This window comes from Psychroserpens sp. Hel_I_66 (assembly GCF_000799465.1).
In the GTDB taxonomy this organism is placed as follows: domain Bacteria; phylum Bacteroidota; class Bacteroidia; order Flavobacteriales; family Flavobacteriaceae; genus Psychroserpens.
This window is the reverse complement of the sequence record NZ_JUGU01000001.1, coordinates 807,401-1,038,086: the sequence shown is the minus strand read 5'-3', so window position 1 is coordinate 1,038,086 and position 230,686 is coordinate 807,401. Positions and strand designations below refer to the sequence as shown.

Genomic DNA, 230,686 nt, shown 5'->3' with positions numbered 1-230,686 from the left:
TATCATTTGCTTTATTACTGATTTTATAACTTCCTGAGTTGAATAGCATTTTATCAGAGATAGAGATCATAACTACTGTTTCTTCTATGTTGATTGCTATGTCTTCATCCTCTTCAATGTTTTCCATTGATGATTTTAGATTGAATTGCATCGCTAAGTTCATAGAATCCTTTAAAGTTTTTGCTGTTGCCATGTATGCTGGCGGGACATTCTTTAAAGATTCGCGCATTGCTTTTTTCTGATTTTCAGAAATAACAACACCATCTACAGAAACTAATTGTGCATTATTTTCGTCTGTGAGTTCGTTGATTTTAGAATTGTAACTATCAACACGTTCTTGAATTCTCGCGAATTTGTTTTCTAGCTCTTCTTTTTCAACTTTTGTTTTGGTAAGCTCACTTTTTAATTCACCATTATCTTGTTCTAAGGCAACGTATTTCTTTTTAGATACACATGCTGTTAAAAATAATGCTGTTAATGCAATTATTGAAATTCGTCTCATACTATTTACTTGTTTTAATTATATATTGGTTTTCGTTATATGTACGGTATCAATTCACTTATGGACTATAATGTTAAAATATTATGATTTCTTTAAGATTTATAAATCTCTTGAAAAATCAGTCAGTAAATTGATAAAGAGAAAATTAGTCTTTAATGACTTTTCATTTTATCTTTTCTCTTTTTAAGTTGTCTATTGAGTTCATTTATTGTTTCAGAAATGGCATCCCTAAAGTTATCATGAGAAGATTCGGCAAACAGGCGAGGGCCAGGTGCGCTCAATCTAATTCCGCAAATCATACCAGTTTCGTCACTTGATGTGTTTTCAGTTTTAAAAAAAACATCTGCTCTAATAACAAACTCATATTTATTAAATAAGGATTCTAATTTTTCATTGGCAAATGCTTCTAAACTTTCACTTGCGGTTACATCGTTATATTCAAATATTGTCTTCATAATTTTCTTGGATTTTTTATTAATAATAAAGGTACACAAGACCGATTGCACTTTGTAACTGCATCCTTTAATTTGTTAACGCATATCAACAAGCTTGTGACATATGCTCTGTTTTTTAGGAAAAAACCTTTTTCTAAAAGTATTTATAACACTTTTAGAAAAAGGTTTGACTGTATTTCGTAAATTGAACTATTGGCATAATGGAGTATCATCTTTTTCATTACATTTAATTTCTAACCCACAATAATGGAGCTACAAATAATTCTCGTTTTTTTAGTCATTGGTATTTCGGTCATATTATTCATAACGGAATTTATGCCTATTGATAAAATTGCATTTTTTATCATAGTCTCTCTAATATTACTAGGGTTAACCTCACCAGAAGAAGCTATCAGCGGTTTTTCAAATCCTGCAGCAATAACGGTTTTAATGTTGATGATCATCGCCATTGGGCTGGAAGATAATGGAGTCATACAGCTACTTAGTGATTCTATTAAGAAATTAAGCTTTTTACCACTAATTGTTATGGTGCCCGTATTTATGCTGGTATCTGCCTCAATATCGTCGTTTATAAGTACAACTGCTGTTGTGGTTGTGTTCTTAAAGATCATCGCGCAACTTTCAGAAAAATATAATTTCTCGGCTCCTAAATTACTTATGCCAATTTCTTTTGCAGGAATTCTTGGCGGTAGTTGTACCTTGATGGGTACGTCAACCAACTTATTGGTTAACTCTGTTGCAGGTGATTTGGGTGTTGAGCGTTTTACCTTTTTTGAATTTTCTTACTACGGAATAATTATGCTCGCGGTTGGAATCGTATTTATGACCATAGCCAGTCGTTGGTTACCAAAACGCGGAGGTGATAAATTACAGAATTACAAAGAATCCTCAGATTTTTTATTCACGCTCACCATTAAGCCAGAATCTAAGTTTGTTGGTAAAGCGTTTTCTGAAGTTCCTTTTTACCACAACCCAAATATCGCGGTTCTAAAACTCATTAGGGATAGAAAAGTGAATACAGCTCCAGGAAAAAACACGACATTGAGAGTGAACGATGAGTTGGTTTTGGTGAGTGATATTCAGGATTTTTCATTGATATCCAAAGAGGATTTCGAGTTGTCATTAAATAGCGATGAAATAGAAAATGACCAAGTCAAGGATAAAAATCTAAAAAACACCTATGTGGAGCTATTGATTCTTCCAGGATCAGAATTCATTGACAAATCACTACAGGATATTAAAATATTACTGAACGCGGTAGGTAATCCTATTGGGATTCAGAAGAAAAAAATGCTGAACATAGATAAGCATTTATACTTGCCAAAAGCCATAAAAAAAATGTATATTAAAGCAGGTGATCGTGTTTTGATACAAATTGAGAAGACAAAGCTAGATTCGATTTATGATTATAAAAACGTTGTCGTACTAAGAAAGCACGAAGATAATTTTACTGTAAATCGCTATAAACAATTATGGTGCATTTTTACTATAATTTCTGTTGTAGTATTGGCAGCAACAGGCGTACTTTCAATTTTGTCCAGTACAATTGCAGGAGTAGGTGCATTATTGTTAGGTAACTGTATCAATCTCACAAAAATTTATAAACGCGTAAACTGGCAAATATTCTTTTTACTTGCAGGCATGATTCCGTTAGGAATTGCAATGAGCAATACGGGAACAGATGCCTGGATTTCAAAACAACTCATCCAATTGCTTGATGGTCAAAACAGTATAATTGCTTTAGGATCATTATTCGCAATCACGATGTTGATGAGTGGCTTTATTTCTAACAACGCTACAGCTGTGATAATCACACCAATTGCAATTGCATTGGCTGCTGGTTTGAGTTTACCGGTAAAACCTTTTATCTTAGCGGTCATGTTTGGCGCTAATTTTAGCTTTTTCACGCCAATGGGCTATCAAACCAATACATTGATTTACGGTACTGGTCTCTATCGTTTTAAGCATTTTGTTATAATTGGAGGAATGCTCTCCATCATATTATTAATCGTTGGTACATTTTTGCTATCAACCATGTTAAACAACTAAACATTAAACTATGTCATACTTTATGGAAATTGGAAACTATGTAGATAAACTCTACGAAAAACTTGAAGGCTGGAGCGAAGCCATTATACTTAGACTACCAAATCTGGTATTGGCCATATTGGTTATTGTCTTATTTTATTTTATCTCAAAAGGGGTGAAATCTATATTGAAAAAGATCTTGTTGAAGAGAATGAGCAATGCGTCGGTAAGGCAAATTATCATAAAATTAGTGTCTATGCTAATTGTTCTTATAGGGTTTTTTATCGCACTTGGCGTTTTAGATCTCGATAAAGCATTAACTTCAATACTGGCAGGAGCAGGAGTAGTGGCATTGGCTATTGGTCTAGCGTTACAAGGCACATTAAACAATACATTCTCTGGTGTGCTTTTATCGTTTCTGCCAAGAATAAGAATCAATGATTATATAGAAACATCCAGTCACAAAGGTTTTGTTGAAGAAATCTCTCTTCGGAATTTCGTATTGAGACAACCCGATAACCAGATAGTAGTGATGCCAAACTCAATGATAATTGATGAGCCATTTACTAATTATTCTCTGACCGATAGAGGACGAATCACGGTAAATTGCGGAGTTGGTTACGGTTCAAAACTAAGAAACGTAAAAGAAATGGTCACAAAATTAATGGAAGAAAATTTTCCGCAGAAAGAAGGGGAGAAAGTAGAATTCTATTGGTTGGAGTTTGGAGATAGTTCTATAAATTTCATGACACGTTTTTATATAGATTATACAAAACCCGGTCAATTTTTTGATAGGCAAAGTGAGGCAATCATGCTTATTAAAGAAGAATTTGATAAAAATGGTATCAATATTCCTTTTCCAATACGTACGCTTATGATGGATACACCTGTACATTTGGCAAAAGATAAGAACGACTAATTTCTTCGGAAATGTTAATACTTCAAAATTTAAAAAACAAAATACAATGAGTGATAAAGACGAAAATAAAAAAAAGGAACACGCAGATTTTCAGGATAAATATAGAAAATCATCAAATTTTCCAAGTTTGAATGAAAAAGAAGCGGAAAAACTAAAACCTAAAGGTGGTGGTGATCTAAAAGTTAAAGATTCAAAATCTAAAGAAGCTTAACTGTCAAGGATCACATATAATTTGTAAATTAACGACGTCAAATCCTGACGTCGTTTTTTATTTCTGAAAAACCACAATACATAAAAACCTCAAACCATTCTAAAAATGAAAAAATCAATTCTGTACTTTTTAATTTTACTCTTTAGTTTAGCGCCAAATCTCCATCAAGCACAGTCAAAGTCTAAGAAACGCTCAAAAAAAGATAAAACCGAAACTGTAGATTCTAAAACAACTCCAAAGAAGAATGAAGGCAAAATAAAACCCTATGATAAGGTTATAACAAAAGATGCGATTACAGATGAGGGTTTATTTAAAGTCCATAAAATAGGAGAGAAGTACTATTTTGAGATCCCTCATGAACATTTACAAAAAGACATGCTTCTAGTGAGCAGAATAGCAAAATTACCAGCAAACTTAGGTGGTGGTTACATCAATGCTGGAACAAAAACTGGTGAACGCTTGGTGGCTTGGGAGCGTTTTGACAATAAAATATTAATAAAAGAGCGCTCTTATAATGCTGTGGCAGATGAGGAATTGCCAATAAGTATATCGGTTAAATCCAATAATTACGATCCCACGTTATTTGCTTTTGATATAGCTGCATTTAGTAAAGATTCTACAGCAACAGTTATTGATGTTACGAAATTCTATAACTCAGATGTAAAGGCTATAAGCGGACTTTCAGGACGTTTACGCACCAGTTATAAAGTAAAAAATCTAGATGCTTCCCGAAGTTTTATCAACGAAATGAAGAGTTTTCCGCAGAATATAGAAGTGATTCAGGATATGACCTATAACGCCTCAAATCCTCCATCTGCGGAATCTGCGGAAACAATAAGCTTGCAAATGAACCAATCTATGATTTTATTGCCAGAAGAGCCAATGCAACCGCGATTTGCAGACGAACGCGTGGGATGGTTTACATTTAGCCAAGTAGATTACGGTAGTGAAAAATTAAAGGCAGATACAAAAACGTATATCCGCAGATGGCGATTAGAACCAAAAGATCCAGAAGCCTATGCAAGAGGAGAATTGGTCGAACCAGTTAAACCTATTGTTTACTATCTCGATCCTGCAACGCCAGAGAATTTACGCAAATATATTAAGCAAGGTATCGAGCTTTGGCAAGGTCCTTTTGAAACCGCAGGATTTAAGAATGCAATCATCGCTAAAGATCCTCCAACAAAAGAAGAAGATCCAGACTTTAGCCCAGAAGACATACGCTATTCTGTAATAAGATACGTAGCTAGTGAAACCCGTAATGCGATTGGACCAAGTGTTTCAGATCCTAGAAGTGGTGAAATTATTGAAAGTGATATTATTTGGTACCATAACCATTTACGCTCATACAGAAATCGCTATCTGTTAGAAACAGGAGCAGCCAATCCAAATGCAAGAACGTTAGACACACCATCTGAAGATATCGGTGAAATGATGAAAATGGTGATTGCTCATGAGGTTGGACATGCGTTGGGTTTACCTCATAACATGAGCGCCAGTAAGGCTTATAGTGTAGAAGATTATAGAAATGGAGCGTTTACCCAAGAATTTGGGATTGCCTCCACAATTATGGATTATGCTCGTTATAACTACATTGCTCAGCCAGGAGACGAAAATATTAGGTTTATTAGACAGATTGGACCCTATGATCATTATGCTATAAATTGGGGTTACAGAGCAATACCCAATGCTAATTCTGCCGATTCAGAGCGTAATACACTTGATAAATGGATAATGGATAAAGCAGGAGACCCTAAATATGTCTTCGGAAAGCAAAGCAGTAGATTTGATCCTACCTCGCAAACAGAAGATATTGGAAACGATGCCATTAAAGCGTCTGATTACGCGCTTAAAAACCTCAAATATGTAACACAGCAATTACCACAATGGACGAGTAGCCAAACTAATGATTATGATGATTTAGAAGAATTATACGGTGAACTATTAGGTTGTTATAATCGATACGTTGGACATGTTTTAGGTAACATTGGTGGTGTTGAAGAACATTTAATTACACCAAGCCAAGGTGGTATTGCTTATGAAGCTGTACCTAAACAAACACAGCAGCAATCTATGCAATGGTTGCATGATAACGCATTTGAAACACCTAATTGGTTAATGGATAAGTCATTACTCCAAAATATAGACTATAATGGTTATACGGAACGTTTAAGACGTTTACAGAGCAGATATCTAGAGGCTCTTTTAAGCTTTGACAAATTAGGTCGCTTAATAGATCATGAAACTGTAGATGCTACCAATTATAGTGCTTTATCAATGATTCAGGATTTACGCAAAGGCGTTTTTTCCGAAGTAAACAGTACAAAGAATGTTGATGTTTACAGAAGGAATCTACAACGTGCTTTTGTAGATCGTATGGGATATTTAATGACCGAAGATCTAGAATCCAATAGGAGAGGGGATTACTTTAATGTGTCACAGTCGGATATTAGAGCCATTGTTAGAGGTGAATTAAATAACTTAAAACGTCAAGTTGCAACTGCTGGCAATAGAGAAATCAATACCGTTTCTAAATACCATTATAAGGATTTGGTAGAACGTATTGAAGATATCTTAGATCCTGAGTGATGCATGTTTCCGAAGTCAAATAAATTTAAAACACCTTTTTCTTCTTTACGAAAAGGTGTTTTTTTATTGTTTATATTTGAGAAACCAACCCATAGAATCTTGTATGAAGTTTTTTAATAAAAAGCGGTTTTTACTGTTTAGAGGCACTCGGTTTCAGAAGTATATCACTTATGCTCTCGGAGAAATAATATTAGTGGTTTGCGGTATTTTAATAGCTCTGGCAATTAATAACTGGAGACAAACTAAAGCTGATGACAGGGAGCTGGAACGGATTATATCTGTAGTAAAAGCAGATTTAAAAAATGATTTGAAAGAGACTAAAGTAATTATAGACTCGTCTACTGCATCTTACAAATTAACAGCAAAAATACTCTTAGACGATAATTTTAAGGACTCCTTAAGAGATTGTTACGATTGCAGATATATTATTAACGAAGCTATTCCTGTCAATTTGCATAGAAAGGGCTACAACTTATTGGTAGGCTTCAATAAAGACTCAAAAAATAATTCTGCCATTAAAGATTCTCTACTGGCTTTCTATAGTTTGTATAAGTTAGAAGATTTCAAGCTTCTCAATGATCTCGTTGTTGATGAAGTCATTGATAATTTCAAATATATGAGAGATCATTTTGATTGGTTTTCAAATTACCAATTACAAGGAGTTTGTGAAGAAGACTGTCTAGATTATTTTTCAAGTCAAACCTATATTAACCGATTGACTTATTTTGACCTCATGGCAAACGATAACTATTTGTTAGCAATTTCACATTATAGAGGCGAACTAAAAAAAGTTTTAAATTATTTAGATTCAAATGAAACTATTCCATAAAAAGCGCTTTCAATTGTTAAGAGGAACAAGATTAAGTAAATACTTAACCTACGCTTTTGGAGAAATACTTCTTGTAATTATAGGGATTTTAATTGCGCTAGGTATCAATAATTGGAATAACAATAGACAACTCACCAAAATAAACAATGAGCTTTCCCAAAAAGTAATTAAACAAATGGACCGAGATATTCAAAAAGCGTTAGCATTTCAAAACGATCTGGATACCATTCAAAATATCTATTTAAAAGTATTAGATAGGGATTACGATCAATCTAAAGTCAAAATGAACTCTATGGTAAGCACTTTGTTATTTGACGTTTATGATCTACCGCTAGACCAAACTGTAATAAATTTAATTGATAACGCAACATTAGACAATAGCGAACAATCCAAGCAACTCACTGCTATAAGTAGTATGTACAAATTGTACGCAAAAAATATCAATGATATCGAAAAAATCATCTATGAAAAGCTAACGTCTAATTTATCTGAAATTGAAAAAACTCAAGATTGGTACGTTGAATTAATTACAGATTACAAATGTAAAAACGACTGTATTCGATATTTAGGTAGTGACACCTTCAAATCCCAAATAGCCTCGTTACGATTTTTGTACGTTAATCTCTATGGAGATTTGGCAAATGGCTTCAAAAATGACCTAAAAGCGTATAAGTTACGACTAGAAGAATTATAATTTTTTTTTATTCTGAATACAGATAAACCTAAAACGCTGTTCTCGATACAAGTTAACTTTTAAAGCATTGAAGTCAACAAACAGCACGCAAAACCAGTATCTTTAAATGCAGTTGATAACGTATCGTTTTTCAACTGAAAATTGAAAAAGATAACAAACCAAAAAAAAGAAAACTATGAGCATATTTGATGCATTCACATTAGGCAAACTTAAACTAAAAAATAAAATAGTCATGGCTCCAATGACCAGATCGAGAGCTATTGACAATGTTCCAAACGATTTGATGGCCAAGTATTACGGGCAACGCGCTTCAGCAGGTCTTATTATTTCTGAAGGAACGTCACCATCGGTAAACGGGATTGGATATCCTAGAATTCCTGGTGCTTACAGTCCTGCGCAGATAGAAGGGTGGAAGCAAATTGCTGAAACCGTTCATGAAAAAGGAGGGAAGTTCTTTGTGCAATTAATGCATTGCGGACGTATTTGTGCTTCGGAAAATGTACCACAAGGTGGAGAGGTCATCGCACCAAGTGCAGTACATGCAGCAGGAGAGATGTACACCGATTCTAAAGGATTGGTTGCTCATGAAACGCCAAGAGCTATGACTAAAGAAGATATCATAAAAGCACAAAACGAATACGTTAACTGTTCTAGATTATTGGTGGAGCGTGCAGGCGTTGATGGGATTGAGTTACATAGTGCCAATGGGTACTTGATGGACCAGTTTTTGAATCCTAAATCAAATCTAAGAGACGATGAATATGGTGGTAATTTTGAAAACAGAGCGCGCTTTGTTTTAGAAACTGCTAAAAAAGTAGTAGATGCCATTGGAGCAGATAAAGTAGGAATACGATTTTCACCTTACGGTGCCATGAACGATGTTGAGCATAACTACGATGATCTGGTAGAATTGTACACGCATCTTGCAGTAAAACTAAAAGAATTAGGAATCTTATATATCCATATTGTAGATCATACAGGATCTATGGGAGCACCAGATTTTAAGACCGAAATCAAAGGTACGATCAAAGGTGCTTTTGCTGGACCAATTATAACTGGAGGCGATATTGATTCTAAAAAGGATGCAGAGCAAGTGCTTGAAGACGGATTTGACTTAGCTTACATGGGAAGACCATTTATAAGTAATCCAGATTTGGTAGATAAATTGAAGAATGATAAAGAGTTAACCGAGCCTAAGCAAGATTTATTCTATACACCAGGAAAAGAAGGTTATACAGACTATTAAACATTAAAACTTATAGTTCGTACGACTTTAAAAATAAAAAGCTCATCATAATAACTATGATGAGCTTTTTTTGGTAATTAGAATATAGTTAAGCGATTTGTTGTTCGTCTTCTTTTACACACTTTTTAATCTGTAATAAATGGTTCACTATAGAAGTGAGTTCAAATTTCAATAAGCGTGAATCCTTGCGACTAAAGTCTTCAATATGATGCTTATAGATAGATTCTACACCTTTTTTAATAGATATAAAATAACTATCGTCATTGGCATCAAAGGTTATAAAGCCTTTATAGTCTGTTTCTTTCAATAACCAGTACGATAAACTATTGATCTGGTTGAATAATGCTAAATTGTCGTCCATGATACATAGGTTTAATAGTTTTGAGGGATGCATCTAATGTACAATTCAAAAATTATAACGCTTATAGTTTCAGGATGAATAACTTATAAATTCGGTAAGTTCATTTTAGGTGCTTTAATTCTTCGACAAACAACACAGTGGTTGAGCAATTTTAACCCGTGTTTTTTAATTTAAATTGCTTCGGAAAGTGGCAATGTTATATCGCGTACTGCTGTAGAAGTTCTAAGGACACATAGTTTAAGGTAATGGCATGTGTAGCAGATAAATCGACATGCGGAGCACAATTGGCTTTTTCGGCTTGTTTCCAACGCGATACACAGAGACACCATTTATCACCAGGTTTGAGTCCTGGGAAATTCCATTGTGGGATTGGCGTCATTAAATCATTGCCCTTAGACGCAGAATACTCTAAAAATGCTTTAGTCACGACCGCACAAACCACATGAGTTCCAAAATCGTCAGGTGTTGTATTGCAAAAGCCATCGCGTAAATATCCAGTCATGGGATCACATGAGCAATGTTCTAAAGATGTACCCAATACATTTAATACCGTTGTTGAAGTATCCATAATAAGATGCATATTTGATTCTGTAAAGATAATGAATCCTAAAACAGATTCTTGCTGTAAGAATTAAAAGCGTTTTATTTACAAACTGTAAATTTTATAATAAGAACACCAATCACTGAGAATCGCGTATTTGATTTTTTATTTGGAATACTACGGAATATCGTAATATAGAGGATAAGATATTTTAGTAGTAAGTAGAACATCTGACATAACCCAAATAATTCTATTTTACATAATATAAATTATAGTACAATTTATAACAATTTACGTAATAGCGCTTTTTAGCGGTATTTGACATAATTGCAGATATAACATCTGAATAATTTAACCTTACGTTTTTCCAATTTAGTTTTGAAAAATCAATATTAGAAATAGACTCATTATCATATATTAATTGAGACAAAAGATATCTTGCATGCAAAGAATCTTCATCAATTTCAATTATACATTTTTTAGCTTCTTGAACGCATAACCGAAATTTCCGGTTTTCAAATTGTCTCTGTTTCATATCATGTTATTTTAATATATTCCTTTTTTTCTTGATAAAAAAAGAAACAAAAAAATCAAGACTGCATATAATTTTGGAAACAATTACGTTTCGTTACACTATATTTTAGGAAACATTGTAGCTGGTTAAGACTGATTTTGAAATTCCTTGAAAAATTGAAACTATTTAGATTCTGTATTGCTAAGGCCCTAAAATATGAACGTTCCTCTCTCCCATTGTTTTAACCAAAATTTTATGAGGTCACGCTATAATCAAACCACTTTTCTTCAATTGCAATGTTTCCAACTTTTTTCTTTTTATTAATTGCATCTCTCCAACAAACATTTTCTGCTATGGAGACTAAATACTTTGGATAAAGATTATCCTCCTCCATTATCATTTTTGCTATGATTACAGGGATTTCATGGTTTTCATTACTTATAGCTCGTCTGTAACGATATTCATTCATGTTAAAATTAGTAGCCTTTGAATAAATTTTCTTAATTTCTAACAAAACACTTTTATTACTAGGTTTCTTAAGAAAAGTGTCTATTAAAAACTCTAGTTTTAAATCAAAAATAGAATTGAGTTTACCAGTTACTGACCTAATATTATTATAAACAAATTTATTTTTAAGATTATATGGAACGCGATGCATTAATAAATACTTAAATTCATTAGAAAACTCATGATTAAAATTTTGTTCTAAAAACTTTATTTGTGTCGAAGTAAAACTTGAAATTTCAAGTATTCTAGATAAACCTAAATCTAATCTTAAAAATTGAGTTGAATTTAATTCACTAATTTTCTCTGATACAATTTCTGATAGTTTTATTATCGTTCTTGGTGTTGCCCAAGTCAAAAATACGAATAAAGTAAAATTTAAGTCTTCTGAAATGGTAAATTGGTTAGTCCAATAATTTAAATTCCCTGATTTCATTCTAGCAGAGCATACCCTTTTACATAATGATAATTTATTATCATTTAAATTTTCATAACCATCAAACCTTTTATCTTTTGTTTTAATATTAGCACTTATTATTGCTAAAACTTCAATGGTTAAATTATCTCCAAAGTGCTTCCTAGCTTTCTCCGTGAAGATATCCCAATTTTCTATTGAATTTATCCAAGTAGAAACTGGTTTTTCTAATACGTTTTTAGTATCCTTTACAAAGTTTGAGATTTTCTCATCTATTTTGTCAACACATTCAAATTTCAAAATGGACTCATTTTTTTCTTTTCTTTTTGAAGGTCTTCTCATAAGGAAATCATCAAAAATATTTAAGAACGACCTATCATATTCAACATCTTTAAATGCCATAGAAAGAACATGACTGTGAAATATTATAGTAAGTACACCAAAACTTTTAATCATTTCTCTTCCTGGACTATAAAATAATTCTTTATTTAAAATAGCACTTAATGCCTCATCTTTAAGTTCTATGTTTTCATTTATTACTTCTTCTTTATTCCCATGTATCAAATATTGTAATCTTTTTGTTTTTTCAGATTCTGACTCATTAATTATTGTGAGTAAAAGGTCATTTTCGAGCTGAAATATAATTCTTAATTTATACGCAAATTCTAGCCATTTTGTTAAATCTTTATTTGAATAATTTGACAAAGAATTCTTCCAAAAATCTATTTTATTAAGAGGATTATTATTTATTATACCTATTAATTCTTCTGCATAATCTTTTGATGGTAATAATTTTAATTGATTAAAACATTCAGTAACTAATTCTAATCTACCACATTCTATTGGCAATAAAATTGAATCATCACTTCTTCCTCTTTCATTTTGGTTAAGAATTTTCCCTAATTGTACTTCAGAAACAATCAATTTTACTACTTGATTTAATAGTCTTGGATATTGGGTGAAAACATAATCTGATAAAAGTTGAGAAGTAAGTAAACGAGGATAATTCGTGTATTTTAAATGCTCATCCTCCTGCATTTCATTGAGTTTTTCGATTATCATAGGTAATTCACCTTTATCAAAACATCCAGCAAAAAATCTACATACATTCTGCCAATATAAATTTTTTGAAATTGCATCAAATCTATCTGGCTTCGTTCCAGGAAAGTTTTTTCCAGGCGGAGAATATGGCGATGTATTATATAGATATTTTGCAGCGAAGTATTCTCTTAGAGGTTGCACTTCAAATTCAAAAGTCCCTTGAACTCTAGAAACTAAAGCGCAAACTCTTTCTTCCATAACTTTAAATAATTGTTCTGCAATAATATTTTTATGACCCTCTTTAACTAAATAATGATTCAATTTTTCATGTAGCACTTGAATTTCAATTCTTCCACTATTTCTATATAATTCAGCCTCAGAGTGTAAAACCCAAGCTAAATATTCATGTATATCAATAATTAAATCTCTATTATCTCTTATTAAAAAACTTTTTTCAGATTCTCTATTAAAAAACAACTCAATATAACTGTCATATAATGCAGTTCTTTTATTTGGCAATGATTCGCCTCTAGTATTGAGTAAGCTAATTAAAATAGCTAATTGCATAGGACTTTTGGCTAAATCTTTCAAGTGTGGAACTTTCAATTTTTCATTTACTAAATTCCTAATTTCTGAAGCTTTTCTATTATCTAGCTTTCTTGACTTTATCCATTTTTCAACATATTCATTTATTACACTTGGTGTTATGTCTGTTAATTCAAAATGTGGGTAAAGATCAATAGAAAAACCAACTATGCTAGAGAAAGCAGCTGGTCTGCTAGTTATTACAACTTGTATTGAGCTTGTGTTTTCTGATAATCTACTTATTCCTTTATTTATAAAAATAATTATAGCCTCTCTTGATTTTAAATTTGCCACTTCATCAAATCCATCAAAAATAAAAAGAACAGAACTTAATTTTAAAACCGAAATTAAATCAAGAGTGTTAAAATCATCTAAACCTGAATGATATGATATATGCGCAATTAGAAAAGATTCAAGTGTATTTTGCCATAAACTAGCGAATTTTTCATCACTAATAATATTATTATAAGGGTTTTTTCTCTCCACCCATAATGCAATATCTCTTAAATCAATTTTAAAAGGTAATCTTACGGGTGATTCTGATATATTCTTGGGAATAAGAGTTAATTCATGTTTTTTATTCAATAGTTTAATCCTATGTATTTGACAAACATATTGCGAAATGGTTGACTTACCTTGACCAGGTCCTCCTTCAATTAATACTCTTTTAATTCCCTTTTGAATATTTGAATTTAAAATAAAACTAGCTGCACCAATTTCATCTGAACTTCCGTCTTCATAATCAGTTCGGTTTTCACTTTTGTATCTTTGATAAAGACCTTGAGAAATTAAAATATTTTTTAGAATCTTATTTTTCTCATTTATTTTTTTAATGTTAATCGGAACATCAGTAAATAGGTCTAACAGCTTGTTTTGTAACTCAATTTGTTTAAATTTCACTTCATTATCGATATCATACTGATCTTTTAAATAGGCTTTTATAACGCTTTCTCTTCTGTCTCTATTTTCATTGATATTTTCAAAAACTAAATTATTTAAAACATCTTGGCCATTTAATATCTCTGAATAAGACCATTTTATATCATTTTTAGATTCTAATTTTCTTGAAATATCATCTCTCCACCAACAAATTGATGGAATACTTATATTTTCTTCTAAAATTTTATTTACTTTATCAATTGATCCAGCATCTAGGTGTGCAGTTCCTCTTGCATTTGTCATTAAGTAGAATTTTTTTGCACCTTTAGGTATCAATTCTTCAATTTTCTTTGATTCTTTTTTTAGAATTTTAGTTAACCATTTATGAGGCTCATCTTTATTTGGGTTTTTTACGTATTTTATTTGAAATACGATAAACTCTTTATTGACATTCTCTGTTAAATATACTATAGAGTCTCTCCCTCCATCTGGTTGTCCAACTGGAAAAGCTTGCGAATTAGGAAATTCACTGTTAATTAATGCATGACAAATTTCTTGGAACCTTTCATCCCCTAGGTTTTCAAATAAATAATCCATTTAATATTGTTAAGTTAGTTTTGAATCTTTTTAAAGCTAATTATTTCATAAATTAATAGGGAGAGTTTAAATATAGTAAATTTTGATAAGAATCATTATAAGGTAAAATCGTAATTGTAAGAATGCTTTTTAATTCAAATCCATTCCACGCACATTTCACTTCTCTCCTTTCTTCGCTTCGTAAAAAGAGTGTTTACTCGCACACTCTATTTTAATACAAAGGTGCTCATGAATCTCTCAAAGGTTCGATTCAATTAACATCGTAGAGAAACAGTTGTCAAGAAAAAAATAAAGGAAATGATATATTAAACTTTCGCTTTTTAACAAATCGAATTATAAGATTCACGATTTCAGAACTAAAAAAAAGATTTATAAGCAAAGCTCAAATTACATAACGCAAACAAGTAAAACGTACTAAAACAAAAAAACGTCTTACCAATGAGATAAAACGTCTTTAATTTTTTTTATAAAAATATTGGCTTAAAAAATTTCTACCAATTGCAATTCAAATTCTAGATCTTGTCCTGCTAGAGGATGATTAGCATCTACAATAATATGGTCATCATTAACCTCTGTCACAAGTAATTTTTGCTCAGTACCATCTGGTCTTGAAGCTACCAATTCCATACCCTTTTTTGGCTCGATGGTCTCTGGTAGATTAGAGTTTGGTACTTTTTGAAACAAGTCTTTATTGATTTCACCATACGCTTCTTGCTTGTCAATAGTAATGGTTTTCTTCTCGTTGACTTCCATATCTAAGAGTCCTTTTTCAAAACCTGGAATAAGTTGTCCTTTACCAAGTTCTACTTTAATGGGTTCTCTTTCAAATGAACTGTCAAACACTTGTCCATTACTTAATTTACCTTTGTAATGTACTTTTACAACATCATTTTCCTTTACTTTACTCATAATTATCTATTTGTAATGTTATTATAATTCTTTGCAAACTTACAGGAATCAAATGGTTAAGAAAAGAAATTGCGCTATGAATCTGATACTTGAAGTGTTAAGAATTTCATAAGTAAACGCCTAAGTTACACCCTATCAAGGTTTGCACTGGCATTACCTGAAAACAGGATAGTAGAATATGTTTATGTATAAATAGACAAGGTATCTTAAAACGCCTCTGCAATACTAAAATAAAAGCCATTGGTTTTTTCACCAAAACCGACATCAAAACGCAGATTTAGATTTTCCTTTTCGTCGATAGAAAACCGAACACCAGCACCATAGTTTGGTTTTAGGTTTCCGAATTGAAATTCGTCCACATTATGATAGACATCGCCAGTTCCTAAAAAACCAACCAAACCAAATCGTGAATTCTTGAAGTTTTTTCGGTATTCTACTTGGGTCGCCAGTAAATCACGATCTACAAAGCGTCCTTCTTGGTAGCCTCGCATAATATCGCTTCCGCCAAAAAAGGAAAATTCAGAAAACGGAATATCGCCACGGGTAAAGCGTCCAAAAAATTGAAATGCCAGGATATCCTCATTTTTTTCAGAAATATCTACAAAATGTCTCAGGTCTACTCGGGTTAAATTAAAGGTATTGGTACCGCCAAGCACCTTTCCGTATTGGCCATAGGTAAACTCTAAATACCAACCATCTTGTGCGTTAAGAATATTACTTCTACTATCAAATAACGATGCTACCTCTGCTCCCATAGACGTTGACCCGTTAAATCCATCAGGCTGATTTTGTGCGATGAGTCCGTCTGGTTCAAATTCTGTTTTATAGATATGGTTATAGCGAAAACCAGCGCCTATAAATAAATACCGATGAAACATCTGCTTTAGAAAAATCGGTTCTACCAGAAACTGATAGTAATCATATTGTTCTTCGGCACTTTTGGGAGCATCGCTTCCAAAACCATAAAACAAACGTGGATAGTTTTGAAAAAGTAGGTTTCCTTCAATGACCCATTTTTCCTGATTGGTGAATATCTCAAATCCTGAATAGAGAAAATACTGTTTATTCAGCGTGTACTGTGCAGTAATTGGCATATTGGAAACCCTCGTTTCGTCACCACTTCCGTTGAATTTAAAAAGATACTTGGCACCTGTTCCGAAGGCAAAATTGGTTTCTGGCTTATAGGTAAACACGGGTGCTGCAATAAATTTTTGTCTATAAATCGTAGAATCCCGAGCGACCGCTTTTTTATTGGGATAAAAGGTAAAAATCTCTTTAAGCTTATCAATGGTTTGAGCCTCCATAACTGCGGAAGAACAACACATGATAATTAAACATAATTTTATGGTAACTGATTTAATTGAGGCATTATCGATCATGTAGAATATCTATCTAAGGTTTCATTCTTCAAGACACGACTACACTAGCGCATCTATAGAAGTGCGCAAAATTAGTCAAAATTAAAGGTGTGGATTGTCGTTTTTATAAAAGTTTATGATAATACTTTAGTGCTTTATATTAATCAATGAATTATACAGGTTTTCTTTTGAAAAATCCCAAGACTTGTAATTATAAAACGCTATTCATTTTTTAGTTTTTCCAGTTTACTCTTATGATCTTCGGAACCACTTATGGCAAACGCTTTTTCAGCATATACAATAGCATTTTTGATATCATTTTGGGATTCATAATAATCGGACATCCCTTCATAACCATTGGCGTTATTTGGATAATACTCAATAGCCATTTCTAAGAAGCCAAGTGATTTTTCCGGAGAATTGGACATAAACATAGATCCCAGATTATTCAGCATCTCCTCCTCTGGAGATACTTGATAGCCTAATTTGTTGGAGAGCATATCAAAACGCGTATCAAATGCTTTTTTAAGTGCTTCTGTTGATGTATCTGGATTCTGAATCACATCTACCAATTTCCCGCTCATTTTATACCAAGGATACAAAAATCGCATTCCGTCGTATATAGAAATCAACGGAATCGTCCCATGATCTTCATTTTCATAATACTTGTACTTGAAATTTAACGGACTTTTTCCTGCTTCGGAAATGGTTGTTGAAAATCGATGTAAAGCACGTAAACCTTCAGTATTCATCGATTGATCCTTAATGAGGGCTTCCAGATCTTTTTCAGTATCTGGTGGTAACGGATTTGAAATAGAAATATATAGCGATTTGTTTGTGTAGGTTTCGCTTGATAATTTATCCGTGACGTCATTCGTGAGCACTTCATCGTCCCACCATAAACTTGGATCTATCGCAATATAATTATTAAATACCTCAGGATGATTGATTAAGGTATTCACCACTAGCAATCCACCAAACGAGTGCCCAACAAATGTTTTATGGCTTGCTGTGGGATAGGTATTATCGATATACGGGATTAATTCTTCTACCATAAAATTGGTAAAGCGCTCTCCTCCACCCGACTCTTTTACCCATGCTGAAGATCCACGAGCTTCCTTTACTTTGGTAGGTGTCAAATCTCTGGTTCTGTTTTCTGAAGTTTCAATACCTACCACAATCATTTCTGGAACTGAGCCTGGTGACAATTGATTGATTACCGTACAAACCGACATAAAATGTTCGCCTCCATCTAACACATATACCACAGGATAGGTATTAGGGTGATTCGTTGTAGCATTTGCACTTTCTGGAACTTGAACCCAGATGTTTCTCTCTTCTTTGAGAATCTTAGAATATAAACGTTCTGGTTCACCAATAGTGACTAAATGTGCTGATTGAGCAATACTAATATTATAACTGAACACTATTAGCGCAAATAAAAGAAGTGATTTTATTTTCATGGTTTTATTTTTTGAGTTGAATAGATCTATCTATAATTATCCATTAGCAATCGTTAGTCCTTCGTGGGCTATTTCAATACTTTCTACTGCCACTTCACTCCCATCTGGTTTAAGGTCTGTTGCGCTTATTTTTGTTGGCCATGCATTTTGAAGCGTCCAGGTCATTGTGGGATGTCCTGTTTCATCCAGCAATTTTATGACGATGTTTTGACGCTCAATCGTGTTCATTTTTATTTTAGTAAACCAATCCCAAAACACATTGTCGTTTGCAAAAACGCCTTTTCTCATGGTCACATTGCTATTCTTGATCATTCCAGGCATACTAATTTTTGAGAACACTGGGCTATTGCCATGACGATATTCTATGGGTACAGATTCTATATCCAAACCGCTCACTTCTTGAAATGGAATATTTGTTGTTGCTCCCCAATCTACCATAAAGTAAAACTTTGGTATTGGCCAAGTTGGATCTTGTGGGTTTTCAGACATGATATAGTTTTTATGGATGTCCTTAAAGTTACAATTATATTTTTGAAAAATTGGAATTAAAATATTGTAGTGATTTGATTTATAGTGTATTTAGTACATGCTACCAAAAATTATATAAAGAACCGCTTGTTTAATTATAAGCCTTTAGGTATTTCGATTTCGTTATTACTCCACAACTCTAAAATCCATACCCAACTTTCAATCCGCCAAACCAATTCAAAGGCGCTCCAGGATAATAATAACGAGGTTCCGAAGCACCAAAACCTACCGCATTGATTAATACTGAGGATGCATAGTTTTCATCTGTAATATTATTGATACCAGCATTAAGTTGCAGTGACCAATGGGATGATAGGTTGTCTTTGTAAGATAGATTGGTGTTGAGCACAGTGTAAGCTTCAGAATATAAACTATTGGCATCGTTCAATGGCATGTCACCAATATGTAACAAATTGGTATTGATTTTAAAATTCTTAAACCCAATTTGGAGGCCTCCATTAATTTTAGTGCTAGGCACACCTGTGAGTTCATTACCCGAATAATCAACGTCACCATCTATAAACTCAATAAATGTGTTATTGGATATTTCTGCATTGATATAAGGTGCAACCGAAAAACCATTAGTAAAAGGTTGGGTATATGAGACAGACAACTCCAAACCTTTGTGTTCGGTCTGTCCCGCATTACGACCAATAAATTGGTCATCGCCAACACGTTCTGCCACCAAGAGGTTATCAATATCCAAAAGATAAGCGCTCCATTGAATTTTAAGTCGTCGTTTAAAGGCGTACACCAAACTACCGATTTCATAATTGTAACCCGTTTCCGGACCTAAGTCTGCATTTATAATGCCTTCTGGTGTGAGCGTTTCCTCAATGGACGGATAGTTAAATCCCCTACTCCAATTGGCATACGCGTTAATATTGGGTGTGAATTGATACAGTATATTGACATTTGGCGCAACGATGGGATCAAAATTACGATTGGCGCTGGTGTTGTTCTCACCCACATTAAAGGTATCTGTAAACTTATAATTGGTGGTATTCACATTCAGTCCCAACTGGATTTTTAATTTGTCGGTAATTGGTGCAGTCAACGTTGCAAACACATTGAGATTATCCCGATCTTCTATATTATCGCTTAAGAGTTCTCCTTCCAGACTGCCATTGCCATTATTATCTTCATACAAATTGTCTATGGTTTGCCAATTGTATTGGTCTTTGTAAAACTCTGCTCCAAAACTAAGATTCGCCTTTGTGCCTTGATCCAGAAATCCAAAGTCTTTGGCAAATAGCGTTCTTGCGCCATAACCGTTGGTATATTCATCTAAAATATTGAACGGTCGCGGTTCGTAATGATCGAGATAGCTATAAAAAATGGATGTGGTATTGCTAAAGTTCTCACTAAATTTATGGGTGTAATTAAGACCAATCAACACCTGCTCATTATCCTCATACCCTTGTGCTGCATTCCAGGTAAAAGCTGCTTGCGTTGGATCTTCTTCAAAAGCAGTTTTGCCAATAGAGCTCGCAATTTGTGCTTCGTAGTTGGTGTAATTGATGAGGATGCCAAGCTCATTGCGGTCATTGATTTTATAATTGGACGTAAGCAATACCGCATTTCTATTATAGTTGCTGTTCTCCCGAAATCCGTCCAACTCCAAATGATCATAATTGAGATTGAATGCCAATTTCTCGTTTGCTGTTCCTACGGAAATATTATTTTTCAACATCCCAAAGCTACCCACAGTCACATTGTTTTTTACAAACGTCTCCCCTTTTGCAACCTGTTTGGAATTGAGCAACAGTGTGCCACCCAAATTAGTTCCGTATTGTGTGGCTTTGGGACCTTTGACGATTTCTAGATTTTCAAGATCTTCGGGATCAAAGGCATCGATGGCAGTTTCACCAATTCCGTTAGTAATGGGAATGCCATTAAAATAGGCACGTATTTTATTGGTGCCATACAAGGTACGTGAGCCAACACCTCTAATCACGATTCTATTGGTATTGATCGCGCCACTTTGTATATAGACACCAGGTGTTTCGTTAATAGCATCTACGAGATTTACAGGACTATAGGTTTCCATTTTTTGAGCGCTAATCTTGGTTGTGGGCACAAGCACCTTACTTTCCTTTTGGTAGGTTGATGAAATAATGACCTCATTAAGATCTTGGGTTTGTTCTAAAGGATAGAGCTTAAAAACAGAATTATCTTCGGAAATCGTCACCACTTTAATAAAATAGTCTGGATGTTTAAGCGTAAGAACTGCTGGCAACTGTACGGAATTTGGTAGCGTAAAGACACCTTCCGAAGAGGTCATCGTCAATACCTCATTATTCATACGTACCTCAACTCCCGAAATGCCCACATCGTCAAACGTAGTGACTGTACCTGTAATGGTTTGTGCCGATAAAAAATTAACCATAGCGATTAGCCATGTAATCGCTATGGTTTTTAAAATTTTAATGCTCATAAATTTAAACAACTGTTTTATGCTGAAGGTTTTATTTTGTGTAACTCACTTTCCAGATCACATTACCAGAATCGTCGTTTACCAAAACATCACCTGCAGGTGTTACGGTAACGCCAACTGGTCTTCCGTAGGCATCAGTCCCATCTCTTTCTGCAATAAAACCAGTCAGGAAATCTTGTGGTTCTCCCGTTGGTTTTCCGTTTTCAAATGGAATAAACTTCACTGCATAACCCGATAGAATAGAACGGTTCCATGAGCCATGTTGCCCAACGAAGATTCCGTTTTTATATTCCGAAGGAAAACTATCTTTTGTATAAAATGTAAGTCCCAATGATGCAGTATGCGGACCAACAGACACATCTGGAATGATGGTTTCTGCCACAAGGTCTGGACGTTCGCCCTCTAATCTAGGATCTGGAATGGCACCATAATACGCATATGGCCAGCCATAGAATCCGCCTTTTTGAACACTCGTTACATAATCTGGCACCAAATTGTCACCCAATTTATCACGTTCATTTACTGCAGTCCATAATTCGCCATTTACAGGATTCCAATCCATACCTACGGGATTTCTTAATCCGCTCGCATAGATCACTTCATTCTCTCCGTTTAAATCTACTTCTAGAATGTTGGCACGTCTAATTTCTTCATCCATACCATGCTCAGCCACATTACTTGCAGAACCTACTGAAATGTAGATTTTATCTTGTGCGCTGTTGGTAATGATATTTCGCGTCCAGTGGTTATTGTAACCACCAGCTGGAAGGTCAACTATTTTTTTTCCTTCGGAAGCGTTTAAGGATGTTTGGTCTGTTTGGTATGGGTATTTGTAAAGTCCGTCAGTATTTGCAACATAAAATGAATTCCCAACAACTAACATTCCAAATGGTTGATTGAGGTCATCAATAAAGGTTTGGCGTAGTTCCATTTTGCCATCGTTATTTGAATCACGTAAAATGGTGATGCGGTTGGCACTGTTTCTTGTGTTGGATTCGCATACGAAGTAATCTCCGTTTGGTGCGATGTAGGTCCAACGTGGGTTTTGAAAGTCTTCAGCAAACTTGGTTACTGTAAATCCTTCTGGAGCAGTTGGCATTTGACCTTTTGGCCAATCGATCAAATCGTTTCTTTTTCTTACAGATTCCGTAGCGTAAGGTTTTGGCAAAATCAATTGCCCTACGGTGGTTTGCACTGTGTCTGCAGTACTTTCAGTTCTTATGTCTTCCTTTTCCGAAGCATCTAATTTTTTTACGTTGGAATCTTCCTTGCTTATTTTGCAAGATAAGATGGATGCCATCGCAATGACTATTAATACATATTTGTTAATGTTCATAATGTTGATTTTTTACAAAGCTAAAGGATTGCAACAGGAGTTCTTAACTCTTTTAGAATAGTTATTATAACTTTTAGTGATTGATATAATAACTAATGAGTCTTACAATTTGTTAAATATTACTTTGATTATTTTCTAATCACGCGTCCTTGCCAACTGTTATAGCCAATTTTGAGTAGAATACTATTATAGCCATGTAAGCCTGAAGAGTCATATTCATAGCCAATGGCAAAGCGTTTGGTTCGTTTTCTATTGTTATCACGTCCTAAATTGAAGGCTACATCAAATCCTGCTATCATCCCAGAAATAGACTGATTTTCATAAAAAGGTGTAAAGCCATAACCCAAACGAGGTTCTAAAACCAGATTTCTTAGAGGTAAATACAAGCCAATCTTAGCAGCTGCCTTGATTTGTATGGATTCTAATACACTTGCCTGTTTTAATATGGAGGTGTTTTCGTTGATGGCTAGAGTAAATGCGTAAGGCAATCTTTGAAAAAATGAAGTTGATGAAAATGCAGCTCGTGGTGCGACATGATATCCAATTTCATAACCAAATGAAGATCTATTGGTATTATTGATACTGTTTTGATAATACAGCATATGCGAAAAGAATGGATATCGATCTAGCTTAAGTACATTGTAATTATTTGCATAACCTTCGTCATAACTCAATTTAAAAGTCTCGCTTTCTTCAGCACCCAAAAAGATAAATTGGTTGCTCTTTACTTTTGCGATTTTAGGTTTGAAGTGGTTACCAATGTAATCTGTAATGAGTTCATCAACTATTGATGTATCCTTTACAGCCTTATAAATCGTGACCAGTACAGATTTAATAGCATTAGCTGCTGCAATAGCCTCTGGCCTAAGAGAACCGTCTTCGTATTCCCACTCTTCATCTGCCTTACCTTTAATGGAATGTAAAAAAACCATTGTTTCGATTCCGAAACCATCATCCTCTTCCAATTGTTTTGCAGCCTCTGGCCAAAATAAACGAGACAACTGCCAGCTTTTAATATTTATGAGATCAAATGTTTCTTGGTCCCTTATGGTATGTTCTCGTGAATAAGAATCTGTAATGGCATGCATAAGCACATAAATACCTCTACCAGCCTCACTAGCTCCCTCTGGATTATCTATGGTTTCCCTGAGCAACGTGTACACCATATTGATGCAGTTTGGCAGAGCTTGTTTTAAGATATAGGCTTGTTGGGCATCAATAGCATCATACTGTCGTAGAGCCTGCATGACATAGCGACTGCTTGCCATAAAATGATAAATTTGGCGATCTGACAAGAATTGCCTGCCTAAATCTAAATCTGGATAGGCACTGTTAGCGTCTTCATTGTCTTTTATATAACCATTAGCCACCAAAAACTGAAATATGGTCTCACCATCTGATAAATCTCCAGTGGCTTTTTGAGCCCTAAGCAAGCGATAGGCTTCTCTTTCTATCTTGACATGACCATCAGAAATATGTGCGTGCAATGACTGGATCAATGAGAAAAACAGGAAGAATCCAGTGATACTGTTTTTTAAGAATTTAAGTTTGAGCACAGACTTTTAGAGCTTTTAATTTTTGTTTCTAAAATTTATGCAATTTACATAATAGATATGATGTAATACCCAATGGGATTGCATTAAGATTTTAACGATATAAAAAGCTGTAATAAAAGTCTGTTTTAAACCTGCATTTGCTGTTCGAATACATATTGAATTGATTTGTATAAAAGTAAGTAATTAGATTCAGAATTTTGATTATAATTTACTCATAATTAGAGATGTATGTTCTTATTTGATATTTTATTTAGCTGAAATGTTATACATTTGAAATTGTGAGGTTGGTGAAATTTCCGAGGTCATAAAGCATACGATCAAAAGCCCAAGTAGAATACTAAAACAATCTAAAGTATATTTGCATACCGGTAAGCTAAACAATTATCGAAAAAAAAATTTTTTAATACTCTAAGATGTATATGATCATACCAAAACTACATTATATTTCTCAAGGAATTTCCCCAAAAGCGCATTTAGAAAACATCCAGAAAGCGTGTTCTAGTGGTGCAGAATTGGTACAATTACGTTTGAAGAACGTTTCAGAAAAAAAAATATTAAAGATTGCTAATGAGGCACGGGAGATTACGTCCCATTTTCAAACGCGATTAATTATTAACGATTGTTACAAAATTGCGAAAACCGTAAAAGCAGATGGTGTGCATTTGGGTAAAAGTGATGTTTGCCCTACCGTTGCAAAAAAGCATTTGTATACTTGGCAAATGATTGGTGGTACCGCAAATACATTACAGGATTGTGAATTGTTACTCGACAAACCCATCGATTACTTAAGTTTAGGTCCTTTTAGGGATACACATACTAAAGAAAATTTGGGGCCTCTTTTGGGTTTAAAAGGCTATGCTGCCATTACGGATATTTTGGAAACGCCAATTCCCATTATTGGTGTTGGAGGTATTACAACTGCAGATGTGAAGGATCTTTTAGCGGTGGGTGTTTCTGGATTGGCTGTTTCTGGAGCAATCACTCAAAATTTCGATGCTATAAAAACATTCAATCAATTATTGAGCGCATCGGTAACTGCAGAGCAACGGTATACATTTGAGTGATTGGGATTTGAATGTAAGTTTTGGTTTTGAATTTATGTTGAAAAAAGAATTTGAAATTATCTTAATCTGAAATTCTTGGATTGGATTTGATCTTTACTTTTCTGCTTTTTGAAACGATCATGCTACAGAACCCAAATTTCTCTGTAATCATACCAAGACACTTATAGATGCCCAGTCCGTTTATTGGATATTTATGAACGACATCTGTGAAGTGTACAGCGTCAAAATATTTTCCGTTTTTATCAACAAACGTACTTAACCGCATCAATTTGCCTCGTAATGTCGTATTATGTCTTGTATTAATCAAATTACCATACATCATGACTTCTTTATTGACGTAATTAGACATCTCGTCTGATAAAATATCGTTTGTTAATGGTTCATCAACCAGGTTAAAATAACCACATAAAGGAAAGCCTAATAACTCTAGCTCATCAAAAGCATTTTCAATTGGATTAGATGCCAAGACAGGTAACTCAAAATGTTTGTGGACAGGTTTGAATAATTTAGGGTGCTTGGTAATGGTATTAGTTGCATTAAGTTTGAATAATGCATGCCATAATAACTCTGATTTTGATTTTTTAGTAAACCTAAAACATCCTATTCTTATTAATATTGATAATTGCTCAACGCTAATGTTTATACGGTCTATAAAATCTTCTAAAGACAAATAATCACCATTTAATTGACGCTCACTTAGTATTCTTTGAACTACAAATTTTTCTAAATTCCGTAGATACCCAAAACCTAAATAAATAGTCTTTCCTAATAGTCTATTGGGATGGTCGCTATGATTTATACATGGTAATTTAATGTTACCTCCTTGCATTCTGGCTTCATGGATATAATGTTCTGCACTATAAAATCCGCCACCATTATTTAAAACAGCAACCATAAATTCTAAAGGAAAATAGCATTTTAAAAATAGACTTTGATAACTCTCGACAGCATATGAGGCCGAATGACCTTTCGCAAAAGCATAACCTGCAAAACTTTTTATCTGGTTCCAAACCTCAAAAATCAATTCATCGGAATAGCCTTTGCTCCTACAATTGGAGATGAACTTTTTCTCAACGCCCAGAAATTCCTCTCTCGAACGAAATTTTCCGCTCATCCCTCGACGTAAAATATCTGCTTCACCCAAGGTTAAATCTGCAAACTGGTTTGCTACTTTTAAAACATCTTCCTGGTAAACCATCACACCGTAGGTGTCTGGCATAATTTCTAAAAGAATAGGGTGTGCGTTTTTTCTGTGTTCAGGAAACCGGTGTCTTTTTATATACTCTTCCTTCATGCCAGAACCTGAAACTCCTGGTCTTATAATGGAGCTGGCAGCCACCAAACCTAAATAGTCTTGTGTTTGGAGTTTTGTCATCAAACCTCGCATGGCAGGAGATTCAACATAATAAGCTCCTATTGCTCCGCCACTTTTGAGTAAGTTATTGATTTTTATATCTTTTTTGAACCGTTCTATATCATGTATATCAACAGGAGGTAATTCTGGTCTATTCTCTGCAATGATTTGCAATGTGTCTTTGATTTTGGCTAAACCTCTTTGTCCTAAAATATCAAATTTAAAAACGCCAACATCTTCTGCAATAATCATATCAAATTGAACTGTTGGAAATCCTTTTGGTGGCAGAAAGGTTGCAGAATAATTATGAATAGGTTTGTCTAAAATTAATATTCCTGCGGAATGTACACTGATATAATTTGGAAAGCCATCAATTAGTTTTCCGTATTTTATAACCAATTGACCAACGTCATCTAATTGATTAAAGGATAAATTTCCTTTACTCAATTTGTCTATTTCCTCTTTGGGCAAACCAAAAACTTTACCTAATTCCCTAACTACAGCTTTATATTTAAAAGTATTATAGGTTGCTAAGAGCGCTGTATTTTCAAATCTATCAAATATATATTGCGTAACATCATTTCTATCTTTCCAAGAAAAATCAATATCAAAATCTGGCGGTGAAGCTCTAAATGGATTTATGAACCTCTCAAAATACAAATCCAACTCTATGGGATCTACATCTGTAATCCCAATAATATAGGCAACAATACTATTTGCACCGCTACCACGACCCACATGGAAATAATTATTTCGCTTTGCATAAGATATAATGTCATAATTAATCAAAAAGAAACTTACAAAGTCTAATGATTTTATAGTTTCCAATTCTCTTTTTACACGTTGGTACACCTTATCGGTTGGATTGGCATAACGTTTTGGCAAACCTTCTTTACAGAGTCTTTCTAATAATTTATAATCATCATCAAAAGATTTGGTATATAGATGCAGGTTTTGAGAGGACCTTTCGTTACCGAACCCGAAACTGATTTTACAATCATCCATCAATCTATTTGTGTTTTCCAAAATCTTTGGAAACTCATTAAATGCAAGTTCGATTTCTTTTTTTGAGAGCATTTTCTCATGTTGACTGCATTCTTGAGATGGATCAAGTTTACTCAATAAACAATTATTATCAATTGCCCTTAATAATCTATGTGCGTTAAAATCTCTTTTGTTTCTTATGGTAACCGTTTGCTGTATCACCAATTTATGCTCAAGGTCTTTTAATTTGGAGAAGCGAAGTTTTCTAATTTCTTCAACAGAAATACCAATGAACTCATTTTCATTGAAAAATGACATCTCTTGCTCCAATACAGTTTCAAAAGGATAAATTATGAATGCATTTGAAAGTTTTGGTGCTCTATCAGTAATCTGGATTTTGTTTTCTAAGTGATAGGATAATAGTTTGTTTAACTCAAAAAATCCGCTGTTATTTTTTGCAATAGCAACAAATTTTTGCTTTGCACCATTTCTGAAATCTACACCTATAATAGGCTTAATATCATATATCTTAGATTGTCTTATAAAGTTGAGGCAAGCTGAAGTGTTATTAATATCTGTTAACGCCAAAGATGATATACCGTTTTCTTTTGCTAGTTTTAATAATTCAATTTCAGAAAATGTACCGTAACGAAGCGAGTAATATGTATGACAATTTAAATACATTATTGTTTTCTGTGTGCTAATAAAATTGGAGGCTCTCCATTAAAAGGATTTTGAAATCTGCCTATTGTTTTAGCTCCTATAGAAGAAGCTCTCATTATACTAAGTTCTCCGTATTTTTCTCGCACTATGTCCATAGCCTTATACAGATTGAGCATTTCTTCAGTATCATCAAATAAATTTATTTGGTAGTTGCCACTAACTATATCATTCATTTTAACGCCAATTAATCTTACCAATAACCTGCGATTGTAAAGCTTTTCAAATAACTCCAATGCGGTTGGGATGATGATATGATCTGCACTAGAATATGTAATTTTTATTTGTTTACTGTATGTGTTAAAATCTGAATATCTAATTTTTATACTAAGTGTTCCTGCTAATTTATCTGCTCTTCTTAATTGATAAGCTAGATTTTCTGCCATGGCAAAAATGGTCGTTCTTAATTGTGAAACATCAATAGTATCTTTACTGAAAGTACGCTCTGTAGAAATCGATTTTCTTTCATGAAAAGGTATCAAAGGCGGATTATCGATCCCTTGGGCTCTTTTCCAAATTGTAATGCCATTTGCACCTAATGCACTAGCCATCATTTCTACTGGCATTTGCTGAACGATCTTAACTTTATCTACTCCCAAATTTCTAAGAATATGATAGGTCTTTTTTCCAACCGAAGGTATTTTACGAATTGATAAAGGTGCTAAAAAAGATTTCTCAAAACCAGTATCTATTTTTAGTTGATTATTTGGTTTAGCTTCACCAGTTGCTACTTTAGAGACAATTTTATTTCCAGATAAACCAAATGATATTGGGAGACCACAATCCTTTATGATTTTTTGTCTTAACTCAGACGCATATTTATATGTCCCGTGAAACTTATCCATTCCTGTTAGATCTGCATAAAATTCATCTACACTAGCCTTTTCAAAAACAGGGACCTTATCTTTTATGATTTCTGTTACCAAATGTGAGTATTTGGTATAGATGCCAGAATTACCTTTAATTACAACAGCCTCAGGACACAAACGTCTTGCAAGTTTCATTGACATTCCAGAGTGAATACCAAAAGACCTCGTTTCATAACTACAAGCAGCAACCACTCCTCTATCTCCTGTGCCACCAACTAATAACGGTCTATTTTGTAAACTACTATCCATTAGTCTTTCACAGGAAACAAAAAAAGTATCCAAATCCAGATGTAATATTGTTTTTTGCATTCTACAAATATAGTTTGAAAATCAAACAATGATTGTTTAATTTTGAAACATTATGAAGAATTTTTCAAAAAATATCAAATACCTAAGAGAGCTTAAAAATCTATCTCAGGAGAGTTTGGCTGAAGAGTTAAAGGTAAGTCGCTCTAGAATAGCTGCTCACGAATCTAATAGAACAGAACCAAATGTTAAAATGCTTTTGGCTCTATCCAACTATTTTAAAGTTCCAGTTGATGTTATTCTAAAAAATGACTTAACTAAATTAAAAGGACAATCTTTTATTGAATTAGGCAATCAACGTATATTATTTCCAATAACTGTTGATATCGATAATGAAAATCTAATAGAAATAGTTCCAATAAAGGCATCTGCGGGTTATCTGTCTGGTTATGATGATCCAGAATATATTGAGCAACTTCAAAAAATAAAATTGCCATTTTTACCGACAGGAAAACACAGGGCTTTTCCAATTAAGGGAGATTCTATGTTACCAATGAAAGATGGTGCCTTGGTTATTGGGCGCTTTGTTGAGGATAGAATGGATATCAAAACAGGAAAAACCTATGTACTGCTTACTTTAAACGATGGTATGGTCTATAAAAGGGTTGTTAACAATATTGATATCGACAATTCCCTATTGTTAAAATCTGATAATAAAATCTATAACGATTACAGTGTTCCTATTGATGAAGTTTTAGAACTTTGGGAATTTACATGTAGTATAAATACACAAGAATATAGTGAGGAAGAGTTAAAATTGAGTAGTATAATGAAGATGTTCAATGAACTTGGTGTAGAATTAAAGGCTCTAAAAAATGCTTCTAAATAGATTTACTTTTTCAGAAAAAATTAAATTTCAACTTCCTTTAGAATTTTATTTATTGAACGTGACCATTTAGAAAATATCTCAAAAGGTTTTGGATAATCTATGCCATCAACCAACCAAGGTGTTAAAATATCCCTATCGTTAAGTTTTTCCAACTCTGGGATCCATTTTCTTATAAATTCCTGGGATTTATATTTATGAGATTGATTAACCGGGTTGGTATACCAAATTTCATAAGCTTGAACATGCCAATTTAACCAATTGGAACTTACATCATAATCTATAAGTTTGCTCTCAAAATAAGCTGCTCCCCAAGTCCAGTCTATTTTTAAATCGTGTACAAAGTAACTTGAACAATTTACCCTACCTCTGTTACTCATAAATCCAGTTGCATTTAATTGTCGCATATGAGCATCAATAAATGGAATTCCTGTTTTTCCATTCTGCCAACTTTTAAATTTTTCAAGATTATTTTCAAATGCTATTGATTTATTTTTAAAGCCTTTGGTATGAAAAATCTTATGTCCAATCCGCATACTTTTAAATGTAAAATAATCACGCCATACGAGTTCAAATATAAGCCACCACGTACTTTGATTTTTTTTGATTGTTATTTCATAATTTTTTACTACTCGGTAAATTTCTCTTGGTGACAAACACCCTAAAGCTAAATATGGTGAGAGTTTAGAACTATAATCCATACCAAGACTCCTGTTTCTGGTCCATCGGTATCCAGTTAATTGTTGTGATTCAAAAGTGTAAAACTGTAATCTTTTCAAACCCTCATCTTCACTACCACTTACATAAGGTTGAGTATTATCATAGTCTTTTTCAGTAAATCCAAATAAGCTATAATCTGGCATGTTACTGTTTTTAGCTTTATCGTGACCGTTAATTTTTAAAGGGCTCTCAAACGTTGCTCTTGGATTGCTTTTTTCTGAAGTTGGAATTCGATAAGCCTTACTCGTCAATGGTATTTTATTGATTTTAAATGGAATATCATCAATGTGGTACAAGGTTTTTCCCCAATAAAAATTAAATGACACATTACTACAATGTGTTTCCACGTTTTTTATGCGTTCTAATTCTTCATCGGCATATTCCTGTTCTGCATATACTTGAGTTATTGAAAATTTTCTAATCAATTTGGATAACTCAATTTCAGTTTTACCATTACAAATTATTAAATGACCACCTATAGCTCCTAATTTTTCTTGTAAATTCAACAAAGACTGTTCTAAAAATTTAAATCTGTTTATACCAGATTTTCTAAAGCCTAGGTCCAGAAATTTGAAAAAATCTGGATCAATACAATAACAAAGAATCAATGTATCACAATTTGCAATAGCTTGGCAAAGTGCTTCATTATCATGTAATCTCAAATCATTCTTAAACCAAACTAGTCCAGTTGTCATATTATTATTTTAAAAATTTAACTTCATAAAATTTAGAGTTTTTTATATAAGGATTTGCGCTTTTTAATAAAAAACTTTAGTCTTAAAATCTTTTCTAACCACAACTAAAAATGCGCTCAATAGGTCAAAATAAATCTGACATATTAAACGCATTGTAAAGTGTGCTTTTTTTAAAGAACTATAACGTCTTGCTTAAATTGCTTTTGTTCCAGCTTCAGCAACCGTATGGTCATCTTCTACAGAGCTACCGCTTACACCAATTGCTCCAATGATGTTTCCTTCAGAATTTTTTAATGGTATTCCTCCAGGAAATGAAATCAATCCACCGTTAGAATGCTCAATATTAAACAAAGATGCTCCAGGTTGTGAAAGTTTTCCTATTTCTCCTGTTGGCATAGAAAAGAAACAAGCAGTTTTTGCTTTTTTTAGCGCGATATCTGCACTTCCCAACCATGCACCGTCCATACGAGCAAATGCTACTTGGTTGGCTCCAGTATCTACCACAGAAATATTCATTTTTGTATTGATTTCTTTTGATTTGTTTAATGCTTTCTCAACTACTTTCTGTGCTTGTGCTAATGTAATATTCATAAATTTTAATGTTTTAGTTTAGATTAAATAATGAATTAAAAATACAATTAACAATTATGAATAACGATAAGAAAAGATCAATTAGCTAAATATTAACATATTGAATCCTAACCTTTAGTTTTATCTCTTTAACGCTATTTAATTATGTGTTCGGGTTAAACAACATTTGAGTTTAAGCTTACCTTTATAAAAAACCAAAAAGATGAGCAAAAAAACAATATTGATAACAGGTGCTGGTTCAGGACTTGGAAAAGGAACAGCATTAGGTCTCGCAGCTAAAAACCATAAAGTCATTGCAGGTGTTCATAAATGGGAACAGAAATCCAGATTATTGGAAGATGCAAAAAAGGCTGGCGTAGAAGATAATTTGGAAATTATTAAACTAGACATTTTAGATCTAATGGATTGCCAAAAGGCTTGGCAATATGATATTGATATCTTAGTTAACAATGCTGGCATAGGACATTCTGGACCTGTATCTGAAATGCCTGTGGGACTCGTTCGAGAAGTGATGGAAACGAATGTGTTTTCAGCATTAGAATTCTCTCAGCCATTTATTAGAAAGATGGTAGATAGAGGTACTGGAAAATTAGTGTTTGTGTCTTCTGTAGCTGGATTGACAACATCACCATATTTAGGTGCATATAACGCATCAAAACATGCACTTGAAGCAATAGTTCAATCTTTGCGTGATGAGTTAACACCTATGGGTCTTACGGTAGCTACCATAAATCCGGGTCCTTATGACACAGGTTTTAATGATAGAATGTATGATAATTATGCACAATGGTTTGATGAAAATCTTCATTTTACACCATTAAAGAAAATTGAAGAAGCAGCTAAATTTATGGCAGAACATCAATTTGATCCTAAAGAAATGATAGATAGAATGATTGAGGTAATCCCACAGGATTCTCATGATTTTAGAACAATTTTACCAAATGATTTTGTTGAGAAATGTAAAAGCTATCAAGAAACACAATATGACCTAAAATCTGATGCCATAGATCCATCAAAAAAATAAATAAGAATAATTCGCCCAAGGTTAAACAAATCTTGGGCGTAATTTTTTTATTTTTTTATGAAATTTTATCTTCGCAAAGCCATTATAATCCATTACAATTCGTGAAACAAATCAAAGCCTATCTAGATCAAATAGCTAACATTTCTGAAAAGGACTGGGCGTTTTTCACGTCTAAATTAAAACTTCAAGTCATTCCGAAGAAAACCATATTCTTAAAATCTGATGACATAGAACGTCACATTTCATTTATTGAATCTGGTGTGGTTCGCTTATACATTCCTAAAGATGATCCCGAAAAGGAAATCACATTTGGTTTTAGTTTTAAAAACCAATTTATAAGTGCCTACGATTCGTTTTTAACCCAAACACCGTCTGCCTATAATTTGCAAGCACTCTCTGAGACTACCCTTTTAAGCATCACATACCAAGACTTGCAAGATGTTTACGAACAAACCAAAATCGGTAATCTCATTGGCAGACTAACTGCGGAACGTTTGTTTTTAATCAAATCGAAACGCGAGCAAAACCTTCTTAATCTTTCTGCGGAAGAACGTTATTTAAAACTATTTAAGGAGCGTCCAGAGCTACTTAAAATCATTCCGCTAAAATATATTAGCTCTTATATTGGCGTGACAGCACAAGCGTTGAGCAGAATACGAAAACGTATTTAATAGTTAGAATTTTAAGAAAACCTTAAGTCTTTAATTGATTTGGGTTCATTGTTTGGCACGTATTATGCATTTACTTTTGTAAAAAAAGCTATGACAATTATCATTTTCGTTTTAGTGCTTTGGTATGGAGGTCTGTTTTTTCAGTCTTTCTTTTTACATCGCTACGCAGCGCATCAGGTTTTTACAATGTCTAAAACCATGGAGCGCATCACATTTATACTCACCTGGATTTTTCAAGGCTCAAGTTATTTGAGTGCTTATGGCTACGGAATTATGCATCGCATGCACCACGCTTACACAGATACAGAGGATGATCCTCATTCACCTTCCCACGATCCAAATGTGTTTGCAATGATGTGGAAAACCAAAAATATTTATCAAGACATCAATAAACAACGTATCCCTGTTGATGAGCGTTTTACCAAGAATGTCCCGCAATGGAAAGGCTTTGACCTTTTTGCAAGTTCACGAATTTCAAGAGTACTCTGGATAACAGGCTACATTTTATTCTTCGCCTTTTTTGTAACCGCATGGTGGCAATGGCTATTATTACCTATCACTTTTTTAATGGCTCCTATTCATGGTGTAATTATTAATTGGTTTGGTCATATTTACGGTTATGTGAATTTTAAGATGAAAAATACAAGTAAAAATTTATTTCGTTTTGACTTTTTAATGATGGGTGAAGGTTATCACAATAATCATCATAAGCATGCCAGCAGAGCTAATTTTGGTGTAAAATGGTATGAAATTGATGTCACTTATGTGATCATTAAGATCTTGGATGCTTTTGGCTTGATCAAGTTAAAGCCCTTAAGAATTAAATCTTAATTTTTTATTTTTTCGATCCCGATAGTTATCGGGATCAATCATTGAAAATATCTATCAATGAGGATCAAATCTCTATCATAAAATATAATTGCAAGTCTTGAATTATCATACTTTTGAGTACAAAACAAAAGATATGGAATTATTAGATAAACTACATTGGAGATATGCTGCAAAAGCGATGAATGGTCAAGCAGTATCTCAAGATAAGATTGATAACATTATTGAAGCTGCACGTTTGGCTCCTACTTCAAGCGGATTGCAGCCATTTGAAATAATGGTGATTACAAACCAGGAACTAAAAGAAAAAATTAGACCTGTCGCATGGGATCAATCTGTTGTTACTGAGTGTTCGCATTTACTCGTTTTTGCAGCTTGGGATCATTACACCAAAGACCGGATCAATTATATGTTTGATTTGACCAATGAGATTCGAGGTTTTAAAAACGAAGGCTGGGAGAATTATAGGCAACAACTATTAAATACATATCCACAGCAAGACCCAGAAGAGAACTTTAAACATGCTTCAAAGCAAGCGTATATTGCTTTAGGTATGGCAATGGTCGCAGCAGCTTACGAAAAAGTAGATTGCACACCTATGGAAGGTTTTAGCGCAGATAAAGTAGATGAGATTTTAGAATTAAGAGAGAAAGGATTGCGAAGTGCTGTTTTACTGCCAATAGGTTACAGAGCACCAGAAGACGATTGGTTAGTCGATTTGGTCAAGGTTAGAAAACCAACTGAAGATTTAATAACTGAATTGAAATAATTTAGCCAAAATTTACAAGAAAAAGCTGATGCATTATAAAATGTGTTGGCTTTTTTATATCTACAAAATCAAATTTATTATTTTGGGATATCCCTTTTTCGAGAGGTTATAAAATAGACACCAGTCAATAAAACAGCAGCAGCAACAATAGACTGTGTGCTTAAAGTCTCATCCAACACATACCATCCCAAAATCATCGCTACAATGGGATTCACGTAGGCTGATGTTGAAACTTTTTCCGTAGAAACTTGCTTTAAAAGATAATTAAAGGCGGTAAATGCGCCAATGCTCCCAAAAGTAATTAAAGCCAACATAGCCAATTGTACTTTAGGGCTCCAGGTTGAAGGCGAACTCCACTCCTCGCCTAAAGATAAACTCGTTATAGCCAATAAAATACTGGCAATTGCCATTTGATACCCAGTACTCACCAGGTAATTTTTTGGTACATCTGCTTTGGCAACAAAAACGCTAGCAAAGCTCCAGCCCAATACACAAGTGAAAATCATAAATATACCTAAAAGTGTTTCTTCATTTGTTACTAATTCTTGCTGGCTTACCAATAGGTACATTCCAACAACGCCAAGGGCAACACCAATTAGTGATTTCGGTTTCATCTTTTTATTATCCATCAATCGCATAAGCAATAGCACAAATAGTGGCTGTGTTGATGCCAGTAAGGCACCAAACCCACTATCTACATATTTTAATGCCCAAACGAAAACACCATTTCCATACACTAAAAATAAAAACCCAACTAACGTAGAATTTAGCAGTTGCTTTTTTGTGATCTTAAGACTGTACTTAAGGGATTTTGCAATACCAAAAATTAAAACACTTGCAATAGAAAATCTAACTGCAGCCAAAAATAATGGTGGTAACTCAGTAACCGAGATTTTATTAAGTAAATACGTAGAACCCCAAATTAAGTAAATAGCAACAAAAGCTATGATAATTAAGGTTTTAGTCGTTGGCTTTTGCATATTTGGTTTAACACTATCTATTTTAATATAGATGATTTAAATCTGGGCAAATATACTTTATAATTACATGTCAAATTTTTAAAATGGAAATCATTTTAAAGTATTAAAATTTCGGAAGTCATTAAGAAAAGAGACATTGGCCATTTATAATCTTTATGCATATTATTTTGATAAATAGTGTAACCTATAATTTCTCGAATGCCAAAGATTTGTTAAAGATTTTACTATTTTGTGATTTATAACTATCTTTAAATATCAAGATTGGGGTGCTTAAGTTAAACAGCTGAAAATATACCCATTGAACTTCGTAGGATAATGCCAACTGAAGGAATCATGATACTAAAGGGAATTAAGATACAATATCTTTTAATTCCCTTTATTCATTATAACTTTTGGTTGCTTTTAAATTGTCTTAACGTTATTTTTATATGTTTCAGTTTATAGCATTTCATTTACCTATTAATCTACCTCTATTTCTTTGATGCCTTAAAAAGGATATAGCTTCTTTGTACTATTTAGTAATGCTAGAGTATAAATTTATATGAACAAAACAGCAATTATATTAGGAGCCACAGGACTTACGGGAAGCTGTGTGCTAAAAAAACTAAGTGTTGACGACCGTTACAGTTCTATAAAACTGTTTTCAAGGTCTAAAATTAAAGATGTATATCCTAAAGTATCACAGTACATAGGAGACCTTTTAAATATTGAGCAATTTAAAGATGAATTTACTGCAGATGAAGTGTTTTGCTGTATAGGCACAACCAAAGCAAAAACTCCAAATAAAGAACTTTACAAAAAGATTGATTGTGGGATTCCTGTAGCTGCTGCAGCGCTTGCTAAAAAAAATGGAATACACACCTTTCTAGTAATATCTGCTTTAGGAGCTGACGCATCAAGTAGCACGTTTTACACTAAAATCAAAGGTCAAATGGAAGAAGGTGTTTTGGATGAACTTATTGAATTCACTTATATTTTAAGACCATCACTAATTGGTGGTGATAGAGACGAAAAAAGAACGTTGGAAAAGATTGGTTTATCGGTTTTAAAATTAGTTCAGCCATTATTTTTTGGACCACTTAGGGCCTACAAAATCAATGAGGCAGAAACTATAGCCAATACCATGATTTATTTAGCCAATACAAAAGAAAAAAATGCGGTTGTCGTGACTTCACAACAAATTAATACGTTAGGAAAAAATTAAAATCAAACACATGATACATACTATTTTATTAAAACATAGACCAAAAGGAAAGCCCTCAATTTCAGATTTTGAATTCATAAAAGAAGATAAAGAGCTTACAATTACAGACGGTGAAATGCTCTTAGAAACGCTTTACGTTTCAGTAGATCCTTATTTAAGAGGAAGAATGAGCGACGCAAAATCGTATGTGGAACCTTTTGAATTGGATAAACCTATTCATTCTGGTATTATCGCTAAAGTAATTGAATCTAAAAATGAAAAATTCAGTGAAGGTGATTACGTATCTGGAAGATTAGATTGGAAAACAAAACAAGTTTCAAAAGGTGAAGAACTTCATAAAGTAGATCCATCAAAAGCAGATTTAAGTGCCTATTTGGGTATTTTAGGTATGACAGGTTTAACAGCCTATTTAGGTTTAACCGAAATTGGAAAGCCCAAAGAAGGAGAAACATTAGTGGTCTCTGGTGCTGCAGGAGCTGTGGGTAGTGTTGTTGGACAAATTGGAAAAATTCTTGGATTAAGAGTCATTGGCATTGCAGGAACAGATGAAAAAATAGACATGCTAAAATCTAAATTTGGCTTTGATGCAGGTATCAATTACAAAACAACTAACGATATGAAAGCTGCCATAAAAGAAGCAGCACCAAATGGTGTTGATGTCTATTTTGACAATGTTGGAGGTGAAATTTCTGATGCTGTATTATTCAACATCAACAAATTTGCGAGAACAATTAATTGTGGTGCCATTGCGGTTTACAATAATACAGAGGTTCCAACTAGTGTTAGTGTTCGTCCGTTTTTAATTAAGAACAGCGCATTGATGCAAGGATTTATTGTTTCTAATTTTGAAGATAAATTTCCAGATGCCATCAAACAACTATCCACATGGCTTGGAGATGGAAAACTAACTTATTCTGAAACTATTGTTGAGGGATTTGAGAATATTCCGCAGGCATTTATTGATTTATTCGACGGAAAAAACAAAGGAAAAATGGTAGTTAAGGTTTAACTACTCTTGTAATAATAAAAAAGAGATTATCCCTTCTGAAATAATTTCAGAAGAAGAAAAACAAACAAAAAAACATAAAACAATGAACGTATTATTCGTACTAACATCTCACGACAAACTAGGAGATACAGGCAAAAAAACAGGATTTTGGGTAGAGGAATTCGCAAACCCGTATTACACACTTTTAGATAAAGGCGCACATATCACTATTGCAACACCAAAAGGTGGTAAAGCACCAATTGACCCAAGTAGCGATTCACCAGATGCAGCTACAGACGCTACAAAACGTTTTGACAAAGACGAAGAAGCTCAAAAACGTATTGAAAACACAAAAGTTCTTGCAAATATGAATCCAGACGATTTTGATGCAGTATTTTATCCAGGTGGTCACGGTCCGTTATGGGATTTGGCAGAAGATTCAAAATCTATTGCTCTTATTGAGAATTTCAATAGACAAAATAAACCAGTTGCTTTTGTGTGTCATGCACCAGCAGCATTGAAAAATGTGAAAGACACAGATGGTAATCCATTAGTGAAAGGTAAAAAAGTAACTGGATTTACAAATTCTGAAGAAGAAGCAGTCGGTCTAAAAGATGTTGTTCCTTTTTTGGTAGAAGATATGCTTAAAAACAATGGAGGCATCTATTCTAAAAAAGAAGATTGGGCGGTTTATGCTCTAAAAGATGGAAATCTTATTACCGGACAAAACCCAGCATCATCAGAGAAAGTTGCTGAAATGCTTTTGGATAGTTTAAAATAGACTAAAAATAATATCATTTCTAAAGCCCGTAAAATTTAAAGTTTCGGGCTTTTTATTTTATATAGTTTGAGGTTTTGTGAATTATAAAAATGTCAGAAGATCTCAAAACATTAAATAAATATTAAATATCACGTCACTTTTTGGCTATTGACTCAATTATTAAGTACTTCGCAAAAAAGAAAACAATGACAATATTTGTAGATATGGACGATGTGTTGGCAGACACATATGGCAAACACATTGAGTTATATAACCAAGAACATAAAAAAGAACTATCATTAAGTCACATCACGTCTGGTGAGGTGTGGCAAAATGTACCAGAAACGTATCAAGGAAGTATTAGAGATCACGTTAACCAACTTGGTTTTTTCCGTGATTTGGAGCCTATAAAAGATAGTATTGAGGTGATGCGAAAATTATGTGACAAGCACGACGTGTATATCGCAACCGCAGCTACACAATTTCCAGATTCACTAAAAGAAAAGAGCGAATGGTTGGATGAACACTTTCCGTTTATAGACTGGCAACATCGCATTATGTGCGGTCATAAATTCATCTTGAGAGGTGATGTATTGATTGATGACCGAACGTATAATTTAGAGAATTTCATAGGAGAAACCCTACTGTTCACATCCCCTCATAATATAAATGATTCCGGATATGAAAGAGTATCCACTTGGTTGGAAATCGAAGAACGCCTTTTATAAGTCGATAAAAAATCTCTAAATAAAAGCAGCCACTCTCCTATTTACAATACTTTTTTCGATTGACGATAAACGTAATTAGGGTAAATGGCACGCTTTGCAAACCTGTTGATTTTACCGCTATTGATCATTTTGATAAATACTTGTTTGGTCACCCCAAAATATTCGTAAACAGAACCATCCATAAAAGTGATTTCCAGTAATAATCCCTTATGCTGGTAATCGGCAATACCAGAATTGGTAATCGTTTCGGTGTAGGCCTCAAGGTTTGCAGCAATCGTTTCGGGAGCGATACTCACCAAAAAATGGTAACCATCAATAATTTGCCTGCTTTGAATTTCAGCCTCTTCCTGTAGTTCGTGTCCGTTTTGAAATTTATCAGGATGCCATTCCTTCACCAAATCACGATAACTCTTTTTAAGCGTTTTCAATTCGATGTCGTTTTCAACTCCAAAGAGTTTTTTATATTGATTTATGCGTTTCATTTCCAATCTATTTTGAGCGCGCGAAAGTACGATGTATTATTAAATGAACAACTATACTTTTAGACTAAAAATCAAACTATTTTAATGAGGCTCAACTTTAGGTTGTTTCCTTCGGAAATTGGAAACCAAGTCTTACAGTGATTACCATTAAAATTCAATGATGTTCAGGTTTGAAATCTTGCACATTTCCGAAGAAAGAATATCTATAAAATTATTTAAGCCACTACCCTTCTCGTCTCAAAACCTCTAAAGGAGAACTTCGCAAAACGGTTTGAATGTTGCTCAATCCAATAATGACAACCAGCAAACTAATGCCTGGTAGAAACACCAAAAAAGGAATTATGGATGGCACAAAAGGTTCGTTGAAAACTAAAAGTGCCAAACCTAGACTGCCAATTAAAGCCAGTAGAATCCCAACCAAACTGCCAAGTACGCCCAAAAAGAGGTATTCTAGAGCAGAGATTTTTAAAATCTGTTTGTTTTGTGCTCCTAATGTTCGCAAAAGCACACATTCCTTGATGCGTTGGTATTTGCTGGTTCTTACAGATCCAATTAACACTATAATACCTGTGAGAATGCTAAAAAACGCCATGAAATTGATGATCCATGAGACTTTATCTAAAATATCCTCGACAACCGTATACACTTGTCTTAAGTCAATCACAGTAACATTTGGAAAGTTAGAAACCAATTCACGTTGTAATTTTGCCGATTCTTTTTCATTTGGAACTGCTGTGGAAATAACATTAAATTGTGGCGCTTGCTCTAAAACACCTTTTGGAAAAAGTACCGTGAAATTAGGTTTTATTTGCGCCCAATCCACTGCCCTAATGCTTCCCACTTTGGTTTCCATAAGTACGCCTTGCACATTAAAAACGATCTCGTCTCCAACATTCAATTTAGCATCAGACGCTAAATTATCTGATAACGAAATGGGAATTGCTCCATTTGTATTTGCCTCTGGTGTCCATTCTCCTGCTGTAATTTCTTCGGAAGTTGTGAGATGATCGCGATACGTAGTTCTAAATTCATGATTCAAAACCCAACCTCTAATTTGTCGTGTAGAATCTTGACGTATGTTGTTGACAAATTGATTTTTAATACTGTGAATGCGCATGGTCACAATTGGGATATTATCCAAAACCGGTAATTCAAGATGTTGTATTTGCTTTTCGACAGCTTCTCTTTGATCTGTTTGCACATCCAGAATTATGATGTTCGCAGAATCTGCTGTTTGTGCAACTTCAGTTTTAGATAATAAAATATCTTTTGTGAAATACAAAGTACTGATTAAAAATGTCCCTAAGCCAATGGCAACAACCAATACAACGGTTTGATTGTTGGGTCTGAATAAATTTAACAAACTTAGGCGAGCAGCAAAGCCAAAACGTTTTGGGAAAAATCTGCGGATGAATTTCATTGATAACAACGCAATTCCCGCTAAAATACCGAAGGTTACAGATGTCGCCAATACAAATCCTAAAGCATATTTTAAATCTTCTAACAATGTGTAAGAAAACACTAGTAGAAATATTAAAATAGCGCCACCAACTATAAACTGCGCTCTTTTTGAGCTTCTTGACGTACTTTCACCAACACGCAAAACCTCCAAAGGTGATACGTACCACGTATTGATCAATGGCAGTAAAGCGAATAATACAGACATGAACAAACCAAGAAGTACACCAACAAAAACAGGTAGAAAGGAAATACTAATCTCAACCGTAAACGGTAAAAACGATTGTAATAGATACGGAAATAACTCTTGCAAACCAATACCAATAAGAGAACCTATCAAACCTCCAACAATCCCAATCCCTGAAATTTGAATTAGAAAAATCAAGAAACTTTGCTTTCTCGATGCTCCCATACATTTTAAGACTGCAATCGACTTTAATTTTTCTTTGATATAAATATGTACAGAGCTCGCTATCCCAATACAACCCAATAACAAGGCTATAAAAGCAGCTAAGTTTAAAAATTTGCCTACATTTTCATAGCGTCTTCCCAACCGTCTGCTGGTGCTCGTATGTGTATCTAAATCGGCATTTTCCAAATCGAGTTTAGGCTCCATTATCTCTTCAAAAGCAGCAAGATCAAAATCATTACTCGTTTTATAGAAATATTGATATTCCTTTCTGCTTCCAAATTGTATAAGCTCTGTATCTTCAATATATCGATACGGAATCACAATTGGAGGTGCTACAGAACTGGAAATCGCATTGCTTCCAGGAATCGATTTTAACGCACCAACAATAGGCAAAGTCAGCTCACCAATTTTAATAGAGTCACCTACTTTATTATTAAACTGAAGTAATAAAGTGGCATCAACCAACGCTCCACCTAAGTCTTGGTAACTCATTGCAGCTGTGACAGGTTGTGTGTTCATTTTTCCGTAGAAAGGAAAAGCTCCTTCAATGCCTCTAACCTTTACTAATTTAGTACCGCCATTTTTTGGAAACGCTATCATGGAAACAAAATTCACTTCTTGAGCATTTGGCTTAAGAGAGTCAATAATCTGTTGCGCACGTTCTGTAGGTTCTTGCCTAGAATCGATGATATAATCAGCACCCATTAACACTTTAGATTGACGCTGGATATTGTCTTTTAAGTTGGTACTAAACAATTGAATGGATACAACAGCTGCGATACCCAAAACGATAGAACTCATAAATAATAACAAACGCACCTTACTTGCTTTGGCATCACGCCAAGCCATTTTGAAGAGCCATTTTGTAGTTTGATTCATAGTAATTTACACTCTTATTATTCTACGGAAGTAGGTTGATTGGTTAAAATTTGTCCGCCTTTTAAACGCAGTATTTGCTGTGTTCGGTTCGCGAGATCTAAATCATGGGAAATAATAACTAAAGTTGTACCTGCTTCTTTATTAAGATCAAACAATAATTTGATGACCTTTTCGCCAGTTTCTTCATCCAGGTTTCCTGTTGGCTCATCTGCAAACAAAATGGATGGTCTATTTGCAAAAGCTCTCGCTAATGCAACACGTTGTTGCTCACCTCCAGATAATTGTGAGGGATAATGATGCACACGATCTGCCAAGCCCACTTTATCCAGTAATTCTAAACTGCGTTTTACTGCATCTTTAGCGCCTTGAAGTTCTAATGGAACACTCACGTTTTCTAAAGCTGTAAGTGTTGGCAATAATTGAAAATTCTGAAATATAAAACCGACTTCCTTGTTTCGTAATTGTGCTCGCTGGTCCTCATTTAATGAGCTTAAATCTTGACCGCATAATTCTACGCTCCCAGCATTTGGTTCGTCTAATCCAGCACATAAGCCGAGTAAGGTTGTTTTACCGCTTCCAGATGGACCAACGATTGAGAATGTTTGTCCGCGATCTACATCAAACGAGATGTCCTTTAAAACCGTTAATTCTTTGTTACCGCTGGTATAAGTTTTCTCTAAACCAGTAATCTTTAATATCTTTGGTGTATTCATTTAAATAAATTTGACAGCTTACATCTATGGTTCAACATAATCAATTTCCTGCAAAGTTACCGACTTCATTTGGAGATACATTCTTAAAGTTTTGTTATATTATTTTAGCGGTTTTGCTGTTTTCCTGCGGAAATGGGAATTCAAAACAAACAACAGAAACTACTGAAAATGCAGATAATTCTGAAAACAAAGAACAAACCGAAACTGCAAGCACAACCACCAAAACCATTCTGTGTTTTGGAGATAGCATTACTGCAGGTTATGGTTTAGACGATACCGACGATGCTTATCCTGCTTTACTTCAGGAGAAAATAGATGCTTTAGGTTTGAATTATACGGTTATTAATTCTGGATTAAGCGGAGAAACAACTGCAGGTGGAAAAAGTAGAATCGATTGGATCTTAAAACAAGATATCGCCATTTTTCTATTAGAACTTGGTGCGAACGATGGATTGCGAGGTGTCGCATTATCTGAAACACGAGCTAATTTACAAGCCATTATAGATGTTGTAAAGCAAAAAAGTGAAGACACAAAAATAATTTTAGCTGGTATGCAATTACCTCCTAATATGGGACAGGATTACACAACAGAGTTCAAGGACATGTATTCCGAATTAGCAGAAAAAAATGATTTAGAATTTATCCCGTTTATTTTAAAAGATGTTGGTGGCATCGCAGAACTTAACCAAAATGATGGCATTCACCCTACAGAAAAAGGACATAAGATTGTAGCCAATACGGTTTGGGAGGTTTTAGGACCTTTGGTGCGTGATAACTAGTTGAGTTTAAATCATCAATATTTCCGAAGAAAGAAAACTAAAGCACATAAATACGTACCTTCTTCTTTTTCAATTTGCTATTATTTAAAGACCCAACCAATTGATCTGCCAAAGCCAATGGAACTGCAACATAAGCACAATCGGGTTTTAGTTCAATGGTGCCTAACTGCTCCTTTTTTAGTCCGCCTTGTTTAAAAAACAAACCTGCGATATCGCCTTTTGAGATTTTATCTCGTCTACCTCCAGAAATGAACAGGGTTTCCCAATATTGCTTTTTATGTGGTGCTTTTTCCGAGATGCCAATGGGCTCTGTGTATTCAATAAAATCGGGTAACAGTTGATCTTTCCATTTGATTACGTATGCAGTACCTGTAGCATTTACACGAGCTGTTCTTCCGTTTCTATGAATGAACTCTTCTTCGTGAATAGGTAATTCATAATGGATGATGAATTTCATTTCTGGAATGTCTATACCTCGTGCAGCCAAATCTGTAGCAACGAGCAACTGACTTGTTCCATTCCTGAATTTTATAAGTGCCTGTTCCCGATCTCTCTGCTCCATGCCTCCTGAAAAACAAGCATGAACAATATTATTTTTCCGAAGAAAAACACTTACATCATCAATGCTTTCTCTAAAATTACAGAATATAATTCCTGGCTCATTCCCAATGTGCTTTAATAGTTCTATGAGACTGTGCAGTTTGTTTTTATCTTGTGAGATGACTATTTTGATTGCCAATCGCGATTCAGTTTTTTTGTGAAGATAATTCACAATTTTCGGGTTGTCCAATCCAACAAATATAGGAACATCAACTGCTTGTGTTGCAGAGGTTAAAATACGCTTACTTAAATTAGGAAGATAATATAGAATAGCTTTCATTTCTTCTTCAAAACCATTCTCCAAAGACTTATCAAACTCATCTAAAATAAGCGTTTTAAAGCCTGCTTTAGAAAACCGTTCATTATCAAAATGATCTAGAATTCTTCCTGGTGTACCAACTAAAATGGCTGGATTATGTTTTAGCTCAATTTTATCTTTAGACATTGGCTTGCCTCCATAAACCGCATTCACTTTGTAGCCCGAGCCCATTGAACGAATCACTTGTTCTATCTGGATTGCCAATTCTCGTGATGGTACGATAATCAATGCTTGGATGTTGGTATCATCTGGATCTAAAAGATCTAAAAGTGGTAATGCGAATGCTAAGGTTTTTCCTGTTCCTGTAGGTGACAAAATGATGGTATTTGGAGATTTTTCTATAACCGCAATGGCTTCTTCCTGCATAGGATTTAAAGACTCAATTTCTAATTTATCTAAAATATCACGCTGATTTTTAATCTCGTTAGCCATTTTTTATTTGTTTAATCTTCTGTAGGTTTGGATTATTGATTTCAGCAAAGATAATCGTCTTTTGTTGATGCAGGCTATTTTCAAAAATCATAATACACTAAGTTCAAATTTAATCCTAACTTAGACCTATTAAACTTCATTAATTCCATACATGAAAACTACCTATAAAAACATCATAGAAAATGCCTATAACCTTACCAAGTCTCTAGAGAATTCTGGTAAATTGGCAACATATATCCCAGAATTAGCAAATGTAAATCCTTCAAATCTTGGAGTTCATATGACGACACTTGATGGCACTCATTTTGGGATGGGTAATCATCAAGATAAATTCTCTATTCAAAGTATTGCCAAGGTATTATCATTAACATTGGCGGTCAAGCTCATTGGTGACAAGGTTTGGCAGCGTATTGATGTGGAGCCCTCGGGTACAAAATTTGACTCTCTTTTACTTTTGGAAACCTATAAAGGTATTCCGCGAAATCCTTTTGTAAATTCTGGAGCCATTGTTATTTGCGACATCTTATTAACATATTGTAAAAATGCTAAGATCGAGTTTCTCGAGTTTGTTAGGGATTTGAGTGATATTCCAGATCTTAATTATTCTGATGAGATAGCTGATTCTGAAAAAGCAACTGGTTATAGAAACGTTGCGTTATGTAATTTTATTAAATCCTTCGGAAATATCAAAAATGAACCAGTAGATGTGCTTGATTTCTATTTTGATATGTGTTCAATAGAAATGACGTGTCAACAACTATCTCAAACCTTTACATTTCTGGCAAATGGCGGAATTAAGATAAGTGACGGAAAAAAAATAATTTCAAAAAGCAAATGTAAACGTATCAATGCACTTATGCTTACTTGTGGGTTTTACGATGAGTCCGGAGAATTTGCCTTCAAAGTTGGCCTTCCAGGAAAAAGTGGTGTTGGTGGTGGTATTGTAGCTCTATATCCTCATAATTATGCTATTGCGGTTTGGAGTCCGAAATTAAATCCTAACGGAAATTCCTTTAGAGGCATGAGACTATTGGAAGAAGTGACGACTCACTCTGAGTTGAGTATCTTTTAGTTTCTAAATTTCCGAAGAAAAAAATACCCAATTAACGCTTTGAAAGCAACAGGCTGTGAATAAATTTCATTTTAGAAATCACTGCTGGTGTAATCACAAACGGATATACGTCTGGAATTCCCATTGCTCGATTAATACTATTGACCGCAAAGGATAATGGCATACATTTTTTAATAATTGCATCAAAATTTTTAATGGTATAAGGGTCTAAAGACACTTTAGTTTTTGTGCTGCGTTTGATCCCTAAAGGTTTCACATTAATTCTAAAAAAATATGCGGTTTCAACCATATCCATGATATGCAAATAGTGAGCCCAAGTCTCTGCCCAATCTTCCCAGGCATGTGACGTTGCATATTTACTTATGTATGACTTTTGCCAATCTTTTGGTGCTCCGTTTTTGTAATAAGCTTGCAATGCATCACCATAATTTTCTCTTTCATCACCAAAAATTGCTCTAAATTCATCTAAAACCTGTGGATTGGTATTGACCAAACGATCCCAAAAGTAATGTCCAACCTCATGTCTTAAATGCCCAACTAGTGTGCGATACGATTCTAAAAACTGCTTTCGCATTTGTTCTCTTTTTACAGAATCTGCCTCACGCAGTAAAATTGTAATTACACCATTGGCATGACCAGTCATTAGGCTCGGGTCTTGTTCTTGCTCAACAAAATCAAAGCATAAACCTTCTTCAGATTTCATTTTGCTTGGCAGTGGTAAGCCAATTTTTTGAAGCTGATAAATCAATCTATGTTTGGCGATCTCCAAGTCTTTCCAATTTTGAAAATTGTTGACATCGGTAAGATTTGGGATGGTACGATTTAATTGGCAAGCGTTGCAGTACTCTTCGGGACTGTTTTCTTCAATAATCCAATTGCAAACGTTATACGTTTTATTTTTACAATATTTATATGCAATACGCTCTTTATCAGATACTAGAGATTTACTTTTAGTGTTAAAAGTGAGCATTTTTCGATCTTTATCTCTGTAACCGGTTAGATGTCCACAATTATCACACGTATAGTTTTCAAAAAACACTGCGTGGTTGCAATTGTTACATTCAAATACTTTCATCTATCATATTGATTATTTGCAAAGGGCAAATTACGACTATTTACTTATAATTTTTCAATAGAAAGTTGAGTAATTAATTTTGAATTTGCACTACCTCTTATTCCTCCAGAAACAGGCATTGTATTTTCAAAATAAGCGCTTGAAGCGATAGGGAAATGCGTGTTTCCTGTAAATATACCGTGACTTGGATCGAGACCTAGCCAACCAGTTCCTGGTAAATAAGTTTCTACCCAAGCGTGAAGTTCATAAGCTGGTTTCTCCATATCAAAATAGTAATAACCGCTAACAAAACGTGATGCAAATCCTAAATGTCTAAGAATGTGTATTTGCATCCAGGCCAAATCACGACAAGACCCTGTTTTTAATTGAAATGTTTTATCTGGATCTAAGGGCTCACCTTCTTCTCTGTACTCTACGGTGAAATCATCGTGCAGTTTATTGGTAAGATTGCTTAAAAACGAAATGGTATTGAAGTTCGATTTTTCTAAAATATCATTTGAATACACCAAAAGATGTTTTGAAATAGAAACAGTTTTCAAAGCTGAAGATAGCAATATCTTCAACTGTGGGTTGTATTCAAAAGGGACTGTATTATATTGCTGTGGTTCTATTATAAAATCAAATGGATTATAGCTTGTCGTTTGAAGTGTGCTTTTTGAAGTAATTGTTAATTTTTTGGTTAATCCCTCAAACCAGCAAAAATCGATTACATTATTTTCAGAGTCTCGATTTACTTTATGTCCTGCCGGTTTTGGTTCTATTTCTATTGAAAAATCGCTTACACTAATAAAAGAAGTACTTACTGGTCTAAATCTTAAATAATGAGGTTCTATAAATACTTCTGAATCAAAAACATATTCTGTAGTGTGAGTAATTTTGAATGTCATTTACTATTTTATTAGGCACTGTTTTTTTTCTTCCGAAGTAAAATTTTTATTGAGATTGGCTTTGTGATTGCTCTTCAATAGCAAAAAACGAATTGTAGATTGCTGATGAAATAGCGTTTAATTTTATTTGAATGTCATCAAGATATTCATGCATTCCTTGATTGATAATGTCATTAATATCTGCATATTCCAATTGTGATTTTAGAATGCCTAATTTCTTTTGTGCATTGTTACTAAATCGTACAGAATTACCTGATAATGTAATCAAACATTGTTCTGCATTAAGCAAACATGCCAATATTGACCTTGGGAATTCGGTATCAAGAATCAAAAATTCTGCTATGCCAGAAGATGTTAGTTTTCCTTTCTTTTTGCGATACATATCATAAGCGCTCACCGATTTTAAAAGTGCAGCCCACTGTATTAGATCTAGTGATGAACCTACTAATTCTGGCGATTGTAGGAGCAAGTGATACTTGGCGTCTAACACTCGTGAAGTCTTATCTGCACGCTCGATAACTTGCCCTATTTTACCAAAGTGCCAACTGTCATTTCTTGATATGGTAGCGTCATACATACCATAAACCAACTGGCAACCGTTTTTTATTTGTGTGAAAAACGTTCTAAATTCACCATCTGTTGGGTTTTCATTATCAGCAACAGATTTTACTAAAAAATAAAGTGAATTGATCTGTTCCCAAACCTCTTTTGTGATTTCTGTTCTAACAGCTCTAGAGTTTTCCCTTGCGTTTAAAATACAGTTATAGATAGAATTTGGATTTTCTTTTTCAAATGCCAAAAAATGGATGACTTTTGATTTCTCAACAGTATCATTTAACGATTGGTATAATTCCCAGTCTCCTGTAATTACAACAAGCGGTTGCCACTGCTCAATTTCATTTGGTGGTAATTCTAAAGATAAATTATAATTGACATCCATAAATCGTGCGTAATTTTCTGCACGTTCAAGGTATCTATTCATCCAATATATTGTATTTGCTACTCTTCCTAACATAGTTTTAATTTTAGCTGTTTAATATCCAAGTATCCTTACTTCCTCCTCCTTGCGAAGAGTTGACCACAATAGATCCCTTTTTTAAAGCAACACGCGTTAGTGCTCCTGGAATTATCTTTATGTCATCGCCATATAATGCATACGGTCTCAAATCAACGTGACGACCTTCTATCGTATTATCTGTAATGGTTGGCACTCTAGATAAATTGATCATAGGTTGTGCAATATAATTTCGAGGATTTTGTTTGATTTTAGCAATGAACTCTTCCTGTTCTTTTTTAGTGGATTTTGGCCCAATAAGCATTCCATACCCACCAGAAGCATCGGTTTGTTTAACAACTAAATCATGAATGTTTTCAATAACATATTTTCTATCACTTTCTTCATCGCAAATGTATGTTTTGACGTTAGGCAAAATCATATCCTCACCTAAATAATATTTAATAATTTTAGGGATGTATGCGTAAACTGCTTTGTCATCAACAACTCCCGTTCCTGGTGCATTTACCAAAACCACATTCCCTTTTAGATATGCTCCAAATAAACCTGGAGTCCCTAACATAGAATTCTTATTGAATACCAAAGGATCAATAAAATCATCGTCAACACGACGGTAAATGACATCTACGCGTTCTAAACCATTCGTAGTTATCATATAGACAATATCATTTTTAACAATCAAATCCCTACCTTCAACTAACTCTGCTCCCATTTGTTGAGCTAAATAGGAATGTTCAAAATAGGCAGAATTGTAAATACCTGGTGTCAAAACCGCAACTGTTGGTTTATTTTTATCACTAAGGTATTCTAAAGTATCCCTCAACGTATGCGTATAATTATAAACAGGTTTGACTCCTAAAGTTTCAAATAACTCCGGAAATGTGCGTTTCAGGATTTCCCTGTTCTCCAGCATGTAAGATACGCCAGATGGACATCTCAAATTATCCTCTAGAACGTAATATTGACCGTCACCACCTTTGATTAAATCAGAACCTGTGATGTGGCACCAAATATCCTTTGGCGGTTTAAAACCTTGCAATTCTTTTAAATAGGAGACACTAGAAAAAATCATTTCCTTCGGAATAATCTTATCCTTAAACACTTTTTGATCATTATAAATATCCTGAATAAATAAGTTAAGCGCTTTGATTCGCTGTTGTAGGCCTTTTTCTAAATAAGTCCATTCTTCATTATTTATGATTCTAGGGATAATATCCAACGGTAAAATTCGCTCCACACCTTGATTGTCACTGTAGACATTAAATGTCATACCAAGAGATAATTGGGCTCGATCTGTTGCGTGTTGTAGTGTGTTTAATTTTTTCTGACTTAGGTTTGCTAGACGTTCTGAAAACAATTCATAGTTAGGCCTAACCTTGTTGTTTTCGTCAAACATTTCATCGTAGAAACCCTTGGTATCATAAGATGAGAAATCTAATTTTGGCATAGTAATAATTATAGTTTTTTATCAAAATACGACATTTAGCATGCATTTACTAATTAATAAATTTAGTTTATTACTTTGATAATTAAGTTGATAAATAATATGTATTTGAAAATAAAACTTTGAAAAAATTACAATTCAATAATTTTGTTCTACTTGGTAAAAGCTTCAATTACATGAGATGTGTTTAGAATAGCTTAAGTCTAAAAGGATGAATTAATCTTCAGTAACTAAAAGATCTTTTGAAAGTCCCATACGCCATAAATCAGATTTTATAGCATCCATCATTGGTGGTGGTCCACAGAGATATACCTGCTTTGTAGTATCTAAATTATATTTTTTCAATAAATTTTCATCAATATGACCATTATCGTAATCTTCAGTTTCTTCATTAGAAAGTGTCAAATGCAGATTAGAACCCAACCAAGCTTCAAGATTGTTTTTATAAATAATATCCTTTTCTTTATGGTTGCTAAAAAACAACTGGTTACCCTCTAGTTGATCTTTGTATTTTAAGTCTTTCAAAATAGATATAAACGGTGTGATGCCTGCACCACCTGCAATAAACGCACCTTTTCCTATATAATTTATGGCTCCCCAAGGATCTCCAATTAATAATTGATCGCTTACTTTTAGCGTCTCTATCTGCTCAGTTACGCCATCATGAGAAGGATAAATTTTAATTGTAAACTCCAACTCATCATCATTTGGTAAACTCGTAAATGTAAAAGGCCTTTTTTTTGTTTCCCAACCATTTTTATTTATGGATACCTCTGTGGCTTGTCCTGGAGTGAATGTATAATTTTTTGGCTTATCTGTAACTAAATGAACGACGTTGTGATTAATGTGCTCAATTTTTTTAATCGTTATTGTATGTTCCATATTTTGATTTTAAAGTATTAAAAGTTTTTCTTCGGAAATTGAATCATTAAGAAAAATCTTCTAAAGCTTTACCTATAAGCGTCTCACCTTTTAAAATTTCAAAAGTGACTTTATTAGGAGCATCATCATGCAAACTTCTCACTAAAGTCTGTGCCACATCCTCTCGGGAAATCTCCCCTCTTTTTTGTAATGATTTTGAGAGTTCAATTTTACCAGTTCCTTCATTATTATTTAAACTTCCAGGTCTTACAATTGTATAATTTAGGTTTGATGATTTTAGAAATTCATCTGCGTTATGCTTAGCTTTAAGATAATCTCTTAATTCTTCACTTTCTTCAGGATTATCAGCTCCCATAGAACTCAACATCACAAACTTTTTGACATTAGAATCCTGTGATGCCTTAATCATCTTCTTTGCACCTTCTTGATCAACAGCTTCTACTTTTTTTCCACCAGAACCTGCAGCAAAAATAACTTTATCAACACCTTTCAGAGTATGTGAAACATCTTTCTCTAAATCTCCCATAATCGTTTTTACATCGTGCGCTAGAAAATGTGCCTGTTGTTTTTCATTTCTAACCATAGCGATTGGCTCAAAATATTGAGACGATTTTAATAATTGTATAATTTTTTTTCCTGTAGTACCTGTGGCACCTGCAACTAATATATTTTCCATAATTTATTTTTCTTTAATATCAACATAATAAAGCTCTACTCTTAGTTATTTCAAAAAAATATTTAACTCATTCAATAGACGATGTACTTATTTTAAAACTAACAATAGACTTTGACACTACACGTTTTAACAAAAAAAATGATCAAATTTAGTATCTTGCAGATCGATAATTTAAAACTCAATTCATTCATAAATGACCTACACCATCATAGATGTTGAAACCACAGGAAAGGGAAATCGCATTACAGAAATTTCAATATTTAAATACGATGGCTCAACGGTAATTGATGAATTTACGACACTCGTAAATCCTCAAAGTATCATTCCCAGTCACATTACAGCGCTTACTGGTATTGATAATAAATTGGTGGCAGATGCTCCTCTTTTTGAGGATGTAGCGCAAAACATTCTTGATATTACCGAAGATTCCATTTTCGTAGCTCACAACGTTAATTTTGATTACAATGTAATTAGAGGGGAATTTCAACGTTTGGAAATTGCGTTCAACAGAAAAAAATTGTGTACCGTAAGATTATCAAGGAAATTGCTACCAGGATTTAGATCTTATAGCTTAGGTAAGCTATGTAAAGATTTAAAAATAAGTTTGGTAGATAGACATCGGGCTCGAGGTGACGCAGAAGCAACTGTAATTTTATTTGAAATGCTGTTAGCTCAACCAAATGCAGAAGACACCTTTAAAACCTTTTTGAATAAAAATTCCAGAGAGGCAACTTTACCTCCAAATTTACCAAAAGAAACTTTTGAAGCCTTACCCGTTACTCCAGGCATTTATTATTTTAAGGATAAAAAAGGAAAAATCATTTATGTAGGCAAAGCAAAAAATATTAAAAAGCGTGTTTTAAGCCATTTTTATAGTAAGACCAAAAAATCGCTAACAATGGTAAGGGAAACTCGGGATATAGATTTCGAAAAATCTGGAAGTGAGCTCATAGCTTTACTTATGGAAGATGCTGCAATCAAACACCACTTCCCTGTTTATAATAAAGTAGCGAAAAGAACCATCCAATCGTTTGCAATTTTTAATTATGAAGATAGAAACGGAATTATCCACCTCGCCTTTAATAAAGGGCGTTTGGTACCTAATCCTTTAATTACATTTTTCAACTTAAGGGATGTAAGATTATTTATGGAGCAAATTTGTACAAAGTTTAACTTATGTCCTAAGTATTGCCATTTGCAGGAATCTGTTTGGCAATGTTCACATTACACTATTACAGATTGCAAGGGGATTTGTAGAGATGAAGAATCCAGGGAAACATACAATGAGCGAGTCTTGGATGCGATGAGATCAATTTCCGAAGAAAAAAAGGATGTCATCATTAAAGAAAAAGGCAGAAACAAGGATGAAGAGGCGTTTATAATGATTAAAAAAGGTGAGTATTTGGGATATGGTTTTATTGACAGACAAGAGCAAATAAGCCATGTTGAGGAACTTGATAATTTTTTGATTAAGCAGAAAAACAATATGGATATCCAAAAAATTCTCAGACATCGTTTGTTAGAAGCATAGCATTATAAAAAAATTCGTGACCACTAAAGCCACGAACCTGATCAATTTATTTGTTTAACTATAAACGTGGTTGCCCATTTGAGGCAGTCAAACCACCATCAACGGGAATTATACTTCCAGTTACAAATCGTGCATTGTCACTTGCTAAAAAGGCGATAACATCTGCAACTTCCTCTGGTTTTCCCGCTCGTCCCATGGCGATTCGTTTTTTGAACTCTTTCATGGTATCATCGTCCTCCATTGCGCCTTCTCCCATTTCGGTATCGGTTAAACTTGGCGCAACTGCGTTGACTCTAATACCTTTGGGAGCAAAGTCTAGAGCCAGTGCTTTTGTCATTTGATTTAAAGCACCTTTTGTGGCATCATATGCAAACGCGCCCCAATCTCCTCCCATTCCTGAAACTGATGATACGTTAACAATTGATCCCTTTGTTTTCTCCAAATGTGGTAAGGCAGTTTTTATGGTCAAAAAATTACCTGTTACGTTTATGGCAAAAACGTTATTAAAATCTTCGAGAGATACTTGATCTATAGTTCCTCCCGCAAAAACACCTGCGTTATTTACAAGTACGTCCAATCTGCCAAATTCCTTTATTGTGGTATTGATTAGATTCTCAACATCTTCAGGTTTGGAAATGTCACCTTGAACAATTAAACAATTTTCTTTTCCTATTTCTTCGGAAACCTTCTCTAATTTACTTTTTGTCCTTCCGTTTAATACTACTTTATATCCATCATTAGCAAAACGTTTTGCTGTTGCACGTCCCATTCCAGATCCAGAACCTGTAATTATTACTACTTTTTTCTTATCCATATCTTGTAATTCACTTTTGATTTTGAAAATTACTCTAAATTATTAAAAAGCGTTGAAATTCAATAACTCAAACGAGTTTATAATTGTCACTATTAAATGTATTTATGTTATGTGAAGTTTAAAAATTTCCGAAGTTAAAAAACAAATAGTGATAGTGTTAAGATAAATCACGAAACAGCAAACACACTAGCGCAAATACAGTTATCTTGAAGTAGGAATACTAATTAAAAAAAATTATGAATTTAGAAAACAAAACAATTATAATCACTGGAGCATCCAGTGGTATCGGTGAAGCCACAGCAAAAAAATTAGCAAAACATGGTGCCAATGTTGTACTTATGGCAAGAAGCGAGGACAAATTAAAAGAATTACAAAAAAACATATCCAACGATGGCGGAAAAGCGTTAGTCGCAACTGGCGATGTGACGAAATCTTCAGATTTTAAAGCTGTTGTGGAAAAAGCGGTGAAAGAATATGGTACTGTGAACGGATTGATTAATAATGCAGGATTGATGCCATTGTCTTACATCGAAAAATTAAAGACAGATGAATGGGAACAAATGGTGGACGTCAATATTAAAGGTGTATTAAATGGTGTATCGGCAGTACTTCCTAAGTTAAAGGAAAACAAGGGCGGTAACATTATAAACATCTCATCAATGGCAGCTCACCAATATTTTCCTGGTGGAGCAGTGTATTGTGCAACAAAATCTGCTGTAAAAATGTTTAGTGAAGGATTGCGCCAAGAATTGGCTCCAAAATATGGAATCAACGTCACGTCCATCGAGCCTGGTTCAGTATCTACTAACTTGACAAGTACCATTACAGATGAAGATATTAAAGAAAAAATGCAAGGTATGCTTGAGATGACCACCTTAGAAAGTGAAGATATTGCTAATGCTATATATTATGCCTTATCTCAACCAGACCGTGTGAACATCAACGATGTCTACATCGTACCAAGTGAACAACAATAATAATTAAAACAATAAATTATGGGAACAGAAACAAAAACAAATACATTCGAAACAATAAATCCGCTTAACGGGAAAACCTTAGAAACTTATGAGTATATGAGTGACAAAGAGGTGGACTCTATCATTGAGAAATCTCACGAAGCTTTTTTAGAATGGCGATTCAAATCGTTTGAAGAGCGCGGAAAAATCATTAAATCTATTGGTCAAGAACTTAAGAACTACAAATCTGAGTTATCTGAAATTATGACCAATGAAATGGGAAAATTACTCAAACAGAGTCATCAAGAAGTAGAACTTTGCGCTGCAATATGTAATTATTGTGCTGAGAATGCTTCGGAAATTTTAAAGAATGAAGAACGTGAATTGTCTGATGGAGGAAAGGGAATAATCACCTACTCACCTATTGGAATTATTTATGGTATTCAACCATGGAATTATCCATCATACCAAGTGATAAGATATGCAATCACCAATCTCATGGCTGGTAATAGTGTGCTTTTAAAACATGCAGCAAATGTGACAGGAACTGCTAAATTGTTAGAAAACTTATTTAAGGCTGCAGGATTGCCTGAAGGATTATTTACAATTGTAGTAATTGACCATGATCAATCTGATAATATCATAAATCATAAATTGGTTAGAGGTGTTACTCTTACCGGAAGTCCAGATGCAGGTAAAGTAATTGGAAAAAAAGCTGGGGAACAACTTAAAAAAACTGTTTTAGAATTAGGTAGTAATGATGCTTACCTTGTTTTAAGTGATGCAGATATTGAACTAGCAGTTGAGAAATCTGTACAAGGTCGTATTTATAATAATGGAGAAACCTGTATTGCTGCAAAACGTTTTATCGCAGTAGAAGCTGTATACGATAATTTTAAGGATGCCTTTGTAAAAGCAATGAATGATTTAAAAATGGGAGATCCTAATGATGAAAATATAGATTTAGGACCGATGGCCAGAAAAGACCTTAGAGAAAAGATCCACGAACAAGTTACAGAAAGTGTTGATAAAGGTGCTGAAATCTTATGTGGTGGAAAACCAAAAGATGGCGACGGATTTTTCTATCCTGCAACCGTTTTAGGTAATGTAAAACCAGGACAACCCGCTTATGATGATGAACTGTTTGGACCTGTTGCTTCATTAATAAGGGCAATAGATAATGAAGATGCGATGAGAATTGCTAACGACAGTAGATTTGGATTAGGTGGAGGCATCTTTTCAAAAGATGTTGATGGCGCAATCAAATTAGCAGAAAAGCATTTTGATACTGGTATGGTATTTATAAATAGCTTTGGTCTAGCAGAACCTAATATGCCTTTTGGTGGTGTTAAGGATTCTGGCTATGGAAGAGAGCATGGTGGTTTTGGAATGAAAGAATTCGTAAACACTAAATCTATTTTAATTAGTAAAGATTAATAATAGAACCATAAAAAGTAAAAACACCCATAATATAAACTGTGGGTGTTTTTTTACATCCTAAATAGACTGTTCATTAAATTAGAATTGTTTTAAGGCATAAAAAAAGCCAGCTAAAAGCTGGCTTTATATATTACTAATTGTAATTATTTAGGCATTACAACTGAATCAATTGCATGAATAACTCCGTTAGAAGCAGCAACATCTGCCATAATTACTGTTGAAGTTCCTCCTGTAGCATCAGTCAACATAACGTTTGCGTTATTTAAACTTAATGTGATTGAACCTCCATTTACTGTGTCTACAGTAAATTTTCCATTATTCTTATTGATAGCATCAATTACCGCAGCAGCTTCATATTTTCCTGAAACTACGTGGTAAGTAAGAATTCCAGATAATTTACTTTTATTTTCTGGCTTTAATAATGTCTCAACAGTCCCATCAGGTAACTTGTTAAAAGCATCATTTGTTGGTGCGAAAACTGTAAACGGTCCATCACCACTTAATGTTTCAGCTAAATCAGCAGCTTTCACAGCAGCCACCAAAGTTGTAAAGTTATCATTGCCTACAGCTACTTCCACAATGTTAGGGGTAGTTTGCGTTTCAGACATAGCCATGTCTTCTTCCTTCTCCATTGTTTCAGTCTCTGTTGTCATAGACTCTTCATTGTTTTCTTTTTTTGTCTCAGCACAAGAAGCAAAAAGCATACCTGTAACTGCAATTATTGATAGTGTTTTTAAAAATTTCATAATATTTGGTTTTGTTAATTATTTCTTTAAAGGTAATAATAATCATTCATTGTTTAATACAATTAACAAAATCTTAAACAAAATTATTGTTTTGAGTTAAGATTTGAGTCGATTAAACATGTGATCGTCCATTAAATATTTGATAATTAAATCTTTCGCGATTATGCTTCCCCTCGAGCTGGATAATCTTTGTTAATTACAAAATCTAACGATTTTAAAAGATCTTCAATTTTGGGTCTTGCAAATGGCATTGTTTGAATTGAAGATGCGTACAGGGTTTGATCTGGTCTAATTAAGAATAATGCAGGTTCAATAAAATGCTTTGGCTCATCTTTTATACCTTCGGAAATGTAAAGTCCCCATTCCCGAGCCTCTTCAATAGGAAACTCGTAACCAACAGGTACTTCTGCAATATCCCATTCCTTATAACTTGCTTTAGCTACCTCTTCTTTATCAGAACTTATAGCAATAACATTGACACCTTTTTCAGCAAATTTTGATAAGTGCTGTTGTAATGTTTCTAAATAAGATTTACAAATTGGGCAATGCTTACCTCTGTAAACAACGATTAAAGAAAATTCCGCTGGATTTTGATCACTTAATTTCCATTTGGCATCATTCACTAAATTAATTTGAATATCTGGAGTTTTGGTTCTTGGTTTTATCATAGTTCTAATTTTATGAGTTTTAAAAATGTTATTTTCAGCTTTAAATATTTTCAAGCCTTATTGATAAAGATAAATTCTTAGATATACATATGATTGCTCAAATGCGATTATGATTACCGTAATTAATTAAACTTAATTATAGAGCAAAAAAAAAGCCCATCAATTAATGATGGGCTTCCATAAAATTTAACGGTATGTATTAAATCACTTTAACGTTTACTGCGTTTAATCCTTTTTTTCCTTCTGAAAGATCGAATTCTACTTCATCACCCTCTCTAATCTCGTCGACTAATCCAGAAATGTGAACAAAATGTTCTTTGTTTGAACCTTCTTCAGTGATGAATCCAAAACCTTTGCTGTCATTGAAGAATTTTACTGTTCCTTTACTCATTGTAATATAATTTATTTATTAATTATGCAAATATAGACAATTATAATGCCACGAACGGTATAATTTACATAAACCTTTGATTTATTTATAGATAATATCTTTTATGGGACACCTAGATTATCTTATTTCATAGAAACCATTGTATCTTCAAGCACAATGTTTTTTTCAACTATTAAAAGATCATCTTTTGTTACAGGTTTAAGTATTCGTGTAACATCTCCTTTCTTAGTAATTTTTTTACGACATAACTTTGTCAACAAAGGATCATCGTCAAAAAGAAAGGATTCTAGGTCATAAGCTTGCTTAGAAGGTGCTTTCACAGTAGGAAACAATTGCTGTAATTGGTTATAGCGCCTGTCATTACCTGGTAAGAATGTATAGAACGTATAGTGACCATCTGCATTTGTAATTGCCCAACCTCTATGGTAAACGTAGCGTTTATCATTTTCCATTCTCAACTCAAAATCCCCGTTCTCATCAGCCTGTTCTATATAAATGATCACATCTTTTGCAGGTGTAATACCATCACTTGTATATACAGTACCGCTAATTTTTAGTTTTTGCTGTTTGTTTACAAAATCAGGAATCGTGTCTGTTGTAGTTAATTCTTTACTACCGTAATCATAAATTGGATGACGATCGATATAATCTTCTTTTTGCTCTTCGGAAATTTGCGTTGGTTCTTGTGCATTTAAATGTAGATTAAATAATATTACGAAAACAAAAGAACACTTGGTGATAAGATTTTTCATGAGATGAAACAATATTGAGTTTCATCAAATTTCAATGATTAATTTCTTAAATCCTTATAAATCACATGAATGAACAAATTTTACGATAAAACGAATAGGATTGTAAAATATATCGATTAAACGTTAGACATATTAACCGACAGAACTGTAAATATCCATCGACAAAATTCTAAATTTCCAAAATTGAATACTATTAAAATTGAGAAAATTTAACTATAAAAATGTAGTTTTAAAAGGCAGAAAAAGCAAAAATTTAACAATGTATTTTGTCGATAAAAAATGCTTTTAAACTAGTAAATAAGCCTTTTATCCAAGAAATATGCATTTCATACCTTAAAATATTTTAGAAAAAATTGTAAATTTGCCTTGGTTATTTTAATAATTTACCTAGATTTGTTTCACCTAGATCTATAAAAAACTAAAAAATGAAAACAAAATCTACTTTATGCATCGCTGCTTTTTTTCTTATAATTAGCTTTTGCTTTGCGCAAAAAAAGGATGCTCCTGTAACTATTATTGACGGAAAAGTAAATATTTCTAAATACCATAGTCACGATCAATTAAGTAAAATGTCTAAGGGAGATTTATTGAACTTATATAGTGAACGTATTAAAGTAATAGTTAATATTTTACCGAATATTGCGTTCGCAACTAAGCCTGGTGTTACAATGTCCTCATTAGGTATTCCTGAAACTAAGGAAAATAAAAAAGCTTTAGAAACCAATCAAGAAGCCTCCAATGAATATTTTGATAGTACCATAGAATTTCAAAAGAAAATCTTGCCTTATTCAGATACTCGTGATTTAATTGCTGCGATTTTATTTTATGAAGAAACATTAAAATCTCTGCATACCTATAATGATTTTAAAACCGATTAATCTTTCTAATCAATTTCTACCTAATTAAGCTTCAGTAATTATTATTGAAGCTTTTTTTTATGTTTTAAGTTCAAAAATTCGAGAACATATTCTTCAAAAAAAATATGAAATCAAATATCAATCAAAATTATGTAGGTAAATTCTCTATAATCATATTTATTAATGTATTTCGTCGATATTTTTTGCGTTTCGTAAGATTTCTTCCTATGTTTGGTTATATAAATGTGCCCATAATCTAAATAACGCATTAACCTATTATGAAAAAAATTACTTTTATCACGCTTATCTCGTTATTGGTATTCAATAATGTATTTGCTCAGCAAGAAAAAGGGATTACTGGTTATAATAATTGGCTAAATCCTTGGACAGAATTTAAACCTAACAATGTAAATTACAGTAAGCCTACTGAAATCCTTTCTGGTAACATTACAAGAGACAAAAAATTACTTAAGAGAAATGTTTACTTATTGTCTGGTGATGTGTTTGTAACAGATAGCACAACACTTACCATAGAACCAGGAACTGTCATTATTGGCGATTTCAAAACAAAGGGATCACTCATAATCAGCAAAAACTCTCAGATCATTGCAGAAGGAACCCAAACAGATCCAATCATTTTCACATCCAGCCGAAGTGTTAAGAAACCTGGAGATTGGGGAGGGCTGTTTATTTTAGGAGATGCACCAACAAACAATTTTGGTGGAGAATCATCTTTAAATTATGGTCTAAATCCTTCATCTTCTAGAACTCTTCTTTATGGAGGGAACAACCCAGATAGTAACTCTGGCATACTAAAATATGTTAGAATTGAATTTGCAGGAAAAAGAACACGTGATTTTGGTTATTTAAATGCTCTTACACTTGCAGGTGTCGGTCAAGAAACAATCATTGAGAATATAATGGTAAGTTACTGTGAAGGTAATTCTTATTATATAATGGGAGGTAAAATCATTTTAAATCAACTCGTTTCGTACAAATCCAGTGGTAACGATTATAAATTTAACCACGGGAGTCAAGTTTGGATTTCAAATTCATTGGCTATAAGATCCCCTTATATATCTGGAGCAGAAATTACAAGAAGTATTTACGCAGCAGATTATGACATTAAGGATGATACAGATTTCTCTAAAGAACAAACCTATATAGATGCTAAAAACTTAACACTCATTAATTTAAGTTCAGATTTAAAGCAGGATATGTCTCTTGGCTTAGTAAACGAGGCTATATACATTGGATCTGATGTCTCATTCTCTATAGACAAGAGTGTGATTTCAGGATTTAACCCTGCTGTAATACTTGATGAAAAAATAGCTATAAATAATGAGAATCTAAACAAGTTGAAATTTACACGAACCTACTTCAATAATTGTAAAGGGAATATTTATAGAAATGGTTTTTCTAATAATGATGATTTAGAAAACTGGTATGGAAGTAGGGCTTTTGATAATGTCTATTCTAAAGGTCCAGATGAAGAAACATTTATAGATGTAAAAGACACATCTCGTCCAGATTTTAGATTGCGAATCAATGGTATTATTGCATCTAGCGATTTAATTGATGACGATGAAGATTAATGATAACTAATCAATAACTCTAGCTTATAGAAAAAAAAATACGTCCCCAACCAAAATGCACCTCAAACAAACTACAAATAAACTCTACTTATTTTTAAGCATTAGTTTCCTTTTTTATTTAGGAAATCTTAATGCTCAAATTGTTATTGGGACACCAGGTTTAGGTTTCTCTCAGGCATGCGCAAGTGAGTCTTTTAACACCTATAGTACCACATTTGTATTTTCTCCGGAAAGCGGATTAGACTCATCCAATCAATTTTCAATTGAATTGTCTAATGCTGAGGGCGACTTTTCTGATGCAACCGTTATTTTTACATCCAGTGCTGGAGCAATTACAACATCGCCAGCAACTTTGAATTTTTCTCTTCCCACTAACACGAGTGGTGAGAATTACAGAATTAGAATTAAAAGTAGTGCTCCACTAGCAACCAGTTCTGGTTCTGCTAGTTTTGCTGCATATTATAAAATTCAGGATTCACCTTTTACAATCAATAATTTAGTCTCGACAGGTGTATATTGTGCTGGTGGCAGTTATTTACTAACCATAGATAATCCGGGAAATGGATCTAACGATTCACCGCTCAACTACCCTAATCTTTCCTTTAAGTGGTTTAAGGAAACAGGTCCAACAAGTTCGGTTTTTGTTTCAGAAGGTAATTCACTTGTTGTTAGTCAAGAAGGGACTTATTTTGTAGAAACCAATTATGGTACATGTACATCAGACTCGTTTTCCAATAGAGTTTCAATTTCCGAAGTAACAACAGGAAGCGCAGATGCTGGTATTTCTTCAAGTTTAGGTAATCCATTTTGCCCAAATAATGATATGACGACATTAACCACAATTACAGGTAATGCTTACCAATGGTTTAAAGATGGTGAAGTTATCGCAGATGCCACCAATCAAATGTATGAAACGAGTACTTCTGGTACATATGCAGTACAGGTCGATTTAGGTGAATGTATGGCAGTTGGAGTTATTGAATTGGTGAGCGAATTGTTTGATGCCTCTATTAATGTTGATGAAATAAACACGTTAGAAGATGGAGAATCACTTTCAGTTGAAGTGACAACAAACGCAAATGCCCCAGACTACAAATGGTATTTAAATGATAACATAATTGCAGATATTTCCGAAGCAAATTACAATGCCACAGAAATTGGAATCTATAAAGTCATTGTAACCGAAAACTCAGGATGCATAGGTTCAAGAGAATTTACATTTGAAATCGAAGAAGCATTTGATCCTTTTCCAGAAGTAGAAAATATACCAAATGTAATCAGTCCCAATGGAGATGGGATCAATGATACCTGGGTTATCCCAACACAATATGTTAGTGGTACAGATACAGAGGTCATGATCATGACCAATAGGGGAAAAATCGTATTACAAACCAATGATTATCTCAATAACTGGCCAGAAAGTGATTTAGGCCAGACAAGTATTAATCAAGTATTTTATTACATCATAACAACACCAAATAACGACGTTAAAAAAGGGTCAATAACCGTAGTTAAATGATATGAAAACACTTCTTTTTGTTTTAATATTATGTTTCTGTTCTATACAGATGTTCTATTCTCAAGAAGATGATGGGGTGGTCTCACTTAGCCTACCAATGAGAAACTCTTTAACTTTTAACCGTTATGTCATTAACCCAACATTTAGTTTTGTAAGAGAGCAAAATAAATACATTAGCATCTCCAACAAAAGGGAATGGGTAGATTTTGAAAATGCACCCCTCACCTATTTGGCAAGTTACTCAGGACGATTTGGAGAAAACATTGGCGCTGGATTAGGACTGTTTCAACAAAATTATGGTGTGCTCACAACATTTGGAGGTAATCTAAACTTTGCTTACAATGCAAGATTGGCCAGAGATAGTAACTTAACTTTCGGTCTTAATATTGGAGCTTATAAAAGCGGAGTAAATACCGGCAATGTAGTCACTAATTTTGATGATCCGTCGTTACAAAATGTACCAGAGAATTTTTTGTTGACCGTTAATCCGGGAATCAATTATGGGACAGGATTTATTGACTTTGGTGTTTCCATCAACAACCTTGCACTTTACAATTTTCAAAACTCAACACTTATAGAGAACAATCCAGAACAAGGCATTCAAGCCCATGTCATGTACACTGGTTATATGATGTCCACTCGCGGATTTTTTGACGAAAGTAAATTTACAGGTTTAGTTAAATCTGAATTTAAAAAAGAAGAAACCATCCTCTCTGCAATGGCAATGCTAACAGTACCAAAAGGGATTTGGGCACAGGTTGGATACAATTCGGTTTATGGCATTCATGGAGGTTTAGGTATCAATATTACCTCACAAATCGCTTTAGAATATAATTATGAAATGGCTACTGGTGATTTATCTAACTTCGGAAATTCGCACGATTTCACATTAGCCTACAGATTTAAAAATAGAGACCGCTACAATTATAGTGGTGATGACGAAGTGAGCGGATTGCTAATTTCTGATAAGAAAAAAACAAAAGTTGCCAAAGTTTCAAAACCTAACACGAAAAAGGTAGAACCTGTTGTTTCTTCGGAAAGCGAAGCCGACGTTGCTGAACAATTGGCAGAAGCACAAAGATTAAAAGAACAACAAGAAGCTGAAGCTAACGCTAAATTATTAGCAGAGCAGAAAGCTAAACAAGAAGCTGAGGCTAAAGCCAACACAATTCAACTTGCAAAAGAAAAAGCAAATAAAGACGCAGAAGCAGCAAGAAACAAACGTTTAGCACAAGAAGAAGCAGATACACAAGCTAAACTGTTAGCCGACCAAAAAGCAAAAGAACAAGCAAGAGCAAATCAATTAGCAGAAGAACAAAAACTAAAAGCACAGGAAGAAGCAAGAGCTAAATTACAAGCAGAGCAAAATGCAAAACGTCTAGCTGAAGAAAGAGAAAGACAAGAAGCTGAAGCCAAGGCAAAACTATTAGCACAGGAATTAGCGCAACAAGAAGCTGTAGCTCAAGCTAAATTATTGGAAGAACAAAAGGCCAAGGAAGCTGCAGATGCCGAAGCTCAAATTCTTGCTGAACAAAAAGCTAAAGAAGAAGCACTACTTCAAGCCCGATTAGCAGCAGAACAAAAAGCTAAAGATGATGCAGAAGCTCAGGCAAAATTACTAGCAGAAGAACAGGCAAAGGAAGAACTTATTTCTAACCCTAAAGATGACATAAGCAAAGCAATGTACGCTATCACTCAAGAAACCGAAGATTCAAAAACAGAGCAAGCGGAATTGTTAAAACGATTTGACGACATAGTTGAGATAAAAAATAATGATTTAAAAGATTTAAAAGAAGAAAATGATTTAAGTGAGCAAGGTATCACTGTTGATCCAAAACCATTTAAAAGTATTACCGAAGAAAACAACAGATTAGCAAATATCAAATCAGAGCTTGATGATGTCATTGCTTCTAGAAATGAAAAAATCAAAGACTTAAAAGCGCTTTACGAAGATAAGTTTGATAGTGACACATTAGTTAACGATGATGTATATCTCTATTATCAAAAAGCATTAAAGCGTTTAGAATCTGAACAATTAAAAGCTACAAAAGCAAAAACTGTATTAGAAACACGATTAGCAGATATCAAAGTCGCTACAGAATTTGAAAGAAGACGTCGTATTAAAAAAGCAGCATTTGATAACGAAGAAGACCGTTATGCTCAAGATAGAGCTGCATTGCAAAACATAAAGCAAATTACAAGCTTAAGCAATACAGCGCTTACTGAGGATGATTTCGATTTTGGACAACAACAAAGTGATAATATTCAAATTCTTGAAAATGTCCCAAATGTTGATAATGGCTATTACCTTATCGTTGCAGTACATACAGATGTTACCAAGCGAAACGAATTTGTAAAGAATGTTGTTGCTTCAGGACGTGAAGATGTTGACTTTTTCTATGATGTTAAAACAAGTAAATACTATATATATTATGATAAGTTTGAAAGTATAGAACAAGCAAATGAAGCACTAAAAGCAAAAGGTAATAGACCTTATAACAAAAAGATGTCCCTCGTCAAAATAGAAAATTAATTAAGTAACAAGGCTATATTCCTAAATCAACACTGCCCTTGTTGATTTTGGAATAAAACAAAAATATAAGTCCCATGAAAAAACCTACTTTTTCTCGCATAGTAATTATTGTGACACTGCTATTTATTGGACTACAATCCTACTCACAAAATTATGAACCTTTTACACCTAGATTCAATCAAGATTTAAAAGGAGATATTGTATTAATTGGTAACAACATACTTGGACCAAATAATGATGCATTCAACGATAACACAGTCTATAATCATAATGTCGATATGCAATATATTGATATTGATGGTGATGCATCAACATTTAGTTCGTCCAGTGCAGACCTAGAGATTCCAAATCCTAATTGCTATAGAATAATTTATGCAGGATTATATTGGGGCGCAGTTAACCCTGGCGATGAACCAATAACCAATGTAAAATTTAAAGGCCCAATTGGAGGCTATAATGATATAACAGGAACCATTATTTACGATGCCAATGGCACAACAGTAGATGGAGGTGATAGTTTTTCTTATGCTTGTTTTGCAGATGTAACCGATATTGTAACCAGTTTTGGCTCTGGTACAGATTTAGGAACTTATACTATTGGAAATGTGTCTTCTGCGGAAGGAGAAACAGCTAATTTTAGTCCATATAACGGAACAGGTCAATCTGCTGGATGGTCATTGTTCATTGTTTATGAGGATCCTACACTGCCAGGAAAGTCTATTACAAGTTTTGATGGTTTTAGCGCAATTAGTGTTGCAGGAAGCAACACCGAACTGGATATTCCTGTAGATGGTTTTAGAACCGTGCCTGCTCCTGCTCCTGTTAGAGCAAATTTTGCATTTGCAACCTTAGAAGGTGATAGTCCAATTTTAGGAGATCGCTTAAGATTAAATGGAATTAGTTTATCTACTGTTGATCGTCCTGTGTCTAACTTTTTTAATAGTTCGGTTACACAGCTGGATGCAACGCCTGTAAATAATAGAGTCCCAAATAGTACAAACACCTTAGGTTTTGATACTGGTGTAATGGCGATTCCAAATCCTGGAAATTCTGTAATTGCTAACGATGCTACTTCCGCAGTTATACGATTAGAAACCAGTGGTGATACATATTTTCCTTACTTTTTTGCATTTGCAGTTGATATTATAGAACCTAATATCGTACTCACAAAGATTGTTGAAGATGACGCAGGAAATAATATTGGAGATGAGTTCGTTGATCTTGGTGCTTCTTTAAATTATGTCATCGGTTTTCAAAATACCGGAAATGACAACGCTACCAATTTTCAAATTAGAGATGTTTTACCAGTTAATATCATTTTTAATTACCCTGAAGATTTAGTGCTTCCAGCTGGAGTGACTGTCGTTAGTTATGATCCTGTTACCAGGGAAATTATTTTTGCAATAGAAGATTATTTGGTAGAAGAAGGCGATCCTGTGTATGAAATTAGAATTGAGGTACAAGTCGTTGACGAATGTAATCTTTTAGTAGATGCTTGTACAAATATTATTAGTAATCAAGCTTTTGCATCTTATAACGGTTTTTTTAATCCAACATTTGCAATTACAGATGACCCAAGTTTAAGCAGTAATACCGGATGTTTATTTTCCCCACAAGCCACTAATTTTTTGGCAGATCTAGATTGTCAATTTACAGAAAACCTCATACTTTGTGGTAGCAGTTTAGATATGACTGCTGCAAATGGGTATGATTCTTACACTTGGTCTACAAGTGATACAGGAACTCCAGTGATCGGGACAGGACAAACAATTACCGTGACAGAAACAGGTACCTACTACTCTTTCAATAATGCCATTGCACCTTGCCAATCTATAGTTCAAGAATATGTTGTTGAGCTTTTTGGTGCAGATATTGAAAATCCAGTAATACCATATGCAGATGAAGTAGTAACATGTCCCAATGATGGAAAACTATTACCAAACATATTTTTATGTGGAGTGAATGATTCAAGGGATATTATAACTAACATCTCTGGAGCGTCTTCTATAATTTGGGAACAATTGGACGAGTCCAGTTGTGATGCAGTAACTAATTCAGACTGTGCCAACGAAGATGATTCTTGTACTTGGAATGAAGTACAAACCGGACCAAATTATCTAGTAGATACAGCAGGCCAATATAGATTAACAATCAACTATTCTGGTGGTTGTTTTGTACAGTTTTATTTCAACGTATACCAAAATGTTTTAAACCCTGCGGTTGTTGCAACAGATATTATTTGTACAACGCCTGGTAGTATTACTGTTTATGACGTGCCTTCTGGTTATGAATACAGTCTTGATGGTGTAAATTACCAGCCAAGTAATGTATTTTCAATTGATACCGCTGGAACCTATACTGTTTACATTAGACAAATGGATGTACCAACAAACCCTTGTGTTTTTAGTGTTCAAGACGTATTGATTAGAGATCGCGATTTTACAGTTTCTACCACCATAACCCAACCATTATGTCATGGAGACAAAGGCAGCATACAATTGGCTGCTAATGATGTTGATCCCCAATATTCTTATACATTAAGTGAAGGTGGAACACTTGTAAATAGCGTTGGGCCAATTTTAGAGAATACTTATACTTTCGAAAACCTAAATACTGGAACATATACCGCAACCGTTGAAACCGAAAATGGTTGTTTTTATTCCGAAGAAATTATAATAATTGAACCTCCTTTATTAACAGTAACTGCTGCAATAACAGTTCCTTTAACTTGTGAGGAAGGTGAAATAACAATTTATCCTGAAGGTGGAACGCCTCCATATTTCTATTTTGTTAATGGAGCAACAGATTTCCAGACCGTTCCAGAAATTGTGGTCACCACTGCTGGAGTTTATGATATCTTGGTTGTAGATTCTAATAACTGTAGCGCAAGTACAACAATTACTGTTGAACCAATTGCACAACCAGAATTTACAATTGTTGCCACAGATATTGCTTGTGGTGGCAATGGTAATACAGGAACAATAACCATTGATGTTACAGCTACAAATGGAAATAGTCTAATGTACAGTATTGATGGTGGAGCAACTTTCACAAACTCACCAGTATTCACGGGACTTACTGAGGGTGACTACGACGTGGTTGTTGAGTATTCTATTGGAGGCTCAGTTTGTGGGACAGAATCCCAAACTGTGAGTATTATTTCTGAGGAAGCTGTTTCTGGTACTGCGGAATTGTCATCACCATTCACTTGTACTTCCGAAGGAACAGTAACCGTTACTGGAGTTACTGGAGGTGATGCACCTTATACGTACAGTATTGATGGTGTGAATTTTCAAACAAGTAATGAATTTACAAATCTAACCGCAGGAACTTATACCATTACCATAAAAGACGCTAATGATTGTACAAGTATTACGAATGATATTGTGGTTGAAGCGCTTAATCCGCCAACAGATTTAACGTTTGATAATACACCAATCACTTGTCCGTCAAACACAACAACTGTAACTATTACTGGTGTTACGGGTGGTATAGGTGCTTTAGAATATCAAATTATAGCACCAGCTGCAAGTGCAACAGCATACCAAACAAGTACAACTTTTGCTGGATTGGAACCAGGAACCTATACATTTCAAGTAAGAGATGAAAATGATTGTGTTTATAGTGAATCTATTACTATTGATCCAATCCCAACGCCTACTGCAAATGCGGTCTTGACGCAAGATTTAAATTGTACATCCAACCCAGATGCACTAATTACTGGAAATATCACTGGAACAGCTCCTTTTACTTATGCTGTTTCCATAAATGGAAGTGCGTTTAATGATTTGGGAGCTACAGCTTCGCCATTTAACTATACAACGGGATCGGATGGAACATACCAGTTTCAAATCACAGATGCCAATGGATGTACTGCTGAAACCAATATTATCACCATAAATCCATTATCACTTCCTGCACTAAGTGCAGTTGTTCAAACACAAGATATACTGTGTAATGGAGATTCAAACGGGTCTTTAGATATCACAATTGATACTACCACAGGAACGCCACCTTTTGTGATTAATGTAAATAACGATTCTACTGGAACAGATTACGGTACGCAAACTTCAGGATTAACCGCAGGAACTTATACAGTTACTGTCACAGATGCTAATCTTTGTATTGCTTCGGAAACGATAACTATTAACCAACCAGACCCTATTGTATTAGATTATGATACGGTTGATATTACCTGTACCTCTGGAGGAGTTTCTCAAGGTTCAGTCATAATAAATTCAGTAACTGGTGGAACAGCGCCATACAACTACTTTGTAACTGGATCAAATGGTTATGAAAATTCCGAATTAAATAATACAGGTTCAACATCTGTTAGTTTTGATGTTGTTGATTTTGGATTATACGAAATCAACATTGTTGATGCCAATGGGTGTTCAGTACTTACACAAGACGTTTTAGTAGCTTCTCCTCCAACCGATTTAGATATAGATATTACAACAACAGTAGATTGTACAATTGGTGGTGAAGCGGTAGTAAGCATTGGAAGTACATTATCAAGTGCAGGACCGTTCTTCTTCGCAATTTATGAAGGAGCTACTACAGAATATCCTAATCCTGCTGGAGCTTGGATTCCAGAGGATACCGCAGGAAGTCAATCTGCAACATTCACTGGTTTGACCTCTGGTGTCACTTATACGTTTATTGTTTATGATGCTTCAACACTTTGTAGTTATTATGAGCCTGCAACCACACCAATCCCAACAAATTCAACATTATCCTTAAGTGCTGTAAGTTCAAATAATATCACATGTACAGGAAATGATGATGGCAATGTAACGTTTACGGTGAATAGCATTTATGGATCTAACGTTGATGTAGTTTATGAAATTTTTGATTCCTTAACTCTAATTTCAACTGGTATTACCGGTTCTGGAACAGTTCCAGCAAATGGAAGTTTAACGGTAACAGATTTAGGACCATTACCTTTTGGGAATTACTTTGTTTCAATAACAGAAACTTCGGGAACTAATGCTGGTTGTGGAGTAGTAACTGCTCCTTTCAATATTACTGAATCTGCAATTGCATTGAGTCTTGATGTTTCCGTAGATGGAAATGCCAATTGTAATCCTAACTCAGGCGTTATTAGTGCTGTAGCTCAAAACGGAACTGCACCTTACGAATACCAAATAACTACAACTGCTACGCCTCCTCTAGCAACTGATCCTTCTTGGTCTTCAGCAAGCGTATTTAATGTAGATGCTGGAGATTACTTTATTCATGCTATTGATGCTTATGGATGTATTATAACGAGTCCCGTGACAACAGTTGCAATGGATGCAACACCAGTAATTTCGGCATCTTCAAGTAATATTTGTACCGTGGAAGATGGTGAATTTGAGATTGATGTTATTTTAGATACTGCTGGAGTTGGACCTTATAGTTTTAGTATTAATGGTGGCGCTTTTCAAATACAAAGTGTCCCTTTTACGATTTCAAATTTATTTTCTGGAGTTCATACAATTGAGATTAAGGATGTGAACGGTTGTGGCAATTTGGTTACAGTTGATATTCCTGCACCAATAGGTTTAACACCAGACATCACGACAATGCCATCATGTAATAATGACGACGGTAGTATTACTGTAACAGGTTCAAATGGTTCTGGTTCTTATGCTTATAGTATTAGCCCTAATCCTGGTACTATAATCTTAACAGGAAATACTTTTAATGGGGTTCCATCTGGAATTTATGTTATAACAATTACGGATACTGTTACATCATGTACCGAAGAAGTTACTGTTTCTTTACCCGAAGCTGTACCTCCAACAATTTCTACAACAGCAACATCACTCATTTGTTTTGATGATGATGGAGAATTTGAATTAACAGTGAATGGCTATACGGGAACTTATACTTATGAGGTTTTTGATAACTCTGGCGCATCGGTTACAGGAATAGTGAATGCGGATACATCGACAAATCCATTATTGGTTGGCGGACTTTCAGCAGGATTCTATACTGTAGAAATGACAGAAACCAGTGCTCCTTTTTGTTCTGCAACATCAACGTTCGTGATTGCATCGCCTCAAGAAGCTTTAACACTTACAGCAACTCAGACGTCTGATGTTTCTTGTGATAATAGTCAAGGTACTATCAACGCAATTGCCAGTGGTGGTTGGGGAGGTTATCAATATGAATTAACTGGAGCTGCAACGGTAGCATTTTCACCAAACGGTACATTCACAGACCTTGCTGCTGGATCGTACACCGTAAATGTTATTGATGCCGAAGGTTGCGTAGCTTCCGTAGATATCATTCTTGTTGAACCAGATCCTATTGATGCAACATTTACACCAAACGCATCTATATTATCATGTTTTGGAGATCAAGACGCATCGATTACAGTTACCAACGTAACAGGTGGTGAAGATGACGAATATATTTACACACTCAATACAATTTTACCAACGCCTTCCAGTTCTGGTCCACAGACTTCAAATATTTTCGAAAACCTGGGTGCTGGTACTTATACGGTTACAGTTAGTGATGGTAATGAATGTGTTCTAATTTCTTCGGAAATTGTCATCACCCAACCTACGCCTATTGATGCTAATTTAGTCTTGGCTTCCACTCAAACTTGTGATATAGAGTCTACACTTACGTTAAGCGCTACCGGTGGAACTGGCAATTATGAATATAGCGACAATGATTCTTTTACATCTATTTTAGGAACATTCTCAACGTCTACAACATTTTCTGTTCCAGTAGGTACATATCAATATTATGTAAGAGATGCCAATGGTTGTGTTGCCAATGTTTCTAATGGTATCACAGTGGATCCATTGTTACCCTTAGAGATCAATTTGATGTCTACGAATCCTACAATTAATTGTTCTGGTGACAATACTGGATCAATTGTAGCTGATGCCCAGGGAGGATTGGGAGATTATATATATACATTAGAAGATACTTTAGGCAACACTATTGATGCTACGCAACTTACACCTGGAGTTTTTACAGAGCTAGTTGCGGGAACTTACATAGTAAATGTTGTGAGTGGTGATTGTGAAACTGCTTCTGCACCAATTTCAATTACTGAGCCTACTGCCCCTTTAACTGTTGAATTTACTGTTAACGATGTGACTTGTAGTGGAAATAATGACGGTGTACTTACCATTAATGCTTCTGGAGGAACTGGTACCATTAGGTACGCCATTTCTCCACAATTGGATCAATTTTTTGAAACTAATATTTTTGAAAATCTAGCTCCAGATACTTACACGGTAATCGTTCAAGATGAACTGGGATGTTATGAGATTTTTGAATTTTCAATTAACGATCCAGAACAAGTTATTTTAAGCATTGTCCCAGATTCTTTATTTGAAGAAACGTGCGAAGGTGAAAACAATGCAGAATTCAGTGTTGATATTTCTGGTGGCTCATTGCCTTACAGTATTAGTTTAGATGTTTATGATGGACCTTATACAACAGGTTCTGCTGGACAAACGGTATTTGATTTTACAGATTTAGCTGGTGGAGACCATGTTGTATTTGTTCGAGATGCACAAGGTTGTGAAACCGAATGGAATATCTCTTTCCCAGAGTCGGTAAGTTTTGAGCCAACACTTGAAATCGAGTATGCATGTGATAATAACGCTACGGTTAATACAGTGACTGTTATTGTGGATGAAGATTCGGTAGATCTTTCCGAATTGGATTATTCATTAAATGGCGGAGAATTCCAAATAAGTAATGTTTTTGAGAATGTTGTGCCAGGAACAGATCATTATATCGAAGTGAGACACACTAACGGTTGTATAAAAATGACCGAGCTTTTCAATATCACAGCATTTGAACCACTATCACTCATTCTAGAAGAAGGAGATGAAGCTGGTGAAATAATCGCCATCACTACAGGAGGAACTGGAGATTACCAATATACGCTTAATGGTGAGGACTATGGCAACACGAATGTTTATATCGTTTCCGAAGAAGGTACTTATACAGTTGTCGTTACAGATAGCAGTGGCTGTCAAGCTACAGCGAGCATAGAATTGGAATTCTTAGGACCGTGTATTCCTAATTGGTTTACGCCTAATGGAGATGGTACTGCAGATACTTGGGCTCCAGGTTGTGTTGAAGATTATCCTAACTTAACCTTTGACATCTTTGATAGATACGGTCGTAAAGTGGCAACTTATAATGTTGGTCAATTTTGGGATGGTAGATATAATGGCCAAGAGCTTCCTACTGGTGATTACTGGTATGTTGTGAAACCTAACAGTCCGTTGCTTGAAAAAGATTATGTAGGACATTTTACACTTTACAGGTAATCAAAAACCCTCAAACTAAATAACGATTCACATGAAAAAAATAATTATATATCTCGTTTTAGCTACTTCTACTTTTGGATATTCACAAGAGCTAAACTTACCTGTATGGACCCAATATCTTGCAGATAACGATTTTATTGTTTCTCCAACTTTTGCAGGAATCGGTGATAATCTTAAAGTGAGATTAAACGGTCTTACGCAATGGGTTGGGATCAAAAATGCTCCAGACAATCAAGCTCTATATGCAGATTTTAGAATTGCAAATCAATCTGGAGTTGGACTTTCTATGTATAACGATAGAAATGGTAATACCCGTCAAAAAGGGGTTAAATTCTCATTTGCGCACCATATTATATTAGATTATACCTCAAAACAATATTTATCTTTTGGCTTATCTTACAATATCAACACGTTTAGAATTGATATAGAAAATTTTCAGCCAACGGAAGAAATTCCAATCGTTGATCCCAGTATTGCAGATGATAGAGCACGATCGAATAACAATTTTGATATTGGCTTGTTATATAGATGGGATCGCTTTTACGCTAGTGTAAATGCTAATAATATATTGGATAAGAATATTGATGACTTTCAAGGTTTTGAACCTAGTAAACTTTTAAATTTTCAAGCATACACTGGTTATGTGTTCACTAATGAGAATGATAAAAGCATTGAATATGAGCCATCTGTATTTTACCAAATGTTCAATAGTGATAGACGATCTGCAACAGATGTCAATTTCAAATACAGAAAGTTTAACCGTAGCGGTGATTATTACTGGGTTGGTGGATCTTACCGATTTTTAAACGATCAATTTTTTCAACCACTTAATTTTGGACCGATGGCTGGTATCATGAAAAACAACTTTTATTTTGCCTATTCATATCAAATGACCATAAATGATCTTTCAGGATACAACTCGGGAACACATAGTATTACTATTGGTATTGATTTATTACAAGGCATAAGTGACTGTCCTTGTACAAAGGGAACAAGTTATAGAAAGTATAAATATAATGGCACCAACCATTAAACTACATCATCTACTTCGAGTTTATAACCAACTCCGTGAATATTACTAATTCTAATCGAGTCGTCATCCTTTAGCTTTTTTCGAAGTTTGGAGATATAAGTATCCAGACTTCTACTCACAAAAACACCGTTATCCTCCCAAACTTTTTTGGTAAGCGCCTCACGTTTGATGATTTGATTAGGGTTGGCAACAAAAATCTCTAGAAGTTCACATTCCTTTTTAGAGAGGCTAATCTCGGTAGCCGATTTAACAAGCTTATTTTGCTCAGGATAGAATTGAAAACTTCCAATTGAAGAATAACTACTATTTTTTTCTTCGGAAATGGGCTGTTTTTTAAATTTCCGTAGATATAAAAAACCTGCATACATTAAAATTCCAAAGATTAAAACATAAGGTGTCCATCTTTTTTTAAAACTACTCTGAGATATAATCTCCAAAAATTCAACTTTAATATGATAGCATGCTTTTGGTAGGTTTCTACCTGCGCATGGTATTATGGTTTGCTCCTCCTCTATGTTCATTTGATAGCTATAAGCTACTTCACCATCTGTACATTGAACAACTTCGACACGATAATTTTTAGATAGACTCAATAAATTCAAACTACTATCTATTACGGTGACAACATCACTTGGCTCAAAAGATATTGGTTTTTCAAAAGATATGAGATAGACTTGTGGTTTGAGTTCTTTTATTGGCAAGATTAACGATGTTGAGTCTAATTTCCGAAGTAATAATTGATTGCCTGCTTCACGTAGTGCAACTTTTATCGTGCCCGAATGACCATTTTCTTTTTCTAATGTGCAAGATGTTATGGACACTACAAGAAAAAGTGTGATGGAAATGATTTTAAAATAAAGTAGGTTGTATTTCATAATTTGGTGTAAATAACACAATAAATCACGACTTTTTACAACTGTTCACACTTCTTTTACAATTTTTTGACATTTTTCAATACTTCAAATTCTAGTTTTACTCAAAGAAATTTAAATAAATCAAATACTTATGAAAACAAGAGTTTTTACGCTACTTCTAACATTTAGCAGTATTGCATTTGGGTATGCACAAGAGAAATTAGTGATTGATGTTAAAAAAAGTGAAGTAAAATGGAACTGCGATTATACATTTTACTTTAATGGTCACAATGGCCTAATAAACTTTAAAGAAGGTTATTTTACAAAAAGTAATGAAGTAATTATTGGTGGTGAATTTATAATTGACATGAACTCGATAACATGCTTAGATATTGATAAACAAGATTCAAATGAAAGTTTGGTGAACCATCTTAAGGATCCAGATTTTTTTAATGTTGAACAGTATGAAACAGCTGCCTTAAAAATCAACTCTGTAAAATATCATGATAAAAAAAGGATGCAAATTTTTGCAGATTTAACGATAAAAGGAATTACAAACCCTATTTCTTTTCAAGCAGAAGTTGATTACAAAGAAAAAACGATGACCACAAAATTTAAAATAGATCGTACGCTCTGGGGAGTTAATTATAATAGTAACATGAAGGATGGTGCAATTTCTGAAGCTATTGGTTTTGAGGTCATATTAAGTCTATAAATTTAAAGCATGAAACATATAGCATTAAGTACCGCATTTTTAATTTACTCAATATTATCTTTTGCTCAAGAGGAACAACCATTAGGAGTTCTTGAATCTGACACAACATGGCTTAAGGAAATCATAAAATTCCCAATAAATTTTGCTCCAGAAATGAATTATGAAAAGGGTTATGAAGATTTGAGGTTTGCAAAAAAATGGCGGGATCAAACACATGAGGATTTTTGGGGCTATACGTTTGCGTGGTACATAGAACAAAAAGAAATACAAACTGTAGAAAATCTAGAGTCTAATATAAAATCCTATTATGATGGCTTAATGGGAGCTGTTAATAAAAGAAAAGATTTTGAAGTCCCACAAACAACGGTGCTCTTTATCAAGAATAATAGTGAAGAACATATAGATTTTACTGGTAAGTTATACGTTTATGATTCTTTTACTTCCGAAGATATGATTACGCTAAATATTCGAGTAAAAGTCTTTGATTGTGAAGATGAAACATCAACAATAGTATTATTTCAGTTATCGCCAAAAAACTTTAGTCATGAGATTTGGCAGCGTTTTGAAGACGTTAAAATTAAAGATTCATTATTATGCGAGAAGTAGTATTTTTCTAATTTTTCTATTCTGAAATCGAACTCACATGACCAGTATATCTAATCGGGAAGCGTTTTGTTCCTTTCAAAATCATCTCACTATTTAAATTTGGGTATAAATTAATGATAACATCAAAATTTTCTGAGTTACTTCTTGCATCAAAAGTTATGGAATAGCTATTATCATCGTTCTTTTCAATACGATAGTCCTTGAGTTCCCCTTCAAAATTAATTCCACTGTTAGAGCCACTATATCCAGTCGTTGATTGTACCTCACCGTAATAAGGAAGTTTTGAAGTAATAGAATCACCAATTATTTTAAGCTCATTGGGATTTCCTATTAAATTGATACGACTTGCGTTATCTCCTGCAGCAAAGAAACCTGCATTTTGAAGTGCCATTAAGCTATTTGTAGTTTGTGGCAAAGCCCAGTCTGATTCTATAACAAAAGACTTATTTTCTACCAATTGATCTAAGGCAGCAATTTGAGAAGGTGTTGCGCTTACTTTAGTACTACTGCAAGATGTAAAAATGCTAATTATAAATAGTAAAATAATATATTGTGTTTTCATGACGTAAAGTTTACACATTAAATTACATAAAAATAGCAACATCTATTTGATGTTTAACATTTTATGTTAAAACCATTTCAAACAAAAAATCCCATACCTAGGCATGGGATTTAATTTATAATAAAATTTCTCGCTTCGAGATTAATTATCGGGATGCATAAATCGTTGTTTTCCAAGAAGAACTTCCTCTGTCTCAACCACATCCTCATCTGGCACACAACAATCCACAGGACAAACTGCAGCACATTGTGGCTCTTCATGAAATCCTTTGCATTCGGTACATTTATCTGGAACAATATAGTAAATCTCATCGCTAATTGGTTCCTGAGCCTCCTCAGCATCTACTGCCTTGCCACTTGGCAAAACAACGTTTCCTTCTAAACTCGTTCCATCTTTATATCTCCAATCATCAGCACCTTCGTAAATAGCTGTATTTGGGCATTCTGGTTCACATGCGCCACAGTTAATACATTCGTCTGTTATTATAATTGCCATAGTAATATTTAGTTTTTGTTTGCGTAAATTTGCATTGCAAAAATAAAGCCAAAACATCGTATAACCAAACCCAACATGGATTTACAACAAAGAATTAACGCATTTGTAAAATTAGGAGATTTTTTAAGTCAGTTTTCTTCGGAAAGTTTTGAGAAAAAAGACCATATAGCACATAATGATTTATTTTTTGACGGATTCAAACACCAAATAAAACTAGCGAAAGAACATAATGGATGGTTCAACAAAGAGAATGTAGTTTTTGCTTTAAATGGATGGTCTAACCAATTAACAAACAGCAATATCAACAAGTGGTTATCAAAGTATGAGTTCAATACCGAAAGTTTAAAAACCATTGCCATTGTAATGGCAGGAAATATTCCGCTAGTTGGTTTTCACGACTTTATTTCGGTGTTAATCTCTGGTCAAAAAGTATTGGTCAAACAATCCTCTAACGATAAACATTTACTTCCTTTTTTAGCAAAATACTTAGAGCATGTAGAACCAGAATTTAAGGGTCGCATCTCTTTTACAGAAGAAAAATTAGAAAATTTTGACGCAGTCATTGCTACAGGTAGCGATAATACAGCCCGATATTTTGAGTATTATTTTAGAGATAAACCTTCAGTTATTAGAAAGAACCGAAATTCTGTAGCTATTCTAACAGGTAAGGAAACCGAAGATGAATTGGTAGCACTTTCCGAAGATATATTTAGATACTACGGTTTGGGCTGCAGGAACGTCTCGAAGTTATTTGTGCCAAGGGATTATGACTTTCAGAAATTCTTCAAGGCCATGTACCACTGGAACCCAATAATCCACCAAAATAAATACGCCAACAACTACGATTATAACAAGGCTGTCTATTTGATGAGTATGTTTGAAATGCTGGAAAACGGTTTTCTAATGATCAAAGAAGATGAAAGTTTCTCCTCTCCTATCGCTACTGTGTTTTACGAGTACTATGACTCCGAAGAAAAATTGAAGAAGACGTTGAGCTATAAAAATGATGCGATTCAATGTGTCGTTTCTAACGGATTTAGAGATGACGAAATTAAATTTGGACAAACCCAGTTACCAAACCTTTGGGATTATGCAGATAATGTTGATACTATTACGTTTTCGTTGAAAATCTGTTAATAAATTATCATAATCTTAATATTTTTTTTTTTAGAATTTACCACCTTTGTAAAGAACAATTTAAATAGATTCCTGGATGCTCCAGGAATTAAAAATATACTTTCATGAAAAGACATAACTTTAGCGCAGGACCTTGTGTTTTACCAGGTAGCGTTCTTCAAAAAGCTTCAGAAGCTATAATTAATTTTGATAACGGATTATCATTACTAGAAATCTCACACAGAAGTAAGCCTTTTGTTGATGTTATGGAAAAAGCCAGAGCCTTGTCTTTGGAGCTTTTAGGTCTTGAAGGTAAAGGTTATAAAGCACTTTTTTTACAAGGTGGAGCAAGTACTCAATTTTTAATGGTTGCCTTAAATATGCTAGAAAAACGTGCTGGATATTTAAATACTGGCACTTGGAGTGATAAAGCAATTAAAGAAGCTAGAATCTATGATGATGTTTACGAAGTAGCATCGTCTAAAGAAGCCAATTACAACTATATCCCAAAAGGATATGATATCCCAGCAGATTACGATTATTTTCACTGTACATCCAACAATACTATTTTTGGTACACAAATGAAAGAATTCCCAAATTCTCCTGTCCCGATGATTTGTGATATGAGTAGCGATATTTTTTCGCGTGACATTGATTTCTCAAAATTTGATATCATTTATGCTGGAGCTCAAAAAAATATGGGTCCTGCAGGAGCAACGTTGGTTGTCGTTAAAGAAGATGTATTAGGTAAAGTGTCAAGAAAAATTCCTTCTATGATGGATTATAAAGTCCATATCAGCAAAGGAAGCATGTTCAATACACCTCCTGTTTTTGCTATTTACACCTCAATGTTGACCTTAGAATGGTTAAAAGATTTAGGAGGTATTGCAGCGATAGAAAAAGAAAATGACAAAAAAGCGCAATTGATTTATTCTGAAATTGACCTTAACCCACTATTCAATGGATTCGCAACAAAAGCAGATCGCTCAACAATGAATGCAACGTTCACATTGGCCAATGAAGATTTAAAGGAAACTTTTGAAACCATGGTTAAAGAAGCGGGAATCAACGGGTTAAACGGACACAGAAGTGTTGGAGGATACAGAGCATCAATGTACAACGCACTATCTTTAGAAAGTGTAGGTGTTTTAGTAGATGTGATGAGTGAATTAGAGCGCAAGGCCTAGAGAATCCCCAACAATTATCTTAATTTATTTCTTCGGAAATGATGAAAAATAAAATTCTTGCTATTGTAAGAACATAAACAGTAAAAGATTTCCATTTTACAGGAAACAAAAACAAATATTCATGAAAGTATTAGCAAACGACGGAGTTTCACAAAGCGGAATTGACGCTTTAGAAAAAGGAGGATTTGAGGTTATTACAACCACAGTGGCTCAAGAGCAATTAGAAAATTATATCAACGAAAACAATATAAATGTTCTATTGGTGCGAAGTGCAACAACCGTTAGAAAAAATATAATAGACAACTGCCCTAGCCTAAAAATTATTGGTCGTGGAGGTGTTGGTATGGACAATATTGATGTAGACTATGCTCGTAGCAAAGGTTTGCATGTAATTAATACACCTGCAGCATCATCACATTCTGTCGCAGAGTTAGTTTTTGGTCATTTCTACGGATTGGCACGTTACTTACATAATTCAAATCGCGATATGCCACTAGAAGGTGATCAAAACTTCAAAGGTTTAAAGAAAGCATATGCTAAGGGAACAGAACTTAAAGGTAAAACTTTAGGGGTTTTAGGCTTTGGACGTATTGGTCAAGCTACTGCAAAAGTGGCATTAGGTGCTGGTATGAAAGTTGTTGCATTTGATCCTTTTATGGAAAATGCTAATCTAGAATTAGACTTCTTTGATGGACAGAAAGTCAATTTTGAGATAAAGACAATTTCAAAAGAAGAGGTTTTGAAACAGTCAGATTTTTTAACACTTCACGTACCTGCACAAAAAGGTTATGTCATTGATGAAGCCGAATTCAACCAAATGAAAGATGGTGTAATTTTGGCAAATGCTGCGAGAGGTGGTGTAATCAATGAAGTAGCACTTGTAAAAGCTATCAAAAGTGGCAAAGTATCTGGAGCTGCATTGGATGTGTATGAAAAAGAACCTAATCCAGAAATTCAATTATTAATGAATCCTGCTCTTTCCCTTACGCCACATACTGGAGCAGCTACAAACGAAGCACAAGATAGAATAGGTACAGAGTTGGCAGAACAAATTATTAGTATCTTAAAATAAAATATCACAATAATTGTGACATAAACAAAAAAAAGGAGTCCTAACTTATGTGAGGACTTTTTTTTGTACATTGAAAGTCTAATTAACTAATCTTATTATAAAAAATTATGGCAGGTATTTTAGACTTATTAAACAGTGACCTAGGTAAAACAATTATTAGCGGTGTTTCTGGTTCAACAGGAACAGATCAAGACAAAACAAGTAGCGTTCTAACAATGGCTTTGCCAGTATTAATGAAAGCTATGGAAAGAAATGCTTCTACACCTCAAGGCGCAGAAGGCTTGATGGGAGCTCTTAAAGGAAAGCACGATGGCAGCATTTTAGATAACCTTGGTGGTTTATTTGGAGGCGGAGTTGATGAGGATGTGAAAGATGATGGTGATAAAATTTTAGGACACGTCTTAGGAACTAAAAGACAAGGTGTTGAAAAAATCATAGGTGAAAAGTCTGGTTTAGATATGGCATCTGTAGCCAATATACTTAAAGTTGCTGCACCAATATTAATGGGTGTTTTAGGAAAACAGGCACAACAAAAAAATGTAAGTTCATCAAATGATTTAGGAGGATTACTTGGTGGACTTCTTGGAGGAAGCAGTGCTAAACAAGAACAAAGTTTCTTAGAAAAAATTTTAGATGCAGATGGTGATGGTAGTGTTATTGATGATGTTGCAGGAATGGTTTTGGGAAGCGCTAAAAAGAAAGGCGGTCTTGGCGGTTTGCTAGGAGGTATTTTTGGAAAATAAAAAATAGTATTAAGTCATAAAAAAAGCCAAACTAGATGTTTGGCTTTTTTTTTGTTTTCTGAAATTTGACTAATTATAAAGTTCTCCTTTCAATGTAAACCTGCAATTTTAACTTTCGGATATATTCCGAAGAAATAATAATTTACACATTTGAGTTAATTTTTAAAGTAATTCGATTAACTATTTGAATTTCATAATAGTATCTTATGATAATAACTTTAATACATAAAAATCATGTCAAAAGATAGAGAAAATCCAAAATCAGAACACGAGAAATTTTTGCACCAAAATGCTACAGATGAGAAAGGTGCCCAAAAGAAAGACCACTTTAATCAATACGGTAAACAAGATGAAGACAGGAAAGATCGTGGTGCTAATATCCCAGATAAAGACTAATAAATAGCATTGGCTCACTCATAGAGCCCTTTTACTCATTCTAGCTTTTAAGTTGCTGTACTCTATTATACTTTTGAGGTAATTCTTAAAAAAAAATGACATTTTGATGGATTTTCCTTCGGAATGATTTTTGTAACTTTAAACTATAAAAAAGCAATGAAACGTATTTTTCAATTATTATTTATCGCCTTGATCACATTGAGTTGTGGTACTTCAAAAACGAACTCTAACGACATACCAATTTCAGAAATACCTGAAGATGATATTGTAAGAATCGCCAATGATGACATTGAATATGAAATAATCATAATAGAGCCTGGCTTCAATTCTTGGCTAGCATCTATTGCAAGACCAGAAGGATACTATTCACAAAATTATATGGAAGCTAGAAATAGGGTTATGGTCATAGAATGGAACAATCGAGTATTGCAGCCCCAACAATTTGATCCAAATCTTTACGAAATGCGCATTGATTATAACCAAAATATCGATTATGGTTATGATGTTAATTACAAGTTATTTAACTATTTCACTTATTTCCAATTAACTTACAAACAAAGATTATCCTCTTTTGTTCCTAGAATTTAAATTATCTTTGCATGGCAAAACCAAGCTATGCTCAAATCATTTAAAACCCGTTGGGAGATTCAAGAAAACTGGCAACTACTCTTTCCTTTTTTGGGAATTACAGGATTAGCTTACAGCAGCTATAAACTTGCTCTTTTATTTACAAAGTCATATACTGTTTTTGTAACTATCTTGTTATCTGTTGTTGTATTTATTGCATTATTAAAGCTAACGTTATTCATCTTTAAAAAATTAGAGCACAAATGGATGGTTGATTTTAGATGGGAAATGATCAGGATTTTTATTGTGTTTGCAATTACAGGTTCATCTTCAATGCTTATAGGAAGACCCATAATTAAAGCGTTGGGAATTACTAAAGAAAACTTAAACCCTATTCTATATTGGGTATTATTCATTATCATTGGCCTAATTTTCTATCAAATACTTTTAGTAAGCTTTGGTTGGTTATTTGGCCAATTCAAATTTTTCTGGGAGTTTGAGAAAAAAATGCTCAGGCGATTTGGACTGGGGAGATTTTTAGATTGATGCAACAACAAAACTTACATTCTATATTAAGGTACTTCACATTACTTACAGTAGTGCTTTTGATGATGCCTATAGTTGTAAAATCTACATTTATTTTTGAAGATCACCACCATGATATATGTGTTGATGACCAACAAGAATCTCATTTCCATAATAAAGATTTACATTGTGATCTTTATAAATTTACAGCGTTCAACCATTTTATTAGCTTAGAAAATCATAGTGAGCTTGTCTTTCAAGAATTTACTAAGCAACTTATTAATTCTAATTATTGTTTTTTAAAAAATCATCGGTCCTTATCTTTTTCTCTGCGAGGACCTCCATATTTAGTTTAGATATCCATATTAAGAGTATTTAAATTAAATAAAAATTGAATGAAGTTTTATATAACAATCATTTCTATTTGCTATTCAGTATTTGCAATGTCTCAAAATTGCAATTCTACGCTTACAGGTACAGTCGACGATTTTCATGACGGAAGCAAGATTATTGGTGCCTCTCTCTATATAGAGTCGCTAAAAAGCTATTCCATTAGTGATCTCGACGGAAATTTTAAATTTGAGAATCTTTGTGACGGACTCTATAGAGTAACCGTTTCTCACATTGCTTGTGAAACTAAAATATTAGATATAGAAGTAAAAGGTAATACGGTTTACAATATTACATTAGAACATCATATCGAAGAATTAGAACAAGTAAATGTCAAAGGATCCTCTGCAATAGCGCAAACCAATTCAAGTCAAGAGACAGTATTAAAATCTAAAAATTTAGAGGCATATAGCTCTGGAAGTTTGGGAGATGCACTAAAACAAGTAAGCGGTGTAAACTCATTAAATACTGGAAATACAATCGTAAAACCCGTTATTAATGGGTTGCATAGTAGTCGAATTATTGTCATGACAAACGGTGTAAGACTTCAAGATCAAGAATGGGGAATTGAGCATGCACCAAACATTGATATTAATTCCGCAGAAAGTATCTCGGTCGTAAAAGGTTCTGGAGCATTAGCTTTTGGTGGTGATGCCATTGGAGGTGTTGTTGTTATGAATCCGCAACGTGCATTTTTGAAAGATTCACTCTTCGGAAAAACAATTGCCAGTGCACAGTCAAACGGTAGAGGCTACAGTTTATCTAGTAAACTCACAAAAACCTATGCCAAAGGCTGGTACGTATCTGGTCAAGGAACACTAAAACGTTATGGAGATTTTGAATCTCCAGATTATAGCTTAACAAACACTGGACTTAATTCTAAAAGCTTTTCTATTAATGGTGGATTTAAAACATTTGAAAAGGGATTCAACGTGTTTTACAGTTTTTTAAATAATGAAATCGCTATTTTAAGATCTTCGCATATAGGAAACATTGAAGATTTGGTAAATGCAATTAACAGTCAGCAGCCATTAATTATTGACGATTTTAGTTACGATATAAATTCGCCAAGACAAGATGTGACACATCAAATTTTTAAAGCAGAATTTTACAAGCGCTTTAAAAAATTTGGAAGAATGGATATTCAGTACGATTTTCAAAATAATGAGCGATTGGAGTATGACATTAGAGTTGGTGATGACAGAAATAAACCCGCCATAGATCTCAATTTGAAAACGCACAGTGTAAAAACTGCGTTGAAATTAGATAGTAATCACGGTAATACATATGAAATTGGAGTATCTGCAAATTATCAAAATAACTTTGCAAATCCCGATACCGGAGTAAGACGCCTAATCCCAGATTATGACAAATATGATTTAGGTATTTATGCTATAACAGATCTCAGTATAAACGAGAAATTAAGAATAGATTTTGGAGCGCGTTACGACTTTAATTATTATGATGCTAAAAAATTCTATAGAACCTCTCGTTGGGAAGATCTTGGATATGATGTGGAGTTTGCAAATTTGGTCATTGAGGATTTAGGCACGCAATTATTGGTCAATCCTAAGTTTGAATATCATAATGTATCTGCTACCGCAGGAACAACTTATGAGATAAACGACAATCATGCAGTTCTCTTTAATTATAGCTTATCTAATCGTGCTCCAAACCCATCGGAGTTATTTAGTGATGGTCTCCACCACTCTGCTGCAAGGATAGAATTGGGAGATTTGAGAATAGATCAAGAAACGTCTAATCGTTTTGCATTCTCTTATCTTTTTTCTTCGGAAAAGTTGACACTCAACATTGAAACGTTCTATAATCGTGTGAATGATTTCATTTACATAGAACCCTCAGGAACAGAACAAACTATTAGAGGCGCATTCCCTGTATGGAGTTATAAACAAACCAATGTATCGCTTTTGGGGTTGGATCTCTCTGTTGATTATGAGATATCAAACAACTGGTCTTTAAAAAATAGATCATCTATTTTAAAAGGTCGTGATTTGGTTTTAAATAGACCATTAATTGACATGCCATCAAATAAAATGGTGAATAGTGTAATGTATAACAATGAAAAATGGCTCAATTTTAATGCATCAATACAAAGTGAATTAGTATTACGTCAAAATGAATTTCCTAATAACAATTTTGAAACATTTATACCAACTACTAATGAAACTGTTTTGGTTGATATCAGTACGCCTCCACCAACTTATCACTTATTACATTTTAATAGCGATGTGACATTTGCGTTAAGCAATAAAACAAATCTAAATGTTGGGTTAAGTGTACAAAACCTTTTGAACACGTCTTACAGAAATTATTTAAACAGACTAAGATATTTTGCCGATGATCTTGGACGAAACATATTATTACAATTAAAATTAAATTATTAAACACATCAATTTATAATAACAAACAGTCAAAATTTAAAAAAATGAAAAATTTAAAATCAATAATAGCAATAGCAATTTTAGCAATCACATTTACAGCATGTTCAAGTGATGATGACGCTAACCCAATACCAGTAAATGAAGAAGAAGTGATTACAACATTAATTGCAACATTAAATACAACAGGTTTAGGGACACCAATTACTATGAGCTTTAGAGATCTAGATGGTGATGGTCCAGATGCTGCAATAATATCAGTATCTTCTGATTTAGCAGCCAACACAACCTATACTGGTAGTTTAGATCTTTTAAATGAAACTGAAGATCCTGCAGGATCCATTACTGAAGAAATTGAAGAGGAAGATGATGAGCACCAATTTTTCTTCTCAAGTAGTCTAGTTAATACAACTTATGCAGATATGGACGAAAATGGTAATCCAGTCGGTTTATCATTTACACTAGTAACTGGAGATGCAGGAACTGGTAATTTAACGATTACATTGCGTCATGAACCTATCAAAGATGCAGAAGGTGTTAGTGAAGGAAATATTGCAAATGCAGGCGGAGAAACAGATATTTCTGTTACGTTTCCTATTGTAGTAGAGTAAGACTATTTTTTTATTGCAGAGACGCTCAATTGTAAAGATTGAGCGTTTTTTTATTTTCCAGTTTCCGAAGAAATAAATTAAAAACACATTTTTACATTTTGTTTGTATGGTTCTAATTAGCCTTATCTTTGCAAAACAAATCATTTAGCTTTTTAATGACAGAAATAGACTTTGCTTTAAACCAAACAAAAGACACCGAGATTATTGAACTCGTGGGCACTGTACTATGGAATAAAGCCAGTGAGATCAAGGATTTTACAGAACTGTCCCAACCAGAACAAACCTTTGTGTACATTGATATTTTTGAAAGCGAGCTTCTTAATGGTGGTCTTTTTGATTTTTTCTATAATACCTCTGGTGCTTATTCACATGAGGTTTTAGAGGCTTACGACGCTATCGGTGCTAATGAATCGGCAGAATTGATGAGTCAAGCCATAAAACATTTTCCTGAGTTACCTGTTCCTAAAAATATTTTTATGAGGCGCTCGTTTATGGAAAAACTGGATGTTTCCGTAGAAAAGAAATGGAATGCTATTGAAGATTCTTTTTTAAATTCTGAAGAAGATATTGTATCGCTTTTAATTGATTATATCAAAACTCATAAATCAACTTTTGAATATTAAACGTATTATAAACCTGGTATATTCCGCAACACATTTTCTTATGATCTTAGATGTCAAAACTACCCAAAGCGCATAAATTTATTGATCTTTCAGACTATGGAAGACCTTTTGCACGAGTTATTGCTGCATCATTGAAACAGACCAGCTTTACTCCTGTTCATGTCACAATCGCATTTATCATTTCTGGTTTAATTGGAGTGGTTTGTATTGTTTACGGTTACTTCTGGGCAGCTGCTTTCTTTTTAATATTTAAATCTATTTTGGATGCTGCAGATGGTGAATTGGCTCGACTAAAACAAACACCTTCTTACACGGGTCGTTTTCTAGATTCGGTTGCAGATATTATATTGAATGCGATAATTTTAATTGCTGTATGGTGGATTAGTGACGCTTATCTTTGGATGACTGTTTTGGCGTTTATTGGGATTCAGCTTCAAGGGACTTTATATAATTACTACTATGTGATTTTAAGAAGTCAATTTGAAGGAGATACCACCAGTAGAATTTTTGAAAACAAAACACCTATAGCTTTGGCAGGTGAAAAACAAAGTCATGTCAATGTTTTGTTTAAACTATATAAAAGTCTCTACGGAAACTTTGACAAAGCTATCTATGCGTTAGACACCAATGCATCCCGAGGAAAAATAACACCTAATTGGCTAATGACCTCTATTTCTACATTCGGATTGGGATTTCAATTATTATTAATTGCCATCTTTTTGGTAATGGGTTGGAAAGAATTTATCATCCCGTTTTTTATTATGTATTCTTTGATGATTTTTGTGTTTATTGGGATTAGGAAAGTGTTTTATGGTAGGTAATCTTTGTTTTATTAAATTACAAATCACTTGGTAATAAAATCAAGTGCTTATCTTCTACATTATATAAGATAAATTTAAAATCATTTTCAAATCCGTAAACTTTTATTCTATTTGGTACACACTTATGTTCTAAAGTAATATCTAATATTTTTTTTATGGTTAAAGTGTCAATCCTAGTTTTGTTTTTGTTTTGAACATTATAATATCCTAAAGGAAAACAATCATCTTTATAAATTTCAAAATTCGAATATTTTCTATTTAAATCTAATAAAAATGTCTCGTCAGATTCACTTAATTTTTCGCTAGAACATTCTAGATAATCACATCTATAAAATAAAATTACTATTAATATTAGAAAAGATTTTTTCAATTTTAAAATTGATTGATATCAATAACAGTCTCACCTTTTTCCTTTTCCGAAGAAAAAACAAAGGTATATAACCACATGAGTGTAAACGTTGGTATGACGTCAAAGAATGGTAATGCTTCTTCAACAAATGAGATGGTTGCTGCTATTTTTCCTTTTTTGCCTTTATAAAGCTTGGTCATTAACCAAGCAGATGCTGGTGCCCAAACAAAATCAAATGGTGGAAATATAAATGAAACGTAGCCCATTGCGTCAAATAAAATGCTTAGTGCCAGTTTTCTAGTTTTTGATGTGTTTTCTAATGTCATGATTTGTGTTGTAATTTACTTATCGTAAAGCAAATAGTATTCCAAAAAAAATATTATGACAGTTTAGCGTTTATGAGGTTTAAAAATTCGGTTCTTGTTTCTATGTTTTCAAATGCACCTCTAAAGCCAGACGTTGTGGTTACGGAGTTCTGTTTTTGAACGCCTCGCATCATCATGCACATATGAGAGGCTTCTATCACGACTGCCACACCTTCGGGTTTTAAGGTATCATTAATGCAATCTAAAATTTGATGTGTCAAGCGTTCCTGCACTTGTAAACGACGAGCAAAAACATCTACAATTCTTGGTAATTTACTTAGCCCAACAATTTGTCCTTTTGGAATGTATGCGATGTGCGCTTTTCCGAAGAAAGGAAGAATATGATGCTCGCATAGGGAATATATCTCAATATCCTTTACAATGACCATATCATTGTAATCCTCTTTAAACATGGCACTCTTTAATATTTCGGCAGCATCTTGGTGATAGCCTTGTGTTAAGAACTGCATGGCTTTTGAAGCGCGTTCTGGAGTTTTTAAAAGTCCGTCACGACTGGTATCTTCTCCTAAATCTTCAATGATTTTCTTGTAACGTTGTTTTACATCGTCTGTCACTTGCATATTGTATTCTTCAAACTTTTGATAAGGCATCTATTATGGAGATTTAATTTTCACTAAAAATAAGTAAAAAAAATCACACAAAACCTTATACAATCGTGTAAAAGATTAACAGTAAAACTATCATTTTAACGTTTACTTATGAAAATTGAGCACTCATGATAGGTAGTTTTGTTTCACCTAACTGTAACATACTAATTTTTTTGGTGTCTTAAATATAATAGACACTAATCATCAATCAAAAATTCAAATGAATATCCGCTCATTTATTTGCTTCTTCCTGCTTTTTAGTCTCTTAACCCACGCTCAAGAAAAAAAACAACTTCAAATAGAACGTACAGAAACACCACCAAAAATTGATGGTATTTTAGATGACCTTGTTTGGGAAACTGCTCAAGAAGCTAAAGGCTTTACTCAATTTAAACCAGATGCTGGTGTGAAAGATTCTCTGGAAAACAGAACAATCGTAAAAATGACCTACGATGATAAGGCTATTTATGTTGCTGCTTATCTTTACGATGATCCTTCAAAAATCATGAGTCAATTAACAAGTAGAGATGATTTTGGTCAAACCGATTTTTTTGCGCTTATACTCAACCCAAACAATGATGCACAAAATGATACAGAGTTTTTCGTTTTTAGCTCTGGCACCCAAGCAGATGCTGTAGCTAGTCCCAGTAATGGTGAAGATTTTGGTTGGAACGCAGTCTGGGAAAGTGCTGTTAAAATTAATGACGATGGTTGGGCTGTAGAAATGGAAATCCCATATCGTTGTTTGCGGTTTGCCAATCAAGAGGAACAGACTTGGGGAGTTCAATTTCATAGATTTTTTAGGCGTTACCGATCACAGTATACGTGGAACCCTATCGACATTACTAAAGGAAATATCGGTTTGTATCATGGAGAAATTGTAGGATTAAATAATATAGAGCCTCCTACTCGACTTTCTTTTTATCCATTTTCAACAGGAATAATAAATAGTTTTGATGGTGAGACAGAAACAGATTTAAAATTTGGTTTAGACGTTAAATATGGGATTACTGAAAATTTCACACTCGATATGACGCTCGTGCCCGATTTTAGCCAAGCTGGTTTTGATAATCTCTCGCTTAATTTAGGACCGTTTGAGCAAACGTTTTCTGAACAGCGCCAATTTTTTACCGAAGGTGTTGACCTTTTCAACAAAGGAGGTCTATTCTTTTCAAGACGTGTTGGGAGTCCACCAACGGGAAGAGTCATACTCAATGAAAACGAGCAAGTTTTTAACCAATCTAACATTGTAAAGGTTTTGAATGCAGCTAAAATATCTGGTAGAACAAAAAAAGGTTTAGGCGTTGGTTTTTTTAATGCCATAACCGAAAAAACATTTGCAACCACAAGAGACACACTCACTGGAGCCTTAAGAGATCAAGTTATAGAACCACTTTCTAATTACAATATTTTGGTGTTAGACCAACAGTTTAATCAAAACTCATCTATAAGCATCGTAAACACCAATGTGACCAGAAATGGTAATTTTAGAGATGCCAATGTAACTGCTTTAATTGCAGATATTACCAATAAAAGAAACACTTACAATTTATATGGTGAGGCAAAAATGAGTAATGTAAACTTAGCAGATGAAACATCAACTGGTTTAAGTAGCTTATTTATTGCAAGTAAAATTCATGGTAATTATAGATACAGCTTTGATCATAGTTACGCAGATACCAATTATGACATCAATGATTTAGGACTTATTTTCAGAAATAACTATAATAACTTTGGTGTCGATTTTGGGCATCGAATCTTCGAACCCACTAAAAACTTCATTAGTAGAAACTGGAACACGTACATCAACTACACAAGATTAGCAGATCCAGGCGTTTTTACAGGCTTTGGTTTTGGCGGAAATATCAACTTTCAGCTTAAAGAAAAATTACACGGTTTTGGTGCCAATTTAGATATTGAAGCAGGAAAACAGTACGATTACTTTGAGCCACGTCAAGCTAATCGTTTTTTTGTTTATGAAAACTTAGTGAATTCTAGAGTTTACTTTTCCTCAAATTACAATAACACCTTTGCTTATGACATCAATTTGGGTGGTGCCTTATATTTTGAAGATGGCAGAGATACCAACCAATATTTTATTGGCATAGAACCACGGGTTAGAATTAGTGATAAGTTTTTAATTATTTATTCTTTTGATATCGATAAGATTTTTAAAGACCGTGGCTATGCCAACAATTCAAATGGTTTAGATAACGAAATTGTATTTGGGCAACGTGACCAAACGACCATAGTAAATCAAGTTCGCGGTAACTATAATTTCAACCCGTTTCATGCCTTAGGCTTAACCTTTAGAAACTATTGGTCTGTAGTTGAGTATGAAAATGAGGTTTATTTCTTAGAGGAAAATGGCCAGCTCCAAAACACAGGCAATCCTTTTGAAAGTCTTGGCTTAGGAAATTCTGATGTTAATTTTAGCACTTGGAATTTAGATCTCAACTACACATGGCAGTTTGCACCAGGAAGTTTTTTAACCGCACTCTATAGAAATCAATTATTCAATAATGATAGAGATGCTTCGAGAAGCTACAGCGAGAGCGTGAACACCCTTTTTGAGCAACCCGTTCTCCATTCGTTTTCGTTGAGAATTCAATATTTTATAGATTACAACGACATCAAACGTGTCTTTAAAAAGAAAGACCGAAACACAGAAAAGCAATTGGGCTATATCTCTAGGGATTTTAACTCACGATTACTTTAAATTGCCAATAATTCAGATTAAAGTAGTATTTTCGAAATTCATTGTTATTAGATGATCAAAGCAAAAAACATTCATAAATATTACGGAGATTTACACGTTTTGAAAGGTGTAGATTTAGAGATCAAAAAGGGCGAAGTGGTATCTATTGTTGGTGCATCAGGTGCTGGAAAAACCACATTGCTTCAAATTATTGGTACGCTTGATCAAATCGAAAAAAACACGCCTAGTGAACTGGTGATTAATGAAGTGTCCATTCCGCAATTGGGAGACAAGGCGTTAGCCAAATTCAGAAATGAGCATATTGGCTTTATATTCCAGTTCCATCAATTATTACCAGAGTTTACCGCTTTAGAGAATGTTTGTATTCCTGCTTTTATCTTCGGAAAATCGCAATCGCAAGCCGAAACTCGCGCCAAAGAACTGCTAGACTTTTTGGGACTATCACATCGTTACAACCATAAACCGAACGAACTTTCTGGTGGAGAGCAACAACGTGTTGCAGTTGCACGAGCTTTGGTCAATAATCCAAGCCTTATTTTTGCAGATGAACCTTCTGGAAATCTCGACAGTGAATCTGCCGAAAACCTTCACAACCTCTTTTTCAAACTTCGTGATGAATTTGGTCAAACCTTCGTCATCGTAACCCACAACGAAGAATTAGCAGACATGGCAGACCGAAAATTAACGATGGTTGATGGGAAGATTGTTTAGGGATGAGTTATGAATAAATACTGGTTGGCTTACATTAAATAAAAATTGCATTCATGATGACATTTATTAGTTTAGTCTGTGGCATAGCAGTCCTTTTCTGCCTTTATGTAATATTTAGACCAAAAACCAAAGAAGAAAAAGAATATGACAGAAGGCTTGAAGAAAGTTTAAAAGATGAATTTATTATAGATCCAGAAACTGGAGCCAAAATCACGTTAGAAGAAGCTGAATCTGGACATTGGGTTAACCACAATAATGAATTTAGAACAATTCCAGAATCTGATTTGAAAAAACTTACCGAAGACGAAAAGCAAGCTGAAATCGCACTCAATTATTTAAGAGAAAGTAGAGCCTTTAGAAAAACTGAATTAACAGACGAACAATTTGATATTTTTGATAAGACAAAAACTTTAAACAGTTATGATGATTGGACATACTCAAACCCATTCTCATTTCAAGATGGAATTTTGATTTTACCTGCACCAGAACTCCATGGAATGACATATTATCAAGATGATTATAAAGAATCACATGTTATGTTTTGGAAAAAAATTTATAATACTAACGGACATTATTATTTAAGAGAAAAATCTGCAACCGAAAAACTATTTGATAAAATTCGAAATGATGATGATTTACAATTAAAAGACTATGAATCATTTACATTTAAGAGAAGTTATGATATAATAAAAATCAATAAAATTTTGGAAAAATTTGAAAATCAAAAAGGTTTAGAAATTGAAATTAATGATGATAATCTTTTTATAAAAACTTTAAAATTAATAAGCTTAGAAGACATTAAACGGATTGAAAAAATATTAAACAACATTCGGTAAAAACTTGTATAACTCATTACCACTGTCGGATAATGCGAAGATATTTGCTTGAATTTAATTATTTTGTAACTGCGAAAAATGAATCGCGTACTTAAGTGCAATAAATTTTGCACATATATCACTCCACAAGAATCAAACTCTTGGCCTCTATCTCAACACGCTTGCCAAAAATAAAATCAAAATATTCGGCATCACCTTTGTTGCCTTTAACTTGTAATTTAGCACGACCTGTTTCTAGTCCGTTTTTATCAAACACCTGAACATAAACGATCTCTTTAAAGTCCCTTTCAAAAATCAAATAAAGGGTCAATAGATTATTTTTACCACCAAGCGGATTATCGGTTATTTCATATTTACCGGTTGTGATGCCTTTATCCTTTAATGATGGTGACATTTTTAGTTTCGCTTCGAGCGTTTTGTCAATCCCTTCAGGGACACCTTCAACAAACTCGGTAGCAGATTTACCAACAGCTTCTCCTCCAGCATTAATGGTTTCCTGAGTTTTTTTCGATGGACGTTCACATGAACTTATCATGACTGCTGAAAATAATAAGATGTATAATTTAGTTTTCATAGGTTTTATTTTGAATTACAAAAATAACAGAATTTTTGAGTATTCTAAGCTCTTGCAACTCCTAATAAAGAACCGTAATTTTGCAAATACAAAACCCACACTTTTGAACAAAAAAGACCTCAAAGAATTTCTAGACGCTAAAGTAGAGCTATATAACCATCCCAAATTTATTGAGAGTGATCCCATCCAAATCCCTCATCAATTTTCTAAAAATGAGGATATTGAAATTTCTGGATTTTTGACCGCAACCATTGCCTGGGGAAACCGAAAAAGCATCATCAATAATGCCAATAGAATGATGGACCTTTTAGATCAATCACCTTACGATTTTGTAATTAATCATCAAGATCATGACCTTGATAAATTACTTCCTTTTGTTCACAGAACCTTTAATGGTGATGATTTTATTCAGTTTATAAAAGGCTTGAAGCATATCTATACTTATCATAACGGACTGGAAAACGTGTTTTCTAAAATTTCCGAAGAAAAAAACCTTCAGCATTCTATCCATGAATTCAAAAATATCTTTTTTGAGATTGATCACTTAGATCGCACGAAAAAGCATGTGAGTGATCCGCTTAAAAATTCCGCAGCAAAACGCATCAATATGTTTTTACGTTGGATGGTTAGACAAGATAATAATGGTGTAGATTTTGGAATTTGGACGAGCATCTCTCCTGCTCTATTATCTTGCCCCTTAGATGTTCACTCCGGAAATGTTGCCAGAAAATTAAAACTTTTAAAGCGCAAACAAAATGATGGCAAAGCTCTATTAGAATTAGACACTTCGCTGAGAAAACTGGATAAAGATGATCCCGTAAAATATGATTTTGCACTTTTTGGATTAGGTGTTTTTGAAAAATTTTAAAAAGGTAAAACCAAATAACCTATTTTTGCGTATGTAGTCTAACCTACAATCCAAAAAAAACATATGCAAAGTCCCAAATTGCCAAGTAATGAGCTTGAGCGTTTAAATGCTGTAAAGTCTTATAATATACTTGATACATTGCCAGAAGGCGATTATGACAACATTACAAAATTGGTGGCGACCATATGTGATGTTCCCATTTCGCTTATTACGGTTTTAGATAAAGATAGAAATTTCTTTAAATCTCGTATAGGTATTCCTTTTAGTGAATCTCCTAGAAATATCTCTTTCTGTGGTCATACCATTTTGGAGGATGACATCTTAATTATTCCAGATGCTAGATTAGATGAGCGTTTTAAGGATAACCCATTAATTGATGGTCTTAAAGCTATATTTTATGCAGGTGTTCCTTTAATAAACCCAGAGGGCTATGCACTTGGCAGTATTTGCGTTTTTGACCATAAACCTAGGGAACTTGATCAATCACAAATAGGAGCTTTGAAAATTCTAGGTAAACAGGTCGTTAATTTATTTGAACTTCGGAAGAAAAACGCAGTTCTAGAATCTGCTAAGCTTGAACTACAAAAGCGAAATGACCAATTAAAATCTTTTGCAAGTCATGTATCCCATGATTTGAAATCACCATTGGCCAATATTATTTCCTTGACAGATTTGTTACGTGATGAGAATAAAGAAAAACTTTCTGAAGATTCAAATGAGTACATCAATTACATTGAAGAATCTGCCATTATCTTAAAGGATTATATTGACGGGATTTTAATATACTACCAAGCAGACGAGCTTTTAGAAGCTCAAAATGAGGATGTGAGCTTGGGCGATATTTCCGAAGAAATACAGCAAATACTGCTTTCTAAAAACGACAAACTCATCTTTTCAAAAGGTGTTTTAATTAAAAATGTCAATAAAGCTGCTTTGTCACAAATACTTATCAATCTTGTGGATAATGCACTTAAATATAATGATAAGCCTAATCGTACCGTTGAAATAGGATACGATGCCGATTTATTTAACCATAAATTCAGTGTTAAGGATAATGGGATTGGGATCCCTAAAGACAAACAAGATTTTATCTTTGAAATTTTCAAAACCGTTAAAAATGATTTTGGAAAATCTAGTACTGGTATCGGGCTAAGCACTGTCAAAAACCTGGTTGAGAAATTGGGTGGAAAAATCTCTGTAGATTCTGTTGTTGGAGAAGGAAGCACGTTCTCGTTTACACTTTCAAAATTTAACGGTGAATTCCCCGTCAAAAATCTTGAAGCATGCGAAATTTTATAAAAAAAGCTGATAATCAAATTTAAGATTATCAGCTTTTTTATTTTTATTCAAAACTTGCTTTATCCTTTTAACCAAGCTTTTCTAACTTCTATTTGTTTTGGAGTAGCGTCTTCCATTTCAACTAATTTTTTAGCTGTTGTGTAAGATTGTGTCAATGCTGTTTTTACAACGACTTCCTTCCCATCTCTATCAAGTAGGACATTGATTTCTTGACCAGGTTGCCATTGGTACATTGCACCAATCATCGCTTGAGCATTTACCATTGTCAATGCTTCACCATTTATAGTTTTAATGACATCTCCAGGCATTACACCTTGATCTGCCCAAAAGCTGTTGTTTTTCACACCTTCGGAAAAGAAAATCACCATTTTCTCTCGGTCTCCATCAAAGATAAATCCGTTGCCATCTTGGATATAAGTCGTTTCTACTTTAGCGTCCTTATAATGTAAACCTGCTTTTTTAAAGAATACTTCGTAATCAATTGGAGTTGTACCAACAACATGAGTGTTTAAAAATTCTCCAACCGAAGGATAGGTCATTGCTGTAATTTCATCAATCAAATTATCATCAACAAATGGTTTTTCTTTACCATATTTTGCAGATAATTCTTTCATTAAAGATAGCATACTTCTATTTCCATTGCTCTCTTCTCTCATTAAAATATCAATACACATCCCAATTAGCGCACCTTTTTGATATACGTTATAATAATTGGAAGCGTAAGGCTCGTTAATAACATTCTCACTCATTGTGGTGAAACTCATAGTATCATCCATACGCATAGACCCAGAAATTTTTTGGTTCATTGTAGCATAAAATGTTTCAGGATCCACTAAACCTTCATACACTTGAAAGTGTTGTGCAAAATATTCGGTAACTCCTTCGTACATCCATAAATGTTTAGAGAATGTAGGTTGATTATAATCAAAGTAATGCACATCTTCAGAATGTACAGAAAGCGGAGTCACAATATGAAAAAACTCATGTGCAACAACGTCAATCATTGAAGCTGCCAACTGCTCTTTTGTAGATTGCTCGGGCAATACAACAACGGTAGATGTATGATGTTCTAAAGCTCCAAAACCTTTTGGAGCCTCTGGACTGTTATCAGACAAGTACAAATAAATATCGTAACGTGGTGTAGAATTTACATCACCTAAATACGCTTTTTGAGCTTCCATCATTTTATAAACAGTCTCTTTCATACTCTCTGCAGTATGAACTTTATTTGGAGAATATACACTCAATACAATTTTAATATCTCCAACCATAAATTCCTCGACGTCCAATTTACCGTACATCATTGGATTGTCTGTAATATCAAAATAACGTGGTGCAAAATACGTAGTCGTAAGTTGAGTACCATCTTCGCTAGATGCTGTATTTGTGTTTTGTAAAGCAGATGTGCGAACAAAACTTGCAGGAGCAGTTACATCTAAAGTGTACTGCGCATTTTTTAAAGAATCAAAATAACCAATAAAACCATGTAGATTTAAAACATAGTTATCTGGTTCTATATTTGTGCCAGATGGTGAAAATGGAATTTCGCCACCAATTCCTCCAGTATCTCCTTCTTGGTCAAACGTATCATTAACCAAATATTCGATCTTGTCTAACTTTGTAGCGTTTTCAATGGTCCAAGTATTGTCGTCAACTCGTGTTGTAGTCAATTCTTTTCCATCATAATCTAAAGCCTTAAAGTCATCGATATACTTTCCGAAGTCACTAATAGAATATGTCCCTTGTACCACTTTTGGTAATCTAAAGGTTACTTTTTCTTCTGTAAAACGTCCAGGATTTATAACCACAGGAGCCTTGTCATTTGTAACTGCAGACAAATTAATTGATGTAGAAATAGGATTTGCGGTTGCTAAATCATTAACCGTAGATTTAGAACCTCCACAAGCCATAAGCAAAGTACTTACAGCAAAAATTGATAAAATGTGTTTCATTTTTAGTATTTAATGTGTTTTTATGCCATTTATTGACGCACAAATCTACAATCTGTTACTATTAATTTAGCTAAGGTTTTGTTAAAATGGTACTTTTACAAAATGCAAAAACCACTTGTAAGCATCCTTACTCCTTTTAAAAATACTGCTCAATATTTGGGTGACTGTTTAGATTCTATAGTGTCACAAACCTATAAAGACTGGGAGCTCATCATCGTTGACGACCATTCTAAAGATGATAGTTATGATGTTGTTTTCGCTTTCGCGGAAAAGGATAAACGCATAAAATTGATCAAAAATTCAGGGGATGGTATTATTGAAGCTTTACGTTTGGCTTTTTCTGAAAGTAACGGTATTTATATCACGAGAATGGATAGCGACGATATAATGCATCCTGAAAAACTGAGCATAATGGTCAATGATTTACAAACCAAAGGAAGAGGCCATATCGCTTTGGGTTTGGTCAAGTATTTTAGCCAAGATGGTATTGGAAATGGTTACAAAAAATATGAAAACTGGTTAAACAATCTAACCCAAAAAGGAGATAATTTTTCTGAAATCTATAAAGAATGTGTGATCCCATCCCCTTGCTGGATGGTTCATCGGGATGATTTTATAGGTTGTGAAGCATTTTTTCCAAATCGGTATCCAGAGGATTATGATCTGACTTTTAGATTTTACAAAAACGGACTAAAGTGCATTCCAAGTTCAAATGTCTTACATTATTGGAGGGATTATAGCACAAGAGCATCGCGAACAGATGAGCATTATGCAGAAAATCATTTTTTAGAACTTAAAGTCCTTTATTTTTTAGAGCTCAATTATGATTCTTTGAGACCACTAACCATTTGGGGAGCAGGACAAAAAGGAAAGAAAGTTGCAAAATTATTAAAAGAGAAAAATATCCCATTTTTTTGGATTTGTGATAATCCTAAAAAAATAGGTAAACATATTTATGACGAATTGCTTTATGACTTTACACATTTAAAATCACTTGAAAATCCACAAATTATTGTGAGCGTAGCCAACACAGAAGCTCAGTTGGAAATTACATCTTTTCTAAAAACTATGGATATGGTAAGCATGGTTGATTATTTCTTTTTCTGTTAAAATTCTCAAAAGCAAAAGCTAGTAATCCCATATCATTTTCTATATTTGATTTCTAAGAATAATAATCCCAAAAAACAGGAATGCAGTTTAAAAACCCAGAACTTCTTTACGCGTTATTGCTTCTTATTATCCCTATTATTATTCATTTATTTCAGCTTAGAAAGTTTAAGAGTGTCGATTTTACAAACGTGCAGTTTTTAAAGGAACTTACCATTCAAACTCGAAAAAGTTCACAGCTCAAAAAGTGGCTCACTTTACTTACCAGAATGTTATTGCTCGCTTGTGCGGTTATTGCGTTTGCGCAGCCCTATATATCAAATTCTGAGAGTTTTAATACAAAGAGTGAAACGGTTATCTATCTGGACAATTCGTTTAGCATGCAATCGCCAAGTGCAAATGGCAGTTTGTTAAATAGCGCCATTCAAGATATAATTGAGAATATTGATGAAAAAGAACAAATCTCAGTATTTACCAATGATGCTAATTTCAACAAAACAAGTATTAAAGCTATTAAAAATGATTTGATACAACTCAAGCACTCTCCCAGTCAATTGGCGTATGATGCAGCTATATTAAAGGGGAAAAATCTCTTTTCCGAAGATAAAAGTTCTATAAAGAATTTGGTTTTGGTTTCTGATTTTCAGCAAAAAACAGATGCGATTACAGCCACAAATGACAGTTTGGTTAAATTTAAATTCGTAAAACTTAGTCCGTCAAACCAAAATAATGTTGCGATAGATGGCGTATTCATCTCAAAAACCACGGTAGAAAATCTTGAACTCACAGTAGTTATAAAAAACCAAGGTGATGCTATAGAAACCTTACCCGTTTCATTATATAATGGCGATCAGCTTATTGCTAAAAGTGCTGTGACTATTAATGATAATGCGACCACTACCTTTACAATTCCAGCAAATTCCATATTTAATGGCAAGTTGATAATTGATGATCAAAATCTACAGTACGATAATACGTTATATTTTAATATTGATAAACGAGATCAAATTAATGTGCTCGCCATCAATGAAACAGATGACGCATTTCTTCAAAAAATCTATACGAGTGATGAGTTTAATTACACATCTTCAAATTTTGAAGCACTTAATTATAATACTCTAGAACAGCAAAATTTAATTATTTTAAACGAATTAAATGACATCCCAACATCTCTTGTAACTGCCTTGAAATCTTTTACAGACAATGGAGGGTATATTTTAATCATACCTTCAGATGAAATAAGATTAAATACTTACAATCAACTATTTAATAGTTATGGTCTTTCTAGTTTTGGCGGATTAAATTCCGTAGAAAAAAAGATTACGAGTATCAATTACTCGCATCCTTTATTGAGTAATGTTTTTGATAAACAGGTGTCTAATTTTCAGTACCCAAAAGTCAATTCTTTTTATGCAAATACTTCCAATCAAGTAAACGCTATATTAAGTTTTGAGGACGGAAATTCATTTTTATCACAATCTGGTAATGCCTTTCGTTTTTCCGCAGCAATACAAGATGAGAACTCTAATTTTAAGAACTCTCCACTAATCGTTCCTGTTCTCTATAATATTGGAAAGCAAAGCCTAAAAACAGGAAATCTGTATTATACAATTGGTAACGAGAATACGATAGATATAGCAACACAATTGCAACAGGATGATATTTTGACCTTGGTGAACGGTGAAAACTCTGTAATCCCCTTACAGCAGACTTACGACAATAAAGTGGAGTTAATTACCAATACGTATCCTGATGTTGCAGGCATTATTTCAGTTCAAAATAAGGATACATTTCTCAAGAATTTAAGCTTCAATTTTAATCGTAGTGAGAGCAATCTCAATTACTTTGATATAAATGATCTATCAAATGTGACGTTAGATAATTCTCTGGCATCTGCCATAAGTGATATCAAAAGTGCCACGAATGTTAATGAACTATGGAAATGGTTTGTTATTTTTGCAGTGATTTTCTTAATCATTGAAATGCTCATCTTAAAATTTCTAAAATGAACGTACTTGTAAAATCTGCCACTATAGTTGACCCTAAAAGCGATTTTCACAATCAAACCGTAGATGTTTTAATAGAAAAGGGATTGATTTCCCAGATTTCTAAACAAATCGATAATCCAAAAAATCATAAAGAAATTAAGTTAGAAAACCTGCACCTTTCTCAAGGTTGGTTTGACTCTAGCGTGAGTTTTGGAGAACCTGGTTTTGAGGAGCGGGAAACGATTGCTAACGGTTTAAATACTGCAGCAAATTCTGGTTTTACTGCGGTTGCAGTAAATTCAAATACCAATCCGGTTATCGATTCTTATGCAGATATTTCATTTTTAAAAGCTAAAGCAAAAAATCACCCCGTTTCATTATATCCAATTGGAGCACTCACAAAACACAGTGACGGTGAGGATCTAGCAGAGTTATTTGATATGACTTCTGCAGGAGCTGTAGCATTTTATGATTATCAAAAACCAATTAAGAACCCTAATTTGATGAAGCTCGCTTTGCAATACGCAAGCAATTTTGGTGGTTTGGTGTATTCTTTTCCGCAGGAATCAAAAATTAGCGGATTGGGAGTGATGAACGAGAATGTAACAAGCACCTCCTTAGGATTAAAAGGAAACCCAACACTTGCCGAAGAATTACAAATCGCCAGAGATCTTTTTATTTTAGAATATACTGAAGGTAAACTTCACATCCCAACCATTTCTACAGCAAAATCGGTAGAATTGATTCGGGCAGCAAAACAAAAAAAGCTCGATGTCACGTGTAGTGTTGCCATACATAATTTAGTGTTTACAGATGAGCATTTAGAAACCTTCAACACCAACTTTAAAGTGCTGCCACCTTTGAGAACACAAAAAGATATGGATGCATTGATTGAAGGTTTTAAAGATGGCACAATCGATATGGTCACAAGTGATCACAACCCTATTGACATCGAACATAAAAAAATAGAATTTGATTTTGCCAAATATGGGACTATTGGTTTAGAGAGCGCCTTTGGAGCATTAAACTCAATATTTACAATTAAAAAAACCATAGAATTATTAACAAAAGGCAAAGAGCGTTATGGCATCAAAAGCTCGCCAATTGCAGTAGGAAATGATGCAGATCTTTCACTTTTTAATCCAGAAGATAGTTATACTTTTTCTGCGGAAAACATCACATCCACATCAAAAAACTCAATATTTTTGGGCAAGGAATTAAAAGGAAAAGTATACGGGATTATCTCCAACAACCAAATAGTAATCAAATAATTATGAACGAGAATATCATTAAGGACGGTAAAAAATTGGCTTGTGTGAGCTACCTTCCTGTTTTCGGGACATTAATTGCCTATTTCTTAAATGCAGATATAAAAAATCCTTTTACCAATTTTCATATTAGACAGGCATTGGGCATTTGGATTTTTTATTTCATTTGCGCCATTAGCGTTAGTAACATTGACTCTGCAATGTTGAGAATATGTCTTTGGGTATTTTTTGGGACACTTTTAGCTTATGGGTTTGTTATGGCTTTTACAGGAAAATACCAAACAGTTCCAATAATAGGACCTCTATTTCAAAAATGGTTCTCTAACATAGGTAAATAAACATATGACTCTACAATACATTACAAGACCTTCTTCATTAAAAGAAAATTCTCCACTATTGATCATGTGCCATGGTTATGGCAGTGATGAGAACGATTTGTTCTCCTTTGCTGAAGAATTACCAAAAGAACTCTTTATTATCTCTGTTCGAGCACCACACCCAATGCAACCTTATGGAAATGCTTGGTATGCCATAAATTTTGATGCCAATCAAAACAAATGGAACGATGTCGAGCAAGCCATAGCATCTAGAGATGAAATTGCCAAATTTATTGATGAAGTTTGCGCAAAATATCCAGTAGATAAAAACAATGTGACACTTTTAGGATTTAGTCAAGGCACTATTTTAAGTTATGCAGTGGCACTCACCTATCCAGAAAAAGTAAAAAATATCATCGCACTAAGTGGTTATATTAGTGAAGATATGCTTACTGAAAATTTAAAACTCAAAGCGTATTCGCATTTAGATTTTTATTGTTCCCACGGAAGAGTTGACCAAGTCATCCCAGTAGATTGGGCAAGAAAAGCACCAAAATTCTTAAATGAACTAAATATCAAAAATACCTACTCAGAATTCCCAGTAGGCCATGGTGTCGCTCCTCAAAATTTTTACGAACTTAAGGCTTGGTTAGAGACACGTATTTAATTTTATTGCGTCTTGCAAGGAATTTAGATCAAACAAAACGATGAACAAATACCTCCTTACAGATCAAGAAACAAAACGTTTGCAATTTAGATTAGTCACCAAAGAAGACTACATTTTATGGTTACCTCTTTTTTCAGAAAAAAACGTGGATAAATTTCTAGGAATGCCAACCGGTTTATCACAAACCGAACAATGTGACTTTTGGTTCAACAAAGTTTGGCATAGATACGAGAATAATCTTGGTGGTATGAATGCACTCATAGATAAACAAACAGGAGCATTTATTGGACAAAGCGGATTGCTAATTCAAACCGTTGAAGACGAAGAGCGTTTAGAAGTTGGTTATTCAATTTTGCCAAACTATTGGGGAAAAGGTTACGCGCAAGAAGCTGCACAAAAATGTAGAGATTTTTGTTTTGAACATAACCTGGCGGAGAACGTTATATCAATGATGCATGTAGATAATATTGCTTCGGAAATCGTCGCCATAAAAAACGGAATGTCCTTAGAAAATCAAATTGATGAATTTAACGTGTTTAGTATTACTCGTGAGACATGGTTGAAAAATAGATGAGCCTTTTATTTTTCTAATCTTAAATTGATATCTTATTTTTTTTAAAAAGTTTAGAATACTTAGATAGACCTTTTAATATGATTTAAGGCTGATACAAAATAGACTCCAGCACCTTAAATTTCAAACTCTTTTTATCTTCAATCTCGTAGCTTAGTATCATTTCGCCCCAATAGGTGCCATCTGTAAAACTGGCGATGATCCATTTGTGATTGAGCATTCGTATTTGATCTATTAACATCTTATTTTCGGTCATTGAAGCGTAAGGCACTAAAGGATGATCTTCTGTATCGTAAACATTTAAGCTCATGAGTTCATCTTTTATAAAAGGCACAAACTCAGAAATGCGATAGCCTTGATTCTCCCAATACGTCATGGCATCGTCATTGGTGTCAAATCTAAAGGTATATAAATCGGTGCTTTTTTGATCCTCAATTTGCTGGATAGAATCTTTTAATTCGGTATTTACTTTCATATAATTCGTTAACTTTTCATCATAACTTTCAATGATGCTTTTTGAATTAACGAATTGAAAAATCACGAGCAAAAGCGTGAAAATAAACAGGTACATAAAAATTCTACTCTTCATAATCTATATTTCTATTTGTAAGTTGTCGTAAGCTAAATAAACGTTTTCTGGCAAAGTTTTTTGCACATCATCATGAAAGCCAAGATAATGGCTTATATGTGTTAAATATGCGGTTTTGGGTTTTACTTTATTTATAAATTGTAAGGCTTCCTCGAGGTTAAAATGTGATATATGTTCTTTTTCACGTAACGCGTTTACAACCAAAACCTTTACTCCTTTTAATTTTTCTATTTCTTTATCTGCAACGGTTTTCATATCTGTGAGATATGCGAAATCTCCAAATCTAAACCCAAAAACCTGAAGTTTATGGTGATAGCCATTAATTGGCATGACTGGCAAATTTCCGAGGAGAAAAGGTTCGTTTTTTATTTCATGCTTGATGACGCCTGGCACGCCTGGATATTTAATTTCCGAAGTAAAAATGTAATTAAACCGTTTTGCGAGTTCTCCCAAAACACGTTTGTGTGCGTAAAATGGAATGTCACCTTGACGGAAATAAAACGGACGGATATCATCCAAGCCAGCTGTATGATCTGCATGTTCGTGCGTAAAAACGATGCCATCAATTTTGTGACAGTTGGTGCGCAGCATTTGTTGTCTAAAATCTGGACCACAATCAATAACGTACACATAATCCTCCCATTCTATCAAAACCGAAACTCTTAGTCGTTTATCTTTTGGATTTTTGCTTAGGCATACAGGATGATCGCTCCCAATTACGGGAATTCCTTGTGATGTTCCAGTACCCAAAAAAGTAACTTTCAAAGCTTATTTATTTTAATAACCAATTGTCTCAATTCTAGTAATTACATATTATCTTTTTCTGAATTGACTAGCTGTGCAAAAATAAAACTATTTTTTTTAGTTTGACCTCCTATTTTAATACCTTTGTGTAGTTGACAAAACCCAGATTAAAATGGAAATAACCTTAAAAGGAGATAAAGAGTTTGATGAGATTCCGTCGTTGAGGACGAAATGTTTACGCATCAACTTGAATGAAAATATTTACGGAACCTTTGCTGAGATTGGAGCTGGACAGGAAACTGTTCGCCAGTTTTTTAGAGCTGGAGGTGGATCTGGTACTATTGCGAAAGCAATGTCTGCCTATGATAAGGCTTTTAGTGATGCCATTTATGGGATTGAAGATGATAAGCGTTATGTGACCGAAGCTAGACTTCGTAAAATGCTTAATCACGAAATCAATTTGGTTGAAGAGCGTATTTTGAGAGAAACGCATCCTCATAAAATGTTTTTTGCTTACGCAAATACTGTTGCTACTATTGACTTTGCTAAAAAATATAAAGGACACGGTTGGGTTGGCATTAAATATCAAGTAGATCCTGAGCAAGGCTATAACGAGATTGTTCTACACCTTAGATTTAAGGAAAACGATGCCAGATTACAACAAGAAACTTTAGGTGTTTTAGGTACAAATTTAATTTATGGCGCTTATTATAAATATAACGAGCCTAAAAAGTTACTACGCTATCTATACGATCATTTAGATAAAGATCAAGTAGAAATTGATACCATTAATTTTAGCGGACCTGTCTTTGCAGATGTCGATAACCGATTAATGAGTTTACAACTCGTTAAAAACGGAATGACAGATGCAGTCATGTTTGCGCCAGATGGTAATAATGTGTTACCAGCGAGAGTACTTTATAAAAAGAATATTTTAGCACTGCGTGGTAGTTTTAGACCAGTGACCAAAGTAAATATGGACATGTATAAGAAATCTTACGACATGTTTATAAAAGAAAACAAGGTCGATCTCGATAAAACCCAGGTTATTTTTGAGATTACCCTTTCCAATTTAAGAGCTGAAGGAGAAATTGATGAGCAGGATTTTATGGATCGTGCAAAACTGTTGTGCTCTTTAGGGCAAACCGTATTGATCTCTAATTTTCAGGAATATTATAAACTTGTTGAGTACTTCTCTCAATATACCAAAGCACGTATGGGATTAGCAATGGGTGTCAATAACTTGGTGGACATCTTTGACGAGAAATATTACCGTCATCTAAGTGGTGGTATTTTGGAGGCCTTTGGGAAATTATTCTTCAAGGATCTTAGGGTTTACTTGTACCCAATGAAAAATGATGATGGTACCATTACAGATAGTGAAAACTTAAAAGTACATCCAAGGATGAAAGAACTTTACAAGTTCTTTAAATACAATGGGAAAGTTGTGGATATTACCGATTACGATGATTCTATCCTTACTATTTTCTCGAGAACAGTACTAAAAGCAATTTCTGACGGTAAAGATGACTGGGAGCATATGTTGCCTCCAGGTGTTTCAAAACTCATAAAAGAAAAATGCTTGTTTGGTTGTGAAACTGAAGAAATACATTCAGGAGAATAAAAGATTAGAAATAAGATTTATATATAAAAAAGCCTCAAGAAATTCTTGAGGCTTTTTTTTATGATTGAGATTTTACTATTCTATAATCAGTTTTTTAACGAAACTTTTATTATTGTTGTTCAGTTTCACAAAATATAATCCGCTTTGTAAGGCTGCAATATCCAATTCCATATTATTTTCTTCGGAAATTTGCTGTTCCAAGATCAATTTTCCTTGGAGGTCAGTGATGTTAACGGTCAAATTTCCGAAGTTATTAGTATTTAATCTAATCGTTACTTTATCTTTTGCAGGATTTGGGTAGAGATTGAAAGATGTAAAGCCTGCTTCATTGACCGATAAATTTTCTTCAACAAATTCTGTAGTAAAGGTATTTGTGATTACAGGTGCATTAAAATCAAAGAAAATAGATGCTGTATTTGGGATGATGTCTCCAATGGCGTAACCTGGATTTGGTTTGATCCTGAAATATACAAATCCCTGGCTTCCCTCTTCATCATCTTGAGCTGCTGGTAAATTGATATTCTCAAAAGACCATTCTAAATCTCTATCTGTCAAAGTAACCACATTATCATGGCTTGATCTCAACATCTGAAAGGTAGTTTCGTCCAGTTGACTATCCAGTGCATCTTCAATTCTAACCGTTTCTGCGAAAAATGTTCCTAGATTTTGAAAACGGATGGTGTAATACAACCACTCATCTGATGTTGAGAACGCTTCATAATCTACTTCCGGTCCGTGAGATTCTCGCTTATCGTTAGGGTCCCAAGATCCTACAACTACCTCAGATAAAGTTGAGTAATTGTTACTTGTAACTAAGTCGTTTTCATCAGTTAAATAGGTTGCGGTATTAGTTACAATATCATCTAACTCTACACTTGATGGGCAAGTTAACGTAATCCCGATATTAGCGACTTCTCCCGGTTCTAAGTTTACAAAATCTACTGTAAAACCATTTGATGTCGTGTTTATGGTATAACTGGAGTTTACACCAAATGTGTTATCAAAAATCAAAAGTGGATCTACCGTAAACTCAACGGTTCCAGATGCAATTGTAGTAAACCCGTAGTTTTCTAATATTAAATAGTTGTAATGCTGAAAGCCTGGTCTTGGTGGAACAGAGTAATTGACCAGATACACTCCTAAATCTTCACAAGAATTATCTTCTACTACCGGAAAATCTAAAGTCACAACGTTTCCTGTCGTGACAGAAACGTTTTCAAAACTACTTGTTGTAATATCAAAACAGTTTGCAGATTCTTCATATAAATTGAATGTTATATCATAAGTATCCGCAGGATCTTCGCTTAAAATACTAAACGTACCTGTTGATGAATTAACCGTATTAACAACACCATCATTGTTGACCTCATATGTAAAATAACCATTTGCAAAATTAGCTTCTGTAAAATCAAAAATAGAATTGGCGTTCGTATCCTTAAAAGCATTAATCCTAATCAAACCAAAATCACTTAAACAAGTCACATCATAATCTAATGGATCATAATTTTGATCTGCACAAGCAAAAACATCATCAGAATCCACAAAAACTGTAATCGTATCTCCGCTTGAAGCAAAACTTAAACCTGTTAAATCTCCACTATTGCCATAACCGCTGTATAAAATTGTACCGTCAGTATCAATAACAGTCAATTCATCCCATTCATCCTCTACTTGGCCAGAATTAAAAACAACCTGCAATGGAGAACCGTCTGAACTCGTATAAGTATATTGTGTTGCACTTTCGAGCTCATAACAATATGTCGTATTGATTGGCTCTTCTCCACATACGACTTCGATTGGGCAATTTTCTGAAATAAGATCAAAAGCCCCAAAAGCAAAACATTCATCATTTAGGTTACCTACTCTAATGTAAACAGTTTGCGGAATTAAAAATGCAGTATATGCATTTGGTGATGCGATGGCATTAACTTGATTGAAAACATCTGAGAAATTCACATAAAAAGTAATCTCATAATTATTAGGATCTAAACCATTTAAGACATCTGGTATGACGCTCGTTAAATCAAAAACACCATTGGTATCACACGACACTAAATCTTGCGGGTCGTTAATATTTGCTGTTTCACCTTGATTTACTATTATTTCTACGGAACTTGAACAACCCGTAGCATCATCTGTAATTGTAACGCTATAAGTTCCTGATTCAAACACAATAATTTCTGGATCAGTCTCTCCTGTACTCCATTGGAAATTTAAATTACTATTGAAAATTCCTGCATCAATCACAATCTCATCACCTCCACAAATGGTATATTCCTGTGGTTCTGGTATTACTGGAGCTTCATTTATGATTAATGATAATTGCACAATTTCATAATCTCCAGAGACTATTTCCTCTACTCTCACATAAAGAATTTGTACTCCAACAGTATGAGGATATGAAGTTATATCGGTTATTTCATTTGTATCATTATCTGCCTCGCCAATTGTTAAATGATAGGAGAAATTATAATTTGAAACATCTTCACCATTAACTATGTTTTCGTTTTGGGAGGTCAAATCAAACAAACCAGTAAAAACGGGATCATTATCACATATTTCTATAGAAGTAGATTGCGCACCAAAACAGTTGATTTGTACAATCAATTCAATTGGTAAAACCGTAAAGCAATCTCCCGATATGTTGGAAATTCTTACATAAAGAATTTGATTATATTGAACACTATTATTGTATGGAGACGTTAATGGATCCACTTGACCAAAAGCATCAGCTTCAGTGTCATAAAAAGTAACGATTAGTGATGCGTTATCAATTCCGTTTAATATGTCAACAGTTGCGCTGTCTAAATCAAAAGATGCAAACCCATCATCATTATCATCACAAACCACCAAAGGTGATGGTGTTTCTATATCTTCAAAGTCACTAACAATCACTTCAAATTCTGTAAAAGAAGTACAATCTTCGCCAGAAAAAACCTGTAATAAATAATTACCAGTTTGGGATACTTCTAACAACGGATTTACCTCTCCTTCTAAAATAATCCCATCCAAATACCAACTATAGCTATAACTTGGATCTGTTAATCCAGAATCAACTAAAAGAGTAGATCCATCACATATTTCGTAAACATCCAATAAATTTGGTTGAGGCGTTGCAACTACTAGTAAATCAAAGGTTGTTCGCTCTAAATTACCACTCGACAATTCCACAACATTTGCAAAAACAGTTTGTGGATTGGTCGTGTTTGTAAACGAACTTGATAATGCGTTAATTTGATTGTCTGCGTCTTCTTGCGACATGTAGTATGTGACTTCAAAACCGTTAGAAGGCATAGATCCCAATATTTCTGCGTCTTTTGTATTCAGAAAAAACAAAGCAAAACCATCATTATTGTCATCACATAAAATATAATCAGAGGGTTCATTAATTACAAATTGTGCAAATGAGGACATCGAAAAAAGAAGGGCTATTAGCGGAAAGAGTATTTTTTGTTTCATAAATAAGAGTTTGATTGGTTGTTTAAATTTACAAATGTATTTTTAATGAGTAAAGATTTACCTCAATACTATAACAAGTAAGTTTATGTTTTTCCTACTTTTTGATTATCTAAAATAAATTACAAATAAAGAATCATACTGTATATGCTCGATTAAATGTAAATTTACAAACTAGAAAACGTAAATAGAATGCACCAAAAAGAAATTACGAGCACACAAAATAAACTCATAAAACAAATCTTAGTTTTAAAAGAAAAATCCCGTGAGCGTAAAAAAACCGGTCTTTTTATTATAGAAGGGATTCGCGAATTGCAATTGTCCATAAAAGCAAATTATAAAATACAAACAATTCTATACTATGAAGATTTAGTTTCTAATGAAGAACTAAAAAGCTTTATATCTTCGGAAACTGAACACATCCAAATCTCAAGAGAAGTATTTGAAAAATTGGCCCATCGCAGTTCTACGGAAGGTGTCATCGCCATTGCTCAAATGAAACAGCATAACTTGCAAGATTTAAAATTTCCGAAGGAAAACCAATTAATCTTAGTTGCAGAAGCACCAGAAAAACCTGGTAATATCGGTGCATTGCTTCGAACTGCCGATGCTGCAAATGTAGATGCGGTGATTATTGCCAATCCCAAAGGTGATTTGTACAATTCAAATATTATAAGATCCAGTGTGGGTTGCGTTTTCACAACGCAAATTGCGATGGGAGAAACCACTGAGATCATTCAGTTTTTAAAGGATAAAAACATTGGTATTTATAGTGCCATTTTACAAGATGCAGTAAATTATCACGAACAGGATTTTACAAAACCTACAGCTGTTGTTGTTGGCACAGAAGCTATTGGTTTAAGTGAGGCTTGGCGAGAGGCATCAACACAAAATATCAAAATCCCAATGCAGGGCGAAATTGATAGTATGAACGTTTCGGTAGCTGCTGGTATTTTAATTTTTGAGGTTAAAAGGCAGCGTGATTTTAAGTGATTAAAATTAAAATAAATCACGTTAGTGAGCAACTCTAATCCCAGAACCAAATAGATTTTATTTATAAAAACAAATATGATAAATAGCTATTATATTTACAACCGCAAAACCAATACATGACAGCTACTACTCTATTTTATATCATCATTTTCATTATCGTTATCAGTTTTGTTATTGATAAAGTTTTAGATCATCTCAATGCCAAAAATTACGACAATCCAGTTCCTGATGAATTAAAGGATGTTTACGATGACACCGAATACAAGAAATCACAAGCTTACAAAAAAACGAATTACAAGTTCGGGATTTGGAGTTCTCTCTTTTCTCTTTTTTTCACTTTAGGATTTTTAGTTTTCGACGGATTTGAATTTGTAGATAACATAGCAAGAAGCTATAGTGATAACCCGATAATTGTGGCTTTGATTTTCTTCGGAATAATTATGCTTGCAAGTGATATCATCTCAACCCCTTTTAGTTATTACAGAACATTTGTAATTGAAGAGCGTTTTGGGTTCAACAAAACCACTAAAAAGACATTTATCCTAGACAAGATTAAAGGGTTATTGATGATGGCTATTATTGGTGGTGGGATTTTAGCACTAATCATTTGGTTCTACCAACAAACACAAGAGTTGTTTTGGCTCTATGCTTGGGCGATTGTTACGGTTTTTACCGTGTTTATGAATATGTTTTATTCCAAATTGGTTGTTCCGTTATTTAATAAACAAACGCCTTTAGAAGACGGTACTTTGCGTGATAAAATTTCAGCATATGCAACATCGGTTGGATTTAATCTTGATAAAATTTTCATTATTGATGGATCAAAACGCAGCACGAAAGCCAATGCGTACTTTTCTGGGTTTGGGAGTGAAAAAAGAGTAACACTTTATGATACGCTGGTTAATGAGTTAGACGAAGAAGAGATTGTTGCTGTTCTCGCTCACGAGGTTGGACACTATAAAAAGAAACACATCATCTATAATTTGATAGCTTCTATCGCATTAACAGGATTGACGTTTTATATATTGTCTGTGTTTATTTCAAATCAGTTATTATCCAATGCGCTCGGTGTTGAAATCCCAAGTTTTCATGTGGGATTGATTGCTTTTGGGTTGTTGTATTCACCAATTAGCGAAGTAACGAGTTTAGTGATGAATCAATTGTCACGCAAATTTGAATACCAAGCAGATGACTACGCAAAAAACACTTACAAAGCAGAACCTTTAGTCACTTCTCTCAAAAAATTATCTAAAAACAGTTTGAGTAATTTAACGCCTCATCCTGCTTATGTGGTGGCGCATTATTCGCATCCTACGTTGCTGGATCGGGTTAGAAATTTGATGTGATAATATTTTAAGTTTCAAAATAAAGTAATTTCTTACGCAACCTTTTTTGTGTTTTTGTATCTTTAAAAAAACCATCTACTATTATGAGCAACTTCTCTAAACTATTTTTACTGTTATTATTGTCGTTAACAATCCACAATTGTGATAATGATGATACCATAAATCAAAACGATGACAATACAGATTTAAATACGAATGATCTCGTTTTTCAAAATGAAAATTTTGGCACTACCACAACAGGTAATTTTATTGGTCATGTAAAAAACGAAAATGGTGAAAATCTTTCAAATGTTCAAATTACAATCGGCAACGTAATTATATATACCGATCAAAATGGTTTTTTTATTTCAAATGGCGTTGAAGTTTTTGAAAATTTCGCATATATCGAAGCATACAAAGATGGATATGTTAAAGGATCTAGAGTTGTGGTGCCAAAAACAGATGGTTTTAATAGAATAAATATTGTTTTACTGGAAAAAGAGGTGACAGCAACTGTAAATTCTGGTGAGTCAACAACGGTGTCTCTACAAAACGGGTCTAAAGTTACTTTCACTGGAAATTTTATTACACAAGAAGGAAATCCTTATGATGGACAAGTAGAAATTGTTTCTCATTATTTAAAACCAAATAGAGCATCTACTTTTATTGAAATGCCAGGAAGTTTATTTGCACAAACATCAACAAACAATGCTGTTGGTTTAGAAACTTATGGGATGCTTTCTGTTATATTATTGTCGCCATCTGGTGAAGAATTAAATATAGATGAAAATACTCCAGCAATTATAGAATTCCCTATAGACATTACTCAAACGGACATTGCACCAGAAGTAATGAGCCTATGGTATTTTGACGAAACTGTTGGGTATTGGAAAGAACAAGGAGTAGCAACTAAAAATGAAAACAAATATATTGGAGAAGTGACTCATTTCACATGGTGGAACTGTGATTTACCTATTGATTTTGTAAACCTTTGTTTGACAATTAATGCTACAGATACTGATTTTGCAATTCCTTATAATGTCAATATAACACGTGTTACAAATAATCAACTCATTTATAGCGGTACTATGCTGTCAGGAGTTACTGAAGAATGTGGTTTGATTCCGCAAAATGAGGAAACCAAAGTTTCTATACATGCTTTAACGGGAGATTGTAGCAATACACTAATTCACGAAGAGGTAATAGGAGGTCTTAATTCTAATAGTAGTGTAAATATTTCATTTTCTGAAGATATTCAAACAACGCTTTTGACTGGCTCAGTAACAGACTGTAGTGATAACCCTTTAACTAATGGTTATGTGTTTATAGATGAAAATAATGCTTTTAGTGTAACAGATGGTATCATAAATTTTGGTGTTCAGTATTGCAATAGTTATACAAAACCTATACAAATATTTGATTTTGACGCTGGACAATTAACTGTTGTTAACGATGTGAATTTTACAGGAGCAAGTGTAAATCTTGGGTCATTAAGCACATGTGAGAATATAGGTGATGTTTATAATGGAGATGTCCATTTGAAGAATCAATCTGAAGTAGATAATTTTGGTCTTTTTAATTATTCTAGCATTAATGGTTATTTAAGGATTTCTAATGATGATGCTTCATCAAATATTCATGATTTAACACCTTTAAATAGTTTAGAAAGTATTACTGGCTATGTAAGTGTTACTCAAAATCCTCTATTAGAAAATTTAAATGGCCTAAATAATGTAGTCAACATTGGTTCTAATTTACAAATATCTGGTAATACTAATATAACATCACTTACCGGTTTAGATAATTTAGCCAGTGTAGGCAATTTACAAGTCACATTTAATCAAAACCTTGCTACAACAAATGGATTAAATAGTCTCGTAAATATAGGTTCTGGATTACGGATAGCAAATAATGAGGCATTAGTTTCTATTGAAAGTTTTGAGAACATTACTAATTTAATAACCTTAAAAGTAAGAGGTAATAGTTCTCTAACTACTCTTAATGGATTTGGGAATTTGATTGAATTAAACGGTCTATATATTCATTATAATAACGCATTAACATCTTTAGTAGGATTTGAGCAAATAACACAATTAGGAAACTTAGAAATATCTGGAAATCAATCTTTAACAAATCTTGATGGTTTACAAAACTTAATTACATTTACAAATATTGGTTCTCAATATTTTCCAGCACTTCTAATTGGATTTGAGCGCACAGATACTGGTTTTGAAACCGGTCCATGTCCTAATCTAACAAATTATTGTGCTCTGGAAAATCTATTTATAAATGGTAACGGTACATCAATTGAGTATTTAATTGAAAATAATGCTTACAACCCATCATCACAAGACATTATTGATGGTAACTGTAGCCAATAAGCAAACATTTTATGTGCATTTTAAAAAAATTATCCTATTAACTTATCTCAAAAAATTATCTAAAAACAGTTTGAGCAATTTAACGCCTCATCCTACTTATGTGGTGGCGCATTATTCGCATCCGACCTTGCTTGAGTGGGTTAGGGATTTATGTAGAACTACGTATTGAGATTCTCATAAAAATTGTCGAACTTCGCTAACGACTGATATAAGTCATTAAAACGGACTCATATCATAAAGTTGTGCAACATTTAACAAAAATGCTGGAAAATTGAATCTAGGACTCTTCTTTGGGCTTATACATTACAATAACCTGAATTATAATAGCCAAGAAAACCAATATATAAATCTCGATTTGAGTAAATAATTCGACTGTGTCAAGAGCACGTTTACTAATTGACATTTGCCTACTTCCCTCACTAAGCTGAATTTTTGATAAATCGTTAAGATTTGTTTTCAAATTTGTTATTTGATTTAAAACTTGCGAATTATTATTGTAATCAGAAATTAAAAGCTGACTTTCGGAATCTAACAATGACTGAACATTTATCTTTAAATCATTGAATACCTTAGCCTCCGCTTTTGTCAATTTTGTTTGCTCAAATCTAGAAACTAGAGACTGTATATTTTCGTTGACTTTTGAATTTTCTGTGTTGTAAAAAGTGGTGTCGGATAATGATATAGCTAATTCCTTTCGCTGAACAGACTTAAGCATTTCAAATAATAAGCCTTTAGCGATTAACCTATCTTCATAAATTGTAACTACTGAATCACGAACTCTAACAAAATTGTTCTTATCAATTAAGTTTGTAGCAATGATTAGAATAAAAATTATCAGTATTCCGAGTATCCATTTTATCTTATTATAGAATGCCATATTTTATTTTTTTATAAATTTAAGCCTGATTGTAAAGATACAAAAAACGTTGCACAACAACGTGTATAACTAATTGCTCGTTTTGTGTGTACTCGGAAAATTCTCCGAATTTTCCTCTGGTTCGTTTTCTTTTACTAAATTAGTTCCAACCAACGCAACTAGCCATAACACGAACACGTTAGCGAAAACCAAAAATCCAATCCCTAAAAATAAAGCATTCACATTTCCGAAGAAATAATTCAAAAATTCATTTCCTAATACAAAACCCAGAAAACCCGTTGCACAATACATATCTTATGCTTACTTTAGTTCTATGACAGAGGAAGCCATAGAAAAAGAAAATGCAGATATTGCAAAGGCCTATAAAAATCTTCTAAAGGTAAGTTACAGGACACTTACAGATGAAGACAAGAAACTCATTCGGCATGCGTTTGAGGTCGCTTTAGATGCCCATAAAGACCAGCGTCGTAAATCTGGAGAAGCCTATATTTTCCACCCAATTGCTGTAGCACGAATTGTGGCAAGTGAAATTGGTATGGATGCAACAAGCATTGCCTCTGCTCTACTCCACGATGTTGTTGAGGACAATCCCAATTATACCAAAAGTGATATTGAACGCCTCTTTGGAGAAACCGTAGCTCGCATTGTTGATGGTCTCACCAAAATATCCTCATTGAGTAAAGAGACCGATGTTTCAACTCAGGCAGAGAATTTCCGTAAAATGCTATTGACGCTCAATGATGACGTGCGCGTGATCATCATAAAGATCGCAGACCGTCTTCATAATATGCAAACAATGGACTCTATGCGACCAGATAAGCAAGAGAAGATTGCTTCGGAAACCTTATACATTTACGCTCCTCTCGCCCACCGAATAGGTTTGTACAACATCAAGACCGAACTCGAGGATCTCGGTATGAAATATACCGAACCCGAAGTTTACAACGACATCTTAGAAAAGATGCAAGAAAGCAAACAGGAACAAGATGAATACATCAAAGCATTCTCAAAGGTCATTGTTGATTCTCTGGACAAGGAAGGTTTAAATTACGAAATCAAAGGGCGACCAAAATCAATTTTTTCCATTAGAAAAAAGATGCAAAAGCAAGGGGTCGATTTTGATGAAGTGTACGATAAGTTTGCGGTTCGCATCATCTATAAATCTGATTATGCGAACGAAAAATTTCTTGCCTGGAAAATATACTCTATCGTAACCGATCATTTTGTCCCCAACCCAATACGACTTAGAGATTGGATTTCATCACCAAAATCCACAGGTTATGAAGCGCTCCATATTACGGTAATGGGTCCTAAAAACAGATGGGTAGAAGTGCAAGTGCGCAGTGAGCGCATGAATGAAATTGCAGAAAAGGGTTACGCAGCACATTATAAATACAAACAAGGAAATGCAGAAGATGCTCTAGACGCATGGATCAATAAATTACAGGAAGCACTAGAAGGTAACGAGAACAATGCGGTCGATTTTGTCGAGCAGTTTAAACTCAATCTATATTCTAAAGAAATCTTTGTGTTCTCACCAAAAGGGGATTTGAAATCCTTACCAAAAGGCGCTACACCTTTAGATTTTGCATTTAGTGTTCATACAGAGGTTGGTATGAAAACAAAAGGCGCGAAGGTTAACGGGAGACTTGTACCTTTAAGTCACGAACTCAACAGTGGCGATCAAGTTGAGATTTTAACTGCGGAAAACATAAAACCCAATCGCAATTGGCTTGATTACGCAACTACCGCCAGAGCTTTAAGTAAAATAAAGTCTGCATTAAAAGCAGATAAAAAAGACATTGCAGAAGATGGCAAAGAAATATTAAGACGCAAGCTGAAGCAGCTTAAAATTTCGCTCGATGAAAAATCGGTCAATGAAATGGTCACCCATTTCAAACTTAAAACCAGTTTAGATTTATTTTATCGTGTTGGTATTGGTACTATTGATAACGCAATGCTAAAAGATTACGCGTCATCACGTAGTAATATGTTTATGAGTTATATTAAAAATAAAATTCGTAGGCCTAGCACTGCTCCAGACATAGACAAAGATGAAATTACAGCAAAATATGATCAACTCGTTTTTGGTAAAGAAGAAGAAAAACTAGATTACAAATTATCTACATGTTGCAATCCAATTCCTGGAGATCCTGTATTTGGATTTTTAACAATTAATGAAGGTATTAAAGTTCATAAAAAGAATTGTCCTAACGCTTTGAGTATGCAATCTAATTATGCTTATAGAGTAATGCAGGCAAAATGGATTGATTCCTCTCAGCAAGAGTTTGCAACGCAGATAAAATTATCTGGCATAGACAATTTAGGACTTGTAAATAACATCACTCAAGTCATATCCTCTAATATGCATGTCAATATGAAGAGTATAAGTTTTGAATCTGATGATGGCATTTTTACGGGAAAAATCAATGTCGTTGTTCCAAATAGCACAATGCTCAAAAAGCTAATCGACAATCTCAAAAAGATTAACGGTATCGATAAAGTAACAAGAGTTTAAATTGTTAAAAACTACACTATATTTTAGCTAAAAATTATAAACTATTTGGTTTAAAAATATGTAAATTTGAAACTTGATGAAAAGAAAACTCCACACGAGTTAAACATGAGCGATAAAACTGAACATACTAACCAAGAGATTGTAAAAAACGTTTTTACTAAGTTTTTAGAAGACAAAGGTCATAGAAAAACACCAGAGCGTTATGCCATTCTCCAAGAAATTTATGATAGCGAAGAGCATTTTGATATCGAATCTTTGTACATCAAAATGAAAAACAAAAACTATCGGGTTAGTCGTGCAACACTTTACAATACAATAGAGATTTTAATGGAATGTGCACTCGTAAGAAAGCACCAATTTGGTCAAAACCAAGCGCATTACGAAAAATCGTATTTTGATAAACAGCACGATCATGTAATCATGACAGATACCGGTGAGGTTATAGAATTTTGTGATCCACGAATTCAATCCATCAAAAAAACAATTGAAGAGGTTTTTGATATTTCTATCTCCAACCACTCTCTTTATTTCTACGGAACAAAAAATAAACCAACTAACTAATTTTACAAAATGGCAGTAGATTTACTACTAGGACTACAATGGGGCGACGAAGGCAAAGGAAAAATTGTTGATGTACTCACCTCCAAATACAACATTATTGCACGTTTTCAAGGTGGGCCAAATGCTGGTCACACATTAGAATTTGACGGTATAAAGCATGTATTGAGAACGATACCCTCAGGTATTTTTCATGACGATTCGATTAATGTAATTGGTAATGGAGTGGTTATTGATCCCGTTGTATTTGTGCAGGAATTAGATGGTTTAGATAAGTTTGACTTAGATTACAAATCCAAATTGATTATTTCTAGAAAAGCGCATGTCATTTTACCAACCCATCGTTTGTTAGATGCAGCTTCCGAAACCTCAAAAGGTAAGGCCAAAATTGGATCGACATTAAAGGGAATTGGACCAACATATATGGACAAAACCGGTCGTAATGGGATTCGTATTGGAGATTTAGAATTACCAAACTGGAAAGAAAAATACAGAGCTTTAGCAAACAAACATGAAGCAATGATTGGGTTCTACAATGTAGATATTCAATATGATTTAAACGAAATGGAAAACGAATTCTTTGCAGCTGTTGAGCGTTTAAAAGAATTACAGTTTATTGATAGCGAAGAATATTTAAACCAAGCCCTAAAAGCTGGGAAATCTATTTTAGCAGAAGGTGCACAAGGTTCTCTGTTAGATATTGACTTTGGGACCTATCCGTTTGTAACATCCTCAAATACCACTGCTTCTGGAGCATGTACAGGTTTAGGTGTTGCACCAAATAGAATTGGAGAAGTCTTCGGAATTTTTAAGGCTTACACAACTCGTGTCGGTTCTGGGCCATTTCCAACAGAATTATTTGACGAGATTGGAGCAAATATGGCTCGTATTGGTCATGAGTTTGGAGCAGTTACAGGACGACCAAGACGTTGCGGATGGTTAGATCTCGTAGCGCTTAAATATGCTTGCCAAGTCAATGGAGTCACGCAATTGAGCATGATGAAAGGAGACGTGCTTTCAGGGTTTAAAACCTTAAAGGTATGTACCGCTTATAAATACAAAGGAGAAACAATTACACATTTACCGTTTAATATTGAAGAAGAAAACGTGACTCCAATTTATACCGAGTTTAAAGGGTGGAAAGACGACTTAACCAAAATGAGAAATGTATCTCAATTTCCTTCGGAACTTAATGACTACATCGCCTTTTTAGAAAAGGAACTAGAAATTCCTATTACTATTGTTTCTGTAGGTCCAGATAGGACTCAGACGATAAATAGATAAGAAATAAATTAAAAAAAATTTAAAAGGTATTCTAGAAATAGGATACCTTTTTTAATATGAATTTTAGCAATAACTTCCCAAAATACAACTACTCTACTAAAAATCTGTTAACAGTTACATTTCCGAAGAGATAATAGTTATTTTTGAATCAAATTATTTTACCTTGAATCTAACGCTTAGATATTTACTCATTTTAGTTTGTTGTTTCTCAACGCTTCTCTCCTATTCGCAGCAACCAAAAAAAATCTATATTGAATATTCTGGTTTTACAGTTAGAGATTCGCTTAAAGGTGATAACGTAACCACATTTGTACGTAGTGACCAAGGTCAAATTCATATCATTCATGAAGGGATAGATATGTGGTGCGATAAAGCTTTGTATTATCAAAATGAAGATTTTATTGAGGCATTTAGCAATGTGAGAATGAAGCAAGGTGATACAATTAACATGACTTCAAAATATGTCGAATATAGTGGTATTACGCAACTAGCTTTTGCTGCTGGCGATGTTGTGTTAACCGACCCTCAGTCTACATTAACTACAGATACACTTTATTTTGATCGTACAAAACAACAGGCTTATTATAAAAGTAAAGGTAAGGTGGTGAGAGATTCTTCAGGAACAATTACGAGCCAAATTGGCAGATATTACATGAACGATAGCAAATATCGCTTTTTACAAAACGTGGTTTTGGTAAATCCTGAATACACGCTTGAAACCAATCAGCTTGATTTTTATTCTGAAACAGGCCATGCTTACATGTATGGTCCTTCTACAATTACAGGTGAGGCAAGTAAAGTATATTCAGAACGTGGATTTTACGACACCAATAATGATCTTGGGCATTTTATAAAAAATTCAAAAATTGATTATAACAATCTTCAAATAGAAGGTGACAGTTTATACTTTGATAGAAACCGGAGTTTTGCCTCTGCAGATAATAATATTACAATTACAGATACCGTAAACAAGACCATTATTAGAGGCCACCATGGTGAAGTATTTAGAGCTAAGGATTCTTTGTTTATTACAAAACGTGCTTTGGCAATAACGGTTCAAGAAAAAGATTCCCTATACATTCATGCAGATACCTTAATGGTAACAGGTAAGCCTGAGCATCGCATTACCAGAGCCTTTTACAAAGCTAAAATGTATAAAAGTGATATGAGTGGTAAGGCAGATTCCATTCATGCAGATCATAAATCTGGATTAACGCAACTCATAAACCTCAAAAGATTTAATGTGGGAGATGCTTTTTCTGCAAAGCGAAGACCAGTAATATGGAACTTAGATAATCAAATGACGGGAGATTCCATACATCTTATTTCTAATGTAGAAAAAGAGGAACTCGACTCCTTAAAGGTTTTTGACAATGCTTTTTTGATAAGTAAGGACACTTTGGGTGATGGTTACAATCAAATAAAAGGTCAGAAATTAATCGGACTTTTTGAGAACAATGAACTCTACAATGTTGATATCATCAAAAATGCGGAAATCATTTTTTACAGTAGAGATGATAATGATACGCTGGTTGGGATTAATAAATCAAAATCTGGAAGCATCAATCTTAAATTTGATGGACCTTATAAAATAGTAACACTGCTCAATCAGGTAGACGGTGAGATTTATCCTGAAAGCCAATTCCCAAAGAATGCCAGACTATTTAGGGGTTTTGATTGGCGCGGAGAGGAACAGCCAAAAAGCGTTAAAGACTTATTTAGTGAAGATCCGCCTTTAGATCTGCCCATCATAAAAGGATTAGATCCTTACGTTGAGGATGAGGAATTTATTGACGAAGCACTTTTAAAACGTGTAGAAAAAGCTGGAGAAAAAGATAAAGATGAAGTCAATAAGGCTGGACGCCAACTTCTAAAACCGACCACAAATAAAAAAACAATAGATAAAACCACAAAAAAACGCTCACTCCTTTGGTAAAAAAAGGTAATTGATGTCAACAGATTTTTACAAATATCAAGCGCAGACTACGCCTCACCCATTGGCATTGAACATTTCACATGCTGAAGGTTCTTACATTTACGATACTAATAACAAAGCGTATTTAGATTTTGTTGCTGGAGTTTCCGCTTGTAGTTTGGGGCATAAGCATCCTAAAGTCGTGAAGGCGATCAAAGATCAATTAGACAAATATCTACACGTGATGGTCTATGGTGAATATATTCAAGAACCTGCTGTAGAGTTGACAAAACTGCTGGCAGCTCATCTTCCGAAGCATTTAGAAAAAACATACCTCACCAATTCTGGTACCGAAGCTATTGAAGGCGCGATAAAACTTGCTCGACGTGTCACAGGAAGAAGTGAAATGATCTCTGCACATCATGCTTATCATGGAAATACTATGGGAGCATTGAGCGTGATGGGTTTTGAAGAACGCAAGCAAGCTTTTAGACCGTTAATTCCAGATGTGAAGTTTATCAACTTTAATAATAGTATTGATATTGAGCAGATTACAACAAAAACTGCTGGTGTTATTTTAGAAACCATTCAAGGAGGAGCTGGATTTATAGAACCTCAAAATGGATATTTAAAACTGGTTAAAGAAAAATGTGAGTCTGTTGGCGCTCTACTTATTTTAGATGAAATACAACCAGGAATTGGGCGAACCGGTAAACTGTTTGGTTTTGAGCATTATGATTGCTCTCCGGATATCTTGGTCACTGGCAAGGGTCTAGGTGGCGGAATGCCAATCGGTGCTTTTACATCTTCTTCGGAATATATGGACCTTCTTCAAGATAACCCCAAACTTGGGCATATCACGACATTTGGAGGCCACCCAGTAATTGCTGCTGCTGCATTGGCAACAGTTAAAGAAATCACAGAAAGTCATTTAATGGCTCAAGCCCTGGAAAAAGAGCAAATAATTCGTGAGCATTTAAAGCATCCTTTAATTTCTGAAATTCGAGGTAGAGGGTTAATGTTGGCTGCGATTACAAATTCCGCAGAGATTACAAATGAAGTTATTTTGAGAGCTCAAGATGAAGGATTAATTCTTTTTTGGTTGCTTTTTGAGTCTAAGGCGATCCGTATTACACCTCCTTTGACTATTTCAAATGATGAGATTATGGAAGGTTGTAAGATCATAATACGCATTTTAGATTGTATTCATGGATAATTTATAATTATAAAATGTTGTAGTAACATTTTGATTTTCAGATTGTAAAAACACCTTATTTCAACTAAATTAACAACTGTTAACTATTTTGTTGAAAACATTGAACTTCAAAAACCTAATTCCAACATTGATAACTGTACTTTTATTTAAACCAAGAATGTAAATTGCTTATGGAGTTTGGTCTACCTGACGACAACAATAATATTTCGCTTAAAAAGTTTGAATCAATGCTCAAAACGAATAATGTTTTGTTTTTTGATTCTAATGAATTTGAAAATATAATTCATCACTATTTAGAAATAGGAAAAATAGTATTAGCAAAAAAAGCGATCAAACTAGGCCTTGACCAGCATCCATCTTCTACCAATTTAAAATTATTTCAAACTGAAATTTTTGTACTCGAAAACAGATTTGATGAAGCGAATAAAATCCTTGAAACAATCCACAGTTTAGAACCCGATAATGAAGAAATATATATTCAAAAAGCGAATGTACTTTCTAAACAAGATCAGCATGAAAAAGCAGTTCACACCTTATTAATTGCTTTAGACTTATCTAGTAACGATGATGGAATTGGCGACTTATATGCTCTAATTGGAATGGAATATCTTTTTTTAGATCAATTTGAAAATGCTAAAACCTATTTTAAGAAATGTCTAGATATTGATATAGAAGATTATTCGGCACTTTACAATATTGTTTACTGTTATGATTTTTTAGGGGAAAATGAGGAAGCCATTACCTTTTTAAATAAGTATCTAGATAAAAACCCTTATTGCGAAGTCGCTTGGCACCAATTGGGACGCCAATATGTAACCGTCAATGAACAGGACAAAGCACTTGCTGCTTTTGAATTTGCCATTATATCTGATGACAGTTTTGTTGGAGCCTATTTAGAAAAAGGAAAAGTATTAGAAAAGAAAAAACTATATCATGAAGCTATAGAAAATTATAAAATCACTTTAGCTTTAGAAGAGCCAACGTCATTTGCTTTACTTAGAATAGGTCACTGTTACGACAAATTAGAAAAGTATGATCTTGCTGTACAATATTACTATAAAACAGTTCATGAAGATCCCTTGTTAGATAAAGGCTGGATTGCTATTACGAAATTTTATAACAGACAGAAAAACTATCAAAAAGCGCTTAATTATATTAATAAAGCGATTAATATTGATAGCGAAAATGTAGTGTATTGGAAACTTTATGCACAAATAAACTTACGCCTCAATTTTCTTGAAGAAGCAGAGCGTGGTTTTAAAAAGACACTAGATTTAGGTAACTACGAACTGCAAACTTGGTTATCTAGAGCAGATGTATTGATCACTTTAGGTGAATACGAAGCCTCTATTTTAAATTTAATTCAAGCTTCAGAGTTTTATCCAGATACTGCGGAAATAGAATTTCGGTTAGCTGGTTTAAATTTCACCCTTCACGAACACAATAAAGGACACTACCACCTTAAAAACGGTATGTTACTAAACCAGGAATTCAATTATATAATTGAAGAGCTATTTCCAAATGTGATGCAAAAACCTTCAGTAAAACAAATATTTTTAGGAGCTAAAAAGTAATTTGTTACTTTCCGCAGCAGTAGTAAGCGTTCAACTATTATTAAGTACATCATAATAACAGTAGCAACTTGATTTTTTAGGTGTTCTCTTAAGATGAAAAAAAGTACGTGAGATTAAAAAAACTCGATGTATTTCATACCTTTACGCTTGGTTATACATCATTAACATATGCAAAGAACATTTAAAGATTATTTTTTAATCTCATTAAAAGGAATAGCAATGGGTGCTGCAGACGCAGTTCCTGGTGTATCTGGAGGAACAATAGCCCTTATCTCTGGAATATACGAAGAATTGATCTCCACTATTGCTGGTGTCAATTTTTCACTCATAACCACCCTTAGAAAAGAAGGTTTTAAAGCTTTTTGGGCAAAATTAAACGGGAATTTTCTACTCGCGTTACTTACTGGTATTGCAGTAAGTTTTGTCGTTTTTATGCGTATTGCAAAATATTTGTTAGAACAACATCCTATATTGATTTGGTCTTTTTTCTTCGGACTAATAATCGCTAGTATTTGGTTTGTAGGCAAGCAAATAAATAAGTGGACTGTACCAATCGTATTATCACTCATAATTGGAGCAATTGCTGCATATTATATCTCTACTCTTCCATCGCTTGGGGCAAATAATAGCCCTTATTTTTTATTCTTAGCTGGATCAATTGCAATTTGTGCTATGATTTTGCCAGGCATATCTGGGTCTTTCATTCTTGTTATTCTTGGAGCTTACAAAACTCTAAGTGATGCACTTCATGATTTTGACATTAAGAAGATCGCTATTTTTATGGCAGGAGCTGTAATTGGCTTACTTACATTTAGTCGTGTTCTAAAATGGTTATTTAAACGCCACTATAATCTAACAATGGCATTGCTCACTGGATTCATAATCGGATCTCTTAATAAAGTATGGCCTTGGAAAAAAACAATATCTGTATTAGATGACCAAACAGGAAATGTTGAAGATTTCATTAATATTTCAGATGTTGGCACACTATCCATCTACCAACAGCAAACTAATGATTTTGAAACTTATAAAACAGTTTTAGAAGAAAGTATACTACCAAATACTTATCTTGGAGACGCTCAAGTTTGGCAAGCTATCGCATTAATGATATTTGGTTTTTTAACGATTTTCATTCTTGAGAAAGTGGGCTCTAAGAAATAAAAACATGCAAAGCACTAGAACTTTAGGAGATAAAATTTTCTTGGTCATTAAAGGACTAGGCATGGGAGCTGCAAATAAAGTCCCTGGAGTTTCTGGAGGCGTTGTTGCATTTGTTGCTGGTTTTTATGAAGAGTTTATCTATTCTTTACAACGTGTAAATAAAAACGCGCTCAAGCTTCTCATTAGTGGACGTTTTAGAAGCTTTTATAGATATATAAACGGAAAATTTTTATCACTCTTATTCTTAGGGATGATTGTTAGTTATTTTAGTGTTTCTAAAATTTTGGACTATTTTCTTAAAACCCACGAGCTTTACGTTTGGAGTTTGTTTTTTGGGATGATCATTGGCTCCATCTATTACATAAATAAAGATTTTAATGATTGGACCTACAAAAGCGTAATCGCTCTAATTATTGGTGTTTCACTTGGTATTGCCATCAGTTTTTTGGATCCTGCCAAAGAAAATGATAATTTATTTTTTGTTTTTTTCTGCGGAATAGTAAGCGTTTCTGGTATGACTCTTCCTGGGTTTTCAGGGTCGTTCATACTTATTTTATTGGGCAATTACATACTGCTCTTAGTCGACTCAGTTAATGCACTTTACGATACGTTTTCCGAAGTTATAATAGGAGATTTTAGTTTTATTGAAAACGAATTAAGAGTCAAACTCTTAAAAGTTCTTGGAGTATTTACTTTGGGATCAGTCGTGGGATTGGTCTCTTTTTCACATGTATTAAGCTACGTGCTCAAAAACTATAAAAGCATAACAACCGCATCTATTATAGGTTTTATTGTTGGTTCGCTGGGCGTTGTCTGGCCATGGAAAACAACAATTTTTAAGACAACTATCAAAGGTGATTTTCTATTAGATTCTAGAGGTGAAAAAATCATCAAGAACTATGAGCGTTTTATCCCTGAATTTCAGTATGAAACTTATATCGCCATTGGATTTATAATTTTGGGCATAATCGTAGTATTAGCTCTGGAGAGGTACGGTCAACAAACGACAAAAACACATGCTTAGATTAGGATTAATAGGTAAGGATATTTCATATTCGTTTTCAAAACAATTTTTTACTGAAAAGTTTAAAAATGAGAAACTGGCTTTCAACTACGAGAATTTTGATTTGGAACACATTTCAGAATTCCCGAAACTATTAACCAATAATCACAGCATTGTTGGTTTTAATGTTACGATCCCTTATAAAGAACAAATAATCCCTTACTTGCATCGCTTAAATAAAAAAGCCGAAAAAATTGGCGCTGTAAATACCATTACAATTGATAAAGAAGGTGTTCTTACGGGATTTAATACAGATTGCTACGGTTTTAAAAAATCCATAAAACCATATCTAAAACCGCATCACAAAAAAGCACTCATACTAGGTACTGGAGGCGCTTCTAAAGCTATTGCATATACGCTTAAAAAACTTAAAATCGAATTTGATTACGTTTCAAGAACAAAAAAAACAGGTGTTACGTTTACCTATGATACACTTTCTTCGGAAATTTTAAGCAAGTACGCTATCGTTATAAATTGTACTCCAATCGGGACCCATCCTAATATTGCGGAGTCCCCAGATATTCCTTATGATGGCATAACAGATCAACACCTATTGTATGATTTGATCTACAATCCCAGTGAAACAACGTTTTTAAAATTGGGAAAATCTAAGGGAGCACAAACCTGCAACGGTTACAAAATGTTGGAATTTCAAGCAGAAAAAGCTTGGAAAATATGGAATTCAACCTTTTAAGCAGTCTAAACAACGACTTCTTTTTTGTAAATCAGCCTCTTGTTAGTATCTTAGCCTTCTAACATATAAAACATTGAGAAATGTCTGAGAATGATAACCTGCAAGAAGCAGATGGAAACAAAGAAAAATTAGCTACCGAAACTACTAAAGCGCCCAAAACTGAACACGTTGAGAGTGAGCAAATTTCCGAAGAAAACGAAGTTATAGAAAGCACAACGGTTAAAGAGCCACTAGAGGTTACTGAAGACGAGACTTCTGTCGGCACAAGCGAAACACTAGAAAATCCCGAACCAGCAGAAACCTCAAATGAGTTTGAGCCTGAAAATGGGGAACCTAAAAACAGTGAAGGTGAAAACCGTGAAGACAAAAAAGTTGCTGAAACAAAAAAAGCAGATGCCCACGTTGAGGAAATTGATGAATCTAATGCTGAAGATGCAGAGGACGATGAAAATGCTGAACGTCACAACTTAGAGTCTAAGGATTACTCCTCAATGTCTATGGAGCAATTGACTATAGAGTTTGAAAATCTTCTCGAAAACAATAAAATACAAAATATAAAATCGCAGGTTGACGATCTAAAATCTGAATTCAATTCTAAATTTGATGCGTTATTAGATGAGAAAAAAGAGGAATTTTTAAGTGAAGGTGGTAATGAAATTGATTTTTACTATTCTTCTCCAGTCAAAAAGCATTTCAACAGCGTTTTTAAAACCTACAGAAATAACTTAGGTGCTTATTACAAACAAAGGGAAAATAATCTCAAGGCAAATCTAGAGAATAGATTACAAATAATTGAGCAAATCAAGGATTTGGTCAACGATGAGGAAAATATAAATACTACTTACAAAACGTTTAAGGATTTACAGGAACAATGGCGAAATGCTGGACCTATACCAAGAGATCGCTATAATAATGCCTGGAATTCTTACCACCACCAAGTTGAGGTTTTTTATGATGTACTGCATTTAAATCGTGATTTGCGTGACTTGGATTTCAAACATAATCTCGATCAAAAACTAAAAATTATTGAGCGTGCCGAAGAATTAGCTGCAGATGATAATATCAACCGTTCTTTTAGAGAATTACAGGTATTACATAAAATGTGGAAAGAAGAACTTGGACCTGTTGGTAGAGAACACAGAGAAGAGGTTTGGGAGCGTTTTAGCAATGCTACAAAAACAATTCACGATAAGCGTCAAGCTTATTATGCGGATTTAGATAAAGCGCGCGAAAAAAATCTTGAAGCAAAAGAAGCTATAATTTCTAAAATTGAAGCTATTGCAAATGATGATACCAGTTCTCATAAAGCTTGGCAAAATAAAATTAAATCCATTGAGGGCTTAAGAGAAGAGTTTTTTAATGCAGGTAAAGTTCCGCAGAAATCAAATGAAGCTACTTGGTCTAAATTTAAGGATGCTGTTAGAACATTTAACCGCCAAAAGAACTCGTTTTACAAGAGTTTAAAGAAAGATCAATATGATAATCTTGAGAAAAAGAAGGCTTTAATCCAAATTGCAATAGATAATAAGGATAACGAAGATGTGGCTGGGACAGTTTCTTTGATGAAGAAAATACAGAGCGATTGGAAAAAAATCGGGCATGTACCACGAAAAGATAGCGATAAAATATGGAAGCAATTTAGGAGTGCCTGTAATGCTTTTTTTGATAGACTTCATGCTGAACGTGATGAAGCCAATAAAGAATTGATGGAGGCTTATGAGAAAAAAAACATACTGCTCAAAGAGGTTAATGCTTTAGAATTATCGGGAGATTCAAAAAAAGATCTTGTTACCATTAAAGAAAGGATTGCTGCATGGAAAGCTATAGGTCATGTACCATCAAACAAAAGATATATTGATGGGAAATTCAATAAGGCTTTAGATGTTTTATTTGGAAAATTAGATATGGACAGAGCTAAACTTGAAATGATCAAGTTTGAAAATAAATTAGAAAATTTAGCTCAACCAGGCGACACAAGACTTTTGGATAATGAACAAAATTTTATAAGAAAGAAGATTACTGAAATTAAAGGCGAAATCATTCAATTGGAAAACAATATGCAGTTTTTCTCTAATGTTGATGAAAGTAATCCTTTAGTTAAAGATGTGATTAAAAATATAAACAATCACAAAAAGGGCTTAACGATCTGGGAAGATAAGTTAAGAAAGATAAAAGATATGTATTAATCTTTCATTATATATTATATACCACATAAATAAAAAGACCATCACTTCTGATGGTCTTTTCTCTTTTTCATAGCAATATTTATAAGCGGTTTATTACTATACTCCTATTTACGTATAATCTTGTGTTTTGGTTTCATAATAATTAAACGCCATAAAAAAAGCACCTCAAAGAGGTGCTTTAAACGAATGTAAAATATCGTTATTAATCTTTTGATAAATAAACAGCAGATGCAGATGCCAAGCTATTATTTACAGCAGGAGCTATATCTCCTCCAGAACCTATGTTATTGAAAGCTAAAATTCTACCTCCATTGTTTCCAGCTTCAGCAATAAATACTGTTTCGCTTTCACTATCATAAGCAACATCTACAGGGTTACCTAATTGTGTAGAAGCGCCAGAAACTCTAGTTTGCTCGGTTACACTTAAAATACCACCATCTGTTGTGTTAGAGAATTTATTTGAGAAATTTTCAATAATATGAAAACCACCATCATCTTGAGTATTCATTGCACTACCAATGTCTGTTAAGATCATAACATTAGATGCTGAATCATAAGTCAATCCATGAGTTCTAACGATACCTTCAATTTCAATTGTTTTTGATGCTGGAACAGTTGCATCTGTAGTATTCGTTAAAAAGCTATTAAAAACAGCTAATTGATTTGTTGCATCAACAACAGCATAAAGATTATTGTTGATAAATGTTATTCCCCAAAGTTTGAAATCTGTAGTAATAACGTTTCTAAGAGTAAAAGCATTACCGTTCAATTCATAAACAAATAATCTTCCATCAGCAGTAAGATCGTTTCCATCAACATCTGCGTTATCGGCTACCACGTAAAAATTGCCATTAACAGCAACCTCCCTTGGAGAATCCATATCGTTAGTTCCCGATAGATCGACGTCTACGGTAACACCACTTAATAAATCTGTAGTATCATTAAATCCTTCTAATGATAATCCAGAACGTGAAGCTTGGATAACCGCATCTGTACTGCTATTGTAATACACACCGTCTGCAGCTGTAGACGTTGTAATTAAAGTTTTTGAAGTAATACTTGATTGATCGGTTACATCATAAATAGTTATGTTTCCATTTGAGTTATTGGAAGCAAATAATCTTACAGATGTATCTGTATCACCTCCACCTCCATTGGCGTCATCATCATCACTACAAGAGTATGATATTAATGATCCTGCCAAAATAATTGATAATAGTTTAATTGATTTTAAATAATTCATAAATTTAAGTTTATTGTTATGTTGTATTTACGTACACAAGGAACCTTTAGTTTATGATCGATTCAGTTTTACCAAAACCTTAACAATTCGATTTTTACATTATTTTGATACAGAGATGTATAGATAATTTGATTATTCTAGTATCTTTAAATATGAAATCTACTATAATAAATTTTTACCAAGCTTTTAGCAATTTAGATGCTGAAACAATGATTTCAAACTATCATGATGACGTTGTTTTTGAAGATCCCGCTTTTGGTGTTCTAAAAGGCGAACATGCAAAAAACATGTGGCGAATGCTATGTGAAACACAAAAAGGAAAGAATTTTATTATTGACTATTCAGAAATTGATTTTGAAAATGGTATCGGAAGTGCCAAATGGGAAGCTCGCTACGTTTTTAGTAAGACTAACAGACCCGTGCATAATAAGGTTAGAGCGCATTTTGAATTTAGAGATGATAAAATTATAAAACATACCGATTTTTTCAATCTACACAAATGGGCAAAACAAGCATTTGGCATGAAAGGTCTTTTATTAGGAGGTACTTCTTTTTTTAAGAATAAGTTAAATGCCCAAACTAATATATTATTGTTAAATTATGAGGATGGCATATAAAAAAAAACTACTCTATTTCTAGAGTAGCTTCTGTAATAATTAATGCTGTTTCTTTTTAGGGACTTAAGTTTACTTTATGTTTCAGTATTAATTACATATTATTATATTCAAAATTTATGCCAAAAATCTTGACTTTATATTAATTAAAATCAAGAATACTCCGGTTTTTTACCCACGACACCTTTATAAAAAGCTTTCATTTTTGCAAAATCTGCATCAATATCTTCTGTTAGATAAAAAGGTTGGGAAATGTGGTTTTGTTTGTTCTTAAAATCTAAAGTAAACATGATAATTGGCACATTTGCAGCTTTAGCGATATAGTAGAATCCTGTTCTCCACTCTTCTACTTTTTTGCGAGTTCCCTCTGGAGCCAGAGTTAGTCTAAACTCTTCTTTATCTTCAAATAATTTGGCTATCGCTTCTACTTTATTTTGACCAGAAGTTCTATCTAAAGGGGCTCCTCCAACTGCTCTAAAATAATATCCAAATGGCCAAACAAACAATTCTTTTTTTCCTACGAAGTTTGTTTTGATACGAGTGATTTTCCGAAGTAAAAGTCCGATGAAAAAATCTTGCCAACTTGTGTGTGGCAATGCAATAATAACTGCTTTTTTTACTGTGTCCTGTGAAAAATTAGTGTTTCCTGTAATCTTCCAACCTAATAAATTGAAATAGATAAACTTTGCCAGCCATCGCATATTACATTTTTTGGTATAATGATTTTAGCTTCTCTCTGGTAATTGTTTTTTCCCAATTTTTACCAATGGCATTTTCCCAAAGGGGAGTTAAACTCAATGCAACGTCTATCATGATGTCAAATTCATCATCATGTAAATGTGAACAGATACCTTGTGGAATACTGATGTTATGTTTTTTTCTCATGGCTTTGTACATGGCAACACCTTCTGGGTAATACTCTTCAAGATGTTCAAAAACTATGCAGTTTCCAATACCATGCTTGACGCCAAGTAAATATCCCAAACCATAGCTCATAGCGTGTGCTACGCCAACTTGAGAGTAGGCAATACTCATCCCACCATGCCAGGATGCCATCATTAATTTATCTTGTGCCTCTTCAACAGATAGAGAGTCTTCTAAAAAAATTTCCTTACAGAGTTGCAGTGATTTTTCGCCATAACTTTGACTAAATGCATTTAGGTATGTGCCTTTTAATGATTCAATACAGTGTACAAAACAATCCATACCTGTGTAAAACCACTGGTCTTTTGGTACGTCTTGTGTTAATTCTGGATCTAAAATTACTTGATCAAACGGTGTGAAGTCACTATTGATACCGAGTTTTCTTTCTGGTCCGGTTAATATCGTTGTTCTGGAAACTTCTGCTCCTGTGCCAGATATTGTAGGTATGCCAACGTGATATATTGCAGGATTTTTCACCAAATCCCATCCTTGATAGTCTTTTGCTTCACCTTCATTATTGATCATGATGGCAACTGCTTTGGCAAGGTCCATTACGGTACCTCCTCCAATACCAATAATTCCCGATGGTCTATCTTTATGCGTTAAAATAATTTGCTCAACCATTTCATCAACTTGAGATGTCTTTGGTTCTTCGTTCGCAGATACGAATATTAGTTGATCATCATACGATAATGAAATTCGAGAAGTAATTAAAGGATTACCCTTAAAAACGTCATCCACTAAAAATATAAATGGTGCTTTACGGTTTAATCGCTTTGGAGCAATAATGTCTCCTAATTGATTAAAGCTACCTCGTCCAAAAACAACTCTGGACACCATTGGATAATTTTTATAATTCATTTATTCTTCTTCTGTAACAAAAATAAAAACATAGTTGGATTTATCTTTAATTATTTAAATAATGTTGAAATTTTTCAGAGAACAATCCTATGTGATAACCATCTAACAATGCGTGATTGACATTTATAGATACATTCATCATTAATTGTTCTTCTTTATTTTTTAAAACTTTACTAAATGCTAGTTTAGGAATTGAATCCATTTTTCCAGAAACCGGTTCTTTATGACCTGTAAAATTCACCCAAGGCATTGCAGAACAATGAATACATTGCAAATCATTACGCAATGGATACAATGCTCCCGTAGATTCTATTCTGTTTTTTTCTGAAATGATATGACTCAAAAACTGTTCTAAATTAGAGTCAAATTCTATATACGAAAACCCAAAGGTTTTGTTTGATCGCATTAAAGTGGCAGATGCGTTGATCATGTCGTATTTAATTACTTCATCTCCATCTATTCTAAGCTTAAATTCGTCAATTTCATTAATTGCTTTCATGCAATCGTGGAGGTATTTTCCGAAGAAAGAAACCTTTTTTACTTTTGAAAATTGATAAGCTTTAGTAACATCATAAGGAATTGTTACCGCAAAGTAAGGATCTTTTAATGTCTTAAAATGATGGTAATGCTGCTTTCGCTTCCAATTATTTATGTCGATAACTTCCACTAGTTTAATATCTTATTTAATTCTGACAAACTCGTTATCGTTTTGTATGCTTTATTTTTTGTCTCTTGTTCTGTCACTTGCTCATGCAACCAAGTGGTGTGAAACGGAATGTGAATGGCTTTTGCTCCAATATTCACTAATGGCAAGATATCTGACTTTAGAGAATTACCTATCATCAAAAACTCTGAAGGTTTTATATCTAAATGTTGCAATACCTTAGTATAGTTGGCTTCTTGCTTATCACTCATGACTTCAATGTGGTGAAAATAAGAGTTCAAATTAGATTTTTCCAGCTTTCGTTCTTGATCTAATAAGTCACCTTTTGTCAATACTATTAACTTATAATTTGGTGATAAAAACTTCAAGACATCTTCAATACCATCGAGTAATTCTACCGGTGCGTCTAGCATATACTTCCCAATGTTCAAAATTTTAGTAATGGTCTTGTTTGATACTTGATTATTTGAGATTTCTACTGCTAGCTCTACCATTGAAAGGACAAATCCTTTAATTCCGTAGCCATATAACGGGAGATTTTTAATTTCAGCCTTAAATAATTCTTGATCTATTTTATTTGCAGTTTCGTAAGGTGCCATTAATTTGGCGAATTCTAATTCTGCTTCCCTAAAATAGGTTTCATTTACCCAAAGTGTATCATCTGCATCAAAACCGATGACTTTAATATGTTGGTAGTTATGGCTCAATTTATTTCCAAAGTTTTTTTGCGCGTTCTAAATCTTCGGGAGTATCAATTTCTACCCCTTCAATTGTCGTTTCTACCATTTTTATTTTCTTGCCATATTCAAGATATCTGATGCATTCAATTTTTTCGGTCGCTTCAATAAATTGCATTGGGAGTTTATAAAAATCCAATAAGGCTTGTTTTCTAAAGGCATAAATACCTTTATGCTTAAAATAGCGAGCACCAGCTTCTTTATCTCTTGGAAAAGGAATTGGACTTCTAGAAAAATAAAGCGCAAAGTTATTTTGATCTACAATTACTTTTACGGTATTTGGATTATTGATTTCATCCCAATCATGTATTTCTACCATAAGAGATGCTAAATCAATCTCTTTATTATGATCATCCTGAAATGCTTTGAGCACTTTTTCTAAACTTTCGCGTTCTGTGAAAGGCTCGTCTCCTTGTACATTAACCACAATATCAACATCCAAATCCTCAACAGCTTCTGCAATACGGTCACTGCCAGACTGGTGTTCTTTTTTGCTCATAATGGCTTTTCCTCCATTTGAGGTAATCTCATTAAATATAATATCACTATCGGTCACCACATAAACATCATCAAATAATTGTGTTGCCACCGTTGCTTCATAAGTTCTTAAAATTACCGTCTTACCTTCTAAATCTTGCATAAGTTTAGCTGGGAAACGAGATGCACTGTATCGTGCAGGAATCATTGATATTATCTTCATTGGACCATTATTGGTGGTGAATCAAAAATAAAACTTTTAATATAATTTAGGTCTTACTTCTCTTAATCTTTTTATAAACTCTAAAAATGACATATAAAAGTATAAGTACAAAAATGAAGGCGAGCACTGGGATAAATAAGGATATGACAGACATCACTAAAGAACTTCCTGTTTCTAGGGTAGTAACCACAGGATTTGCCAGTCCGCCAGTCGCAGAGGTTGATGCTAATCTCGTTATTCCAGAACTTCCCGCAACAGCAGCTGCTGTACCTCCACCTGCAATGATTGCCAACGCCCAAGTTATAGCTGGACTTAAATCGGCAACCGTAGATACCATAACCGCTGTTCCTGCAATGGTTGCCAAAGGGATTGCTACTGTGTCCAGCAGGTTGTCTATATAAGGTATGTAATAACCAAATATTTCAACAACTGTTGCAACGCCTAAAGTTACGACTGCGGTTAAACTTCCTATCCATTGCCAAGACTCATTGAGTTCCCATAAATTAAAATAGGCTGCAAGACTTAATGCGAATAAAGGGACAAATACTCGAAATCCTACTGATGCGGATAAACCAATTCCTAAAAAAATACTAATTATGGTTTCTGTAGTCATATAGTATATTAATCTTTCTTCGGTCCCGATAGCTATCGGGATTAAAATTCTAATCATTGCAATTTACTGTGAGATTTTGATGTTTTCCAATTTCCGAAGTAAAAAATTTATTCCTCAAAAAACTCATCCTTAAAGCCAATAAGATACAATTTTTCTTTTGCTCTCGTTGCAGCAGTGTAGAGCCATCTCATGTAATCCTTATCGACTCCATTTGGCAAATAGGGTTGCTCCACAAAAATGGTATTCCACTGTCCACCCTGAGATTTGTGACATGTGATCGCATAAGAAAACTTGACCTGCAAGGCATTAAAATGTTTGTTGCCCTTAATCTTTAAGAATTTTTTATAATTGGACGTTTCGTCTTCATAATCCTTTTGGACTTCTTGATATAGGCGATTACTATCCTCATAGGTGAGTGAAGGTGTTTCGGCCTCAATAGTGTCCAAAAGCAATACGGTTTCAAAAGGTTGCATTTTTGGATAATCTACCATTTGGATTTTCACCTCTGCAAACCTGAAACCGTAAAGTGTAATGATCGAGAAAATTTCCAAAACCTGAATGATATCACCATTTGCGATAAAACCAGCTTCGGTTGTGGGCTTGATCCAAAAATAGTTATTCTTGACCACCATTAAAAAATCACCAACTGTAAGTTCGTTTTCATTAAAAAGAATACGGTTTCTAATTTGCTGGTTATACAAATTAGCACGTTTGTTACTTCTTACTATTATGGCAGTATCTTCGTGACCGTTTTCACTGTAAGAATCGTTTATGGCGTCCATCACCTCATGACCATCTATAAGCCTAACGATATCATCAAAACCATGAAGATTGAATTTAAAAGACTCAAAAAACTCGTTTTCGATTACTTCCCTCATTCGGGTTGCATTACTTAAAATACCAGATTCTTGATCTTGTCTTACCACTTCATCCAACTCGATGCTAATTACATTTTTATTGAAACTCAACTCTAAATTCCCCGAGTTTAAAGCTGGTGACAAATCTGATTTTACGGGAGGCAGCTGCGCTTTATCTCCAATGAGCAACAATTTACATTTATGACCAGAGTACACATAGCTCATTAGATCATCTAATAAGGACGAGCTGTCAAAACTTTTAGAATCTGAAGATGTATCTGGGATCATTGAAGCTTCATCGACAATAAATATGGTATTACGATGCTTATTGGGCTGTAACACAAATTTTACGCCTCCTCCTTTATCTTTCTTCGGAAAATAGATTTTCTTGTGAATCGTAAAAGCTTCCTTTTTAGAATAATTAGAAATTACCTTTGCTGCTCTACCCGTTGGAGCTAATAAAACTGCACTCTTTTTAGTTTCCCAGAGATTAGAAACCAATGTACCAATAATACTGGTTTTACCTGTACCTGCAAAACCCTTTAATAAGTATAATGTGTTAGGCGCCTCATCAAAAACAAAATTTGACAATTGCTCTAAAGCAATTTTTTGTTTGAGTGTTGGTGTGAAAGGAAACTTGGTAATTAGTAGTTTATAAAAATTTGATGGAATCATCTAAAGAATTGATATGCAATTAATACGCAAGATAAGGTTTAATAAGGAATTGTTTTTATGGATTAACAAAACAAATTTTCTTATTTAATATCAAAGTAATTTTATATCTTTCACCTTTGATTGATTTTTTTATACAATGTTTTAACCATTGAAAAAAAATTGTAGATTTGTGTAAATCCTTAACAAAATAAAAAAACACTAACTATGTTAACAGTAATTCTTATAGTTGTTGGCCTTATATTCCTAACAATTGGTATCGTTTGGCTAATCGATAAATTTGTGCCTAAAAGTTTCAAACCGGTTCTTAATATACTGCTTTGGGGTATCATATTAGTTCTAGGTTATTTCACATTCATGTCTGTTTATGGTGAAATCAAATTTAATAAACTTAAAGATGAGCGTTACAGAAAAGTAATTGTTAAGCTTAAAGATATTAGAGATGCAGAGTTGGCCCATAAATCTGTTAAGGGTCAATTTACTAGTGATTATAATAAATTGGTCAACTTTATTGAAACTGCTAAATTCACAATTACACAACGTAGAGATACTACGGTAATTGATGAGGAGTTGACAAAACGATTTGGTGGAGTAGAAATGACAAAATCAATGGTATTAATTGATACTTTAGGTTATGTCTCTGTAAAAGATTCCTTATTTGGTGCAGATACACGTTACAAAACGATGATGGAACTTCCAGAAGGTATTGGGAAACCAGGTGACAAAATTAATTTAGATGCTGGAGTTTTACCAGAGTCTAATATTCCAATTTTTGCTGCATGGGTAGATAAAGATGTTATCTTATATGATCAAAATGCTAATTTAGTAGGTAAAGAAAAAGAAGTAATGTCTGTAGATGGCGTTAGAGGTCCTAAATTACAAGTAGGTTCTATGGAAGAAGCAGATACAAAAGGTAACTGGCCTAAAAACTTAAGTAAAGAATAAAAAAATTGAAACAAAATAGTATTAAAGCATTGTCCATTCAAATTCGTTTGAGTGGACTTTCTTTTTGTATTCTAAACCGCACCAATAACTCTATCGAAATTATTGAACATATCGATTTGGACAAAAAAGCAACTCCCTACGAATTACTCAATGAATTAAAGCTGTTAATAGAATCTAAATCTGAATTTAATCAAGAATTTGATTCTGTGCTTTGTATCTATCAAAATGAGCTGTCTTGCCTTGTTCCGAAGGAATTATTTGATGAAAATAATATGGCAGATTATTTAAAGTTCAACGCTAAGATTTTGAAGACAGATTTCATAAATTATGATAATTTGCCAGTTAATGACAGCGTAAATATTTATGTGCCCTTAATCAACATCAATAATTATATTTTTGAAACCTTTGGAAGTTTTGATTATAAACACGCATCAACAATTTTAATAGAAAGCTTATTACAAAGAACTTACGAAGATGCAACAAGTAAAGTGTTTATCAACGTAAATACTACCACTTTTGAGATAGTGGTTATTAAAAATAAAGAATTAGAATTTTACAATACATTTGATTATACAACGAAAGAAGATTTTATCTACTATATATTATTTACTATCGAGCAATTAAAATTAAATCCTGAAATTGTAAAAACTTATCTTATGGGTCAAATTAATGAAGACGACCAATTTTTTAAAATTCTCTATAGATATATAAGGTTTGTAGAATTTTTGAAATCAGATCACAGATATGCAACTACAAACAATCAAGATCATAATAATTTTGTACTCATAAACAGTTTTAGCTAATGCGAATTATATCTGGATTATATAAAGGAAGACGAATTACTGCTCCAAAAAAATTACCTGTGAGACCTACAACCGATATGGCAAAGGAGTCTCTTTTCAATATTTTGAATAATCAATATTACTTTGATGATATTTCGGTATTGGACCTTTTTTCTGGAACAGGAAATATAAGCTATGAGTTCGCTTCTCGCGGAACAGAACAAATAACAGCAGTTGATGAAAATTTTGGATGCATTAAATTTATCAACGAAACTGCCGAAAGTTTCGAAATGCAAATTTCAGCAATAAAAAGCGATGTTTTTAAATACCTCGAGCGTTCACAGCAGCAACATACGATTATCTTTGCAGATCCTCCTTATGAATTTCCTACGGAAGAATTTGCTAAAATTCCGCAGTTAGTATTTCAGAATAAATTATTGGAAACCGATGGAGTCTTAATCGTAGAACATTCAAAACACACCGATTTATCTCATCTTGAACACTACTCCAACTCGAGAAATTATGGAGGCAATATGTTTAGCTTTTTCAAGTAAATCTACCTGATTTTAAATCTCAGTAAAACTCCTCTATTTTAGGTTCTGGTTAACCACTTAATTTGTAGTATAAATCCCAATTAGATTTTTAAATAACTTAAAGGTCTGCCATTTAGGGTAAAACATTTTCAAAATTAAAGTAGTCCCTCGATTTACAGCAATTATCTAATCTATGCTATGGTTAATATTTGGCAATACATGCAAACAATATATTAACTTAAATCAATTATTATGAAAACTTTAAAAAGCACGCTATTTGCAGCAATCATTTTGCTGCTAGTATTACCAATGCAAATCAATGCTCAAGATAATGAGCCCAAAATCACTTTAGATTTTGAAAATGCTAAAACCGCCCATCAGGTCTTACGGGATTATACAAAAGCATTACAAAATGGAGATGTAGATAAAATGAATGCCCAATTGCACGAAAAGGCTATGATATACGGTCTTGGTGGAGCATTAGACTCTTTAAATATTACACAACACAAAGATTACTTCAAACAAAGTACAGATCAATACACACACTCCATTACTTCCGATTTATATTTACCAGTAAAGGTTGAAAATAACTGGAACGAAGGCGAATGGCTCCTATCTTGGGGAACAAATACTGTTACCGATAAAAAGACCAAAAAAGAAATGATAATACCTTATCACAGCGCATCTTTAATTGAAAATGGGAAAATTGTATTTATGCGTTATTACTATGATATGCTAAATATTGCTACCTCACAAGGTTTTACATTAGCACCACCAAAACAGTAAATTCATTTTTACTAAATAAAAAACCCTTTACAAATTTGTAAAGGGTTTTTAATTAAGCAAATCTATAAGCCGAATCCTGTATTTTGAGTTGATAAATCAAATCAAAACCCTTATCATTTATCTGCGTTTACTGTTACCAGCAAACTTTAGCTGCCTACCCTCTAGCATCGCGCGTGCACGCTCAAGCACTAGTTTACATGACATTGCACCACATAGAGTTTACCTGGTTTCACTACAGCATGACCTGTACATACTTTCTGTTGCACTTTTCCTCACCTTACGATGGATGGCTGTTAGCCACTATGATTGCACTATGGTGTTCGGACTTTCCTCCATCTCGATAAATCGAAACAGCGATAAGGCGATTTGCTGGTGGCAAAAGTACAATTAATTGTTAATAACTCCTTTTAAATGTTAGCTTCATAATTCCTATTTTTATACTGAATTTTTAACTTTGTTATTCCTTCAGAAAGTATCCTAAAAGATGCTTAAAAACGTAAAGTAAAATTGGAACATTTTGTTGTATCAGCTCGTAAATACAGACCCGAGACATTTAAGGATGTTGTTGGGCAACAAGCTATTACCAATACGTTACTCAATGCAATAGAAAACAACCATTTAGCCCAGGCGCTTTTATTTACCGGTCCAAGAGGAGTTGGTAAAACCACATGCGCACGTATTTTGGCAAAAATGATCAATAGCGATGGCAATGAAACCGAAGATGAAGATTTTGCCTTCAATATTTTTGAGTTGGATGCAGCATCAAACAACTCGGTTGACGATATAAGAAATTTGACCGATCAAGTTCGTATTCCACCGCAAGTTGGCAAATACAAGGTTTATATTATTGATGAGGTACACATGCTCTCTCAAGCAGCGTTTAATGCGTTTTTAAAAACGTTAGAGGAACCACCAAAACATTGTATTTTTATTCTAGCAACTACCGAAAAGCACAAAATCATACCAACCATTTTATCACGTTGCCAGATTTTTGATTTTAAGCGAATTACCGTCAAGGATGCCAAAGAGTATTTAAAATACATTGCCAAAGAACAAGGTATCAATGCAGAGGATGATGCCTTACATATCATCGCTCAAAAGGCAGATGGAGCCATGCGTGACGCGCTTTCTATATTTGATCGGGTGGTTAGTTTCTCTGGAAAAGAGCTGACTAGACAAGCGGTTACAGAGAATTTAAATGTACTGGATTACGAGACTTATTTTACAAGTACAGACTTAATTTTGGAAAATAAAATTCCAGAATTATTAGTACAGTTCAATACAACCTTATCAAAAGGATTTGATGGTCACCACTACATCGCAGGTCTTGCCTCCCATTTTAGGGACTTACTCGTCTGTCAAAATGAAAAAACCATAGAGTTACTAGAAGTTGGTGATGACACCAAAGTCAAATACTTAGAACAATCCAAGAAAGCATCTCACACATTTCTTATAAAAGGCATCGAGTTTGCAAATGATTGCGATTTAAAGTACAAAGGCAGTAAAAACCAGCGACTTCTGGTTGAACTTTGTCTTATGCAGCTTGCCTCTATCACTTTTGATGGAGAAAAAAAAAATAGCAAATATTACATAATTCCGCCATCGTACTTTAAAGCTAAGGGAATTACCCCTATTCCTGTTTCAATAGATACAAAGCAAAAAACCGAAGAAATAAATACTACTTCTAAGGAGAAAAATGTTGAGCTAAGTACTTCTTCTTCGGAAGAAAAAACAAAACAAAAACCTTCTTTTGCTAAAGAGCCTCAACCCGTTATTGATCTTAAGAAAGACCAACGTACCTCTGGATTATCTTTAAAGAGTATTAGGGCAAAAAAAGAACATCAAATAAGACAAATGGAAGTGGTTATTGATGTTGATGATTTACCTACCGAAGAATTCACAGAAGAACAATTTTACGAATTATGGAATGATTATATAAATAAGCTCCATAAAAAAGGGGAAAAAATAATGGCATCAATTCTAGAAATGGATAAGCCTAAATTAAAAGGAACAGATATATTACTTTCCTATCCCAACGAAACTTTAAAAATTGAATTGGAAAGAGCGCAATATCCATTAATGGAATTTTTAAAGAAATCCCTTCAAAATTTTGACTTGAAATTAGTGATTACCGTTAATGAAGAAATCACTAAAAAGTTTGCCTTTACTGCTCAAGACAAGTACGAAAAACTTAAAGAGAAAAACCCAAACATTGACTTATTGAGACGCACATTTGGATTGGATATTTAAATTATAATTATGAAAAAACTAGCTCTTTTTATTCCTGTGATTTTGTTGTTAATAGTGTCTTCTTGCGATAGCAGGAAAAGTAAGATTGACCGATTAAAAAACTCGGTTTCAGAGTTTAACAATAACCAGAAGTCAATAGACTTAATTGATTACTATCCAAAAGATTATACTGAAATAAAAACAGACTCCATAATTTCTAACACTTTTAAGGTTAGCGTTAAAAATTTCACTTTAAAAGATCAAGGCATTGTATTAAATCAATCTATTAAAAATTTAAATAGAACCTCAAAAGTTCACCGTGTATTTGTATCTAATATTGTTGTTTCTGTAGAAGAGAAAATTATTTATGACAGGCAGATTTCCGTAGAAAAAATTAGGGATTTAAAATCTTCCGAATTTTGGAATAATGCGACTTTAGAGCATGTATGGGTCAACCAGGAACAATCAAATAGTGAGTATTTATCCTTAGGTGTTTCGGTAATAAATCCGACAAATAAGGCATTCAGATTATACGAACTTCTTATTGATAGATTGGGTAACGAACGTTTATTATTAATTGAAGATCATAGTTAGCATGTTAGGATTAAAATTACCAACAGATCCACGCTGGGTCAATATCGTAGAAAAAAATATAGAGGATATTCTAACAGATCACGCGTATTGTGAACAAAAGGCGACGAGTACTGCCATTTCCTTAATTGTTAGCTTTCCGGAATATACCGAGTTAGTCACCGAAATGACTGCGCTCGTTAAAGAGGAAATTAGCCATTTTAAAATGGTACATGATAAGATCATTGCCAATGGTTGGGTTTTGGGTAGAGATCGTAAGGATGATTATGTGATTCAATTGCTCAAGTTCTTCCCAAAAGGTGGTAGTAGAACGACGCAATTAGTACATCGGTTGCTTTATGCAGCTTTAATTGAGGCGAGAAGCTGTGAGCGCTTTAGATTACTTTCCGAAGAATTAAAAGATAAGGAACTCGCTGAGTTTTACAGAAAATTAATGGTTAGTGAAGCTAATCACTACACTATGTTTTTAGGTTTTGCCAGACAATATGGCGATCGCAAGGAAGTGGATGAAAAATGGCAACAACTCTTAGACTATGAGGCAGATATCATGAAAAGTTTGAGTAAGAGTGAGACAATACATGGGTGATTTTTTATATATTAGGTGAAAATACAATCTGCTTATGAAAAATTTTTACATACTACTTACATTTTTGGTTTCTTTTAATTTAGTCTCTGCGCAAGATGAAATGTTGTTAGGAGAATGGTTTTTACAATCTATAACTACCAATGGCGTACAACATGATAATTACTTTGGCGAAGTTCCATTAAATTTCACAGAGACTAATCCACTTCCTGAAAATGAGTCTATTTTCACTTTTGAAGGTGGTTTATGTAGCCCATATTTAGGGAGCTATTCTGCATCAGGTAGTGCGCTAACTATCTATGACTTAAATGAATTGGCTACTTGCGATTTTAGTACCGCTCACGGTAAGTATTGGGATAAATATAGAGACATTTTCTCTACAGATCTTACCTATCAGGATTTAACTTATACTATAACTGGTGAAGGCTTGGATCAAATTTTGACGCTATTTAGCAACAATGGAGATTTTATTGTTTATGGCAAACAAATTCCAACAGAAACCATTTTTCAAACTTGGTATTCTTTCAGTACAGAAAAAGCCGATGGCATTTTTTACCCATCTCCTTTAGAGCCTACAACATTTGAGATATCGCCAACAAACTATGATGTGGTTTCTGGTTTAGTTGCCAATGGTTCTGGTGGCTGTAATGACTTTAATGCATATCACAATATTTATTCGTCTAACGAGAATGAATTTGATATTTCTATATTTGATCAAACCCTGTTAAACTGTGATGATAATTTTTATGAACCCACCTATTTTTCTGTTCTCAGTAATGAAACAAATAACACTTTTAGTTACGAACTTCAAGATGATGGTAATACCCTTATTTTAACTAATCAAATTGGAGAAGTACTAACATTTGGAGAACAAGCTCCACCACCAGGTATTATTAATAATTGGTTTTTATATTATGTCATAGTTGATGGTAATCAAACAAATAGACCAGAGGGGACTTTGCCAATAATTGAATTTACTACTGTTCCTGATGGCGAAGGTTTTTATTTTGGAGGTATTGTTGCATGTACAGGTTATGGCGGAAGCTATAATTTTAACCCTCAACAAACTTTTGATGCTGTTTATTTCAACACGACTTTAGGGGACCCTTGTGATACAAACGAAGAAAACACATTTGAAGATTTGTATTTTTATTCTGTTTTAGATAATCCTGACGATAATTCTACAGAATTAGACTATGAAATCATTGGAACTGGCGATGATGCTACCTTAATAGTCACTAATGTCTCCAACGGAAATCAGGCTTTTTATGGCAGACAAGCATTATCAACAGATGAAAATGATTTTAATTCATCAAAATTACAATTGATCAAAAACCCTGTTACAAACCATTTAGAGCTTTTAGTCAATCAAAATGTACTAGGTTCCAATTACGAGATTTTCTCAATGACTGGACAACGCGTTTCTAATGGTTTATTAAACTCCAATTCAATAAATGTGAATCAATTACAGTCTGGATTATACTTTTTAAAAGTATCTTCGGAAAACAATGTTTATGAAACAGTAAAATTTATAAAGGAATAATCTTTCCGAAGAAAAAAATAGACAAAAAAAAGCTTCAGTACATTACTGAAGCTTTTTTAATTTTATAAATGTTTCTTTATTTAGATTCTAATTCCAAATCCAAATTGGAATGTCGTGTTTTGTGCTTCCAAATCGGTTAAATCCTCATCAAGAATATTGCTTAAACCGTAGTGCACTCTTGCGTCAACGAACAGCTCATCTGTAATCATATATTCGATACCTCCAACTCCAGAGAATGTAAATGTTGCAAAACCATCACGATCCTCCCAAGTCTTTAAACTCGCCATTGGGCCAACGCCTATCGTAAATTTATCACCTAATCCAATACGCGCCATGATTGGCATTTGAATATAATCTGCTCTTAACTCGTCTGACTTTCCGCCTTCAGCAGAATATTGTATTTCCAGTTGAATGGAAAAATTATCTGAAATTCCGTAGTCAACGAAGCCTCCAAAGGCAAATCCGTTTCTGTGTTGGTTATCAAAAGTCGCATCTGGCTCAAAGTCTAGATTAGAGATATTCAATCCGCATCTAACACCGTAACTTACTTCCTGTGAAAAGGATAAAGTCGTTACTGAGATAAATAAAACTGTAAGTAAAAATGATTTTATTTTCATGGTATTTTAAATTAGGTTTATCATTTTAAAGTGATTAACCTCAAAGTTGTGCTAGCTTTTAGCAAAGATTTGAGAGTGTAAATATATGATGAAATTTAAAACTAAAAAACTATAATTGGTTTTGAGTCACTAAATTATTCAGAAGAAACAAAAAAAATCAAAGCGCTACACTAGATACAGTTTTAAAATAAACGCTCTTGATAATACCATCTGCAAGACCGATTTTTGGGACGTAAATATCTTTTGCCCCACTCCATTTCATCGCAGATAAATAAATTCTCGTTGCAGGTATAATCACATCTGCCCTATCCTGGTTGAGCTCCAGTTCTGTTATACGCTCCTCGTAAGAATATGTTTGAAGTTTATTATAATAGGATGTTAGGTAGAAGTAAGTTAATGGCTTACCTAACATTTTACCAGAAATCTTGAAAATCTTATTAATGTTGCCACCCGAGCCTATTAAATCGACTACGTCGTAACCTTTTGTATTTGCTTTGATCCAATTTTCCAGCTCTATCCAATCTTCTTTCTTTACAATATCGTTAAGCAATCTTACAGTTCCTATCTTAAAGGATTTTGATGCAACGGTATTTCCCAAATGTATTACAGAAAATTCAGTACTACCACCTCCTACATCAACGTATAAATACGTTTTGTCCTCTTTTATGTACGAGTGTAAATCTGTAGCAGCGATTATAGCTGCTTCTTCTTCACCTCCAATGATATCAATATTAATTTTGGCTGTTTTTTTAATAAGTTTTGCCACCTCGCTCCCGTTATTTGCTTCACGCATTGCAGATGTTGCGCAAGCTTTATAGGCCACAACCTTATGGGATTTCATCAATAATTTAAACGCAATCATGGTGTCGAGCATGCGTTTTTTATTTTCTTCGGAAATTTCTCCGTTTAAAAACACATCAGACCCTAACCTGATAGGCACACGAACCAAAGATGTTTTTTTAAACTTTACGGGTCGGTCCTTTTGTTCAATAATACTAGAAATTAAAAGCCTTACTGCGTTAGAACCAATATCTATTGCAGCATATTTTTTGATGGTTAACATATTATGAATTCAGTTTTTCTTTAAAATAATCATAAAGCGCAAATTGAGCTCTTACTTTAGGTTTATTGTTTTTTCTATAGTCATTACTTTGTTCACTATCAATAATTCTAGCTTTGACATTATCTTTCCAACAGATATCAAAAACTTCAAGTAAATCTGTTTTTATGTCTTCTTGATAAATTGGGCAACTCACTTCCACTCTATTTTCAATATTCCTGGACATCCAATCTGCTGAAGAAATGTAAACCTTAGGATCATTATTATTGCAAAATACATATAATCGCGTGTGCTCTAAAAATTTGTCTACAATACTTATGACCTCTATGTTTTCGCTCATTCCCTTAACCCCAGGAATCAAACAACAAATACCTCTAACAATCATCTGGATTTTTACTCCTGCTCTACTAGCTTCATAAAGTTTATCGATCATCTTATAACTTGAAATACTGTTGAGCTTCAGTTTGATGAAAGCTGGTTTTCCTTTTTTTACATTTTCAATTTCAGTATCTACAAGAGCAAACAATTTTGATTTTGTATAATGTGGAGAGGTTATAATATGTTTGTAACGATATATTTTATAATTGATATCAAAGAAGCTAAATACTTTGTTGACGTCTTTTAATATTTTTTGATCTGAAGTAAATAATGTGAAATCTGTATAAACCTTTGCTGTAGATTCATTAAAATTACCAGTACTTATAAAACCATATTTTTTGAGAACATTAGTTTCTTCTCGTTCGATAACACAAATTTTACTATGAACTTTTAATCCTGCAACGCCAAATAAAAGATTCACACCTTCATCTTGCATTTGCTCTGCATAATCAATATTTGCCTGCTCGTCAAAACGTGCTCTCAATTCTATAACAACCGTAACTTTTTTACCGTTTTTAGCTGCGTTTATAAGTGAACTGGCGATGTGTGATATTTGAGCGAGTCTATAGATTGTAATTTTTATAGATCTTACTTGAGGATCAAGTGCTGCTTCCCTTAAAAATTTTACAACATAAGAAAATGTCTGATAAGGCGTATGAAGGAGATAGTCCTTTTTTGCTATAGACGTAAAAATACTGTTCTGGATACTAAGATCTTTAACCTGTAAAGGCTTGATTTTTTTATAAAGCAAATCTGTTCTACCAAGACTTGGAAAATCCATATAATCACGTCTATTATGGTAACGACCTCCAGGTATAACACTATCTGTAGATTCTATTCCCATTTTAGACATAAGATAAGATAACGTTTCTTTATCAATGGTTTGATCGTAAACAAATCTCACTGGATCGCCAATTTGACGGTCTTTTACACTGTCAGATATTTTTTCAATAAAACTTTTACTTAAATCACTATCAAAATCCAACTCACCATCTCTTGTGATTTTGATCATATTAGACGTTATGTTTTTATAACTAAAAATATTAAAGATATCATCTAAGCAGTACCTCAATAAATCATCAAGAATCATAATATAACTCTTTCCACCGACCGATGGAAGCTCAATAAAGCGATCCATAGATTTAGGAATTTCCAGAAGTGCATATTGTTTATTTCCGCTGGTAAGCTCCATTTTAACTGCTAAATAGGCAGATATATCCTTCAAAACAGGGAGCTCTAAAGAATCATTTAAAATTATGGTCACTAAAGCTGGACTTACCTGCTGGATAAAGTAATTTTTTATAAATACGTGATGCACTTCCTCAACACAAGATTCATCAATAATATAAATGTCTTCTTTTTCCAACTTTTTTTGGATGTTGCTTAATATATCCAAACTTTGACTTTGATGCTTAATCACAACTTGGGTGATGATGTCTAAAAGTTCTGAAGCCTTTATGCCCAACTCACTTTTTCCTCCTTTGCCAGCATCATCAATTCGTTTGATAGTAGCATAGCGTACTTTAAAAAACTCGTCAAGATTATTAGAGAATATCCCTAAAAACCTAAAACGTTCAATTAAAGGGACGCTTTCATCTGCTGCTTCTTGTAAAACACGTTCATTGAATTGTAACCAGCTTAACTCTCTATTTATGTAGCTATTTTTATCTTTTGTCATTATTTTAAATCTCTTGGAAATATTGAAAATCTTGTCACTCCTTTTTTGATATTTTCCCATGAATCTATATCAAAGTCTATCACAACCAATCCACTTGTTGGCAGATTATCAATAAAATTATTGCCAAATATATTGCAAATAGATGTGAAAGCATGATTATGTCCAAAAATCATAATAACTTGATTTTTTTATCTATAGTTTTAATAAAATTAATTACAGACTCTCCTCCAAAATCATACAACTCCTCTTCAATTTTTAAGGTGTTTTCATTTAAATTTAGAACTTTACTAAAAATCCTACACGTGGTTAATGCTCTATTTGCAGGACTTGAGAATACAAAATCTGGTGTTATTGATTTTTGCTGAAATCTCTTAGACACCAACTTGGCATCGCTTTTCCCCCTTTTTTTTAATGGTCTTTTTTTATCGCTCACATCATATTCCCATGATGATTTTGCATGCCTAACTAATATAAGTGTCTTCATATCATATCCGATTAAATGCATTTTTTATCGATAAAATGTTGCATAATTCCGTTTTAACGAGTATTTTGCGCCCTTTATCATTTATATTTGATAAATGCATTAGTAATGAGTTTTTTTGTTCACATTAAATATAATATTTATGACCCCAAATCAAAAATATATTAATAAATCCAATACGTTGGTATTCAATACCAATACACTTCCCTCAGAATATTTTTTTATCACATTAAGCAATTTAGCTTGATTGAATTAAAATATTAAACCAACAAAACAAAAAATCGCAAAGCGAAAAGAAAATTTTATCATAACAAATTTTAAACCTAAACCTTAAAATTTACGTAGATAAATTTTTGATGAAGTTAATAATAACAAAATAGTCACGCATATACTGCCTGTTCATTTTGAAAACAATTTTAAAAAATAAACTTTTAGGGTGTATGAAAAAAAATACTCAATTCTCCCAATTACATAAAAACGTATATACTAAAGTTGGTGTCAAAACTAATTTTAAAAATATAAGCATTACTGTACTTTATGTATCTATACTTTTGGCATTGTTTTCTGTTTCAAAACTTAATGCTCAGGCAGAGTCAATTCAATCTGGCGTTACATTTCAATGGGAAGACACCCAAACCCTACCTATACAATCTGCTACAATCCAATCCATTACTATAGATGGAACTGTTTTTGACAAATTTGTCGTTCCATCTTCTTATGAAATGACACAACTTGGTCATTTTGGACATTCCGATAATGGTATTTTAAATAATGGAGTATTAGTTTCATCTAGTAGTGCCCTACCAAACTGGAATAGTCAAGCTACAGCAGCATTTCAATCAAAAAACTTAAACAATTATTTTACAGCAAATAAAAATGGTAGAAATATTTGTAAACAATATAATAAAATTGCAACTACAGATTCTCAGAAACAAACCATTTTTTATAGTCCAGCTATCCCCTCAAATGAAGGTGGTATTTTTGCTGTTACCGAAAGAAATGCTAATAATTGTATTCACGTCGCTCTTTATGGCATTCCTGTTGGTGGTGGGCCTGAGTCACTTTTAGGTCAAACATTTGTTCAACCATATGGGCCTGCTCAATCGGGACCTGTATTTGCCCCACCACCTCCAAGTGGTCAAGTTGATTATTGGAAATCTGGAAGAGTGAATCAAAACAATGGTACAATAGGTATCGCTTTGTTTTATCTTGATGACATTGCTCCAACAGGTTCAAAAATAACCAAGATCATTTTCACAGCTGCTACAAACGATCCAGCTGATGGAAAATTTTTCATTTTACAAAAGTATGCAATAGATAACAATGAGACTAGCTGTATAGATAACACTTATAACGGAAAAATAGATGCTGCTAATTCTTCTCCTATTGGCTCAACGTATTCATTGGCGTCAGGACCATCTCCAGCTGGGCAGTCATTTACATTGAATTCTGATGGGACTTATCAATATACGCCATCAAATGGTTATGTTGGTCCAGTTACTTTCGATTATCAAGTATGTTTGCCTGCTCCTAATCAGGAGGTCTGTGATAGTGCTACAGTAACTCTTAATGTTGTTGATAAACCAGATTCACCATCTTTAACAATTGAATGTGATGCAAATAACAATGATAAAACAATCACTGTAACTGCCCCATTGGGTGAAGAATATCAATATTCTATAGACAACATTAATTACCAATCCTCTCCAGATTTTACTGGACTATCAGCAGGAACTTATACTGTTTATGTGTATAACTTATACACAGGTTGTAATACGTTTCCAAATGGTACAACAATTTCATTAGAAGACTTAACTCTAAATGGTAGTGTTACAAACGCAAATTGTCCGAATGATAATACTGGAGCTATTGATATCACAGTTTCTGGAGGCCAGCTACCTTATAATTATACATGGAGTAATGGTTCAACGTCAGAAGATTTATTAAGTATATCACAAGGAACATATACCGTAACTGTTACAGATTCTGCTGGATGTGAAGCTGAATTAATTTTTGAAGTTGAATCAATAGATACAGAAAACCCAACAATCTCTGTACCTTCGGAATTAGATTTATTTGGTTGTGGCACAAACGATATTAACAGTGCATCTGCTTTATTTCCTTTCAGTACAACACTTTCTGGTAATGTAAAATCTACATTCGATTCTAATCCTAATTATAACATTAGTGATGATCTTGGTATTCAAGACGTAAAATATATAGATGTTGTTCTATCCTCTACATCTTGTACTATAGTGGTAAGAAGAACCTTTACAGTTACAGATGATTGTGGCAATACAGCAACAGAGAATCAAAATATTACAATAACAGATACGTCTGCCCCAGACTTAACAATTCCAGCAGATGTAACCGTAGAATGTACAGAAAGCACAGAGCCTGCAAATACAGGTGAGGCAACTGCTAACGATACCTGCGGAAACGTAACGATCACATACACAGACAGCTCAATTGCAAATTGTGGCAATACCCAGACCATAACAAGAACCTGGACAGCTACAGATGATTGCGGAAATACGGTTTCAGATACGCAAACCATAAATGTCCTTGACACAACACCTCCAACAATTACAATTCCTGGAGACAAGACAATGGAATGTGGAGCTGATACAGATCCACAAAATACAGGAACAGCAACTGCTAGCGATACCTGCGGAAACGTAACCATTGACTATACAGATGCCACTGTTGACAACTGTGGCAATACCCAGACCATAACGAGGACATGGACAGCTACAGACGAATGTGGGAACTCAGTTTCCGGGATTCAAATGGTAGTAATCGAAGATAACGAAGCACCAACATTATCTGTTCCAGCAGATGTAACCGTAGAATGTACAGAAAGCACAGAGCCTGCAAATACAGGTGAGGCAACTGCTAACGATACCTGCGGAAACGTAACGATCACATACACAGATAGCTCAATTGCAAATTGTGGCAATACCCAGACAATAACAAGAACCTGGACAGCTACAGATGATTGCGGAAATACGGTTTCAGATACGCAAACCATAAATGTCCTTGACACAACACCTCCAACAATTACAATTCCTGGAGACAAGACAATGGAATGTGGAGCTGATACAGATCCACAAAATACAGGAACAGCAACTGCTAGCGATACCTGCGGAAACGTAACCATTGACTATACAGATGCCACTGTTGACAACTGTGGCAATACCCAGACCATAACGAGGACATGGACAGCTACAGACGAATGTGGGAACTCAGTTTCCGGGATTCAAATGGTAGTAATCGAAGATAACGAAGCACCAACATTATCTGTTCCAGCAGATGTAACCGTAGAATGTACAGAAAGCACAGAGCCTGCAAATACAGGTGAGGCAACTGCTAACGATACCTGCGGAAACGTAACGATCACATACACAGACAGCTCAATTGCAAATTGTGGCAATACCCAGACCATAACAAGAACCTGGACAGCTACAGATGATTGCGGAAATACGGTTTCAGATACGCAAACCATAAATGTCCTTGACACAACACCTCCAACAATTACAATTCCTGGAGACAAGACAATGGAATGTGGAGCTGATACAGATCCACAAAATACAGGAACAGCAACTGCTAGCGATACCTGCGGAAACGTAACCATTGACTATACAGATGCCACTGTTGACAATTGTGGCAATACCCAGACCATAACGAGGACATGGACAGCTACAGACGAATGTGGGAACTCAGTTTCCGGGATTCAAATGGTAGTAATCGAAGATAACGAAGCACCAACATTATCTGTTCCAGCAGATGTAACCGTAGAATGTACAGAAAGCACAGAGCCTGCAAATACAGGTGAGGCAACTGCTAACGATACCTGCGGAAACGTAACGATCACATACACAGACAGCTCAATTGCAAATTGTGGCAATACCCAGACAATAACAAGAACCTGGACAGCTACAGATGATTGCGGAAATACGGTTTCAGATACGCAAACAATTTCTACAGTGGACACAATTGCGCCAGATGTGACAAATTGTTCCGTAGAAAATTCAACTTTAGAGTGTACAGAAAATAACAACGAAACTCTATCAGAAGCTTGGAATGCTGCCAACATCGCTACATTGCAAGCTTGTGCAACAGATACTTGTGATAGTGATTTATCTGTATCATCAGATTATGACTATAATAATCTTAACGTTGTTTGTGGACCATGTGGAACACTAAACGTAACATATACAGTTACTGATGATTGTGGTAATGCATCAACTGTGACTGCAACCTTAACTTTTGATGACGGTACAATTCCAGATTTGTCCAACTGTTCAGTAACCGATGAATCAATAGAATGTTCTGGTGATGATAACGAACAATTAGCCAACGACTGGGATGCTGCTAATATTTTAGCATTAGAAAATTGTGCTGATGATTTTGGTGTAGTAGTAACGTCTAACTATGAATATGACAATATAATGTCTACTTGTGGTCAAGGTGGTACAATTACGGTAATATATACAATTACAGATAACTGCGGAAATGCAACAACGTTAACAGCTACGCTTACTTTAGAAGATACAACGCCTCCAAATTTAGATAACTGTTCAGTTACCGATACATCTATCGAATGTTCTGGTAATGATAACGAACAACTGGCTAACGATTGGAATGCTGCTAATATTTTAGCATTAGAAAATTGCGGAACAGACTCTTGCGATACAGATTTCACAGGTCAAGTCACTTCAACGTATGCGTATTCTAATTTAGAATCAACGTGTGGTCAAGGTGGAACGATTGAAGTCGTGTACACAATTACAGATGATTGTGGTAATTTCGAAAGACTTACAGCAATATTAACTCTAGAAGATACAACACCTCCAAACCTAGATAACTGCTCAGTTACAGATCAATCTATTGAATGTTCTGGTGACGATAACGAACAACTAGCTAACGATTGGGATGCTGCTAACATTGCTGCTCTTGAATCGTGTGGAACAGATACTTGTGATACAGATTTTAATGGTCAAGTCACTTCAGATTTTGATTATTCTAACTTGGTAACAACCTGTGGCCAAGGTGGTACAATTCCAGTTATTTATACAATTACCGATGACTGCGGAAATGCAACTACCTTAACAGCAACGTTGACCTTAGAAGATACTATAGCACCAGATTTATCAGGATGCTCAGTAGAAAACACCACTTTAGAATGTGACGAAACCGAAAATGAGTCATTGGCAGATGCTTGGAATACTGCAAACATTGCTGCACTTGAATCTTGTGCTGTTGATTCTTGTGATACAGATTTTACTGGTCAAGTGACTTCAGATTATGACTTTGACAATTTGAACACAACTTGTGGGCCTTGTGGAACAATAAACGTTACCTACACCATTCTTGATGATTGTGGCAATACTACAACTTTAACTGCTACCCTTACCTTTGATGATGGTACAATTCCAGATGTATCAAATTGTTCAGTAACCGATGATTCAATTGAATGTTCTGGTAATGATAACGAACAATTGGCTAACGATTGGAATGCTGCTAACATTTCAGCATTAGAAAATTGTGCTGATGATCTTGGTATCACGGTGACTTCAAACTACGACTATACTAATCTCACCCCTACTTGTGGATTAGGTGGCACAATTACCGTGGTATACACCATTACAGATGACTGCGGAAATGCAACAACCTTAACAGCTACCTTAACATTGGAAGATACAACACCTCCAAACCTAGATAACTGCTCAGTTACTGATACTGCTATCGAGTGTTCTGGTGACGATAATGAGCAATTAGCCAACGATTGGAATGCTGCTAACATTGCTGCTTTAGAAGATTGTGGTGTTGATAGTTGTGATACAGATTTTAACGGTCAAGTGACTTCAAATTTCGCATACACGAACTTAGTATCAACATGTGGTCAAGGTGGAACAATCGAAGTGATTTACACAATTACTGATGACTGTGGTAACGCATCTACTTTAAATGCAGTTTTAACTTTAGAAGACACAACACCTCCAAACTTGGATAACTGCTCAGTTACTGATACAGCTATCGAATGTTCTGGTACTGATAACCAACAATTGGCAAACGATTGGAATGCTGCTAACATTGCTGCTTTAGAAAATTGTGGTGCTGATAGTTGTGATACAGATTTTAACGGTCAGGTCACATCAGATTACGCTTATACTAATTTAGTGTCAACTTGTGGTCAAGGTGGTACGATTGAAGTAACTTATACCATCACTGATGATTGTGGTAACGCATCTACTTTAAATGCAGTGTTAACTATAGAAGATACAACGCCTCCAAACTTAGATAACTGCTCAGTTACTGATGAGTCTATCGAATGTTCAGGTAACGATAACGAACAATTGGCAAACGATTGGAATGCTGCAAACATCGCTGCTTTAGAAAATTGTGGTGCTGATAGTTGTGATACAGATTTTAACGGTCAGGTCACATCAGATTACGCTTATACTAATTTAGTGTCAACTTGTGGTCTTGGCGGAACAATCGAAGTCATTTACACAATCAATGATGACTGCGGAAATACAGCAACACTAACAGCTACGCTTACTTTAGAAGATACAGTAGCTCCAGACTTAACAGGATGTACTGTAGAAAACACAACGTTAGAATGTGATGAAACTGAAAACGAATCACTTGCCGATGCCTGGAATGCTGCGAATATTGCTGCGCTTGAAGCTTGTGCTCTAGATGCTTGTGATGCAGACTTTAATGGTCAAGTGACTTCAGATTATAATTTTGAAAACTTAAATACGACTTGTGGTCCATGTGGTACAATAAACGTTACATACACCATTACTGATGATTGTGGTAATGCTACAACATTAACAGCTACCCTAACTTTTGATGATGGTACAATTCCAGACTTATCAAATTGTTCAGTTGAAAATGACACAATAGAATGTTCTGGTACTGATAATGAACAGTTAGCAAACGACTGGAATGCTGCTAATATTTCAGCATTAGAAAATTGTGCCGATGATCTTGGGATCACAGTGACTTCAAATTACGACTATACTAATCTAACTTCTACTTGTGGATTAGGTGGAAATATCATTGTAGTGTACACGATAACCGATGACTGCGGAAATGCAACAACATTAACAGCTACGCTTACATTAGAAGATACCACGCCTCCAAACTTGGACAACTGTTCAGTTACTGATACAGCTATTGAATGTTCTGGTACTGATAACCAACAATTGGCAAACGATTGGAATGCTGCTAACATTGCTGCTTTAGAGGATTGTGGAACAGATTCTTGTGATACAGATTTGAACGGTCAAGTGACTACAGATTATGCGTATTCTAACTTGGTAACAACGTGTGGCCAAGGAGGAACTATCGCTGTTATCTATACTATTACTGATGACTGCGGAAATACGACAACTTTAACAGCTACGCTTACTTTAGAAGACACAACGCCTCCAAACTTAGATAACTGTTCTGTAACAGATGAGTCTATCGAATGTTCTGGTGATGATAACGAACAATTAGCAATCGATTGGAATACTGCCAATATTTCAGCATTGGAAAACTGTATTAGTGATTCTTGTGATACAGATTTAAGTGGTCAGATCACTTCTGATTTTGCTTATGCTAATCTGGTTAGTACATGTGGTCAAGGTGGAACAATTTCAGTAGTCTATACAATTACAGACAATTGTAATAATGTTACAACATTAAATGCAACATTAACTTTAGAAGATACTACGCCTCCAAACTTAGATAATTGTTCAGTTATAGATACATCAATAGAGTGTTCTGGCGATAATAATGAACAATTGGCAAACGATTGGAATACTGCTAATATTTCAGCGTTAGAGAATTGTGGAGCAGATAATTGTGATATTGATTTTAATAATCAAGTGACCTCAGATTTTGCCTACACCAACCTGGTAACAACATGTGGTTTGGGTGGGACAATCGAAGTTACGTATACAATAACTGACGATTGTGGCAACTCATCAACAGTAACCGCGACCTTAACCTTAGAAGATACCACTGCTCCAGATGTAACTGGATGTACAGTAGAAAATACATCTTTAGAATGTGACGAAACTGAGAACGAATCATTAGCAGATGCTTGGAATGCTGCGAATATTGCTGCGCTTGAAGTTTGTGCTGTAGATTCTTGTGATACAGATTTTACTGGTCAGGTAACTTCAGATTATGACTTTAACAATTTAAATACGGTTTGTGGACCTTGTGGAACAATAACTGTAAACTATACCATTACTGACGACTGTGGAAATGCAACAGTTCTTACTGCCACTTTAACTTTTGGTGATGAAACAATTCCAGATTTATCTAATTGTGACGTTGATGACGAAACTATAGAATGTGTTGGTGATGAAAATGCAACACTCGCAAGCGATTGGAACGATAACAATATTGTCGCATTACAAGCCTGTGCAGATGATATATCTGTAACAGTGACTTCAGATTTTGATTTTAATAATTATGTAGTGACTTGTGGGCAAAGTGGAACGTTAACCGTTGTTTACACCATAACAGACGAATGTGAGAACTCAGCAACCTTAACAGCGACTTTGACTATAGAAGATACGACAGCTCCAACATTTACGGTGCCTGCAGATATTACAATTGAATGTGATCAAGATCCAACCGATATTACTTTAACAGGTGACATCACTGATGAAACTGATTTATGTTCAGGAGAATTAGAAGCTAGTTATCTTGATACAGTTGCTGATGGCGATTGCGCAAACGAATCTGTAATTACAAGAACTTGGACGTTAACTGATGACTGCGGAAATGTAACAACTCAAATACAAACCATTACTATTCAAGATACCACTGCTCCAACATTTACTATGCCAGCAGACGTGACTTTAGAATGTGATGCAGACTTGACTGATGTATCATTAACTGGAGATGTGACGGATGAAGCTGATAATTGTTCAGAAAATCTTGAAGCTACATTTGTGGATGCGGTTGCCCAAGGCGATTGCGCAAACGAATCTGTAATTACAAGAACTTGGACGTTAACTGATGACTGCGGAAATGTAACAACTCAAATACAAACCATTACTATTCAAGATACCACTGCTCCAACATTTACTGTGCCAGCAGACGTGACTTTAGAATGTGATGCAGACTTGACTGATGTATCCTTAACTGGAGACGTGACGAATGAAGCTGATAACTGTTCAGAAAATCTTGAAGCTACATTTGTGGATGCGGTTGCCCAAGGCGATTGCGCAAACGAATCTGTAATTACAAGAACTTGGACGTTAACTGATGACTGCGGAAATGTAACAAATCAAATACAAACCATTACTATTCATGATACCACTGCTCCAACATTTAATGTGCCTGCAGATGTAACGCTTGAATGTGATGCAGACTTGACCGATGCATCCTTAACTGGTAATGTAACCGATGAAGCTGATAACTGTTCTACAGATTTGGAAGCAAGTTACGAGGATACTATTACTGATGGCGATTGCGCAAACGAATCTGTAATTACAAGAAACTGGACGTTAACTGATGATTGTGATAATACGACAACTTTAGTTCAGACAATCACAATTCAGGATACCACTGCTCCAACATTTACTGTTCCAGCAGACATGACTTTAGAATGTGATGCAGATATTACAGATGTGTCTTTAACTGGAGATGTAATAGATGAAGCGGATAACTGTTCCGAAGAAATCGAAGCAATATTTACTGATGAAATCTCAGAAGGTAACTGTGCAAACGAATCAGTAATTATAAGAACTTGGACATTGACCGATGAGTGTGGAAATACTACAACAGCAATCCAGACTATTACTTTAGAAGACACCACTGCACCAACATTTACTGTACCAGCTGATATCGCTTTAGAATGTGATGCAGATATTACAGATGTGTCTTTAACTGGAGATGTGACGGATGAAGCGGATAATTGTTCCGAAGAACTTGAAGCGACATTTGTTGATACTATTACAGATGGTAGTTGTGTAAATGAGTATGTTATTACAAGAGTTTGGACAGTAACAGATGATTGTGACAATGCTACTGCATTAGTACAGACAATTACCATTCAAGATACTACTGCTCCTACGTTTACTGTACCTTCAGATGTTACTTTAGAATGTGATGAAGATCTATCTGATATTAACTTAACTGGAGATGTGACAGATGAAGATGATAATTGTTCTGAAGAACTTGAAGCGACATTCACAGATGAGGTAACAGAAGGCGATTGCCCTAATAATTTGACTATTACAAGAACTTGGACATTAACAGATGATTGTGAAAATACAACAACAGCTACGCAGATAATTAGCGTGATTGATTCAACTGCTCCAACATTGGTTGGTGAATTTGTAGAAACTATTGATGTTGTTTGTAGTGAAATTCCGGAAGTTCCAGAACTGGTATTTGAAGATGCTTGTTCTACGAATATCACTGTAGAATATAACGAAACGTCATCGTCTGATGGTACAGCAACCGATTATACAATTATAAGAGATTGGTTTGTATCTGATGAATGTGGTAACGAATCTTTATTTACCCAAACGGTTAATGTAAGTGTTGAAAATACTATAGAAACCAATGAAGGTGAATTGTGTATTGGCGATGATTTTGACTTCGACTTGTTTAGCTTATTAACTGGAGATTATGATCCAGATGGTGTTTGGACTGTAACCTCTGGAGGTGCTATAATAGACGGTAGCTTCTTTAATCCTACTTCTTTGTTAGATAGTGATGGGAATTATACTGACGATCAATTAACAGATTATGAGTTTACTTATACTTATGAAGGGATTTGTCCTGGTGAAGCAACGGTAACCATTACGTTAAATGATGATTGTGTTGTATTACCTTGTGGAGAAGATGATTTAGTGATCTCAAAAGCAGTGACAGCTAACTTTGATGGTGTTAATGAGTTCTTTACAATTACTGGTACCGAAGATTGTGGATTTGTTTATGAATTACAAATATTCAATCGTTGGGGAGCTAAAATATATGAGAACTTCAATTACCAAAATGATTGGAATGGTACTTCATCTAAAGCTTCCGTAGGAAATTCAGATTTTGTTCCAACAGGAACTTATTATTATGTACTAAATATAAAGAATAGTGGACTGAGACCAATAACAGGACCGATCTACGTCTCAACAAAATAAATCTTAACCTATATGAAATTAGTAAAGTTTAACATTATAGCATTTATACTACTGAGTAGTTGGATGGGCGTTGCGCAGCAGCTTCCGCAGTTTACTCAATACATGTATAATACGATTTCTATAAACCCAGCTTACGCAGGAAGTAGAGAAACACTTAGTGTTGTTGGTTTACATAGAAGCCAATGGGTAGGTCTTGAAGGAGGTCCACAAACACAGACACTTTCTATTCACGCACCAATGAGAAACGAAAGGGTTGGTTTAGGAGTATCGTTTATTAATGATAAACTAGGTTTTCAAAATTTCTCTTATTTATATGGTGACTTTTCTTATACCATCCCAACTGGTTTAGAAAGTAAATTGGCTTTCGGTCTAAAAGCTGGATTTACAAGTTATAGTCTTGATGCCGATTTTCAGCAATCTCAAGCGAATGATCCAGTAATTTTTGGTTTTGAAGATCGTTGGAAACCAAACATAGGTACTGGTGTCTATTGGCACAGTCAAAAATGGTATTTAGGCTTATCTGCTCCTAGAATTTTAAATACAGATTATACTGGAGATGCAGAGTTTCAAGCCTTAGAAAGAATAAGTTATTATTTTACAGGTGGCTACGTTTTTGATTTAAGCGAAAATACAAAATTCAAACCTGCAGCATTGCTAAAGGCAACTAATGGTGCACCTCTATCTTTTGACCTTACAGCTAACTTTTTATTCTTTGAAAAATTTTGGGCTGGTGCAGGATATAGAATTGATGAGCGTGCTGGAGCATTGAGTGCACTTGCAGATTTTCAAGTTTCAAAGCAATTACGAATAGGTTATGCTTATGAATATCCAATATCAGACTTGAGACCCTACACAAGTGGTACTCACGAAATCTTATTAATGTTTGAGATCTTTAAGAGCAAGCGTATAAAATCACCTAGATACTTCTAAAAAACAAACACATGAAATCAAAGTTTTTAATCTTAATATTTGCGTTAATAAGCACAGTTTCGATTGCCCAAGAAAAGCTTGCTGATAAGTTTTTTAGCAACTACGGGTACATCAAGGCCACAGAACTTTATGAGGAAGTTCTCAAAAAAGGCGATACTAGTCTGCATGTTTTAACACGATTGGGAGATTGCTATTATAACAACTCAAAATCTGAAAAAGCAGCATTTTGGTACAGTAAAGCCTTAGCTTATGATGAAAAGGATATCAATCCAGAGTACATTTATAAGTACATCCAGTCTTTAAGAAGTTTAGGTGAATATAAAGAAGCAGATTCTTGGATGAAAAAATTTATGGCTATCCAAAATAATGATACCAGGACCGAAGACTACAATCCAGAGAATATTGCAAAATTCAATGAACTCGCAGAAACAGAAAAGAACAATGTGGTTAAGGTTGTAAGCTTACCTTTTAATTCAAAATATTCAGATTTTGGATCGTACATCCATAATGGACAATTGTACTTTGCATCCTCAAGAAATACAGATGAGAAAAAATTATACAGTTGGAACCAAGAACCGTTTTTAGACATTTATCAAGTTAAAGTTGATAAAGAAGTAGATTCGGTGACTTATGGAACTCCTGATTTTATTCCTTCGGAAAAACTAAATACCGAGTACCATGAAGCTTCAATAGCAATTACGAATGACGGAAATACGATGTATTTCACAAGAGATAATGTTGGGAAAAAGAACAAAATACAATACGACAAGAAAGGCACAACACACCTCAAAATATATAAAGCGACTTTAGTAGGTGAACAGTGGACCAATATTATGGAATTACCAATCAATGATGAGGTATTCTCAACTGGTCATCCAGCATTGAGCCCAGATAACAAACAGCTTTACTTTGTTTCAGATCGAGAAGGTGGTTTAGGAGAAACCGATATTTATGTTGTAGATATTGAAGGTAGCAACACCTACTCTCAACCTAGAAACCTTGGAGAAAAAATTAATACTGAAGGTCGCGAGATGTTTCCATTTATTGAGAAAGATAGTACGTTTTACTTCTCGTCTGATGGTCACTTAAATTTAGGTTTTTTAGATATCTTTAAATCTAATCTTTTAAAAGATGAGTCTGCAGAGCCTGTAAATTTGGGTGCACCATATAATAGTGGTTACGACGACTTTGCTTATTTTAAAAATGCTTCCGAAGAAAAAAATGAGAACTCTGGATATTTTTCATCTAATAGACCAGATGGGCAAGGTAGTGACGATATTTATGCTTTTGACGCTAGTTTTTGTGAGCAAACAATTAAGGGGATTACCAGAAATTCAAACGACAATGAAATTCTGCCAGGTGTAACCGTGAAATTGATCAATGAAGTTGGAAAAGTAATTTCAACAAAAGAAACTGCTGAAGATGGCGCTTATGAGTTTAAAGTAGATTGTAATAAGACATATACCGTTGTTGGCAGTAAAGAAGATTTTAAAGACGATCAAAAGAAAGTAACTACAGATAACAAACACGAAAAAGTTACCGAGGCTGATCTCTATTTAGAGCCTTTAGTTAGAATCAACCAAATTGTAATTAACCCTATCTTCTTTGATTTTGATAAATCAAATATTAGAACAGACGCACAATATGAATTAGAAAATGTGGTAGATGTACTTCGTGCTCACCCAGAAATGGTAATCAAAATAGAATCCCATACAGATAGTCGTGGGCGAGATGCCTATAATTTGAAATTATCAGACCGTAGAGCAAAATCAACAATGGAATACATTCTTTCTAGAGGTCTAGCCAAAGATCGTATTGAAAGCGCTATCGGTTATGGAGAGACACAGTTACTTAATAAATGTGCAAATGGCGTTAAATGTAGTGAAGAAGAACACCAATTAAATAGACGTTCATACTTCTACATACTTAAAGAATAGAAATTTTTACCCTCTAACTATACTTCAAAAAGCAGACTTGTTCATTCGGGTCTGCTTTTTTAATATGTATAATAGATTCAAAATAAATTAACCTAACTAACGATATATATCCATGAGAAGTATTTTATTGATGGTTGCTGCTATTCTATTTGTTGCTTTATTTATTTTAGTTTTTATTGGTTATGGCTTCTACTTAATGGATATAGAAGATCAATATGGTGATTATCAAGAAGTTTTTTATGATGCTTCAACTGGAGACATTATATTAAATATAGATACTGCAGAATTTGGAATTGTAGATAAAAGCTGGACAAGGCTATACGTTAACACTAAAGAAAAAGATAGTATGGACTTGTACACGTTTGCAACAAAGCAAAACTATTATTCTAGACTTGAGATTTACAAAACTAATTTAGATGTTGAGAATATTAAACACTATGATATTTCCGAAGTACACAAACTTATAGATGATAAAAAGATTAAACTACGTTTTATACATCAAAATAAATGATTGATATAAAAAAAACCACAGTAAAACTGTGGCTTTAAAAATAACGATTTGCTATTAATCAATTTTTAAACTTTTATCTTTTTATAAATATGTTAGTGAAATACCATTTTCCTTCTGCATTTTGTTCTGCGGAAATATCAAAATCGGTAAAATCGCCTTCTATATTATGTCTGTGACCTTCACTATTTAACCACGCATTTACTACAGATTGTGCAGAGCTGTATGCATAAGCCACATTTTCTGAAACTTTAGTTGCGCTTGTATTATCGATTAAACTGTTTTTACGTTGGTAAAAATTATCGTGAGACACATTGTTTACTTCTACCATATAATCTGTATGCGTATATGCTACAGCTTTAATTACACCGTGATTATTTAAAGGCGTCAATCCTTCACTAATTCTATGAGCATTGATTAGCTCTAAGATTTCAATTTCTATTATTTTAGCTGAAGGGGCAGCTGGTAATGACATACTATCAATTGTTTCACTAGGAAATTCTTCCGTAGAACAAGAAAATGACATCATTGCGGTCAATACCATCAAGAGTAAGAATTTAGCAGGTCTCATAAGTAGGTTTTTATTTGTAAACAATTTTAGATTTGGGGTCTTTATTGTTTTGTTAATAAAAATGATTACTCAAACTTGGGGTTATCTATGTAATCACTAATTATGACGACAATATACACACTATTTAGAAAAAAGGATGCTTAAGTGTATAATTTTTCGTTTATGTGTATTTTTTATTATGAATTATCTTACAAAATATGTAGATGGTCGAAGTTTTTAATTTTTGAATGGGTTATGGAGATAATCGATCTAAAATCCAATTGAAATCTTGATCTAATTGATAGCGTAATCTATCGTGAAGACGATTAGGGCGACCTTGCCAAAATTCAATTTCTATAGGCTTAACAATAAACCCTCCCCAAAAATCTGGTCTTGGTATATCTTTACCTTCATACTTAAGCTCTAGATCTTTGAGACGGTTTTCTAACACAGTTCGATTTTCAATAATATCACTTTGATGAGATACAAGAGCGCCCAACTTACTTCCTCTAGGTCGGGATTCAAAATAACCATCACTTAGATTTTCTGCTATTTTTTCTACTGCTCCTTTTATTATGATTTGGCGTTCTGCTGCAGGCCAAAAAAAAGATAAACAAACATTTGGATTATTTGCAATTGCTCTTCCTTTCTCGCTTTCATAATTTGTATAAAATATAAAACCTTCATGAGTAAATTTTTTCAAGAGCACAACTCTACTCTTTGGGAAACCGTCTAAACCAATCGTACTAATGGTCATGGCATTTGTTTCACCCACGTCATAATTCTCATCAACTTCATGAAACCATTTTTGAAATAGCTCTATAGGGTTATCGCTTACATTGGATTCTAAAAGTTCTTGTTTTTCGTATGATTTTCTATAATTCCCTAAGTCTGTATTCATTATAAAAAAGTGTTTAGAATTGTTTGATTTATCTTTTAAAGGTCGGGAAAATTACTTTAAATTTAAACAATAAAATCTACTAATGACATTTGAAAATAGTAATTATTCTAAACTTTTAGAATATAAAAAAATGGAGTTTCCCTTCGGAAAATTCTATATCACCAAAAATTTTATAGTTTCAGAAATAAATGAAGGCATACATGTTGACCATGAAATAGCTGGGGAAATCATATCCCAATTTTCCGAAGAAATGAAAAGCGAACATAAGTTTGGATACATCTCTAATCGCATTAATTCATATTCTTTTGATCCGCAATTGTGGACTGAATTTAACAAGGAATATGATTTTTTGGTTGCTTCTGCCATCGTATCCTATTCAGATTTTAGTTATTTGAATTCTTCAATGGAAAAACACTTCTTCAAAAAAGCTTAAAGCGTTGTCAAAGTCTTGAGGAAGCAATAGATTGGATTTCTAACTTAGATGAGTTTAATCAAAATTAAATTTTTTACCATCTTTTGAAAGCTTCACATTAGTAAATATGGTTTCTGCTTCAGTCTTAAACTCAGCCAAACTATCATATCTTGTAGAATAATGCCCTAAAATTAAAGTGCCTACATTTGCTTTTTTCGCAATTGTGGCAGCTTGTTTAGCTGTTGAATGCTTTGTGGGAAGAGCCAGCACTTCATTTTTTTCAAGAAATGTAGATTCATGATATAACACCGTAGCATTTTCAATAATTGGTATTATAGATTCACTATAGGCTGTATCACTACAAAACGCATAACTTTTTGGAGGATTGGGATTTTTAGTAACCGTTTCGTTTCTTATGATCTTGCCTGTGTTATCTGGCACATCTGCCCCTTGTTTTAACTTTCGGTAATAGGCAACATCAATGTCTTCGTTTAAAACTGCGTTCATATCCAATTTACGTTCTCCTAATTTTTCCTTAAACAGAAATCCATTGGTATAAATTCTATGGTCTAGAGGGATGGTATGCACTTCTACTTTATCGTCTTCGTAGATCATTTCCGAAGTTTTGGAAGTAAGCTCATGAAATATCAGTTGATAATTTGTCCAAGAATCTGATAACTTCATTTGCATCGTAATGACTTCTTTCAAACCTTTTGGAGCGTAAATATGCAAATCTGCTTCTCGTGTTAATAATCTAAACGTAGAAACCAAACCAGCGAGACCAAAACAGTGATCACCGTGAAGATGGGAAATGAAGATATGCTTTATTCTACTAAATTTTATTTTGTTTCGGCGCAGCTCTACTTGTGTACCTTCACCACAATCTATTAAAAACGTATGGTTTTTTATCTCAAGAATTTGAGCAGTTGGGTTTGTATGAACTTGCGGTGTTGCACTGTAACAGCCTAGTATGGTTAGTTTCATTTATTACTTTATAGGTTTAGAGTTTGTACACGTTTAGTACTAAACTCATAAACTTATTTTAAAATCCTAAATCACGTTCAATACTTTCCATCTCTATCACATCAAACGCTTCTTTTGTAGAAGGTACGACGATAATTTCATCGGGCATTTCGTTGAGATTCGCGCTGTTTGAAACGATTACGAAAGAGTGTTTCGCTTTTCGGTGTTTATTTGATAATTGTAAAAACTCAACAATATCTGGTAATTTGACATCATCTAATTTGGTAATGTTGACTATGATATTGTTGTTTTTAAAACGATCATAAAGAACTTCAATTTTCTTTACTAACTCTACGATTGATGCTTTTTCTTGTGTGATAAGGGTTGTATTCCCATCTTGGTCTATAAACATGATTTTAATGTTTTATCTTGGACGCTAATAAATAAATAACTGCCATTCTAACTGCAACACCATTTTGTACTTGATCCAAAATAATGGCCTGATCAGAATCTGCCACATCACTAGTAATCTCAACACCACGGTTTATTGGACCAGGATGCATGATTGTGATTTTTTTATCTAATGAATTTAATAGTGCTTTATTAACTCCGTATTGTTGTGTATATTCTCTTGTTGATGGAAAATAGCTAATATCCATACGTTCATTTTGAACGCGCAACATATTTGCTACATCACACCAATTTAATGCTTTTACTAAATTCGTTTCTACCTTTACGCCTAAATCTTTTATATACTTCGGAAGCAAGGTCTTTGGACCGCAAACCATCACATTTGCACCTTGTAATTTTAAGGCATAAATATTTGAAAGCGCTACTCTGCTGTGTAAAATATCTCCAACGATAACGACATTTTTACCTTTAACCTCACCTAATCTTTCACGAATGGAATAGCTATCTAATAAAGCTTGGGTTGGATGCTCATGCGCACCATCTCCAGCGTTGATAATACTTGCATTAACATGTTGGGATAAAAAGACACCTGCTCCAGGATTGGGATGACGCATCACAACCATATCTACCTTCATGGATAATATATTGTTGACGGTATCTATCAACGTCTCTCCCTTTTTTACTGAAGATTGAGAAGCAGAAAAATTGATTACGTCTGCAGAAAGTCGTTTTTCAGCTAATTCAAACGACAATTTTGTACGTGTAGAATTTTCAAAAAACAGATTGGCGATTGTAATATCCCTAAGCGAAGGTACTTTTTTAATAGGCCTATTGATCACTTCCTTGAAATGATCTGCAGTTTCAAAAATTAATTGAATATCCTTTTTGTTAAGATATTTAATTCCTAATAAGTGATTGACACTTAGTTCGCTCATTTTTAATTTTAAGTTTAATTGTCATTCCGTAGAAAAAAAATTTTATAGTTTTTTTACTTCCATAAAAATGACAAACTTTAGTATATAACTTTAATTACTAACTAGATATACCGCATCTTCTCCTTCGTTCTCTACCCAATTTACTTTAACCTTTTCATCATTTATAGCGTCGACTTGGCGACCTCTATAGTTTGGCTGGATTGGTAAATGCCTGCTAAAACGCCTGTCTATTAAGGTAAGTAATTCAATCTCATTTGGTCTTCCAAAAGATTGTATTGCTGTCAAAGCTGCTCTAATACTGCGTCCAGTGTATAATACATCATCAATGAAAACAATGTTTTTATCTTCAACAATAAAGTCTATCTCGGTTGTGTTGGCTTCTAATATTTTTTCCCCTCTTCTAAAATCGTCTCTATAAAACGTAATGTCTAAATGACCTAGTTTTATGTTTTTGATTTTATATTCGGTTTTTAATATTTCAGCAAGACGATTAGCTAGAAATTTACCTCTAGGCTGTAAACCTATGAGAGCGGTATTAGAAAAGTCGTTGTGATTTTCAATAAGTTGACAAGCCAATCGATGAAGAATGATGTTTACCTCTTTAGCATTAAGTAACACTTTTTGACTCATATAGTTTTCCAAACGTATTTGGTGAACAAAGTTAAGTTAAAAATTTAGGGTTTGCAATCTCAAAGTATTTGTTTTTACAAATACAAAATAAAAAAAACGAGAGCTTAAATGCTCCCGTTTTTTAATGAATATTTTAAAATTAATTAATATTTAATGAATTTTGAGGTCTCTCTTATTGCATTATTTTGCATAGCAAAAATGTAGATTCCCTTTTCTAAACTTGAAATATCAATAAGATCTATTTTATTAAAATCTGTACTTTTAAGAACTGTTTTACCTTCTAAGCTATAAATCTGATATCTTAAAGGCTCTTGATTATTTAAAAGCTTAATACTTTCTTTGTTAACAACATAAGACAGTGATTCTTCCTCAATTGAAGGTGTAGATAATGTAGAATCAAACTCACTTACCATTGTCACTAATGTAGAAGACAATAAGCCTGTAAGAAGACTTCCTAATCCTGACGGGACATAAGCACGCAAATAATAAACGTCACCTGGATTAACATCTGAAATGATTTGTTCAAAACTGCCACCTGCAAGAATTGGTATATTATAGGAATCACAACTAACATCTTGCAAATTAGATGTATCTCCTCCTGGTGCCAGAAGGATTTGATAATTCATTTGTACAGCAACAATAACACCTAAACTTGCCATACCAATAGTAACCTTATTTTCTCCAGAAGAAACGGTATGTTTATAAAAGATGTCTTCTGAAGAAACACATGTAGGTTCTTGCATGGAATTGCTAGCGGAATCAAAGGCCAGAACATCGATTTCTGCATTAATACCGTCACAAAGTATGGCTTCGCTTAATGTATCACCGGTTTGAGCATTTAAGATAGATAATGCAAATAGCATTGCTAATAGTAGATAATTTTTCATAATGTATAGATTTGGGTTAATAAATATGTCATCTAATCAAAAAGAATTAGATGATTATATATTTGTAAATCATTTGTGCACAATATGTTAAACTAAATAATAATCTATATAAATATAAAATTTGAAAAAGGAAGGTCAAAATAGGAATTACGAATAAACTAAATTTTAACATAAATATATAAATTTATTACATTAAAATTAGACAAACGTTGAGATATTGTCAGAAAAAACTCAATGACGTAAAAGGATTGGAATTTTAAACTAGCATAAAAAAAAGCCTTTCATTTCTGAAAGGCTTTCTTAATTATTTAATGGAATATGAGAATTATTTCTTCCCGTCCATCTTATCTTTTAGCGCTTGTAAAGCGTCATTAGCATCACCTAAAGTTGGTTTTGCCTCTGCAGCTTGAGCCTCTTGCTTCTTAACTGCTGCTTTTACATTTGCTATTTCTTCTTCTCTAAAGATTGCTGTATGAGAAGCGACTACACGTTTAAATTCTTTATTGAATTCAATAATCTTAAACTCTGCAGATTCGCCTTTCTTAAGCTTGCTACCATCTTCTTTTTCTAAATGACGTGATGGTACGAATGCCACGATGTCTTCGTTAAAGTCGATAGTTGCTCCTTTATCAACGATTTCTCCAATTTCAGCAGTGTGAACTGTTCCTAAAGCGAACTCAGTTTCATACTTATCCCAAGGATTCTCTGTTGTTTGTTTGTGACCTAAAGATAATTTACGTCCTTCAACATCTAGTTCTAATACTACAACTTCTAAAGTGTCGCCTACGTTAGTAAACTCACTTGGATGTTTGATTTTCTTAGTCCAAGATAGATCTGAAATATAGATTAACCCATCAATACCTTCTTCTAGTTCAACAAAAACACCAAAGTTTGTAAAGTTACGTACAATACCTTTATGTCTAGAACCTACAGGATATTTAGATGTGATATCTGTCCATGGGTCTGGCGTTAATTGCTTAATCCCAAGAGACATTTTACGATCTTCTCTATCTAGAGTTAAGATAACAGCTTCTATTTCATCACCTACATTTACGAAGTCATTTGCAGAACGTAAATGAGTTGACCAAGACATTTCACTTACGTGAACTAATCCCTCTACTCCTTCTTCTACTTCAACAAAAGCACCGTAATCTGCAATAACTACAACCTTACCTTTTACTTTATCACCAATTTTCACACTGTCACCTAAAGCTTCCCATGGGTGCTTGCTCAATTGCTTAAGACCTAACTGTATTCTTGACTTATCTTCATCAAAGTCTAAGATTACAACGTTTAATTTTTGGTCCAATTCTACGATTTCATTTGGATGGTTAATTCTAGACCAAGATAAATCTGTGATATGAACTAAACCGTCAACGCCACCTAGATCAATAAATACACCGTAAGACGTAATATTCTTAACGATACCTTCTAATACTTGACCTTTTTCTAATTGGCTAATGATTTCTTTTTTCTGTTCTTCAATATCCGCTTCAATAAGCGCCTTGTGAGAAACAACAATGTTTTTGAATTCGTGGTTGATTTTCACAACTTTAAATTCCATTGTTTTATTCACGTATTGATCGTAATCTCTAATTGGCTTCACATCAATTTGAGAACCTGGTAAGAATGCCTCAATACCAAATACGTCTACGATCATTCCACCTTTAGTTCTACATTTTACAAAACCGTTTACGATTTCGCCAGTATCATGTGCATTGTTCACACGATCCCATGCTTTGATTACACGAGCTTTACGGTGTGATAACACTAATTGACCAGTTGCATCTTCACGCACATCAATTAATACTTCTACTTTGTCACCAACTTTTAAATCTGGATTGTAACGAAACTCATTAAGAGAAATTACACCTTCAGATTTTGCATTGATGTCAATAATAGCATCACGATCTGATAAATGAATAACCGTACCCTCAACAACCTCGTCATCTAATGTGTCAACGAAATTCTCTGATACTAATTTTTCAAACTCTTCTAATTGTTTGTCATCAACAGGATCAATTCCTTCTTCGTAATTGTGCCAATTGAATTCCTTTAAAAATTTTTCTGGATTTGCTTGAGCTTCAGATTGTTTTGGAGCTTCAGCAGTTTTTGTTTCTGTAGTTTCTACAGTTGCAGTTGTAGCTTCAGTAGTTTCTACCTCTGCTTGTTTTGTTTCTTTTTCAGACATGTGCTGAATTAAAATTTGTATTCCGTATGCTATTGAAAGAATTAAGCGCTAACACACAGAAGCGTTATTGTTGTTTTATATAAATCCCTCTTGTCTTTCTATAGTACGCCAAAAAGGAGTGCAAAAATACACATAATTTACTATAAAACAAAATAATTACACAATTGTCTAATCTATTGAATTTCAGAACGTAAAAATGTTAAAAAATCATTGAATTGAGTCACATAATTTGGCTCCTAAAATGGTATATTTACATCTGTATTAACACAAAAAAAACAAGTATTATGGTAAAACAAAAATATCAAGAGGTATTAGACCTAGGGCAAACGCTAAACATACAGGATGGAGATGTAAAAGTTGAAGACGGTAAACTAAAAATGTGGGGAACTGCAAAAACCCAATATGAAAAAGATCTACTTTGGGATGCTATTAAAAAAGCAGGTGGTGACAGCCCACAGGATATTATGGCAGATATTAAAGTTGCCGATACTTCTGTATACACAAGACATACTGTTAAAAGTGGTGAAACTTTAGGTAAGATCGCAAAGCACTATTATGGTGATGCTTCAAAATACCAAAAGATTTTTGCAGCAAATTCTGATATCTTAAAAAATCCAGATTTGATTCATCCAGATCAAGAATTAATTATACCAAACGCTTAATAAGCGACTAAAAAAATTAATCAACCGGTTGCTGAGAATATCTAAGCACCGGTTTTTTTATGCAGTAAACTCTTTTATTTTTTCTTCGGAAAGTTTAAAAACCAAATCAAACTGCTCTTTTAATGTCAAATTAGAATTATCAATCTTAATAGCATCTTCTGCCATAGTTAAAGGCGAATCTTCTCTTGTAGAATCTATGTGATCTCGAGATTGCACATTTTTTAAAACGTCATTGTAACTTATATCATCACCTCGCTCCAACAACTCCTCATAGCGACGTTGCGCTCTTTTTTCTGCGGAAGCAGTCATGAATAACTTCAACTCTGCATTGGGGAAAACGACGGTACCAATATCACGACCATCCATGACGACGCCTTTGTTCTTTCCGAAGTTTTGCTGCTGTTTAACCAACTGCTCCCTCACTTCTGAAATTGTAGCCACCTGACTTACAAACTGGGAAACCTCTAGAGTTCTAATATCTTTTTCTACATTCTTACCGTTGAGATATACTTCAGCAAAACCTAATTCTTTATTGAATTTAAAAGTAATATCAATATGATCTAATCTAGAAATCAAACTTTCCTTATCAAAAGAACTTCTTTGAATAAAACCATTTTGCATTGCAAATAAAGTGACTGCCCGATACATTGCTCCAGAATCTACATACACATAACCCAAAGCTTTGGCGAGCTGTTTGGCAACAGTACTTTTTCCTGTAGAGGAATATCCATCAATGGCTATTGTAATTTTTTGCATTATCTCAAATCAATTTGTATTCCGAAGAAATTAGCATTTGAAGCTCCAGAGTAACGTGCATGTGTAAAGTTAAATCTCATCTTATTGAGTTTAATCCCAACACCAAACGATAATCCCGAGAAATTTCGTTGCTCCAAGATACGTAATTCTTCTGCTCTTCTAAAGTTATATCCCAACCTAATATTAAACCCTCGATCAGGAAACAGCTCTGCTCCTAGTATGGTATGTCTCAAAACTTCGTTTAAAAACCCAACTTTTTCTTGGGTTTGATTACCATCTAAATCTGTTGTTGCCCGTGACGGATTGGAAAAGCCTATTGGCCAGGTCTGTAAATTCTCAAATGTTAAATGCCAACGCAGTGGCATGTTCTCAAGTGTTTGGGATAATCCTAAAGTTACTTCTAATGGTAACTTTTCGTTCAAACCTGCATAGGTTACAATTTGAGTACCCAGATTTCTTACAACTAAAGCCATATGAAAATCTAACCGCTCGTTAATATACATAGCGCCTAAATCTGTTGCGACTCCAATCGAATTATATTGCTCTAATTTTGAAGTGATTAGTTTGAGGTTGGCTCCTAAATAAAAATCAGTAAAGGGCACTTGATAGGCGTAACCAGCAGAAAGTGCTGCTTCGTTACCTGTAAAGGTACCGGTAGAAACACCGTTTAAATCGTATCCATCAAAACTTCCGTAGTTAATATAGGTCATACCAACGTGCAATGTTTGCACGTGTCTGTCCCAAGTGTAAGCGTATGCTGCTGTACCGTAGCTAATTCCGCCCAAATAACTTGAATAGTTGAGGGCTAGTTGATTATCCATTTCCGCATTAATAGAAGCAGGATTAAACAAACCTCCCGTTACGTCGTAATCGTAATTGGTAATTACTTTACCACCAAGCGCTGCTTGACGTGGAGAAGATACAAGATTTAGAAATTGATACGTAGCCTCACCTCCTACTTGAGCATAGGATAAAGCGGATAACAAAAGGCAAATGATAGTAGTAAATCTCGTTAGCATATAAGTGTGCAAAGTAAATAAATCTATCTTAAAACGAATGCAAGTCTGTTTTATTTTTTGAAAACTGCGTTTTCTATTTTAATTGAAGTGTTTGTCCTACTTTTATAAGATTACTTACTAGGCCATTTAGAGTTTTTATGGCCTCTACTGTAGTACTATTTCGTTTAGCTATATTATATAAGGTATCTCCTTTAGAAACTATCCTTACTTTTTTGGAATAGTCTTCATCAAAATTGCGTACCCTTAAAGTCTGTCCTACTTTAATTAATGTTGTTTCAAGATTATTAGCTTGTTTGAGTTCCCCTAAACTGGTATTGTATCGTTTTGATAATGCATATAAGGTTTCGCCTTTTTGAACTTTGTGAAAATTTGAAGTATTGTAATTTTCATCATCATTTGAAGCAAAAACTTTATTGTTTGCTTCTGTTATAGATTTAATTTCAGGTATTTTATTAGGTAATTCTTTTTGGAAGGATTTTGGAATTGTATCTAAATTACCATTATAATTTTATAGTATTAAATTATCCTGAGTTGTAATTAGATTTTTGTTTATAACGGTATTACTCTCATTAATAGAGTCTTTGATTTTTAATGCAGACTTTGATTTTACAACCTCACCACTATAAAAGGTGATAATACCCGTTTCAATGTTTAGCCTAGCTGGTTTGCCATCTAAAACAACATCTTTAAATGTTTCTGTTTGTGCAAAAGCCCCATAAAATGAAGTGCCAATTACACAAACAGAAATTATTAATTTAAAGATTTTTTGCATTTTCAACTTTCTCGCTAGTTAGAGCGAGCTTTAAAACATCACTCATATCTTTGACATAATGAAAGGTAAGTCCTTTTAAATATTCTGGCTTAATTTCATCAATATCTCTTTTATTGTCTTCACAAAGTAAAATCTCTTTTATTCTTGCACGTTTGGCTGCGAGAATTTTTTCTTTAATCCCACCTACTGGTAAAACCTTACCTCTTAAAGTAATCTCTCCAGTCATCGCCAAACTCTTTTTGACTTTACGTTGTGTAAACAAAGATACTAAAGATGTTAACATGGTCACACCAGCACTTGGCCCATCCTTTGGAGTAGCACCTTCTGGTACGTGAATATGCACATTGTATTTGGAGAAAACGTCAGGGTCAACACCAAATTCATCTGCATTGGCTTTGATATACTCCATAGCAATGGTTGCAGATTCTTTCATGACTTTACCTAAGTTTCCAGTAATGGTTAAGTTTCCTTTTCCTTTAGATAAAATAGATTCTATAAATAGAATATCACCTCCAACTTTAGTCCAGGCCAAACCTGTAACTACACCAGCAACATTATTGTTTTCGTACTTATCGCGCTCTAATCTTGGTGCGCCCAAAATCTCGATAACATCCTCGTTTGTGACTTTAAGGTTATAGTCTTCTTCCATTGCAATATTCTTAGCTGCATGACGAACTAATTTTGCAATCTGTTTTTCTAATCCTCTAACTCCAGATTCTCTAGTATAACCTTCAACCACTTTTTCTAATTGAGGTTTAGCAACTTTGAGATGTTTATTAGATAATCCATGCTCTTTTAATTGCTTCGGAAGAAGATGTCTCTTACCAATCTCAACTTTCTCCTCAATAGTATAACCTGTCACATTAATAATTTCCATACGATCTCTCAATGCTGGCTGAATGGTATTTAAACTATTTGAAGTCGCAATAAACATGACTTTAGATAAATCAAATCCCATCTCAAGAAAGTTATCATGAAACTCACTGTTCTGCTCTGGATCCAATACTTCTAGCAAAGCAGACGATGGGTCACCTTGATGCGAATTGGATAACTTATCAATCTCATCGAGAACAAAAACCGGATTAGAAGTTCCAGCTTTTTTCAAGCTCTGAATGATTCTTCCTGGCATAGCACCAATATATGTTTTACGGTGACCGCGAATTTCTGCTTCGTCACGTAAACCACCAAGAGACATTCTTACATATTCCCTTCCCAATGCTTCTGCAATAGATTTACCCAATGAGGTCTTACCAACACCTGGAGGTCCATACAAACAAAGAATTGGTGATTTCATATCATTACGCAATTTCAAAACTGCGAGATATTCTATAATTCGTTTTTTAACATCATCCAGACCATAATGATCACGATCCAGAATTTTCATAGCACGCTTTAAATCAAATTTGTCTTTCGAAAAATCGTTCCATGGTAAATCCAGGAATAGGTCTAAATAATTTCTTTGGATGGAATATTCTGCAACCTGCGGATTCATACGTTGCATTTTAGCGAGCTCCTTATTAAAATGCTCAGCTACTTTATCATCCCACTTCTTCTTTTTAGCTCGATTTTTCATCTCAACAATTTCTTCACCAGAAGAAACACCACCACCCAATTCTTCCTGGATCGTTTTCATTTGTTGATGTAAGAAATATTCGCGCTGTTGCTGGCTCATATCGCTTTGAACCTTAGACTGGATATCATTTTTAAGTTCCAATTTTTGAAACTCAGTGTTCATATATTTCAACGTTGCAAGTGCGCGCTCTTTTAAATCATTGATCTCTAATAATTCCTGTTTTTCCTTTACGGAAAGATTCATATTAGATGACACAAAATTTACAAGAAATGAATTGCTCTCTATATTTTTGATAGCAAAAGAAGCTTCCGAAGGTATATTAGGACTATCCTTTATAATTTGAAGTGATAAATCTTTTATAGAATCTATAATTGCAGAAAATTCTTGGTTATCAACCGCAGGCTTAGCTTCAGGCATATCATTTACGGTAGCAGTCATATAAGGCTCCTCTGTAATTACCTCGTTAATTTCAAAACGCTTTTTACCTTGAATAATGACCGTCGTGTTGCCATCTGGCATTTTCAAAACCTTTAGAATACGTGCAACGGTTCCTTTTTTAAATACGTCTTTAGCTGTTGGGTCCTCAACGTTTTCATCCTTTTGTGAAACTACACCAATAACTTTGCTCCCCTTATTTGCGTCGTTGATAAGTTTTATTGATTTATCACGTCCTGCGGTAATTGGGATTACAACACCAGGAAATAAAACCGTATTACGCAATGATAAAATTGGTAATGTTTCTGGTAAGATTTCGTTATTTATCTTTTCTTCGTCTTCAGGAGTCATTAACGGGATTAATTCTGAATTTTCATCAAAATCCTGAAATGACAAACTGTCAAGCTTTAAAAATTTAGACTTCGCCATATTATTTTTTTGGTCATTCTGTCATTAAAACAACAGAATTCTAGATTTATATTATTTAATACAATCACACTTTATACTGAAAATCAAATACTTAACAAGTAGATGTAATTATATACCTTTATCTAATTCCAATAGTTATGCCAATACACTTCCTAAGAATAAAAACTTTTTTTACCAAAAGTGTAACAAACTTTCACTTCACACCTCTCTATATTAAAGCATTTGTTTTTTGACACTAACCAATCAAAATATAGAACAGTTATTACTGCTTTGCAAATCTGGAAACCAAAAGGCGCAAATGGAGGTTTACAATAGATACTACAAAGCCATGTACAATACATCCTTTAGAATTGTTAAAGACAGTTTTGAGGCTGAGGATATCATGCAAGATTCATTTTTGACCGCTTTCACAAAGTTGGATAGTCTTAAAGAGATTAAAACTTTTGGTTCTTGGCTAAAACGAATTGTCATTAACAACAGTATTTATCACTATAAAAAAAGTAATAAATACCAAGAAGTTGCACTAGATAACGTGCTGTACAAAGTTGAAGATACTTCTGGCATACCAGAGGACTATGAGATAAAAAACCTAAAAGCCATTCAAGTGCTGGAGACCATGAAAAAGCTAAAGGATAATTATCAAACGTGCCTCACACTTCATTTAATTGAAGGTTATGATTATGACGAGATTTGTGAGATTATGGATATTTCGGCAGCAAATTGTCGCACCCTGATTTCTAGAGCAAAAGACAGTTTAAGAAAAAAACTCGAACCACTGGTTCAACATTAAGATGAAAGAAGAAAATAACATAAACAAGCTATTCAAAAACTTAGAAGGAAACTTTGATGTTGATATGCCAAATGCTGGGCATGAGTATAGATTTTTAGAAAAGCTAAAACAACAAAACAATGTTGCCAACACGTATAATAAAAAAACTAATTATTGGAAACCTTTTTTAGCTGTAGCAGCCTCAATTGTTCTTTGTTTTAGTGTTTTTGCTTTAATGCAACAACAAGACAATGAATTTAATGATTTAGCGAGTGTGTCTCCAGAGTTATCTCAAACACAATCGTTTTTTACAACTGCAATTGCCCAAGAAGTGGCATCTCTTGAAGCACTTCGCTCCCCAGAAACAGAGCATATGGTCAACGATGCTATGAAAGAGCTTAAAATATTAGAACTTGAATATCAAACTCTAAAAATTGATTTAAATGAAAGTGGAAATGACCAAAGAGTCATTTACGCTATGATTGCGAATTTCCAAAATAGAATTAACGTTTTAAAAACCGTGTTAGAACACATAGAAGAAGTTAAAAACTTTAAACAAAAACAAGATGAAAACAACATTACTATATAAGTTATTAGTCGTATTTATATTGGTTCCTGCAATTATATTTGCGGTTGAGCATGACAATTGGAACGGAAAACATACCAAAGAAAAAACAATAAAGAAAGAATTTAATGTAAGCGAAAACGCGACGCTCAAAGTTGATAATAGCTACGGAAATATCAACATCACAACCTACGAAGGTTCAACAATTACCTTTGAGATCAACATAAAAACCAATGGTAACGATTTAGATGAAGTTAATAAGAAACTTGAGGATATTGATGTAGAATTTTCCAGTTCTACTTTAATGGTTACTGCCAAAACACTTTTTAGCAAGAGTAAATCAAAATCCTGGTGGAATTGGGGAAAAAACAATAACGTAAACATGGAGATCAATTACATTATAAAAATGCCTATTACCAATAATGTAGATTTAAATAATGACTACGGAAGCATTGATCTGGATAAACTAGAAGGTCGAGCAGAGATCAATTGCGATTACGGAAAAATCACCACAAAAGAATTAATGGCAACTAACAATTCCATAAAATTTGATTACACAAACAACTCCTACTTTGAGTATATAAATTCAGGGAGCATAAATGCAGACTATAGTGGTTATACCGTTGGAAAAGCAAAAAAACTTTCCATAAATGCAGATTACACAAAATCTGAAATCGAAATTGCCGAAGATGTCGATTATAATTGTGACTACGGTTCAGTAAAAATAAATAATGCAAATAATGTTAACGGTAATGGCGATTATCTCACAGTGAGACTTGGTAATATTTACAAAAATGTTAACATTAAGGCAGATTATGGCTCCATTAAAATCGATAACATGACTGCCAAAGCTGGGAATATTGATATACAATCAGATTATAATGGGATCACCATAGGCTACGATCCAGCATACCAGTTCAAATTTGACATTGACCTCGAATATGCCTCACTTAGAGATGCAGACGACTTTGAGTTCACGAACAAGCGCGTTGAATCTACCGATAAATATTATCAAGGTTACTTCGGAAACCCTAACGCTACAAACCTGATTAGAATAAAATCAGATTATGGAAGCGTTACATTCAAAAAAAACTAATCACATCTTTAAAAAATAAAATATCATGAAAAAATCATTTTTATTAATCACAGCCCTACTAAGTTTTACGTTTTCACAAGCTCAATGGGGCGGAAAAAAAATAAAAGGCAACGGAAACGTTACTAAAGTAAACAGAACAACTTCAACTTATGACGCGGTGCACTGCGCTGGAAGTTTTGACTATATTTTGGTTGCAGGAACCGAAGGTAAAATCACACTTGAGGGAGAATCTAACTTATTAGACCATATCACTACTGAGGTAAAAAACGGAAAACTTACCATCAATACAGAAAAAGGTAAAAACCTTGCTCCAAGTCGAAATAAAACTGTAAAAATCACCATACCTTTTAAAGATCTTGATGCTGTATCACTTTCAGGTTCTGGAGATTTATGGAATGAAGATGTCATTTCTTCAAATAATTTTGAAGCCTCATTATCGGGATCTGGAGATGTTATTTTAAATGTAAAAACAACATCTGTTACTGGAAAAGTTGCAGGTTCTGGAGATTTAACCTTAAAAGGTTCTACAACAGATTTAGTAGCTGGTGTTACCGGATCTGGAGATTTTCATGGTTTTGATCTTAAAACCACCAATACGGATGTTTCTGTAACAGGATCTGGAGATGCAGAAGTAGTTTGTAATGGAGAATTAAACGCTAAAGTCACAGGCTCTGGTGACATTGAGTATAGAGGACAACCTACCAAAAAATCAACTAAAATAACTGGCTCTGGCAGTATTGAGAATTAAATATTTAGAATTAGGATTATTACTGAATCTGTTTAAAAACAAAAAGCCACTAACGAAATGTTAGTGGCTTTTTAACTAAAATTTTTATAATTAATATGTGATATTTATCATTCCAGAGGTTAGACTTAAATCACCACCATCTGCATTAGTCACAAGTCCAAAAAATGTTCCTGTTAACGTACCATCTGTATTTACAGTTATATTTGACGTGTAATCCTCAAATCCTACAGTTGAAGGAAAGAATACAGATGTTAAAGTCAATTGAAAAGTAGAATTTATAACGTCCACGCCTGTTTGACCTTGCTCAATTTCAAAATAAACCATATAATCATTTGGTGCAGAAGTTTCTCCAGTAATTTTTAGTGTCGTACCATCTACAACGACATCTACCAAATCAAATTCTATATCTAACGTTCCCGCTGTAAGGCTTATCTCAACTTCTGCAGGTACATTGAATGAACAATCACCTAAATCACTAATTTGAGCTTGAATGCTTCCATCAACATCACCACATTGAGCAATTTGATTTTGTAATGCTGCTTTAAGCACGTTACAAAGGCTGGAATAAGTATCTGGAGTAGCACTATCCAAAGCTGCTTGAGCAGTATCTACAGCGTCCTCTGCATTCTCGCAATCATCAAAATTAATTGTAGAGCAATCTCCTAAAGCATCAACTCCCGCCTGTATACTTCCATCTGGATCTCCACAAGCTTCAATTTGAGCCTGCAATGCATTACGATAAGCAATACATAACTGTGTATAATTATCTTGGTTTGCAGATACAAGATTCAATGCTGCCTGTACCGTATTTGCTGCTGCTGTTTCACATGAAAGTCCTCCAGTGGCAAAATCTCCCTCTAACGGTTCATTCTCACAAGTCATGAATGTTAAGGAAACGACACACATTAATAGTGCAAAAAACTTTTTCATAATAAATTTAAATTGGGTTTGTACAAACATACTAATTTATTTGTTTTCCTTCGGAACTCTAAACAATAAAACGATACCTATTAAAAAAAACACAAAAAGAAACAGAATTGCATTTCGCATACTCCCTGTAATTTGATCAATTGTTGCAAAAATCACCATACCTATTACAATTCCTATTTTTTCAGCAACATCAAAAAAGCTAAAATAAGATGTTGTGTCCTCTGTCGCAGGTAAAAATTTTGAATATGTAGAACGAGCCAGTGATTGAATACCTCCCATAACCAATCCAACTAAAGACGCTGCAATATAAAATTGAATAGGAGTTTCCATAAAGTAAGCATAGAAACAAAGTCCCATCCAAATGAAATTGACAACTATTAATGTTTTAATATTTCCGAAGATGCCAGAAGCTCGAGACGTTAAAAACGCACCAAGGATCGCTACTAACTGAATGACCAAAATACTAACGATTAACCCTGTAGTCTTAGCATCTGCACTTCCCCAAGCTATTTCTTCCTCACCAAAATACACAGCCACCAACATAATCGTTTGTACAGCCATGCTGAATACGAAAAACGCTACTAAATATCGTTTTAAACGAAGATTTTGTTTGAGTTGTAACCAAACCGATTTCAACTCTTTTAGGCCATTAAAAACCAAATCCTTGGTTACTCTATGTCCTTTAGAAACTCCTTTTGGCAAAATGTAAAATGTATATTGACTAAATAAAATCCACCATAAACCTACAGTTATAAACGCAACTCGCATTGCTTCCATTGAGGCACTGTTTTTAGCGTCTTTTAATGCTTCGGAAATTTGAGCTTCTGTTCCCGTTTCTCTAATATTTTCCGAAATACTAATATCAAATCCAAACCAGTCTGGCTTCATGACCATGGCTAAATTTAAAACTAGGAGTAAGACACTTCCGAAGTAACCGAGAGAAAACCCTTTGGCACTAATACGGTCTTGCTGTTCTGGATAAGCGATATCTGGCAGATAAGAATTGTAAAAGACCAAACTTCCCCAATATCCTATTAAACCCATAAAATAAAATAATAAACTTAAATGAATCCTTTCAGGTTCAATACTAAACCAATACAAACCAATGCATCCTGCACCTCCAACATAACAAAAGAATTTCATAAAATTCTTTTTGTTACCTACATAATCGGCTATTCCAGAAAGAATTGGAGACGTAAATGTAACAACCAAAAACGTAAAAGCTGTAACATATGTAATGAGCGCTGTACTTTTAAAAACCATCCCAAAGGCTTCAATATTTTTTATTTCTGAAATAAATAATGCTGAATAAAATATTGGAAATATTGAAGATGCAATAGTGAGCGTATAAACTGAATTTGCCCAGTCATAAAATGCCCAGGCGTTCAATAGTTTTTTGCTCCCTTTTTTTAGGTTTGCCATAGTAGGATATTAAAAAAGCTGCCCAAAATTGGACAGCTTCTAAATTACTATAATTTTTATGCTTTACAAGCTATTAAATTAAAACTTACCTAAAGGTCTAAATGAATCTACACCATACTTCTTAGCTTCTGCTTTTGCTTTTGAAGCCCACTGCGTTAAATTATTAATTCTTGTATCGTTAGATGGGTGTGTACTTAAAAATTCTGGTGGTGCTTGACCTCCACTGTTAGCTTTCATACGTTTCCACAATTCCGCAGCTTCACTAGGGTTATATCCCGCAATTGCCATTAAGTACAATCCAATTTCATCAGATTGTGTTTCGTGACTTCTACTAAAAGGAAGCATCACACCAACTTGGCTACCTATACCGTAAGCTTGATTGAATAGTCCACGAGTTTGCTCGTCTTTAATAGCGACGTTTCCTGCTACAGCACCTAATTGTTGTAACATCCCAGCACTCATACGTTGCTGACCGTGATTTGCCAATGCATGAGCTACCTCATGTCCCATAATTGCTGCAACACCGGTTTCGTTTTGTGCAATTGGTAAAATCCCTGTATAAAATACGATTTTTCCTCCTGGCATACACCAAGCATTTACTGTTGGATCATTAACTAAATTATACTCCCATTTGTAACCCTCTAAATAGTTTTGGTGACCATTGGCATTTAACCAACGCTCTGCTGCAACAGCAATACGCTGTCCCACTCTTTTTATCATTTCAGCATCTGCTGTACCTGTTACCACATTGTTCTCAGTCAAAAACTGATCGTATTGTGCAAACGCAGTTGGGAACAACTGAGAGTTTGGCACTAACGCCAAAGTTTTATTTCCAGTAAATGGATTTGTAGTGCAGGATAGAAATAAAGCTATTACTCCAACAGCTACAATTTTATTTTTAAAATTCATATGTTATAGTTTTAATTGTGTAAGTTAAATTTACGAAATGATTCTATTAACTTTGACACAATACCTTATAATATTGTCACAAATAAAAAAAGTTAGTTACTTATTTTTTAAGCCCCTATTAAGTGTAACTCAGTAAATTCTTTAAGAATGGGCATTGTCGAAATACCATTAGTCTCAATACGATCTAACGGGATTATAACATTATCTACTTGAATTTCTGTAATCTCAAATGGTAACCCATGAATTTTTAGTTCGAAGGTTTCATATCCTGCTTCAAATTTTCCTTCTTTATGCTGCTGGATGATTAGTTCGTTTGGTTTACCTGTCAATTTAAATGTTCTCAAACTGTAACGTCCTTTTGTATAGTCATAACCATCATGAGCATCATCAAATAATAAAGATTGTTCTTTTCCTTCTTTATAATAGACATCCAATACAACTGTTTCTATGTTTTTCTCACCAACATATTGTTGTATTGGGTACTTAGGGATGATTGCACCTTCCTTTACAAATATTGGCATACTATCTAAATCTGAATCTACCCATAATTCTCGTCCGCCTTTTTGTACGTCATCATTCCAGAAATTGTACCATTTCCCAATTGGAAAGTACATACGTCTACCTTTTGCATTTTGTTCTAAAATAGGACATGCCAAAATGTGATTACCAAAAACAAACTCATCGGTTCTATAATGCGTTTGAACATCTTCTTGATCATACAACACCAAAGAATTCAATATTGGTGTACCATCTTCTACATACTTCCAAAAAGCAGTATATAAATATGGTAGAAGTTGATATCTTATTTCAATAAATTTTCTAACGATATCTGTCACCTCTTTTCCAAACGTCCAAGGTTCTTGATCACCATGATCTCCAGAAGAATGTACTCTAAAGAATGGGTGGAAAATTCCTAATTGAATCCAACGTGTAAATAATTCACCTTGTGGCTGCTCTGCAAATCCTCCAATATCACTACCTGCAAAACTAAACCCAGACATTGCCATACGTTGTGCTTGCACATTGGCAATCCATAAATGTTCCCAAGTTGCAACGTTATCTCCTGTCCAAGTTGATGTGTAACGCTGTGTTCCGGAATATGCAGAACGTGTGATTACAAATGGTCGTTTTGGATAGGCAAACTTTTTTAGTCCTTGATAGGTAGCTCTTGCCATCTGCATTCCGTAGATATTATGTGCTTTTCTATGGCTACAACGATTTCCATCATAGTCATGACGTACATCATCTGGGAATGTTTTATTTGGGACCTCCATTACAGCAGGCTCGTTCATATCGTTCCAAACACCTTTTACACCTATGTCTTCGATTAATTCTTTGAACAATCCAGACCACCATTCTCTAACTTCTGGGTTGGTATAATCTGGAAAATAACATTCTCCAGGCCATACTTTACCTTTCATGTAAGGCCCATCGGCACGTTTACAGAAATAGTCTTTCTCTAAAGCTTCCTGAAAGACAGCATAATCTTTATCAATCTTAATTCCTGGATCGATGATGGCCACAGTTTTGAATCCGTCAGCAGCCAATTCCTTGACCATACGTTTAGGATCTGGAAAGTATTCTTTGTTCCAAGTGAAACAACGGAAGCCTTCCATATAATCGATATCTAAATAAATGGCATCACAGGGTATTTTTAAATCCCTAAATTTTGAAGTGACTTCTTTTACCTTAGATTCTGGGTAATAACTCCATTTACATTGGTGAAAACCTAATGCCCAAAGTGGTGGCAAAAGGTGTGGTTTTCCTGTTAGATCGGTATAACTTTCTACAACTTCGGTCATTTTTGGACCGTAGAAAAAATAGTAGTTCATTTCACCACCTTCTGCCCAAAAACTGGTGATGTTACGACGTTCATGCGCAAAATCGAAAAATGACCTAAATGAATTGTCAAAAAAGATTCCGTAGGCTTTTTTGTTATGCAAGCCTGTGTAAAATGGGATGGACTTATAAATTGGATCTGTATCTTTTCCGTAGGCATAAGAATCTGTCACCCAATTTTGAAAGCGTTTTCCTTTTAAATTTAAGTGGCTAGGTTTATCACCAAGACCGTAATAACTCTCGCCATCTCGAGATACTTTACTCATTTTAACGATGTTTCCACCATATTGGTAACTTTCTTCCCAGTGAAAACCAACTTCGTCTTCATTGATCAAAACATTGTCTTTAGCATCATATATCTTAACTCCCATATTATCCTTAGAAATATGGCAAATGAGTTTCGATGTTGTGATTTTATAATGGTCTTCAAACTCTTCTATTTCCAAATGGTTGTAACCCGTACTTGCGTATTTTGTAATAGCATAGGAGAAATCATTTTCAAAAGTTCCTGTTGTGGTGTATCGAAAACGCAACACACTATCCCTTAAAACCGTTAGCTGGAGTACGACATCATTTTCTGCGGAAAAATAGAGCGTGTCCACGTCTTTTTTGAAGTGGATTATTTTTGTAGGTGTTAAATTACCTTTGTTTTCTAGTTCGGTATTTACAATCATAATTTATTTCTATCTGTGTAAAACATGTAAAAAAACGGAAAAATTGGGACGTATAAAAGTAAAGCAAATAGTTATTGTTAGGAATTGTTAACTATAACGATTTCGGAAAATGATACCATCTACGAAATACTAGGAATAATGCTCTTGGTGTAATTAAATGGAAGATTTTTTTATTTATAATTAACCATTGTTTATCTCAATCCAATAACCATTTGGGTCTTGAAAATAGACTTGCTCTATACCATCATCTCTAATGTAATTTTTTTCAGTTGTATCTCTCCAATCAGAATAGTTGATTTCCAACGTTTTTAAATGCTCTTTAAAAGATTTTAAATCATAAGTTGATAAAGCAAAATGAACTGCTTTATTTGTTTTTATTTCAGCATCTGGACGTGGAATCAAATGCAATTGCTTACCATCTCCAAAAGACAACCATCTTGTTTTAGAACTTGAAGCGGTATTCTTTATTTCCTTTAGCTGTAATACTTTTTGATAAAACGCGATAGATTCGTTGACATTCTTGACTGAAAGTGCAATGTGGTCTAATAAAAATGTGTGCATATGAATGCTTAATTTAATTCTATTAGTTTTTAAAACATGTAATACCAAACACTATTTGCCATACTTAAAAGCAACCATTCCTAAAGGCGGAATATCAATCTCAATAGAATGGTCCCTAAAGTTCCAAGCTTCTGCTTTTGTGGTTTTTGTTTTATTAATGTATTGACCGCTTCCGTAGTATTTTTTTAAATCACTATTGAATACTTCTTTTAAATTACCTTTCTTCGGAAGTCCAACTTTATAGTTTTCCTTTGGTACAGGCGTCATATTACAGGCAATGATCACATCATCTTTAGAATCGTTTCCTTTTCTTATATATGTAAATACTGAATTTTTAGAATCCCCATAGTCTATCCATTCAAAGCCTTCCGCAGAAAATTGCTTTTCATATAATGCTGGTTGTGATTTATAAAATTCGTTTAAATCTTTATATAATTCTTGTACGCCTTGGTGTGGTGCATATTGTAACAAATGCCAATCTAGGCTCTGCTCAAAATTCCACTCGCTACTTTGTCCAAATTCTCCACCTTGAAATAAAATCTTAGTTCCAGGATGTGTAAACATGTAACTGTACAATAGTCTTAAATTTGCAAAACGTTGCCACTCATCTCCTGGCATTCTACCTAATATTGATTTTTTACCGTAAACCACTTCGTCGTGACTTAAAGGGAGCATAAAATTCTCGGTAAATGCATAGGTCATAGAGAAGGTGAGATCATTTTGGTGAAATCTTTTATAGATGGATTCTTTTGAAAAATACTGAAGTGTATCGTGCATCCAGCCCATCATCCATTTCATGCCAAAGCCTAAACCTCCCATAAAAGTTGGTTTTGATACCATTGGGAATGCGGTTGACTCTTCTGCAATGGTTTGTACATCTGGAAATGATGAATATACCGCTTCGTTCATTTCACGAAGAAATGACATTGCCTCGAGGTTTTCCCTGCCACCAAACATATTTGGTTCCCACTCGCCATCTTCTCGAGAATAATCTAAAAATAACATAGATGCTACTGCGTCTACACGCAAACCGTCTGCATGATACTGATCTAACCAAAATATGGCGTTACTTATTAAAAAGGACTTTACTTCATTTCTTCCGTAGTTAAAAATCAAACTCTTCCAATCGTTATGATAGCCTTTTCTAGGATCTGGATGTTCGTAAAGGGCTGAGCCATCAAAGAAACCTAGTCCGTGAGCATCTTCAGGAAAATGCGATGGTACCCAATCGAGAATGATCCCTATATCGTTTTGATGGAATTTATCGACCAATAACTTAAATTCTTCGGGATAGCCAAAGCGGGACGTTGGCGCAAAATAACCTGTAACTTGATATCCCCAAGATGGATCGTAAGGAAACTCCATGATTGGCATTAGCTCAACATGTGTAAAATTCATCTCTTTAACATATTTTACCAATTCATCTGCCATTTCAACGTAGGATAAAAACCTGCCTTCATCAACTTTCTTTTTCCAAGAGCCTAAATGCACTTCGTAAACCGAAAATGGAGCGTCCAAAGCATTGTTCTTTTTACGCTTTTTCATCCATTTGGTATCTTTCCATTTAAAGGGTTCGTCCCAAACAATGGATGCTGTTTTTGGATTGTGTTCTGATCTCCTCGCATACGGATCAGCCTTCTCGGTTTTTATATCGTTATTATTGCTTTGTATTTTGTATTTGTATTTGCTACCTTTTCCTGCTCCTGGGATGAAACCTTCCCAAATTCCGCTAGAATCCCAACGCACATTTAATTGATGCTCGCCTTCTACCCAAAAATTAAAATCTCCAATAACAGATACATGCTTCGCGCTTGGTGCCCAAACCGCAAAATATACACCTTCTACTCCATCTAATGTGGTGATGTGCGATCCAAATTTTTCGTATAAACGATAGTGTTTTCCAGATTTGAAAAGATTGATGTCGAAATCTGTAAAACGACTGTGTGCAATTACTTCTGCCATAAATTAGTTGTTAATGATATTTGAGATTCCTTTTAATGGAATGACTGCCCAACGTGGACGTGAGTTAAGCTCGTAGCCTAACTCGTAGACTGCTTTTTCGAGCATTGCGTATTTAAGTAAAAAAATACGTTCTTGATTATATCCAATATTAAGATTTGCACCTTGAACTTTATTGACGTAAGTTTCTAAAAAGACCGATTTTAAATATTGATATAATATTTCCCCAGCTTCAAAAAGATGTTCTTGCTTTTGTTTGTATAAGTCTGAATTGTTAAAAATTGTTGCATAAATAGCATAATGAAAGGAGCGAAACAAACCAGCAATATCCTTTAATGGTGGTTGTTTTACTTTACGATCGCGAATGGTACTTTCTGGCTCTCCCTCGAAATCCAAAATATAAAAATCATCTTCATGAACTAAAACCTGTCCCAAATGGTAATCACCATGAACCCGAATTCTTTCTCCTTTTAATTTGGTCCAATCAAAATCTACAAATCGCTTTCTAATGATGTTTTTTTTCTCTAAAAATTCGTTTGCTAATTCTAATGCCAAGCCATCGAGCTTGTGTAAATTATTTTCAATCGTATTAAGTCGGTTTTGAAATTGATAAAGTAATCTGTTTTTTAACCAAACTTCATAATCACCATTAAAATGTGTAGGTGTAAAAGCGGTATCTTCAAACTCACTACCTAATGCGATGTGCATTTCTGCTGTTCTTAACGCTAAGGTTTGGATTTTATTAAAAACGTTCAATCCAATCCAATCTATAATTTGCGCTGGGACATCTCTTATTTGTAAATGCCCAAAATCTTCAGTTTTTGGTAATTTTGAAATGTCTATTTTTTTGTATTCTAGATTTGAGAATACTTTGTGAAATTCACTTAGCATATATTCCCAGGCATCACCTTGGTTTTCTACCATTTCCTGCATCAACCCAATCGTAATATTGATATCGGTATCTTTTATTTGAATACTTCCCAAATATGCTGGTGTATTTTTGTAATCTTTTTTCTCAGATAGAAATCTGCTCATTTCGTAATCTGGGTTTCGGTCTGAGTAAATTCTTCTAAAAAATTTCAATACATATTTATCATTATAAACGATAGATGTATTGCTTTGCTCAAGCCCCATATAACGGGATGACTCGTATTTACAATCTCTAAAAATTTCGCTTCTATGATAGCGAACTCGTGTTTTGTCTTTTGGTACAGCAAATAAAATTCGCTCAAAAACGACTTTTCTAAACGCTTCAAGATTTATGGCGTCTATAATAAAACCCTCTTGATTTTGTATGCTTATGGGTAAAATTCGATCATCTTGTGCAAAATTCTCATCAGAAACAAATGCGATTGGCAAAAAATAATGCTGGTAAAAGGCCTCTGTAAAATTAACTTCTAAAATGAGCCCATAATATACTTCGCCATCCTTTTGGATTCTAAAAGATTCTGCAAGTTCTATATATTTTAGCTTGCTGGCTTTACCTCCATACCACCTTTGCTTAACGATATAATCTTCTAAAACATCAGACAAAAAAACTTTCACAAACTCTTTGTTATCGATAAGTTCTTCCCATTTTTCATTAAAATTATAGGGCGACTTTAATGATGTAGTTGTAGTGGTTTTTTTTGCCATCTTACTTATTGATTTTAAATATATGGAATGGCAATGTAGGATGTAATTCTACAAAATTCCATTCATTATACCAGTTATAGCTGCTACCTGTGACCAAATCCTCTACTCTAACATGCTGTCCTCTATTAATACCTAGTTTTTGTAATGGCAATTGTACATTACCTTGTTGCACATAATATTGATCTAAACTTATAATAATCAACAATTCGTTTGTATAATTTTGATCCCATTTATAAAAGGCTATTAAGTTATCATTTTCAATAGGACAAAATCTAATATTATTAGTTTGCTGCAAAGCTGGATTTTGATGTCTAATCCAGTTAATTCTTGAAATTAACAAAGTCAATTTGTTTTCTAATTCCCAATTATAATGTTTTATCTGAAATTTCTCAGACATATAATATTCCTCTTTTCCAGGAATTGCCTCGCTAATCATTTGCTCAAATACAGGCCCATAAATACCAATACTAGAACTCAATGTTGCTGCCAAAGCATAACGCTGAAGAAATTTAGACTCATTCGCACCTTGCAAATGATACGGGTTTATATCTGGCGTATTAGGCCAAAAGTTGGGTTGCATGTACTCACGCTGCTCGGTTTGCGTCAACTCGGTCATGTATTCTATAAACTCTTTTTTGCTGTTTCTCCATGTAAAGTAAGAGTACGATTGTGTGTATCCTTCTTTTGCCAAACGTTGCATTACTTTAGGTCTCGTAAAAGCTTCAGCTAGAAATAATACGTCTGGATGTTTTTGTTTTACTTCGGAAATGAGCCAGTTCCAAAAACAATAAGGCTTTGTGTGTGGATTATCTACACGAAATACTTTTATTCCGCAGTCAATCCAATATAGCATAGTGTTTAAGCATTCTTTCCAAAGATTTTTATAATCTTCACTTTCCCAGTAAATGGGCAAAATATCCTGATATTTTTTTGGCGGATTCTCTGCATACTGAACGGTACCATCTGGTCGCCACTTAAACCAATCTGGATGGGATTTAACCCAAGGATGATCTGGTGCTGCCTGCAATGCATAATCCATTGCAATTTCTATATTGTGCTTTTTTGCTTCTTTGATTAAATTTTTAAAATCTGCGACAGATCCCAATTGCGGATGCAAATCTTTGTGTCCGCCATGTTTGGAACCAATGCCCCAAGCGGAACCTACATCGCCATCTTGAGCATTTGTGGTATTGTTTTTACCTTTTCTATTAACTTCTCCAATGGGATGAATTGGAGGGAAATATAATACATCAAATCCCATTTTCGCTACTCTTGGGAGCAAACGCTCACAGTCTTTAAATGTACCGTGTTGCCCTTCAACTTGAGATGCGGAGCGTGGAAAAAATTCGTACCATGTACTAAATCTTGCCTTAGGTCTATCTACGTATACTTTAAGTTCCTTGCTCTCGTTGGCGAGGTGCTTTTCTGGGTTATTGTAAAAAATATGGTGTAATCTATCGCTTTTTGCTTCTGAAATAGCTTCGTTGTATGTATCCAGGTTTCCGAAGATATCGATACAATGCTGTATGTATTTTTTATCGTCACCTTTGACCTTTTTCAATAAAGGCTCTAAAAAAGTAATACCTTCTAATAATTCTGACTTGACATGTTGATTGTCGTCAATTTTGCGCTCGATACCGTGTTGCCAATTTAATGCATAATCGACCCAACCTTGAACTTTATAAGTGTAGAATCCTTGCTTTTCAACTATAAAAGATGCTTTCCATTCATCATTTATGATGTGCTGCATTCTTATGTCTTTCCAAGCACGCTCTTTTTCGTGTTTTAGCAAAACAGAAGCTGCAATGACATCATGTCCATCTACCAGCACATGAGCATCAATGTTTACAATTTCATTAATAATTCTTTTTATAAAAAATTCTCCGCAGTTAATTTGAGGTGAAACTGCTTCTATGACTACACGTTTTTGATTTTGCATTTTTGTTGGTTAATGAATGTTTTGGTTGTGAAATTAATAAAATTAGTGCCAATTTTAATGTAATTGTACCAATTAAATATTTGTATTTTAACTATAATGTTTGAATACTTATGATTTTAAATAAAAAAATTAAATTATCGTTCCGTTAGGGATATAAGCATCTTTTTTAATCACTACGATACCTTCTTTAATAACATAACTATCGGTTTCTTTATCCTGTAAATGTTTACCTCCATTAATTCTAACATCGTCGCCTATTCTACAGTTTCTGTCTAATATCACGTTTTTAATAAAACACCGTTCTCCAATACCCATAAAAGTTTGGATATTTTGAGCCTGAACATCTTGTAAAGACTCATAATAATCGTTACCCATCATGTAACAATTTATCACTGTTGATTCTGATCCAATTCTTGAGCGAATACCAATGACCGAGCGTTCTATTTTTGCTGCATGTACAATACAACCGTCTGCAATCACGGTTCTATCTAATAAAGTTCCAGAAATTTTAGATGTAGGAAGAATACGCGCATTCGTATAAATACGTTGGTTATTATCGTACAAATTAAATTTTGGGATATCGTCTGTTAAACCCAAATTAGCTTCAAAGAATGAATCTATATTACCAATATCAGTCCAATAACCTTCATATTGATAGCTTAAGGTCCTATGTTTTTTTATTGCAGCAGGAATAATCTCTTTGCCAAAATCAACGGTACCTTTTTCTTTCATCAACTTAACCAGTAAATCTCTATTAAAAATATAAATACCCATAGATGCCAGATAATGTCTTCCGCTATTTTTCATCTCATCGCTTACATTAGAAGTCCAATCTGGCAATAATGAAGCGTCTGGTTTTTCTATAAATGACTGGATTATATTATCTTCATCTGTTTTCATAATCCCAAATGAAGTAGCATCTTTTTCGTTTACAGGCAATGTTGCGATTGACATTTCTGCTCCGCTTTTTTCGTGAGCATTGATCATTTCATTGAAATCCATTTGATACAATTGATCTCCAGAAAGTATTAAGGCATATTCAAATTCATGACTCATAAAATGGTGCATACTCTGGCGAACAGCATCTGCTGTACCTTGAAACCACTCACCACTGTTTATGGTTTGTTCAGCAGCCAAGACATCTACAAATGCAGAACTAAAGAAACTAAAATGATAGGTATTTTTTATGTGTTTATTTAAAGAAGCCGAATTGAATTGCGTCAATACGAACATTCTTTTGATATCTGAGTTGATACAGTTTGAAATTGGAATATCTACCAATCTATATTTTCCTGCTATTGGAACTGCTGGTTTTGATCTGCTTTCTGTCAAAGGATATAGTCTCGAGCCCTGACCTCCTCCCAGTATAATACTTAATACCTTGTCATTTATCATAAATTATTTTTTTAAAGATTTATATAATTGATGTACTTCTTTTGCAATGGCAGACCAGTCAAAAACATCTTCAACACGTTGTCGACCTGCTTTTTCCATAGCTTTTCTTTTTTCATCGTTTGAAATTACGCTATTTATACCCTCTGCAAGATCCTTAGAGAATTGGTCGGGATCTATTGGCTCAAATGGTGCGCTGTCTTGTTGCTGGACAGGGACCAAAATCCCTGTTTCATTATGTATGACCACTTCTTTGATACCACCAACTGCACTAGCTACTACTGCAGTTTCGCAAGCCATGGCTTCAAGATTTATTATTCCGAAGGGTTCATAAATAGATGGACAACAAAATACATCTGCATGAGAATATAATTGAATCACTTCTGGTTTTGGCAACATATCTGCAATCCAAATAACATTCTTTCTTGTTTTTTTGACTTCTTCAACGCTATCTGCCATTTCTTTTCCGATTTCCGGAGTATCCGGAGCACCAGCACACAATACAATTTGCGTGTCTTCATCAATATATTTAATAGCGTTTACTAAATGGATTATTCCTTTTTGACGGGTAATTCTTCCAACGAAAAGAACATAGGGCTTGCTAGGATCAATATTAAATTTCCTTAAAGTTGAGGTTTCTTGAGTTGCTCTATATTCTTTTAAATTGATACCATTATATATGACCTTTACTTTAGATTCATCAACATCAAAATGTTTTAAAACATCTTCTTTGGTTTCCTTGGATACAGCAATAATGGCGTCTGCCATCTCAATTGCGGTTTTTTCAATCCACGAAGATGCATCGTAACCATTACCTAGTTGTTCTCTTTTCCAAGGTCTCAGTGGTTCTAAGGAATGCGTTGTGATCACGAGTGGAACTCCATAACATAATTTCGCAACAATTCCAGCAAAATGGGCATACCAGGTATGGCAATGCACGACATCTGCATCAATTGGGTCGACATTCATATTAACACACGTACGCAAGGTTTGAAAAATGGCCTTTAATTTTTTTTCTGCAGAATTAAAACCGTCATAGTCATAATCATAGCCCTTAACTTTCATGGTTTCTGAAACCAAATCTTGATCTCCAAAACTACGTACCTCAATAGGCATTAATTTCTCTAATTCTGAAGCTAAATATTCAACATGAACACCAGCACCACCATAAACATAAGGTGGAAATTCTCTTGTAAAAAATAATGCTTTCATTAGGGGTTTTTATGGATTAATTAAGGTAAGAATTATAAAAATATGTTAAGTACTTGTAAGATAGTAATTACTTATTAATTTTATATAACAACTCTAAAATTTATGTAAGTAATTATTGAAAATTACTACTAAATCATAAAACAACAAATAATTATGAGAAAAATAATCACGTTACTAATATTGGGACTAATGTTTAGCTGCAATTCAACTGCTCAGAAAAAAGATATGAAAGAGCAAAAGGAATTCCCGGTAAGTAAAACAGAAGCAGAATGGAAAAAAGAACTTTCTAACGAAGAGTTTTACGTTTTAAGAGAAGAAGGAACAGAACGTCCTTTTACAAGTCCGTTAAACAAAGAATACAGAGAAGGAACTTATCATTGCGCAGCTTGTGATACGCCTTTATTTGAAAGCGAGCATAAATTTGATTCTGGCACAGGATGGCCAAGTTTTGACAGAGAAATAGAAGGTAATGTTGCATTTGGTACAGATAATAAATTAGGTTATAGTAGAAACGAAGAACATTGCGCAACATGTGGTGGTCATTTAGGTCATGTGTTTAATGATGGACCTAGAAAAACAACTGGTAAGCGTCACTGCATTAATGGTGTAGCTTTAAAATTTGTTCCTGCGGAATAAAATTTAAACCTTAAAAACTTTTTAATAGCGGTATAATTTCCAACTATAATAAACTATAGTTTTTTAGAAATTGTATCGCTATTTTTATAGTTATTAATTTTATGTTATGCAACAATCGTATCTAAGTAGCATTATCAAACAGTTTGAATATTATAAAAGGCTTGGCGATCAAACGCTTGAACAATTGACAATTATTGAACTTCAAAAAGAATTTGAAGAAGACAGTAATTCCATTGCAATAATTGTCAAGCACATGGTAGGAAACATGCTAAGTCGATGGACAAATTTTCTCACTGAAGATGGCGAAAAACACTGGAGACATCGTGATAGTGAATTTGAAGATCCATTTCAGAAAAAAGAAGAAATTATAACGTATTGAAACAAAGGTTGGAATTGCTTGTTCAACGCCATAAAACCATTGTCTAATGATGATTTGGAAACCATTATCTATATTAGAAACCAAGGTCATACCGTTACAGAAGCCATAAATAGACAGTTAGCGCATTACGCTTATCACGTTGGTCAAATCGTTTTTGTGGGTAAACTATCAAAAGGAAAACACTGGAAATCACTCTCAATCCCCAAAGGACAATCTTCAATCTATAACAAAGAGAAGTTTGAAAAAGAAAAAGGTCGCAGACATTTTACAGATGACCTTTAGACCTTACACCCAAATTTTAAGACCATTATAGCAAAAACCATTCGAAATTTGAGTTTCGGAATTTTATAATTGGAATTTAGAATTTTTACTTTTGGTTTTGTATCTTCGTTTCCTTAAAATTAGACAAAAATAAACTCATGAGTAAATACGATATTATAGTACTTGGTAGTGGTCCTGGAGGCTACGTAACAGCAATTAGAGCTTCGCAATTAGGATTTAAAACTGCTATTGTAGAAAAAGAAAGTTTAGGTGGAGTTTGTTTAAATTGGGGATGTATCCCAACCAAAGCACTACTTAAATCTGCACAGGTTTTTGAATACTTAAAACATGCAGAAGATTATGGGCTTAACGTATCAGATGCGTCACATGATTTTGATGCTGTTGTAAAACGTAGTCGCGGTGTTGCAGATGGCATGAGCAAAGGTGTTCAGTTTTTAATGAAAAAAAATAAAATTGACGTTATTGAAGGCTTCGGGAAGTTAAAAACCGGTAAAAAAGTAGACGTTGATGGTAAAGAATATTCCGCAGACCACATTATTATAGCGACAGGAGCACGCTCGCGTGAATTACCTAGCTTGCCACAAGATGGTAAAAAAGTGATTGGTTATAGAAAAGCAATGACCTTAGAAGAGCAACCAAAAAAACTAATCGTTGTAGGTTCTGGAGCTATTGGTGTTGAATTTGCTTACTTCTACAATTCTATGGGAACAGATGTAACTATCGTAGAATATTTACCGAACGTAGTGCCTGTTGAGGATGAAGACGTTTCAAAACAACTAGAGCGTTCATTCAAGAAAAGTGGAATAAAGATTATGACGTCTTCGGAAGTTACTCACGTCGATACTTCTGGAAAAGGAGTCAAAGCTACTGTAAAAACAAAAAAAGGAGAAGAAATCCTAGAAGCAGACATCGTATTATCTGCTGTAGGAATCAAATCAAATATCGAAAACATAGGCTTAGAAGATGTTGGGATCGCTGTAGATCGCGACAAAATCTTAGTTAACGATTACTACCAAACTAATATACCAGGTTACTATGCTATTGGTGATGTAACTCCAGGCCAAGCATTGGCTCACGTTGCTTCTGCCGAAGGTATTTTATGTGTAGAAAAAATTGCTGGACAGCATGTTGAAGCACTTGACTACGGAAATGTGCCAGGTTGCACATACTGTTCTCCAGAAATTGCTAGTGTTGGCCTAACGGAAAAACAAGCCAAAGATCAAGGTATCGAGATCAAGGTTGGCAAATTTCCATTCTCTGCTTCAGGAAAAGCTAGTGCATCTGGTGCAAAAGATGGATTTGTAAAAGTAATCTTCGATGCTAAATATGGCGAATGGTTAGGTTGCCATATGATTGGCGCTGGTGTAACAGATATGATTGCAGAAGCTGTTTTGGGTCGTAAACTAGAAACTACAGGTCATGAAGTATTAAAGGCAATACACCCTCACCCAACAATGAGTGAAGCGGTTATGGAAGCTGTTGCAGATGCTTATGGTGAAGTAATTCATCTTTAGACAATTAGACAAAATAAAAAGAAGCGATTTGATTAATTTCAAATCGCTTCTTTTTTTTAAAATTAAAAATATCACAAAAAAAAGTTCTAGAAATTAATCTAGAACTTTTAATTTATTTACGCTTTAAACTACTAGTTTAGAACATAAAGCCAATACCAAATTGCCATACCTTGTTCTTAGCATCTACATTTTCAAAGACTGTATTATCATCAAAAATATTAGTTAAACCAAAAGTATAACGTGCACTAACAAAAAATCCTCCATCAAATTTATAAGAAGAACCTAAAGCCAAACTTGTATCAAAATTCTTAACGTTGGAATCATCTCTATCGATGTCCACATCTCCACCATCTGCAGTTGGCTGAAAATCTATTTCTTCATTGATTTTAAATCCAAATTGTGGACCAGCTTCAACACTCAATCCTTTTATCAAATACGCTTTAAATAACAAAGGCACTTGTATGTAATCTAATTGGTACTCAATATTATCATCTGTATCAAAAGCGTTGTCTTGATCTCTCTCCTGAATATCGAAACCTTGTCCAGAATACAATAACTCTGGTTGGAATGAAATACGTTCGGTCAAAGGGATTTCGGCAACTAGACCAACATTGAAACTAGTTCTAGATTTGTTGTCACCTATGTCATCGCCATCGATGTTTGAAAAGTTTACACCTCCTTTAGCTCCTAACTGAAGTGCTTTAGAATCTGACTGTGCATTTGCACTAAATAGCGTCATAAAAGTCGCTGCTGTAATTACAATTATTTTTTTCATTTAATTATTTTTTATTTGATTTATGATGCAAATCTAATAGCAGAAATCTTTATTTTTCATTACTTAACAGTGATTTAACGACTTTCTATTTTGGACGTAAATTTAATACAACAACAAAATCTAAGTGATGTCCTTTTTCAATAAAAAGGTGAACATAAAATGTGAAAATTCAAAAATTTCATCACTAAATTTGATCGCGAAAAAATAGAGCCTTGTAAAAAAAGAATCACTCTTAGATGCTAAACAAAATTTAGTCTAGAATATCAACGTTTAATTATGATGCATAATAATTTCTTCGGAAAAACAGTAAATGACCCTCGTTGAACTACGCATAAAAAAAAGAGCGTAATTGGTTGAATTTAGAATTTATATCCTGCCCCTATAAACAGACCGTTGGGAGCAACTACATTAAAACCAACTACAAATTTCATGTGTATGTCAAAATTTTCAGTAAGGTTATAAGCTGTAGCTATATCTCCTCTTACTTTAAATTTATTGGTAAAAAAATCAAAGAAATAATTGAGACTGGGTCCTGCTAAGAAACTTATTTTTTCTGAAACTCTAAAATTCGCGTACAATGGTGCGTTTATGAATTGAAAATCGGTTAGGCTTATATACAAAACTTCTGGTTGGAAGGATACGGTTTGGTCGATTTTGAAGTTTGTAAAAATTCCGCCATAGTAGCCCACTTCGGTTTGTATATTATTGCCAAACTGTGCTTCTTGTACTTTGAAAAATGTAAGGTTAAGACCACCTTTGATGCCAAAATCTACATTGGATTGTGCGTTACATTTCAGAATAAAGAAAAACAAAAAAAGCGTGAAACATGTTTTTAACCTTATCATATATAAAACAACGCTTAACTTCTATTGGTTAGTATTCATTTAAAAAACTTTGGATTGCCAATTCATAACTTTGAAGGCCAAAACCTAAAATCACACCTTTTGCATTTGGTGAGATATAAGATTGATGCCTAAACTGTTCTCTTGAAAATGTGTTGGAAATATGAACTTCAATCACTGGAGTCTCAATAGCTTTTACAGCATCACCAATACCTACTGAAGTATGAGTATAAGCTGCTGCATTAAGGATAATACCATCATAATCAAAACCTACTTCCTGTAATTTATCGATCAACTCACCTTCAATATTAGATTGATAATGTTCTAATTTGACATTTGGAAATTTCTTGCTGGTTTGATCAAAAAATTCTGTAAAGGTTAGATTTCCGTAGATATTGGTTTCTCTTTTACCCAAGAGATTCAGGTTAGGACCATTGATGATGATGAGTTTCTTCATAAAGTAAAGATATTAAAATTTGGGTATAAAAAAACCGAAGCGGTTAGGCTTCGGTTTTTACAATGTTAGGTTGTTATATTTTTATAGGAAAAAAGAAAATCCAAGTCCTACGCCAAAAGTATTTGATTTGTTCTCAAAATCACTTTCTTCTTTGTTCTTTAAATTTGCGTTTAAGTATTCAACACCAAAATTTAATGCTACAGAGCTATTGATGAAGTACGCTACACCACCTTGACCTTTAATTACTAAACCACTAAACTTAGTAATATCCTCATCAGATCCTGTAGATAAGTATCCAACACCAGCACCTAAGTATGGTCTAAAACTACCATCTCCAAAAAAGTAAGTTGCATTTGGAATTGCTGCAAATGTGCTCGTTTTAAATTCATCAGTGAATGTCTCACCAAATCCATCAAATTCTTCCTCTTCTTTACTGCTTGAAAATAATAGATCCAAACCAATCGCTAAATTGTCAATAATGAAATAATTTGCACTAGGTGTAATTGAAAATGTTGAAACTGTTGATTCAAAACCAGCATCTTGTCCATCAAATTCTGCTGTGGTTTTGTTTGATGCGAAAGAAATTCCTGCATCAGTACCAAACAACCAAGTGCCCTTTGTTGTTTTACTTTCTAAGTCTTCTTGCGCATTCACATTAGATAATCCAAAAACTGCTACCGCAGCCATAAGTAATAATTTTTTCATAATAAATAGGTTTAAATAATTTGGTTATAAATTTTAAATTGGTCGGCAAACATAGATTTAATTTTTATATCCCACAAGAAATTATTTATCATTTAAGTTGTTTAATCGATAAATAATGCATTTAAGCGATAAACAAGAGTTCTTTAACAAAAAAAAAGGAAGCCAATTGGCTTCCCCTTTTTAAATACTTTTATTTCTAATTAGTTGAAGAAATATCCAACAGATACTTGAATTACATTGTTTTGTGCACTAAAATCACCTGAATCTTCAAATATATTAGATAAACCCAATACATATCTAGCAGAGAAATTTAAACCGCTATCCATTCTGTAGCCTACTCCTACACCAGCACCAAAATCGATACTATTGAAAGCATCTTTAACATCTTCTTCCTCAGAATCTCCTTCAAATTCAAATTCTTCTTTAGCAGATAATAAAAACCCTACTTGAGGACCTGCTTCAATACTAAATCCTTCAGCTACATAATATTTAGCCATGATAGGAATATTAATATAATCTAGCTTTAATTTTGATTCAAAAGTAAATCCTTCAAACTCTTCCTTCTGTTGAAGACCTTGAGCAGAGTATAACAATTCTGGTTGAACTGAAAACTTGTCAGAAATCATGATTTCGGCAACACCTCCTACGTGAAACGCAGTACGACCGTCTGCATCTTCAACATCACCACCAATAGTGGCAAAGTTAACACCTGCTTTAGCTCCAAATTTTACTTCTTGAGCATTTACACTTGATAATCCAAAAGCTGCAACTGCAGCAAATAACATTAATTTTTTCATAATAAAAAGTTTTAAAATTGATTGGTGCAAACTAAATACTTTTTTTTCAGATTACGAAGATTTTTTTGCTTGTTATTAACAATTTTATAAACAAATAAAAATAATACACTGATTTTCAACAATTTGAAATATGTAGTTATCAACAATTTTTAATAAAAAAAGCTAAATTTCGCTAAGGTTTATACTCATTTTGAAGCTTAATTACCTATTTTTATAGGTTAAAAGACATTATACTTTTTAAAGTATGAATTGGCAAAATGCTATTAACGATTATAAATATTATCTCAAAATAGAAAGAGGTCTATCTAAAAACACTATTTCAAATTATGAATTAGATGTAGAAAAACTCACCAACTATCTGGAGCTTCATGCTATTTCGGTCTCACCAGTAGCGATTGACCACGAAGTCGTTCAAGCATTCATTTATGACGCTTCAAAACAATTAAATGCTCGTTCGCAGTCACGATTAATCTCTGGTTTGAGAAGTTTTTTTAGCTATTTGGTTTTTGAGGATTACCGAAAAACAAACCCAATAGACCACATTGAATCCCCGAAAATTGGAAGAAAATTACCAGATACACTCTCTATTAAAGACATTGACTCACTCATAAACGCCATTGACCTTTCAAAAGAATATAATGGTGTTAGAATTGGTGAACGTAATAGAGTCATTTTGGAGACATTATATAGTTGCGGACTTCGGGTTAGCGAACTTATTGATTTGAAAATTTCAGATTTGTTCTTTGATGAAGGCTTTATAAAGGTTACCGGTAAGGGTGACAAACAACGTTTTGTGCCTATTGGTTTAAATACTCAAAAATATATTAACATCTGGAAAGATATTAGATCACATATAGATGTTTATCCCGAACATAAGGATACATTATTTCTTAATAATAGAGGGAAAAAGTTGACAAGAGCTATGATATTTACAATCATAAAAAACCTAGCCAAAGATATTAACCTAGGTAAAATAATTTCACCTCATACCTTTAGACATTCTTTCGCGACCCATTTATTAGAAAATGGTGCCGATTTACGCTCCATACAACTCATGCTCGGTCATGAAAGTATAACTACTACTGAAATCTACATGCATATAGATCGATCTCACTTAAAAGATGTGCTTTTAAATCACCATCCTAGAAAATAAAATACTTTTTTGTAAGTTTTAAAGTGACATTTCAACTAAAAATGAGTCTTAATAAAAAAAACTATTAATGTTCTGGAAAAGAAAATCGCTCAATACAAAAGATGATATTGAGAACAAAAAAACAATTGAAGAGTTGAAATGGAAAATCGCCCTAGAAAACTCCGAAATTGGCCTTTGGGACTATAATGTAGAAACCGAACAGATTTTTTATTCTAAAGAATCTAAAAAAATATTGGGCTTTAAAGAGCATGAACTTACCAACTCCTCTGTTGAATGGAACAATCGCGTACATCCAGACGATCTAGAAACTTTTTACAATGACTTCAACGCGCACACCAATGGATCTTTAGACACCTACAGAAACGAACATCGTGTTCTCTGTCGTGATGGTAATTATAAATGGATACTTAACAAAGGGAAAGTAGTTGAACGAAATAAAGCTGGAAAACCGCTTAGAATTATTGGCACACATACAGATATCACTTATAGAAAGAAAAAAGAAGAAGAGTCTGCTCGTTACTTAGACCTTATCACAAGCCAAAATGAAAGATTGCACAACTTTACACATATTGTATCACACAACCTAAAAACACATATCGGAAATTTCAAGAATATTCTTGAGTTTATTGATGAGACAAATTCCGAAGAAGAAAAAGAAGATTTATTAAACCATTTGAGAACGATTTCTGAATCATTGACTTCGACAATTGTAGATTTAGACGAAATTATAAGCATAAAAACCAAATCAAATTCTAAAGACATCAACGAGCGTATCAATATTTATAATTGCGCAGAAAAAGTGATAAACAGTCTGGAAATGGATATTGCGCACAATGGTATTGCTATCTATAATTCCATAAGAAAAGGCGATTTCATTAATGCAAACAAATCATATTTGGAAAGTATTTTTTATAATTTGATTTCTAACGCAATTAAATATAAATCAGACAATCGCAACTCAAAAATCATATTACAGTCGGTCCACACCAAAGATGAGCTTAAAATTTTGGTTGGTGATAATGGGATTGGTATTGATACCGAGAAATACAAAAACCATCTTTTTGAAATTTACAAAACATTTCATGGCACCAAAAGAAACGACTCTCGAGGCGTAGGATTATACATTACCAAAACCCAGATGGAAGCTGTTGGTGGCAAGATCAAGGTAGAAAGTAAATTGGATGAAGGCACTACGTTCATTCTCTCATTTAAAAAGTAAAAGCAATCTTATAGGACTGCTTTTACTTAGTTTTTATTTTTCTTCGGAAATTTTACTGTTATAAAACTTCGCTCAAAACGTATTTTAAATCCTTATTTTGAAACCATTAGTTTTTGGGAAGGGATCTCAATTTCTGGAGTTTTCAACAAAAAATAACTTTCCATAAAGCTCAATGATGAAACCACTTCGGTTTTATCAAAACGTGCCAGCCCCAAAAATCTACAGTTATCAAAATTTGTTGTTTTGTTTTTAGTGCTTACAAAGTCAAAATCCTGAAAAAATATCGAGTGACTTAACTCTGCGTTATCCCTAAATTCCGCATAATTAAAAAGAACTTTTGCTCTACAATCTATTAAAGTAAGGTCTGCATATTTATAAAACTTGGCAGCACTAAATTGTAATTCTGCATTGAAAACGCTACTTTGAAAACTTACGCTATCAAAAAACCCTGCATTCATGAAGTTCGCTTTTTGATTAAAAAAGGCATTTTGAAAACGCAGTGGACCTTCAAAAATAGTCTTATTGAAAAAAGCGTTTTCATGACAATTTAACTCTTCAAAATTTGCATTTAAATTAAATGTTGATCCTGTAAAATCTGTTCTTCCGTAGATACTGCTTCCTCTAAAATTTACGTCTTCCTTAAAGATACAGTCAATAAAACTAATAGTCCCTTTAAAAGAGGTCAAAACGATATTGCCATTTTCTTCTCTTTTGTAGGCAATCACTGGCTTTTTGAAAATACAGTTTTTAAACGTAATATTTGAGTTTATATTAACTTGGTAAACGCCTTCACTAATTAAATGCTTATCTACATAAGATGTAAAATCAACAATATCATTTATGGTTTTATCATTAATATCGACGCTTTGACTATTTTTTATTAAATCTTTCATACTGCGATCTTCATTTGGTGAAGAGTTCTGCGTTGCACAAGACATTTGAACTAAAGCAACCCATATTAAAACGACATATTTCATAACTATCTTTTTTAAATGATGTTTCAAGATTTAAACAGTTATCCTGAAACATCATTAGTTCATCTTATTGTCCGTAATATTTATCTTTTTTAACCTGAATGTATTTGCTTACTTTATTGTCAATATTTCCATTAAGCTTCTCCCTTTTAATGAACTCTAAAATCTCTTCTTGAGTGTAAGCATTTTTAAAATCTTCTGTTACTGCAGTTTGATTGGTGCTCTGTTTAAGATTTTCTAAATTTGGCTCTTCTGTATTAACAAAATTGAACTTACTTATACTGTTTTCATTAACACTAGTACTTTGTGATGATTTAGAACTATATCCATAATCAAAATACTTAGGGTCTAAAGTAGTGTAGTACAGGTTATTCATTTCATCTTGCTCTGCAAATTTATCCCCTGCATCTGCTATCATCACTAGATAGTATAATCCTGATAATTCTGGCATATAATAGGTTCTTACTTGACTCTCAAGTCCCCAGGCAGTTTGTGTAAAACTTGAACCAGAAGGTATTGTTAAATTGAAAACACAATTGTCTGCTGTTGGACAGTCATAGGTATTTTGTGCAATAGAAGTATTGAATTGATCATAATAAATAACACCATAATCATTGGCATTATAGGCATTAAAATAGATGTAATATATAGACCAGTCACTATTTGGAGAAGCTGGCTGATTGCCAATATTGTAAATATTAAAATCTATTTGTCTCTCATTTTGTATCCCACTAAAGTTGTAAGTTGAATAATCTGCAAATACCCATGGTGCCAAATCCACACCAGTTGTATTAGGATCTGTATCATCTGGCGGATTGTTCTCTCCTCCTCCTTCTTGATCTGATGCTATAAACAAAGGTTTGTCACCATCATAACTTGTACAAAATTCATTAAGCATATAATTATAATCAACCCAAACATAACCATTATCTCCCCAAGTTTCACCCCAAGAATTTATAACTTTGAACGCGCCGTTTGCACCTTTAGAATCATCATAGCCACCAATAACCATGGCATGATAAGCATGCTGGCCTACATTTGTGTATGTCGTACTAGAAGAGAGCACAACATTACTGTTCCAGCTCATAAAATTGTCTGCTAGTTTTGCACCAAGTATTACAGGAATATTATTTGCCAAGTTTTGTTTTATACTTTGAACACTAGCTTCAATTTTTCTCCAGTATTTTATTTTATTTTGATTTGCTTCGGAAGTCCAATTCGCCTGAAGACTGGAATTTGTACAACCTCCTAAACTGTTATAAGGCACCGTCTGCATAGTAGCTACGCCTCTATTTTGCATAACCGTAAGCGCATTTGAAAAATTTGTACCATTACAATCCTGCCCTTTCTCATTGTCTGGAATTGCAGTAAATAAATCTTTAGGACTAAATTGATTAGCTGCTGAAGCTAGTTGCGACGAAGAAAGATTATTACTCATCCCATTTAAAGCAGTTTTAATATTATAACCCACTGCCCAAGAAACACAAGTTCCATATTGACCTTGATCTCCAATTGGTGGAAATTTAGGCACAAGATCTACCGAAGATGGTAAGCTTGTATTCCCAAAACTAAAGTTGGTTGATGTAGGGATAGTTTCCAAATCATCTTGACCGTTCCATCCTAAAGAGAATTCAAGATTCTCACCTTGTTCTTCCTCTTCAAAAGGTGCACTTTCATCTTTGCTACAGCTTGTAAAGAGGTTTAATTGCAGAGCTAAAATGAGATAGAGTAATAAATTGATTTTTTTCATGATAATTGATTTAATAGTTCTTATTACTCTCACATCGTAAACCATTAAATATGTCATCATAAAAACTTAATAATTTTTAAGATTAAAAAAAACATAAAAAAAACCCGATGCAGCATCGGGTTTTCTATAATTTAAACTAAAATTATTTCTATTTCGCAATATTCACAGCTCTTGTTTCTCTAATAACAGTTACTTTTACCTGTCCAGGATAAGTCATATCTGTTTGTATTTTTTGGGATATTTCAAACGATAAATTTGCTGCTTCCTCATCAGAAACTTTTTCACTTTCTACCATAACACGCAATTCTCTTCCTGCTTGAATCGCATATGCTTTGTTAACTCCATTAAAGCCAAAAGCAACATCCTCTAAATCTTTTAAACGTTGTATGTAAGAGTCTAAAACTTGACGTCTTGCACCTGGTCGAGCTCCAGAGATGGCATCACAAACTTGAACGATTGGAGACAACAATGTTGTCATTTCTATTTCATCGTGATGGGCTCCAATAGCATTGCAAACTTCTGGTTTCTCGCCATGTTTTTCTGCCCACTGCATTCCTAAGATAGCGTGAGGAGTTTCCATATCTGCTTCTGAAGAAGGTACTTTTCCTATATCATGTAAAAGTCCTGCTCGTTTTGCTAGTTTTGGATTTAGGCCTAATTCCGCAGCCATAACTCCGCATAGTTTTGCAACTTCACGAGAGTGCTGTAGTAAGTTTTGTCCGTAAGAAGAACGATATTTCATTCTACCTACCATTTTAATCAATTCTGGATGTAGGCCATGAATACCAAGATCGATTACTGTACGTTTACCAACTTCAGCTATTTCCTGCTCTATTTGTTTTTCGGTTTTCTTAACGATTTCTTCAATTCGCGCTGGATGTATTCTACCATCGGTCACCAATTTATGTAATGATAAACGAGCAATTTCTCTTCGTACGGAATCAAAGCATGATAAGATTATTGCCTCTGGAGTGTCATCTACTATAATCTCAACTCCTGTTGCAGCTTCTATGGCTCTAATATTTCGACCCTCACGTCCAATGATACGACCTTTAACATCATCAGATTCAATGTTGAATACAGAAACGCAATTATCTATTGCTTCTTCTGTACCTATACGTTGTATTGTATTGATTATGATTTTTTTGGCGTCTTGTTGGGCTGTCAATTTAGCTTCTTCCATCGTATTTTGGATGTAGCTCATGGCGTCTGTTTTAGCTTCTCCCTTTAAGGATTCTACCAATTGTTCTTTAGCATCTTCTGCAGATAACCCTGAAATAACCTCTAATTGCCTGATCTGGCTCTTATGGGCTTTCTCAACTTCTTCTTTTTTCTTTTCAAGGAATTCAAGACGAAAATCGTAATCTTTTATTTTATCTTCTAAAGATTGGTTTGATTTTTTGTTTTTAGCTAACTCACTAGATAACTGGGATTCTTTATCTCTTGTGCGCTTTTCTGCATCTGCAATTTTTTTATCGCGAGATAAAATAACTTTTTCATGCTCAGCTTTTAATTCTAAGAATTTTTCTTTTGCCTGGAGCATCTTATCTTTTTTGATAGATTCTCCTTCGCTTTTGGCTTGTTTTAAAATTGATTCTGCTTCGCTATTAGCATTTTTTATAAGTTTTGACGCGTTGCTCTTTTCTAAAGACTTTGCAATCATATATCCTATTACAATGCCAAGAACTAATCCTCCAACAATCATCAATATTGTATTCATTTCCATGTTTAGTTAGTTTTAAAAATTTTTGATAATATCAAAAAATCCCTTAAGGTAATCGGGATTATAACCTTTACGGTTAGTAAAAAAAAAGCCTACATCAGTTCTGGATTTTGTATAAACTCCTTAAAAACAAGTTTAGGGCTAACAAGCTGATCAAAAATCTGCTTTGAAATTGAACAAGTTCAATTCCTGGCAGCCCGATTTTACAACTTAAACTCACCCTTTTTAAAGAATTAACGTTGAGTTTATCAAAAAATATAACTAATGTAGGCAGTAACCTAATTTTATTTTAAAGAACTTATGCTCTTAAATGTTCGTGAAGTAGTTCGTTTAAAGCGTTAAGCTTATCCTCTACTTCTTCACCAACATTGGCCTTATCTATTGTTTTCTGTTCAACTTGAGAAGCAAACTGTAATGCACACATAGCCAAAACATCTTGCTTATCCCGTACAGAATAGTTTTGCTCAAACTGGCTTATCATAACCTCTATTTTTTTAGCTGCCTTACGTAATCCTTCTTCTTGACTTGGTGCAATGGTTAAAGGGTATACTCGATTCGCTATAGATAGCTTTATTTTAAGCTGTTCTGCCATTAATTTTGTTTAAAATCATTTAGATAATTGAGCAATACAATGATCAATATCCCTAATTAATGTATTTATTTTGAGCTTGGTTTCTCTGTTATTTTCGTCACTGCCCAGTAATGAGTTTGCCATTTTTAGAGCTTCATGCTTTTCTATCCAAGAACTTAATTCTTCTTGTTGTTGAAAGTTTTTCTGTTGCTGTATTGCTAGCTCTTCCGAGATTTTAGCATTTGTTTGCTTCAACACTTCTAGTTTGTGCAAAACCTTGCTGATTTTATTCTCAATAGAATCTACAACATCTTCAATTTTACTCATTTACAAATTTCAATACTGATATAACAAAGTTAACATACTATGTCAAGAATTACAATACTTTTATCATAAATTTTAAAATTTAATTAATGAAAATTAGTTATAATACTGTATAATTGGTATCTAACTCTTTTATGCAAATATACTTTTGATGATTATTTTGAAATTAATATTTTAGCATCTAACTAAACGCTTTTATGAAATTCACCATTTTCTTTATTTTTTGCACTACAATAGGTTTTTCTCAATCCCCTTATCCTCAAGACTATTTTAGAAGTCCGTTGGATGTTACGTTAGTTTTATCTGGAACATTTGCAGAGTTAAGATCGAATCATTTCCATTCTGGATTGGATATAAAAACAGAACAACGTACAGGACTTAATGTCTATGCAGCAGCAGAAGGCTATGTAAGCAGAATAAAAGTGTCTCATTATGGCTACGGAAAAGCCCTTTATATCACACATCCTAATGGCTACGTTAGCGTTTACGCTCATTTAAGTAAATTCGCCCCACGTATCCAAAAATATATCAAAGCTTGTCAATATGACAAAGAAAGCTATGAAGTTGAAATGTTTCCCAGTCCTGAAGAACTTCCCATTTCAGCAGATGAGATTGTAGCATTATCTGGAAATAGTGGGAGTTCTGGTGGACCTCATTTGCACTTTGAAATTCGTGACAATGAAGAGCGCCCAATAAACCCCTTACTTTTTGGTTATGATGTGAAAGACTCAAAAGCACCCTTTATTACTGGTGTTTATGCCTATCCAAAAAGTAAAAATGCGCACATAAATAACGTTAAAAAAAGAGAAGAGCTAAGATTAATACCAAATAAAAATGGTGATTATACCACTGAACCTATTGAAGCCTTTGGTGAAATTGGTTTTGGAATTATAAGTAATGACCAGCAAGATTTAGCATACAATAAAAATGGATTGAGCAATATCCAGGGTTTTTACAATGGCAACAAAACCTTTGAAATGGACTTTAAACGTTTTAGCTTTGATGAGTCCAAACACATCAATCGTTTTATAGATTATGAATTATATAAGGACAAAAATGATAGAATTCAAAAATTATTTGTCCAATCTGGCAACACACTTAGTATGCTCAAAGATGTAGAGTCTAATGGTTATATAACGGTTGAGGACAGCACAAACACCATTTATAAAGTGAGATTGAGAGATTTTAAGGGTAATGAATCCTGGTTAACAATTCCCGTTAAAGGAAAACCCGCGAAAGAGATTTTAGAAGCTCCAGAGCTCAAGCCAAATACTTTTATCTTTGCAAATCAAGTGAATGAATTGGAAAAAGACAACGTTTCTGTTTATTTTCCGAAGGAAACATTTTACGAAGATTTTCATATCGATTTTAGTGTCTCAAACGACACCCTTAAACTTCACCAAAACACTGTACCATTAATGAAATATTATACTATCACATATGATATTAGCAATTATAGTGACGATGATAAAGACAAATTATTTATAGCTAATTTATATGGTTATTATCAAAGACCAAGCTATTTAAGTACAAAACGATTAGGGGATCGACTGTCTGCAAGAACAAAATCATTGGGAACTTTTACTTTAGCAAGTGACACCGTTAATCCAACCATTAGACCTGTAAATTTTAGTGACGGGAAATGGGTGAGCAAACTCAATGAATTAACCGTAAAAATAGATGATGATCTTTCTGGGATTAGTAATTATAGAGCAACCATCAATGGTAAATGGATATTAATGGAGTATGACTATAAAAAAGATACACTAACCTATGATTTTGACGATAATGTAAATACGGAAACAGAAAATAACCTAAAAGTAATCGTAACCGATAATGTGGGAAATAGTACTACATTTGAAGCTACATTTTTCAGAAAATAAAAAACTACCTTTTGAAGCTACATATCACACTCATTATTGCCTTTTTAGGCTTTTCTTTCTTCGGAATATCACAAACCGCAACCCTTCGAGGTGTTATTCTTGACGAAAGCAACAGGCCTATTTCCAACGTAAACATAAAAGCTGGAAGCGACGGTACAACAACAAATGAAAACGGATTTTACATCCTAAAAATACCTGCAAATAAAGACATAACTCTTGTTTTTACGCATTTGAGCCATAAACGTATTGAAGCAAAATTCAATTTAAAAAACGGACAAGAAATTGAGTTTAATCCTGTAATGAGTGTCGAGATTGAGCAAATTGCAGCAGTAGTCATCAATCAAAACACGCGTCAAAAAGTGGATGGCATTGTTACTATAACTCCCGAAGTGATTAGAACAGTCAAAGGCGCGAATCCTGGAGTAGAAAATTTACTAAAAACATTACCTGGTGTAAATATATCAAATGAGCTGAGTACACAATATTCGGTACGTGGTGGAAATTTTGACGAGAACCTTGTCTATGTCAATGAGATCGAAGTCTATCGTCCGTTTTTAATCCGTTCTGGTCAACAAGAAGGATTGAGTTTCGTAAATACAGATATGGTGCAAAATGTAGATTTCTCCGCTGGTGGATTTCAAGCAAAATATGGCGACAAATTATCCTCTGTTTTAGACATTACCTATCGTAATCCTGTAAGATTTGGCATTCGTGCAGACGCAAGTTTATTGGGTGGAAGCCTAACTGCCGAAGCTATGAGCAAAGACTCCAAGCTCTCGGGAATTGTAGGTTTACGCTATAGAGATAACAGTTTGTTGATTAATTCCCTGGAGACCGAAACTAACGTAAGACCGGTTTTTGCAGATGCACAAGCCTATTTAACTTATAAGTTTAGCGATAAATTTCATCTTAATTTCCTCGGAAACATCTCCTTGAACAAATACAATTTCAAACCTCAAAACAGGCAGACTAATTTTGGTACTTTAGATGAACCTGTTGCATTGCTTGTATTTTATGAAGGACAGGAAAAAGACCAATACTTCACGAATTTTGGCGCGTTTAAAGCGAATTATTTTGCTTCGGAAGATTTGACGCTAAAATTAATAGCTTCAGCATATCATACAACAGAAGAAGAATATTTTGACATTTTAGCACAGTACAGATTGGGAGAGGTCAATAGTAATATTGGTGAAGAGAATTTGGGAGAAGTAGAATTTTCCGAAGGTATTGGATCACAACTCACGCATGCTCGTAACGATTTGGACGCAATAATCGTTAACGTTGAGCACAAAGGAGATTACAAAATTGACGATGAAAGTACTTTAGAGTGGTCCTTAAAATATACCCACGAAGATATTAGAGATCGATTGATTGAATGGGAAGTTATTGATAGCGCAGGATTTTCGGTAAGACCTCCAATTTTCGATTTCCCAAACAATCAACCTTATGAGCCTTTTCAAGGTCCGCTTGTTGCTTTTCAAAATGTAAGAGCTACCAATGCGGTTCAAATTGATAGATTACAAGCGTATGCACAATGGAGCAAACGCACAATGCTTGGCAATAATGAAGTGTTTTACAATGCTGGTGTGAGAGTTCACAACTGGACGGTAAATAGTGATATTGCAAACCAAGATGGTGTGTCTTCTTCAACACAAACGGTTTTTAGCCCTAGGGCACAGTTCGCCATAAAACCAAATTGGGAAAAGGACATGTTATTTAGGGTTGCAGGTGGTTTATACTACCAACCGCCTTTTTATCGTGAGCTGCGAGATTCTTCGGGCACGGTCCAGCCTGATGTGAAAGCTCAAAAGTCTTTTCATATTGTGTTGGGTAATGAATACAGTTTCAAAATGTGGGATCGTCCTTTTAAGCTCGTTTCCGAAGCATATTATAAAAATTTGAGTGATGTGAATCCCTATACTTTAGAAAATGTGAGGATTAGATATCGCGCTAAGAATAACGCTAAAGCCTACGCTTACGGTCTAGATTTACGTCTTAACGGAGAGTTTGTTCCAGGAACAGAAAGCTGGTTTAGTTTTGGATACCTTAAAACTGAGGAAAACATTGAGGATCGTGGTTTTATTGCGAGACCAACCGATCAACGTTTAAAATTTGGCGTGTTGTTTCAGGACTATGTACCAAATATTCCAGATTTAAAGATGTACCTAAATCTTGTGTATAATACTGGAGTGCCTGGAGGTTCGCCAAGTTATGCAGATCCTTATGATTTTCAAACGCGTTTACGTGATTATAGACGTGCAGATTTAGGGATTTCATTGGTGCTGGTTGATCAAAATAAAACCTACACGAGCAAATGGAAACAGAAATTTAAAGAGCTGTCTATTGGCGCTGAGATTTTTAATATGTTTAATGCGCAAAATACAATAACGAATACTTGGGTGAGAGATGTTTACAGCAAACGACAGTACGCGATCCCAAATTTCTTGACACCTCGTGTGTTTAATGTGAGGTTAAGTGCTAGGTTTTAATATTATGATATGAGATATATAGTTGTTTTATTTTTGGTTCTTTTTGCTTCATGTTCGAGTGATGATAATGACAATTTTATAGATAACCCATGCAAATTAACAAAAGTAAGAGCTGGAGCTCTTTATTATGAATATGTTGAAGTAGAAAATTTTATAAGCTTTTCAACTGAATTTAATGAGATAAATTTTGAGTATGATTCTAATGGCAGGATTAATAAAGTCACAGGAGGTCCAATTCCTACAGCTTCTGGATCTAGTTTAAGTTCATGGATATTTGTAAATACTCCAATTTATAATATTACTTATCTAAACAATACAGTGACTTTAGATAGTAATATAGAAAGTATTGATGGCGACAATGTTAATGAATATGTTATAGAAAATGAAAAAGTCATTTCAAGATCTGTAGTTAGTAAGTATAATTTTTTCATAAACCTCCTAACTAATTACGATTACGAGTATTTTGACAATTATATAGAAGAATATAGAAATGACGAACTTTTTAGAACATTGTATTTCGAAAATGAAAATCTTGTCAAGATAGAAGAATTAAAATATTTTAATTTTGAAAATCCTTCGGAAGACCCTAATACGCTAATTGGAAAAACAGAATATATTTTTTCTGAATTTGACAACACTACAAACCTCTTAAAGGGTCTCTTTTATATTGACGGAGCATTTTATAAAGCCTTCTCTCAAAACAATTTTCAGAAAATCACACAGAACAATTATAATTATATAGATGGTGAGTTTATTATTGATTCCGGAGGATACAGATCATTCAACTTTGGAGTTAATGAAGATGGCTCCAATGGAATGTTCACTCAAATTTGTGACTAGTAATAGTTTTATTTTTCAATAAAATCCTTCAAAACGCCAACCACGTAATCCACTTCCTTTTTTGTATTGTATTTGCTAAACGAGAAACGAACGGAAGGTTTTAACAATTCCTCATCATTAAGAATTTCGGTAAGTACGTGTGAGTTTTGCGAGCTTCCGCTTTGGCAGGCACTTCCTTTTGAGCAGGCAATCCCTTTAAGGTCTAATTGAAAATGTAGCATCCCAGCTTTTTCTGCGGAAATTGGCAACCTTACATTCACTAAAGTATAAGTACTTTTTTGTAAATCTTCAGAAGTACCATTAAAACCGATATCTGGAGACAGTTTTTTTAATTCTGAAATAAAATAGGTCTTTAGTTCTTTGATGTGAAGGCTTTCGGTTTCTAAATTTTTGTATGCAATGGCTAACGCTTCGTCCATACCAACAATATTGTGGATAGATTCTGTTCCTGCCCTTAGACCTCGCTCCTGCTCTCCTCCAAAAATAGAGGCTCGCAGTCCGCTATTTTTCCGAAGAAAAGCAAATCCAACACCTTTTGGTCCATGAAACTTATGAGCACTGGCAACCAAATAATCTATTGGTATCTCTTGCAAATCCATTTTATAATGACCAACAGATTGCACAGTATCACTGTGAAAAAGGGCATTATTACTTTTGCATAGTTGGGCTATATATTTTAAATCTAATTTATTACCAATCTCGTTATTGATGTGCATCAACGATACTAACTTTTTATTATCATTTTGCAGCAAAGTTTCTAAATGCGATACATCAACATTGCCTTGTTGGTCCAAATCAACGTAATTTACGTTGATATTGTATTCGGTTTTAAGTTGATCTACGCAATGTAAAATGGCGTGGTGCTCAATTTTTGAGGTTATAATTTCGGTGACATTCAAATCTCTTACAGCGCTTCTAAGCACTAGATTATCTGCTTCTGTACCACCTGATGTGAAAACAATTTCGGCAGCTGAGACATTAAAATGGGAGGCGATTCGTTTTCTTGATAATTCAATGACAGATTTTGATTGCCTACCATAACTATGTATAGATGAAGGGTTTCCGAAGGTATTCTTCATTACATCGCTCATAACATCAACAACCTCCTTACGAATAGGTGTTGTGGCAGCATTATCAAAATAAACCGTTTTCATAAAATTTTAATATTCTAGTGCAAAGATGCAACTTTATGAGCGTTTTAAAAACTCTTAAACTTACCTATCAAAATTATTTGTTAATCACAACCGTTAAACTTTTAAATCTTTTATTTTTGTTTTAAAAATACTGCGATGCGTAATATATTATTTATCTTTTTTATTGGGATTTTAGCTTTGGGTTGTGATGATGGTGATGTTTTTGAGGTTAATTTTGCATTTGATGAAGTTTTGGATTTATGTGAAGATACCAACGTAGGTAATTATTTATTATACGAAACCAAAATGGACCCAAGCGAATCGAGGTCACTCCTTTTTCCAATAGCTGGCAACACTGATGTTTTTGATCCTCCCGTATACAATAGTTTAGAGCCATTTGGATATACTAAAGAATTAACTATAAATGGTACATCTATACGTTTTAATTATAGAACTTACAATGGAGATCCAGATAATTTGATCTGCCAATCTATACCAGATCCAGGAACAGAGATTTTGGAAGATTACTCTGCACTTGCTGGAGCCAATGTTATATTTTTAACCACCTATGAAGATGATGACAATGATGGTGTACCATCTAATGATGAAGGTCGTGGTATTAGGGCAGAAGATGGTACTTATCCTGATGCCATAGATACAGATGGTGATGGCATCCCTAATTATCTTGACCAAGATGATGATAATGATAATGTATTGACAATTAATGAAATTGGCTTAGATGAAGGCGAGGATATCGCAGATGCCTTAAATACCGATTTAGAATTAGAAATTGCAAACGGTGAAACGCCAGTCCCTAATTATTTAGACAGTGATGATGATGGAGATGGTACACCCACCATTAATGAGGATGAAAATAGTAATTCATTATTAACAGATGATTTTAATGAAATCGGAGAAATCAATCCACCACCTAGATATTTGGATGTCATGGCGACAGAATTTTTTACTGCTGGTGAACTATTAGAGAATATATACACAAGAACAACTGTAGTAAGAGTCACACTAAACGATGTTAATTTAGGGATCGGGAATTTTGATGAAATCGAACTAGGAACATATACATTTCCTACAGTTTTCGCAGAAGAGGAAGATGAATAATTAATCCTTCACATTCTGAAATATATAAACCTCAGTAGCACCTAAACCATACTTCTGGTAATCTGCTGCGTAATATTTTACATTGTCATAACGTCCAAAAAGATACTCAAGCTCAGCTTTGAGAACACCCTCTCCAACACCATGAATAAATACCACTTTTTGAATTCGTTTTTGGATGGCAAATTCCAATTTATGGCGAGCAGTATCTAACTGGAGGTTTAACATCTCAAAATTATCCATATGTTTATTAGACGTTGTAATTTGATGGATGTGAAGATCTACCTCCATAGCTGGCAAGCTTCTTTCCTTTGGTTTGACCTTGACAGATCTACGTTTACCAGAGTTCTCTTTTTCATCAATTACAGCACTTGCGTTGGTATCAACAAAAATTTGGGAGGTAAGGGATTTATTTTTTATGACTTCGGAAGATAAAAACTCCATCTCAAAACCGTCATCTGTAGTAATAAAGAGGGTATCATCTACAATCTTAGAAATCACACCATCAATATTTTCATCTAGAACAGAAACAGAATCACCTACTTTAAATTTCATAGTATAGAATTTTGATCATCATTATCTGTATTTTTTTTACTTGGTATATTTCTGGAAATATTATAAATACCGAGCATTAAAATTACAATCCCACCGATTAATATGAGCTGATTTTGGTCTGCTTTCGCTTGAGCATAAATTGCTATTAATCCGCCAATTAAGATTAAAAAATAACTTATTTTTTTGTTCATAATAAAATGTTAACGATGTAATTCCGCCAATCATCGAAATTAATTATAATTATTAGATAACTAAAATTACTTATAAAAAATATTAAGTTTTTTTTATTTAACTTTTGTGCTTCAAAATCTTATCTTTTGAAGAATTAAAATTTAATTTGCTAAACATGAATAAATCATATTCCCTCTTGATTACATTTCTTATAACTTCATTCAGTTTTGCTCAACTTACTGTTCGTAACGATGCCTTCATCTTTGTTGATGGTGTAGCCTTTACAGAAGGAACAGATGTGGCTCCCTTGTTTGTAACAGGAGCTGTCAATCTCAACGAAACAAACAGTAAAATATACTTAAGAAACGAAGCACAATTATTACAAGGTGATGCTGTGTCCACAAATTCTGGTGTTGGGGAATTAAGTGTACAGCAAAATGGAAACACCAATCAATGGGCGTATAATTACTGGTGTTCGCCTGTAGGAAATAATTCAGCTGCATCTGGTAATGAGCCATCAAGAGTCAATTTAATAGATGAATCATCGACAACGTCATTGACAGATAGTAATGACGCATTTTTTACAACAGCTTATGATGGAATAGCGTCTCCCCTAACTATATCAAATAGATGGCTTTACAAATTTGAAGCATTTGATGAATATGCTGAGTGGGAAGCTTTAAACGAAACATCAAACATAACAGTTGGACTTGGTTTTACAATGAAGGGTATGGGAACATCATTAACACTTGGAGCAAGTAGCCAACAATATGATTTTAGAGGAAAACCAAATTCTGGTACCATAACAAATAATATTGCAGCAGGACAATTTACTTTAATAGGTAATCCATATCCTTCTTCACTGGATGCTGCAGACTTTTTATGGGATGCGCAAAATGTGAATTTATTTGATATTGCAGCACCAGGAGTTACTACTGGAGTTCTATATTTTTGGGAACAGGCACCAAACTCTAATTCACATTTTATAGAAGATTATGTTGGTGGTTATGCGTCGTATACATGCACACAACCAGATGGCTCAGACAATGTGGTTGAGTCATTTGTCCCAGCGCCATACCTGTTTTATTTTGCAGACGGAACCGTTAACACTCCTCCTGGAATACCTGCAAATGGTTTTAAAGTATCAAGAAGATATTTACCAGTAGGACAAGGATTTATGGTAGAAGGTGCAGCGGGAATTCCCTCAAGCAGCCAAGTTTACGTCAAAAATTCACACCGTAATTTTTATAAAGAATCTTCTACAAATAGTGAATTTTTTAGAACAACTATGTCTAATACGGAAGAAGATCCAACAGCTAGCCAATATGATGAAAATGGCTATTTTATAGTACCTGAAGGTTACGGAAGATTTAGATTGGCAGCAAGTTTTAATGGCTTATATTCAAGAGAGCTTTTAGCAAACTTCCATCAAACAGCCACTAACGGATTTGACTACGGTATGGAGGCAAAACTATCAGAAACTTTCCCAACAGATATTAATTGGACCTCCGACGACAATAATTACGTCATTCAAGCTCATTCATTTGATATAGAACTTGTAATTCCATTAAAGGTAAAAGTTGAAACTCAACAGCAAATTACTTTTGGAATCTTCGACATCCAAAACTTCGATGAATCCCAGTCAATCTATATCCATGATATTGACAATGGCATTTATGTAAACCTAAAAGAACAAAACTACAGTATCAATTTAGAACCTGGAGAATACCAAAACCGATTTGAAATAACTTTTCAAGCAGAGACGTTAAGCACAGAGGACATAGCAGACTTGGATTTTGATGTTTTTCAGAATATCAGAAATTCAGAATTAACAATTATGAATCCTAATGGTTTAGACATTACATCAATTAGTTTGGTTGACGTTTCAGGAAAAAGAGTTATACATAATCATAATGCTGGACACGAAACAGAGTACCGTTTCTCTACAAAAACGTTAAGCAACGGTGTTTATGTTGCGACTATTATTACCGACAGTAACCAATCGGTTTCTAAAAAGGTTATCATTAAAAACTAAAATAAAATACATCCTTTTTGCTACTTTTGTGTGACTAAATCAATATTATGATGTCTCCAGAAGACTACATGCTACCTTGTCTTAATAAAAAAATCTTTGGATTAGATTGCATGGGTTGCGGTATGCAACGCTCTATAGCATTTATTTTAAATGGAGATTTCATACAAGCATTTCAAATGTATCCTGCTATTTATAGTTTAATCGCTTTGATTGGAGTTATATTTATAAATTACTTTAAAAATTTCAAGCACGCTTATAAAATAATTATTATTTTGGCTATTATAAATGCCATTTTAATTCTTGGCAATTTTACATATAAAACCTTTTTAAACTAACAAATCAACATGGAACACAATCAAACACAAGAACAGCTTCAAAATTCAACCCTAATTCTAGTTCTAGGTATCTTATCAATAATTGGCTGTTGCTGTTATGGTATACTCGGGATAATTTTGGGTGTCGTGACTTTAGTATTAGCAAAAAAAGCAACTGCTATATATATGGCCAATCCAGAAATGTATACAGGATTTCAAAATGTAAAAATAGGAAGAATACTAGCAATCATAGGGCTTGTACTTAGTGCAATTTATCTAGCTATTAATATTTATTTTTACGTTGTTGTAGGAGTTGAAGGAATTGAGCAAATGCAAAAAGATTTATTGGAACAATTGCAGCAAAATCAATAGTATTATAATAAATCAAATAAAAAAACCTCAATATAAGTATTGAGGTTTTTTTTTGGTTTAATTTTTCTTCGGAAATTTTAAGACTCGAATTGTTTCAGAGTCTTTACAATAATCGCTACACAATCTAACAATTGCTCTTTAGTCATCACTAAAGGTGGTGCAAAACGTATAATATTACCATGTGTTGGTTTAGCTAAAAGTCCGTTGTCTCTTAATGCCAAACAAATATTCCAGGCAGTATCACTATCCTCATCATCATTTATAACAATAGCATTCAACAATCCCTTACCTCTCACCAAATTTACAATTGGACTTGTTTCAATATACTTATTTAATTCACTTCGGAAAAGTTCTCCCAACTGAAACGCATTTTCTGCCAAATCCTCATCTCTAACCACCTCAAGCGCTGCAACTGCAACTGCTGCTGCAATTGGGTTTCCACCAAAAGTACTTCCGTGGTTTCCAGGTCTAATCACATTCATTACTGTATCATTTGCCAAAACAGCACTTACAGGATAAGCTCCTCCAGATAATGCTTTGCCTAAAATGAGGATATCTGGTTTGACCTCTGGTGTGCCAGAGCAATTTTTATCTGTACAACTACAATTTCCGCAGGTAGCCAATAAACGACCCGTTCTCGCAATCCCGGTTTGTACTTCATCTGCAATAAAAAGTACATTATGTTTTTCGCACAGTGCTTTTGCCTTTGCCAAATACCCTTCACTTGGCACATAAACTCCAGCTTCACCTTGAATTGGCTCAACCAAGAATCCTGCGACATTTTTATTATTCTGCAAAGCATCTTCCAACGCTTTGATGTTATCGTATTCTATTTTTATAAATCCGTCTGTATAAGGTCCAAAATTCTTTCTAGCAACAGGATCGTTACTAAAGGAAATAATGGTTGTTGTTCTTCCGTGGAAATTATTTTCGCATACAATGATCTCAGCTTCATTCTCAGCGATCCCTTTCACTTCATAAGCCCATTTTCTGCAGATTTTCAAAGCGGTTTCTACTGCTTCTGCACCTGTGTTCATTGGCAAAAGTTTGTCGAAATGAAAATATTCTGAAGCATACTTTTCATATTTACCCAACATATCATTGTAAAACGCTCTTGAGGTCAAACTCAATGTCTGCGCTTGTTTGGTCATAGCATCTACAATTTTTGGGTGGCAGTGCCCTTGATTTACTGCGGAATAAGCGGAGAGGAAATCGTAATATTTTTTTCCTTCTACATCCCAAACATACACACCTTCTCCTCTACTCAATACTACTGGTAACGGATGGTAATTGTGTGCACCATACTTGTTTTCTAAATCTATCGCCTGTTGCGAGGTTAATTGGTCTAAAACAGCCATTTTAAAAATAATTTAATAAATGAATACAATATCCATTCCTTCATCACCTTTATTCTTTCAATGTGAGCCCAGCATTACATTAGTGAAGTTATGAGCATTTGAAAAAGCAGCGTGGGAGAGAAATCATCCCTGAGGCATGCAAATTAATAATTTATTGTCTCATTCTAAAATTTTCCCAGATAAAGAAGATGCACATCAATAAACTGATTATTTGGGAAAGGTTCATTTTATTCGCAAGTTTTTTCAAGATAATTGTATTTACCTATATTTTATCTGTTTCGATTATTATTTTTGCACCATGGCAAGACGTAAAAATAAAAGACAGATTTTCGAGAATATCGAAGTTATAGATGCAGGTGCAAAAGGTAAAACGATTGGCAAAGCTCCAGACGGACGTGTCATTTTTTTACCTAACGCTGTTCCTGGTGACGTTGTAGATGTGGAAACGTTTAAAAAACGTACGTCTTATTTTGAGGGAAAAGCTATAAAATTCCATAAACTTTCAGATAAAAGAACAACTCCAAAATGTGAACACTTTGGTGTTTGTGGTGGTTGTAAATGGCAGGATATAGATTATCAATATCAGCTGGAATACAAACAAAAAGAGGTGACTAATAATTTGGTTCGTCTTGGCCATTTAGAATTGCCAGAAGTAACTCCTATTCTTGGTTCTGCGGAACAATATTTCTACCGCAATAAAATGGAATTTTCATTTAGCGATAGTCGTTGGTTAACCGTTGAGGAAGTTCAAAGTGACAGAGACTTAGGCGATAGAAATGCTTTGGGATTTCATATTCCAGGCATGTGGGATAAAATTCTTGACATCAATAAATGTTGGTTGCAAGAAGATCCTTCAAACGATATTAGGAATGCTGTGAAAGAATTTTCTGTAGCAAACGGTTTGGAGTTTTTCAACACCAGAAACCAAACCGGTTTATTACGTACGATGATGATTCGAACATCTACCACTGGCGATGTAATGGTGATGATTCAGTTTTTTAAAGATGATAAGCCAAAACGTGAATTATTGCTGGATTTTGTTGCTGAAACATTTCCGCAGATCACCTCATTACAATATGTGATTAACGAAAAAGCCAACGATACTATTTACGATCAAGATGTGATTCTTTATAAAGGTGAAGATCATATTTTTGAGGAAATGGAAGGTTTGCGATTTAAAATCAATGCCAAATCATTTTATCAAACGAACTCTCATCAAGCTTACGAACTTTATAAGATCACGAGAGATTTCGCTAATTTAAAAGGAGAAGAATTAGTTTATGATTTATATACCGGTACTGGGACGATTGCGCAATTTATTGCAAAACATGCTAAGCATGTAGTTGGTGTTGAAGCGGTTCCTGATGCTATTGTTGCTGCCAAGGAAAATGCACAATTAAACGGAATTGATAACGTTGACTTTTTTGTTGGCGATATGAAAAACGTATTTAACGATGAATTTATTAAGCAAAATGGAAGACCAGATGTCATTATTACAGATCCTCCTCGCGATGGTATGCATAAAGATGTTGTTAATCAAATATTAAACATTGTACCAGAGAAAATAGTTTACGTAAGTTGCAACAGTGCAACGCAAGCTAGGGATTTGGCATTGATGAAAGATGTTTACAAAATAGTTAGAACCCAAGCTGTAGACATGTTTCCACAAACGCACCATGTCGAGAATGTTGTGCTTTTAGAGAAAAGGTAAAAATGTGTATTCGTTTATTTGTTTAATATGAAAGTGTATTCGTTTGAAAAACTAGAGGTTTGGAAAGAGTCAATTACTCTATTTAAATTAATATATAAAATTACGGATAAGTTTCCTTCAGAAGAAAAATTTGGATTAATAAGTCAATTGAGAAGAGCATCGGTTTCTATATCTTCAAATTTAGCTGAAGGAACTTCAAGAAAAACAAAAAATGATAAAGCTCATTTTACAACTATGTCCTTTAGCTCAACAATGGAGATTCTTAATCAATTAATAATTTCTAAAGATTTAAATTTTATTACTGAAGATAATTATACTTTAGCAAGACAAAAAATTGAGAAAACATCCAATATGTTAAATGCTTTACGGAATTATCAGCTAAACGCATAAACGAATAAACATTAATTGTCAATGAAAAAAATATTAATATTAATTGTAACATTGGTTTCATTAATTTTCACTCTTACCTTATTAGGTTGTGAGCGTGATGATATTTGTGCTGAAGCTGTAGCAACTACACCTCGCTTAATTATTAGATTTTACGACATTAACAATCCAGATAATCTCAAACAGGTGAGACAATTGGAAGTTGAAGGTCTAATAGATGGCAGTGATGAGTCTAACGGAATAATAATACCCAGAGCAAATACAGATTCTATTAATTTACCTTTGAATTTCGAATCCGAAATGGAAACATTTACTCGTTTTCGACTAACAAAGGATGCAGATTTTGCAAATGACACTAACGCCGATGGAGAAGATAATGAAGACACAGTTTCCAATCCAGATGTTATTACCATAAAATACACGCCAGAATTTATATACGTATCAAGAGCATGTGGCTATAAAAGTATCTTTAACCTAGATGAAATCGAAGGTATTTCAAGAGAAGTTGATGAAGATATATGGATTACAAGTTTTGAAATCGTTAATCAAACTATAGACAATGAGAACGCAGCACAGATTATTATTTATCATTAATTTGGTGATAGTGATGCTATTTTCATTAGCATCTCACGCACAAATTGGTGATACCGAGAAGCAACCAGACACCTTGGTCTATAAACAAAAATACGGACTAAGATTAGGAGGTGATATTGGCAAAATAGCGCGTTCTTTAATTGATGAAGATTATACTGGTTTCGAAATTAACGGTGATTATAGATTGACAAAAGATTTATATCTCGCTGGAGAATTAGGTATTGAAGAGCGAAGAATTGCAACAGATTTTTTAGACGTAACAGCCAATGGAAGTTACTTTAAGGCAGGTATTGACTATAATACCTATACTAATTGGCTAGATATGCAAAATATGATTTATACTGGCTTTAGAGTTGGTGTGAGTACATTTAGCCAAACCCAAAACCAATTTACCATTTACAATACAAACCAATATTGGAACAATCCAGTGACTGTCACTCAAGCAGAAGAATTTAATGGTCTCTCTGCAATTTGGGCCGAATTAATTATTGGGCTGAAAGCAGAACTTTTTACAAATCTATATGCTGGTCTAAACATTCAAATTAAAGCAATGGTCTCACAAGATCAACCTGTAGATTTCGAGAATCTATACGTGCCTGGCTTTAATAGAACTTATGATAGTGGTCGCTTTGGTTTAGGTTTTGGCTATACCATCTCCTATCTCGTACCTATTTACAAAAAGGATAAAAAAGTAGTTGTTGAGAAAGAAGAGCAATAGTCATTTTAATTTTAGCATTTTGGCAAACTTTTAAGTCTCTTTCTTTGAGTATCTAGAGGGTTTTAATTACTTTATATTCTTAGATTAATTTTTTATGGCATCACATTCCGAAGAAAAAAGTAAAACTCCCTTGATCGTTTCAATCGTCATTGTCTTGGCTGTTGTAGTGAGTTATTTTACATTTTCAAATGTTCAAGACTTTATGGATAATGCTTGGGATGTTCTATCAAGTGGCGACCAAAAGCGTATAGAAAATTGGGTGGTACAATTTGGAGCTTTGGGGCCTTTGGTTCTAGTGCTCTCAATGATCATACAGATGTTTCTAATTGTGATACCTTCGGTTTTATTAATGATCGTTTGTATTGTTGCTTATGGTCCTGTTTGGGGAAGTCTACTTGTATTAATAGCAATTTGGAGTGCATCAACTATTGGTTACTTAATTGGTAAACATTTTGGCCAAGGTCCCGTCGCTAAAATTATTGGACAGCAAACCGAAGATAAAATAACAGATTTTCTAAAAGATTATGGGTTTTGGGCTATTGCGATTACTCGAATAAATCCTTTTTTATCAAATGATGCCATCAGTTTTGTTGCTGGAGCTTTGAAAATGAATTATCTCAAATTTATTTCAGCCACTCTTTTGGGCATTGCACCTCTTACACTGTATTTAGCTATTATTGGTGAAAACACGCAAAGTTTAAAAACTGGTTTACTATATGGATCGATAGTGAGCTTAGTTGTATTTTTAGCATATGTTTATTGGGATAAAAAACTCAGAAAAAAACACAATAATTAATTATCCATATATTTTCCCTTCTTACTCCCTTCGTACATTACGTATTTAACCAATCTTGCTTCTAACTTGGCATTTACCAAATGAATTTTTCTTGAAGGTCTCAATCCCACATGCTTTAAAGCATCTAAATTTGAAGTTATAAACCAAGCATCGGTTCCTGGGTAACCTTGTTTTAAGGTATCACCTATTTCTTTATAGAACGTCTCCATATTAATATCTAAACGTTCACCATATGGCGGATTAAAAACCATATGCAATTTACGATCACCTGCCTTTTGAGTCTTAAAAAAATCTTCATGCTTTATAGTGATAAAATCTTCTAAATGTGCATTCTTTATATTGTCCTTTGCTTTAGTAACTGCACTTGGTGATTTATCGTAACCGTATATTTTATGGTGAAAGTCCCTAGTTTTGTTTAACAAGGACTCCTCAATTTTTTCAAAGAGCTCAACATCCCAATTCTCCCAACGCTCAAAAGCAAATTCCTTACGCATTAAGTTTGGTGGTATATTACATGCAATCATTGCAGCTTCAGCTAAAATAGTACCACTACCGCACATCGGGTCCATAAAATCACATTGACCATCCCAACCAGAAAGCATCACTAAACCCGCTGCAAGCACTTCATTTATTGGTGCAATATTTGTCGCTGTTTTATAACCACGTTTGTGTAAAGACTCTCCAGAAGAATCTAAAGAAATAGTACAATCCTTTCTGTCAATATGTACATTTATTTTCAAATCAGGGAAACGTAAATCCACATTAGGTCTTTGGCCTGAGAGTTCTCTGAATTTATCAACAATGGCATCTTTGGTTTTTTGGGCAACATAAAGAGAATGTGTAAAAGCATCAGAATTTACAGTAGCACTAATGGCCAAAGTACCTGTTGGTTTTAGATACTCGTGCCAAGGCATTTTATAAATTTGATCATAAAGATCCTGCTCATTGTTAACTTTAAAAGTATGGATGGGTTTTAAAATTTTTATAGCTGTTCTTAATGAAAGATTTGCTTTGTACATAAAACCTTTATCTCCTTCAAAACTTACATTTCTAACGCCTTTTTTAACATGCATTGCGCCTAATTGTATCAGTTCCCTCTCAAGTAATTCTTCAAAACCAAATAAGGTTTTTGCTACCATTTTATAATTATTCTCCATGCGCTTCGACTAATCGTGTATAGATTGCAAAAATAAAGTATTTTTGTGGTTTAGAAGATGAATTAAAGAGATTCCCAAAGCTTTGGGAAATGTTTATGGCAAAACAAACACAACATTGGTATGCATCTTGGTTTGACACACCATTTTACCATATTTTATACAAAGACAGAAACCATAATGAAGCTCAGCTTTTTATGGATAACCTAACCAATTACCTAAACCTTCCAGAACACGGTGAGATTTTGGATTTGGCCTGCGGAAAAGGCAGACATTCCTTATATCTC

At 34.0% G+C, this 230,686-nt stretch carries 197 protein-coding genes, 2 other RNA genes, 2 pseudogenes and 1 riboswitch (2 of these 202 cut by a window edge); of the genes and pseudogenes, 104 read left to right on the top strand and 97 right to left on the bottom strand.

All coding sequences use genetic code 11. The features are described from left to right. Nucleotides 1-502, bottom strand: partial view of a flagellar motor protein MotB gene (locus GQ40_RS04705; RefSeq protein ID WP_047546204.1) — the 5' portion only. It extends 323 nt beyond the left edge of the window; 502 of the gene's 825 nt are visible here — the first part of the coding sequence; the start codon lies at nucleotides 500-502; the stop codon falls past the left edge of the window. 152 nt (nucleotides 503-654) lie between these two features. After that, nucleotides 655-957: a ribosome hibernation-promoting factor, HPF/YfiA family gene (hpf, locus tag GQ40_RS04700; protein ID WP_047546201.1), complete on the bottom strand. Its 303-nt coding sequence runs from the start codon at nucleotides 955-957 to the stop codon at nucleotides 655-657. Between the two features lie 246 nt (nucleotides 958-1,203). Between hpf and GQ40_RS04695 the strand changes: the two genes are divergently transcribed. The 7 genes from GQ40_RS04695 (at nucleotide 1,204) to GQ40_RS04670 (ending at nucleotide 9,473) form a co-directional block, all read left to right on the top strand. After that, nucleotides 1,204-3,006: an SLC13 family permease gene (locus GQ40_RS04695; protein ID WP_047546199.1), complete on the top strand. Its 1,803-nt coding sequence runs from the start codon at nucleotides 1,204-1,206 to the stop codon at nucleotides 3,004-3,006. A gap of 10 nt (nucleotides 3,007-3,016) precedes the next feature. Then, entirely contained in the window at nucleotides 3,017-3,904 is an 888-nt protein-coding gene (locus GQ40_RS04690; protein WP_052184150.1) for a mechanosensitive ion channel family protein, read from the top strand. Between the two features lie 46 nt (nucleotides 3,905-3,950). After that, the gene (locus tag GQ40_RS17555; protein ID WP_156115512.1) at nucleotides 3,951-4,115 is read left to right on the top strand and encodes a hypothetical protein; all 165 of its coding nucleotides are present in this window, start codon (nucleotides 3,951-3,953) and stop codon (nucleotides 4,113-4,115) included. 105 nt (nucleotides 4,116-4,220) lie between these two features. Continuing rightward, nucleotides 4,221-6,704 (top strand): zinc-dependent metalloprotease, encoded by a 2,484-nt coding sequence (locus GQ40_RS04685; protein WP_047546197.1) that lies wholly within the window; start codon nucleotides 4,221-4,223, stop codon nucleotides 6,702-6,704. A 103-nt stretch (nucleotides 6,705-6,807) separates the two neighbouring features. Continuing rightward, nucleotides 6,808-7,533 (top strand): DUF6090 family protein, encoded by a 726-nt coding sequence (locus GQ40_RS17025; protein ID WP_052184149.1) that lies wholly within the window; start codon nucleotides 6,808-6,810, stop codon nucleotides 7,531-7,533. Then, nucleotides 7,517-8,227, top strand: coding sequence for a hypothetical protein (locus tag GQ40_RS04675; protein ID WP_047546195.1), 711 nt, complete (start codon nucleotides 7,517-7,519; stop codon nucleotides 8,225-8,227). The genes GQ40_RS17025 and GQ40_RS04675 overlap by 17 nt, the downstream gene beginning before the upstream one ends. 175 nt (nucleotides 8,228-8,402) lie before the next feature. Then, nucleotides 8,403-9,473 carry an alkene reductase gene (locus tag GQ40_RS04670; protein ID WP_047546193.1) on the top strand — a complete coding sequence of 357 codons (1,071 nt, stop codon included), beginning with the start codon at nucleotides 8,403-8,405 and terminating at the stop codon, nucleotides 9,471-9,473. Nucleotides 9,474-9,561: 88 nt separating this feature from the next. Here GQ40_RS04670 and GQ40_RS04665 read toward each other — a convergent pair whose 3' ends face one another. From GQ40_RS04665 to GQ40_RS04615, 10 genes are all read right to left on the bottom strand, one after another. Next, a complete protein-coding gene (locus GQ40_RS04665) occupies nucleotides 9,562-9,834 on the bottom strand; it encodes a hypothetical protein (RefSeq protein WP_156115511.1) in 273 nt (90 codons plus the stop codon). Between the two features lie 196 nt (nucleotides 9,835-10,030). Next, nucleotides 10,031-10,402: a DUF2237 family protein gene (locus GQ40_RS04660; protein WP_047546189.1), complete on the bottom strand. Its 372-nt coding sequence runs from the start codon at nucleotides 10,400-10,402 to the stop codon at nucleotides 10,031-10,033. A 740-nt stretch (nucleotides 10,403-11,142) separates the two neighbouring features. Continuing rightward, nucleotides 11,143-14,910 carry an NACHT domain-containing protein gene (locus GQ40_RS04650; protein ID WP_047546185.1) on the bottom strand — a complete coding sequence of 1,256 codons (3,768 nt, stop codon included), beginning with the start codon at nucleotides 14,908-14,910 and terminating at the stop codon, nucleotides 11,143-11,145. Nucleotides 14,911-15,390: 480 nt separating this feature from the next. After that, a complete protein-coding gene (locus GQ40_RS04645; protein WP_047546183.1) occupies nucleotides 15,391-15,819 on the bottom strand; it encodes a peptidylprolyl isomerase in 429 nt (142 codons plus the stop codon). Nucleotides 15,820-16,025: 206 nt separating this feature from the next. After that, nucleotides 16,026-17,144, bottom strand: coding sequence for a BamA/TamA family outer membrane protein (locus GQ40_RS04640; RefSeq protein ID WP_231565541.1), 1,119 nt, complete (start codon nucleotides 17,142-17,144; stop codon nucleotides 16,026-16,028). 254 nt (nucleotides 17,145-17,398) lie between these two features. Further along, the gene (locus tag GQ40_RS04635) at nucleotides 17,399-18,640 is read right to left on the bottom strand and encodes an alpha/beta hydrolase-fold protein (protein WP_047546178.1); all 1,242 of its coding nucleotides are present in this window, start codon (nucleotides 18,638-18,640) and stop codon (nucleotides 17,399-17,401) included. 36 nt (nucleotides 18,641-18,676) lie between these two features. Continuing rightward, nucleotides 18,677-19,129 carry a phage tail protein gene (locus GQ40_RS04630; protein WP_047546176.1) on the bottom strand — a complete coding sequence of 151 codons (453 nt, stop codon included), beginning with the start codon at nucleotides 19,127-19,129 and terminating at the stop codon, nucleotides 18,677-18,679. Between the two features lie 178 nt (nucleotides 19,130-19,307). Beyond that, complete coding sequence (locus tag GQ40_RS04625) at nucleotides 19,308-21,605, bottom strand: TonB-dependent receptor family protein (protein ID WP_047546174.1); 2,298 nt, start codon at nucleotides 21,603-21,605, stop codon at nucleotides 19,308-19,310. Nucleotides 21,606-21,636: 31 nt separating this feature from the next. Beyond that, the gene (locus tag GQ40_RS04620) at nucleotides 21,637-22,941 is read right to left on the bottom strand and encodes a PQQ-dependent sugar dehydrogenase (RefSeq protein WP_047546172.1); all 1,305 of its coding nucleotides are present in this window, start codon (nucleotides 22,939-22,941) and stop codon (nucleotides 21,637-21,639) included. Between the two features lie 128 nt (nucleotides 22,942-23,069). Then, nucleotides 23,070-24,497, bottom strand: coding sequence for a hypothetical protein (locus GQ40_RS04615; RefSeq protein WP_156115510.1), 1,428 nt, complete (start codon nucleotides 24,495-24,497; stop codon nucleotides 23,070-23,072). Between the two features lie 419 nt (nucleotides 24,498-24,916). Here GQ40_RS04615 and GQ40_RS04610 point away from each other — a divergent pair, with 419 nt between their 5' ends. Further along, a complete protein-coding gene (locus GQ40_RS04610) occupies nucleotides 24,917-25,561 on the top strand; it encodes a thiamine phosphate synthase (RefSeq protein WP_047546168.1) in 645 nt (214 codons plus the stop codon). A 61-nt stretch (nucleotides 25,562-25,622) separates the two neighbouring features. Here the strand turns inward: GQ40_RS04610 and GQ40_RS04605 are convergent, their stop codons facing one another. Both GQ40_RS04605 and dinB read right to left on the bottom strand, forming a co-directional pair. Then, nucleotides 25,623-28,583 carry a DNA polymerase III subunit alpha gene (locus tag GQ40_RS04605; protein WP_047546166.1) on the bottom strand — a complete coding sequence of 987 codons (2,961 nt, stop codon included), beginning with the start codon at nucleotides 28,581-28,583 and terminating at the stop codon, nucleotides 25,623-25,625. After that, the gene (dinB, locus tag GQ40_RS04600) at nucleotides 28,583-29,797 is read right to left on the bottom strand and encodes a DNA polymerase IV (RefSeq protein WP_047546164.1); all 1,215 of its coding nucleotides are present in this window, start codon (nucleotides 29,795-29,797) and stop codon (nucleotides 28,583-28,585) included. The genes GQ40_RS04605 and dinB overlap by 1 nt, the downstream gene beginning before the upstream one ends. A 52-nt stretch (nucleotides 29,798-29,849) precedes the next feature. On the opposite strand from dinB, the gene GQ40_RS04595 reads away from it, so the two are divergent. Continuing rightward, the gene (locus GQ40_RS04595; protein WP_047546162.1) at nucleotides 29,850-30,623 is read left to right on the top strand and encodes a LexA family transcriptional regulator; all 774 of its coding nucleotides are present in this window, start codon (nucleotides 29,850-29,852) and stop codon (nucleotides 30,621-30,623) included. A 20-nt stretch (nucleotides 30,624-30,643) separates the two neighbouring features. Here GQ40_RS04595 and GQ40_RS04590 read toward each other — a convergent pair whose 3' ends face one another. Continuing rightward, entirely contained in the window at nucleotides 30,644-32,035 is a 1,392-nt protein-coding gene (locus GQ40_RS04590; protein ID WP_047546161.1) for a DASH family cryptochrome, read from the bottom strand. A gap of 192 nt (nucleotides 32,036-32,227) precedes the next feature. Continuing rightward, nucleotides 32,228-32,626, bottom strand: coding sequence for a GlcG/HbpS family heme-binding protein (locus GQ40_RS04585; protein ID WP_047546159.1), 399 nt, complete (start codon nucleotides 32,624-32,626; stop codon nucleotides 32,228-32,230). Nucleotides 32,627-32,828: 202 nt separating this feature from the next. On the opposite strand from GQ40_RS04585, the gene GQ40_RS04580 reads away from it, so the two are divergent. From GQ40_RS04580 to GQ40_RS04565, 4 genes are all read left to right on the top strand, one after another. Continuing rightward, nucleotides 32,829-33,650 (top strand): SDR family oxidoreductase, encoded by an 822-nt coding sequence (locus GQ40_RS04580; RefSeq protein WP_047546157.1) that lies wholly within the window; start codon nucleotides 32,829-32,831, stop codon nucleotides 33,648-33,650. A 101-nt stretch (nucleotides 33,651-33,751) separates the two neighbouring features. Then, a complete protein-coding gene (locus GQ40_RS04575) occupies nucleotides 33,752-34,321 on the top strand; it encodes a Crp/Fnr family transcriptional regulator (RefSeq protein WP_047551455.1) in 570 nt (189 codons plus the stop codon). 90 nt (nucleotides 34,322-34,411) lie between these two features. Next, nucleotides 34,412-35,152 carry an acyl-CoA desaturase gene (locus tag GQ40_RS04570; protein WP_047551447.1) on the top strand — a complete coding sequence of 247 codons (741 nt, stop codon included), beginning with the start codon at nucleotides 34,412-34,414 and terminating at the stop codon, nucleotides 35,150-35,152. Nucleotides 35,153-35,285: 133 nt separating this feature from the next. Continuing rightward, nucleotides 35,286-35,918 (top strand): NAD(P)H-dependent oxidoreductase, encoded by a 633-nt coding sequence (locus GQ40_RS04565; RefSeq protein ID WP_047546155.1) that lies wholly within the window; start codon nucleotides 35,286-35,288, stop codon nucleotides 35,916-35,918. Nucleotides 35,919-35,995: 77 nt separating this feature from the next. On the opposite strand, the gene GQ40_RS04560 is transcribed toward GQ40_RS04565, so the two are convergent. Beyond that, complete coding sequence (locus tag GQ40_RS04560; protein ID WP_047546153.1) at nucleotides 35,996-36,898, bottom strand: EamA family transporter; 903 nt, start codon at nucleotides 36,896-36,898, stop codon at nucleotides 35,996-35,998. 252 nt (nucleotides 36,899-37,150) lie between these two features. Next, nucleotides 37,151-37,245, top strand: a riboswitch (TPP riboswitch). A 194-nt stretch (nucleotides 37,246-37,439) separates the two neighbouring features. On the opposite strand from GQ40_RS04560, the gene GQ40_RS04555 reads away from it, so the two are divergent. The 4 genes from GQ40_RS04555 to GQ40_RS04540 all read left to right on the top strand — a co-directional run bounded on the left by GQ40_RS04555 (nucleotide 37,440) and on the right by GQ40_RS04540 (nucleotide 40,578). Then, a complete protein-coding gene (locus GQ40_RS04555; protein ID WP_047546152.1) occupies nucleotides 37,440-38,102 on the top strand; it encodes an NAD(P)H-binding protein in 663 nt (220 codons plus the stop codon). Nucleotides 38,103-38,112: 10 nt separating this feature from the next. Further along, a complete protein-coding gene (locus GQ40_RS04550) occupies nucleotides 38,113-39,111 on the top strand; it encodes an NADP-dependent oxidoreductase (RefSeq protein WP_047546150.1) in 999 nt (332 codons plus the stop codon). An 82-nt stretch (nucleotides 39,112-39,193) separates the two neighbouring features. Beyond that, nucleotides 39,194-39,871 carry a type 1 glutamine amidotransferase domain-containing protein gene (locus GQ40_RS04545; protein ID WP_047546148.1) on the top strand — a complete coding sequence of 226 codons (678 nt, stop codon included), beginning with the start codon at nucleotides 39,194-39,196 and terminating at the stop codon, nucleotides 39,869-39,871. Between the two features lie 185 nt (nucleotides 39,872-40,056). Next, entirely contained in the window at nucleotides 40,057-40,578 is a 522-nt protein-coding gene (locus GQ40_RS04540) for a 5' nucleotidase, NT5C type (protein WP_047546146.1), read from the top strand. Between the two features lie 41 nt (nucleotides 40,579-40,619). Here GQ40_RS04540 and GQ40_RS04535 read toward each other — a convergent pair whose 3' ends face one another. From GQ40_RS04535 to GQ40_RS04525, 3 genes are all read right to left on the bottom strand, one after another. Further along, nucleotides 40,620-41,060 carry a KTSC domain-containing protein gene (locus tag GQ40_RS04535; RefSeq protein WP_047546144.1) on the bottom strand — a complete coding sequence of 147 codons (441 nt, stop codon included), beginning with the start codon at nucleotides 41,058-41,060 and terminating at the stop codon, nucleotides 40,620-40,622. Between the two features lie 223 nt (nucleotides 41,061-41,283). Further along, nucleotides 41,284-43,779 (bottom strand): ABC transporter permease, encoded by a 2,496-nt coding sequence (locus GQ40_RS04530; protein ID WP_047551444.1) that lies wholly within the window; start codon nucleotides 43,777-43,779, stop codon nucleotides 41,284-41,286. 47 nt (nucleotides 43,780-43,826) lie between these two features. After that, nucleotides 43,827-44,522 carry an ABC transporter ATP-binding protein gene (locus GQ40_RS04525; RefSeq protein WP_047546142.1) on the bottom strand — a complete coding sequence of 232 codons (696 nt, stop codon included), beginning with the start codon at nucleotides 44,520-44,522 and terminating at the stop codon, nucleotides 43,827-43,829. Between the two features lie 26 nt (nucleotides 44,523-44,548). Here GQ40_RS04525 and GQ40_RS04520 point away from each other — a divergent pair, with 26 nt between their 5' ends. Next, nucleotides 44,549-45,301 (top strand): arylesterase, encoded by a 753-nt coding sequence (locus GQ40_RS04520; RefSeq protein WP_047546140.1) that lies wholly within the window; start codon nucleotides 44,549-44,551, stop codon nucleotides 45,299-45,301. 37 nt (nucleotides 45,302-45,338) lie between these two features. Here the strand turns inward: GQ40_RS04520 and GQ40_RS04515 are convergent, their stop codons facing one another. Then, nucleotides 45,339-46,652 (bottom strand): DEAD/DEAH box helicase, encoded by a 1,314-nt coding sequence (locus GQ40_RS04515; RefSeq protein ID WP_047546138.1) that lies wholly within the window; start codon nucleotides 46,650-46,652, stop codon nucleotides 45,339-45,341. Nucleotides 46,653-46,803: 151 nt separating this feature from the next. Here GQ40_RS04515 and GQ40_RS04510 point away from each other — a divergent pair, with 151 nt between their 5' ends. Then, nucleotides 46,804-47,724: a glutaminase gene (locus tag GQ40_RS04510; protein WP_047546136.1), complete on the top strand. Its 921-nt coding sequence runs from the start codon at nucleotides 46,804-46,806 to the stop codon at nucleotides 47,722-47,724. A gap of 31 nt (nucleotides 47,725-47,755) precedes the next feature. On the opposite strand, the gene GQ40_RS04505 is transcribed toward GQ40_RS04510, so the two are convergent. The 6 genes from GQ40_RS04505 to GQ40_RS04480 all read right to left on the bottom strand — a co-directional run bounded on the left by GQ40_RS04505 (nucleotide 47,756) and on the right by GQ40_RS04480 (nucleotide 53,703). Next, nucleotides 47,756-48,799: a putative zinc-binding metallopeptidase gene (locus GQ40_RS04505; RefSeq protein ID WP_047546134.1), complete on the bottom strand. Its 1,044-nt coding sequence runs from the start codon at nucleotides 48,797-48,799 to the stop codon at nucleotides 47,756-47,758. 44 nt (nucleotides 48,800-48,843) lie between these two features. Beyond that, nucleotides 48,844-49,686: a transglutaminase N-terminal domain-containing protein gene (locus GQ40_RS04500; protein ID WP_047546132.1), complete on the bottom strand. Its 843-nt coding sequence runs from the start codon at nucleotides 49,684-49,686 to the stop codon at nucleotides 48,844-48,846. Nucleotides 49,687-49,732: 46 nt separating this feature from the next. Beyond that, nucleotides 49,733-50,701 carry an alpha-E domain-containing protein gene (locus GQ40_RS04495; RefSeq protein WP_047546130.1) on the bottom strand — a complete coding sequence of 323 codons (969 nt, stop codon included), beginning with the start codon at nucleotides 50,699-50,701 and terminating at the stop codon, nucleotides 49,733-49,735. A 10-nt stretch (nucleotides 50,702-50,711) separates the two neighbouring features. Continuing rightward, entirely contained in the window at nucleotides 50,712-52,148 is a 1,437-nt protein-coding gene (locus tag GQ40_RS04490; protein ID WP_047546128.1) for a circularly permuted type 2 ATP-grasp protein, read from the bottom strand. Nucleotides 52,149-52,361: 213 nt separating this feature from the next. Further along, nucleotides 52,362-53,027: an FAD-binding oxidoreductase gene (locus GQ40_RS04485; protein ID WP_047546126.1), complete on the bottom strand. Its 666-nt coding sequence runs from the start codon at nucleotides 53,025-53,027 to the stop codon at nucleotides 52,362-52,364. Between the two features lie 46 nt (nucleotides 53,028-53,073). Continuing rightward, entirely contained in the window at nucleotides 53,074-53,703 is a 630-nt protein-coding gene (locus GQ40_RS04480; RefSeq protein ID WP_047546124.1) for an SDR family oxidoreductase, read from the bottom strand. A 193-nt stretch (nucleotides 53,704-53,896) separates the two neighbouring features. Between GQ40_RS04480 and GQ40_RS04475 the strand changes: the two genes are divergently transcribed. Next, complete coding sequence (locus GQ40_RS04475) at nucleotides 53,897-55,234, top strand: exonuclease domain-containing protein (protein WP_047546122.1); 1,338 nt, start codon at nucleotides 53,897-53,899, stop codon at nucleotides 55,232-55,234. A gap of 58 nt (nucleotides 55,235-55,292) precedes the next feature. On the opposite strand, the gene GQ40_RS04470 is transcribed toward GQ40_RS04475, so the two are convergent. Then, nucleotides 55,293-56,048, bottom strand: a complete 756-nt coding sequence (locus GQ40_RS04470) for an SDR family NAD(P)-dependent oxidoreductase (protein ID WP_047546120.1) — start codon at nucleotides 56,046-56,048, stop codon at nucleotides 55,293-55,295. Between the two features lie 236 nt (nucleotides 56,049-56,284). Between GQ40_RS04470 and GQ40_RS04465 the strand changes: the two genes are divergently transcribed. Together GQ40_RS04465 and GQ40_RS04460 are read left to right on the top strand one after the other, a co-directional pair. Then, on the top strand, nucleotides 56,285-57,025 hold the full coding sequence (locus GQ40_RS04465; protein WP_047546118.1) for an SDR family oxidoreductase: 741 nt from the start codon (nucleotides 56,285-56,287) through the stop codon (nucleotides 57,023-57,025). A gap of 18 nt (nucleotides 57,026-57,043) precedes the next feature. After that, nucleotides 57,044-58,441 carry an NAD-dependent succinate-semialdehyde dehydrogenase gene (locus GQ40_RS04460; protein ID WP_047546116.1) on the top strand — a complete coding sequence of 466 codons (1,398 nt, stop codon included), beginning with the start codon at nucleotides 57,044-57,046 and terminating at the stop codon, nucleotides 58,439-58,441. A gap of 146 nt (nucleotides 58,442-58,587) precedes the next feature. Here the strand turns inward: GQ40_RS04460 and GQ40_RS04455 are convergent, their stop codons facing one another. The 4 genes from GQ40_RS04455 to GQ40_RS04440 form a co-directional block, all read right to left on the bottom strand. Next, nucleotides 58,588-59,190: a fasciclin domain-containing protein gene (locus GQ40_RS04455; protein ID WP_081990172.1), complete on the bottom strand. Its 603-nt coding sequence runs from the start codon at nucleotides 59,188-59,190 to the stop codon at nucleotides 58,588-58,590. 161 nt (nucleotides 59,191-59,351) lie between these two features. Further along, complete coding sequence (locus GQ40_RS04450; protein WP_047546115.1) at nucleotides 59,352-59,858, bottom strand: redoxin domain-containing protein; 507 nt, start codon at nucleotides 59,856-59,858, stop codon at nucleotides 59,352-59,354. Nucleotides 59,859-60,057: 199 nt separating this feature from the next. After that, nucleotides 60,058-60,249, bottom strand: coding sequence for a cold-shock protein (locus GQ40_RS04445; protein WP_047546113.1), 192 nt, complete (start codon nucleotides 60,247-60,249; stop codon nucleotides 60,058-60,060). 122 nt (nucleotides 60,250-60,371) lie between these two features. After that, nucleotides 60,372-61,001 carry a hypothetical protein gene (locus GQ40_RS04440; protein WP_047546111.1) on the bottom strand — a complete coding sequence of 210 codons (630 nt, stop codon included), beginning with the start codon at nucleotides 60,999-61,001 and terminating at the stop codon, nucleotides 60,372-60,374. Between the two features lie 425 nt (nucleotides 61,002-61,426). Between GQ40_RS04440 and GQ40_RS04435 the strand changes: the two genes are divergently transcribed. The 6 genes from GQ40_RS04435 (at nucleotide 61,427) to GQ40_RS04410 (ending at nucleotide 76,832) form a co-directional block, all read left to right on the top strand. Further along, nucleotides 61,427-61,879, top strand: coding sequence for a hypothetical protein (locus GQ40_RS04435; protein WP_047546108.1), 453 nt, complete (start codon nucleotides 61,427-61,429; stop codon nucleotides 61,877-61,879). A gap of 257 nt (nucleotides 61,880-62,136) precedes the next feature. Beyond that, nucleotides 62,137-63,453 (top strand): hypothetical protein, encoded by a 1,317-nt coding sequence (locus tag GQ40_RS04430; RefSeq protein ID WP_047546106.1) that lies wholly within the window; start codon nucleotides 62,137-62,139, stop codon nucleotides 63,451-63,453. 55 nt (nucleotides 63,454-63,508) lie between these two features. After that, entirely contained in the window at nucleotides 63,509-64,972 is a 1,464-nt protein-coding gene (locus GQ40_RS04425; RefSeq protein ID WP_047546105.1) for a gliding motility-associated C-terminal domain-containing protein, read from the top strand. Between the two features lies 1 nt (nucleotide 64,973). Continuing rightward, nucleotides 64,974-67,505, top strand: coding sequence for a PorP/SprF family type IX secretion system membrane protein (locus GQ40_RS04420; RefSeq protein ID WP_047546103.1), 2,532 nt, complete (start codon nucleotides 64,974-64,976; stop codon nucleotides 67,503-67,505). A gap of 74 nt (nucleotides 67,506-67,579) precedes the next feature. Next, nucleotides 67,580-75,799 (top strand): T9SS type B sorting domain-containing protein, encoded by an 8,220-nt coding sequence (locus GQ40_RS04415; protein WP_047546102.1) that lies wholly within the window; start codon nucleotides 67,580-67,582, stop codon nucleotides 75,797-75,799. 31 nt (nucleotides 75,800-75,830) lie between these two features. Then, a complete protein-coding gene (locus tag GQ40_RS04410; protein WP_047546100.1) occupies nucleotides 75,831-76,832 on the top strand; it encodes a type IX secretion system membrane protein PorP/SprF in 1,002 nt (333 codons plus the stop codon). On the opposite strand, the gene GQ40_RS04405 is transcribed toward GQ40_RS04410, so the two are convergent. Then, nucleotides 76,829-77,707 (bottom strand): winged helix-turn-helix domain-containing protein, encoded by an 879-nt coding sequence (locus GQ40_RS04405; RefSeq protein ID WP_047546098.1) that lies wholly within the window; start codon nucleotides 77,705-77,707, stop codon nucleotides 76,829-76,831. The genes GQ40_RS04410 and GQ40_RS04405 overlap by 4 nt on opposite strands. A gap of 130 nt (nucleotides 77,708-77,837) precedes the next feature. Here GQ40_RS04405 and GQ40_RS04400 point away from each other — a divergent pair, with 130 nt between their 5' ends. Then, nucleotides 77,838-78,401, top strand: a complete 564-nt coding sequence (locus GQ40_RS04400) for a YceI family protein (RefSeq protein WP_052184148.1) — start codon at nucleotides 77,838-77,840, stop codon at nucleotides 78,399-78,401. 9 nt (nucleotides 78,402-78,410) lie between these two features. Then, nucleotides 78,411-79,007, top strand: a complete 597-nt coding sequence (locus tag GQ40_RS04395) for a hypothetical protein (protein WP_047546097.1) — start codon at nucleotides 78,411-78,413, stop codon at nucleotides 79,005-79,007. A 16-nt stretch (nucleotides 79,008-79,023) separates the two neighbouring features. Here GQ40_RS04395 and GQ40_RS04390 read toward each other — a convergent pair whose 3' ends face one another. Beyond that, complete coding sequence (locus GQ40_RS04390; RefSeq protein WP_047546096.1) at nucleotides 79,024-79,569, bottom strand: DUF4251 domain-containing protein; 546 nt, start codon at nucleotides 79,567-79,569, stop codon at nucleotides 79,024-79,026. Nucleotides 79,570-79,710: 141 nt separating this feature from the next. Next, nucleotides 79,711-80,064 (bottom strand): 4Fe-4S dicluster domain-containing protein, encoded by a 354-nt coding sequence (locus GQ40_RS04385; RefSeq protein WP_047551435.1) that lies wholly within the window; start codon nucleotides 80,062-80,064, stop codon nucleotides 79,711-79,713. Between the two features lie 75 nt (nucleotides 80,065-80,139). Here GQ40_RS04385 and GQ40_RS04380 point away from each other — a divergent pair, with 75 nt between their 5' ends. The 11 genes from GQ40_RS04380 (at nucleotide 80,140) to GQ40_RS04330 (ending at nucleotide 90,514) form a co-directional block, all read left to right on the top strand. After that, nucleotides 80,140-81,201 (top strand): acyl-CoA reductase, encoded by a 1,062-nt coding sequence (locus tag GQ40_RS04380; RefSeq protein WP_047546094.1) that lies wholly within the window; start codon nucleotides 80,140-80,142, stop codon nucleotides 81,199-81,201. 104 nt (nucleotides 81,202-81,305) lie between these two features. Continuing rightward, on the top strand, nucleotides 81,306-82,367 hold the full coding sequence (gene serC, locus GQ40_RS04375) for a 3-phosphoserine/phosphohydroxythreonine transaminase (protein ID WP_047546092.1): 1,062 nt from the start codon (nucleotides 81,306-81,308) through the stop codon (nucleotides 82,365-82,367). Nucleotides 82,368-82,488: 121 nt separating this feature from the next. Further along, nucleotides 82,489-83,439: a D-2-hydroxyacid dehydrogenase gene (locus tag GQ40_RS04370; protein ID WP_047546090.1), complete on the top strand. Its 951-nt coding sequence runs from the start codon at nucleotides 82,489-82,491 to the stop codon at nucleotides 83,437-83,439. Nucleotides 83,440-83,546: 107 nt separating this feature from the next. After that, nucleotides 83,547-84,182 carry a DUF937 domain-containing protein gene (locus GQ40_RS04365; protein WP_047546087.1) on the top strand — a complete coding sequence of 212 codons (636 nt, stop codon included), beginning with the start codon at nucleotides 83,547-83,549 and terminating at the stop codon, nucleotides 84,180-84,182. 234 nt (nucleotides 84,183-84,416) lie between these two features. Then, nucleotides 84,417-84,578, top strand: coding sequence for a hypothetical protein (locus GQ40_RS17705; protein ID WP_197052649.1), 162 nt, complete (start codon nucleotides 84,417-84,419; stop codon nucleotides 84,576-84,578). Nucleotides 84,579-84,734: 156 nt separating this feature from the next. Next, nucleotides 84,735-85,166: a DUF6146 family protein gene (locus GQ40_RS04360; RefSeq protein WP_047551434.1), complete on the top strand. Its 432-nt coding sequence runs from the start codon at nucleotides 84,735-84,737 to the stop codon at nucleotides 85,164-85,166. Between the two features lie 27 nt (nucleotides 85,167-85,193). Then, nucleotides 85,194-85,691, top strand: a complete 498-nt coding sequence (locus GQ40_RS04355; protein WP_047546085.1) for a DUF6787 family protein — start codon at nucleotides 85,194-85,196, stop codon at nucleotides 85,689-85,691. Between the two features lie 374 nt (nucleotides 85,692-86,065). Continuing rightward, on the top strand, nucleotides 86,066-88,465 hold the full coding sequence (locus tag GQ40_RS04345; protein WP_047546081.1) for a TonB-dependent receptor: 2,400 nt from the start codon (nucleotides 86,066-86,068) through the stop codon (nucleotides 88,463-88,465). 41 nt (nucleotides 88,466-88,506) lie between these two features. Continuing rightward, on the top strand, nucleotides 88,507-89,070 hold the full coding sequence (locus tag GQ40_RS04340; protein WP_047546079.1) for a hypothetical protein: 564 nt from the start codon (nucleotides 88,507-88,509) through the stop codon (nucleotides 89,068-89,070). Between the two features lie 155 nt (nucleotides 89,071-89,225). Beyond that, nucleotides 89,226-89,693 (top strand): DUF4375 domain-containing protein, encoded by a 468-nt coding sequence (locus GQ40_RS04335; protein ID WP_047546077.1) that lies wholly within the window; start codon nucleotides 89,226-89,228, stop codon nucleotides 89,691-89,693. 50 nt (nucleotides 89,694-89,743) lie between these two features. Next, nucleotides 89,744-90,514 carry a CDP-alcohol phosphatidyltransferase family protein gene (locus GQ40_RS04330; RefSeq protein ID WP_047546075.1) on the top strand — a complete coding sequence of 257 codons (771 nt, stop codon included), beginning with the start codon at nucleotides 89,744-89,746 and terminating at the stop codon, nucleotides 90,512-90,514. A 16-nt stretch (nucleotides 90,515-90,530) separates the two neighbouring features. On the opposite strand, the gene GQ40_RS04325 is transcribed toward GQ40_RS04330, so the two are convergent. From GQ40_RS04325 to folE, 3 genes are read right to left on the bottom strand one after another with little or no spacing between them, the layout of a single operon-like run. Then, nucleotides 90,531-90,884, bottom strand: coding sequence for a hypothetical protein (locus GQ40_RS04325; RefSeq protein WP_047546073.1), 354 nt, complete (start codon nucleotides 90,882-90,884; stop codon nucleotides 90,531-90,533). A gap of 2 nt (nucleotides 90,885-90,886) precedes the next feature. Next, nucleotides 90,887-91,189 carry a hypothetical protein gene (locus GQ40_RS04320; RefSeq protein ID WP_047546072.1) on the bottom strand — a complete coding sequence of 101 codons (303 nt, stop codon included), beginning with the start codon at nucleotides 91,187-91,189 and terminating at the stop codon, nucleotides 90,887-90,889. Nucleotides 91,190-91,242: 53 nt separating this feature from the next. Beyond that, nucleotides 91,243-91,839: a GTP cyclohydrolase I FolE gene (gene folE / locus GQ40_RS04315; RefSeq protein WP_047546070.1), complete on the bottom strand. Its 597-nt coding sequence runs from the start codon at nucleotides 91,837-91,839 to the stop codon at nucleotides 91,243-91,245. A 217-nt stretch (nucleotides 91,840-92,056) separates the two neighbouring features. Here folE and GQ40_RS04310 point away from each other — a divergent pair, with 217 nt between their 5' ends. The 3 genes from GQ40_RS04310 to GQ40_RS04300 are packed head-to-tail and all read left to right on the top strand — an operon-like array spanning nucleotide 92,057 to nucleotide 96,102. Further along, on the top strand, nucleotides 92,057-94,555 hold the full coding sequence (locus tag GQ40_RS04310; RefSeq protein WP_052184147.1) for a DUF5916 domain-containing protein: 2,499 nt from the start codon (nucleotides 92,057-92,059) through the stop codon (nucleotides 94,553-94,555). Nucleotides 94,556-94,606: 51 nt separating this feature from the next. Beyond that, a complete protein-coding gene (locus GQ40_RS04305) occupies nucleotides 94,607-95,266 on the top strand; it encodes an ABC transporter ATP-binding protein (RefSeq protein WP_047546068.1) in 660 nt (219 codons plus the stop codon). Nucleotides 95,267-95,319: 53 nt separating this feature from the next. Next, nucleotides 95,320-96,102: a hypothetical protein gene (locus GQ40_RS04300; RefSeq protein WP_047546066.1), complete on the top strand. Its 783-nt coding sequence runs from the start codon at nucleotides 95,320-95,322 to the stop codon at nucleotides 96,100-96,102. A 118-nt stretch (nucleotides 96,103-96,220) separates the two neighbouring features. On the opposite strand, the gene GQ40_RS04295 is transcribed toward GQ40_RS04300, so the two are convergent. Next, entirely contained in the window at nucleotides 96,221-96,676 is a 456-nt protein-coding gene (locus GQ40_RS04295; protein ID WP_156115509.1) for a hypothetical protein, read from the bottom strand. A gap of 103 nt (nucleotides 96,677-96,779) precedes the next feature. Here GQ40_RS04295 and GQ40_RS04290 point away from each other — a divergent pair, with 103 nt between their 5' ends. Together GQ40_RS04290 and GQ40_RS04285 are read left to right on the top strand one after the other, a co-directional pair. Beyond that, the gene (locus GQ40_RS04290) at nucleotides 96,780-97,544 is read left to right on the top strand and encodes a TIGR02757 family protein (RefSeq protein WP_047551426.1); all 765 of its coding nucleotides are present in this window, start codon (nucleotides 96,780-96,782) and stop codon (nucleotides 97,542-97,544) included. 63 nt (nucleotides 97,545-97,607) lie between these two features. Continuing rightward, nucleotides 97,608-98,843 carry a sensor histidine kinase gene (locus tag GQ40_RS04285; protein WP_052184145.1) on the top strand — a complete coding sequence of 412 codons (1,236 nt, stop codon included), beginning with the start codon at nucleotides 97,608-97,610 and terminating at the stop codon, nucleotides 98,841-98,843. A gap of 59 nt (nucleotides 98,844-98,902) precedes the next feature. On the opposite strand, the gene GQ40_RS04280 is transcribed toward GQ40_RS04285, so the two are convergent. After that, the gene (locus GQ40_RS04280) at nucleotides 98,903-100,795 is read right to left on the bottom strand and encodes a peptidase M61 (protein ID WP_047546064.1); all 1,893 of its coding nucleotides are present in this window, start codon (nucleotides 100,793-100,795) and stop codon (nucleotides 98,903-98,905) included. 102 nt (nucleotides 100,796-100,897) lie between these two features. Between GQ40_RS04280 and GQ40_RS04275 the strand changes: the two genes are divergently transcribed. From GQ40_RS04275 to GQ40_RS04250, 6 genes are all read left to right on the top strand, one after another. Then, on the top strand, nucleotides 100,898-101,905 hold the full coding sequence (locus tag GQ40_RS04275; RefSeq protein WP_047546062.1) for a glycosyltransferase family 2 protein: 1,008 nt from the start codon (nucleotides 100,898-100,900) through the stop codon (nucleotides 101,903-101,905). Nucleotides 101,906-101,985: 80 nt separating this feature from the next. Then, the gene (locus GQ40_RS04270; RefSeq protein WP_047546060.1) at nucleotides 101,986-103,911 is read left to right on the top strand and encodes a BatA domain-containing protein; all 1,926 of its coding nucleotides are present in this window, start codon (nucleotides 101,986-101,988) and stop codon (nucleotides 103,909-103,911) included. Continuing rightward, nucleotides 103,908-105,161 carry a dihydroorotase gene (locus GQ40_RS04265; protein ID WP_047546058.1) on the top strand — a complete coding sequence of 418 codons (1,254 nt, stop codon included), beginning with the start codon at nucleotides 103,908-103,910 and terminating at the stop codon, nucleotides 105,159-105,161. The genes GQ40_RS04270 and GQ40_RS04265 overlap by 4 nt, the downstream gene beginning before the upstream one ends. Nucleotides 105,162-105,163: 2 nt before the next feature. Beyond that, on the top strand, nucleotides 105,164-105,496 hold the full coding sequence (locus GQ40_RS04260; RefSeq protein WP_047546056.1) for a hypothetical protein: 333 nt from the start codon (nucleotides 105,164-105,166) through the stop codon (nucleotides 105,494-105,496). Between the two features lie 4 nt (nucleotides 105,497-105,500). Further along, the gene (locus GQ40_RS04255) at nucleotides 105,501-106,142 is read left to right on the top strand and encodes an alpha/beta hydrolase (protein ID WP_047546054.1); all 642 of its coding nucleotides are present in this window, start codon (nucleotides 105,501-105,503) and stop codon (nucleotides 106,140-106,142) included. Between the two features lie 40 nt (nucleotides 106,143-106,182). Then, nucleotides 106,183-106,716 (top strand): GNAT family N-acetyltransferase, encoded by a 534-nt coding sequence (locus GQ40_RS04250; RefSeq protein ID WP_047546052.1) that lies wholly within the window; start codon nucleotides 106,183-106,185, stop codon nucleotides 106,714-106,716. A gap of 82 nt (nucleotides 106,717-106,798) precedes the next feature. On the opposite strand, the gene GQ40_RS04245 is transcribed toward GQ40_RS04250, so the two are convergent. Next, entirely contained in the window at nucleotides 106,799-107,284 is a 486-nt protein-coding gene (locus GQ40_RS04245) for a hypothetical protein (RefSeq protein WP_052184144.1), read from the bottom strand. 21 nt (nucleotides 107,285-107,305) lie between these two features. Next, nucleotides 107,306-108,067, bottom strand: a complete 762-nt coding sequence (locus GQ40_RS04240) for an MBL fold metallo-hydrolase (protein ID WP_047546048.1) — start codon at nucleotides 108,065-108,067, stop codon at nucleotides 107,306-107,308. A gap of 151 nt (nucleotides 108,068-108,218) precedes the next feature. Between GQ40_RS04240 and GQ40_RS04235 the strand changes: the two genes are divergently transcribed. Further along, complete coding sequence (locus GQ40_RS04235) at nucleotides 108,219-109,670, top strand: hypothetical protein (RefSeq protein ID WP_047546046.1); 1,452 nt, start codon at nucleotides 108,219-108,221, stop codon at nucleotides 109,668-109,670. Between the two features lie 75 nt (nucleotides 109,671-109,745). Here the strand turns inward: GQ40_RS04235 and GQ40_RS04230 are convergent, their stop codons facing one another. Beyond that, nucleotides 109,746-113,129, bottom strand: coding sequence for a T9SS type A sorting domain-containing protein (locus GQ40_RS04230; protein ID WP_081990170.1), 3,384 nt, complete (start codon nucleotides 113,127-113,129; stop codon nucleotides 109,746-109,748). A gap of 189 nt (nucleotides 113,130-113,318) precedes the next feature. Here GQ40_RS04230 and GQ40_RS04225 point away from each other — a divergent pair, with 189 nt between their 5' ends. The 4 genes and pseudogenes from GQ40_RS04225 to GQ40_RS17805 form a co-directional block, all read left to right on the top strand. Next, nucleotides 113,319-114,119 (top strand): TrmH family RNA methyltransferase, encoded by an 801-nt coding sequence (locus tag GQ40_RS04225; RefSeq protein WP_047546043.1) that lies wholly within the window; start codon nucleotides 113,319-113,321, stop codon nucleotides 114,117-114,119. A gap of 116 nt (nucleotides 114,120-114,235) precedes the next feature. Beyond that, nucleotides 114,236-115,465 carry a M48 family metallopeptidase gene (locus GQ40_RS04220; protein ID WP_047546042.1) on the top strand — a complete coding sequence of 410 codons (1,230 nt, stop codon included), beginning with the start codon at nucleotides 114,236-114,238 and terminating at the stop codon, nucleotides 115,463-115,465. 83 nt (nucleotides 115,466-115,548) lie between these two features. Beyond that, entirely contained in the window at nucleotides 115,549-117,825 is a 2,277-nt protein-coding gene (locus GQ40_RS04215) for a hypothetical protein (protein WP_047546040.1), read from the top strand. Between the two features lie 34 nt (nucleotides 117,826-117,859). Next, a pseudogene (locus GQ40_RS17805) lies at nucleotides 117,860-117,994 on the top strand (M48 family peptidase); the annotation flags it as partial. 108 nt (nucleotides 117,995-118,102) lie between these two features. Here GQ40_RS17805 and GQ40_RS04210 read toward each other — a convergent pair. Next, nucleotides 118,103-118,702, bottom strand: a complete 600-nt coding sequence (locus GQ40_RS04210) for an MCP four helix bundle domain-containing protein (RefSeq protein ID WP_047546038.1) — start codon at nucleotides 118,700-118,702, stop codon at nucleotides 118,103-118,105. Between the two features lie 69 nt (nucleotides 118,703-118,771). After that, on the bottom strand, nucleotides 118,772-118,993 hold the full coding sequence (locus GQ40_RS04205) for a hypothetical protein (RefSeq protein WP_047546037.1): 222 nt from the start codon (nucleotides 118,991-118,993) through the stop codon (nucleotides 118,772-118,774). Nucleotides 118,994-119,015: 22 nt separating this feature from the next. On the opposite strand from GQ40_RS04205, the gene GQ40_RS04200 reads away from it, so the two are divergent. The 10 genes from GQ40_RS04200 to GQ40_RS04155 all read left to right on the top strand — a co-directional run bounded on the left by GQ40_RS04200 (nucleotide 119,016) and on the right by GQ40_RS04155 (nucleotide 132,871). Beyond that, nucleotides 119,016-121,220, top strand: a complete 2,205-nt coding sequence (locus GQ40_RS04200) for a RelA/SpoT family protein (protein ID WP_047546035.1) — start codon at nucleotides 119,016-119,018, stop codon at nucleotides 121,218-121,220. 105 nt (nucleotides 121,221-121,325) lie between these two features. Beyond that, nucleotides 121,326-121,781 (top strand): Fur family transcriptional regulator, encoded by a 456-nt coding sequence (locus GQ40_RS04195; protein ID WP_047546033.1) that lies wholly within the window; start codon nucleotides 121,326-121,328, stop codon nucleotides 121,779-121,781. A gap of 9 nt (nucleotides 121,782-121,790) precedes the next feature. Then, nucleotides 121,791-123,062, top strand: coding sequence for an adenylosuccinate synthase (locus tag GQ40_RS04190; protein WP_047546032.1), 1,272 nt, complete (start codon nucleotides 121,791-121,793; stop codon nucleotides 123,060-123,062). A 163-nt stretch (nucleotides 123,063-123,225) separates the two neighbouring features. Continuing rightward, entirely contained in the window at nucleotides 123,226-124,998 is a 1,773-nt protein-coding gene (locus GQ40_RS04185) for an OstA-like protein (protein WP_047546031.1), read from the top strand. Nucleotides 124,999-125,011: 13 nt separating this feature from the next. Beyond that, on the top strand, nucleotides 125,012-126,193 hold the full coding sequence (locus tag GQ40_RS04180; protein WP_047546030.1) for an aspartate aminotransferase family protein: 1,182 nt from the start codon (nucleotides 125,012-125,014) through the stop codon (nucleotides 126,191-126,193). Between the two features lie 170 nt (nucleotides 126,194-126,363). Next, nucleotides 126,364-127,767: a tetratricopeptide repeat protein gene (locus GQ40_RS04175; RefSeq protein ID WP_047546028.1), complete on the top strand. Its 1,404-nt coding sequence runs from the start codon at nucleotides 126,364-126,366 to the stop codon at nucleotides 127,765-127,767. Between the two features lie 168 nt (nucleotides 127,768-127,935). Continuing rightward, nucleotides 127,936-128,928, top strand: coding sequence for a DUF368 domain-containing protein (locus GQ40_RS04170; RefSeq protein ID WP_047546027.1), 993 nt, complete (start codon nucleotides 127,936-127,938; stop codon nucleotides 128,926-128,928). 4 nt (nucleotides 128,929-128,932) lie between these two features. Next, nucleotides 128,933-129,952, top strand: coding sequence for a DUF368 domain-containing protein (locus GQ40_RS04165; protein ID WP_047546026.1), 1,020 nt, complete (start codon nucleotides 128,933-128,935; stop codon nucleotides 129,950-129,952). Beyond that, nucleotides 129,945-130,685, top strand: a complete 741-nt coding sequence (locus GQ40_RS04160) for a shikimate dehydrogenase family protein (protein WP_047546025.1) — start codon at nucleotides 129,945-129,947, stop codon at nucleotides 130,683-130,685. The genes GQ40_RS04165 and GQ40_RS04160 overlap by 8 nt, the downstream gene beginning before the upstream one ends. 80 nt (nucleotides 130,686-130,765) lie before the next feature. After that, nucleotides 130,766-132,871, top strand: a complete 2,106-nt coding sequence (locus tag GQ40_RS04155) for a DUF349 domain-containing protein (RefSeq protein WP_047546024.1) — start codon at nucleotides 130,766-130,768, stop codon at nucleotides 132,869-132,871. Nucleotides 132,872-133,073: 202 nt separating this feature from the next. On the opposite strand, the gene GQ40_RS04150 is transcribed toward GQ40_RS04155, so the two are convergent. Then, nucleotides 133,074-134,114 (bottom strand): hypothetical protein, encoded by a 1,041-nt coding sequence (locus GQ40_RS04150; RefSeq protein WP_047546022.1) that lies wholly within the window; start codon nucleotides 134,112-134,114, stop codon nucleotides 133,074-133,076. Nucleotides 134,115-134,266: 152 nt separating this feature from the next. Here GQ40_RS04150 and GQ40_RS04145 point away from each other — a divergent pair, with 152 nt between their 5' ends. Continuing rightward, the gene (locus GQ40_RS04145) at nucleotides 134,267-134,731 is read left to right on the top strand and encodes a nuclear transport factor 2 family protein (RefSeq protein ID WP_047546020.1); all 465 of its coding nucleotides are present in this window, start codon (nucleotides 134,267-134,269) and stop codon (nucleotides 134,729-134,731) included. A 149-nt stretch (nucleotides 134,732-134,880) separates the two neighbouring features. Here the strand turns inward: GQ40_RS04145 and GQ40_RS04140 are convergent, their stop codons facing one another. The 7 genes from GQ40_RS04140 to GQ40_RS04110 all read right to left on the bottom strand — a co-directional run bounded on the left by GQ40_RS04140 (nucleotide 134,881) and on the right by GQ40_RS04110 (nucleotide 140,759). Continuing rightward, nucleotides 134,881-135,429, bottom strand: a complete 549-nt coding sequence (locus GQ40_RS04140) for a 1-acyl-sn-glycerol-3-phosphate acyltransferase (RefSeq protein WP_047546016.1) — start codon at nucleotides 135,427-135,429, stop codon at nucleotides 134,881-134,883. Nucleotide 135,430: 1 nt separating this feature from the next. After that, nucleotides 135,431-136,513: an iron-containing alcohol dehydrogenase family protein gene (locus tag GQ40_RS04135; protein ID WP_047546011.1), complete on the bottom strand. Its 1,083-nt coding sequence runs from the start codon at nucleotides 136,511-136,513 to the stop codon at nucleotides 135,431-135,433. A 46-nt stretch (nucleotides 136,514-136,559) separates the two neighbouring features. Continuing rightward, entirely contained in the window at nucleotides 136,560-137,180 is a 621-nt protein-coding gene (locus tag GQ40_RS04130) for a CatA-like O-acetyltransferase (protein WP_047546008.1), read from the bottom strand. Beyond that, complete coding sequence (locus GQ40_RS04125; RefSeq protein ID WP_047546005.1) at nucleotides 137,180-137,884, bottom strand: HAD family hydrolase; 705 nt, start codon at nucleotides 137,882-137,884, stop codon at nucleotides 137,180-137,182. The genes GQ40_RS04130 and GQ40_RS04125 overlap by 1 nt, the downstream gene beginning before the upstream one ends. Nucleotide 137,885: 1 nt before the next feature. After that, nucleotides 137,886-138,614, bottom strand: a complete 729-nt coding sequence (kdsB, locus tag GQ40_RS04120; RefSeq protein ID WP_047546003.1) for a 3-deoxy-manno-octulosonate cytidylyltransferase — start codon at nucleotides 138,612-138,614, stop codon at nucleotides 137,886-137,888. A 46-nt stretch (nucleotides 138,615-138,660) separates the two neighbouring features. Continuing rightward, nucleotides 138,661-139,227 carry a DUF4126 domain-containing protein gene (locus tag GQ40_RS04115; RefSeq protein ID WP_047551420.1) on the bottom strand — a complete coding sequence of 189 codons (567 nt, stop codon included), beginning with the start codon at nucleotides 139,225-139,227 and terminating at the stop codon, nucleotides 138,661-138,663. Nucleotides 139,228-139,334: 107 nt separating this feature from the next. Beyond that, nucleotides 139,335-140,759: an ATP-dependent RecD-like DNA helicase gene (locus GQ40_RS04110; RefSeq protein ID WP_047546000.1), complete on the bottom strand. Its 1,425-nt coding sequence runs from the start codon at nucleotides 140,757-140,759 to the stop codon at nucleotides 139,335-139,337. 204 nt (nucleotides 140,760-140,963) lie between these two features. Here GQ40_RS04110 and GQ40_RS04105 point away from each other — a divergent pair, with 204 nt between their 5' ends. The 4 genes from GQ40_RS04105 to GQ40_RS04090 all read left to right on the top strand — a co-directional run bounded on the left by GQ40_RS04105 (nucleotide 140,964) and on the right by GQ40_RS04090 (nucleotide 143,802). After that, complete coding sequence (locus tag GQ40_RS04105; RefSeq protein ID WP_052184143.1) at nucleotides 140,964-141,701, top strand: hypothetical protein; 738 nt, start codon at nucleotides 140,964-140,966, stop codon at nucleotides 141,699-141,701. A 5-nt stretch (nucleotides 141,702-141,706) separates the two neighbouring features. Further along, nucleotides 141,707-142,504: a DUF3822 family protein gene (locus GQ40_RS04100; protein WP_047545997.1), complete on the top strand. Its 798-nt coding sequence runs from the start codon at nucleotides 141,707-141,709 to the stop codon at nucleotides 142,502-142,504. Continuing rightward, complete coding sequence (locus GQ40_RS04095) at nucleotides 142,504-143,037, top strand: RsmD family RNA methyltransferase (protein ID WP_047545996.1); 534 nt, start codon at nucleotides 142,504-142,506, stop codon at nucleotides 143,035-143,037. The genes GQ40_RS04100 and GQ40_RS04095 overlap by 1 nt, the downstream gene beginning before the upstream one ends. A 231-nt stretch (nucleotides 143,038-143,268) precedes the next feature. Continuing rightward, nucleotides 143,269-143,802 carry a nuclear transport factor 2 family protein gene (locus tag GQ40_RS04090; RefSeq protein ID WP_052184141.1) on the top strand — a complete coding sequence of 178 codons (534 nt, stop codon included), beginning with the start codon at nucleotides 143,269-143,271 and terminating at the stop codon, nucleotides 143,800-143,802. Nucleotides 143,803-143,851: 49 nt separating this feature from the next. Here GQ40_RS04090 and rnpB read toward each other — a convergent pair. Then, an RNA gene (rnpB, locus tag GQ40_RS17330) (RNase P RNA component class A) lies at nucleotides 143,852-144,175 on the bottom strand. 134 nt (nucleotides 144,176-144,309) lie between these two features. Here rnpB and dnaX point away from each other — a divergent pair. The 4 genes from dnaX to GQ40_RS04070 are packed head-to-tail and all read left to right on the top strand — an operon-like array spanning nucleotide 144,310 to nucleotide 148,748. Then, complete coding sequence (gene dnaX / locus GQ40_RS04085) at nucleotides 144,310-146,052, top strand: DNA polymerase III subunit gamma/tau (protein ID WP_047545995.1); 1,743 nt, start codon at nucleotides 144,310-144,312, stop codon at nucleotides 146,050-146,052. 9 nt (nucleotides 146,053-146,061) lie between these two features. Next, the gene (locus GQ40_RS04080) at nucleotides 146,062-146,625 is read left to right on the top strand and encodes a hypothetical protein (protein WP_047545994.1); all 564 of its coding nucleotides are present in this window, start codon (nucleotides 146,062-146,064) and stop codon (nucleotides 146,623-146,625) included. Nucleotide 146,626: 1 nt separating this feature from the next. Beyond that, the gene (locus GQ40_RS04075) at nucleotides 146,627-147,208 is read left to right on the top strand and encodes a tRNA-(ms[2]io[6]A)-hydroxylase (RefSeq protein WP_047545993.1); all 582 of its coding nucleotides are present in this window, start codon (nucleotides 146,627-146,629) and stop codon (nucleotides 147,206-147,208) included. 34 nt (nucleotides 147,209-147,242) lie between these two features. Further along, complete coding sequence (locus GQ40_RS04070; RefSeq protein WP_047545992.1) at nucleotides 147,243-148,748, top strand: T9SS type A sorting domain-containing protein; 1,506 nt, start codon at nucleotides 147,243-147,245, stop codon at nucleotides 148,746-148,748. A gap of 80 nt (nucleotides 148,749-148,828) precedes the next feature. Here the strand turns inward: GQ40_RS04070 and GQ40_RS04065 are convergent, their stop codons facing one another. From GQ40_RS04065 to GQ40_RS17885, 4 genes are all read right to left on the bottom strand, one after another. After that, nucleotides 148,829-149,365 (bottom strand): porin family protein, encoded by a 537-nt coding sequence (locus tag GQ40_RS04065; protein WP_047545990.1) that lies wholly within the window; start codon nucleotides 149,363-149,365, stop codon nucleotides 148,829-148,831. A 157-nt stretch (nucleotides 149,366-149,522) separates the two neighbouring features. Continuing rightward, the gene (locus GQ40_RS04060; RefSeq protein WP_047545989.1) at nucleotides 149,523-150,428 is read right to left on the bottom strand and encodes a Ppx/GppA phosphatase family protein; all 906 of its coding nucleotides are present in this window, start codon (nucleotides 150,426-150,428) and stop codon (nucleotides 149,523-149,525) included. A 1-nt stretch (nucleotide 150,429) separates the two neighbouring features. Then, nucleotides 150,430-152,481 (bottom strand): polyphosphate kinase 1, encoded by a 2,052-nt coding sequence (gene ppk1, locus GQ40_RS04055; RefSeq protein ID WP_047545988.1) that lies wholly within the window; start codon nucleotides 152,479-152,481, stop codon nucleotides 150,430-150,432. 169 nt (nucleotides 152,482-152,650) lie between these two features. Beyond that, complete coding sequence (locus GQ40_RS17885; protein ID WP_316931456.1) at nucleotides 152,651-152,965, bottom strand: SixA phosphatase family protein; 315 nt, start codon at nucleotides 152,963-152,965, stop codon at nucleotides 152,651-152,653. 437 nt (nucleotides 152,966-153,402) lie between these two features. On the opposite strand from GQ40_RS17885, the gene GQ40_RS04045 reads away from it, so the two are divergent. From GQ40_RS04045 to GQ40_RS04030, 4 genes are all read left to right on the top strand, one after another. Next, entirely contained in the window at nucleotides 153,403-164,121 is a 10,719-nt protein-coding gene (locus GQ40_RS04045) for a gliding motility-associated C-terminal domain-containing protein (RefSeq protein ID WP_047545987.1), read from the top strand. A 12-nt stretch (nucleotides 164,122-164,133) separates the two neighbouring features. Next, on the top strand, nucleotides 164,134-165,051 hold the full coding sequence (locus GQ40_RS04040) for a type IX secretion system membrane protein PorP/SprF (protein WP_047545986.1): 918 nt from the start codon (nucleotides 164,134-164,136) through the stop codon (nucleotides 165,049-165,051). 11 nt (nucleotides 165,052-165,062) lie between these two features. Beyond that, a complete protein-coding gene (locus GQ40_RS04035) occupies nucleotides 165,063-166,988 on the top strand; it encodes an OmpA family protein (protein ID WP_047545985.1) in 1,926 nt (641 codons plus the stop codon). Between the two features lie 112 nt (nucleotides 166,989-167,100). After that, nucleotides 167,101-167,499: a hypothetical protein gene (locus tag GQ40_RS04030; RefSeq protein WP_156115508.1), complete on the top strand. Its 399-nt coding sequence runs from the start codon at nucleotides 167,101-167,103 to the stop codon at nucleotides 167,497-167,499. A gap of 73 nt (nucleotides 167,500-167,572) precedes the next feature. Here the strand turns inward: GQ40_RS04030 and GQ40_RS04025 are convergent, their stop codons facing one another. Both GQ40_RS04025 and pdxH read right to left on the bottom strand, forming a co-directional pair. Beyond that, on the bottom strand, nucleotides 167,573-168,067 hold the full coding sequence (locus tag GQ40_RS04025) for a CAP domain-containing protein (protein WP_047545980.1): 495 nt from the start codon (nucleotides 168,065-168,067) through the stop codon (nucleotides 167,573-167,575). A 232-nt stretch (nucleotides 168,068-168,299) separates the two neighbouring features. Continuing rightward, a complete protein-coding gene (gene pdxH, locus GQ40_RS04020; RefSeq protein WP_047545979.1) occupies nucleotides 168,300-168,947 on the bottom strand; it encodes a pyridoxamine 5'-phosphate oxidase in 648 nt (215 codons plus the stop codon). A gap of 82 nt (nucleotides 168,948-169,029) precedes the next feature. Between pdxH and GQ40_RS04015 the strand changes: the two genes are divergently transcribed. Then, nucleotides 169,030-169,380 (top strand): hypothetical protein, encoded by a 351-nt coding sequence (locus GQ40_RS04015; RefSeq protein ID WP_047545978.1) that lies wholly within the window; start codon nucleotides 169,030-169,032, stop codon nucleotides 169,378-169,380. 54 nt (nucleotides 169,381-169,434) lie between these two features. Here GQ40_RS04015 and GQ40_RS04010 read toward each other — a convergent pair whose 3' ends face one another. From GQ40_RS04010 to rpsA, 6 genes are all read right to left on the bottom strand, one after another. Beyond that, nucleotides 169,435-170,343: a ribonuclease Z gene (locus tag GQ40_RS04010; RefSeq protein WP_047545977.1), complete on the bottom strand. Its 909-nt coding sequence runs from the start codon at nucleotides 170,341-170,343 to the stop codon at nucleotides 169,435-169,437. 58 nt (nucleotides 170,344-170,401) lie between these two features. After that, nucleotides 170,402-170,734 (bottom strand): hypothetical protein, encoded by a 333-nt coding sequence (locus tag GQ40_RS04005; protein WP_047545972.1) that lies wholly within the window; start codon nucleotides 170,732-170,734, stop codon nucleotides 170,402-170,404. A gap of 4 nt (nucleotides 170,735-170,738) precedes the next feature. Continuing rightward, complete coding sequence (locus GQ40_RS04000; protein WP_047545969.1) at nucleotides 170,739-171,668, bottom strand: aspartate carbamoyltransferase catalytic subunit; 930 nt, start codon at nucleotides 171,666-171,668, stop codon at nucleotides 170,739-170,741. 90 nt (nucleotides 171,669-171,758) lie between these two features. Continuing rightward, a complete protein-coding gene (gene pyrR, locus GQ40_RS03995) occupies nucleotides 171,759-172,298 on the bottom strand; it encodes a bifunctional pyr operon transcriptional regulator/uracil phosphoribosyltransferase PyrR (protein ID WP_047545967.1) in 540 nt (179 codons plus the stop codon). Nucleotides 172,299-172,441: 143 nt separating this feature from the next. Continuing rightward, the gene (locus GQ40_RS03990) at nucleotides 172,442-173,185 is read right to left on the bottom strand and encodes a T9SS type A sorting domain-containing protein (protein ID WP_047545965.1); all 744 of its coding nucleotides are present in this window, start codon (nucleotides 173,183-173,185) and stop codon (nucleotides 172,442-172,444) included. Between the two features lie 325 nt (nucleotides 173,186-173,510). Next, nucleotides 173,511-175,376 (bottom strand): 30S ribosomal protein S1, encoded by a 1,866-nt coding sequence (gene rpsA / locus GQ40_RS03985; protein WP_047545964.1) that lies wholly within the window; start codon nucleotides 175,374-175,376, stop codon nucleotides 173,511-173,513. 284 nt (nucleotides 175,377-175,660) lie between these two features. On the opposite strand from rpsA, the gene GQ40_RS03980 reads away from it, so the two are divergent. Beyond that, a complete protein-coding gene (locus GQ40_RS03980; protein WP_047545961.1) occupies nucleotides 175,661-176,038 on the top strand; it encodes a LysM peptidoglycan-binding domain-containing protein in 378 nt (125 codons plus the stop codon). A gap of 57 nt (nucleotides 176,039-176,095) precedes the next feature. On the opposite strand, the gene cmk is transcribed toward GQ40_RS03980, so the two are convergent. From cmk to lon, 4 genes are all read right to left on the bottom strand, one after another. Then, a complete protein-coding gene (cmk, locus tag GQ40_RS03975; RefSeq protein WP_047545959.1) occupies nucleotides 176,096-176,794 on the bottom strand; it encodes a (d)CMP kinase in 699 nt (232 codons plus the stop codon). Beyond that, nucleotides 176,794-177,813, bottom strand: coding sequence for a type IX secretion system protein PorQ (gene porQ, locus GQ40_RS03970; RefSeq protein ID WP_047545954.1), 1,020 nt, complete (start codon nucleotides 177,811-177,813; stop codon nucleotides 176,794-176,796). The genes cmk and porQ overlap by 1 nt, the downstream gene beginning before the upstream one ends. A gap of 508 nt (nucleotides 177,814-178,321) precedes the next feature. Further along, nucleotides 178,322-178,585: a hypothetical protein gene (locus tag GQ40_RS03960; protein ID WP_047545951.1), complete on the bottom strand. Its 264-nt coding sequence runs from the start codon at nucleotides 178,583-178,585 to the stop codon at nucleotides 178,322-178,324. Continuing rightward, nucleotides 178,569-181,022, bottom strand: a complete 2,454-nt coding sequence (gene lon / locus GQ40_RS03955; protein ID WP_047545949.1) for an endopeptidase La — start codon at nucleotides 181,020-181,022, stop codon at nucleotides 178,569-178,571. Before lon ends, GQ40_RS03960 begins: the two co-directional genes overlap by 17 nt. A gap of 229 nt (nucleotides 181,023-181,251) precedes the next feature. On the opposite strand from lon, the gene GQ40_RS03950 reads away from it, so the two are divergent. The 4 genes from GQ40_RS03950 to GQ40_RS03935 are packed head-to-tail and all read left to right on the top strand — an operon-like array spanning nucleotide 181,252 to nucleotide 184,200. Continuing rightward, nucleotides 181,252-181,812 carry an RNA polymerase sigma factor gene (locus GQ40_RS03950; RefSeq protein ID WP_047545947.1) on the top strand — a complete coding sequence of 187 codons (561 nt, stop codon included), beginning with the start codon at nucleotides 181,252-181,254 and terminating at the stop codon, nucleotides 181,810-181,812. Between the two features lies 1 nt (nucleotide 181,813). Continuing rightward, nucleotides 181,814-182,380 carry a hypothetical protein gene (locus tag GQ40_RS03945; protein WP_047545944.1) on the top strand — a complete coding sequence of 189 codons (567 nt, stop codon included), beginning with the start codon at nucleotides 181,814-181,816 and terminating at the stop codon, nucleotides 182,378-182,380. Continuing rightward, nucleotides 182,358-183,452 carry a hypothetical protein gene (locus GQ40_RS03940; RefSeq protein ID WP_047545942.1) on the top strand — a complete coding sequence of 365 codons (1,095 nt, stop codon included), beginning with the start codon at nucleotides 182,358-182,360 and terminating at the stop codon, nucleotides 183,450-183,452. Before GQ40_RS03945 ends, GQ40_RS03940 begins: the two co-directional genes overlap by 23 nt. A 25-nt stretch (nucleotides 183,453-183,477) precedes the next feature. Further along, complete coding sequence (locus GQ40_RS03935; protein WP_047545937.1) at nucleotides 183,478-184,200, top strand: head GIN domain-containing protein; 723 nt, start codon at nucleotides 183,478-183,480, stop codon at nucleotides 184,198-184,200. Nucleotides 184,201-184,290: 90 nt separating this feature from the next. Here GQ40_RS03935 and GQ40_RS03930 read toward each other — a convergent pair whose 3' ends face one another. From GQ40_RS03930 to glgA, 10 genes are all read right to left on the bottom strand, one after another. Continuing rightward, a complete protein-coding gene (locus GQ40_RS03930; RefSeq protein ID WP_156115507.1) occupies nucleotides 184,291-185,130 on the bottom strand; it encodes a hypothetical protein in 840 nt (279 codons plus the stop codon). Nucleotides 185,131-185,166: 36 nt separating this feature from the next. Further along, nucleotides 185,167-186,552 (bottom strand): MFS transporter, encoded by a 1,386-nt coding sequence (locus tag GQ40_RS03925; RefSeq protein WP_047545934.1) that lies wholly within the window; start codon nucleotides 186,550-186,552, stop codon nucleotides 185,167-185,169. 78 nt (nucleotides 186,553-186,630) lie between these two features. After that, nucleotides 186,631-187,461: a M48 family metallopeptidase gene (locus tag GQ40_RS03920; RefSeq protein WP_052184140.1), complete on the bottom strand. Its 831-nt coding sequence runs from the start codon at nucleotides 187,459-187,461 to the stop codon at nucleotides 186,631-186,633. Nucleotides 187,462-187,568: 107 nt separating this feature from the next. Then, the gene (locus tag GQ40_RS03915) at nucleotides 187,569-189,974 is read right to left on the bottom strand and encodes a glycoside hydrolase family 31 protein (protein WP_047545932.1); all 2,406 of its coding nucleotides are present in this window, start codon (nucleotides 189,972-189,974) and stop codon (nucleotides 187,569-187,571) included. A 180-nt stretch (nucleotides 189,975-190,154) separates the two neighbouring features. Next, nucleotides 190,155-190,535, bottom strand: a complete 381-nt coding sequence (locus tag GQ40_RS03910) for a VOC family protein (protein WP_047545930.1) — start codon at nucleotides 190,533-190,535, stop codon at nucleotides 190,155-190,157. Between the two features lie 51 nt (nucleotides 190,536-190,586). Next, nucleotides 190,587-192,497: a 1,4-alpha-glucan branching protein GlgB gene (glgB, locus tag GQ40_RS03905; protein ID WP_047545928.1), complete on the bottom strand. Its 1,911-nt coding sequence runs from the start codon at nucleotides 192,495-192,497 to the stop codon at nucleotides 190,587-190,589. A 3-nt stretch (nucleotides 192,498-192,500) separates the two neighbouring features. Continuing rightward, the gene (locus tag GQ40_RS03900; RefSeq protein WP_047545926.1) at nucleotides 192,501-194,129 is read right to left on the bottom strand and encodes a maltokinase N-terminal cap-like domain-containing protein; all 1,629 of its coding nucleotides are present in this window, start codon (nucleotides 194,127-194,129) and stop codon (nucleotides 192,501-192,503) included. 1 nt (nucleotide 194,130) lies between these two features. Further along, nucleotides 194,131-196,068 carry an alpha-1,4-glucan--maltose-1-phosphate maltosyltransferase gene (locus GQ40_RS03895; protein ID WP_047545924.1) on the bottom strand — a complete coding sequence of 646 codons (1,938 nt, stop codon included), beginning with the start codon at nucleotides 196,066-196,068 and terminating at the stop codon, nucleotides 194,131-194,133. A gap of 129 nt (nucleotides 196,069-196,197) precedes the next feature. Continuing rightward, nucleotides 196,198-197,463 carry a glucose-1-phosphate adenylyltransferase gene (locus GQ40_RS03890; protein WP_047545922.1) on the bottom strand — a complete coding sequence of 422 codons (1,266 nt, stop codon included), beginning with the start codon at nucleotides 197,461-197,463 and terminating at the stop codon, nucleotides 196,198-196,200. Between the two features lie 3 nt (nucleotides 197,464-197,466). After that, on the bottom strand, nucleotides 197,467-198,672 hold the full coding sequence (glgA, locus tag GQ40_RS03885; RefSeq protein ID WP_047545920.1) for a glycogen synthase: 1,206 nt from the start codon (nucleotides 198,670-198,672) through the stop codon (nucleotides 197,467-197,469). Between the two features lie 153 nt (nucleotides 198,673-198,825). On the opposite strand from glgA, the gene msrB reads away from it, so the two are divergent. The 3 genes and pseudogenes from msrB (at nucleotide 198,826) to lpdA (ending at nucleotide 201,483) form a co-directional block, all read left to right on the top strand. Then, nucleotides 198,826-199,308, top strand: coding sequence for a peptide-methionine (R)-S-oxide reductase MsrB (gene msrB, locus GQ40_RS03880; RefSeq protein WP_047545919.1), 483 nt, complete (start codon nucleotides 198,826-198,828; stop codon nucleotides 199,306-199,308). 106 nt (nucleotides 199,309-199,414) lie between these two features. Beyond that, a pseudogene (locus GQ40_RS03875) lies at nucleotides 199,415-199,969 on the top strand (DUF1572 family protein). Between the two features lie 137 nt (nucleotides 199,970-200,106). Continuing rightward, nucleotides 200,107-201,483, top strand: a complete 1,377-nt coding sequence (gene lpdA / locus GQ40_RS03870; protein WP_047545917.1) for a dihydrolipoyl dehydrogenase — start codon at nucleotides 200,107-200,109, stop codon at nucleotides 201,481-201,483. A gap of 136 nt (nucleotides 201,484-201,619) precedes the next feature. Here lpdA and GQ40_RS03865 read toward each other — a convergent pair whose 3' ends face one another. The 5 genes from GQ40_RS03865 to GQ40_RS03845 form a co-directional block, all read right to left on the bottom strand. After that, nucleotides 201,620-202,258, bottom strand: coding sequence for a porin family protein (locus GQ40_RS03865; RefSeq protein WP_047545916.1), 639 nt, complete (start codon nucleotides 202,256-202,258; stop codon nucleotides 201,620-201,622). A gap of 359 nt (nucleotides 202,259-202,617) precedes the next feature. Next, complete coding sequence (locus GQ40_RS03860) at nucleotides 202,618-203,103, bottom strand: hypothetical protein (RefSeq protein ID WP_047545914.1); 486 nt, start codon at nucleotides 203,101-203,103, stop codon at nucleotides 202,618-202,620. 28 nt (nucleotides 203,104-203,131) lie between these two features. After that, a complete protein-coding gene (gene aroQ, locus GQ40_RS03855; RefSeq protein WP_047545912.1) occupies nucleotides 203,132-203,557 on the bottom strand; it encodes a type II 3-dehydroquinate dehydratase in 426 nt (141 codons plus the stop codon). Nucleotides 203,558-203,638: 81 nt separating this feature from the next. Then, complete coding sequence (locus GQ40_RS03850) at nucleotides 203,639-204,262, bottom strand: OmpW family outer membrane protein (RefSeq protein WP_047545910.1); 624 nt, start codon at nucleotides 204,260-204,262, stop codon at nucleotides 203,639-203,641. Between the two features lie 200 nt (nucleotides 204,263-204,462). Beyond that, on the bottom strand, nucleotides 204,463-205,059 hold the full coding sequence (locus tag GQ40_RS03845; RefSeq protein ID WP_047545908.1) for a porin family protein: 597 nt from the start codon (nucleotides 205,057-205,059) through the stop codon (nucleotides 204,463-204,465). A gap of 244 nt (nucleotides 205,060-205,303) precedes the next feature. Between GQ40_RS03845 and xerA the strand changes: the two genes are divergently transcribed. Both xerA and GQ40_RS03835 read left to right on the top strand, forming a co-directional pair. Further along, the gene (gene xerA, locus GQ40_RS03840; protein WP_047545906.1) at nucleotides 205,304-206,212 is read left to right on the top strand and encodes a site-specific tyrosine recombinase/integron integrase; all 909 of its coding nucleotides are present in this window, start codon (nucleotides 205,304-205,306) and stop codon (nucleotides 206,210-206,212) included. A gap of 67 nt (nucleotides 206,213-206,279) precedes the next feature. Next, complete coding sequence (locus GQ40_RS03835; protein ID WP_052184139.1) at nucleotides 206,280-207,431, top strand: PAS domain-containing sensor histidine kinase; 1,152 nt, start codon at nucleotides 206,280-206,282, stop codon at nucleotides 207,429-207,431. A 92-nt stretch (nucleotides 207,432-207,523) separates the two neighbouring features. Here GQ40_RS03835 and GQ40_RS03830 read toward each other — a convergent pair whose 3' ends face one another. The 6 genes from GQ40_RS03830 to GQ40_RS03810 form a co-directional block, all read right to left on the bottom strand. Next, entirely contained in the window at nucleotides 207,524-208,408 is an 885-nt protein-coding gene (locus tag GQ40_RS03830) for a pentapeptide repeat-containing protein (RefSeq protein ID WP_047545904.1), read from the bottom strand. A gap of 64 nt (nucleotides 208,409-208,472) precedes the next feature. Continuing rightward, nucleotides 208,473-210,155: a C1 family peptidase gene (locus tag GQ40_RS03825; RefSeq protein WP_197052648.1), complete on the bottom strand. Its 1,683-nt coding sequence runs from the start codon at nucleotides 210,153-210,155 to the stop codon at nucleotides 208,473-208,475. Between the two features lie 148 nt (nucleotides 210,156-210,303). Further along, entirely contained in the window at nucleotides 210,304-211,875 is a 1,572-nt protein-coding gene (rny, locus tag GQ40_RS03820) for a ribonuclease Y (RefSeq protein ID WP_410523948.1), read from the bottom strand. Nucleotides 211,876-211,994: 119 nt separating this feature from the next. Next, nucleotides 211,995-212,123: non-coding RNA, 6S RNA (gene ssrS / locus GQ40_RS17400), on the bottom strand. Between the two features lie 53 nt (nucleotides 212,124-212,176). Continuing rightward, nucleotides 212,177-212,470, bottom strand: coding sequence for a cell division protein ZapA (locus tag GQ40_RS03815; protein WP_047545899.1), 294 nt, complete (start codon nucleotides 212,468-212,470; stop codon nucleotides 212,177-212,179). A 15-nt stretch (nucleotides 212,471-212,485) separates the two neighbouring features. Continuing rightward, nucleotides 212,486-212,776 carry a hypothetical protein gene (locus GQ40_RS03810; RefSeq protein WP_047545897.1) on the bottom strand — a complete coding sequence of 97 codons (291 nt, stop codon included), beginning with the start codon at nucleotides 212,774-212,776 and terminating at the stop codon, nucleotides 212,486-212,488. A 194-nt stretch (nucleotides 212,777-212,970) separates the two neighbouring features. Here GQ40_RS03810 and GQ40_RS03805 point away from each other — a divergent pair, with 194 nt between their 5' ends. The 3 genes from GQ40_RS03805 to GQ40_RS03795 are packed head-to-tail and all read left to right on the top strand — an operon-like array spanning nucleotide 212,971 to nucleotide 217,985. Then, nucleotides 212,971-214,656, top strand: coding sequence for a M23 family metallopeptidase (locus GQ40_RS03805; protein ID WP_047545893.1), 1,686 nt, complete (start codon nucleotides 212,971-212,973; stop codon nucleotides 214,654-214,656). A gap of 11 nt (nucleotides 214,657-214,667) precedes the next feature. Continuing rightward, entirely contained in the window at nucleotides 214,668-217,145 is a 2,478-nt protein-coding gene (locus GQ40_RS03800) for a carboxypeptidase-like regulatory domain-containing protein (protein ID WP_052184138.1), read from the top strand. Between the two features lie 9 nt (nucleotides 217,146-217,154). Next, complete coding sequence (locus GQ40_RS03795; protein WP_047545891.1) at nucleotides 217,155-217,985, top strand: hypothetical protein; 831 nt, start codon at nucleotides 217,155-217,157, stop codon at nucleotides 217,983-217,985. An 8-nt stretch (nucleotides 217,986-217,993) separates the two neighbouring features. On the opposite strand, the gene GQ40_RS03790 is transcribed toward GQ40_RS03795, so the two are convergent. After that, nucleotides 217,994-219,139 (bottom strand): cysteine desulfurase family protein, encoded by a 1,146-nt coding sequence (locus GQ40_RS03790; protein ID WP_047545890.1) that lies wholly within the window; start codon nucleotides 219,137-219,139, stop codon nucleotides 217,994-217,996. Nucleotides 219,140-219,274: 135 nt separating this feature from the next. On the opposite strand from GQ40_RS03790, the gene GQ40_RS17020 reads away from it, so the two are divergent. Further along, nucleotides 219,275-220,237, top strand: coding sequence for a hypothetical protein (locus GQ40_RS17020; RefSeq protein WP_052184137.1), 963 nt, complete (start codon nucleotides 219,275-219,277; stop codon nucleotides 220,235-220,237). Here GQ40_RS17020 and GQ40_RS03780 read toward each other — a convergent pair whose 3' ends face one another. Together GQ40_RS03780 and GQ40_RS03775 are read right to left on the bottom strand one after the other, a co-directional pair. Beyond that, nucleotides 220,238-220,789 (bottom strand): Smr/MutS family protein, encoded by a 552-nt coding sequence (locus GQ40_RS03780; RefSeq protein WP_047545888.1) that lies wholly within the window; start codon nucleotides 220,787-220,789, stop codon nucleotides 220,238-220,240. Next, nucleotides 220,786-220,980, bottom strand: coding sequence for a hypothetical protein (locus tag GQ40_RS03775; protein ID WP_047545886.1), 195 nt, complete (start codon nucleotides 220,978-220,980; stop codon nucleotides 220,786-220,788). The genes GQ40_RS03780 and GQ40_RS03775 overlap by 4 nt, the downstream gene beginning before the upstream one ends. A 155-nt stretch (nucleotides 220,981-221,135) precedes the next feature. Here GQ40_RS03775 and GQ40_RS03770 point away from each other — a divergent pair, with 155 nt between their 5' ends. The 3 genes from GQ40_RS03770 to GQ40_RS03760 are packed head-to-tail and all read left to right on the top strand — an operon-like array spanning nucleotide 221,136 to nucleotide 223,681. Continuing rightward, nucleotides 221,136-222,995, top strand: a complete 1,860-nt coding sequence (locus GQ40_RS03770; RefSeq protein WP_047545884.1) for a T9SS type A sorting domain-containing protein — start codon at nucleotides 221,136-221,138, stop codon at nucleotides 222,993-222,995. A gap of 47 nt (nucleotides 222,996-223,042) precedes the next feature. Next, on the top strand, nucleotides 223,043-223,330 hold the full coding sequence (locus GQ40_RS03765) for a DUF2752 domain-containing protein (RefSeq protein ID WP_047545882.1): 288 nt from the start codon (nucleotides 223,043-223,045) through the stop codon (nucleotides 223,328-223,330). A 9-nt stretch (nucleotides 223,331-223,339) separates the two neighbouring features. After that, entirely contained in the window at nucleotides 223,340-223,681 is a 342-nt protein-coding gene (locus GQ40_RS03760; protein WP_047545880.1) for a CCC motif membrane protein, read from the top strand. Nucleotides 223,682-223,758: 77 nt separating this feature from the next. Here GQ40_RS03760 and rocD read toward each other — a convergent pair whose 3' ends face one another. Together rocD and GQ40_RS17915 are read right to left on the bottom strand one after the other, a co-directional pair. Beyond that, on the bottom strand, nucleotides 223,759-225,039 hold the full coding sequence (rocD, locus tag GQ40_RS03755) for an ornithine--oxo-acid transaminase (protein WP_047545878.1): 1,281 nt from the start codon (nucleotides 225,037-225,039) through the stop codon (nucleotides 223,759-223,761). Nucleotides 225,040-225,190: 151 nt separating this feature from the next. After that, entirely contained in the window at nucleotides 225,191-225,286 is a 96-nt protein-coding gene (locus GQ40_RS17915) for a Ycf66 family protein (RefSeq protein WP_156115506.1), read from the bottom strand. Between the two features lie 51 nt (nucleotides 225,287-225,337). On the opposite strand from GQ40_RS17915, the gene rlmD reads away from it, so the two are divergent. The 5 genes from rlmD to GQ40_RS03730 all read left to right on the top strand — a co-directional run bounded on the left by rlmD (nucleotide 225,338) and on the right by GQ40_RS03730 (nucleotide 229,245). Further along, entirely contained in the window at nucleotides 225,338-226,750 is a 1,413-nt protein-coding gene (rlmD, locus tag GQ40_RS03750) for a 23S rRNA (uracil(1939)-C(5))-methyltransferase RlmD (protein ID WP_047545876.1), read from the top strand. Between the two features lie 27 nt (nucleotides 226,751-226,777). Beyond that, the gene (locus tag GQ40_RS03745; protein WP_047545874.1) at nucleotides 226,778-227,140 is read left to right on the top strand and encodes a four helix bundle protein; all 363 of its coding nucleotides are present in this window, start codon (nucleotides 226,778-226,780) and stop codon (nucleotides 227,138-227,140) included. 21 nt (nucleotides 227,141-227,161) lie between these two features. Next, nucleotides 227,162-227,731, top strand: a complete 570-nt coding sequence (locus GQ40_RS03740; protein WP_047545872.1) for a DUF6452 family protein — start codon at nucleotides 227,162-227,164, stop codon at nucleotides 227,729-227,731. After that, nucleotides 227,697-228,449, top strand: a complete 753-nt coding sequence (locus tag GQ40_RS03735) for a DUF6048 family protein (RefSeq protein ID WP_047545870.1) — start codon at nucleotides 227,697-227,699, stop codon at nucleotides 228,447-228,449. The genes GQ40_RS03740 and GQ40_RS03735 overlap by 35 nt, the downstream gene beginning before the upstream one ends. A gap of 94 nt (nucleotides 228,450-228,543) precedes the next feature. After that, nucleotides 228,544-229,245: a TVP38/TMEM64 family protein gene (locus GQ40_RS03730; protein ID WP_047545868.1), complete on the top strand. Its 702-nt coding sequence runs from the start codon at nucleotides 228,544-228,546 to the stop codon at nucleotides 229,243-229,245. On the opposite strand, the gene GQ40_RS03725 is transcribed toward GQ40_RS03730, so the two are convergent. Beyond that, on the bottom strand, nucleotides 229,242-230,402 hold the full coding sequence (locus GQ40_RS03725; protein ID WP_047545866.1) for a class I SAM-dependent RNA methyltransferase: 1,161 nt from the start codon (nucleotides 230,400-230,402) through the stop codon (nucleotides 229,242-229,244). The genes GQ40_RS03730 and GQ40_RS03725 overlap by 4 nt on opposite strands. A 95-nt stretch (nucleotides 230,403-230,497) precedes the next feature. Between GQ40_RS03725 and GQ40_RS03720 the strand changes: the two genes are divergently transcribed. After that, nucleotides 230,498-230,686 carry the beginning of a class I SAM-dependent methyltransferase gene (locus GQ40_RS03720; protein WP_052184321.1) on the top strand. Its footprint extends 543 nt past the window's final position, so 189 of the gene's 732 nt are visible here — the first part of the coding sequence; the start codon lies at nucleotides 230,498-230,500; its stop codon lies beyond the right edge, outside the window.

Coding starts and splice junctions, on each gene's coding strand:
- GQ40_RS03900 (WP_047545926.1), bottom strand. CDS start 194,129: ATGGCAAAAAAAACCACTACAACTACATCATTAAAGTCGCCCTATAAT.
- ppk1 (WP_047545988.1), bottom strand. CDS start 152,481: ATGACAAAAGATAAAAATAGCTACATAAATAGAGAGTTAAGCTGGTTA.
- GQ40_RS04280 (WP_047546064.1), bottom strand. CDS start 100,795: ATGAAACACATTTTATCAATTTTTGCTGTAAGTACTTTGCTTATGGCT.
- GQ40_RS03805 (WP_047545893.1), top strand. CDS start 212,971: ATGAAATTCACCATTTTCTTTATTTTTTGCACTACAATAGGTTTTTCT.
- GQ40_RS04485 (WP_047546126.1), bottom strand. CDS start 53,027: ATGGAACATACAATAACGATTAAAAAAATTGAGCACATTAATCACAAC.
- serC (WP_047546092.1), top strand. CDS start 81,306: ATGAAAAGACATAACTTTAGCGCAGGACCTTGTGTTTTACCAGGTAGC.
- porQ (WP_047545954.1), bottom strand. CDS start 177,813: ATGCTAACGAGATTTACTACTATCATTTGCCTTTTGTTATCCGCTTTA.
- glgA (WP_047545920.1), bottom strand. CDS start 198,672: ATGAAAGCATTATTTTTTACAAGAGAATTTCCACCTTATGTTTATGGT.
- GQ40_RS04500 (WP_047546132.1), bottom strand. CDS start 49,686: ATGACATTCAAAATTACTCACACTACAGAATATGTTTTTGATTCAGAA.
- GQ40_RS03930 (WP_156115507.1), bottom strand. CDS start 185,130: ATGAAAAAGTTTTTTGCACTATTAATGTGTGTCGTTTCCTTAACATTC.
- GQ40_RS04545 (WP_047546148.1), top strand. CDS start 39,194: ATGAACGTATTATTCGTACTAACATCTCACGACAAACTAGGAGATACA.
- GQ40_RS03775 (WP_047545886.1), bottom strand. CDS start 220,980: ATGAACAAAAAAATAAGTTATTTTTTAATCTTAATTGGCGGATTAATA.
- GQ40_RS03760 (WP_047545880.1), top strand. CDS start 223,340: ATGGAACACAATCAAACACAAGAACAGCTTCAAAATTCAACCCTAATT.
- GQ40_RS03915 (WP_047545932.1), bottom strand. CDS start 189,974: ATGATTGTAAATACCGAACTAGAAAACAAAGGTAATTTAACACCTACA.
- GQ40_RS17555 (WP_156115512.1), top strand. CDS start 3,951: ATGAGTGATAAAGACGAAAATAAAAAAAAGGAACACGCAGATTTTCAG.
- GQ40_RS04095 (WP_047545996.1), top strand. CDS start 142,504: ATGCGAATTATATCTGGATTATATAAAGGAAGACGAATTACTGCTCCA.
- GQ40_RS03735 (WP_047545870.1), top strand. CDS start 227,697: ATGAGAACGCAGCACAGATTATTATTTATCATTAATTTGGTGATAGTG.
- GQ40_RS04285 (WP_052184145.1), top strand. CDS start 97,608: ATGCAAAGTCCCAAATTGCCAAGTAATGAGCTTGAGCGTTTAAATGCT.
- GQ40_RS04530 (WP_047551444.1), bottom strand. CDS start 43,779: ATGGCTTGGCGTGATGCCAAAGCAAGTAAGGTGCGTTTGTTATTATTT.
- kdsB (WP_047546003.1), bottom strand. CDS start 138,614: ATGAAGATAATATCAATGATTCCTGCACGATACAGTGCATCTCGTTTC.
- GQ40_RS04330 (WP_047546075.1), top strand. CDS start 89,744: ATGTCAAAACTACCCAAAGCGCATAAATTTATTGATCTTTCAGACTAT.
- GQ40_RS04300 (WP_047546066.1), top strand. CDS start 95,320: ATGATGACATTTATTAGTTTAGTCTGTGGCATAGCAGTCCTTTTCTGC.
- GQ40_RS04265 (WP_047546058.1), top strand. CDS start 103,908: ATGAACGTACTTGTAAAATCTGCCACTATAGTTGACCCTAAAAGCGAT.
- GQ40_RS03890 (WP_047545922.1), bottom strand. CDS start 197,463: ATGATAAATGACAAGGTATTAAGTATTATACTGGGAGGAGGTCAGGGC.
- GQ40_RS03825 (WP_197052648.1), bottom strand. CDS start 210,155: ATGAAAAAAATCAATTTATTACTCTATCTCATTTTAGCTCTGCAATTA.
- GQ40_RS04465 (WP_047546118.1), top strand. CDS start 56,285: ATGAATTTAGAAAACAAAACAATTATAATCACTGGAGCATCCAGTGGT.
- GQ40_RS17885 (WP_316931456.1), bottom strand. CDS start 152,965: ATGAAGACACTTATATTAGTTAGGCATGCAAAATCATCATGGGAATAT.
- GQ40_RS03765 (WP_047545882.1), top strand. CDS start 223,043: ATGATGTCTCCAGAAGACTACATGCTACCTTGTCTTAATAAAAAAATC.
- dinB (WP_047546164.1), bottom strand. CDS start 29,797: ATGCAAAAAACAATATTACATCTGGATTTGGATACTTTTTTTGTTTCC.
- GQ40_RS04450 (WP_047546115.1), bottom strand. CDS start 59,858: ATGATAAAACCAAGAACCAAAACTCCAGATATTCAAATTAATTTAGTG.
- GQ40_RS04525 (WP_047546142.1), bottom strand. CDS start 44,522: ATGAATACACCAAAGATATTAAAGATTACTGGTTTAGAGAAAACTTAT.
- GQ40_RS03845 (WP_047545908.1), bottom strand. CDS start 205,059: ATGAAAAAATTAATGTTATTTGCTGCAGTTGCAGCTTTTGGATTATCA.
- GQ40_RS03815 (WP_047545899.1), bottom strand. CDS start 212,470: ATGGCAGAACAGCTTAAAATAAAGCTATCTATAGCGAATCGAGTATAC.
- GQ40_RS04445 (WP_047546113.1), bottom strand. CDS start 60,249: ATGAGTAAAGGAACAGTAAAATTCTTCAATGACAGCAAAGGTTTTGGA.
- GQ40_RS04650 (WP_047546185.1), bottom strand. CDS start 14,910: ATGGATTATTTATTTGAAAACCTAGGGGATGAAAGGTTCCAAGAAATT.
- GQ40_RS17025 (WP_052184149.1), top strand. CDS start 6,808: ATGAAGTTTTTTAATAAAAAGCGGTTTTTACTGTTTAGAGGCACTCGG.
- GQ40_RS04225 (WP_047546043.1), top strand. CDS start 113,319: ATGCACCAAAAAGAAATTACGAGCACACAAAATAAACTCATAAAACAA.
- GQ40_RS03945 (WP_047545944.1), top strand. CDS start 181,814: ATGAAAGAAGAAAATAACATAAACAAGCTATTCAAAAACTTAGAAGGA.
- GQ40_RS04470 (WP_047546120.1), bottom strand. CDS start 56,048: ATGGATAAGAAAAAAGTAGTAATAATTACAGGTTCTGGATCTGGAATG.
- GQ40_RS04585 (WP_047546159.1), bottom strand. CDS start 32,626: ATGAATATTACATTAGCACAAGCACAGAAAGTAGTTGAGAAAGCATTA.
- GQ40_RS04305 (WP_047546068.1), top strand. CDS start 94,607: ATGATCAAAGCAAAAAACATTCATAAATATTACGGAGATTTACACGTT.
- GQ40_RS04250 (WP_047546052.1), top strand. CDS start 106,183: ATGAACAAATACCTCCTTACAGATCAAGAAACAAAACGTTTGCAATTT.
- GQ40_RS04310 (WP_052184147.1), top strand. CDS start 92,057: ATGAATATCCGCTCATTTATTTGCTTCTTCCTGCTTTTTAGTCTCTTA.
- GQ40_RS04390 (WP_047546096.1), bottom strand. CDS start 79,569: ATGAAAACACAATATATTATTTTACTATTTATAATTAGCATTTTTACA.
- GQ40_RS04245 (WP_052184144.1), bottom strand. CDS start 107,284: ATGTACCTGTTTATTTTCACGCTTTTGCTCGTGATTTTTCAATTCGTT.
- GQ40_RS04000 (WP_047545969.1), bottom strand. CDS start 171,668: ATGAGCGAACTAAGTGTCAATCACTTATTAGGAATTAAATATCTTAAC.
- GQ40_RS04045 (WP_047545987.1), top strand. CDS start 153,403: ATGAAAAAAAATACTCAATTCTCCCAATTACATAAAAACGTATATACT.
- GQ40_RS04515 (WP_047546138.1), bottom strand. CDS start 46,652: ATGGCTAACGAGATTAAAAATCAGCGTGATATTTTAGATAAATTAGAA.
- GQ40_RS17705 (WP_197052649.1), top strand. CDS start 84,417: ATGTCAAAAGATAGAGAAAATCCAAAATCAGAACACGAGAAATTTTTG.
- GQ40_RS04685 (WP_047546197.1), top strand. CDS start 4,221: ATGAAAAAATCAATTCTGTACTTTTTAATTTTACTCTTTAGTTTAGCG.
- GQ40_RS04010 (WP_047545977.1), bottom strand. CDS start 170,343: ATGAAACTAACCATACTAGGCTGTTACAGTGCAACACCGCAAGTTCAT.
- GQ40_RS04160 (WP_047546025.1), top strand. CDS start 129,945: ATGCTTAGATTAGGATTAATAGGTAAGGATATTTCATATTCGTTTTCA.
- GQ40_RS04195 (WP_047546033.1), top strand. CDS start 121,326: ATGAGCGATAAAACTGAACATACTAACCAAGAGATTGTAAAAAACGTT.
- GQ40_RS04625 (WP_047546174.1), bottom strand. CDS start 21,605: ATGAGCATTAAAATTTTAAAAACCATAGCGATTACATGGCTAATCGCT.
- GQ40_RS04090 (WP_052184141.1), top strand. CDS start 143,269: ATGAAAACTTTAAAAAGCACGCTATTTGCAGCAATCATTTTGCTGCTA.
- GQ40_RS04565 (WP_047546155.1), top strand. CDS start 35,286: ATGGAATTATTAGATAAACTACATTGGAGATATGCTGCAAAAGCGATG.
- GQ40_RS03865 (WP_047545916.1), bottom strand. CDS start 202,258: ATGAAAAAAATAATTGTAATTACAGCAGCGACTTTTATGACGCTATTT.
- GQ40_RS04370 (WP_047546090.1), top strand. CDS start 82,489: ATGAAAGTATTAGCAAACGACGGAGTTTCACAAAGCGGAATTGACGCT.
- aroQ (WP_047545912.1), bottom strand. CDS start 203,557: ATGAAGAAACTCATCATCATCAATGGTCCTAACCTGAATCTCTTGGGT.
- GQ40_RS04165 (WP_047546026.1), top strand. CDS start 128,933: ATGCAAAGCACTAGAACTTTAGGAGATAAAATTTTCTTGGTCATTAAA.
- GQ40_RS03925 (WP_047545934.1), bottom strand. CDS start 186,552: ATGGCAAACCTAAAAAAAGGGAGCAAAAAACTATTGAACGCCTGGGCA.
- GQ40_RS04455 (WP_081990172.1), bottom strand. CDS start 59,190: ATGAAATTTTTAAAAACACTATCAATAATTGCAGTTACAGGTATGCTT.
- GQ40_RS04335 (WP_047546077.1), top strand. CDS start 89,226: ATGACAGAAATAGACTTTGCTTTAAACCAAACAAAAGACACCGAGATT.
- GQ40_RS04560 (WP_047546153.1), bottom strand. CDS start 36,898: ATGCAAAAGCCAACGACTAAAACCTTAATTATCATAGCTTTTGTTGCT.
- GQ40_RS04675 (WP_047546195.1), top strand. CDS start 7,517: ATGAAACTATTCCATAAAAAGCGCTTTCAATTGTTAAGAGGAACAAGA.
- rocD (WP_047545878.1), bottom strand. CDS start 225,039: ATGGCTGTTTTAGACCAATTAACCTCGCAACAGGCGATAGATTTAGAA.
- GQ40_RS03730 (WP_047545868.1), top strand. CDS start 228,544: ATGGCATCACATTCCGAAGAAAAAAGTAAAACTCCCTTGATCGTTTCA.
- GQ40_RS04665 (WP_156115511.1), bottom strand. CDS start 9,834: ATGGACGACAATTTAGCATTATTCAACCAGATCAATAGTTTATCGTAC.
- GQ40_RS04400 (WP_052184148.1), top strand. CDS start 77,838: ATGAAAACAAGAGTTTTTACGCTACTTCTAACATTTAGCAGTATTGCA.
- GQ40_RS04150 (WP_047546022.1), bottom strand. CDS start 134,114: ATGAATTATTTAAAATCAATTAAACTATTATCAATTATTTTGGCAGGA.
- GQ40_RS04235 (WP_047546046.1), top strand. CDS start 108,219: ATGGAAATAACCTTAAAAGGAGATAAAGAGTTTGATGAGATTCCGTCG.
- GQ40_RS04110 (WP_047546000.1), bottom strand. CDS start 140,759: ATGATTCCATCAAATTTTTATAAACTACTAATTACCAAGTTTCCTTTC.
- GQ40_RS03830 (WP_047545904.1), bottom strand. CDS start 208,408: ATGAAATATGTCGTTTTAATATGGGTTGCTTTAGTTCAAATGTCTTGT.
- GQ40_RS04520 (WP_047546140.1), top strand. CDS start 44,549: ATGGTTCAACATAATCAATTTCCTGCAAAGTTACCGACTTCATTTGGA.
- GQ40_RS03780 (WP_047545888.1), bottom strand. CDS start 220,789: ATGAAATTTAAAGTAGGTGATTCTGTTTCTGTTCTAGATGAAAATATT.
- GQ40_RS04460 (WP_047546116.1), top strand. CDS start 57,044: ATGGGAACAGAAACAAAAACAAATACATTCGAAACAATAAATCCGCTT.
- GQ40_RS04550 (WP_047546150.1), top strand. CDS start 38,113: ATGATACATACTATTTTATTAAAACATAGACCAAAAGGAAAGCCCTCA.
- GQ40_RS04510 (WP_047546136.1), top strand. CDS start 46,804: ATGAAAACTACCTATAAAAACATCATAGAAAATGCCTATAACCTTACC.
- GQ40_RS03860 (WP_047545914.1), bottom strand. CDS start 203,103: ATGATAAGGTTAAAAACATGTTTCACGCTTTTTTTGTTTTTCTTTATT.
- GQ40_RS03935 (WP_047545937.1), top strand. CDS start 183,478: ATGAAAAAATCATTTTTATTAATCACAGCCCTACTAAGTTTTACGTTT.
- lon (WP_047545949.1), bottom strand. CDS start 181,022: ATGGCGAAGTCTAAATTTTTAAAGCTTGACAGTTTGTCATTTCAGGAT.
- GQ40_RS04645 (WP_047546183.1), bottom strand. CDS start 15,819: ATGAGTAAAGTAAAGGAAAATGATGTTGTAAAAGTACATTACAAAGGT.
- GQ40_RS04430 (WP_047546106.1), top strand. CDS start 62,137: ATGAAAAAAATTACTTTTATCACGCTTATCTCGTTATTGGTATTCAAT.
- GQ40_RS04060 (WP_047545989.1), bottom strand. CDS start 150,428: ATGTTAACCATCAAAAAATATGCTGCAATAGATATTGGTTCTAACGCA.
- GQ40_RS04480 (WP_047546124.1), bottom strand. CDS start 53,703: ATGGAAAATATATTAGTTGCAGGTGCCACAGGTACTACAGGAAAAAAA.
- GQ40_RS04320 (WP_047546072.1), bottom strand. CDS start 91,189: ATGACATTAGAAAACACATCAAAAACTAGAAAACTGGCACTAAGCATT.
- xerA (WP_047545906.1), top strand. CDS start 205,304: ATGAATTGGCAAAATGCTATTAACGATTATAAATATTATCTCAAAATA.
- GQ40_RS04355 (WP_047546085.1), top strand. CDS start 85,194: ATGCTCAAATCATTTAAAACCCGTTGGGAGATTCAAGAAAACTGGCAA.
- GQ40_RS03725 (WP_047545866.1), bottom strand. CDS start 230,402: ATGGAGAATAATTATAAAATGGTAGCAAAAACCTTATTTGGTTTTGAA.
- GQ40_RS04620 (WP_047546172.1), bottom strand. CDS start 22,941: ATGAACATTAACAAATATGTATTAATAGTCATTGCGATGGCATCCATC.
- msrB (WP_047545919.1), top strand. CDS start 198,826: ATGAGAAAAATAATCACGTTACTAATATTGGGACTAATGTTTAGCTGC.
- hpf (WP_047546201.1), bottom strand. CDS start 957: ATGAAGACAATATTTGAATATAACGATGTAACCGCAAGTGAAAGTTTA.
- GQ40_RS04210 (WP_047546038.1), bottom strand. CDS start 118,702: ATGGCATTCTATAATAAGATAAAATGGATACTCGGAATACTGATAATT.
- GQ40_RS04590 (WP_047546161.1), bottom strand. CDS start 32,035: ATGACAACTGGACTAGTTTGGTTTAAGAATGATTTGAGATTACATGAT.
- GQ40_RS04365 (WP_047546087.1), top strand. CDS start 83,547: ATGGCAGGTATTTTAGACTTATTAAACAGTGACCTAGGTAAAACAATT.
- GQ40_RS04360 (WP_047551434.1), top strand. CDS start 84,735: ATGAAACGTATTTTTCAATTATTATTTATCGCCTTGATCACATTGAGT.
- rny (WP_410523948.1), bottom strand. CDS start 211,875: ATGAATACAATATTGATGATTGTTGGAGGATTAGTTCTTGGCATTGTA.
- GQ40_RS04260 (WP_047546056.1), top strand. CDS start 105,164: ATGAACGAGAATATCATTAAGGACGGTAAAAAATTGGCTTGTGTGAGC.
- GQ40_RS03790 (WP_047545890.1), bottom strand. CDS start 219,139: ATGAAAACGGTTTATTTTGATAATGCTGCCACAACACCTATTCGTAAG.
- GQ40_RS04115 (WP_047551420.1), bottom strand. CDS start 139,227: ATGACTACAGAAACCATAATTAGTATTTTTTTAGGAATTGGTTTATCC.
- GQ40_RS04605 (WP_047546166.1), bottom strand. CDS start 28,583: ATGTATTTAAATTGTCATACATATTACTCGCTTCGTTACGGTACATTT.
- GQ40_RS04490 (WP_047546128.1), bottom strand. CDS start 52,148: ATGCCAAAATTAGATTTCTCATCTTATGATACCAAGGGTTTCTACGAT.
- GQ40_RS04175 (WP_047546028.1), top strand. CDS start 126,364: ATGGAGTTTGGTCTACCTGACGACAACAATAATATTTCGCTTAAAAAG.
- GQ40_RS04080 (WP_047545994.1), top strand. CDS start 146,062: ATGAAAAAACTAGCTCTTTTTATTCCTGTGATTTTGTTGTTAATAGTG.
- GQ40_RS04540 (WP_047546146.1), top strand. CDS start 40,057: ATGACAATATTTGTAGATATGGACGATGTGTTGGCAGACACATATGGC.
- GQ40_RS03770 (WP_047545884.1), top strand. CDS start 221,136: ATGAATAAATCATATTCCCTCTTGATTACATTTCTTATAACTTCATTC.
- GQ40_RS03850 (WP_047545910.1), bottom strand. CDS start 204,262: ATGAAAAAATTATTACTTATGGCTGCGGTAGCAGTTTTTGGATTATCT.
- folE (WP_047546070.1), bottom strand. CDS start 91,839: ATGCCTTATCAAAAGTTTGAAGAATACAATATGCAAGTGACAGACGAT.
- GQ40_RS04635 (WP_047546178.1), bottom strand. CDS start 18,640: ATGAAAATAAAATCACTTCTTTTATTTGCGCTAATAGTGTTCAGTTAT.
- GQ40_RS04610 (WP_047546168.1), top strand. CDS start 24,917: ATGATCATACCAAAACTACATTATATTTCTCAAGGAATTTCCCCAAAA.
- GQ40_RS04555 (WP_047546152.1), top strand. CDS start 37,440: ATGAACAAAACAGCAATTATATTAGGAGCCACAGGACTTACGGGAAGC.
- GQ40_RS04255 (WP_047546054.1), top strand. CDS start 105,501: ATGACTCTACAATACATTACAAGACCTTCTTCATTAAAAGAAAATTCT.
- GQ40_RS04230 (WP_081990170.1), bottom strand. CDS start 113,129: ATGAAACAAAAAATACTCTTTCCGCTAATAGCCCTTCTTTTTTCGATG.
- GQ40_RS03990 (WP_047545965.1), bottom strand. CDS start 173,185: ATGAAAAATTATCTACTATTAGCAATGCTATTTGCATTATCTATCTTA.
- GQ40_RS04380 (WP_047546094.1), top strand. CDS start 80,140: ATGGATTTACAACAAAGAATTAACGCATTTGTAAAATTAGGAGATTTT.
- GQ40_RS03745 (WP_047545874.1), top strand. CDS start 226,778: ATGAAAGTGTATTCGTTTGAAAAACTAGAGGTTTGGAAAGAGTCAATT.
- GQ40_RS04535 (WP_047546144.1), bottom strand. CDS start 41,060: ATGAAACGCATAAATCAATATAAAAAACTCTTTGGAGTTGAAAACGAC.
- GQ40_RS04340 (WP_047546079.1), top strand. CDS start 88,507: ATGAAAAATTTAAAATCAATAATAGCAATAGCAATTTTAGCAATCACA.
- GQ40_RS04170 (WP_047546027.1), top strand. CDS start 127,936: ATGCAAAGAACATTTAAAGATTATTTTTTAATCTCATTAAAAGGAATA.
- GQ40_RS04075 (WP_047545993.1), top strand. CDS start 146,627: ATGTTAGGATTAAAATTACCAACAGATCCACGCTGGGTCAATATCGTA.
- lpdA (WP_047545917.1), top strand. CDS start 200,107: ATGAGTAAATACGATATTATAGTACTTGGTAGTGGTCCTGGAGGCTAC.
- GQ40_RS04135 (WP_047546011.1), bottom strand. CDS start 136,513: ATGAATTATAAAAATTATCCAATGGTGTCCAGAGTTGTTTTTGGACGA.
- GQ40_RS03810 (WP_047545897.1), bottom strand. CDS start 212,776: ATGAGTAAAATTGAAGATGTTGTAGATTCTATTGAGAATAAAATCAGC.
- GQ40_RS04040 (WP_047545986.1), top strand. CDS start 164,134: ATGAAATTAGTAAAGTTTAACATTATAGCATTTATACTACTGAGTAGT.
- GQ40_RS04005 (WP_047545972.1), bottom strand. CDS start 170,734: ATGTTTATAGACCAAGATGGGAATACAACCCTTATCACACAAGAAAAA.
- pdxH (WP_047545979.1), bottom strand. CDS start 168,947: ATGAATACAGACTTAGGGAATTATAGAAAATCATACGAAAAACAAGAA.
- GQ40_RS04105 (WP_052184143.1), top strand. CDS start 140,964: ATGTTAACAGTAATTCTTATAGTTGTTGGCCTTATATTCCTAACAATT.
- GQ40_RS04145 (WP_047546020.1), top strand. CDS start 134,267: ATGAAATCTACTATAATAAATTTTTACCAAGCTTTTAGCAATTTAGAT.
- GQ40_RS04070 (WP_047545992.1), top strand. CDS start 147,243: ATGAAAAATTTTTACATACTACTTACATTTTTGGTTTCTTTTAATTTA.
- GQ40_RS03740 (WP_047545872.1), top strand. CDS start 227,162: ATGAAAAAAATATTAATATTAATTGTAACATTGGTTTCATTAATTTTC.
- GQ40_RS04690 (WP_052184150.1), top strand. CDS start 3,017: ATGTCATACTTTATGGAAATTGGAAACTATGTAGATAAACTCTACGAA.
- GQ40_RS04410 (WP_047546100.1), top strand. CDS start 75,831: ATGAAAAAAATAATTATATATCTCGTTTTAGCTACTTCTACTTTTGGA.
- cmk (WP_047545959.1), bottom strand. CDS start 176,794: ATGCAAAAAATTACAATAGCCATTGATGGATATTCCTCTACAGGAAAA.
- GQ40_RS03910 (WP_047545930.1), bottom strand. CDS start 190,535: ATGCACACATTTTTATTAGACCACATTGCACTTTCAGTCAAGAATGTC.
- GQ40_RS04435 (WP_047546108.1), top strand. CDS start 61,427: ATGAAAACAAAATCTACTTTATGCATCGCTGCTTTTTTTCTTATAATT.
- GQ40_RS04200 (WP_047546035.1), top strand. CDS start 119,016: ATGACAGAGGAAGCCATAGAAAAAGAAAATGCAGATATTGCAAAGGCC.
- GQ40_RS04190 (WP_047546032.1), top strand. CDS start 121,791: ATGGCAGTAGATTTACTACTAGGACTACAATGGGGCGACGAAGGCAAA.
- GQ40_RS04405 (WP_047546098.1), bottom strand. CDS start 77,707: ATGAAATACAACCTACTTTATTTTAAAATCATTTCCATCACACTTTTT.
- GQ40_RS04295 (WP_156115509.1), bottom strand. CDS start 96,676: ATGAAAACTAAATTATACATCTTATTATTTTCAGCAGTCATGATAAGT.
- GQ40_RS04065 (WP_047545990.1), bottom strand. CDS start 149,365: ATGAAAATAAAATCATTTTTACTTACAGTTTTATTTATCTCAGTAACG.
- GQ40_RS04395 (WP_047546097.1), top strand. CDS start 78,411: ATGAAACATATAGCATTAAGTACCGCATTTTTAATTTACTCAATATTA.
- GQ40_RS04215 (WP_047546040.1), top strand. CDS start 115,549: ATGAGCAACTTCTCTAAACTATTTTTACTGTTATTATTGTCGTTAACA.
- GQ40_RS04595 (WP_047546162.1), top strand. CDS start 29,850: ATGAAGAATTTTTCAAAAAATATCAAATACCTAAGAGAGCTTAAAAAT.
- GQ40_RS04475 (WP_047546122.1), top strand. CDS start 53,897: ATGACCTACACCATCATAGATGTTGAAACCACAGGAAAGGGAAATCGC.
- GQ40_RS04155 (WP_047546024.1), top strand. CDS start 130,766: ATGTCTGAGAATGATAACCTGCAAGAAGCAGATGGAAACAAAGAAAAA.
- rlmD (WP_047545876.1), top strand. CDS start 225,338: ATGGCAAGACGTAAAAATAAAAGACAGATTTTCGAGAATATCGAAGTT.
- GQ40_RS04640 (WP_231565541.1), bottom strand. CDS start 17,144: ATGTGTTGTTCTTCCGCAGTTATGGAGGCTCAAACCATTGATAAGCTT.
- GQ40_RS03895 (WP_047545924.1), bottom strand. CDS start 196,068: ATGCAAAATCAAAAACGTGTAGTCATAGAAGCAGTTTCACCTCAAATT.
- GQ40_RS03960 (WP_047545951.1), bottom strand. CDS start 178,585: ATGCAAAAAATCTTTAAATTAATAATTTCTGTTTGTGTAATTGGCACT.
- rpsA (WP_047545964.1), bottom strand. CDS start 175,376: ATGTCTGAAAAAGAAACAAAACAAGCAGAGGTAGAAACTACTGAAGCT.
- GQ40_RS04275 (WP_047546062.1), top strand. CDS start 100,898: ATGCAAAAACCACTTGTAAGCATCCTTACTCCTTTTAAAAATACTGCT.
- GQ40_RS04140 (WP_047546016.1), bottom strand. CDS start 135,429: ATGCGATGGCTGGCAAAGTTTATCTATTTCAATTTATTAGGTTGGAAG.
- GQ40_RS04695 (WP_047546199.1), top strand. CDS start 1,204: ATGGAGCTACAAATAATTCTCGTTTTTTTAGTCATTGGTATTTCGGTC.
- GQ40_RS04495 (WP_047546130.1), bottom strand. CDS start 50,701: ATGTTAGGAAGAGTAGCAAATACAATATATTGGATGAATAGATACCTT.
- GQ40_RS04025 (WP_047545980.1), bottom strand. CDS start 168,067: ATGAGACCTGCTAAATTCTTACTCTTGATGGTATTGACCGCAATGATG.
- GQ40_RS04415 (WP_047546102.1), top strand. CDS start 67,580: ATGAAAAAACCTACTTTTTCTCGCATAGTAATTATTGTGACACTGCTA.
- GQ40_RS17020 (WP_052184137.1), top strand. CDS start 219,275: ATGCGTAATATATTATTTATCTTTTTTATTGGGATTTTAGCTTTGGGT.
- GQ40_RS04630 (WP_047546176.1), bottom strand. CDS start 19,129: ATGTCTGAAAACCCACAAGATCCAACTTGGCCAATACCAAAGTTTTAC.
- GQ40_RS04580 (WP_047546157.1), top strand. CDS start 32,829: ATGAGCAAAAAAACAATATTGATAACAGGTGCTGGTTCAGGACTTGGA.
- GQ40_RS03835 (WP_052184139.1), top strand. CDS start 206,280: ATGTTCTGGAAAAGAAAATCGCTCAATACAAAAGATGATATTGAGAAC.
- GQ40_RS04570 (WP_047551447.1), top strand. CDS start 34,412: ATGACAATTATCATTTTCGTTTTAGTGCTTTGGTATGGAGGTCTGTTT.
- GQ40_RS04660 (WP_047546189.1), bottom strand. CDS start 10,402: ATGGATACTTCAACAACGGTATTAAATGTATTGGGTACATCTTTAGAA.
- GQ40_RS03920 (WP_052184140.1), bottom strand. CDS start 187,461: ATGAATTTTAAAAATAAAATTGTAGCTGTTGGAGTAATAGCTTTATTT.
- GQ40_RS04505 (WP_047546134.1), bottom strand. CDS start 48,799: ATGAAAGTATTTGAATGTAACAATTGCAACCACGCAGTGTTTTTTGAA.
- GQ40_RS03980 (WP_047545961.1), top strand. CDS start 175,661: ATGGTAAAACAAAAATATCAAGAGGTATTAGACCTAGGGCAAACGCTA.
- GQ40_RS03795 (WP_047545891.1), top strand. CDS start 217,155: ATGAGATATATAGTTGTTTTATTTTTGGTTCTTTTTGCTTCATGTTCG.
- GQ40_RS04015 (WP_047545978.1), top strand. CDS start 169,030: ATGACATTTGAAAATAGTAATTATTCTAAACTTTTAGAATATAAAAAA.
- GQ40_RS03940 (WP_047545942.1), top strand. CDS start 182,358: ATGAAAACAACATTACTATATAAGTTATTAGTCGTATTTATATTGGTT.
- GQ40_RS04345 (WP_047546081.1), top strand. CDS start 86,066: ATGAAGTTTTATATAACAATCATTTCTATTTGCTATTCAGTATTTGCA.
- GQ40_RS04440 (WP_047546111.1), bottom strand. CDS start 61,001: ATGAAAAATCTTATCACCAAGTGTTCTTTTGTTTTCGTAATATTATTT.
- glgB (WP_047545928.1), bottom strand. CDS start 192,497: ATGGCAGAAGTAATTGCACACAGTCGTTTTACAGATTTCGACATCAAT.
- GQ40_RS04670 (WP_047546193.1), top strand. CDS start 8,403: ATGAGCATATTTGATGCATTCACATTAGGCAAACTTAAACTAAAAAAT.
- GQ40_RS04385 (WP_047551435.1), bottom strand. CDS start 80,064: ATGGCAATTATAATAACAGACGAATGTATTAACTGTGGCGCATGTGAA.
- GQ40_RS04425 (WP_047546105.1), top strand. CDS start 63,509: ATGCACCTCAAACAAACTACAAATAAACTCTACTTATTTTTAAGCATT.
- GQ40_RS04030 (WP_156115508.1), top strand. CDS start 167,101: ATGAGAAGTATTTTATTGATGGTTGCTGCTATTCTATTTGTTGCTTTA.
- GQ40_RS04420 (WP_047546103.1), top strand. CDS start 64,974: ATGAAAACACTTCTTTTTGTTTTAATATTATGTTTCTGTTCTATACAG.
- GQ40_RS04035 (WP_047545985.1), top strand. CDS start 165,063: ATGAAATCAAAGTTTTTAATCTTAATATTTGCGTTAATAAGCACAGTT.
- pyrR (WP_047545967.1), bottom strand. CDS start 172,298: ATGAGTCAAAAAGTGTTACTTAATGCTAAAGAGGTAAACATCATTCTT.
- GQ40_RS04205 (WP_047546037.1), bottom strand. CDS start 118,993: ATGTATTGTGCAACGGGTTTTCTGGGTTTTGTATTAGGAAATGAATTT.
- GQ40_RS04180 (WP_047546030.1), top strand. CDS start 125,012: ATGTCAACAGATTTTTACAAATATCAAGCGCAGACTACGCCTCACCCA.
- GQ40_RS04220 (WP_047546042.1), top strand. CDS start 114,236: ATGACAGCTACTACTCTATTTTATATCATCATTTTCATTATCGTTATC.
- GQ40_RS04270 (WP_047546060.1), top strand. CDS start 101,986: ATGCAGTTTAAAAACCCAGAACTTCTTTACGCGTTATTGCTTCTTATT.